Below are 230686 nucleotides of genomic sequence, written 5' to 3' on the forward strand. Positions count from 1 at the left end.
ATCAAGGACGGCCGGTTCGGCCCGTACGTCACCGACGGCGAGACGAACGCCAGCCTGCGCAAGGGCGATGACGTGCTGTCGATCACCGATGAGCGGGCCTCGGAGCTGTTGGCCGATCGCCGGGCCCGCGGGCCGGTGAAGAAGGCCGCGAAGAAGGCTCCGGCAAAGAAGGCCGCCGCGAAGAAGACCGCTGCCAAGAAGGCTCCGGCGAAGAAGGCCGCCGCCAAGAAGGCCTGACCGGCTCTAGCCCGTCAGGTCGCTCTCGGTGACGTCGCGTTCGAGATCCCTTGGCAGGACCAGGTTCATCGGGCGCGCCAGTTGGGTGGGCGCGGTGCGACCGCGCAGTTCGACGATCTCGCCGACGTCCCAGCTCAGTGCCTCGGCGTCCAGTGCGCCGCTGACAGCGATCGCCGAGGCCAGCACGTGGCCTTCTTCAAGCTTGGCGAGCTCGGTGAGGCGGGCGGCCTCGTTCACCGGGTCGCCGATCACGGTGTACTCGAACCGGGCCTGAGCACCGATATGGCCGGCGATCGCGCGGCCGGCCGAGACTCCGATGCCGAACTCGGTATCGGTCCCCAGCACGCTGAGCAACTCGTCGTGGAGTTCACGGGACGCCGCCAGTGCACCGCCGGAGGCGTCGGGATGCTCGATGGGGGCACCGAAGATGGCCAGGGCCGCGTCACCCTGGAACTTGTTGACGAACCCGCCGTGACGGTTGACGGTGTCGACGATGACCCGGAAGAACTCGTTGAGCAGGTCGACGACGTCGCCGGCCGGGATCGTCGACGCCAGCCGCGTCGAACCCACCAGGTCCACGAACAGCACCGCCACGTCCCGCTCCTGGCCGCCCAGCTCGGTGCCGCGTTCCAGGGCACGACGGGCCACGTCCTCACCCACGTAGCGGCCGAACAGGTCCCGCAGCCGTTGCCGCTCGGCCAGCTCGCGCACCATGTCGTTGAACCCGGCCTGCAGCAGGCCCAGCTCGCTGGCGTCGTAGATCTGCATGTGCGCGTTGTAGTTACCGCGCTGCACCTCTCCCAGCGCCCAGCGCAGCTGGCGCAGCGGGTCGGCGATCGACATCGCCACCAGCACGGTGCCGGACAGTCCGATCACCAGCGCGGCCACGGCCAGCAGCAACAGCGGGGTGATCAGCCGGTCCGCGGACGCGGTCAGGATCGAGAACTTGCTGGCCACCAGGGCCAGGACGATGGCCAGGACCGGCACGCCCGTCGACAGCACCCAGGTCAGCACCTGGCGCAGGATCACCCCGGGGGCGCGGAAGTTCTCCGGAACCCCGCCGCGCAGCGCGGCCACCGCGACCGGCCGGAGGACCCGCTCGGACTGCAGGTAGCCGATGATCGCCGTGGCGGTCGCCCCCAGCGCGGTGGCGACGAGAACCACAGGCGCGGACTTACTGGCCACCGGCCAGCTGGCCACGATGAACACGATCGAGCCCAGCAGCCAGTTCGTGACGCTGATCAGGGTGCGGTAGAAGGGCATCTTCAGCGCCCGTACGCGGGCCAGCTCGGTGATGCCGGGGTCGGACTTGGTCAGCAGGGTGTCGCGGCGCTGCCACCGGATCACCGGGATCAGCAGCCGCAGGGCCAGGTAGGCGCCGACGGTGAACGACACGAACAGATATGCCAGGAAGATCGCCAGGTTGAGCACCGGCAGGTCCTGGAGCTGGATGCGGTCCTCGGGAGGCAGGCCGAAGCGGAGGAACCCCAGTACGAACAGCGCACCGATGATGTCGGCCTGCAGCATGCCCAGGGTGAACACCGGCCACGGGGTACGCGCCACCCACCGGACGAATGCATTGATTCGCCTCATGGGTATTACGTCCGCGGTCACCCGTTCACCGTATCGGGCCGCAGGGACGTTGAGCGCCTGCTGTGACGTGGTTGTGTCGGCTTGACCACTACTGTTGGGGACGATGAGCGGGGTCTTTTCGCGGCTGGTGGGCCAGCACGCGGTGGAACAGGAGCTGGTGGCGGCCGCGTCGGCAGCCCGTGGTGATTCGCCACACAGTGGCACCACGGTCGGGACCATGACACATGCGTGGCTGATCACCGGCCCGCCCGGATCGGGGCGGTCGGTGGCTGCGCTGTGCTTCGCGGCGGCCTTGCAGTGCACGTCAGAGGGGCCGCCAGGGTGCGGTGAATGCCGGGCCTGCACGACGACGATGGCCGGCACCCACGCCGACGTGCGCCGTATCGTGCCCGAAGGGTTGTCGATCGCGGTCAAGGAGATGCGCGAGATCGTCCAGATCGCCTCGCGCCGGCCCGGGACCGGGCGGTGGCAGGTCGTGGTGATCGAGGATGCCGACCGACTCACCGAGGGCGCCGCCAATGCACTGCTCAAGGTGGTGGAGGAGCCGCCGGCATCGACGGTGTTCCTGCTCTGTGCGCCGTCGGTGGACCCCGAGGACATCGCGATCACGCTGCGCTCACGCTGCCGGCACGTGGCGCTGACGACGCCGTCGGTCGACGCCATCGCCGACGTGCTGATCTCCGGTGACGGCCTGTCGGAGGCGGATGCCCGCTGGGCCGCCTCGGTCAGCGGCGGCCATGTCGGCCGGGCCCGACGGTTGGCGACCGATCCCGAGGCCAGGGAGCGTCGCACGCGGGCGCTCGGGTTGGCCCGGGACGCTGCGACGCCGACGCGGGCGTTCGCGGCCGCCGAAGAGATGGTGGCCGTCGCCGAGTCCGAGGCCCTGGCGTTGACCGCCGGGCGCAACGAGAGCGAGACCGAGGAACTCAAGACCGCCCTCGGCGCCGGTGGAACCGGAAAAGGCACCGCGTCCACCACCCGCGGGACCGCCGGAGCGCTCAAAGAGCTGGAGAGACGGCAGAAGTCACGGCAGACCCGCGCCTCACGCGATGCCCTGGACCGGGCCCTGATCGACCTGGCTACCTACTTCCGCGATGCCCTGCTCGTGTCGTCCGGGGCCACGGCGGTGACCGCCAACCACCCGGACATGGCCGAGAAAGTGGCGGCTATGGCTGACCATGTGCCCCCGGATCGACTGCTGCGCTGCATCGAAGCGGTGCTGGACTGCCGCGAAGCACTGGCCGTCAACGTCAAACCAAAGTTCGCCGTCGATGCCATGGTGGCCACCGTCGGGCAGGCGCTACGTGGCTGAATTGGGTCCTGGGAGGCGTCTGCCGTAAAGTGGTGCCGCCCGGTTCACCAGGTGCGCCGCCTTAGCTCAGTCGGTAGAGCGTCTCACTCGTAATGAGAAGGTCAGGGGTTCGATTCCCCTAGGCGGCTCCATTTTTTTCCCGCGATTGTCACGCCAGAGTGGCTCTCGCTGTCGACAGCCACTCTCGCGTGACAATGGGCAGCGGTTACAGCGAGTCCGGCCCTTCGATGACCTGCTTGGCCACTTTCATCGCCGTGTTGGCATTCGGAAAACCCGCGTAGCCGCTGGAGTGGTAGATGACTTCGGCGATCTCGTCCTCGGCGAGGCCGTTGCGCAGGCCGATCCTGACATGCGACTCGAACTCATCGGTGGCCCGCAGGGCGATCAAGATGCCCATGGTGACCAGGCTGCGGTCACGTCGGCTCAACCCCTCGCGGCTCCACAGTCGGCCGAAGACGTTGTCGACGCCGATCGCCAGCAGCTCATCGCCGAAGCTGCCGTCGGGCTCGACGTTCTTCGCCGACAGACGCGGCACCATCTCCTGTAGGACCCGCAGACCCTGTTCGCGTACGTCGTCAGTCATGCCAGCCAGCTTGGCATGTGCGCGACGGGCTACTCGCCGGTGGCGGTGATGACGACGACGGGTGCGTCCGCGGCCAGGAATACGTGCCCGCTGATCTTGGTGGATCGGAACGCCCGGTCCAACTGGTCGCCGGCGAGGTAACCGCCCTGTGGCAGGTTGCCGCGCAGGGTTTCCCAGACGTCGGGCTGGTCGGCGGTCGGAACGGGTCGATGCGTCGCCTTCAAACGGTCCGCGGTCGCTGGGCTCACTTCGATGATGGCGTCGATCCAGTACAACGACGGGCCGGGCACTCGTGGGTCACCCATATCGCCGCTTACCCACGATGCCGAGACCGGCGATCCGAGTGCAGGAAAGCGCTTGGTCAACGGTTCGAGTTCGTGCCGGACCGGATTGGACGTTGTCTTGGCCGCGGGAGCGTTCGGTGATGCCGGGGGAGCTGGGTTGCACGCTGAGACAACGAAAGTCAGGCAAACGAGGATTGCGGCGAGTATGCGTTGTGGTGGCGTGGTGCTCAATTGTCGTCCTCCGCCAGCGCTGGAGGGGGATCGGGTTCGCGGTGAACTTCCAGGAACGCAAACGTTGTTCCGCCGATCTTGATCATGGGGGAGTAGGCGAATGCCGTCACGACAAGAAACATCGTCATCGCACCGGCGACAAATAAACCGTCCGGCCAATCAGGGAGGACTGCACAGAACGCGAGTAATGCTGCCGCCCCCGTACAGCTCCAATAGACGCGACGCTGGATCGAGGCAGGGGACAGAGTCGCTGACTTCCAGAACGGAAACCAACTCGCAGCAATCGCAACAACGATCGCGGCCATCGCTGCTTTGCCAAGCCAGTTATCAGTCATCGAGGCGCCACACTATCGGCTAGGAGAGATACCGGCGGGGCAAAGTGGCTGCTCTACACCGCCGACGAGGCTGCACCGGCCGCGGTGATCCCACAATGTAAGTGGACTAATGACGCGCAACACTAGCTGGATTGCTCGGGCCAGCCGGGGCTAGGGGCGGCTGTCGGAAAGTCGTCACGCGAGTGGTCGCCGTTGGTGAAGAACGCTCGCTGTTCCGAGCCTACGATTTGTCAGGGCCTCCCATGCACCCTTGAGTCCGGTGACCCGCCGACCACCTTCATTCATCTCGTCGAGGGACTGCTGGATGGTGCTACCGACCTTTCGAGGCCTAGGCCGACGAGCATCGAGGTGATCGCATGTCTGCTCTTGCCTAGCTGGCCCCACCGCCGGGCCAACCTGGTTGTGGCGGCAGTGATGGCGGCGGTTCAGGCGAGACGAAGGGATCGGGTCGGTCCGGGGGTGTGCCTGGCGCTGGTTTGCCGCAGGGCAATCGCCCAGCGATCAGCGGCGTGATGTCGGTGATCACCCACGTGCCGAAGACGTCATCGGTGGGACGGTTCGCCGGGCCACGCTGCATCGCAGGGGGTGTGTGTTGTTTCTCGATGGGCAGGTCCGGATTTGGGCTGTAGGTGATGATAGACCCAAATCCGTATTTGTCGGTGGCTACGGTTTCGTACAATCATTGCCAGGAGGCTTGGAAGCGGTCATCGATTTGTAATTGCAGACGCCAGCTGTCCGTGTCTCGCCATCCCGGCTGAATTTCACTACCTCGTAGTAGTCGGTTCCTGCGTAGGACCACCCCTTATTGGGGAGGGAGAAGTAATTGTCGGCGCGTTCAGGGTTATTGAACGCGCGCGCAAAGCCCGGAAAACCGACGTTGTCGAGAGCGTTGCGCTTGCGTACCAGCGTGAGGTCTGCCGCGCGCTGCGCCTCCATCACGGCCCTGATGAAGGTGCCGTCAGGCGACATGAGATCCACCGCCGGGTTTTCTATCCAACGGGAGGTCGTGTAGTTGGCTGTTTCGGGGAGCGGTGTAGCTGGACTCTCCGAGTCGGAATCGCCGGGGGTGCACGAAACTACTGTGAGCGCGGCCATGGTGGCCGCCCCACATCTGCGGAGCGTGCTAACGCAACGTTTCATCCACCTATCCCCCCTTCAGCTCGTCATACTCGTTCTTGAGCCCGTTGACGCGCAGACCGATTTTGAGCATGTCTCCGTTGGCGGTGCTGACGGTGTTGTTGACCTGGGTGATGCCTTCCTTGGCGATCGGGATCAGGCTGTTCTCGCGGGCTTGGGCGCTGAGTGATTTGGGGAGTGAGTCGACGGCGCTGTCGACCCAGGACTTTGTGGTGTCGAGTTGAGTGCGTCCGTTGGTGACGATGTTGGCCGCGTTGGTGACTTCGGCGGCCATCTTCTTGTCGAGATCGGCGAGCTTCTGGTACACGCCGGCGTGCTCTTTGTTGGCTGCGGCGTAAGCCTGTGACCCCGGACCCTGCCACCGTTCGTCGGGCAGAGCCGAGTCGACCATGCCCTTCATCTTCAGCAGCTGGGAGCTGCCGTCGTGCTGGGAGCCGTCGGTAGGCGTGCCGACGCCGAAGGTTGCCCGTGCCTTGTTCCACGTGGAATAGAAGCCGTCCAGCGCGCTCACAGATCGTCCCCCCACCAGGATCCCGACAGTCGACCGTCAGTATCTCAGCACGCTGACTACCTCGGTGCCAGGAATCCCACCGGTCCAGGGGAGATGCAGACCGACAGGGCGGCGGTGTTGGCTTCCACGGAGATCGATTGCCCGGCTCCGGGGAGCCGCACAAAGACCCGGTTGAGGCCGGGCCGCACCGGAACCTTCACATCGGGCCCCTCAGTCAGGGCCATGGTCAAGGATCCGTCGCTGTTAGCCAGGTAGTTGATCTCGGCGGTCCAATCGGCCGGCAGCAGCGGCCCGTCCAGCGGCATGACGACAGGTTCGTCGGGCTGCACCAGGAAGCCGCAGCGAGGTGCCGGGCCCTCGACGATGGTGCGCACCCATGTCACTTTCGCGGGAAGCAGCGTCCCGGTCCGGTCGAACATGCGCAGATCGGTTGTTGCCGAGGTGAACTCGGGGCGCGGTGAAGCCAGCGCGAACATGTGGCTGGCCAGGTTCTCGGGTGCGGCCACGCGTTGCAGGATGAGCGGATCGACCTCTTGATCGAGCAGCGGGGCAGCCTGAGAGGTGGCCGCCAGCGATGCGCGCGCGTTGTTCAAGTACGCAGGCACCGGGCTGTCCTGCCACACCTTCAAGAAGGTGAACGTCGAATACAGGCTGCTCGCCACGAACAACACCGCGACGCCGACACACGTCAGAGTCCGCGCACGCGAGGCGGAGAGAGCCACCGAAAGCCGTGAATCCCGGTTCGGCGCACAGAATCCCACGGCCGCCAACAGTGCCAGCACCACCACGAGGTCCGGCAGGTAGCGCAGCGTCTGCGCCAACTCCAACGCCGTGAACCGCGACGAGCGCATCAGATAGATCGGGATCTGGCAGGCGACGGCGTACCCCAGGGCCACCACCAGAACCGGCCAAATACGCGTCTTACGCACCAGCACCACGGCGACGGAAACAGCAAGCACCACCCAGCCCAGCACCATCACCGAGACAGGTGGGGTGGCCCACGGCGAAGCGGGTGCCCAGCGCTGCCAGGACCACGGCCCGCCGACGAGCCCGGGCACGATGCCGTGGGTAAACGAGCGGCTCAGCAGGTCCCAGGTCATCGCGAGGTCGAAGCTCCACCGCTTCTGGTCGACGACGACCAGGTACACCCCGATCCAGGCCACGATCAGGGTCAGGCACCCGATCCACAACCGGGCACCGCGGCGCCACACCTCGCGTATGCCAAAAGTGCCCGTCACGTACCCCAGAAGGGCTACGACGGCGAACGCCACGAATGGGATCACCGCGGCCTTCTCGAAGAACAGCAGGCCCCCGCAAAACACCAGCACGCCGAAGAGTGCGTGCCGCGAAGACCCGGTCCGCACGAGCAGCACGGCCTCACCGCATACCCATGCCAGCGCGGCCAACATGGGCAGGGAGTTCAATGCCGCCGCCCACCAGGCGAACCCGGGCAAGGCCAGGGGCGTGAACAGGGCAAAGGTCAGCGGAATCAGCAGCACCGGGCGCCAGCCCAGGATCACCCACAGCGCCCGCAGCAGTGCCAGCGAGGCCAGCAGTTGCATCACCACCAGGCTCACCGCGGCCAGCACCCAGGAGAACGGCGCCACCCGGGTGACCGCGCCGGACACCAGGAACGCCGCAGGCATGACGTGACCGTCGTGATCGTCGAACAGGTACGACGGCGACAGCAGATTCTGGGTCCCGGCCCGGCCGATCAAAATCAGATCGTCCCAGTAGAAGTAGCCGCCGAACGCGAGTACCGCCCGGACCACCAGGTGCAGCGCGATGAGCGCGGCGGCTGTGCGGGCGACTTTGTTCACTCTTGTCGACTGTACGGTGGGCGGGTGCGAACACTAGTCACGGGTGCGGCAGGTTTCATCGGGTCGACGCTGGTCGACCGGCTGCTGGCCGACGGGCACAGCGTTGTCGGGCTCGACGATCTGAGTTCGGGGCGGGCAGAGAACCTGAGCAGCGCCGACAACAGCGACAACTTCGAGTTCGTCAAGGCCGACATCGTCGACGCGGACCTGCTGGGCCTGCTCAAGGACACCCAGCCTGAGGTGATCTTCCACCTGGCCGCGCAGATCTCGGTGAAACGTTCGGTGGACGATCCGCAGCTGGACTCCACGGTGAACGTGGTGGGCGTGGTCCGGTTGGCCGAGGCGGCCCGGCAATCCGGTGTGCGCAAGGTGGTGCACACGTCGTCGGGCGGTTCGGTGTACGGCACCCCGCCGTCGTATCCGACGGGCGAGGACACCCCGACGAATCCGTCGTCGCCGTATGCGGCGAGCAAGGTGGCCGGCGAGGTCTACTTCAACATGTTCCGCAATCTGTACAACCTGGATTGCTCGCACATCGCGCCGGCCAACGTCTACGGCCCGCGGCAGGATCCGCACGGTGAGGCCGGTGTGGTGGCGATCTTCGCCCAGGCGCTGCTGGCCGGGCGGCCCACCAAGATCTTCGGCGACGGCACCGACACCCGCGACTATGTGTATGTCGACGACGTGGTGGACGCCTTCGTCAAGGCGTCCGGGACGGCCGGCGGCGGTCAACGGTTCAACGTCGGCACCGGGGTGGAGACCTCGACCCGCGAGATGCATACCGCGATCGCCCTGGCCGTCGGTGCGGCGGATGCGCCCGAAATGCACCCGCCGCGGCTCGGTGACCTGCGTCGTTCCCAGCTCGACATCACCCGTGCGCGCGACGTGCTGGGGTGGCGGCCGCAGGTGGATCTGGCCGCCGGCATTCCCAGGACGGTCGAATTCTTCCGGAGTAATTCTCGCTAAAAGATTGTGAGTACTCACTTTCTGGTTTAGCGTTGCGTCATGTCCTACGACGTCATCGTTCGCAACGGCTTGTGGTTCGACGGCACCGGCGCCCCGCCGCAGGTCCGTACGCTGGGGATTCGCGATGGATTGGTGGTCGCGGTGTCGGCCACCCCGCTCGACGAAACCGACTGCCCCGATGTCATCGACGCCGGCGGTAAATGGGTGCTGCCCGGCTTCGTCGACGTCCACACTCATTACGACGCCGAGGTCCTGCTCGATCCGGGTCTGCGGGAGTCGGTGCGCCACGGCGTGACCACTGTGCTGCTCGGCATGTGCTCGCTCTCGACGGTGTACGCCGATGCCGAAGACGCCGCCGACCTGTTCAGCCGGGTCGAGGCGGTTCCGCGTCAGTACGTACTGGGCGCCTTGGAGCAGCACAAGACCTGGTCGGGTCCGGCCGAGTACGTGAAGGTGATCGACGAGCTGCCGCTGGGCCCGAATATCGCGTCACTGCTGGGGCATTCGGATCTGCGGGCCTCGGTCCTGGGACTGGATCGGGCCACTACTCGCGGCGTCACCCCGACCGACGCCGAACTGGAGACCATGGCGGCCAAACTCGACGAGGCGCTCGAAGCGGGCATGCTCGGTCTGTCCGGGATGGATGCGGCGATCGACAAGCTCGACGGGGACCGGTTCCGGTCCCGCGCATTGCCGTCGACGTTCGCCACCTGGCGTGAGCGTCGGCGCCTGATCAAGGTCTTGCGCAAGCGCGGACGGATTCTGCAGAGCGCGCCGAATGTGGCGAAAGTTCATGAGGCACTGAACTTCTTCCTGGAGAGCAGTGGCCAGTTCGGCCGGCGACCGGATGTGCGGATGAGCCTGCTGGTGTCGGCCGACGCCAAGTCCTCGCCCGGCGCGGTGCGGGTGCTCGGGCCGGGTGCCCGGCTGCTCAACCGGGTCCTGGGCGCCAAGGTCCGGTTCCAGCATCTGCCGGTGCCGTTCGAATTGTATTCGGACGGAATCGATCTGCCCGTGTTCGAGGAGTTCGGTGCGGGCACCGCGGCGCTGCATCTCAAAGATCAACTGGAGCGCAACAAGTTGCTCGCCGATCCCGAGTACCGCCGCCGGTTCCGCAAGTCGTTCGACCGGCGCGTACTCGGACCGACCCTGTGGCACCGCGACTTCCACGACGCGACCATCGTCGAATGCCCCGACGAGAGCCTGGTCGGCAAGACCTTCGGGCAGATCGCCGATGAGCGCGGCATCCATCCGCTCGACGCGTTCCTCGACGTCCTGGTCGACAACGGTGAACGCAACGTTCGGTGGACCACCATCGTGGCCAACAACCGGCCGAAGTTCCTCGACAAGCTCGCCAAGGAACCGTCGGTGCACATGGGTTTCTCGGATGCCGGTGCGCACCTGCGCAATATGGCCTTCTACAACTACCCGGTGAAGCTGCTCAAGCGGGTCCGCGATGCGCAGTTGGCCGGTAAGCCGTTCATGACCCCCGAGCACGCCGTGCACCGGCTGACCGCCGAGGTGGCCGACTGGTTCGGCGTCGCGGCCGGCACGCTGCGCCACGGCGACCGTGCCGACTTCGTGGTGATCGACCCGGCCGGTCTCAACGACTCGGTGGAGGCGTACCACGAGGAACCGGTCACGTTCTACGGCGGGCTGAGCCGCATGGTGAACCGCAGCGACGACGCCGTCCTCGCCACGGCCGTCAACGGTGCGGTGGTCTTCCGCAACGGTCAGTTCCGCGACGGCTACGGCGAATCGGTGAAATCGGGCCGCTACCTCCGGGCCGGAGCCGAGCAACTGGACCACACCCCGGTCTAGCGATGGCCAGAACCCAGCAGCAGCGCCGCGAGGAAACCGTCGCGCGATTACTCGACGCCGCCATCGACACCATCATCGAGGTCGGCTACGCCAAGGCCTCGGCGGCGGTGATCGCCAGGCGGGCCAAGGTTTCCGACGGCGCGCTGTTCCGGCATTTCCCCACCATGAGTGACTTCATGGCGGCCACGGCGCGAGAGGTGGCGCGCCGTCAGGTGGAGTTGGGCAGCAAGCTGGGTGCGGATATCGCCGCCGAGCAACCTGTGTTGCCGGCGGCACTGACGATCCTGCGCGACATCGCGGGCAGCGACACCAACACCGTGTGGCATGAGCTCCTGATGGCGGCGCGCACCGACGAAAAGCTGCGGGGCCCGCTGCAAACGGTGCTTGCCGAATACATCCACAACATCTACGAAACCGCCAAGCACGCGCCCGGCATGGAGCAGATCCCCGAGGAAGATTTCGCTGTACTGCTGACCATTGTGCTCAACACATTCGACGGCGCGGCCATGGTGCGCCGCGTGCTCCCACTGCCCGAACTTGAGGACGCCCGGATCGCCATGCTGGCGGAGTTGCTCAGCCGTTAGCCCTGAACGTCTTCCGGCACTCGCACGTTCTGCAGGGCCACGGCCCGGGCCAGTCGGGCGTAGCGCAGCTCGAGATCTTTGATGCGCAGGTACGTCGACAGCGTGACGAATACGAACGCGATGATGAGCACGTACTCCATCAGGTCCGTACCGCGTTTCACCCCAAGCCAATTGGCCACCACGGTGGTGTCGTCGGGGCGCAGGATCGCGTAAATGCCCGCGGCCACGAACAACACGAAGCCGACCTTCACCCACGCCTTGGATCGAGCACTGCGCCGTGACCCGAGCAGGTACGCCAACAGCACCAGGACCGCGACGATCAGCAGTGCCTGAATCCAGTTCATCGGGACATCCTTCTGCGTAAGAGCCCGTCGAAGAGGATGTTCACCCCGTTGAGCAGTGGTTGCCCCTTGGACTTCGAGTAGTCGGTGTAGAGGATCTCGACCGGTTCCTCGACCACGCGCCAACGGTTTTCGTATGCCAGCGCGATGAACTCACCGGCGTGGCTCATACCGTTCATGGTGAGGTTGAGTTCGTCGGCCACCGACTTGTTGAACACCCGCAGGCCGTTGTGGGCGTCGGTGAGCCCGAAGGCGCGGCTCTGCGGGCTCAGGAATGCCGCCGTGCGCAGGATGATCCGCTTCAACGGCGGGGTGTGCGTCACCGCATGGGCGTCCGGGTTGGCGAACCGGGTTCCCACCACCAGATCGGCACTGTCGGTGTCGAGCCGGTCGATCATCCGCACCACATCCTTGACCTGGTGCTGACCGTCGGCATCGAAGGTGGCGAAGACGCGGGCGCCGGGCCGGCTGCGCGCGTATTCGACGCCGGTCTGGATCGCCGCGCCCTGACCGAGGTTCACCGGATGGGGGACGACGTGCGCGCCGGCCCGCACGGCGAGGTCGGCAGTGCCGTCGCGGCTGCCGTCGTCGACACAGACCACGTTAGGGAAAACCGAGCGCACGTCGGTGATGACGTCGCCGATGATGCTCGCCTCATTGAAGGCGGGGATGATGATCCAAACGTCGTGAAAGCGCATGTCGATGGGCACCAAACTACACGGTCAGGTCCGCGCGAGACGGGCCAGCGCGCCCAGGTGAACCGCGATCCCGACGAGCGGCCCGCACAGCAGCGCGATGACGGTGCGGGTCTCCAGTCCCACCGGTAGCAACAGCAGCGCGACCGCCGCGACCGTGGCGATGATCCAGCCCGCCGCGTAGGCCCGGTGCAGGGCGGCGGCGACGGTTGCGGCGCCGGTCAGGGTGAGCATCGCGATGGCGACGGCGGCGGCCGTCAGCCAGGCCAGCAGGGGTCCGCCCGCGCGGTAGTCGTCGCCGAACCCCACCCGCAGTAGCCAGGGCCCGAGCAGTCCGGCCGCGACGACGCCCACGGCGCCCAGTGCGGCCACCGCGGCCGCGGGGGCCAGCAGTGCCCGCAGCCGTTTGTCGCGTTGGTCGACGAAGTGCGCGATCAGATTGCCCTGCATCGCGGTGAGCGGAACCAATAGAGGCGCCCGCGTCAGCGTCACGGCCAGGATCACCACACCGCCGGCCGCGCCCAGATCACCCGAGGTGGCCTTGAGCAGCACCGGGAATCCCATCACCAGGATCGCGCTGGCGCCGGCCGCGGCGATCGAGTGCGCGGCCCCGCGCAGGAATGTCGCGGGACTGCCCGCGGTGAGCAGGCCCGCTGCCAGGCGCGCCGCCGGTGCGGCGATCAGCATGATCAGCCAGGCCACCGCGCCGGCCACGGTGGCCCACAGAAACCCGGCCAGCCCCCAGCCGAGCACGAACGTCGCGGCGGCGACGGCCACCCGGATTCCGGCATCGGTGACCATCAGGGCCCCGTACTCGCTCCAACGGTTGACCCCGGCGAGCATGCCGAGCAGGGTGGCGTGCAGGCAGAACCCGGCCAGTCCGACACTGAGCAGTACCACGCTCAGCGCCCGCGACTCGGCGAACACGTGCGCGCTCCACAGCGGTGAGCTGAGAGCGATCACGATGGCTGCGGCGATGCCGACCAGTCCGGCGATCCGCATCGGATGGGTCGTGGGCGCGCCGCTGAGATCGCGGTGCCGGGACGAGCGCACCTCGCGCGTGGCCTCCTGCAAGAGCCCGTTGGCGGCCCCGGTGACCAGGCCGAACGCACCCCAGAACACGCTGAAGATCGAGAATCCGGCCGGCTCGAGGTCACGCGCGGCCAGGTACAGCACGGCGTAGCCACACAGCGCACTGATCGCCGTCGCCAGTCCGACGCGGGCGACGCTGCTGCGCGTGATGGGGCCTGTGGCGGGAGCGCCGCCGCCATCGGTCACAGGTCCGGCAACTCTTTGGAATACAACCAGGCCTGCCACAGCGGCTGCAGTGGCTCGTCGGTGTAGCCGGCGGCCAGCCCGGTGAAATCGTCGGTGAACGCGGTGCTGTGCCGATAGCGGGCCGTCCAATCCCTCAGCAGCGCAAAGAAATTGTGGTCGCCGATCAGGGTGCGCAGCACGTGCAGGGTCAGTGCCCCGCGCTTGTAGACCCGGTCGTCGAACATGTCCTCGGGTCCGGGATCGGACAGCAGCAGGTCCTGGGGCTTGTCGCGCAGCCGTTCGTGATAGTGCTCGGCCCACTCCGCAGCGGTGTGCCCGCCGCTGTGTTCGGACCACAGCCACTCCGCGTAGCAGGCGAACCCCTCGTGCAGCCAGATGTCGCGCCAGCGGCGCGCCGTCACCGAGTTGCCGAACCACTGGTGGGCCAGCTCGTGCGCGATCAGCCGTTCGGCGCCACGGTGCCCGTCGCAGTGGTTGGCCCCGAAGATCGAGATGCCCTGGGCCTCCAGCGGAATCTCAAGATCATCTTCGGTGACGACGACGGTGTAGCCGCCGGCCAGTGGGTAGGGGCCGAACAACTTGATGAAGAGCTTCATCATCTGCGGCTGATTCTCGAAGTCATGGTCGAAATTTCGGCGCAACTGGGCGGGCAGCACCGCGTGCATCGGTACCGGCGTCTTGGTCAGCCGCTGGCTCTCGTACTGGCCGATCTGCAGGGTGATCAGGTAGGTCGATGTCGGTTCGGCCTGCTCGTAGGTCCACACGGTGTGTCCGGCGCGGGCTTTGCGGGAGATCAACTCGCCGTTGGCCAGGGCGTAGTACGGGCTGTCGGTGCTGATCTGGATCCGGTAGCTGGCCTTCGAGCTGGGATGGTCGTCGCACGGGAACCAGGAGGCCGCCCCGTTGGGTTGGCCGGCCACCAGGGCGCCGTTCGACAGTTCTTCGAAACCGACTTCACCCCACAAGGTTTCGATGGGTCGCGGGGTTCCGTTGTAGCGGACGACGACGGTCATCGCGGCGCCGGCCGGCAATGTCGCGGGCAGGGTGATCGACAGCTTCCCACCCGAACATCGGTACTGGGCGGGGCGGCGGCCGTTCACCGCGACCCGCGACACCGAAAGGACATCGGAGAGGTCGAGGGTGAAGGTGCGCACCGCGGCCAAGGTCACCGCGGTGATGGTGGCGGTCCCGGCGAGCCGGTTGATGGCCACCTTGTACTCGAGCTCGAGTTCGTAGCGTGATACCCGGTACCCGAAATTGCCGTTGGTGGGCAGATACGGGTCGATAACGGGCGGGGGTGCCAATTTCTTTGCGGCTTTCTTCGATCGGGTCACGCGGCAGGGTCTTCTGTCTTCTTGGCATTCTTGTCGGAGGTCTTGTCGGCGGCACGCTTCTTGCCGAACATGTTCCACGGGGCGATCGGGTTGCCCTGCCAGCGGGTGGACGGGGGGACCTCGTCGCCGCGCATCACCAGTGACCCCGGCCCGACCGTGGCGCCGGCACCCAACCGGGCCGCGGGCAGTGCCACGCAGTGCGGCCCCAGCGTCGAACCTTCTTCGAGCACAACGCTGTCCAACCGCATGATGCGGTCGTGGAAAAGGTGGGTCTGCACCACACAGCCTCGGTTGACGGTGGACGCGGTGTCCAGCGCCACCAGATCGGCTTCGGGCAGCCAGTAGGTTTCGCACCACACGCCGCGTCCGATCGAGGCGCCCAGCCCGCGCAGCCACAGGTTCATCACCGGGGTGCCGCTGGCGGCCCGGGCGAACCAGGGTGCGGCGACGGTTTCGACGAAGGTGTCCGACACCTCGTTGCGCCACACGAAAGACGACCACAGTGGATGTTCGACCGCGCGAATCCGCCCGACCACCAACCATTTTGCGATCACCGCGATCGTCCCGGCCACCAGACCGGCGACCAGCAGCACGAGGCCCCCGGACAGCGCCGTCCACAGGAAACCGAACCGGATCGTCACCGCCTGCATCGCACCGAGCACCGCGATGCCGATCGCGAAGGTGATGACCACCGGGATCAACCGGCAGGTCTCCACCGCCGAGCGCATGATCTTGAGCCGGACCGTCGGATGGAACGTGCGTAGCGCATCGGCGGCGGTGGCGTTGCGGCGCAAGCGGACCGGTGGGCTGCCCAGCCAGGACGAGCCGGCCTTGGCCTTGTGCGGCGTGGCCGACAGCACGGCCACCAGGCCGTCGTCGGGCACCTTGCGGCCCGGCTGCGTGATGCCCGAGTTGCCGAGGAAGGCGCGCTTGCCGATGGTGGCCTTGGCGACATGGATCCAGCCGCCGCCCAGTTCGTAGGAGGCCACCATGGTGTCGTCGGCCAGGAACGCGCCGTCCTGCACCTCGGTGAACTTCGGGGTGAACAGGGCCGTCGAGATCTCGGTGTCCCGGCCGACTTTCGCGCCGAGCAGGCGCAGCCACCACGGCGTGAGCAGGCTGGCGTAGATCGGGAAGAGGTAGTTGCGGGCCGCGTCCATCAGGCGTTCGGTGGTCCACAGCTGCCAGCCCACCCGGCTGCGCACCGGGTGGTAGCCCTCCGACAGGCGCACCGAGAGCAGACGCACCCCGATCACGGTCAGTGCGGCGTAGGTCAGCAGCGCCACCAACGCCGCGGCCGGCGTCCACGCCAGGGCGGGTAGTAGGGCATCGGCGGGTGAGGCGGTGCCGTGCACGCCCCAGGCGATCACGGCGAGACCGGCGGCCAGCGCCAGCAGCGGCAGGCCGGCGAGCAGCAGCGAGGACACCCCGTACACCCCGACCCACAGCGGGGCGCGCCGCGGCCGGTGATCGGGCCACGGGTGGCGGGCCTTGCCGGATTTCACGGCAGGCGAGCCCTTCCAGAACTGACCGTTCTTGACCTTGCCGATCACTGCTGAGCCGGGCGCTACATCGGCATTCTTGCCGATGGTCGCCCCGGGGAGCAGCGTGGTGCGCGCGCCGATCGTGGCGTCGTTGCCGATCGCCACCGGCCCGACGTGGAACAGGTCGCCGTCGATCCAATGCCCGGTGAGATCCACCTCCGGCTCGACGGAGGCACGGTGGCCGATCTTGAGCATGCCGGTCACCGGCGGCGCCGAGTGCATGTCGACGCCCTTGCCGATGCTGTTGCCCAGGGCGCGGGCGTAGTAGACCATCCACGGTGCACCGGCCAGGTTCTCCGCGCCACTGGCATCGGCCAGCCGCTCGGCGATCCAGACCCGGAGGTGGACGGCGCCGCCGCGGCGATAGGTGCCGGGCTCGAGCCCGCTCAGCAGCATCCGGGCGAAGAGCACCGCGATGCCCATCCGGCCCAGCGGCGTGACGAACAGCAGGAAGCCGGCCAGCACCCACCACCAGCTGAGCGGGTGCGCCCAGGACACGATCCCGGAAACTGCGGCCAGGTTGTTCAGCAGTGCCAGCCAGACCACCCATTGCATGCCGGTGAGGCCGGCCAACGGCAGCGACAACGCGACCTGGGCGGCCTGGGTGAGCACCGGTGTCGGTGTGACCTCGCGAGTCTGGATCTTCGGCGGCGGCTTGAGTTCGTCGAGGTAGCCGGCCAGTGAGCCGAGCCGGGGATGGTCGTAGAGGTCGGCGACGGTCACCAGCGGGTAGCGCTTGCGTAGCGCGGCCACCAACTGTGCGGCGGACAGCGAACCGCCGCCCAGCGCGATGAAGTCGGACTCCGGACCCTCGACGGGCGTGCCCAGCACGTCGCACCACAGCCCGGCCAGCCAGCCCATGGTGCCGTCCAGTTGCGGGGCGTCCTGATCGGCACCCGCGGGTGGCGGCCACGGCAGTGCGTCGCGGTCCACCTTGCCCGATGTGCGGGTCGGGAGTTCGTCGAGCAGCACCAGCCGGGGTACCAGCGCGGCGGGCAGGGACTCGGACAGCGCAGCCCGGGCGGCACTGACGTCGAAGTCCGGATCGGTACTGGCGATGTAGCCGACCAGCAGCGGGGTGCCACTGGCGGTCTTGCGGACCGCCGCCGCACCGCCGCTCACCCCGGGCAGATTCACCAGTGCGGTGTCGACCTCACCCAGCTCGATGCGTCGCCCACCGACCTTCACCTGATCGTCGGCGCGGCCCTGAAAGTACAGGCCGTCGGCCTCCAGTCGCACCAGATCGCCACTGCGGTAGGCCCGGCTCCAGCCCAGGGTCGGCATCGGGGCGTACTTCTCGGCGTCTTTCTCGGGGTCGAGGTAGCGGGCCAGCCCGACGCCGCCGATCACGAGCTCGCCGACGTCGCCGATCGCCACCGGCAAGCCTTCTTTGTCCACCACCGCCAGGTCCCAACCGGCCAGCGGCAGGCCGATGCTGACCGGCCCCTGACCGTCCAACTGGGCGGCGCAGGCCACCACGGTCGCTTCGGTGGGGCCGTAGGTGTTCCACACCTCGCGACCGTCGACCGCGAGCCGGGCCGCCAGCTCGGGCGGGCAGGCCTCGCCCCCGAAGATCAGCAAGCGGACCGCTTCCAGCGCCTCGGCCGGCCACAGCGCCGCCAGCGTGGGCACCGTGGACACCACGGTGATGTCGCGGCTCACCAACCACGGGCCCAGATCCATGCCGCTGCGCACCAACGAGCGTGGGGCGGGCACCAGGCAGGCGCCGTGCCGCCAGGCCAGCCACATCTCCTCGCACGAGGCGTCGAAGGCAACCGACAGCCCGGCCAGTACCCGGTCACCGGGGCCGATCGGGTTGTCCGGCAAAAACATTCGTGCCTCGGCGTCGACGAAAGCGGCGGCGCTGCGATGGGTGACGGCCACTCCTTTCGGGGTACCGGTCGACCCCGAGGTGAAGATGATCCAGGCGTCGTCTCGGCCCAGCGGCTCGGCCGCCCGCCATCCCCGTGACGAACCCGGTCCGCGGACCAGGCCGGCCTCGGTGATCACCCCGACCACGTTGGCCTCGCCGAACACCAGCTCGGCCCGTTCGTCGGGGTCGTCGGCGTCCACCGGGACGTAGGCGGCACCGCAGGCCAGCACCGACAGGATCGCCACGTACAGCGCATAGCTGCCCGAGGGCATCCGGATTCCCAGCTTGTCGCCGCGGCCGATACCGCGCGCAGCCAGCCAGGACACGCTGTCGGCGACGTCGGCGATCAGCTCCGAGTAGGTGAGCTGTACGGAGCCGTCGTCGAGGGCAGGTGCGTCGGGAAAACGCCGGGCCGTGTCGTGCAGGATGTCGACGAGCGTGCGCGGCTCGGGGGCCAGTGCGGACAGAACGTACTGCGGTGGAATCTCGTGCGCACTGGCGGGAGCTGTCACGAGTACAAACTACTAAGCCCACGCCGGGACGGCTCGATGGAGCGAGCGGCGTGCCGGTTCGATTTCGGTTCATGGGGTCCGTCAGGCAGACTGGTCGCAGGAGGGGAGTATTCCTTCGCTGCGATGTCGTCATCACGTCGGTCGTCAACTGATCGATCGGTGTCGCGGGCCGGTGCGTGTTTCCGGTGGAAGAGACCTTCGGCGCTCTGACGACCGGAGGATTTCTCGATGCAGGTAACCCAGCTGGAATGGATCATCACCCTGGCGGTGACGATCGCCGTTCTGCTGTTCGACGTCGTCGTGATCGGGCGACGCCCCCACGAACCCAGCACGCGGGAGACCGCGACCTACCTGTCGATCTACATCGGCATGGCGGTGGCATTCGGTGTGTGGGTGTGGTCCTTCCACGGCAGCCAGTTCGGGCTGGAGTTCTTCGCCGGCTGGCTCACCGAATACAGCCTGTCGGTCGACAATCTGTTCATCTTCTTGATCATCATGGCCAGCTTCAAGGTCCCCAGGATCTATCAGCAGCAGGCCCTGCTGGTCGGCATCATCCTGGCGCTGATCTTCCGTGGAATCTTCATCGCGCTCGGCGCGGTGGCGATCAACGAGTTCTCGTGGGTGTTCTACATCTTCGGCGCGTTCCTGGTGTACACCGCGATCAACTTGGTCCGCAACACCAACCACGACGATGACGGTGACAACGGTGTGGTGCGGTTCGCCCGCAAGCACCTGCGGACCACCGACAAGTGGGACGGCTTGAAGCTGTGGGTGCACGAGAACGGCAAGCGGCTGATGACGCCGATGTTCCTGGTGATCGTGGCCCTGGGCACCACCGACCTGCTGTTCGCCCTGGACTCGATTCCGGCCATCTACGGGCTGACCCAGGAGCCGTACCTGGTGTTCACCGCCAACGTGTTCGCCCTGATGGGTCTGCGCCAGCTGTACTTCCTGCTCGGCGACCTGCTCAAGCGGCTCGTCTACCTGTCGCAGGGCCTGGCGTTCATCCTGGCCTTCATCGGCGTCAAGCTGGTGCTGCACGCGCTGCACGAGAACGAGTTGCCGTTCATCAACGGCGGCGAGCCCGTGCACGTGCCGGAGATCCCGACCCTGGCCAGCCTCGGCGTGATCATCGTGACGCTGGTCATCACCACGATCGCGAGCCTGTACAAGACCCGGGTGCGGGACGCCCGGTAGTCCCTTGGATTCCGGCTGAACGTAACTCTTCGTGGGGGCGCGAGGTATCTCTAACGTGGCCGGGGTGCGGATTTTCGTGGCGGATGCCGAGGCGTGGACCGAATTGACCGACGGTGAGGCGCCGACGGCGCGGGTTTCCGCGTCCGACCTGGCGCAGGCGCGCCGGATCCGATCCGGTCTCAAGTCCGAGAACGACGACGTCTCGGTGATTCTCGACGTCATCGTCGCGGTGGCCGGTGACTACCGCTCGGCGCGCTGCAGTCTGACGGTGGCCGGCTCCGAGGCCGAAGTGCGCTACGTCGGGACGGTTGACGGCCTGGCCGGCCTGATCGCCGATATCGAGGCCGCTGAGGTGGCTGACGGGGTGACCCTCATCCCCGCCACGGCGGGCCAGGAGCTTCGAGGGTTGGGCGGCGACGTGCTGCGACGCCTCGAGCTGCGCTCTCAGGCCAGAGCCTCGTAGAACAGGTTGAGATAGCGGGCGGTGCGCGCGGATCCTTCGACGCCCGGCCCCATCCTGTTCATCACATAGGCGAACGTGGCGCGGTGATCGGGGTTCATGGTCTCCCATGAACCTCCCCAGCCACCCCAGAAGCAGATCTTGCCCTCTGGGACGTAGGGCACGGTCTCGGTCTGCGGCAGACCGAAGCCGAGGCCCCAGCGCAGCGGGTGGCCGAGCAGCACCAGATCGGGGCCGTCGAGCTGCTGTTCGAAGATCGACTCGACCGTTTCGGGCTTGAGCAGGGTGACGCCGTCCACCGTGCCGCCCAACGAGATCACCGACAGAATCCGGGCCAGCGACCGGGCATTGCCGTGTCCGTTGCCCGCACCGATATCGGCAGCACGCCAGGCCGCGGTGTTCGCGATCTCCGGTGACGGCGTCCCCACGAATGTCTTGAGCGCGATCTCGGAGATCTGGTCGAGTGGAATGTCGAGGGGCTCCCCGGCGGCGATGATGTCAGCAGTGCGGTGGTGGTCTTCGAGGCGCGCACCGATCTGAAAGTCGGCGCCCAGAGGATCCGAGATCTCTTCGCGGACAAACTGTTTGAGTGTCCTACCGGTGATGCGTCGCAGCACCTCGCCGATCAGGTGCCCGTGGGTCAGGGCGTGGTATCCCGATGCGGTGCCCGGCTCCCACCACGGCGCCTGTGCGGCCAGCGCGGACGTGGACCTGTCCCAGTCGTAGCTTTCTTCGATGGTGAACGGCTGGTCCCATCCGGACAGTCCTGAGCTGTGGGTCAACAGGTGACGGAACTCGATGTCCTGCTTGCCGTTTGCGGCGAACTCGGGCCAATACTCGGCCACCGGGGTGTCGGCGGTGATCAGGCCGCGATCGATCAGCATGAGCCCGGCCAGCGCCGTCACCGTCTTGGTGGATGAGAAGACGTTGACGATGGTGTCGGCATCCCAGGTGCGGGTGCGCGCAGCGTCGGCGTACCCGCCCCACATGTCGACGACGGTCCGGCCGTCGATGTCGATCGCAATGGCCGCTCCGGTTTCCTCTCCGCTGGCAAGTTCGTCTGCCAACGCATCGCGGATCGAAGAGAAGCGGGCATCGCATTCGCCGTGTACGAGGTCATCCATCGCGACATCATGCGGGACCGGTACCCGTCATGGGCGTGATTGCCGCCGAGAGGTGAATCGACCGGTACCCGTGCCGCAGTCCAAGCCGGCTACCAGTTGTAGTAGCCGCCCTCGGGACCGAGCATGCGTTCCAGCCGGGCTCGGTTGATTCGGGCCAGCTCGTTGCGGACGACCTTGCGTTCGGTCTCCTGGTCGTTGTGCAACCGGTCGACGATCCGGGCCAGGGTGCGGTCTGCGCAGCAGGCGCCCGATGTCGCGGCCGGGGCCGCTCCGTCCTCGACGAACATCACGAAGCCGAACCCGAAATGCTCCGCGTAGTGGCCGGCCTCGGAGTTGAGTTCTGTCATCACCGCGGGGTCGTCATCCCAGACCGCGCACTGTTCGCACACCGACTTCGGGCTGCGGGGGCGCCGCCCGATCCGCAGATAGGCCTGCAGTACCCGGTCGATGGAATCCTCACCGAGGCTGAACAGCAGGGCGTCGGCCTGCCGGAACAGCGAGTCATGGTCAGCGAACGGACGTCCGCCGGCCAGATCGGTCGCGAGCACCACGCTGTAGCAGCACTCGTACACGGCGTGTACCGCACGTCGCGTCGGCGATGCGTTGTACGCCTCAAGCCCCATGCCCTGATGCATCAACACCTGGTCAAGCATGAAAGGCGCAGAGCACAGGGGAGTTACCCCGTGTTACAGCCAGGCAAATTCAGTGATCGGAGCTCTTGAACCGCTCGACCGAACGCTGCAGCTCGGCTTCGGCCTCTTCGCGGCCTACCCAGTCGGCGGTCTTGACGAACTTGCCCGGCTCCAGGTCCTTGTAGTGCACAAAGAAGTGCTTGATGGCGTCGAGTTCGAACTGCGACACGTCGCCGAGGTCCTGGATGTGGTCCCAGCGCGGATCTCCGGCGGGCACGCACAGCAACTTGTCGTCGCCGCCGGCCTCGTCGGTCATCTTGAACATCGCGACCGGGCGGGCCTCGACTACGCAGCCGGGGAACACCGACTCCGGCAGGAGGACCAGCGCGTCCAGCGGATCGCCGTCCTCGCCGAGGGTGTCCTCGAAGAACCCGTAATCGGCGGGGTAGCCGAATGCGGTGTAGAGGTAGCGGTCGAGCTTGACCCGGCCGGTCTCGTGGTCAACCTCGTACTTGTTGCGCGAACCCTTCGGGATCTCGATGACGACGTCGAACTTCACCGTCGCGGCTCCTTCGCATCTGCGGTCAGGCTTGGGTCGTCAGACGACGACGCGGGTCAACCCTAATAGAGCGATAGTCTGGCCTAAACGGGTGGCTCGTTCCCACCACCGGCAGAGCAGGAGAACTATGCGGCCCACTCGGTGGCGGCAGTCCACCCATGTGGCGGTTGGCGTCGTGGTCCTGGTGCTGGTCGCCGGCGTCGTCGCGCTTGCTGCCGTGCTCACCGGGCAGCGGTCCAGCGATGCCGCGGCGGTCGCGCCTGCGCCTGCGCCTGCGACCGCGAGCCCGGCGATCGTCCCGGTGGACATGTCGGCGCCGACTCCGACCGTGAGCGGCCTGGCCGCTGCGCTCGCACCGGCGCTGGCGAATCCCGATCTCGGTCAGGTGACCGGCCGGATCACCGACGCCGAGACCGGCGCCGAACTGTGGGAACAGAATTCCGGGGTGCCGATGCAGCCGGCCTCGGTCAACAAGGTGCTGACGACGGCCGCCGCGCTGCTCACGTTGGACCGCAACGCCCGGCTGGCCACCACGGTCCTGGCCGTCGACTCGCAGCCCGGTCTGGTGGTGCTCAAGGGCGGCGGGGACACCACGCTCTCGGCGGCGCCCGACGACATCGACACCTGGTACAAGGGTGCGGCCCGGATCAGTGACCTGGCCGAGCAGGTGCGCGGCAGCGGTATCGCGGTCACCGCGGTGCGGGTGGACACCAGCGAGTACAGCGGCCCGACGATGGCGCCGGGCTGGGATCCCGCCGATATCGAGGGCGGTGACATCGCACCGATGGAATCGGTGATGCTCGACGGCGGACGGATCCAGCCGACGACGGTGGAATCCAGACGGTCGACGACGCCGGCGCTCGATGCCGGCCGGGCCCTGGCCACCGCCCTGCGGGTGGACCCCGCGACGGTGACGGTGCTGCCGTCGGAGGTTGCGGGCGGCAGGCAGATCGCTGCGGTGCAGTCCGCCCCCCTGATCGAGCGACTCCGTCAGATGATGAACGAATCCGACAACGTGATGGCCGAGTCGATCGCCCGCGAGGTGGCGTGGCAACTGCACCGGCCGCAGAGCTTCGAGGGCAGCGTCGACGCGGTGCTGAGCCAACTCGACGGGGTCGGCATCGACACGTCGGCGGCCAGGCTGGTCGATGCCAGCGGCCTGTCGACCGAGGACCGGCTGACCGCCCGGATCCTCGACGAGGTGGTCAACCTCGCGGCAGGCAACACCGAACCGGCCATGCGGCCGCTGGTGGATCTGCTGCCCATCGCCGGTGGCAGCGGCACGCTGTCCAACCGCTACCTCGACACCGACGCCGGGCGCGACGCCGCGGGCTGGCTGCGGGCCAAGACCGGGTCGCTGACCGGGACCAACGCGCTGGCCGGCATCGTGACCGACGCCAACGGCCGGGTGCTGACGTTCGCGCTGATCTCGAATGACGCCGGCCCGACCGGACGTACCGCGATCGATGAGCTGGCCGCGGTGCTGCGGTCGTGCGGGTGCGGCACGTGAGCGATCGGGTCGCCATGACCGCGGGCCGCGCGGTCGACTGGGATTTCGCCGCGACAGTCGGGGCGAAGTTGGCCCGGTCGGCCCCGCCGTCCACGGATTACACCCGCAACCAGGTGATCGAACAGCTCTCGGAGAGTTCGAAGTCCGCCGAGCTGCCGGTGCGTGAGGTCACGGGACTGATCGAGGGTGCCGAAGTGCCCGAGGCTCGCGTGGTGGATCGTCCCGAATGGATCCGTGCGGCCACCCGTTCCATGCGGGTGATGACCACCGGGGTCCAATCCGGTGACGAAAGTGACTCGCAAAAGCCAGGATTCATCACCGGACGGGTGACCGGGGCGCAGACCGGCGCGGTGCTGGCATTCATCTCCACGGGCATCCTCGGCCAGTACGACCCGTTCGGCCCCGACGGTGGTGAGCTGCTGCTGGTGTACCCCAACGTCATCGCAGTGGAACGGCAGTTGCGCGTTGCCCCAGCTGATTTCCGGCTGTGGGTGTGCCTGCACGAGGTCACCCACCGGGTGCAGTTCCGGGCCAATCCCTGGCTGGCCGACCACATGTCACAGGCCCTGGCGGTGCTGACCCAAGATGCCGGCGAGGACGTCACCGAGGTGGTGGGACGACTCGCGGCGTTTGTCCGGAATCAGCGCAGCGGTCAACCGCCGGACCCCAATTCGGCCGGTGTGCTCGGCGTGATGCGGGCCGTGCAGGCCGAACCGCAGCGCCGCGCGCTCGATCAGCTGTTGGTGCTGGGCACCCTGCTGGAGGGTCACGCCGATCACGTGATGGATGCCGTCGGCCCGGCGGTGGTGCCCACGGTGTCGACGATCCGGCGTCGCTTCGACCAACGCAGGCAGCGCAAGCAGCCGCCGCTGCAGCGCGTGGTGCGCGCCCTGCTGGGCTTCGACGCCAAGATCAGCCAGTACACCCGGGGTAAGGCGTTCGTCGACCACGTGGTCGCGACCGCCGGGATGGCCCGGTTCAACACCGTCTGGTCGAGCCCCGACACCCTGCCATTGCCCGAAGAGATCGACGAACCCCAACGATGGATCGACCGGGTGCTGTAGCCGCGCTGCGGCACGTGTTGACCACCGCCGGGATCGACGGTGCGCACTGGTGCGTGGCGCTGTCCGGCGGTCCGGATTCACTGGCGCTGACCGCGGTGGCGGCAACCCTGCGACCCACCACCGCACTGATCGTCGACCATCGGCTGCAATCGGGGTCGGATCAGGTGGCCGAGACCGCCCGTCGGCAGGCTGTTGCTCTCGGGTGTGTTGCCGCGCAGGTTCTTTCGGTCGACGTCGGCCGCGCCGGCGGACCGGAGGCCGCCGCCCGTCAGGTCCGCTATCAGGCACTGGAGCGGGCCCGCGACGGCGCGCCGGTACTGCTCGGCCACACCCTCGACGATCAGGCCGAGACGGTGCTGCTGGGGCTGGGCCGTGGATCGGGTGCCCGTTCGATCGCCGGGATGCGCCTGCACGACCCACCGTGGCACCGGCCGCTGCTGGGGGTGCGGCGGCAACTCACCCACGCGGCCTGCGAGGAACTCGGGCTGACCCCGTGGCAGGACCCGCACAACGCCGAGGAGCGGTTCACCCGGGTCAGGTTGCGGCACGAGGTGCTGCCGCTGTTGGAGGACGTGCTCGGCGGCGGGGTGGCCGAGGCCCTGGCCCGCACCGCCACCGCGCTGCGCGAGGACACCGCGACGCTCGACGCCCTGGCCGGGGAGGCCCTGGCGGCGGCGCGCACCGAGGCCGGCGGTCTGGACACGGCGCGGTTGGCACCGTTGCCCGATGCGCTGCGCCGCCGGGTGATCCGGGCCTGGTTGCTGGACGGCGGCGCGTGTGATCTGACCGACATCCAGATTCGCGGGGTGGACCGGCTCGTGACGGCCTGGCGCGGGCAGGGCGGCGTGGCCGTCGGGTCCGGGCTGCGCAAACAGCGGTTGTTCGCGGCGCGGCGCTCGGGCGTGCTGGCAATGCACACCGAACCCGTCTAGCGATCCGCGTTGGAAAGCGACCCCTTCACGTGGCACGCTGTCGGAGTGCCTGTCGACTCTGCCGAGCTCTATGCGGGAGACATCAAATCGGTGCTGTTGTCCGAGGAGCAGATCCGGACCCGCACCGTCGAACTCGCCGAGATGATTGCCGAGCAGTACCGAGACGATCTGGGCAACGACGACCTGCTGTTGGTCACCGTGCTCAAGGGCGCGGTCATGTTCGTCACCGACTTGGCCCGGACCATCCCACTGCCCACGCAGCTGGAGTTCATGGCGGTCAGCTCGTACGGCTCGTCCACCTCGTCCTCGGGCGTGGTGCGCATCCTCAAAGACCTCGACCGCGACATCAACGACCGTGACGTGCTGATCGTCGAGGACATCATCGACTCGGGTCTGACCCTGTCCTGGTTGCTGCGCAACCTGGCCGCTCGTCATCCACGCTCACTGCGAGTGTGCACTCTGCTGCGCAAGCCCGAGGCCGTCAGGGCCGAACTCGATGTCGCCTATGTGGGGTTCGACATCCCCAACGAGTTCGTCGTCGGCTATGGCCTGGACTTCGCCGAGCGCTACCGCGACCTGCCCTACATCGGCACCCTCGAACCGAAGGTGTACGAGGCGCCCTGACCGGCGCTGAAACCGGGAGCTAGCTGAGCTCCCAGATCACCGTCACCGAGAAGTCCACCGTCTGCTGACCGGGTTCCAGGGGAACGTCCGCCATCGCCGCCCGCGGCATCGGGGTGGGCGTGGGTGGGGTCGAGCCACCGGACTGTTCCGATATCGAGATCACCTTGCCCAGGTGCAGTCCGGACAATCCGGCGTACTGCTCGGCGCGGTTCTTGGCGTCGTCGAATGCGCGAGCGCGGGCGTCGCGCACCAGGTCTGAGTCGTCCTCGATCGAATAGTTGACCGAGTTGATGCGGGTGGCGTCCCCGCCGGTGCTTGCGATCAACGCGAGTGTCTGCGAGGCCTTGGCGGTGTCGCGGATCTTGACCTTGACCGCATTGCTGGCGCGGTAACCCGAGATCGTGCTTTCGGTGAACTGCGGTTGCACGCTGACTTGGGTGGTGCTGATGTCCTTGCGGTCGATGCCCGATCCGACCAGCGCATCGATCACGGTCTGCTGCCGTTGGCTGGACTGGTTGAGGGCGCCGGACACATCCGGGGCGGTGAACTCCATGGCCACATCGGCGGTCAGGGTGTCCGGTACGCCCTGCACCTGGCCGGATCCGACGACGGTCACCTGTCGGGCATCGGCCGGCGAGCCGGCGCCGGGTCCCGAGGTCGCATCGCACGCGCTGACGCTGACAGCGATCAGTCCCGCCGCGGCAACGCCGAGTATCCGTAACTTCGTATTCGCAGCGATCGGCATGACCGAACCCTACCGGGAGGTTACGGCGTCACCAGGACTTTGCAGTGCCGGTCGGGGGAGGCGAGTTCGTCGAACGCGGTGCTCACGCCGTCGAGGTCCACGGTCCCGGTGATCATCGGGGCGACGTCGATCTCACCCTCGGCGATGGCGCGCAGCGAGTTCGCGAACTCGGTGGGGTCGTAGCCGAAGACGAACTGGATGTTGATCTGTTTGGCGATCGCGTAGAACGGGTGGACGGTGTCGGGTTGCATGCAGACCCCGGCGACCACCAGTCGGACGCCCGCTGGTGCGCGGCGCAGCATGTCGTCGATGATTCCGGGGGCGCCCACCGCCTCGAACACCACCGCGGGCTGGCACTGATGGAATGGTGAATCCGCGGCCGGGTCCAGCGTGACGTGGGCGCCCATGGTGGCGGCGAGTCCGCGTCGGGCGGGGGAGAAGTCCGACGCCACAATGGTTTTCACGCCCCGGAGTTTCAGAGCGGCGATGATGACGATGCCGACGGGGCCGCAGCCGACGACGAGCGCCGCCTCGCCGGGCTCGATGCGCGACGCGTTGACCGCATGCAGGCCGACGGCCATCGGTTCGGTGAGCGCGGCGTGTGCGGCGCTCAGGCCGTTGGGTACCGGCAGCAGTAGCGGCGCCGACAGCAGCATCTTCTCGGCGTAGCCGCCGACGGTGGTGTTGCTGTACACGATCATGTCGACACCGGTCTGCGAGATCAGCGCAGGGACGGAGGTGACCAGGGTTCCGGCCGGATGGGTTTCGGTGCCGGGTCCGGCGTCGAGGATCTCGGCGCTGAACTCATGGCCCATGTAGACATCGTGGGCCAGGTCGATGTCCATGTCGGGTATGCCTTCGAGGTCGGCACTCGCGGCCAGCATGTCGGCGCCGTGGGTGGCGAAATGCAGGTCGGAGCCACAGATTCCGCAGGCCTTCACCTCGACGAGCACCTGCCCGGGGCCGGGTACCGGTTCGGGCAGGTCATCGCGGACGACCATCCGTCTGTCGCGTAGGACCGCGGCGCGCATCACGCCTTCTCCTCGGTGGTGTCCTCGGCGACGGCTTCGGTGATGGCATTGACGATCGCCTGTCCGGCGCGCCCCAGTAGTTGATCCCGCATGCCCTTGGCCCACTCGTGGGAGGCCCGCGCGGCCGTGAGTTGGCCCTTGAAGTGCGGGATCACCTCACGGGCGAACAGTTCGTAGGAATGGAAGGTGGCTGCCGGTGGAGCCCAGTCGTGGCCGAGGAGCAGGAAGGTGCCGAACCCGCCGGAGCGGTCCAGCAGATCCTGGATGTAGGCGATCGCGTCCTCGGTGGTGCCGATGCAGCAATTGCCTTTGGACGCATAGTTTTCCACGAACTCATACGCCGACCCGGTGTCCTCGGTCTTCTCCGACAGCGGCACGAAGCCTGCCGCGCCGAAGTAGTTGGCGAAGTCCTGAAGGCCGTAGGTGCAATCCTCGATGGCCTGCTCGCGGGTATAGGCCAGGTGGATGACGCCCAGTACGCGCCAGTCCTTCCGGTCCGGTTCGGGACGGTCGGATTTGGCGGCCTGCGCGCGCACGGTATCCCAGGTGGTTTCCAGGGCAGCGTATCCCCCCGGCACCGACATCGACAGCGACAGCAGCGACGTGCCCAACGCCCCGGCCAGTCGCGGTCCCGACGGGGAAACCATTGCTGCGGTAGAGATTTCCGGGTAGGGCCAGGTGTAGGGGCGGATGTGCAGCGCAGCGTCGCGCAAGGTGAACCAGTCGGTCTTGCGGTTGATCCGCTCGTCGGGCGCGGCCCGGAACAACGCCAGGATCGCCTCGAGGGACTCCTGCATCATCGGTCGTTGGTCCACCGGGTCGATGCCCATCATGTAGGCATCCGACGGCAGCGCACCCGGTCCGGTTCCGAACATCACCCGGCCCCGGGTGAGATGGTCGAGCAACACCCAACGGTCGGCCACCATGAGCGGGTGGTGATACGGCAGCGAGACGACGCCGGTGCCCAGCCGGATGTGTCTGGTCCGCTCGGCCGCGGCGGCGATGAACACTTCGGGGCAGGCGATGAGCTCGTAACCGCCGGAATGATGTTCTCCGAACCAGGCCTCGTCGTAACCGAGCCGGTCCAGCGCCTCCACCCGGTCCATGTCGTATTGCAGTGCGGTGGTAGGGGATTGGCCGACCGGGTGAAACGGCGTGATGAACACACCGAAGTTCAACGGACTCACTTCAGGCCCTCCAGGAATTCGAGCAGCACCTTGTTGACCTCGTCGGGCCGCTCCTGCTGCAACCAGTGTCCGGCGCCGTCGAGCAGCACCTCTCGGTAGTCGCCGGTGGCCACGTCACGCACCCGGTCGCGCGGGGTGAAGCCCAGCACCGGGTCGGCGGCCCCGGCCAGAAACAGCAGCGGGACGCCGATGGTCTGGGCCTTCATTCGACCTGAGTCCGGGTCGCTGAGCTCCCAGTTGCGGTCGAAGTTGCGGTACCAGTTCAGCGGCCCGGTGAACCCGGTCTCGGTGAACGCCCGCACGTAGTGCTCGAACTCGTCAGCGGTGATCCAGTCCGGCAGCGGTGGCAGCGGACGGTCGACCATGCTCTCGGGCGGTCCGCCGAAGCCCTCCAACGCGATCATCCGCCGCATCGACTCGCGCACGTCGGCCCCCAGCGCGGCGTCGGCCACCCCGGGTTCCTGGAAATACAGGATGTAGAAGAAGTTGTCGCCGAAGATCCTGCGCCAGATCTGCGTCGGGGGCGCCGATGCCCGCGGTATCGGCGGCACGCTCAGCGCGGCCACCGCCGCGGCCCGCTCCGGGAAGAGCAACGGGAAGTTGGTCGCCACCGGTGAGCCCCAGTCGTGGCCGATGAGCACCGCCTTCTCGGCGCCGACATCATCGAGCAACCCCGCGATGTCGGCCGTCAACTCAATGATGTTGTAGGCATCGATGCCCTCGGGCCGCGACGAGCCACCGTATCCGCGCTGGTCGGGGGCAAGTACGTGATAGCCGGCCGCTGCCAGCGCGGGAATCTGGTGGCGCCACGAATACGCCAACTCAGGGAACCCGTGGGCCAGCACCACCACCGGATTTCCACGTTCACCCGCCTCGGTCACCTTCAAAGTCACGCCATTGGTATCGACTAACCGTTCGGTTGGTGTGAGCACGATCTCACCCAAGCACAGCGGTCCGCCCTCGGCTAGATACCGTCGGGAACTGCCGGACGTTGGTCTAGCGGTAGCCTTGAATGTCTCAACTGCGCACGTTGGAAGGACCGGGCCGAACTCGGCCGAGTGATCGATGAACCGCAAAAATGTGATCCGTACGTTGACCGTGATCGCGGTCGTGCTGTTGCTGGGCTGGTCGTTTTTCTATTTCAGCGACGACACCCGCGGCTACAAACCCGTCGACACCTCGGTGGCGGTGGCCCAGATCAATGCTGACAACGTCAACAGCGCCCAGATCGACGACCGCGAGCAACAGCTGCGACTCGACCTGAAGAGCGGCAAGGACGAGACCGAGAACAGCGACAAGGTCATCACGAAGTACCCGACCGGCTACGCGGTGAAGCTCGTCGACCAGCTCGATGCCAAGCACGTCAAGTTCGGCACCACCGTCAACCAGGGCAGCTTCCTCGGCTCGATGCTGATCTACATGCTGCCGCTGCTCCTGCTGGTCGGGCTGTTCGTGATGTTCTCCCGGATGCAGGGCGGCGGCCGGATGGGCTTCGGCTTCGGCAAGTCGAAGGCCAAGCAGCTCGGCAAGGACATGCCAAAGACCACGTTCGCCGATGTCGCAGGTGTCGACGAGGCGGTCGAGGAGCTCTACGAGATCAAGGACTTCCTGCAGAACCCGAGCCGGTATCAGGCGCTGGGCGCCAAGATCCCCAAGGGCGTGCTGCTGTACGGCCCGCCCGGAACGGGCAAGACCCTGCTGGCCCGTGCCGTCGCGGGTGAGGCCGGGGTGCCGTTCTTCACGATCTCGGGTTCCGACTTCGTCGAGATGTTCGTCGGCGTCGGCGCCTCCCGCGTGCGTGACATGTTCGAGCAGGCCAAGGCCAACAGCCCGTGCATCATCTTCGTCGACGAGATCGACGCCGTGGGCCGCCAACGCGGCGCCGGCATGGGCGGCGGTCATGACGAGCGTGAGCAGACCCTGAACCAGCTGCTGGTCGAAATGGACGGCTTCGGCGACCGCCAGGGCGTCATCCTGATCGCGGCCACCAACCGGCCCGACATCCTCGACCCGGCCCTGCTGCGGCCCGGCCGTTTCGACCGCCAGATCCCGGTGTCCAACCCCGACCTGGCCGGCCGCCGCGCGGTACTGAAGGTGCATTCGGCCGGAAAGCCCATCGCCCCCGACGCCGACCTGGACGGCCTGGCCAAGCGCACCGTCGGCATGTCCGGCGCCGACCTGGCCAACGTCATCAACGAGTCCGCGCTGCTGACCGCCCGCGAGAACGGCACCGTCATCACCGGTGCCGCGCTGGAAGAGGCCGTCGACCGCGTCGTGGGCGGCCCGCGCCGCAAGGGCCGCATCATCAGCGAGCACGAAAAGAAGATCACCGCCTACCACGAGGGTGGACACACCCTGGCCGCGTGGGCGATGCCCGACATCGAGCCGATCTACAAGGTGACCATCCTGGCCCGCGGGCGCACCGGCGGCCACGCCGTCGCGGTGCCCGAGGACGACAAGGGCCTGATGACCCGCTCGGAGATGATCGCCCGCCTGGTGTTCGCCATGGGTGGCCGCGCCGCCGAGGAACTGGTGTTCCGCGAGCCCACCACCGGCGCGGTCTCCGACATCGAGCAGGCCACCAAGATCGCCCGCGCCATGGTCACCGAATACGGCATGAGCACCAAGCTGGGCGCCGTGCGTTACGGCACCGAGCACGGTGATCCGTTCCTGGGCCGCACCATGGGCACCCAGGCCGACTTCGGCCACGAGGTGGCCCGCGACATCGATGACGAGGTGCGCAAGCTCATCGAGGCCGCCCACACCGAGGCGTGGGAGATCCTCAGCGAGTACCGCGACGTGCTCGACACGCTGGCCGGCGAACTCCTGGAGAAGGAGACGCTGCACCGCGTCGAACTGGAGGCCATCTTCGGTGACGTGAAGAAGCGTCCCCGGTTGACCATGTTCGACGACTTCGGTGGCCGGGTGCCGTCGGACAAGCCGCCGATCAAGACCCCGGGCGAGATCGCCATCGAACGCGGTGAGCCGTGGCCGCCGCCGGTGCCCGAGCCGGCGTTCAAGGCCGCCATCGCCGCCGCCAGCCGGGAGGCCGACCAGGCCAACGGTGCTGGCGCCAACGGCGCTCCGCCGAACGGCTCGAACCAGAACGGCTCGATGCAGCCTGACTACGGCGCCCCGGCCGGCTGGCACGCCCCCGGCTGGCCGCCCGCGCCGTCGCAGCCCGGATACCAGCCGCCGCAGCAACAGCAGGGCTACTGGTACCCGCCGCCGCATCCGTCGGGATGGCAACAGCCCCAGCCGTACCCGTATCAGCCCTATCCTCATCCCGGTCAGCCCGAACCGACCGAGGGGGCGGGCCAGGATCCTGCTCCTACTCCTGAGCGGACCGACCGGTCCGACCGGTCCAACCCACCGGCCCACGGCTGACCCGAGAACGGAGGCTTCGATGTCGCAGTCGCTGCGCGAGCATCACAACAACACCGATACGGCCACGCGGGTGTTCGACCAACCGCGTGCCGAGGCGGCCGTGCGTGAGCTGCTGATCGCCATCGGTGAGGACCCCGATCGTCAGGGTCTGCTGGAAACCCCGGCCCGCGTGGCGCGTGCGTACAAAGAGCTGATGGCCGGTCTCTACACCGACCCGGACGCGGTGCTCAACACCACCTTTGACGAGGAACACGACGAGCTCGTCCTGGTGAAGCAGATCCCGTTGTACTCCACCTGCGAGCACCACCTGGTGTCGTTCCACGGGGTGGCTCACGTCGGATACATCCCCGGGCTGGACGGCCGGGTGACCGGTCTGTCGAAGATCGCCCGGCTGGTCGACCTGTACTCCAAGCGCCCGCAGGTGCAGGAACGCCTGACCGCCCAGATCGCCGATGCAATGATGCGCAAGCTCGATCCGCGCGGAGCCATCGTGGTGATCGAGGCTGAGCACCTGTGCATGGCCATGCGCGGCGTCCGCAAGCCGGGCGCGGTCACCACCACCTCAGCGGTGCGGGGGCAGTTCAAGACCGACAAGGCTTCTCGGGCCGAGGCGCTGGAACTTATCCTGCGGAAGTGAAGCCCACCCATTTGCAGGTCATGGGAGTTGTGAACGTCACGGACGATTCCTTCTCTGACGGCGGCAAATTCATCGACCGCGATCGCGCCGTCGAACACGGGTTGGCACTGGCCGCCGCGGGGGCCGCGATCATCGACGTGGGCGGGGAGTCGACCCGACCCGGTGCGGTGCGCGTCGACGCTGCGGTGGAGGCGTCCCGGGTCGCCCCGGTCATCGAAGCGCTTGCCTCTCAAGGCATCACGGTCAGCATCGACACCATGCATGCCGATGTCGCAAAGGTCGCCCTGGAATGCGGCGCGCAGATCGTCAACGATGTGTCCGGCGGCCTGGCCGACCCGAACATGGCGCCGCTGCTCGCCGAGGCGAAGGTGCCCTGGATCCTGATGCACTGGCGTTCGGTCGGCGCCGAGCAGCCGCACCGCGCTCCGGGTTACGGCGATGTGGTGGCCGAGGTTCGGGCCGAACTGCTGACGGCGGTCGACGCCGCGGTCGCTGCGGGCGTTACCCCGGAACGGCTGATCATCGACCCGGGTCTGGGATTCGCCAAGACCGCGCAGGACAATTGGGCCCTTCTGCATGCGTTGCCCGAACTCGTCGCGACCGGGATCCCGGTCTTGGTCGGCGCTTCCCGCAAGCGCTTTCTGGGTGCGTTGCTGGCCGGGCCGGACGGGGCCGCGCGCCCACCGGACGGCCGGGAGACCGCCACCGCGGTGATCTCGATGCTCGCGGCCCAGCACGGGGCCTGGGGTGTTCGGGTGCACGATGTGGTGTCCTCCGTCGACGCGCTCGCCGTACTGGAAGCCTGGGAATCTGGAGGTCGGGTTGACTGATCGAATTGAGTTGCGCGGCTTGCGGGTTCGTGGCAATCACGGCGTGTTCGACCATGAGCGTCGCGACGGTCAGGACTTCGTCGTCGACATCACGGCATGGGTGGACCTACGCCGGGCGGCAGCCACCGACGATCTCGCCGACACCCTCGACTACGGCGCGCTGGCGCAGCGGGCAGCAGAGATCGTCGCGGGGCCGCCGCGAAACTTGATCGAGACGGTCTCGGCCGAGATCGCCGACGCCATCATGGCCGACGAACGTCTGCACGCGGTCGAGGTCGTCGTGCACAAGCCGAGCGCCCCGATTCCGCTGACCTTCGACGATGTCGCGGTCGTGGCCCGGCGGTCCCGACGAGGGAACAGCCAGTGACGTCCACAGTCCTTTCGATCGGGTCGAATCTCGGCGACCGGTTGGCCCGGCTGCAGTCGGTGGTCGACGGCTTGGGTAGTGCGGTCCGTGCGGTGTCGCCGGTGTTCGAGACCGACGCCTGGGGCGGAGTCGAGCAGGGTGCGTTCCTGAACGCGGTACTGCTCGCCGACGATCCGGGCCTTGACGGCCACGGCTGGCTGCGACGCGGCCAGGAGTTGGAACAGGCCGCAGACCGGGTCCGGGAACAGAAGTGGGGCCCGCGCACCCTCGACGTCGACCTGGTCACCTGCCACGACGGTGACGTCGAGGTGCAATCCCGCGATGACGACCTGACGCTGCCACATCCGCTGGCCCACCAGCGCGCATTCGTGCTGATCCCCTGGTTGGCGGTGGATCCGGGTGCCACGCTGACGGTCGTCGGCCGGTCTCGCCGGGTCGCGGACCTCATGGAGGAGATTGATCCGGCCGAACGAGCCGGGGTCAGGCGCACCGATCTGGCGCTGGCCCTGCGCACCGAACCGGCAGCCGACTGATGGGCCCCACGCGCAAGCGCGACCTCGCCGGCGCGGTGGCCGCCGTCGCCATCGTCGGCTACGTGCTGGTCGGCGCGCTCTACCGGTGGTTCCCGCCGCTCACGATCTGGACCGGCCTCTCACTGCTGGCGGTCGCGATCGGCGAGGCGGGCTGGGCGTTCTATGTGCGGGCCAAGATCAACGACGGGCAGATCGGGGTCGGTGCCGGTCGACTTGATCCGCTGACGGTGGCCCGGTCGGTCGTCGTCGCCAAGGCCTCGGCCTGGGTTGGCGCCATCGTGGCCGGCTGGTGGATCGGAGTGCTCTTGTACTTGCTGCCCCGGCGCGGCGACCTGAGGGTGGCCGGCGAGGACACTCCCGGTGCGGTCGTGGCTGCGATCAGTGCCCTGGCGCTGATCGTCGCGGCGGTGTGGCTACAGCACTGCTGCAAGTCTCCCGGGGAGCCGCCGGACAACGGCGATACCGCGACCGAGTGAACGAACTCGGCCAGGTAGTTGGCCGAATCGCCGCAGCGGTCACCAGGCTGGATGACCCGTGACGGGTACAGTCGGCGCATGTCCGTTCTGCCCCGCGGTGGTCGGCCACGGCGCGGCGGCCGAAGGCCCGGCTGGCTGCTCTTAACGGTATTGCTGGTACTCGCCATTCTGGCCAGTTCCGCATTGGTGTTCACCGATCGCGTCGAGTTGCTGAAACTCGCTGTCATCCTGGCCCTGTGGGCCGCCGTCGTCGCGGCCTTCGTCTCCGTGATCTATCGGCGCCAGAGTGATCTGGACCAGGCCAAGGCCCGTGATCTCAAGTTCGTCTACGACCTGCAGCTGGATCGCGAGATCTCGGCGCGGCGGGAGTACGAACTGACCGTCGAGACCCAGCTGCGCCGGGAGCTCGCCTCGGAGCTGCGTGCGCAGGCCGCCGATGAGGTTGCTGCGCTGCGCTCCGAGCTGGCCGCATTGCGGACGAATCTGGAGATCCTGTTCGACACCGACCTGGTGCACCGCGAGGCCATCGAGACCGACAGGAGCGCGGTGCGTACCGCAGGCCGGGTCACCGCCAGCCGCCTGGATGTGCCGCCGGTCGAGGTCACCGACATTCGAATGTCGCGCACCCAGGAAAGCCCGATCATCGATGTTCCGGCCGAACCGCATCCGCCGGAGAACGACTGGGCGACCTCCGGTGGTGCGCATCGGCTGCCATCGCGGCCGGTGCCTGCCGGTGACCAGCCGCGTCGTCGGCGGCGCCAGCCCGAACCGCCGCGCCAGTCCGAACCGCCGCGCCAGTCCGAACCGCTGCGCCAGCCCGAACCGCCGCGCCAGCCCGAACCGCCGCGGCCCGAGCCGCAACCCCAGCCGCGCCCCGAGCCGGTAGCGCGCCCGGAGCCCCAACCGGCCGCCCGTCGGCAGCCTGAGTCCCCGTCGACCTGGGCCCCGCCACCGCCGCCACCGGCCATGCCGCCGATGCAGCCATCGCCCACGATCGAAGCCCCGCAACCCGAGCCGCTGCCGCAACCCGAGCCCCCAACGCCACCTGAGCCGGTTGCTGAGCCCGCAGCCGCAGGCTGGCGGCCGGCCCCTGCCGATGGGCAGTGGATCCCCGCCGGCGCACCGGGCAGCAACTGGACGGCGCCGGTGGCCCAGAACGGTGCGGCTGACGAGTACGTCGGCAGGCGTCGCGCCCGGGAAGCGACACCGGCCCCTCAGCCGTCACCGGAGCCCGAGCCGACTCCGACTCCGACCATGTCACCAGGTCCGGCACCCGAGCCGCCCCGTGGTCGCCACTCCGGCACAGCCGACCCGGGTCGGCCCGAGCCGGCCCAGCCGCCCCCGGCGTTGGCCACCGAATCCTCGCAACCACCTGACCTGCCGCGTCGGGCATCTCGGCACCGCAGCGACAACGAACCCGAGCCCGAGCCGCCGAACGGGCACCACGCCGATGGCCAGTCGGTGAACGAGCTGCTGGCCCGGTTTCAGGCCGCACCGGCCGAAGGTGGGCGTCGCAGACGTCGCGAGGAGTGAGTTAGTCTCGTGACGACCGTCCGGTACCCGCACCGCGGGACCGGAACGAGGAAGTTACCCATTCAACCTGTGAGGTCTCCTGCGATGGAGCAACCCCCTGCAAACGGGTGGTCCCCACCTGAGGGACTACGTCCGGCCAGGCTCAGCGTCGGCATTGTGTCGGCGGGCCGGGTGGGCACCGCGCTGGGCTATGCCCTGGAACGCGTGGAACACGTGGTGGTGGCGTGCAGCGCGATCTCCGAGGCGTCGCGGCTGCGGGCGCAGCGCCGGCTACCTGACAGCTCTGTCCTCCCGGTTCCCGAGGTGGCTGCGCGGGCCGAACTGTTGCTGTTGACGGTTCCCGACGCGGAGCTGGCATCTCTGGTGTCCGGCCTGGCCGCCACCGGTGCGGTGCGGCCCGGCACGATCGTGGTGCACACCTCTGGTGCCAACGGGGTCGCGATCCTGGCCCCGTTGACCGAGCAGGGGTGCATTCCGCTGGCCATCCACCCGGCGATGACGTTCACCGGCTCCGACGAGGATCTCGCGCGGCTGCCCGATGCGTGTTTCGGCATCACCGCGGCCGACGAAATCGGCTATGCGATCGGGCAGGCGCTCGTGCTGGAGATCGGCGGCGAGCCCTTCCGGGTCCCCGAGCACGCGCGGACGCAGTATCACGCGGCGTTGGCGCATGCCAGCAACCACCTGGTCACCTTGGTGCTCGACGCCGTCGACGCCCTGCGGGCCGCACTGCGGGGCGAGGAGCTGCTCGGTCAGGAACTCGTCGGCGACGCGCCCGGCGGTCTGCCCGAGCGCACCGTGGGCCCGCTGGCCCGCGCCGCGCTGGAGAACGCGCTGCAACGCGGCCAGGCCGCGTTGACCGGGCCCGTTGCGCGGGGTGACGCAGCCGCGGTGGGTGCGCATCTGAACGCCCTGCGCGTATTGGATCCCCAACTGGCCCAGGCATATCGGGCCGATTCACTGCGTACCGCCCAGCGCGCTCACGCGCCCGCGGACGTGTTTGCGGTGCTCTCAGACATCGGACCCGAAACCAGCCCTGAAACGAGTCAAGGATGACCCCCAGCAAAACTCCCAAGTTCGTCGCCGGTGAGCTGAACGTCTACTCGGCACCTGCCGATGTCGCCGCCGTCACCCGCGCCCTGCGGGCCAGTGGGCGCCGCGTCACCCTCGTCCCCACCATGGGTGCGCTGCACGAAGGCCACCTGACGCTGATCCGCGCGGCCAAGCGGGTTCCCGGCGCGGTGGTCGTGGTATCGATCTTCGTCAACCCGCTGCAGTTCGGGGCAGGCGAAGACCTCGATGCCTACCCCCGGACCCTCGATGAGGACCTGGCCGCGCTGCGTGCCGAGGGCGTCGAGATTGCCTTCACCCCAACTGGTTCAGACATGTACCCCAACGGATCCCGCACGAGTGTGCAGCCGGGGTCGGCCGGGGCTGAACTGGAAGGCGCCTCGCGCGCCGGACACTTCGCGGGTGTCCTGACGGTCGTGCTCAAGCTGCTCCAGGTCGTCCGTCCGGACCGGGCCTTCTTCGGCGAAAAGGACTATCAGCAACTGGCATTGATCCGGCAGATGGTCACCGACCTCAACGTCGACGTACAGATTGTGGCGGTGCCCATCGTCCGGGAATCCGATGGACTGGCGATGTCGTCGCGCAATCGCTACCTCGATGCCGATGAGCGCGAACAGGCCGGAGCGTTGTCGGCGGCCCTGCTGGCCGGTAAGTACGCCGCGGCGGGCGGGGCGGCGGCGACTGTCGACGCGGCCCGAGCGGTGCTCGACGAGGTACCCGCGATCGACGTCGACTACCTCGAAGTGCGTGACCCGATGTTGGGTCCCGCACCGAGCGAAGGTCAGGCCCGGTTGCTGGTGGCCGCCCGGTTGGGCCGAACCCGACTGCTGGACAACATCTCTGTCGACATCGGAGCGTCCGCCGGAATCGACGGACACCCTCGCGTCGGTGACGGCGACAATCACGAACTGCCCTGGAGGAACTGATGCAGCGCACCATGCTGAAATCGAAGATTCACCGCGCCACGGTGACGCAGGCCGATCTGCACTACGTGGGCTCGGTGACCATCGACGCCGACCTGATGGACGCGGCCGACCTGCTCGAGGGCGAGCAGGTGACGATCGTCGATATCGACAACGGTGCCCGCCTGGTGACGTACGCCATCACCGGTGAGCGTGGCACCGGAGTGATCGGGATCAACGGTGCCGCAGCGCATCTCATCCACCCGGGCGATCTGGTCATCCTGATCGCCTACGGTGTGATGGAGGATGCCGAGGCCCGTGCCTATCAGCCGCGGATTGTTTTCGTGGACGCGGACAACCGGCAGGTCGACCTCGGTGAGCACGGCCACGATCCGGCCTATGTCCCCGAGGATGCATCCGAACTGATGTCGCCGCGCTGATGCTGCTCGCCATCGACGTCCGCAACACCCACACCACGGTCGGGCTGATCACTGGTTCGGGTGATCACGCGAAAGTGGTGCAGCAGTGGCGGATCCGTACCGAGTCCGAGGTGACCGCCGATGAGTTGGCGCTCACCATCGACGGCCTGATCGGCGATGACTCCGAGCATTTGACCGGGGCCGCCGGATTGTCCACGGTGCCCTCGGTACTGCATGAGGTGCGCTTGATGCTCGATCAGTACTGGCCGTCGGTGCCGCATGTGCTGATCGAACCCGGTGTGCGCACCGGTATCCCGCTGCTGGTCGACAACCCGAAGGAAGTCGGCGCGGACCGGATCGTGAACTGCCTTGCCGCCTATCACAAGTACGGCACTGCGGCGATCATCGTCGATTTCGGCTCGTCGATCTGTGTCGACGTGGTGTCGGCCAAGGGGGAGTTCCTGGGTGGGGCGATCGCTCCCGGTGTGCAGGTGTCCTCGGATGCCGCCGCGGCCCGCTCGGCCGGGCTGCGCCGGGTCGAGCTGACCCGTCCGCGTTCGGTGATCGGCAAGAACACCGTCGAATGCATGCAGGCCGGGGCGGTGTTCGGGTTCGCCGGGCTGGTCGATGGTCTGGTCAGCCGGATCCGCGCGGATGTCGACGGGTTCGCCGGCGACGACGTCGCGGTGGTGGCGACCGGTTACACCGCGCCGCTGGTGTTGCCGGACGTGCGCACCGTCGAGCACTACGACCGTCATCTCACCCTTGACGGCCTGCGGTTGGTGTTCGAGCGCAACCGTGACAATCAGCGCGGCAGGCTCAAACCGGCACGTTGATTTCTCCTGTTCGCGCTGGGAAAGTTAGGCTGGCATTCTGTGAGCCCCGCCGATCGCGACGACGCGTCCCAGTCCCAGGCCGACCTTCCTGAACAGTTCCGGATTCGTCAGGCCAAGCGGGAGCGGCTGCTGGCCGAGGGCCGTGAACCCTATCCGGTGACCGTTCCGCGTACACACTCTCTGTCTGAACTGCGCAGCGCCTATCCGGACCTAGCCGCCGATACGCAGACCGGCGTGCTGGTCGGCGTCGCGGGCCGGGTGGTATTCGCCCGCAATTCGGGCAAGTTGTGCTTCGCGACGTTGCAGGAGGGTGACGGTACGCAGCTGCAGGCGATGATCAGCCTGGCCCAGGTCGGGCAGGAGTCGCTCGATGCGTGGAAGGCCGACGTTGACCTCGGCGACATCGTGTTCGTCCACGGTGAGGTGATCAGCTCCAAGCGTGGTGAACTCTCGGTGCTCGCCGATTCGTGGCAGATAGCGGCCAAGGCATTACGCCCGCTGCCTGTTGCTCACAAAGAAATGAGCGAAGAAGCGCGAGTACGTCAGCGCTATGTGGATCTCATCGTGCGTCCGGAAGCGCGCAGTGTTGCGCGGCAACGGGTGGCGGTGGTGCGGGCGGTGCGATCGGCATTGGAACGCCGGGGCTTCCTCGAGGTCGAGACTCCCATGCTGCAGACCCTGGCCGGCGGAGCGGCGGCCCGGCCGTTCATCACGCACTCGAATGCGCTCGATGTGGATCTGTATCTGCGGATCGCGCCGGAACTGTTCCTCAAGCGCTGCATCGTCGGCGGTTTTGACCGGGTTTTCGAGCTGAATCGGAACTTCCGGAACGAAGGCGTTGATTCCACGCACTCACCGGAATTTTCGATGTTGGAGACATACCAGGCCTACGGTGACTACAACGATTCGGCGGTAGTCACGCGCGAACTTATTCAAGAGGTTGCCGACGAGGCGATCGGAACTCGTGAAGTGCCATTGCCTGATGGCACTATCTACGATCTCGACGGGCAATGGGACACATTGGAAATGTATCCCTCGCTGTCGGAGGCGCTCGGTGAGGAGATCACACCGGAGACGTCGGTCGACCACCTGTGGCGTATTGCCGATCGGCTAGAGGTCGAGATTCCGCGCGACCGCGGCTACGGGCACGGTAAATTGGTCGAAGAACTCTGGGAGCACACCGTCGGTGAAAAGTTGTGGGCACCAACATTCGTCCGTGACTTCCCGGTGGAGACGTCGCCGCTGACTCGGGCTCACCGCAGCATTCCCGGGGTGACCGAGAAATGGGACCTCTACATAAGGCGTTTCGAGCTCGCTACCGGATATTCCGAACTCGTCGACCCGGTAATCCAACGTGAGCGATTCGAGGCCCAGGCCCGCGCGGCCGCCGCAGGCGATGACGAGGCAATGGTTCTCGACGACGATTTCCTTGCCGCATTGGAGTACGCGATGCCGCCCACGACCGGCACCGGAATGGGTATCGATCGCCTGTTGATGGCGTTGACGGGGTTGTCTATTAGGGAGACGGTTTTGTTCCCGATTGTTCGTCGTCACAGTAACTGAGTCATCGCAACTGAACGGCTCAGATCGTCCCGTTGTTGGAAATGTGCATGTTTTGTGGCACATTAGGGTGCGGGATACTCGGTGGTAGTTATCAATGCGTATGCAGAAGGGCTCGGTGCGGAGTAATGGCGAAGAAAGTGACCGTAACGCTGGTCGACGATTTCGATGGTGAAGCCACTGCCGACGAGACAGTTGAATTCGGCCTCGATGGTGTCACCTATGAGATCGACCTTTCCTCCAAAAACGCAACCAAGCTCCGTAACGATCTGAAGCAGTGGGTGGAGGCCGGGCGCAGGGTCGGTGGGCGTCGGCGCGGCCGGGCGGCCGGGCCGGTCCGTGGCCGCGGGGCCATCGATCGCGAGCAGAGTGCCGCCATCCGCGAATGGGCCCGCCGGAACGGCCACAACGTCTCGACGCGGGGCCGCATCCCGGCCGACGTCATCGATGCATTCCACGCCGCAACATAAAACGACCGCAACGTAACCGATAGTTGCCAGCTCCGGACCGGTGAGAATTCCCGGTCCGGAGTTTTTCGCTAGCGGCGAACCTGAAACGCGTGTATTCCGGAAACGATTCGCCGACCGGCAGCGTTGCTCATGTGAGCACTTGATGTGGACAGCTTGTCCTGGGTCCAACCTCCGCACCCGGGACAGCCGCCTATTAGAGTGGACGCTAGGTACTACGTGCGGGCTACGAGAAAACCGATGTAACGAAGCCGTACGCGGGTATCGCTACGCGATGGAGAGCAGGTAACCACCGATGTTTGAGAGATTCACCGACCGTGCCCGCAGGGTCGTCGTCCTGGCGCAAGAAGAAGCCCGGATGCTCAACCACAACTACATCGGGACCGAGCACATCCTGTTGGGTCTTATCCACGAAGGCGAGGGCGTAGCCGCCAAGTCGCTGGAGTCGTTGGGTATCTCGCTGGAAGGCGTGCGCAGCCAGGTCGAGGAGATCATCGGCCAGGGCCAGCAGGCGCCGTCCGGTCACATCCCCTTCACCCCGCGTGCCAAGAAGGTGCTGGAGCTGTCCCTGCGCGAGGCGTTGCAGCTCGGCCACAACTACATCGGCACCGAGCACATTCTGCTCGGCCTGATTCGTGAGGGCGAGGGCGTGGCCGCGCAGGTGCTGGTCAAGCTCGGCGCCGAGCTGACCCGAGTGCGCCAGCAGGTCATCCAGCTGCTGAGTGGCTACCAGGGCAAGGAGTCCGCCGAGGCCGGTACCGGTGGCCGTGGCGGCGAGTCCGGCAACCCGTCCACCTCTCTGGTGCTCGACCAGTTCGGCCGCAACCTGACCGCCGCCGCGATGGAAGGCAAGCTCGATCCGGTCATCGGCCGCGAGAAGGAAATCGAGCGGGTCATGCAGGTGCTGTCCCGCCGCACCAAGAACAACCCGGTGCTGATCGGCGAGCCAGGCGTCGGCAAGACCGCCGTGGTCGAGGGCCTGGCGCAGGCCATCGTGCACGGCGAGGTGCCCGAGACGCTCAAGGACAAGCAGCTCTACACCCTTGATCTCGGTTCTCTGGTGGCCGGTAGCCGCTACCGCGGTGATTTCGAGGAGCGCCTGAAGAAGGTGCTCAAGGAGATCAACACCCGCGGCGACATCATCCTGTTCATCGACGAGTTGCACACGCTGGTGGGTGCCGGAGCTGCCGAAGGTGCCATCGACGCCGCGTCGATCCTGAAGCCGAAGCTGGCCCGTGGCGAGCTGCAGACGATCGGCGCCACCACCCTCGACGAGTACCGCAAGTACATCGAGAAGGACGCCGCCCTGGAGCGCCGGTTCCAGCCGGTCCAGGTGGGTGAGCCGACGGTCGAGCACACCATCGAGATCCTCAAGGGTCTGCGCGATCGCTACGAGGCGCATCACCGCGTCTCGATCACCGATGGCGCCCTGGTGGCCGCGGCCACCCTGGCCGACCGCTACATCAACGACCGGTTCCTGCCGGACAAGGCGATCGACCTGATCGACGAGGCCGGCGCCCGGATGCGCATCCGCCGGATGACCGCTCCGCCGGACCTGCGCGAGTTCGACGAGAAGATCGCCGACGCGCGCCGGGAGAAGGAGTCCGCGATCGACGCGCAGGACTTCGAGAAGGCGGCCAGCCTTCGCGATACCGAGAAGACTCTGGTGGCTCAGCGTGCCGAGCGTGAAAAGCAGTGGCGCTCAGGCGATCTCGATGTGGTAGCCGAGGTCGATGATGAGCAGATCGCCGAGGTGCTGGGTAACTGGACCGGTATCCCGGTGTTCAAGCTGACCGAGGAGGAGACCACTCGGCTGCTGCGCATGGAGGACGAGCTGCACAAGCGGATCATCGGGCAGGAGGATGCCGTCAAGGCTGTCTCCAAGGCCATCCGCCGCACCCGTGCCGGCCTGAAGGACCCGAAGCGTCCGTCCGGTTCGTTCATCTTCGCCGGCCCGTCCGGTGTCGGTAAGACCGAGCTGTCCAAGGCGCTGGCCAACTTCCTGTTCGGTGACGACGATGCGCTCATCCAGATCGACATGGGCGAGTTCCACGACCGCTTCACCGCGTCGCGGCTGTTCGGTGCCCCTCCGGGCTACGTCGGCTACGAAGAGGGCGGCCAGCTCACCGAGAAGGTGCGCCGCAAGCCGTTCTCGGTGGTGCTGTTCGACGAGATCGAGAAGGCACACCAGGAGATCTACAACAGCCTGTTGCAGGTCCTGGAAGACGGTCGCCTCACCGACGGTCAGGGCCGCACGGTCGACTTCAAGAACACCGTGCTGATCTTCACCTCGAACCTGGGCACCTCCGATATCTCGAAGGCTGTCGGGCTGGGCTTCACCCAGGGTGGTGGCGAGAACAACTACGAGCGGATGAAGCAGAAGGTCAACGACGAGCTCAAGAAGCACTTCCGGCCTGAGTTCCTCAACCGCATCGATGACATCATCGTGTTCCACCAGCTGACGCAGGACGAGATCATCCAGATGGTCGACCTGATGATCGGCCGGGTCGGAAACCAGCTCAAGGCCAAGGACATGGCCATGGAGCTGACCGACAAGGCCAAGTCCCTGCTGGCCAAGCGCGGCTTCGATCCGGTGCTGGGTGCCCGCCCGCTGCGGCGCACCATCCAGCGTGAGATCGAGGACCAGCTCTCCGAGAAGATCCTCTTCGAGGAGATCGGCCCCGGTCAGCTGATCACGGTCGATGTCGAGGGCTGGGACGGCGAAGGTGCCGGCGAGGATGCGAAGTTCACATTCTCCGGTGCGCCCAAGTCGGCCGGCTCTGACGGTCCGGATCTGGCCAAGGCCGGAGCCACCGCGGAATAAGTTCACACGAGAAATGCCCCCGCCATTGCGGCGGGGGCATTTTTTGCGCCTACCGCTGGGAAGTTTTCCTGCGCGGGTAGCTACGATGCTGTTGTAATCGACAGGTAGAGGAATCTGGTGAGAGTCCAGAACGGCCGCGCCACTGTTAACAGTCAGACCCTGGCCTGTCACGATACGGACTGGGACGCGAATTCCCGGAAAGGCACGTAGATGACTTCCACTGATGCAGGCACGGTCCACGCCCGGCCGATCAATCTGTCGGCGACCAAGGCGGTGCTCTGGCTGACCTTGACGGCATTCGTCGCGCTGCTGGCGCTCTATTTCGTCGGAATGGACCAGGGTGCGACGTCGGTGTTCGGCAACAACACCTATGTGCACGAGTTCGTGCACGACGCACGGCACCTGCTCGGTTTCCCCTGCCACTGATACGCAGCGGAGATACCGAACAACATGGAGAGACAACTGATCGGGCGCGGCATTCTGGCCGGCGCCCTCGCCGGCGTGCTCGCATTCCTCTGGGCGAAGCTGCTGATCGAACCGGTCATCGGTCGAGCGATCGACTTCGAGAACGGTGTCGGTGCGGCGCATGAGGCTGCCGAACACGCACCTGCCGGGCATTCTCACGGCGGGGAGAGCGCCGAGGTGTTCACCCGCGGCGTGCAATCCAACATCGGCATGGGCCTTGGCGTCCTGATCTTCAGCGTGGCTATGGGCGCGCTGCTGGCCGTCGTGTTCTGCGTGGTGTACGGCCGGGTCAACCTGTCCGCGCGGGCGCTGGCCGCCCTCACCGCCGGCGGCATGCTGGTCTCGCTGTGGATCGTCCCGGCGCTGAAATATCCGCCCAATCCGCCTGCGGTCAGCCTGGACGAGACCATCCAGCAGCGGACCCTGCTGTACCTGCTGTTGGTGGTGTTGTCGGCCGGGTTGTTCGTGGGCTCGGTGCTGCTGGCACGTCGACTCACGCCGAAGCTGGGGGTCTGGAACGCCACCTTGATCGGGGCCGCGGACTACGTGGTGTCGATGGCCGTGGTCTTCCTGATCCTGCCGGGCATCCACGAGACCCCGTCGACGTTCCCGGCCGGCGACCTCTACGACTTCCGGCTGTACTCCTTGGGCACCCAGGTGGTGATCTGGGCGACGATCGGGCTGGTGTTCGGTGCCCTGGCGGCCAAGGTTCTTGATGAGAAGAAGCAGTCCGTCAGCGCGTGATTCTCGATGAGTGAGGTCGTCCGGCTGACGTTGGTGTCACATGCGATGACCGACGCCACGGCGGCCGGACGATTCCCCACCGACGAACCGCTCAACCAGCTGGGCCATCGGCAAGCCGATGCGACCGTCGAACTGGGCGTCGTCGACACCGCGTACTGCGGTCCGGAGAAACGGGCCCGTCAGACCGCCGAACTGCTGGGCTTGTCGGCGGTGGTCGAACCCCGACTCGCCGATCTGGATTTCGGGGGCTGGCGTGGCGGTGTGCTGAGCCGGGTACAGCCTGCTGACCTGGCGGTCTGGCTGACCGATCCGACCCGGGCGCCGCACGGCGGCGAATCCGTGGTCGATCTCGTCAGGCGGGTCCACGGCTGGATGGACAGCCTGGCCTCGGAGCGGGGGCGCATCGTGGCGGTGACCCACCCGGCGGTGATCCGGGCGGCGATCCTCGTCGCATTGGATGCCCCGCCGAAATCGTTCTGGCGCATCGACATCGCGCCGATGAGCCGGACCGTGATGCACTTGCGCGGTCAGGCCTGGACGTTGCGGAGCAGTTAGCCCACCGGCGCCATGGCGAACGCCCGCTTGGCGATCTGCAGTAACCATCCCGCGGCAGTGGGGCTCCGGAACGTCGGCCAGTTCAGCTGAAAACTGAACACCCACGGCTGTCCGGTGTAGTCCACCGCGTACCAGCTGAAGGTGAGATCGCCGGGCAGGTTGCCACCCTTGGCGCCGATGTAGCGCCACTTCGCCGGATCCGGGTCGATCCCGGGCAACGCCGAGAGGATGTCCTTCACCGGTGCGGCGGCGCCGTAGGCCGAGGCCTGCAGCGCTGCGTGCACCCGGCAGATGTCGGCGGCGCTGGCGAACCACTCGAGGCCGTCGTTGGAGGCCGGCGTGTGGGTACGGTACGGATCCGGTTCGTAGGGACGGGAATTGGTCTGCTGGAGCAGTGCCACCCGGTCAGCGGGGGAGGCGGTCTTCCACTGGTCGCGAAGGTTGGGTTCACCCCAGCCGACCGAGAACACCTCGTGCATGGTCGGGAACGGAGTCATGCTGGCGGGATCGTGGTGCCCCGCGGTCACCAGTGCGCGTTCCACCGCAGCCGGGCCCATCCGGCCGATCAGCAGGTCGGTGGCCATGTTGTCGCTGGCCGAGATCATCTGCTGGGCGGCGGTCCGCACCGTGATCAGAGCGCCGGGGGGCAGCTTGTCCAACCCGGCGGAGCCGAGCTTCTTGCCTTCTTTGGTGATCGTGAGGTGATCGTCCCAGCTGAGGGTGCCGGCCTTGACTGCGTCCGAAACTGCAAGCAGTACATAGAGTTTGAAGATCGAAGCCAGCGGCAGTGACATGTCGGTGTTGGTGCCGGCAACCTGCTCGCACTTGCCGTCGACCACTTTGGACACGCGGTAGGAGTAGCGCGCGCCCGACTTGGTCAGCTCGGTGTCGATATCGGACCACGTGTCGATCTTCGGCGGCACCAGTGTGACGTCGAAGCGGTCGACGAGTCCGTTGTCCGCCGTCCGCAGTCCGATGTCCTGGGCCACGTTGTAGGAGTTCAGCACGTGCAACGTCGCCTGCGCGGCCCCGATGTCGACCGAGGTGACCTTGAACGGTCGATCCCACCAGATCGAGTCCATCTTGGTGCCCACCAGGTCGACCTTGTCGGGGACGGCCAGCGTGCGAACACCGATGGGACCGATCGGCCAGTCGGAGTTGAGCATGTCCATCGTCTGCCTGGCCCGCAGACCCGGTGGGGTGATGGTGTCGATGTGTGCGCCGTAGGACACTTCGGCCGCTGGCGCGACGCTCGTTGCACAGCCACTGGCCAGGGTCGCGGCGACCGCCGCGATGGCCGTCAGGCCGACCGCGCGGTGCAGCGTCCGGCCGCGGCTACGCCTGGGCAGCGGGCCCTGCAACGTCCAGCACAACCTCGAACTCCAGCAACGATGCGCCGGTGGCCACCGGGTTTGCGTGCTCGCCCTTGTGTGCCTCGGCAGCGCGGCCCGTGGCCCAAGCCTGGAAGGCTTCCTCGGTTTCCCACTGCGTCACCACGAAGTAGCGGTCTTCGCCCTTGACCGGACGCAGCAGTTGGAAGCCCAGGAATCCGGGCTGGTTGTCGACGGAGTGTGCGCGGTTGGCGAAGCGCTTCTCCAGTTCCGGGCCGGCGTTGGGCGGTACCTCGATGGCGTTGATCTTCACGACGGGCATGGTGTTCAGGCTACCGTGGCTGCCCGGCAAGATAACGGGATGGTCACAGATCTGCTCACCCACCGAGGGGGCCGCGGGGAGCCCATCGTCCTGGTGCACGGCCTGATGGGTCGAGGCAGCACCTGGTCACGACAATTGCCGTGGTTGACCGCGTTGGGGGAGGTGTACACCTACGACGCGCCGTGGCACCGCGGGCGCGATGTGGTCGATCCGTATCCGATCAGCACCGAGCGTTTCGTCGCGGATCTGGGTGAGGCCGTGGCCGGGCTCGGTCGGCCGGTGATCCTGGTGGGGCATTCCATGGGGGCGTTGCATTCCTGGTGTCTGGCCGCGGCTCGCCCGGAACTGGTCAAGGCGGTGGTGGTGGAGGACATGGCCCCCGACTTCGTGGGACGCACCACCGGGCCGTGGGAGCCGTGGGTGCATGCGCTTCCGGTCGAGTTCGGTTCGGCTCAAGAGGTTTTCGACGAGTTCGGCCCGGTCGCGGGCCAGTATTTCCTGGAGGCCTTCGACCGCACGGCTACCGGTTGGCGTTTGCACGGGTACCCGCAGTGGTGGCTGGACATCGCTGCCCAGTGGGGAACGCGGGACTACTGGCAGCAGTGGCGCGATGTCGGGGTGCCGACCTTGCTGATGGAGGCCGACAATTCGGTGGCACCTCCCGGGCAGATGCGCCGAATGGCCGAAATCGGTCAGGACACCCGGTATCTGCACGTGCCTGGTGCGGGTCACCTGATCCACGACGACGCACCCGAGGTGTACCGCGAAGCCGTGTCGGAATTTCTAGCGACGCTCGCCTAGAGCTCCGGCGCTCGGCCACGACGGCCGGCGTTCGAACCGGCTGCGGATCGCGTCGAGATCGTGGCCTGCGCGGTACGTCTCATAGTCGGGCAGGTCGAGGTCGAACAGATCCAGACGGAAACGCAGGACGTTGCCGCGATGTGCCGCCCAGCTCACCGCGGCGGCGACCGCGAAGGGCAGGATCAGGATGCTCAGGGCGAGTGCAACAGTCATGGCAGTAATTGTTGCCATGAAAATATACCGCCAACAGTGGCAGCGCTGACACCTTACGATAAAATGCTGCCATGCTGAGAAGCGTCTCCACGCTGGTGCTCGATGGCTTGGCGATTTTCGAGTTCGGGGTCATCTGTGAGGTTTTCGGGATCGATCGGTCCGCGGACGGGGCGCCGAACTTCGACTTCAAGGTGTGCGGGCCCGAGCCGGGGAAGCCGCTGCGGACATCCGTCGGGGCGACGCTGACCCCCGAATACGGACTGGACGCACTTCAGGGGGCGGACCTGGTCGCGATCCCCGCGATAGGTGGCACGGACTACCTGCCCGAGGCGCTGGAGGCCGTGCGTGCCGCCGCCGACGCGGGATCGATCATCCTGACCGTGTGCTCGGGTGCGTTCCTGGCCGGCGCGGCCGGCCTGCTGGACGGAAGGCCGTGCACCACGCACTGGATGCACGCCGACGACCTGGCCCGCAGATATCCCACTGCCCATGTCGATCGCAACGTGCTGTTCGTCGACGACGGCAATCTGATCACCAGCGCGGGCACCGCGGCGGGCATCGATGCGTGCCTGCACCTGGTTCGCCGTGAACTCGGCAGCGAGGTGACCAACAAGATCGCCCGGCGCATGGTGGTCCCGCCGCAGCGCGACGGCGGGCAGCGTCAGTTCATCGACCAGCCGATCCCGGTGAGGTGTTCGGAAGGGTTTGCGCCGCACCTGGATTGGATCATGAGCAACCTGGATCAGCCGCACACTGTGACGACTCTGGCCAGACGGTCTGCGATGTCCACGCGTACCTTCGCCCGCCGGTTCGTCGAGGAGACCGGGACCACGCCGATGCAGTGGATCACTGATCAGCGGGTGCTCTATGCGCGCAGACTGCTCGAAGCGACGGATCTGGATGTCGACCGGATTGCCGGGCAGGCCGGGTTCGGCACCGCGACGCTGCTACGCCATCACTTCCGCCGGGTCATCGGAGTGACGCCCTCGGACTACCGACGTCAATTCTCCTGCGGTGCAGACGAAACCGAAGAGACGGCGTGATCAGTCGCCTTCGCCCGCCAGCGCGAAGAGTCCGTCGAGGGTCTGCTCCACCAGTCCGTCCACCAGCAGTGAGTCCAGTGCCCGGTCACGCTGGGCGGTGTCGGTCAGCCAGGCCACGTCCAGTTGGGCGCGGGTGACCGGAGAACTGCTGTCGCGCAAGACATCCAGCAGCTTGCCGCGGACCTGGCGGTCGGTGCCGGCGTAACGCTGCACCCGCTTGGCGATCGTTCCGGCGGGGTAACCCGCGGTGCGCCAGCGGCACCGACTCAATGGGCAGGTGCCGCACTGGGGCGCACGTGCGGTGCACACGGTTGCGCCCAACTCCATCAGGGCGGCCGAGAAGATCGGCGCCGTCGCATCGGCCGGCAGCAGTGCGGCCACGTCGTCCAGGTCGCGGGCCCGGGCCGGCGCGTCCGCCTGGCCGTGCAACACCCTGGTGACCACGCGGCGCACGTTGGTGTCGACCACCGGAACGCTCGCCGAATACGCGAAGCACGCCACGGCGCGTGCGGTGTAGGCGCCGATGCCGGGCAGGGTCAGCAGCGTCTCCACGTCGGTGGGTACTTCGTCGCCGTATTCGCCTGCGATCGTCACAGCACACTCGTGTAGGCGTTTGGCTCGCCGCGGGTAACCCAGCTTGCCCCAGGCGCGCAGCACCTCGGCGGAGCCGGCGGCAGCGGTGGCCGACGGGGTGGGCCACCGCTCGATCCAGGCCAGCCAGATCGGCTCGACCCGGGATACCGGAGTCTGTTGCAGCATGAATTCGCTGACGAGGATCTGCCAGGCGGAAACGCCGGGCCGGCGCCACGGCAGGTCACGCTGGGCAGATTCATACCAATCTATGAGTACTTCCGGGTCGATGCTCATCGTCGCCTCAGGCACAATGATTGACATGCCCAATTCGAATCCGGTGTCCGCGTGGAAGGCACTCAAGGACGGTAACGCCCGCTTTGTCGCAGGCGAACCGCAGCATCCCAGCCAGGACACCGCTCGTCGGGCCAGCTTGGCGCACGGGCAGAAGCCCACCGCCGTGGTGTTCGGCTGCGGTGACAGTCGGGTCGCCGCAGAGTTGCTGTTCGACCAGGGCCTGGGCGACATGTTCGTGGTGCGTACCGCGGGCCACGTTCTCGACAGCGCGGTGCTGGGGTCCATCGAGTACGGGGTCTCAATTCTGGATGTCCCGTTGATCGTGGTGCTCGGCCACGACAGTTGTGGCGCGGTCAAGGCCGCAATCACCGCGCTGGACGAGGGGCAGATTCCCGGCGGCTATGTGCGCGACATCGTCGAGCGGGTGACTCCGTCGATCCTGATGGGGCGGCGTGCCGGGCTCACCCGGGTCGATGAGTTCGAGGCCCACCACGTCAACGAGACGGTGGCGCAGCTGCAGGAGCGTTCGTCGGCGATCGCCAAGGGCATTGCCGCCGGCACCCAGGCCATCGTCGGCGTCACCTACCACCTGGCCGACGGTCGGGTGTCGCTGCGCAATTATGTCGGCGACATCGGCGAAGCCTGAGAATTTCGCTGCAGTCCCGACACGCCGAGGCGCCTCGGACAACTGTGCATGACCTGGGCTTACCGTGAAAGCCGTGTTGGATCTCGAACCTCATGGGCCGCTGCCCTCGCAGATTTACTGGCGGCGCCGAGCGCTGGCCATCGGAATCGCGGTAGTCGTCGTGGGGATCATCGCCGCGATCGTCGCGGTGATCGTGACCAGCAACTCCGGCGCTGAAACCAAGCCCGCCGACGAGACCTCGGCCGCTGCCCCGGCGACACCGCTGCCGGGCGACAACCCCGAGGTCAAGACGCCGGTGGTGCCGCCGGCTCAGCATGCGCCGCCGCCGACGGTCACACCGACCGCGGCGGTCACGCCGCCGCCGCTGCTCAAGGAGGGCGACGACTGCCCGGATTCGACCCTGGCGGTCAAGGGCATCACCAGCCAACCCGAGTACCTGGTGGGTGACCAGCCGAAGTTCACCATGGTCGTGACCAACATCGGCCTGGTGGCCTGCAAACGTGACGTGGGCGCCGCGGTGCTGGCTGCCTACGTGTACGCGCTGGACAACAACCGGCTCTGGTCCAACCTTGACTGTGCACCGTCCAACGAGACCCTGGTGAAGACCTTCAACCCGGGTGAGCAGGTGACCACCGAGGTGACCTGGACCGGCATGGGGTCGGCGCCGCAGTGCCCGATGCCGCGTCAGCCGATCGGGCCCGGTACCTACAACCTGATGGTGCAGCTCGGCAATCTCAGATCGGCCCCGGTGCCGTTCATCCTGGCCCAACCCAATCCGCAGCTGCCCGGGCCGCCCGCCGAGGGCGCACCTGACGCCGGGGCGGCCGCGCCGGGCAACTGAAGCTCAGGCCAACCGGTCGGCGATCGTCGATTCGGCCAACAGGGACAGCCCTTCACGGATGTGCCGGGCCCACATCGAACCGATGCCGTCTACCGACTGAAGATCGTCGGCGCTGGCGGCCAGCAGGCCTTGCAGCGAGCCGAACGAGCGCACCAGCAGATCGACGTGGGCGAACTGCAGTCGCGGTATCCCCGCCATCGCGCGGTAGCCGCGTGAGCTCATCGCCGAATCCTGCGCGTCGGACGTCGAGGGGTATCCGAAAACCCTTGCCAGCGTGGTGAAGTCGAGCAACTCACTGTCGGTCAGCGCGTCCAGTTCATCGAGTGTCGAACCGACCTGCGCGGCGGTAGGTGGGTCGGGTAGTGCGTGATAGTCGCGGACGATGAGCTCGCGCGCGGCCTCGTTGTCGCCGACGAGTTCGTCGAGCTGCAGTTTGAGCTGGCGTCCGTCAGTGCCGAGCTCGACGACGTCGGCGTCGATCTCGAGGCTGATCCGGCGCACCATCTCCAGGCGCTGCACCACGGTCATCACGTCACGCAGCGTTACGAAGTCTTCGATCTCCGCCGTGGACAGCTGCTTGCTGACCTCATCGAGGCGGCCCTTGTAGCGCTCGAGCGTGGCGATGGTCTGGTTGGCCCGCGACAAGATCGTGGCCGAATCGGGCACCACGTGGCGCTCCCCGGCAACGTAGACGGTCACGATGCTCATCGAGTGGCTCACCGAGATCACCGGATAGCCGGTCTGGATCGCGGTGCGTTCGGCTGAGCGGTGGCGGGTGCCGGATTCGTCGGTGGGGATGGACGGATCCGGCACCAACTGCACGTTGGCCCGCACGATCCGGCTGCCGTCACTGGACAGCACCACTGCGCCGTCCATCTTCGACAGCTCACGCAGGCGGGTGGGCGCGTACCGCACGTCCAGGGCGAACCCGCCGTCGCAGATGGCTTCCACACTGTCGTCCCACCCGAGCACGATCAGAGCGCCTGTCCTGCCGCGCAGGATGCGTTCCAGGCCGTCGCGCAGCGGTGTGCCGGGCGCCAGCCGGCCCAGGGTTTCCCGTAGCGTCGGCCGCGCCAGATGCACGACGGTGCGACTGGTCCTGGCACCGGAGTTCACGGCCATCAATTCTCCTAGGGTCGGCCGCTATTGTCCGCGATGTTCGTGATTGCTGGCAATTGCGATGTCCTTGAGGGCCCGCAATGCCGCCCCGATGTGATCGACGGTGATGACACGCAGCCCAGCGGGCGCGCTGGTGACTCCGGGTGGCACCACGGCAATCGTGAAACCCAGCCGGGCGGCCTCGGCGAGCCTACGGTCCATGCCGGTGACGCGGCGCAGATCGCCGACCAACCCGACTTCGCCGATCACCACGGCATTCATCGGCAGTGCGATGTCGAGATAAGCCGAGGTGATGGCCAACGCCACGGCCAGGTCTGAGGACGGATCCGTCAGCCGCATGCCGCCGACGGTCGACACGTACAGGTCGTGACCGCCGATCGGCAGCGCGCAACGTGTCTGCAGCACCGCGCTGATCATCGCCGCGCGGGCCGAGTCGATACCGCTGACGGCCCGCCGCGGCGGGCCCACCGGCTGGACGGACAGCGCCTGCACCTCGCCGATCATGGGGCGCTTGCCGTCCAGGGTGACGGTGACTGCGGTGCCGGGAACTGCCGCCGGACGCTGGTCGAGGAACAGCCCGGACGGATCGCTCACGCACTCGATCCCGTTGTCGTGCATCTGAAAACAGCCGACCTCGTCGGCGGCGCCGAACCGGTTCTTGACCCCGCGCACCAGGCGCAGGCTCGACGTGTGATCACCCTCGAAATGCAGCACCACGTCGACGAGGTGCTCCAGGGAACGCGGGCCCGCGATGGCGCCGTCCTTGGTCACGTGCCCCACCAGGATCATGGCCACTGCCGGGTCTCCGACAGCGGTTTTCGCATAGCCGGTCAGCGCCGTGGTCACCGCCCGCACCTGCGTGACCCCACCGCTCACCCCGTCGGCTTCGGTGGTGGACATGGTCTGCACCGAATCCACCACGACCAGACTCGGTTTGACCTCATCGATGTGGCCCAGGGCGATCTGCAGATCGGATTCGCCCGCCAGATACACGTTGTCGTGCGTGCAGCCGGTGCGTTCGGCGCGCAGGCGGATCTGGCCAGCGGATTCCTCGCCGGACAGGTACAGCGCGCGGCGGCCGGTGTGCGCCCAACGGTTGGCGACCTCGAGCAGCAGGGTGGACTTACCGACTCCGGGGTCCCCGGCCAGCAGCGTGACCGAACCGGCCACCAGACCGCCGCCGAGAACCCGGTCCAGCTCGGTGACACCGGTCGGGTAGTGCCGGGTGATGCCCGGGTCGATCGAGGTGATCGGTACCGCAGGCGATGTGGGGGCCACCGAACGCCGGACCGAACCACCTACGGTCGCGAGCACGGCTACTTCGTCGACCGTTCCCCAGGTGCCGCAATTGGCGCAGCGGCCCACCCATTTCGGGGTGGCGTGCTGACATTCCGAGCAGCGGTATTGCGAACGTACTTTCGAACCGGCCACGCCGTGACAGTAACGGCTGCCCCCGACATCGGCGGTGTGCACGCGCCGGTCGGGGCCCGCAGTCAGCGGCGCAACAGGTCAGTGCCCGCCGGCTCCGCTGCCCTCGGTGGGCTGGTCGCCGCTCTTGTCACGCCGGGGCGCCTCGCCTGCCGAGATCGGCACGGCGACAGTGGTCTCACCGTTCTCGAACTTGAACGTGAAGTCGTAGAGCAGGCCGTTGGTGACCGGCTTGGTCAGCGTGACCTTGGCGGTCACGGCGTCGGCGGGCTCGGTCTGCTCCAGCGGCTTCAGCTGGCCGTCGGGTTCACCGACGATCAGCACGCCGCCCGTCGGGATGGTCTGGTCACCGGTCAGTGTCACGTCGCCGACGGTGGTCTTGATCGAGATGAGCTTGTTGGCCTTCTCGTTGGACTCGTTGGCTGCGACGAACAGCAGTTCGGCTTCGGAGCCGGGTTCGACGTAGTCCTTCTCCTGCGGCGCGCGCAGGTGCACGTTGCGCAGCGCGATCGCGCCGGCCTGTGCATTGACGCCGTTGACTGCAGGCTCCTGGGTCGCCGTCTGGGAGACCTGGCCGGCGCTGCACCCGGTGAGAACGGCTGCGGTCAGGCCACATGCGGCCAGACCGGCCGAGGCACGGATTGCGAAGCGGTTCACTCAAGCCTCCTGAGCTGGGTCGGCGTACTTCGACTATGCACAGTAGTAGGTGCGGTCGGCGGGCGGAATGCGAGGGCGTGTCAGACGGGGTGAACGGGGGTGCGGCTACGGCCGTCTCAGGCCCGCAACACCTATGTGGGGACACCTGTTTCGGCCACTCGGCGGGCTTGGTGGTTGCACGCTTTGGTCATCATGTCAACCCCTGTTCGTCATCTGCGGTGCCCCTGACCTGCGCAGTTGGTGCGCGTGTGATCTGGGCCCGTGTTAGGATGGACTAGCGAAAGGGGCTCGAATCAGATGATTTTCAAGGTCGGAGACACCGTCGTCTATCCACACCACGGTGCTGCGTTGATCGAGGCGATCGAAACCCGGACCATCAAAGGCGAGTCGAAAGAATATCTCGTCCTGAAGGTTTCCCAAGGGGATCTGACCGTGCGAGTTCCCGCAGACAACGCTGAGTATGTCGGTGTCCGCGATGTCGTGGGCCAGGAAGGTCTCGACAAGGTTTTCCAGGTGCTGCGGGCTCCGCACACCGAAGAGCCGACCAACTGGTCACGCCGCTACAAGGCCAATCTCGAGAAGCTGGCCTCCGGTGACGTGAACAAGGTTGCCGAGGTTGTCCGGGATCTGTGGCGTCGCGATCAGGAACGCGGTCTGTCCGCGGGTGAGAAGCGAATGCTGGCCAAGGCCCGGCAGATTCTGGTCGGCGAGCTTGCGCTGGCCGAGAACACCGATGACGCCAAGGCCTCGACCATCCTCGACGAGGTTCTGGCCGCCGCGTCCTGACGCGTGGTGGCAACAACTGTCGCGGTCGTCCCCGCCGCCGGCTCCGGTGAGCGGCTAGGCGCGGGGCGACCCAAGGCGTTCGTCCAACTGGGGCACAAACCCCTGTTGGAGCATGCTCTCGACGGGCTGCTGGCATCCGGGGTGATCGACAAGGTCGTGGTCGCGGTTCCGTCCGCGCTCACCGACGAGGCCATCTTGGTCTTCGGTGGACGTGCACAGATCGTGGCCGGGGGAGCCGATCGCACCGAATCTGTGGCGCTGGCCATAGAGGCCGCAGTGGCGAACGGTGAACCGGACTATCTTCTCGTGCACGACGCCGCTCGGGCGTTGACCCCTCCTTCGCTGATCGCCCGTGTCGTTGCGGCACTGGCCGACGGTCATGCTGCCGTCGTTCCCGGCCTCCCGCTGGCCGACACCATCAAGGCCGTCGACGCCAACGGGGCGGTGTTGGGGACGCCCGAGCGGGCCGGTCTGCGAGCCGTCCAGACCCCGCAGGGCTTCCGCACCGACGTTTTGCGCCGCGCCTATCAAAGGGCCGGGGCCGGTGCTGTCACCGATGACGCCTCGCTCGTCGAACAGATCGGTACGCCGGTGCAGATCGTCGAGGGCGACCCGCTGGCTTTCAAGATCACCACGCCGCTGGACCTGCTGCTCGCCGAGGCCGTCATGGCGCGTGCCACGTGAGTATTCCCAGGGTCGGGCTGGGTACCGACGTCCATCCGATCGAGCCGGGGCGCCCGTGTTGGCTGCTGTGCTTGGAATTCGAAGGCGCCGACGGCTGCGCCGGCCATTCCGACGGCGACGTCGCCGCCCACGCCCTGTGTGACGCGCTGCTCGGTGCGGCGGGTCTCGGCGACCTCGGCGGGGTGTTCGGCACCGACCGACCGGAATGGCGTGGAGTCACCGGCGCCGCCATGTTGCGACACGTTCGCGGACTGGTGCAGACAGCGGGCTTCGAGATCGGCAATGCCACGGTGCAGGTGATCGGTAACCGGCCCAAGATCGGGCCGCGCCGGGAGGAGGCCCAGCGGCTGCTCTCCGAGCTGATCGGGGCGCCGGTATCGGTGTCGGCCACCACCACCGATGGGCTCGGTCTGACCGGCCGGGGTGAAGGATTGGCCGCGATAGCCAGCGCATTGGTGGTTCCTGCGGAATAGGCCGGTAAGCTGGGCCGTCGTGAGCGGAGCGAACAGGCAGCCAAAGTGATCGATCTGCGGCTGTACGACACCATGGCGGGTGCCGTACGAGATTTCGTACCGCTGCGGCCGGGGCACGCTTCGATCTATCTGTGCGGTGCCACCGTCCAGGGCTTGCCGCACATCGGTCATGTCCGTAGCGGAGTCGCGTTCGACGTGCTGCGCCGCTGGCTGACCGCCAATGGATACGACGTTGCGTTCATCCGCAACGTCACCGACATCGACGACAAGATCCTCAACAAGGCGGCCGATGCGGGCCGACCGTGGTGGGAGTGGGCCGCGACCTACGAGCGGGCGTTCAGCGCCGCGTATGACGCGCTGGGCGTGCTTCCCCCGTCGGCTGAGCCGCGGGCCACCGGCCACATCACCCAGATGATCGAGCTCATCGACCGGTTGATCGAGCGGGGCCACGCCTATGCCGCGGGCGGCGATGTCTACTTCGACGTCCTGAGCCTGTCCGATTACGGCGCGCTGTCGGGTCACCGGATCGACGACGTGCACCAGGGCGAGGGTTCGGCGACGGGTAAGCGCGATCAGCGTGATTTCACGCTGTGGAAGGGCGCCAAGCCGGGCGAACCGTCGTGGCCCACGCCGTGGGGCCGGGGCCGTCCGGGCTGGCACACCGAGTGCGTCGCGATGTGCGAGGCCTACCTGGGTGCCGAGTTCGACATCCACGCCGGCGGTATGGACCTGGTCTTCCCGCACCACGAGAACGAGATCGCCCAGGCTCAGGCGGCAGGCGATGGCTTTGCCCGGTACTGGCTGCACAACGGCTGGGTCACCATGGGCGGCGAGAAGATGAGCAAATCGCTGGGCAATGTGCTTGCGATTCCTGCTGTGCTGCAACGGGTTCGGGCTGCCGAGCTGCGCTACTACCTGGGCAGCGCGCATTACCGGTCCATGCTGGAGTTCTCCGAGAACGCGCTACAGGATGCGGCACGGGCCTACAGCGGTATCGAAGATTTCCTGCACCGGGTTCGTCACCGGGCCGGCGCGGTAGCTGTCGGGGACTGGACCCCGAAGTTCGCAGCCGCCCTCAATGACGACCTCGCGGTGCCGATGGCATTGGCCGAGGTGCATGCCGCCCGCGCCGAGGGCAACCGCGCGCTGGATGCCGGTGACCACGACGGCGCGATGGCGCAGGCCACTGCGATCCGGGCGATGATGGGGATCCTGGGCTGCGACCCGCTCGACGAGCGCTGGGAGTCGCGTGACGAGACGTCCGCAGCCTTGGCTGCTGTGGACGAGCTTGTGCAGTGGGCTCTGGCGGGTAGGGCCGAGGCCCGGACCAACCGGGACTGGGCGGCGGCCGACGCCATCCGGGATCGGCTGAAGGCGGCTGGCATCGAGGTAACCGATACCGCGGACGGTCCGCAGTGGGCGTTGGTGGACGGGAACGGAGCGTAGATGGCCGGAAATTCGCAGCGGCGCGGCGCAGTGCGCAAGCCGGGAACGAAGAAGGGGCCCGTGGTCGGGTCCGGCGGGGTGCGTCGGCGCGGGCTGGAGGGCCGCGGGGCGACGCCGGCCGCGCACGAGCGGCCCCATCACCCGGCCGCCAAGAAGGCCGCGAAGGCGGCGCGGCAGGCGCAGGGCAGGCACAAGAAGACCGACGACACCGAGTTGGTGCTGGGCCGCAACCCGGTGGTGGAATGCCTGCGGGCCAAGGTCCCGGCCACCGCGCTGTATGTCGCACTGGGTGCCGAGGCCGATGAACGGCTCACCGAATCCGTCCAGATCGCCGCGGACCGTGGCATTTCGATCCTGGAGGTGCAGCGTCACGACCTGGACCGGATGAGCAACAACACGCTGCATCAGGGCCTGGCACTGCAGGTTCCGCCGTACAACTACGCCCATCCCGACGACCTGTTGAAGGCGGCCCGGAGTTCCGGGGAGCCCGCCCTGATGGTGGCTCTGGACAACATCTCCGATCCGCGCAATCTGGGCGCCATCGTGCGCTCGGTGGCCGCGTTCGGTGGGCACGGTGTGGTGATCCCGCAGCGCCGTTCGGCCTCGGTGACCGCGGTGGCCTGGCGCACCAGTGCCGGGGCCGCGGCCCGCACGCCGGTGGCGCGGGCGACGAATCTGACCCGGACGCTGAAAAGCTATGCCGATGCCGGTCTGCAGGTGGTCGGCCTGGATGCCGGCGGTAACACCACGGTCGACGAGCTCGAGGGCACCGGCCCGATGATCGTGGTGGTCGGTTCGGAGGGCAAGGGCCTGTCGCGGCTGGTGCGGGAGACCTGCGATGCGGTGGTGTCGATCCCGATGGCGGGGCCGACCGAATCGCTGAACGCCTCGGTCGCGGCCGGTGTGGTGCTGGCCGAGATCGCCCGGCAGCGCCGGAGTTAGGCACATGTCCAGAGGGCGAAGCGCCAGCAGCCCGGCGGCCTTTCTTGAGGCCCGGCCGTTCACCCGGGAGGAAGTGTTCAGCGACCCCTGCCCGGTTCCCGAGGAACCCGGCGCCAACGGTTGGTGGTTCCGGACGGTCCCCGCGGGCATCGACGTTTCGGGCTGCCGGCAGCGGGACGGACTGACGCTCCTCTACGTGGGCATCAGCCCCACCCGACCACCGGCGAGCGGGAAGCCGCCGAGCACCCAGAATCTGCGCAAGCGGGTCAAGTACCACTACGGCGCGGCCAACGCCACCGCTGAGGGTTCGACGCTGCGCAAGACGCTCGGCATCCTGCTCGCTGACGAGCTCGGCTTCAAGTTGCGCCGTATCGGCTCCGGCGACAAGCGAACCTTTGCCGGGGGAGAATCTATCCTGACGCAGTGGATGGCCGAGAATGCCCTGGTGTCGTGGGTGGTTCACCCCGAGCCGTGGTTCCTGGAGGAAAAGCTGATCGCCGCGGTCGATCTGCCCCTCAACGGCCAGGAAGCGAACAAGGACAACGCCTTCTACCCGGAGTTGAAGCGCCTGCGGCGCGTCGCGATGAACGATGCGAACAAGCTTCGGGTACTCAAAGAGTGGTGAGCCGGCGGTCAGCCACCGAAGAGTCGCAGGCTCAGCCACAATCCGAGTACAGCGGCCAGTAGCGTCGCGGGCACGGTGACCAGTCCCACCCTGCTGAACTCGGTGAACTTCGCCGGTAGGCCTTCACGGTGAACCACATTGCGCCACAGCAGGTTTGACAGCGAGCCGACGTAGGTCAGGTTGGGGCCGACGTTGACCCCGATCAGCACGGCGAGCACTGTGGCCGGGCCGGCGCCGGCCACCAACGGCAGCAGAACCAACACCGCGGGCAGGTTGTTGACCACGTTGGCCAGCACCGCCGCGATCGCCGCCAGGCCCAACAGCGCGGGCAACGAGTCGCCGAGGGGGAGCACCCCACGCATGCCGTCGCCGAGGCCGTTCTGAACGACGGCGTCCACCACGACACCCAGGCACACGACGAACGCCAGGAACGGCACATTGACTGCGCGCGCGATGCCGCGAATCGTGCTGCGGCGCTGGGCCAGACTGCGTAGGCCCAGCACGACCGCACCGCCGAGTGCTGCCCAGGCCGGCGATACATCGAAGGCCGACGTGACGACGAAACCCGCCAGCGTCAAACCCAACACCACGAGTACGAACACCGGAACTTCGGGTGGTGGCGGAGTCACCTCGGCCGCCGGGCGATTCAACTCATGGCGGAAAAGCCAACGCAGCAGGACGAATTCGACGCCGATGGCGGCCAGCCAGGGCAGCGCCATCACCGTACTGAACTGGATGAAGGACAACCCCGCCACGGCGAAGGCCAACAGGTTCGTCAGATTCGACACCGGAAACAGCAGCGACGCGGAGTTGGCGAGATGTGCGCTGGCATAGGCATGCGGCCGGGGTGGTATCGCCAAGGTGCGGGCGGTGGCCAGTACCACCGGCGTCAACAGGACGACGGTGGCGTCCAGGCTCAGCACCGCCGTCGTCGTCGCCCCGATCAGGAACACCCGGGTCAGCAACCGCCGGGAATCACCCCTGCTGGCCCGGGCCATCAGCGCGCCCGCGGCGTGGAAGAGGCCTTCGTCGTCACACAGGTGGGCCAGCACCAGCACGGCCGCCAGGAAGGCGACCACGGGCAGCAGACGATTCACCTCGGTCAGCGCGTCGGGCCCCGAGATCACCCCGAACGCGATGAGCAGTCCGGCGGCGGGCACCGCTGCGACTGCTTCGGGCCAGCCGTTGGGACGCGCCATCGCGAAAGCCAGGACCACGGCCAGCGCGCCGAGCGCGAAGGTCAGCGCCAGGGGTCGGACCGTTCCCACACGGTGGGCAGGTGCAGAAGCACCCCGTCCTGGTCGGCCAGGCGGGTCAGGACCCGCATCGACACGTCCAGATCGTCACCGGCATACGGCAGGGCTTGAAGCGGCTCTTGCAGCGGGCGGAAGAAGTCGTCCCAGTGGATCAGCACCACCCGCCGCGCCCCGACCGCACGCACGGTGTGGGTCCAGTAGCTCTCGAAATACTGCTCGGATTGCAGGCCGAGTTGGCCGATCCCGAGGTAGACCACCTCGGCGCGTTGCCCGTCGAGGGCGTCCGGCACCGAGCCGGCGCTGCCGATGATCAGCAGGCGACGGTCGCTGGGCCGGTGGTGTACCAGCGTCGACCAGGCTTCGCCGCACTTGTAGGCCGCGACCTTGGCCGGCGGTACGACGGGCGCGGTGATGACGCCGGGAAAGCGGTCCGGCGGGCAGTGTTCGGACTCGAAGAGCGTCACGTCGTACGCGCCGAGGGTGACGGCTTCGCCTGGGGTGACCGTGACGATCCGGTCGGGAGTCAGGCCGCCCCCGGCGCCGATCTGGGCGGTCGACGTGCCGCCCACCAACCGGGCGCCGGTGCGCTCGGCCACCACGGCCGAATCCATGGCGTGATCGAAGTGGCTGTGTACCGGCAGCACCGCTTCGAGCTTGTCGATACCGAGGCGGGACAGGCAGCCGTCGATGCGGGGCAGCGACGGCGCCAGCTTGCGGAAGACCACGCGGGGCAGCGCGGGCCGGGAGAAGAAGCCGTCGGTCAGGATCGCCGACGTGCCGTCGTCCACGAGCAGCGTGCTGACCCCGGCCCAGGTGACGGTGACCGGGGATTGCGGTGTGGCCGCCGGCGCGTCGAAGAACCGCGCATAGGGGGCCAGGTCGGGTCTGCCGGGCTTGAGCCGCATGGTCCCACCCTAGAACCAGGACCTACCCGTAGCGGCGGCGGAACTTCTCCACCTGCCCGGCCGAGTCGAGGTGCCGTGCGGTGCCGGTCCAGAACGGATGGGAATCGCTGGTGACGTCGACGGCGATCAGCGGGTAGGTCTGGATCCCGTCCGGGGTCGGCCACTCGATGGTGCGTTCGCTGGTTGCCGTGGACCGGGTGAGGAATCTGGTGCCGGTAGAGGCGTCCTGGAACACCACGGGGTGGTAGTCGGGATGGATTGCGGGCTTCATTGGGATTCCCCTTCCTGATGGATGTCCTGACGGATTTCCTGATGGACGGACGCGGCGGGTTCGTCAATTCCCGGCTGACAGGGCTCTTGGTGCCAGTCCCCGAACGGGTCGGGGTAATCGGCCCACAGGTCCGGTCGGGCCAGCTCGTCGTCGGTGAGCAGCGCGCCGCGCAGCGCTTCGATGACCTCGCCGGGGCGGGCACCGCAGGCCAGGACCGTCAGCGATACGTGACGATCGCCGAACTGGTGATGCCAGTCGATCGCGGCCATCGCCACGCGTTCCGGATCGGTGTAGGCCAGCTCGGTGGAATCCATTGCCGATAACCACTTTCCGGCGTTGCTGAAGTGCATTCCGCCGCCCGCGGATTCGATCCACATGACGTCGGTCGGGCGGTTGGCCAGCCAGGCCCGGCCGCGGGTGCGCACCACCCCGTCGAGCAGGAGGTCGACGGCGTCGTGCAGGCGCAGCGGGTGAAACGGCCGCCGCGCGGCGAATTCGATGATGATGACCTCGTCGTCGGGCGCCAGCGGCGGTTCACCGGCCAGGAGTGGATCGTGCGGGGTGGCCGTGCGCCCGCGCCGGCTGTTCGGCTCCAGATGCGCCAGGGCGAGCTCGACGCGGTCGGGGCCCACGGTGATGCGGGCGCGGGGCGCGAGCCGGCGCAGCACTGCCAGGGTGGTGGCCTCGGGCTCGTTGAGCACCAGCATGTCGGCGAACTCGGCCTGACCGACGACCACCTGGGCGACCGTGCGTCCGTCGGGCAGTTCCTCGTCGCCGACAGACTGTTGCAGCCAGACCGCCGCGTCCAGGCACGCGATCACCGCCTCGATGGTGACGTCGCGAGCGGCAGGCCCGTCGAGGTAACCGGGCCCGACGTGGACCCGGATGGTGTTGATCGCCCAGCACACCGGCTCGGCCTCCAGCCAGGGCATCAACTGCACCACGATGCGATCCACGTCGCCGCGCCGGTGTAGGCGCCGCAACAGGATCAGCAGGTCGTCGCGGACGGTGCAGGACACGCAACCGTGGGCGAGCTCGAGAGCGAGTTCGGATGTCCCGTTCCGGTCGGCCACGGTCCGCAGCACCACGTGGCCGTCAAAGGTATGGCGCACCAGCACGGTTCCGGGCCTGCGGCCCAGTTCGTCCGCTACGCCGTTGCTGTCACCTTGACCGGCGATCAGCACCACAGGGGTTCGCACCGCACCTCCCGAGAAAGTTGTTATTGAAAATGATTATCATTATCGTAAGGCTACCCCATTCGAAGGAGACCGATGTCTGCCCACTGCCAAGTCACCGGGCGCTCGCCCGGGTTCGGCAACACGGTGTCGCACTCGCACAAGCGCAGTCGTCGCCGCTGGAACCCCAACATCCAGACCAAGACCTACTACCTGGCAGGCGAGGGTCGCCGGGTCCGGCTTCGGGTCAGCGCCAAGGGAATCAAGGTGATCGACCGTGACGGCATCGAGGCCGTGGTGGCCCGGCTGCGTAGCGCAGGGGAGAAGATCTGATGGCCAGCACCGATATCCGGCCCATCGTGAAGCTGAAGTCGACCGCGGGCACCGGGTACACGTACGTCACCCGCAAGAACCGCCGCAACGACCCGGACCGGATCGTGCTGCGCAAGTACGACCCGGTCACCCGTCGTCACGTCGAATTCCGTGAGGAGCGCTGATGGCCAAGCGATCCAAGATCGTCAAGAACGAGCAGCGCCGGAAACTCGTGGAGCGCTATGCGGAACGACGGGCCGAGCTCAAAGAGGCCATCCGCAATCCGGCCGGCACGCGTGAGGAGAAAGCCGCAGCGGTCACGGCGCTGCAGCGGCTGCCGCGTGATTCCAGCCCGGTGCGGCTGCGCAATCGAGACGCGGTCGACGGCCGGCCGCGTGGCCATCTGCGGAAGTTCGGGCTGTCGCGGGTCCGCGTCCGCGAAATGGCGCACCGCGGTGAACTGCCGGGCGTGCGGAAGTCGAGTTGGTGATGGCGGCGAACTCCCGGAAGAACACCAGGAAGCGCCCTCCGGCCACCGATGTCAAGAAGCCCAGGCGCAATCAGCTGAAGGCCCTCGGCGTGACCGAGGTCGACTACAAGGATGTCCATCTGCTGCGCACCTTCATCAGTGAGCGGGGCAAGATCCGGTCCCGGCGCATCACCGGGCTCACTCCGCAACAACAGCGCCAGGTCGCCACGGCGATCAAGAACGCCAGGGAGATGGCGCTGCTGCCGGTGGTCGGCCCGGCTTGACCTACCATTCGAGGCGATAGGGCGACTGCGGATCGTGGAAGCCGGTGTGAATCCGGCGCGGTCCCGCCACTGTGATCGATCGACCAGCATCCGTTGGCCGTCGAGAGCCAGACAAACACCGCAGTCGCCACCTCGCACGTACTGGGGCGGATCTCCCCGGAGAGGACGGGTACGCCCATGGGTGCTCGTTGGCTGATCACCGGACTGGTGTCGGCGCTACTGGTATCGGGGTGCGCCTCGACCGCAGCGCCTGAGACTGCGGGCAACGCTCCGCCGGGATTCCCGGTCACTGTCGACAATTGCGGTGTCAGCACCACCTATGGCCGACCGCCGGCCCGTGCGGTCGCACTCAACCAGCATGCGATCGAGACGCTGCTGGCGCTGGGCCTGCAGGATTCCATGGTCGGCACGTCGTTCCTCGACGACCGGATCCTGCCCGAATATCAGGCCGCCTACGACAGCGTTCCGGTACTGGCCAAGGAGTACCCGTCCTACGAGTCGCTGCTGGCTGTCGAACCCGATTTCGTCTACGGCGGCTGGGACAGTGCGTTCGACGAGAAGGAGGGTCGCGCCCGGCAACGGCTGACCGACGCCGGGGTGAATACCTACCTCAATATCGAGGACTGCCGGTCCGGGCCCGTCGCCATGTCCACCGTGGACGACGAAATCCGCAGTATCGGAAAGATCTTCGGTGTCACCGACCGGGCCGAGCGGCAGATCCAGACGCTGCACGACGAGCTGGCGCAGTCCGCGGCGAAGGTGCGTGACGTCCAGCCGGCGCGGGTCGCGGTCTATGACAGCGGTGAGGCGACGGTGTTCACCTCGGGCGGCAAGGGCATCGGCAACCTGATGATCGAGGCGGCCGGCGGCGTCAACGTGTTCGCCGACGTGCCCAAGGTGTGGGGCGACGTATCGTTCGAGCAGTTCGCCGAGCGGGCGCCCGAGGTCATCGTGATCTACGACTACGGCGATCAGCCGGTTGCCGACAAGAAACGCTTTCTGACCGAACATCCGCTGCTGCAACATGTTCCGGCGGTTGCTCAGCAGCGGTTCGCGGTGCTCCCGTTGTCTTCGGTGGTGGTCGGGGTGCGGGTGGGCCGCGCGGTGCAGGCCCTGGCCCGACAGCTGCACCCGGACCGATTTTCGTGATTCCCTACCGGCTGGTCCTCGCCGGGCTTGCCGCGCTGTTGCTGACGGCGATGACTGCCGGCGTTGCCGTCGGTTCGGTGTCCATCGCGCCGGGACAGGTGTGGGCCATCGTGGTGCACGCCGTCCATCCGGGCCTCGTCGAGCAGAGTTGGCCTGCGGTAAGGGAATCCATCGTGCTCGACGCCCGGCTGCCCCGGGTCGTGCTGGCGGCGGTGGTCGGGGCAGGGCTGGCAGCGTGCGGCATGGCGCTGCAGGCCGTGGTGCGTAATCCGCTCGCCGATCCCATGCTGCTGGGCGTCTCCTCGGGAGCCTCGGTCGGCGCCGTCGCCATGCTGGTGTTCGGCGCCGGGGTGCTACCTGCACTGACCTTGCCGTTGGCAGCTTTCCTCGGAGCCTTCCTCGCGCTCGTCGCGGTCTACTTTCTGGCCCGCTCGGGCGGGCGGATGACGACCGTACGGCTGGTTCTGGCCGGCGTGGCGGTGGCCGAGGTGCTGTCCGCGCTGGCAAGTCTGATGATCGTGACCTCTGACGATCCGCACAAGGCGCAGTCGGCTGTGCGGTGGATGCTCGGGGGCCTGGGTGGCACCACCTGGCGCATGGTCTGGGTGCCCGCGTTGGCGGTGGTCCTCGGCGTGATCGTGCTGCTGGCCGTCACCCGATCGCTGAATCTGCTCTACACCGGTGAGGAGGCGGCCGCCTCGCTCGGGCTCGATGTACACCGGTTCAGGGCGGGAATGTTTCTCGTCGTGGCGCTCATGGTCGGAACCATGGTCGCGGTCAGCGGGACGATCGGGTTTGTCGGGCTGGTCATGCCGCATGTGACGCGTCTGTTGGTCGGTGCCGACCATCGCCGGGCACTGCCGGCCGCCGCACTGCTGGGGGCGGCATTTTTGGTGCTGTGCGACATCGTGGCCAGGACCGTGGCCGCGCCGGAGGAACTGCCCGTCGGGATCCTGACCGCACTCGTCGGCGGGCCGTTCTTCCTGTGGCTGATGCGACGAAAGGCCCGGGTGTGACGGCAGGCGTGGAGTTCGAGGCGGTTTCGGTGTCGGTGCGCGGCAGACCGTTGATCGCCGACGTCTCGTTGTCGGTCGCCCCCGGTGAGATGCTGGCCGTGGTGGGTCCCAACGGGGCTGGCAAGACGACGCTGCTGCGGACGTTGTACCGGGCCCTGCGGCCGAGCGCGGGACGGGTGCTGGTTGACGGCGCCGACGTCTGGATGCTGCCCGGCAAATTGGCCGCGCGACGCGTCGCGGCGGTATTGCAGGAAGCCGCAGGCGATTTCGAGCTCACCGTGTTCGACATGGTGGCGATGGGGCGCACACCGTACAAGCGATCGTTCGACTCCGACAGCCGTGAGGACCGCGAAATCATCGGCAGCGCGTTGGCCGCGCTGGATATTGCGGACCTGAGCGGGGCCGGCTACGGCCGGCTGTCCGGAGGACAGAAGCAACGCGTGCTCATCGCTCGCGCGCTGGCCCAACGCACCGAGGTCATCGTGCTCGACGAGCCCACGAACCACCTCGATCTGCGCCACCAGCACGAGGCCCTGGGCCTGCTGCGGGAGTCCGGTGCGACGGTGGTCGCCGCCCTGCACGACCTGAATCTCGCTGCGGCATATTGCGATCGGATCTGTGTGCTTGACGGCGGAGAACTGGTTACCGTCGGAACCCCCGTGGAGGTCCTCACCGTGGATCTACTTGCCGACGTATACGGGGTCGCAGCCCGGATCGCTGTCGATGCCGGAAGGCCTCAGATCACCGTCGTGCCCAAGACGGTGGCGACGTGGTGAACATCGGCACCCAGCTCGGCGAGATCGCCTCGCTCGGCGGGTTCTTCGCCATCACCGTCGGCGGGGATCCGGCCGGCTGGGTTCCGGTGCGACGCTGTTATGACGACGGCTGCGCCGACCTCGTCGCCAAGACCACCGCCGGGTATCGCACGACGGACCTTCGTATCGGTGCCTCCCTGGTTCAGTTCAGCCACGCGTCACGCTTGTGGTCACCGCTGCTGGGGTGTGCGCTGCAGTACGGGGTGCTGCCCGGGCTGGCCGATCTGCAGCGCCGCGGCACCAGTACCGAACTCCGGTTGCCGGAGCCGCTGGGCGAACCTGTCGACGCCGGTACGGAGATGGTGCGGCAGCTGTATCGATCGGTGATCGTCGACCACCTCGAGCCGCTGGCCGCCGGGCTTCGGGTCAAGATGGCGCCGCGGCTGCTCTACGGCAATGCCGCGGCGGCGTTGGTCGCGGCGGCGGCTCAGCTGGCCCGGGCCCGACCGGAACTGCACTACGACGTCCTGGACGTCACCGAATCACTGTTGGCCACCGGCGAATTGGTGGGGACGGGCCACCTGACGGGGTTGACGTTCCGCCGCCGCAGTTGTTGCCTCTACTACCGGGTGCCCGGCGGATCGAACTGCGGAGATTGCGCGCTCAACTGAACGCGGCCAGGGTGATCCCGACTTCGGTCAGGCGCTCACGCACCGCCGTGGCGATCTGCACCGCACCCGGGGAATCACCGTGTACGCAGACGGAATCCACTGTCACCTCGATGGCCGAGCCGTCCAACGCGGTGACCTGGCCGGCGGTGACCATCCGCGCCACCCGCTCGGCGATCTCCGCGGGATCGTGCAGCACCGCGCCAGGTTCGCGCCGCGACACCAAGGTGCCGTCGGGTTGGTAGGCGCGGTCGGCGAACGCCTCGGCGACGGTGCGCAGCCCGCGTTGCTCGGCCTCCTCGAAGAACACCGAATCGGACAGGCCCAGCACTGGCAGGCCGGTGTCGACGGCCGCTACCGCGGCCGCCACCGCGGCGGCCTGGTCCCGGTGGCTGACGATCGTGTTGTACAGCGCACCATGGGGTTTCACGTAGGTCACAGTTGTTCCGGCGGCATGGGCGATGCCCTGCAGCGCGCCGATCTGGTAGATCACGTCGGCGGTCAGGTCCTCGGGCGTGACGTCGATGAAGCGTCTGCCGAATCCGGCCAGGTCCCGGTAGCTGACCTGGGCGCCGACGCGTACACCGCGGTCCGCGGCCGCGCGGCAGGTGCGCAGCAACAGCGCCGGATCCCCGGCATGGAAACCGCAGGCCACGTTGGCACTGGTGACCAGGTCGAGCATGGCCTCGTCGTCACCGAGTTTCCACGCGCCGAAGCTCTCGCCGAGATCGGCGTTGAGGTCGACGGATGCAGCCACCCGACCAGCCTAGGACGACGTCGGGTCCGGCCAGCCGTTCTCCGACACGAATTCGGGCAGCGGGCGTGCGGTGGTCCAGTGCTCGATCTCCAGCACCGGCCGGTCCGGGAACTCGGGCACCGGGCCGAGGCACAGGATCGCCACGGGTTCGGCGTCGGCGGGCATGCCCATCAACCGGGCCAGGGGCAGGGGTTTGAAGATCGACACCCAGCCCATGCCGAGGCCCTCGGCGCGGGCGGCCAGCCACATGTTCTGGATCGCGCAGGACACCGAGGCCAGGTCCATCTGGGGCAGGGTGCGGCGGCCGAAGATGTGCCGGTCGCGGTTCTCGCCGAGGGCAACCACGAACAGCTCGGCGCAATCGAGGATTCCCTCGACCTTCAGGGCCAGGAATTCATCGCCACGGACGCCGAGCGCGTCGGCGGTGTGGATGCGTTCCTCGTCGACGAGGGCGTGGATCTTGCCGCGCAGCGCGTCGTCGGTGATGCGGATGAACCGCCACGGCTGCATGAGGCCGACGCTCGGTGCCGCGTGTGCGGCGTGCAGCAGGCGGCTGAGGACCTCGGGCGCCACCGTGCTGCCGGGGACGAACCGGCGCATATCCCGGCGTTCGGCGATGGCCCGGTAGACGGCGCGACGCTCGTCGGGGCTGAAGGCGTGCTCAGACACGAGTGGAGCTTATGGGCTGGGCGATTCTGCGACCGAACCCCGTCGTGATGTCGAGAATGTTCCGATGACGGACGCTACGGGGGACGGCGGCTACTTTGCGGCCGACTACGAGACGGACGAAGAGCTGGCGCGGCTGCGGGTGCTCGAGTCGCTGTGCGATCCGTGGACGATCCGCTTCCTCGAAACGGTGGGGGTGGCCCCCGGTTGGTCCTGCCTGGAGGTCGGCGCGGGGGCGGGATCGGTGGCGCGTTGGCTGGCCGATCGCGTGGGTCCGTCCGGGCATGTCGTCGCTGCGGATCTGGATCCGCGTTTCCTCGACGACCTACCGGCATTGGGAGTCGAAGTTCGGCGCCTTGATATCACGGTCGACGAAATCGAGTCGGGCCGTTTTGATTTGGTGCACAGCCGGGCGTTGGTGCTGCACCTGGCCGACCCGGTCGGGGCGCTGCGGCGCATGGTTGCGGCGCTGCGGCCGGGAGGTCGGCTCGCAGTCGAGGAACCGGACTACAGCACCACGGCGCCTGTCGACCGGAGCCATCCGCTGGCCGCGGGGTACGCGGAGTACTTGAACGCCCGCACACAGTTCCTCGCCGAGGCGAACGTGATGAACCTGCACTACGGCTCAATGCTGCCGGTGCACGTCGAACAACTCGGACTCACCGGTGTCGTCAACGAGGGCCGGTTGACCGTGGAGCGCGGTGGCAGTCCGCAGGCACTTCTCCTGATGCAGAGCTTCCAACAGGTCGACGACCTGATGGTGGTCGCCGGGGTGCTCCCCGAATCGGCGGTGGCCGCGGCCTGGGCCGCCCTGCAGGATCCGACTTTCGCGTACCGCTCCGCGACGATGCACAAAGTCTGGGGGCGTCGGCCATAGGACCCCGATGTGCAGGCGCTAATGAAAACGGTTATCGTTACTGGGTGATGTGGTCGTGAACCTCAAGCTCTACGCACTGGCGGGCCTGCTGCTCGTCACCCCGCTGGCCGCCTGCGGCTCTGAAGCGACCCAGCCCGAATCGGCAGGCAACTGCGTGACGACACCGGTGAACGTGGTCGTCAGCGTCGACCAGTGGGGCGACATCGTGTCTGCCCTGGGCGGTGACTGTGCCAAGGTGACCACCATAATCGCCGGGTCGTCGGTCGATCCGCACGACTTCGAGCCCTCGCCCGCCGACGCGGCGAAATTCCAAGGCGCCCAACTGGTTGTCGTCAACGGCGGGAACTACGACGCGTGGGCCAACAAACTGGCGATGAGCACCGCGCCGAATGCGGTCGTCGTCTCGGCCGTCGGCCAGTCCGACGAATCACGGGCCAACCCGCACGCCTGGTACAACCCCGCCGCGGTCAGCGGCATCGCCGACACCGTGACCGAGGAGCTCGGTCAAGCGGCTCCCGAGGCACGGGACTACTTCCTCCAGCGTCGCGCCGAGTTCGCCACCGCGCTGCAGCCCTACCAACAGCTGATCGCCGACATCAAGACCAAGGCGCCCGGCAAGCGCTATGCCGCCACCGAAGTGCTGTTCGACGACATGGCGGCCGCGGTCGGCCTGGTCAATCAGACTCCTGCGGGCTTCCAGGCGGCCTCGTCCAACCACACCGACCCGTCACCGGCGGATCTGGACGCATTCCTGCGACTGCTCTCCGATCACGGTGTCGATGTGCTGATCTACAACACCCAGACCGAGGGCTCGGTGCCCAAGCAGATCCGGGCCGCCGCCGAGAGCGCCGGGATTCCGGTTGTCGATGTCACCGAAACGGTGGCGCCCGGAGTGGATTCGTTCGAGGCTTGGCAGGTGAACCAACTGACCGCGCTCGCCAAAGCGCTCGGAGTTCAGTCCTAGTGTCAACGGACGCCCTGCCGCCCGCCCTCGTCTTCGACGACGTCAGCGCCGTGCGCGGGGGCCGGCTGATCTGGTCGGAGGGCACCTTCGAGATCCCGACCGGTGGCATCGTCGCGCTGATCGGTTCCAACGGATCGGGAAAATCCACGATGCTGCAGGTCGTGCTGGGCCTGTTGCCCGCGGCCTCGGGGTCGGTGCGGGTGCTCGGCGGCGAGCCGGGTGAACACAACGATCTGATCGGTTACGTCCCCCAGGACTACGCCGCAGGTGCGGGGGAGGCCATCCGGGCCCGCGGTGCGGTGACCCTCGGGCTCACCGGGCGGCGCTGGGGTTTCACCCGCACCTCGGCCGCCGACCGGGCCCGGGTCGACGAGGCCCTGGCCTGGGTCGAGGCCACCGGGTTCGCGAACATGCGGCTGTCGGAGCTGTCCGGCGGTCAGCGCCAGCGCGTCGCCCTGGCGAATGCCCTTGTCGGACATCCGAAAATGCTGATTCTCGATGAGCCGTTGGCCGCACTCGACCTGCGCAACCAACACGAGATCGTGCAGTTGCTGGCCAGGCTCAACAAGGACCTGGGTGTGACGATTCTCGTTGTCGCGCATGACCTCAACCCACTGCTGAGCGTGCTCGACAGTGCGATCTACCTGCTCGACGGGCACGCACACCACGCCGCCATCGACGAGGTGGTGGACGCCGACCTGCTGACCCACCTCTACGGAACCCAGGTCCAGGTGGCGAACACCCCGATGGGGCAGATGTACATGAGGAGCGTGTGATGTCGGCAGGTCTGGCTGCTGCTGGAACCTTCGCCCAAGGCAACCTGGCACTGGGCTACCAGCACAACTGGTGGCAGATCCTGACGTCGGTATTCATGCGCAACGCGTTGATCGGCGGCACGTTGGTAGCGCTGGCCGCCGGCCTGATCGGCTACTTCGTCATCGTCCGCAACACCGCCTTCGCCGCGCACGCACTGGCCCACATCGGTCTGCCCGGCGCCACCGGCGCGGCGCTGCTGGGGCTTCCGGTCGGATTGGGGCTGGGAGCGTTCTGCGTCGGCGGGGCGCTGGTGATCGGGGCGCTGGGCAACCGGGCTCATGACCGTGAGGTGGCCACCGGCACCATACTGGCGCTGGCTACCGGTTTCGGCCTGTTCTTCAACTCGCTGGCCACCAAGAATTCGTCCACGCTGACCAATGTGTTGTTCGGGAACCTGCTGGCCATCACCCACCAGCAGTTGCTGATGTTCACCGCACTGCTGGTTGTGCTGGCCGCCACGGTCGTGTTCGTCTTCCGCCCACTGCTGTTCGCGTCGGTCAACGCGCAGGTGGCCGAGGCCAAAGGGGTGCCGGTCCGGGCGTTGTCGGTGCTGTTCATGGTCCTGTTGGGGATCGCGGTGACGATGGCCGTGCTGGCCGTGGGCACGCTGCTGCTGTTCGCGCTCGTCGTCACCCCGGCCGCGACGGCGATCATGGTGACGGCCCGGCCGATTCTCGCGATGGCGATCTCAACCGGGATCAGCGTGGCGTCGGTGTGGGCCGGGCTGGCGGTGTCGGCAATCTTCAACATGCCGCCGAGCTTCTTGATCGTCACGATCGCCTGCGGAATCTGGTTGGCGGTGTGGACGGTTGACCGGGTGAGGAATTCGACCATCCACTAGCCTCAGAAAGCATGCCGAGGAGTCCCCACCCGCCGCGGCGGGCCACCCTGGCTTCGTTGGCGGCCGACCTGAAGGTTTCGCGCACCACGATCTCCAACGCGTACAACCGTCCTGACCAGTTGTCCGCCGAGCTTCGCGACCGCATCTTCGATGCGGCCAAGCGGTTGGGCTACGCCGGACCGGATCCGGTGGCCCGCTCCCTGCGTACCCGGCGGGCCGGCGCGGTGGGACTGATCATCACCCAGCCGCTCAACTACTCGTTCAGTGATCCCGCCGCGCTGGATTTCGTTGCCGGACTTGCCGAATCCTGTGAGGCGGTGGGGCAGGGGCTGCTGTTGGTGGCCATCGGACCCAACCGCAGTTTCGAGGACGGTTCGGCGGCCGTGCTCGCCGCCGGTGTCGACGGATTCGTGGTGTATTCGGCCTCCGACGACGATCCGTATCTGTCGGTGGTGCGTCAGCGCCAGTTGCCCGTCGTGGTGGTCGATCAGCCGAAGGACGTTCCCGGGGTCTCGCGGGTCGGCATCGACGATCGCGGCGCGATGCGCCAACTGGCCGAGCACGTGCTGGAACTGGGTCATCAGGACATCGGCCTGCTGACCATGCGGCTGGGCCGGGACTGGACGCACGCCGGCACGAAACCCGCACTGGCAGATCCAGATCGGGTGCTGACCCCGCATTTCCATGTGCAGCGCGAGCGCATCCACGGTGTGTACGACGCGATGACGGCCGCCGGGCTGGCACCGGCGAGGCTGACGGTGGTGGAGAGCTACGACCACCTGCCGACCTCGGGTGGTGCCGCCGCTGAAGTGGCTTTGGAGGCAAATCCCCGCATCACCGCCCTGATGTGTACCGCCGACGTGCTGGCCCTGTCGGCCATGGACTATCTGCGGTCACGTGGCATCTACGTGCCCGGGGAGATGACGGTGACCGGTTTCGACGGGGTGCCCGAAGCGTTGCGCCGCGGCCTGTCCACGGTCGTGCAGTCCAGTGTGACCAAGGGGCGCAGGGCCGGTGAGTTGCTGCACAATCCGCCGCGGGATGGGCTGCCGGTGATCGACGTACTGGAAACCGAGGTCGTGCGCGGCCGGACCTCGGGCCCGCCGGCCTAGTTCGCCGTGCGCACCTGCAGCAGGTATTTCAGTGCGGCCGCAACATCTTCGGGCTCGTCCACCCGGTAACCGGCCAGGGTCTGGCCGGGCCCGACCTTGACGCCGACGTCGCCGTCGCGCAACCGGCGGAACGCCTTCTCGTCGGTGACGTCGTCGCCGAAATAGATCACCGCGGACGCCTCGTGCTCGTCGCGCAGGATGTCGATCGCCTCGCCCTTGTCGGTGGTGATCACGGCGAATTCGAGGACGGCCTTGCCCTCGGTCAGCTCCGCATTCCAGGTCTGCGACGCCGCACGCGCCTGTGCCAGCGCGGAGTCGGCGTCGGCAGGTTCGGCGTTGCGGACGTGCAGGGCCACGCTTGCCGGTTTGAATTCGACGGTCACCCCGGGCCGGGCACCGGCGATCGCGGTGAGCTCGGCGGCGATCTGATCGAGCAGGGCGCGATCGATGGGGTGGGCGAATCCGGAGTCGAACTCGGCGCCGTGGCTGCCGACGAGGTGCACGGCCGTCGGCATGCCCGACAGATCCCGCAGCACGTCGAGTGCCCGCCCCGAGATCAGGGCGGTCGCGGTGCCGGGACACTTAGAGAGCTGGGTCAGTGCTTCAACCCCGTCGCGCAGTGGGCGCGCGTCGGCCGGGTTGTTCACGATCGGGGCGAGGGTGCCGTCGAAATCGGAGGTGATCAGCAGCCTGGGTATGCGTGCGGCCCGGGCCAGTGCGTCCTGGAGTTCGACGGGAAGGGTCACCCGTCAGATCTTAGGTTTGTCCTCGGCGCCGATCAGCAGCCGCACGGCCAGGTCCAGTCGCTTGCTGACGTCGGTGGCCGAGGCCCGCCGGGTCAGCCAGGCCAGCAGGTTCGACAGCCACACGTCCGAGATGACCCGGGCGATGTGGTACTGGTCCTCGGTCGGCTCGCCGTCGCTCATCGCGCGGGCGAACATCGAGTCCATCAGCTTGCCGACGTGGTCGACCTCGCCCGCGGCAGAGGCGTCGGCGAAGACGAAGGCCCGCGTCATGGCCTCGGTGAGCAGGGGATTGCGCTGCATGGCCCGGTTCAGCTTGCCGACCATGAAGCTCAGCCGCTGGTAGGGGGTCCCGCCGGCGAGGGCGGCCCGGTCGGTCTTGGCGTCGATGCGTTCGAACTCGCGGCCGAGGGCGGACACCAGTAGGTGGACCTTGGACGGAAAGTAGCGGTAGAGCGTGCCAACGGCGACATCGGCCCGTTCGGCCACGGCCCGCATCTGGACGGCTTCGTAGCCGCCCTTGGAGGCGATGGCCAGGGTGGCGTCCAGGATGCGCTTGCGGCGCTCCCGCTGAGCTTCTGAACCGAGTTCGGATTCGGCGAGGACTGCCACGTTCAGGACCTCACGCGGTCGGGTGTCCGAGCCGGATGATTCGCTGCCTGCCTGCTGTGGTGCGCTGGACATGCTGTCTGCGGCCCCCTCTCGTCGCGTACCTCGTAAAAAACGATACGCACGGCGATCTCCTTCTACGCACCTCCGCGCCGTCAAACACACGGACGTGTCCTGCTGTTATGCGGGTCGACTTGACGGTCGAACACTGTCACCATTAGAACACGTTCTAGTGGGAAGCACGGACTTCTCGCGTGAGGGGCTAGGAGGTCCACCATGGCCGGCGCATCTGCCACCATCACCGACGAGCAGTTTGCCGCCCGCGACCTGGTAAGGAGCTGGGCTGCCGCAACCGACACCGCCACGGCGGTCCGATCCGGTGAAGATGATGCCGATGCCTGGCGCAGGCCGTTTCAGGGTCTCGCCGAACTAGGGATCTTCAGCGTTGCTGTACCCGAGGAGAAGGGTGGGGCCGGCGGCACGGTCGAGGACCTCTGCGCGATGGTCGACGAGGCCGCCGCCGCGCTGGTGCCCGGTCCGGTAGCCACCACGGCGCTGGCCACCCTGATCGTCACCGATGAGGCCGTGCTGGAGGCACTGGTGTCGGGCGAGCGCACTGCAGGCGCGGCGCTGAGCGCCGACCTGACGCTGTCCGGCGGCCCCGAATCCGGCACGGTGTCGGGCACCGCCGAGTACGTCCGGGGCGCGGATGCGGCCGGCGTGCTGTTGCTGCCTGCCGGGGATCGCGTGGTGCTGGTCGACGCGAGTGCCGCAGGCGTGAGCATCGAACTGCTCACCGCCACCGATTTCTCGCTGCCGCTGGCCCGGGTCGTGCTCGATTCCACGCCCGCACAGGTGCTCGAGGTCTCGCCGCAGCGGTTCGCCGACATCACCGCGGCCGTGCTGGCCGCCGAGGCCGCCGGGCTGGCCCGCTGGACCCTGCAGACCGCCACCGAGTACGCCAAGGTGCGCGAGCAGTTCGGTAAGCCGATCGGTTCCTTCCAGGCCGTCAAGCACATGTGTGCCGAGATGCTGCTGCGCTCGGAGCAGATCTCGGTGTCGGCGGCCGATGCGGCGCGTGCGGTGTCGGAGTCCGATGATTCCCAGCTGTCGATCGCTGCCGCGGTGGCGGCCGCCGCAGGCATAGACGCGGCCGAGGCCAACGCCAAGGACTGCATCCAGGTGCTCGGTGGTATCGGTATCACCTGGGAACACGAGGCGCATCTGTATCTGCGTCGCGCGTACGGGATTTCGCATGCCCTAGGTGGGCGGCGTCGGTGGATCCGCCGGGTCTCCGCACTGACCCAGCAGGGTGTGCGTCGCGAACTTCGGATCGATCTGGAGTCGGTGGCCGAGCTGCGCCCGGAGATCAGTGCCGCGGTGGCCGAGGTGGCCGCGCTGGCGGTGGAAAAGCGGCAGGTGGCCCTCGCCGAGTCCGGTCTGTTGGCCCCGCACTGGCCACGTCCCTACGGTCGCAACGCAACTCCCGCCGAGCAGCTGCTGATCGATCAGGAGCTCGCCGCGGCCGAGGTGGTGCGCCCGGATCTGGTGATCGGGTGGTGGGCCGTGCCGACCATCCTGGACCACGGCAGCGCCGCACAGATCGACCAGTTCGTGCCGGGCACCCTGCGCGGTGACCTGGCCTGGTGCCAGCTGTTCTCCGAGCCGGGGGCCGGGTCCGACCTGGCTGCCCTGCGCATGAAAGCTGTTCGCGCCGAAGGCCCGAACGGTGAGCCCGGCTGGAAGCTGACCGGACAGAAGGTGTGGACCTCGGCGGCGCAGAAGGCGCACTGGGGTGTGTGCCTGGCGCGCACCGACCCCGACGCCCCGAAACACAAGGGCATCACCTACTTCCTGATCGATATGAAGACACCGGGCATCGACATTCGCCCGCTGCGCGAGATCACCGGTGACGAGCTGTTCAACGAGGTGTTCTTCGACGACGTGTTCGTGCCCGACGAGATGGTGGTGGGCACCGTCAACGACGGCTGGCGGCTGGCCCGCACCACGCTGGCCAACGAGCGGGTGGCGATGGCAGGCGGGACGGCGCTGGGCAATCCGATGGAGGAGTTGCTGCGGTCCCTCGGCGCGCAGCCGGATGTGGACCCGGCCGATCTGGACCGCCTCGGTGGGTTGATCCTGACCGCTCAGGTGGGCTCACTGCTGGACCAGCGGATCGCGCAGTTGGCAGTCAGCGGCCAGGACACCGGCGCCCAGGCCAGCGCGCGCAAGCTGATCGGCGTGCGTTATCGCCAGACTCTGTCGGAGTTCCGGCTGGAACTGTCCGACGGCGGGGGTGCGGTGCGCAACCGCGAGGTGCACGACTTCCTCAACACCCGCTGCCTGACGATTGCCGGCGGCACCGAGCAGATCCTGCTGACCGTCGCCGGTGAGCGCTTGCTCGGCCTGCCGCGGTAAGACTTTTCCCGGCGAGCAGACGCGAAAGTACCCGTGAATTGTCATTTTCGGGTACCTACGCGTCTGCTCGCCAGAGCTAGTGACCCCGTAGGTAGCCCGCCAGCATCGTGACGATGCTGTCCTCGAGCTGCTCGGATTCGGCGGGCTTCTCGCAGGCCAGCAGTCGGTGGGTCAGCGACTCGACGGTCGCGACCACCATGCGTGCCGCGAATGCGGTGTCGGCAACCGTCACGTCGGAATGGCTGTCCAGCAAGGCCTTTGCCGCGCTCACGGCATCTTCCTCGGTGCGGTGTAACCGGTTCAGCAGGGCTGGTGAGCGCGGAGCTTCCTCGAACAGCACGCGGTGCAGACGGGTGTCGTCGCGGTGGTTGTCGATGCTCGCCCGGACGAACAGGCGGAGCAGGTCTTCGAGTGACTCGGGCAGCCCTCCGGCCGTGCGCTCGCGCAGTAGTGCCGCCCCGGCGTCGACATGGGCGTCGGTGAGCGCCGAGAGGATCGCGTCCTTGTTCGGGAAGTACTGGTACAGCGAGCCGATCGACAGATCCGCTGCTTCGGCGATGCGGTTGGTGGTGCCCGCCGTGTACCCGTACTCGGCGAAAATGCGAGCCGCCGCGTCGAGGATGGCCTGTCGAGTCTCCACGGCGCGTTGCTGTCTGGGCTGCTTACGGGGACGAAACCGGTCGGTCGGGGTCATCGTCGCCTCCGCACGAAAAGCGAGTAGTCAGGCGCCGCGCGGCTCTCGAAAATTGGTGACATGCAGCGCATCCATGTTGAGACGATTCTGCCCGCCGACACCGAACGAGTGTGGCAGGCCATGCAACAGGTCCCGACGTTTCTCTACGTCTGCCGCGGCCTGTTCGGCGTGCCCGCTCTGGCCGGACGCACCGAACCGTTCCGGGTTGGGGACCGGGGTGCTGGTTGGCTGTTCGCCTTCCACGTGATCCCGGCCTACCGGCACACCATCGAGGTTCGCGATGTCGACGACACCACCCGCACGATCCGCACCCACGAATACGGCGGGGTGCTGCGGACCTGGGATCACACCCTGCACGTCGAACCGGTCGACGATCGGTCGTGCCGGTACAGCGACACCGTCGAGATCGACGCCGGCCGGCTCACGCCCGTGGTGGTGGCGCTGGCCCGCGGGATCTACGCCTACCGGCACCGCCGGTGGCGCAGACTCGTGGACAAGCACATGTCAGAGCAGGGCGCGTGAGCGCCGGTCAGAATCCCGTCTGCGCGCAGGCCGGGGGAGTGGCGAGGTTCACTCCGCCCCAGACCACGTGGATGTCCGAGCAGATGATGAAGCTGTCCGCGGTGTTCGGCTGTCCGGTCTGCCACTTGGTGGGTGTCGATACGCCCTCGATGCTGAAGCGTTCGATCGGCCCGCCACCGAAGTAGGTCGCCGAGATCTCGACCTTGTTGACCGACCGGTACAACTTCGACAGCACGTTGTCGTGGTTGGAGCCCTTGATCTCCCGCGGCATCCCGGCCGGCGCGCTGTAGGACGCTTCCTGCCAGGTGTCCTTGTTGGAGCTGCGCAGGGTGATGGTCTGACGTGCCCACGCATCACCGGGGAATCCGATGGGACCGTCCGGCGTCAGCAGGTTGGCCGATGTGTTGAACGTGCACTGCGTACCCGCGCAGTTCGCGCTGACGTGCATCTCGATCGTGCCCTGGGGGCTCGGGATCGAGCTGACGGCCGAGTTGGCGGCGGCCGAGGCCGACGCGGGGAACGCCAGCGCAGCCGCGGTCAGCACCGCTGCCGTGCTCGCTGCGGAAAGCCTATTGATCGTCATCGTCAAGAAAGGTATCCGCTCGTTACTCGTCGTAGGTGACTTCGACTGAATCCGACACCGGTCTGGCCTGACAACCCAGGATCAGGCCCTCATCCAGATCGGACGGTTCGAGTACGTCGTTGATCTTCATCTCGACGTCCCCGGACTTCTTGAGCACCGCACAGGCGCCGCAATGACCTTCGCGGCAGGAGAACGGGGCGTCCAGGCCCTTGTCCAGCAGGACGTCGAGCAGCGTGGCCGACCGTGGCCAACGGACCTCATGAGTGGCGCCGTCCAGGGTGACGATCGCGGTCGCGGGGCCCTCGTCACTGTCGTCCTCTTCGATCACCACGGCGGCGAACGGGTCGGAATCCAGTGATTTGAACACCTCGATGTGGATGCGGTCGTCGGCGGCGCCGACCTGCTTCAGCGCCTGCTCGGCTCCCGCCATGAACGGTCCGGGCCCGCAGATGAAGGCCTCGCGTGCGGCGAAGGGCGCGATGAGCCCGGCCAGTGCGGCGGGGCTGGGGAGACCCTGCACGGTCTCCAGCCAGTGCACGACGGTGAACCGGTCGGGGTACTTGGCGGTCAGTTCACGCAGGGTGGCGCCGAAGATGACGGAGTTCTCGTCGCGGTTGGCGTAGACGAGGACGACGTTGCCGGTGCCCTCGGCGAGCGCGGACTTGCAGATCGCCATCATCGGGGTGATGCCGCTGCCGGCCGCCAGGAGCAGGAAGTCGGCATTGAGGTCGCGCGGGACAAATGTGCCCGACGGAGCGAGCACGTGCATCTTCATGCCGGCATGTGCGTTGTCGCACAGCCAGTTCGATGCATAGCCGTCGGCGGTCCGCTTGACCGTGACGGTCAGCTGATCGTCGGTCACCGGCGAGCTGGACAGCGAATAGCAACGGGCTACCGAGCCCGTGCGATCGCTCGGCACCCGCAGGGTCAGGAACTGGCCCGGGGTGTAGCGCAACCGGTCGGCCGGGATCTCGGCACCGTCAGGTACCGAGAACACAATCGACCGCGCGTCGGCTGTCTCCTCGATGACCGCGCTGACCTGCAGTTCGAGCACATGGCTACCCAGTGGCTCATCGGTCACGGCTGGCCCCTCTCTTCACTCATAACTAGAACAGGTTACAAAAACGTACTTGCCCAGGTCCAGCCCTGCATTGCCAGGCCCTACTCGACACAAATCGTAACGTGTTCTAATCTCTGTCTAGGCGGTCAGCTCGCGCTTATCGCAGTCCGATTCTTGGGAGGCATTTCCGTGACATCCATTGAACAGCGTGACGTGCAGGCAGTTCTGGCCGGCATCGACGAACTGCTGCCGACGCTGCGTGAGCGCGCTCAGGAAACCGAGGATCTGCGCAAGCTGCCCGACGCGAACGTGAAGGCGCTGGAGGACATCGGTTTCTTCAAGCTGCTGCAGCCCGAGCAGTGGGGTGGCCTGCAGTGCGACCCGACGGTTTTCTACGAGGCGGTCCGGCGCCTGGCCAGCGCGTGCGGTTCCACCGGTTGGGTGGCCGGCATCATCGGCGTCCACAACTGGCACCTGGCCCTGTTCGATCAGCAGGCCCAGGAAGATGTCTGGGGTGAGGACACCGCGGTGCGGATCTCCTCGTCCTACGCCCCGATGGGTGCCGGTGTGGTGACCGAGACCGGTGACGGCTACATCGTCAACGGCTCCTGGAACTGGTCTTCGGGTTGCGATCACGCCACTTGGGCCTTCCTCGGCGGCCCGGTGATCAAGGACGGCCGCCCGGTGGACTTCGGCAGCTTCCTGATCCCGCGCACCGATTACGAGATCGACGATGTGTGGAACGTCGTCGGCCTGCGCGGCACCGGCAGCAACACCGTCGTGGTCAAGGACGTGTTCGTGCCCAAGCATCGCTTCCTGTCCTACAAGGCGATGAACGACGGCACCGCCGGCGGCTACCAGACCAACACCGCCCCGGTGTACAAGATGCCGTGGGGCACCATCCATCCCACCACCATCTCCGCGCCCATCGTCGGCATGTCCTACGGCGCCTACGACGCCCACGTCGAGCACCAGGGCAAGCGGGTCCGCGCGGCATTCGCCGGTGAGAAGGCCAAGGACGATCCGTTCGCCAAGATCCGGATCGCCGAGGCCGCCAGCGACATCGACGCCGCCTGGCGTCAGCTGTCGGGCAACGTCGCCGACGAGTACGCCCTGCTGGTCGCCGGTGAGGAGATCCCGTTCGAGCTGCGGGCCCGCGCCCGTCGCGATCAGGTGCGTGCCACCGGCCGTGCGATCGCCTCGATCGACCGGCTCTTCGAGGCCTCGGGTGCCACCGCGCTGTCCAATGATGCTCCGGTGCAGCGGTTCTGGCGTGACGCCCACGCCGGTCGGGTTCACGCGGCCAACGATCCCGAGCGTGCCTACCTGATCTTCGGCAACAACGAGTTCGGCCTGCCCCCGGCCGACACCATGGTCTGATACATGACTGCCACTCAAGAGATCACGTTCGAATCCACCTCGAGGTACGCCCAGGTCAGAGATGACATGCGGCTGCACTACCACGAGGCCGGTGACCCGAATGCCCAGACCATCGTGCTGTTGCACGGCGGTGGTCCCGGTGCCTCGAGCTGGTCGAACTTCGGCCGCAACATCGCGGTGCTGGCCGAGCACTACCACGTGCTCGCGGTCGATCAGCCCGGCTACGGGCACTCCGACAAACACACCGAGCACGAGCAGTACAACCGCTACAGCGCCAAGGCGCTGCTGGGGTTGTTCGACCACCTCGGTCTGCAGGGCCGGATCCCGCTGCTGGGCAACTCGCTCGGCGGCGGTACCGCGGTGCGCTTCGCGTTGGACTACCCGGACCGTGCGGGCAAGCTGATCCTGATGGGCCCGGGCGGCCTGAGCGTCAACCTGTTCGCACCGGATCCGACCGAGGGTGTTAAGGCGCTCGCCAAGTTCAACTTCGAACCGACGCGGGAGAACCTCGAAACCTTCATCCGGATCATGGTGTTCGACCAGAAGCTGGTCACCCCGGAACTGGTCGATGAGCGGTTCGCCATTGCCAGCACGCCCGAATCGCTGGCTGCCACCCGCGCGATGGGTAAGTCGTTCGCCGGTGCGGACTTCGAACTCGGCATGATGTGGCGCGAGGTCTACAAGCTGCGCCAGCCGGTGCTGCTCATCTGGGGCCGTGAGGACCGGGTCAATCCGCTCGACGGCGCGCTGGTCGCGCTCAAGCAGATTCCGCGGGTCCAGCTGCACGTCTTCGGGCAGTGTGGACACTGGGCTCAGGTCGAGAAGTTCGACGAGTTCAACAAGCTCACCATCGATTTCCTGGGAGGCTGACCGATGAGCATCAAGGCACTCGGCTACATGCGCATCGAGGCCACCGACGTGGCCGCCTGGCGCGAATTCGGGCTGAAGGTTCTGGGCATGGTCGAGGGTGAGGGTGCCATCCCCGGTGCGCTCTATCTGCGGATGGACGACTTCGCGGCCCGTCTGGTGATCGTGCCCGGCGACCGTGACCGGCTGCTGATCTCGGGCTGGGAGGTTGCCGACGCACCGGCGCTTCAGGGTCTGCGCGAGACGCTGTCCAAGGCGGGCGTCGACTTCGTCGAGGGCACCAAGGACGAGATCCGCGAGCGTCGGGTCGAGGGCCTGATCCGGTTCTCCGATCCCGCGGGCAATGTCCTCGAGGCGTTCTACGGCGCCCAGTACCTGGGCCGCCGATTCGTCAGCCCGTACGGCCACAAGTTCGTCACCTCCGAGCAGGGTCTCGGGCACGTCGTGTTGACCTGCGACGACGACGCCGCAGCACAGGCGTTTTACCAGGATGTGCTGGGCTTCAAGCTGCGCGACTCGATGCAGCTGCCGCCGCAGTTGGCGGGTCGTCCGGCCGACGGGGATCCGGTCTGGCTGCGCTTCTACGGCTGCAACCCGCGCCACCATGCGCTGGCTTTCATGCCGATGCCCAACCCGACCGGCATCGTGCACCTGATGGTCGAGGTGGAGAACTCCGACGACGTCGGCCTGTGCCTGGATCGCGCGCAGCGCCGCCAGGTGAAGATGTCGGCGACACTGGGCCGGCACATCAACGACAAGATGCTGTCCTTCTACATGAAGACCCCGGGTGGGTTCGACATGGAATTCGGTTGTGAGGGACTGGAAGTCGAGGATGAGAGCTGGATCGCCCGCGAGAGCGTGGGGATCAGCCTCTGGGGCCACGACTTCTCCGTGGGCTTCAAGTGACGGTGATTTTCAAGTGACGGAAGCTCAGTCGCTCGACCCGCGCACGTTCCGAAATGTGCTCGGCCAGTTCTGTACTGGCGTCACGGTGATCACCACCCTGCACGATGACGCGCCGGTCGGCTTTGCCTGCCAATCGTTCGCGGCGCTGTCGCTCGACCCGCCGTTGGTGTTGTTCTGCCCCACCAAGCAGTCGCGGGCGTGGCAGGCAATCGAGGCCAGCGGAAAATTCTGCGTGAACATGCTGCACGAGAATCAGCAGCACGTGTCCGCGCAGTTCGGCTCCAAGGCGCCGGATAAGTTCGCTGGAATCGATTGGACGCCATCGGAACTCGGCTCGCCGGTTATCGACGGCAGCCTCGCCCACATCGACTGCAATGTGCATTCCGTACACGACGGCGGGGATCACTTCGTGGTGTTCGGTGCGGTGCACTCGTTGTCCGAGGTTCCCAAGCGCAAGCCTCGGCCGCTGCTGTTCTACCGTGGCGAGTACACCGGGATCGAGCCGGACAAGAACACCCCGGCGCAATGGCGTGATGATTTGGACGCATTCCTCACCGCCACCACGCCTGATACCTGGCTCTGACTTTTCGTCGTTGACACAGACTGGGCCCCCTCCCACGGGAGGGGGCCCAGTCTGTTTTTGCGGCACCGGTTCGCGTGTATTGACGCGCGGGGTAGTCAGGGTAGGCATACCTATTGATATTTAGGAAAACCTAAGCTAATTTTTGGTCGTTCCACAGTCAACTATCAGCTTTTAGGGAGTTTTTGTGCACTATCCCGCCCTTTCCTCCGGTGAAACCCCGGCGGTCAGTCGCAAGGACAAGTTCCTTCTCGCCGGTGTCGCAATGGTCAGCGCCGGCGCCATCGCGGTGACCCCCGTCGCCCAGAACGCGACCGTCATTCAGCAGGCGAAATCCCTTGCCTACGAGCTGACGGCCGTGATGGACGCCACTGCCTCGCCGACCGTCATCTACGGAGCACTGGCCAACAACACCTTCACCAACCTCAGCGGACTGGGCGCTGCGCTCGCCGCCAATCCGGCCCCGTTGCTGAGCCAGGTGCTGGAGAACCAGCTGGGCTACGCGGCGAAGTTCGGCGCGGCGTTCGAGGCTGTTCCGGCCTCGCTGAAGACGTGGTACGAGGGCCCCAAGGGCAAGGTGATGCTGGAGAAAGCGCAGGCCCACCTGATGGCCGGCGAGATCGGTGACGCGTACGAGTGGTTCAACCACTCCATGCTGTACGCGTTCCAGGGCGCCTTCGGCCCGTTGATCGCCCCCGGATTCATCCTTTCGGGCATCCCGCGCGGCGGGACCGAGTACCTGACCGGAATTCCGGAGCAGATCGCCCAGAACTTCACGAATCTGATTGGCGCGACCTTCACCTCGAGCGTGCTCGTCAGCGGTGTGTTCCAGGGTGCGTTCGGCGCGGTCAGCGGCACGATGTTCGAGCTCTCCCGAGTCAGTGAGGCGTTCTCCACGCGGGTGGCCGCCCAGGACATTCAGGGCGCCGTCAACGTCCTGGCGAACACGCCCGGCGTGTTGGCCAACGCCTTCCTCAACGGATTCGACTATGCCGACGCCAATGAGGAGGGTGCCGGCGGCGTCACCGAGTGGCCGGGCCTGATCAGGTTCGCCGTCCCCGGCCAGGCCGGACCGGGCGTCAAGGTCGTCGGCGGATTGCTGCAGAGTCTGTTCGTGGACATCCCCGCGAAACTTGCCGCGGCCATCGACAACACCCCCGAAGCTGCCTCGGCAGCCGGGCTGACCGTCGCTTCGGCTCAGCGGGTTGCGGCTGACCTGAGTGGTTCGGCTCCTGCGGCCCTGCCCGAGTCTGCTGTTGAGGTCACTGTGGTGGAGGTTCCGAAGGTTGAGGCGCCGGCCGTCGAGGCCGTGAAGGTTCACGCCCCGGTTGCCGCATCCCTGAAGGTTGAGGCCCCGGCTGTCGAGGCCGTGAAGGTCGAGACCCCGAAGGCTGAGACGGCGAAGGTCGAGACCCCGAGCGTCGCTGCCGTTCCGGCCGCGACGGATGAGGCTGCTGCCGACTCCGGCTCCGTTTCCGGGTCGGCAACTGGCACGTCGGCCAATGCCGATGCCGATGGCGAGACCAAGGCAAAGGGCAAGACCAAGGTCACGGACCGGATCAAGGCCAAGGTCAGCGAGGCCAAGGAGGCCAGGCAGGCGAAGGCGAAGGAAGCCAAGGAAGCGAAGGCCACCGCGAAGGAAGCCAAGGCCAAGGCAACCAAGGCCAAGGGGGCCAAGGGCGGCGACGCCGGCAAGTCCAACGAGTCCAAGGGGAACTCGGGCTCTGATTCCTAGTAGGTAGCACGGTGTGTAGCTGGGCCCCATCCGTCAGGGTGGGGCCCAGTTTCGTTGGTGCCGCTGCCCCGCCCGCCGCTTTCTGCACCTGGGCTGCTCGCCGGCGGGGGCTACGACCCCACGGTGGAGATCGGGGCGCGCGGTGGGAAGCGTTCCAAAGCTGACCAGTTGATCAAACTAGCCCTTGACGAACGTGTTGTGTCCTGCCAAAATTTGATCAATCGATCAAAACAGCGGCGAGAGGACACACATGACTGGTCGGGTAGAGGGCAAGGTCGCCTTCGTTACCGGTGCGGCGCGCGGACAGGGACGCAGCCATGCGCTGCGATTGGCCCAAGAGGGTGCAGACATCATCGCGGTCGACGTCTGCGCCCCGGTCACCGACACAACTGCGATTCCGGCGTCCACCCCGGACGACCTTGCCGAGACAGCGGATCTGGTCAAGGGCCTCAACCGTCGCATCGTCACCGCCGAGGTCGATGTGCGGGACTTCGACGCGCTCAAGGGGGCGGTTGACAGTGGCGTCGAGCAGCTTGGCCGGCTCGACATCGTGGTGGCCAATGCCGGCATCGGCAACGGTGGCGACCTCCTGCACAAGACCAAGGAGTCCGACTGGGACGACATGATCGGCGTCAATCTGTCCGGCGTCTGGAAGTCTGTGAAAGCCGCAGTGCCACACATTCTTTCCGGTGGTCGTGGCGGTTCGATCATCCTGACCAGCTCGGTCGGCGGGCTCAAGGCGTATCCGCATACCGGCCACTACATCGCGGCCAAGCACGGTGTGATCGGTCTGATGCGCAGCTTTGCGGTGGAGTTGGGTCAGGATTCGATTCGGGTGAACTCGGTGTGTCCGACGAACGTGAACACCCCGATGTTCATGAACGAGGGCACGATGAAGCTGTTCCGTCCCGACCTGGAGAATCCGGGTCCCGACGACATGGCGGTGGTCGCCCAACTGATGCACGTGCTTCCGGTCGGCTGGGTGGAACCCGTCGACATCAGTAACGCGGTGCTGTTCCTGGCCTCCGACGAGGCCCGCTACATCACCGGCCTGCCGGTGACCGTGGACGCGGGCAGCATGCTCAAGTAGCCGCCTGGCCGGTGCCGAACCGGCGCAGGAACCGCTCGACGAAGGCGCGGAACTCGGTGTGGCCCTCGGTCACGCCGACCGCCTCTTCATTGCACAGGCTGCGGGCGGACTGGGTGAGCAGCATCGACATCACGACGGGCGGGAACTCTTCCATGTCCACGCCGTGGGCGCGCAGTACGCCGGCCATGGCCGCGGCCTCGATATCGCGGACCCGCTCGGAGTAGGCCTTGAGTTCGACACCGATCGCCTTGCGGTGATTGGCCAGTGCCATGAACTCGGTGTTGAGCCCGGTCACCCGCGAGTCGGAGTTGATCAGCCACAGGGCCCGGAGCGGGTCGTCGGTGGTGATGGCCTCGCGCAGCCGGGCCAGTGCCGCGTCGGCACCGCTGCGCAGCACCGAGACGAACAGGTCGTCGAGGGTGTCGAAGTAGTAGTAGACCAGCGCCGAGCGCACACCGGCCACGGCCGCGATCCGCCGGGTGGTGGCCGCGGCGTATCCCTCGTCCCGGATGACCTGGGCGGTTGCCTCGATCAGGCGTTTGCGGGTGCTCGCGTCCTTGTTCTTGGCCGCACGTGCGGCCGGCATCAGCGCAGCCTCCGAAAACCATTGCCCGACAGCAGATGTTTCGGCCCGGACGATTTCCTTGACCGCCGAACGTCGGGGGTGGTAAGCATGAGCCATCCTAACGGTTTGATCGATTGATCAAATTCAGAACTGAGGAAACAGATGCCCGAAGACGTGAGCATGACCCGGGTCCGGTTGGACGCCGACCTGTGCGAGGGCCATGCGTTGTGCATCCAACTCGCCCCTGAGGTGTTCGACCTGTCCGACGACGAGGTCGCCAGCGCTGCCCAGGCAGACGGACAGTGGGATCAAGGTACCTGGGACAACGTCAAATCCGCCGTAGACGCCTGCCCGCGTCAGGCGATCAGCCTGCTCAACATCAGCACGAAAGGCCTTTGAGCCATGACCGATTTCGCTTCCGTCGACTACTTCGCCGACCCGGCCGTCGCCCAGGACCCGTACGAGTACTACGAATATCTGCGTAGCAACGGGCCGGTGTTCGCCGAACCACATCACGGTGTGGTGGCGGTGACCGGCTACCAGGAAGTCATGGCGGCCTTCAAAGATCATGGGTCGTTCTCGGCCGTGAACGCGATCGGTGGCCTGTTCCCGCCGCTGCCCTTCGAGCCCGAGGGTGACGACATCAGCGAACAGATCGAGGCGCACCGCCATCTGTTCCCGATCCACGAGCACATGGTGGTGATGGACCCGCCGCAGCATGAGCGGGCGCGCTCGCTGCTGAGCAAGCTGCTGACGCCGCGCCGGCTCAAGGAGAACGAAGACTACATGTGGCAGCTGGTCGATCATCAGATCGACCAGCTCATCGACCCCTCTGGTGCGGCTGGCAAATGCGAGTTCCTCTCGGAGTACGCCAAACCGTTCGCCACTTCGGCGATCATCGACCTACTGGGCGTTCCCGAGGAGGATCGCCCCGAATTCCTTGCCGCACTTGGTGCCGAGCGGCCCGAGGGCAACCGGGTGGGAGCACTCGACGGTGAGCCGGTGGGCCTCGACCCCCTGCAGTACCTCGACGACAAATTCGCCGGATACCTCGCCGAGCGCCGACGCGAGCCGCGTGGTGATGTGCTCTCCGGCATGGCTACCGCCACCTATCCCGACGGCTCGACACCGGAACTGTTGGAGGTCGTCAAGCCAGCCACGTTCCTGTTCGCCGCCGGGCAGGAGACCGTCACCAAGCTGCTCACCGCCGCGGTGCAGACCCTCGGGGACAACCCCGAATACCAGCAGATGCTGCGGGAGAACCCGGACGGTATCCCGACTTTCATCGAGGAAGCGCTGCGGATGCATTCACCGACCAAGATCGATTTCCGGCTGGTCCGTAAGACCACCACGCTCGGCGGCGTTCATCTGAAGGCCGGGACCATCGTGATGCTGTGCCTGGGCGCGGCCAACCGCGATCCCCGCAAGTTCGACGATCCCCAGGCGTTCCGTCCGGACCGCAAGAATGTCCGCGAGCACATCGCCTTCGGTCGCGGCATTCACACGTGTGCCGGTGCACCACTGGCGCGGGTGGAAGGCCAGATCACCGTCCGCCGCCTGCTGGATCGCATGCGTGACATCACCGTCGACGAGTCGGCACACGGCCCGGCCGGGCAGCGGAACTACGCCTACGAGCCGACGTTCCTGTTGCGGGGTCTCACCGAACTGAACATCACCTTCACGCCGGCCTGATCCTTCAGCGAGCAGACACTTACGCCCCCGAAATTACTTCGGGGGCGTAAGTTTTTGTTCGCGCCGGGAAATCAACGCACGGCGATCCGGATGTTCTTCACCTGCTGGAACTCGTTGAGTCCCTCGATGCCGCCGGTGCGGCCCGAGCCGCTCTGCTTGTATCCGCCGTAAGGGCCCTGCGGGGAGATGTCGCTGAACTGGTTGATCCACACCGACCCGGATTCCAGCCGGCGGGCCACGCGATGCGCGCGGTTCAGATCCGTCGTCTGGACGAAGGCGTTCAAACCGTACGGGGTGTCGTTGGCGATCCGCACCGCGTCCTCTTCGTCGCTGAACCGCATCACCGACACCACCGGCCCGAAGGTCTCCAGCTGCGCGAGTTCGGAGGTGTTGTCCACGCCGCCGAACACGGTCGGCTCGATGTAGTAGCCATCGGAGAGATCACCACCGATTCGCTTGCCGCCCAGCAGCAGTTGACCGGCGCCGCTGGATACCGCGGTATCGACCGCGGCCAGGATCCGGTCGGCGGCTCCCTGGCTGACACCGGGCCGAACGTGGTCGTGGGATCCATCGGGTCACCGACGCGGGCCGCGCCGACGACGCCGAGGAACTTCTCCAGGAACTCGTCGTAGACGGCATCGTGGACGAGTATCCGGCTCGCGCATGCGCAGCTCTGTCCCGACTGCATGAGCGGGCCCTGATGTGCCGACAGCGTGGCAGCGAGGTCGAGATCGGCGTCGGCGAAGATGAGGTTGGCCGATTTGCCGCCCAGCTCGGTGACCACCGGGGTGAGATTCGTTGCGGCGGCTTGTAATACCTTGCGCGCGGTCGCGCCGCCGCCGGTGAACGCGATCTTGCCGATGCCGGGATGACGGACCAGGGCGTCGCCGCCCTCGGCGTCAGCGGGGGCAACGGTCACCAGCCCGTCGGGTAGTCCCGCCTCGAGACACAGCTCGCCGAAGCGCAGTGCGGCGAACGGCGCGAGCTCCGAGGGTTTGAGCACGACGGCATTGCCCGCGGCCAGGGCGGGCGCGACACACGAGCCGGTGACGACCAGGGCGCCGTTCCAGGGGGTGATGACGCCGACGACACCGTACGGCTCGCGCTCGACGAGGTTGATGTCGAACGACCCGTTGACGGGAGTCGTCACCCCGTGCGGCTTGTCGGCATAGCCCGCGTAGTGCCGCAGGAACCGCTCGAGAAGCATTGCGGTGCCGGCGAACGCGATCGGCACCGCGTAGTCGGCCACGTTGAGTTCGGCGAGCTCGTCGAGGTGCGCGTGCACCACGTCGGCCAGGCCGATCAGCAGGTCACGGCGGCGGTCGACGGTCAGCGAGACCCATTCCCGCTGCGCTTTCGTCGCAGCCTGGACCGCGTCGTCGATCTCGGCGGCACCGGCCAGGTCGACGGTCCCATTCGGCCGGCCGGTCGCCGGGTAGATGTGCTCGAAAACTATTCGGACTCCCACCCTGGCTCCTCGTCAAGCACCCGCTGCTTCTGTTCGCCGATCACCAGGTTGAGGTTCGCGGCTTTGGGCCAGCCGTAGTAGGCCGCGAAATGCAGTGCCAGCTCATCCATTTCCTCGAACGAGACGTCGCGGCTCTTCAGAGCGGCATAGACGTGGCTCAGGATTGGCAGCGGTGCGTCCTGAAACGCCACGCAGGCCACGGTGACCAGGCGTCGCTCCTTCATGCCGAGTCCGGGGCGCAGCCACATCTCGCCGAACACGAAGTTGAGGATGCCGGCCCCCGAATACGGGTTGTCGCGGGTGGGGGCGAACGGGATGCGGTTGATGTCGCGGAACGACTGCTCGCCGCAGCGCAACCGCTCTTCGGGATCACTCGGCGTGGGTAGCGGCAGCAGCGGCTCAGGTGCGGGCGGCGTCAGCCCCCGTTCCCGGTGAATCCGGTCCCACTGCTCGTCGACCATGATGTTGAACCGTGAGGCCTTGGGCCACCCGGCATACACCGCGAAATGCAGAACGGTTTCCCGCATTTCGACGATCGACACGTCGCCGCTGTTGAGTGCGGCGTAGACGTGGTCGCGCAACGGCCCTTCGGCGTCGGCCGCCGCGACGCACGGCAGCGTGACGAAACGTCGGTCCCGGCGGCTCAACGCGGTGCGTGGCCACACCTCGGCGAACACGAAGTCGATCAGGTTCGCGGTCGCCGGGCTCCGATCGTCGGAGGGTGCCTCAAACGTCATCACCTCGGCGAACTCACGCCTGCCCCGCTCGGCCCGGGTGTCGGAGGCCGTCATCGGATCGTCGCCCCGGCGTCGACCTTGAATTCCAGTCCGGTGACGTGTCGGGCTTCATCGGAGATCAGGAACAGCACGGCATTGCTGATGTCCAGCGCATCGGTCATCTGGATAGGCAGCGCATTCTGGAAGATCGGCCCCAGGTCTTGACGGGTCTCGTGGATCAGGGTGTGCAGCGTGTCGGGTCGCAGCCCGGTGGCGACGCCGGTGGGATGCACTGTGTTGACCCGGACATTTACCGCGGCAAGCTCATTGGCCAGGGCCCGGCTGAGGCCGACCACACCGTGTTTGGATGCCGTGTAGGGCGTGTGCAGGGGTGAGCCCTTGACGCCCGCCACCGAACTGACATTGATCAGGCTGCCGCCGCGTTCCACCAGATGCGGCAGTGCGGCCGCGCAGGTGTTCCAGGTCCCGATCAGATTCACGTCCACGACGGTGCGCCACTGTTCGGCGGTGGTGGTGTCCCAGGTGCCGGCGGTCAGGACGCCGGCGTTGGCGACCGAGGCTTCCAGACCGCCGAGCTTCTCGACGCCGTCGGCGACCGCGGCGCTCAACGCCGCACCGTCACGCACGTCGACCACATAGGGCAGGGCCTGACGGCCGAGTTCGGTGACCAGACGGGCGGTTTCGTCCAGCTCATCGCGGGTGGCCAACGGATATTCCACTTCGGGCAACGATTGGCAGATATCGACGAGGATCACGTCGGCGCCCTCTTCGGCGAGACGTACCGCGTGGCTTCGGCCCATGCCGCGCGCTGCGCCGGTGATCAGCACGCGCTTGCCGGTGACGCGCCCCATCAGAGTTTGTTCGTGAAGCCGGCGTCCACGGGGAGGGTGACCCCGGTGACGTATTTGGCAGCGTCGGAGACCAGGTAGCTGATGGTCGCGCTGATGTCCTCCGGTTCGAGCAGCGAAACCGGCATCGGGTTCTGCAGGTGCGGACCGCCGTCGGGGTAGTTCTCCAGGAACGCCGTCATCGCCGGGTTGACTGCCATCATGGTGTTGACCGCGGTGGGGTGCACGGTGTTGACCCGGATGCTGTGTGGGGCAAGAGCATTGGACAGGGTGCGCATGAGACCGACGATGCCGTGTTTGGAGGCCGCGTAGCCCAGGCCGCCGCCCTGCATGCCGCCGAAGCCGCGCAGTCCGGCGGTGGAACTCGTGAATACGATGGAACCGCCCCGCCCGCCTGCGATCAGGTGGGGGATGGCCGCCTTGGCGGTGTGGAAGGAGCCGATCAGGTTGACGCCCACCGCATCGGTCCACATCTCGAGGTCTTCTTCGATGGTCACTTCACGAAACGCGGTGGGGGCGACGCCGGCATTGGCGAGCACGATGTCCAGTCGGCCGAACCGCGCGACACCCGCATCGACTGCGGCCTTGACGGCGTGGAAGTCGCGCACGTCGGCGACCGATCCGAGCATCTTGCCGCCGGCCGCTTCGACCAGGGCGACGGTCTCGTCGAGCTCGTCGCGGGTGGCCATCGGGTAGGGGTTGGATGCGATGTCCGCGCAGATGTCGACGCCGATGACGGCGGCGCCTTCGCTGGCAAGCGCTACCGCGTGGCTGCGGCCCTGACCCCGGGCTACCCCGGTGATGAAGGCGACTTTTCCGTCCAGATTTCCCATTGATCCTCGCTCCGCCGAATGGCTGTAACCGTGTTACAGCGGTACGGTAACGTGGTTACTCATCGACGGCAAGGGTGTTCTCGACTGTGGCAAGTGATCAGCTTCTCGACATCGTCGTGGAGATACTCGAAACCGAGGGCTACGACGCGGTGCAGCTCCGTGAGGTGGCGCGCCGGGCCAAGACCTCACTGGCCACGATCTACAAGCGCTACTCCACCCGCGACGAGTTGATCCTGGCCGCACTGGACTCCTGGATGGCCGAGAACCGGTATTCGGGAGTGGCCGGGCAGGTGCGTGAGCCGGGGGAGTCCCTGTACGAGGCGCTGATGCGGATGTTCCGCACCATCTTCGAGCCGTGGGAGAAGCACCCGGACATGCTGAGGGCGTACTCGCGGTCGCGGGCCGCGCCCGGCGGGGACCGTCTGGTGCGCCGCGGCCTCGACGCGGTGGTGCCTGCGGGCCTGTCCATCCTGGCCGGAGTGGATGAAGCATTCGTCCACGATCTCGACAACATCGTGACGAGTCTGGTGTTCGGACTGGTCGGCCGCTTCACTGCCGGCGAGATCGACATCACCGAGATCCTGCCCAGTCTGGACCGGACCGTCTACTGGCTCACCGCGGGCTACGACGCGGGACGTTAGCGGACCTGCGCGTCGAGGAACTCGACGATGTCCGCAGCGACCTCCCGGTGCACGGACTCGTTGAGGATGTCGTGGCGGCCGCCGTCAAACTCCTTGAACTGCAAGGGTTCTATCTGTTTGGCATAGGCCCGCACCGCACCGACCGGGGCGATGACATCGGCCGAGCCGTGCAGGGCCAGAGTGGGCACTGCGAGCCCGGGAAGCTCAGCGCCGAACCGGTCCCAGGCCCGGTCCAGCTCACGGGTGAGTGCGGATCCATCGGCATCGACGAAGGCCAGCGGGTCGTTCTCCAGGCTGTCGAGGTAGAACGGATCGGACGACAGCCAGTTCGGATCCAGGTCCAACGAGGTGTCCGCGTCGAGCATTTCGGGGAGCGGAACCAACGGGGCGCCGGAGATGACGCCGGCCCGGTACCGGTCGGGTTCACCGAGCAACCGGAACAGCGTGACCACCGAGCCGAACGAGTGCCCCTGTGCCACCAGCGGTATGCCCGGAGTCGCCTGCTCGGCAAGGACGGTCAGTGCCTCGGCCAGCGTCGAACTGTCCTCGATGCTGCCGAAATCGCCCCGGGTGCCCGGGGTCAGGCCGTGCCCGAACTGGTCGACCGCCCACAGGTCGATGCCCGCGGCGTTGAGCGCGAAGCCGTAGCGGTGGTAGACGCCGGTGTGTTCGCCGAATCCATGCAGGAAGATGACGGCTGCGCGGGGTTCGGGTGTGGCCCAGTGCCGGTAGTAGGCCCGACCGCGATCGTGCTCGATGAATGGCATACCCCACTGCAGCAATTTCGCGGCCGGCCCGCAAGCATTCAGTCCATGCTGCGTTACCGCTTGCGCTTGAGCCGCTGGCCGAGAGTGTGTGCAGCAAGCAGCAACGCCTCCCCGAGGGAGGCCTGGCGTTGAGCCCCGAAACGCATCTCCACGCCGGTCAGGCTCAACGCCCACATCGGCTGGCCCAACTCGTTGAACACTGCCGCGCCGATACCCCAGCTGCCCTCGACGATCAGGCCCGGGTTGACGGAATAGCCCTTGATCCGGGTCTGCTGGATCCGGCGTCGAAGCTGGGCGGCCGAGTGCGTCCCGCCCCAATCCACGGTCAGATCAACCCGATCGAGATACGCCGCGATCTCCGGTTCGGGTAGGTGCGCAAGCATGACGATTCCCGCCGACGCGACGCCCAGGGGGAACCTCTTGCCCGGATGCAGCACGTGGGAGCGCAAAGGGAAGCTGCCTTCTTCGGCGCTCACGCAGACCGATTCGTCACCACGGCGGGCAGACAGGAAGGCGCTCTCGCCGGTGTCACGGGCCAGGGCACGGAGGATGTCGGTGGCCAGCGGTGCCGCGTCGTACCGTGCGGCGGCCACCGAGCCCAGTAGGTAGACCTCCGGACCCAGGAACCACAACCCCGAGTCGGGCGCCCGGTCGACGAGGCCTTCGCCGGCCATCGCGGTCAGCATGCGGTGCGCAGTCGCCCGCGGCATATCCGTCGAGCGGGCGAGCTCGGTCGTGGTGACCCCGTCCGAGCGGGCATCGGCGAGCGCGCGCAGAATCGCCGCTGCCCGCGTGATCACCGGAGTGCCGGATCCACCTTCAGCCACAGTCACAGACTGTAGCGTCCACTCAGTGGACGCTACCGCCGTCCGGTGTCACCTGAGCGAACGGAACGCGCCCGGTGGCCGGCCGGAGCTTGCATTGAGCAGTTGATGGTGATGTTCTCGCCTAGGCAAGCGATCCACCGAGCAGACGCAGGAGCATGCAGTATGGCCGGTAAGAAGGTGGCTGACGTCCACGAGGCGGTCGCCGACATCGGCGCCGGCGCCTCGCTGGCCGTCGGAGGATTTGGACTTTGTGGCATCCCTGACAGCCTGATCCAGGCGGTGGCGGATTCCGGCGTCGGAGATCTCTCGGTGTTCTCCAACAACTGTGGTGTCGACGGTGAAGGCCTTGGTGTGCTGCTGGGCCTCGGGCGCATCCGACGCGTGACCGCGTCCTACGTCGGGGAGAACAAGGAGTTCGCGCGGCAGTACCTGGCCGGCGAGCTTGAGGTCGAGTTGACGCCGCAGGGCACGCTCGCCGAGCGGTTGCGCGCTGGCGGGGCCGGTATCCCGGCGTTCTACACCCCGGCCGGGGTGGGCACCCTCGTCGCCGACGGCGGGCTGCCGTGGCGTTACGCGGCCGATGGTTCTGTCGCGGTCGCCTCGCCTCCCAAGGAGACCCGGGAGTTCGACGGCCGTCGGTACGTCATGGAAACCGGCATCAACGCCGACTTCGCGCTGGTGCACGCCGCTGTCGGTGACACCCACGGCAACCTGGTGTTCGACAAGACCGCGATGAACTTCAACCCGCTGGTCGCGATGGCGGGCCGGATCACCATCGCCCAAGTCGAAAAGCTGGTCGAGCCAGGCGAATTGGACCCGGAAGCGGTGCACCTTCCCGGAGTGTTCGTGCAGCGGGTCGTCGAGACCGGACCGCAGAAGCAGCGTATCGAGAAGCGCACCGTGCGCGAGGAGACAGAGGTGTCCGCATGACGGATTCGGTGATCACCAAAGGCTGGAGCCGTGCGCAGATGGCCGCCCGGGCGGCGCGTGAACTGTCCGACGGTCAGTACGTCAACCTCGGAATCGGCCTCCCGACGCTGATTCCCGGCTACCTGGACCCCGATGTTCATGTCACGTTGCACTCGGAGAACGGGATTTTGGGCACCGGCCCGTACCCGACCGCCGATCAGATCGACGCCAATCTCATCAACGCGGGCAAGGAAACCGTCACGGTGCTCCCCGGCGCCGCGTTCTTCGATTCGGCGCTGTCCTTCGGGATGATCCGCGGCGGTCACATCGACGTGGCGGTCCTCGGTGGCATGCAGGTGTCGCGCTTCGGTGACCTGGCGAACTGGATGGTGCCCGGGAAGATGGTCAAGGGCATGGGTGGGGCGATGGACCTCGTCCACGGCGCCGGCCGGGTCATCGTCCTGATGGAACACGTCGACAAATCGGGGCAGCCGAAGATCGTCGAAAGCTGCACGCTGCCGTTGACCGGAGAACGCGTCGTTCATCGGATCATCACCGATCTGGCCGTCATCGACATTTCCGGCGACGGCACGCTGACCCTGGTGGAGGCCGCTCCCGGCCTCACCTTCGACGAGGTTCAAGCTGCCACGGGCGCCGCGCTGATTCAGGGTTAGCCCAACGCGGGGTCGGACCGGCCTGCATACTCACACACCATGTGTGCTGCCGATCGCAAGGGAACTGAGGGCCTCACTGGGTTCTCACCAACCTCCGGCCTGAAACGCGTCGTCATCGCGTCGATGGCCGGCACCGTGGTCGAGTGGTACGAGTTCTTCCTGTACGGCACGGCCGCGACGCTGGTTTTCAGCAAGGTGTTCTTCGCGCAGTCCGGTAGCGATCTGGATGCGATCCTCGCGGCGTTCGTCACCTACGCGGTCGGGTTCGTGGCGCGACCGTTGGGCGGCATCGTGTTCGGCCACTTCGGCGACAAGTACGGCCGCAAGCAGCTGCTGCAGTTCTCGCTCTTGCTGGTCGGTGTCGCAACCTTCCTGATGGGCTGTCTGCCGACGTACGGGCAGATCGGATCTTGGGCGCCGACCCTGCTGGTGGTGCTGCGCTTCCTCCAGGGATTCGCGGTCGGTGGCGAGTGGGGTGGGGCGGTGCTGCTGGTGGCCGAGCACAGTCCCGACCGCAGCCGCGGTTTCTGGGCGAGTTGGCCGCAGGCCGGTGTTCCGGTCGGCAACATGCTGGCCACCGTCGTGCTGCTGGTGCTGACCAGCACCTTGTCGGACGCGGACTTCCTGTCCTGGGGTTGGCGGGTCGCGTTCTGGTTGTCGGCGGTGGTGGTGCTGATCGGCTACTACATCCGCACAAAGGTCACCGATGCGCCGATCTTCGTTGCGGCGCAACAGGAAGCGGAGCAGCTCAAGGCATCGTCGTTCAGCGCAGTGGAAGTGCTGCGGCGTTACCCGCGCGGGGTGGTGACCGCGATGGGCCTGCGTTTCGCCGAGAACATCATGTACTACCTGGTGGTCACCTTCTCCATCACCTATCTGAAGGTGCAGGCGCACGCGGACACCGGCTCGATCCTGCGCTGGCTGTTGGTTGCCCACGCGGTACACCTGGTGGCCATCCCGCTGGTCGGAAGATTGTCGGACCGCATCGGGCGGCGTCCGGTGTACCTGATCGGCACGGTCGCCACCGGCACCTGGGGGTTCTTCGCGTTCCCGATGATGGACAGCACCAACCACCTGGTGATCATGTCGGCCGTGGTGATCGGTCTGCTGTTCCACGCCTTCATGTACGCCCCGCAACCGGCGATGATGTCGGAGATGTTCCCCACCAGGATGCGCTATTCCGGTGTCTCCCTTGGCTATCAGGTAACCGCGATCGTCGCCGGGTCGCTGGCGCCGATCATCGCGGTGCGGCTGCTGGACGTCTACGGCTCATCGGTGCCGATCGCGATCTACCTGGCCGGGGCCTCGGTGATCACTCTGATCGCGGTCTACTTCGCCAGGGAGACCAAGGGCATCGACCTGGCCCAGGTTGATGCTGCTGACCTGAAAGCCGTTGCAGCCTCGAGCTAGGTCAGCCAGGCGCCGATCCGGCGCAGGGCCTCTTCGATGTCGCCGGTCGGGCCGGCGAACGACAGCCGGACATACGAGCCGCCGCGCACGGTGTCGAAGTCGATGCCGGGAGCGATGGCGACGCCGGTGTCGGCCAACAGGTTTGAACACCAGGCCAGTGAGTCGTCGGTGTACTGGCTGACATCGGCGTACACATAGAAGGCGCCGTCGGTCGGGGCCAGCCGATCGATCCCGAGGCTGCGCAGCCCGTCGAGCAGCAGTTGCCGATTGTCGGCGTAGTGCGACAGCAGGCCCTCGGCCTCGGCCAGTGACTCCGGGGTGAACGCCGCCACCGCGGCATGCTGGGCCAGGGCCGGCGGGCAGATGGTGAAGTTGCCGGTGAGCCGGTCCACCGCGCGCTGCAATTCGGTCGGCACCAGCAGCCAGCCCAGCCGCCAGCCGGTCATCGCGAAGTACTTGGAGAAGCTGTTGACCACCACGGCATTCCGCGAGGTCTCCCACGCGCAACTGGTCTTCGGCGCTCCCGGATAGACCAGGCCGTGGTAGATCTCGTCGCTGATCAACCGCACGCCGGTCTGGTCACACCAGCGAGCGATCGCGGCCAATTCGGCGGGCGCGATCACGGTGCCGGTCGGATTGGCCGGGCTGGCGATGATCACGCCGGCCACCGGCGGATCCAGCGCCTCGAGCATGGCGACCGTCGGCTGGAAGCGAGTCTCGGGGCCGCACGGGATCTCGACCACCTCGCAGCCCAGCGCGGTCAGGATGTTGCGGTAGCAGGGGTAACCCGGGCTGGCGATCGCGACCCGATCGCCGGCGTCGAAGCAGGACAGGAAAGTCAGCAGGAATCCGCCCGACGATCCGGTGGTGAGCACCACCTCGTCGACGCTCACCTCGACGTTGTAGTTGCGGTATGACGCGGCGATCTCGGCGCGCAGCTCCGGGATGCCGAGTGTGACGGTGTAACCGAGCGGGCCGTCGCTCAGCGCGGCAACGGCGGCGTCACGTACCGCCGTCGGCGCACCGGCACTGGGCTGCCCGGCCGACAAGTTGACCAGATCCCCGTGCACGCGTTGACGTTCGGCCGCAGCCAGCCACACGTCCATGACGTGGAACGGCGGGATCCCGGCTCGTAGGGCGACATGGTCGGTCATCGGACTGAGGTTAGAACACTTCGGCTTCGAGTCGGCGCAGCTGCTCCCGCGGCGGCCCGAGCAGCTGTGCGCTGCCGTGTGCGCGCTTGAAGTAGAGCTGGATGTCGCTTTCCCAGGTGATCGCGATACCGCCGTGCATCTGGACGGCCTCGGCGGTCACCGCGGACAGCGCCTCGCTGGCGAAGTAGCGGGCCAGGGACGCGTTGGTGGGCGACGGGGCGGCAATGGCGTCGTTGACGACGGCACGCGCCGCCGAAACCTTCACGTACAGGTCGGCCATCCGGTGCTTGAGCGCCTGGAAGCTGCCGATCGCGCGGCCGAACTGCACCCGATCTTTGGTGTAGGCGACCGTGAGGTCCAGGCAGCGTGACGCGGCACCGATCTGCTCGGCGGCCATCAGTAGGGCGGCGGTGTCGGCCAGGCCGGGATCGGCGCCGAGGACAACGGTGTCACCGGGGATCACCGCGGACAGCCGGCGGGTCAGATCCATCGTCGTTTTGGGGGTGGCGGTGAACGTGGTCCAGCGGGTCAGGTTCTCGCCGTCGGCGCCGATGACGACATCGGCCACGTCACCGTTGATGACGTAGTCTGCATCGAAGGCCACGGTGCCGATCGATGCGCCCTCAGCAAGGCCTTCGAGCGGTTCGTGATCTTCGACGGCCAGCAGCGCGAGTTCGGCGAGCGTGGTGCCCAGCAGCGGGGTCGGCACCAGGGCTTTGCCGAGCTCTTCGAGAACCACTGCGGCGTCGGCAAGTTCGCCGCCGGCACCGCCGAGTTCCTCGGGGACCACCAGGGCGGCCGCGCCGACCTGCTCGCACAGCAGGCTCCACAGCTTCGCGTCGTAGCCGCGCTCGGATTCCATGGCGGCGCGCACGGCCTCGGGGGAGGCGTGCTTGTCCACCAGCGCGGCGACGGTTTCGCGCAGCATTTGGCGTTCTTCACTCACGAGATGGCCTCCAGCAGTCGACGACGATGTGCGGTCGGATCGCCCCAGGCACTGCGCAATGCCTGCACACGCAGCAGAGACAGGGACAGGTCGTGTTCCTGGGTGAACCCGATGGCGCCGTGGGTCTGCAGCGCCGAGCGGGCGGCCAGCAGCGCGGCATCGGCAGCGGCCACCTTGGCGGCGCTGACGTCACGGGCGGTGTCGGACGAGCCCTCTGCCAGTGACAGTGCGGCCCCGTAAATCAGCGGACGGGCCAGCTCGACGGCGATGAGCACATCGGCCAGCTTGTGCTTGATGGCCTGGTACGAGCCGATGGTCCGGCCGAACTGGGTGCGCTGCTTGGCGTATTCGACGGACTGGTCCAGCATGGCCTGGCCGGCGCCGACCAACTGGGCGGCGGTGGCCAGCACACCGAACTCGTAGGCCCGCGCGGTGTCGGCGGGCCGGTTGTCGCCGGATGCCGTGACGTCGAACAGCTTTCGGGACGGGTCGACGGAGTCATGGGCGGCACCGCCTTGACCATCAATGCTGGCGTCGCTCACCTTCCCGTCGGCGGCCAGCAGCGTCAGTCCCGCGACATCGGCGTTGACGGCACGCGGTACCAGCGGTGGCATGGCGACGGTGGCGATCAGCTCGCCGGAGGCCAGCGCACTCGAGCGCTCATCGTCCGCCAGAAGAACCGGTGCGACGGCAATGGATTCGGTGACCGGGCCGGGCACCGCCCAGTAGCCCAACCGCTCCAGGGCGACGACGAGGTCGACGGGGCTGGCGTCGATGCCGTCGTACTTCTCGGGCACCAGCAGCGCCGTCACCCCGAGGTCGGTGAGCTGTGACCACACCTTGCGGCCGGGTGCGGTGTCACCGTCACCCCAGGCGCGCACGGCGGCCGGAACATCGGCGGCTGCCAGCGCCGCGTCGATGCTGGCCGCGAAGTCCCGCTGCTGTTCGTCGATCTCGAAGTTCATTTGGCCTTCCCTCCGGCTTCACGCGGTAGGCCGAGCAATCTTTCGGCGATGATGTTGCGCTGGATCTCGTTGGTGCCGGCGTAGATCGGGCCGCCCAGGGCGAACAGCAGGCCTTCGGTCCAGTGATCTACCAGCTCGGCATCCGGACCTTGCATGTCCAGTGCGGTCTGGTGCAGGGCGACGTCCAGGTCGGACCAGAACACCTTGGTCACCGAGGACTCGGCGCCCAGTTCACCGCCGTTGGCCAGTCGGGTCACGGTGCCGAAGGTATGCAGCCGGTAGGCCTGCGCCTTGATCCAGGCGTCGGCGACGCGGTCGGTGAAAATTGAAGCGGAATCGCTCTGCAGTGTTTTCCAATGCGCTACCAACCTTTCGGCAGGAGCCATGAAGCGGGCCGGGCTACGCAGCGACATTCCGCGCTCGTTGCTCGACGTGCTCATCGCCGCGCGCCATCCCTCGTGCACGCCGCCGATGACATCCTGGTCCGGTACGAACACGTCGTCGAGGAAGACCTCGCCGAAGCCGGTGTCCCCACCGAGTTGGGCGATCGGCCGCACGGTGATCCCGGGGGCCTTGAGGTCGAACATGAAGTAGGTCAGGCCCTTGTGGCGTTGCGCCTCCGGATCGGAGCGGAACAGGCCGAATCCGCGTTCACCGAACGGTGCGCGCGAGCTCCAGATCTTCTGTCCGTTGAGCTTCCAGCCGCCGTCGACCTTGGTCGCGGTCGAGCGCAACGAAGCCAGGTCGCTACCCGACTCGGGCTCGGACCAGGCCTGGGCCCAGATCTCTTCGCCGCTGGCCATCTTCGGCAGCACGCGTTGGAGTTGCTCTTCGGTGCCGTGCGCGAACAGCGTGGGCGCCAGCATCGCGGTGCCGTTGGCGCTGGCCCGGCCGGGCGCGCCGGCGTGGAAGTACTCCTCCTCGAAAGCCACCCACTGCAGCAGGGTGGCGTCGCGGCCGCCGTACTCCTTGGGCCAGGCGATCACTGACAGGCCGGCATCGAAAAGCACCTTGTCCCAACGGCGATGCTGCTCGAAACCCTCAAGGGTGTCGTACGACTTCGTCGGGAAGGACTCTCGGTTGGCCGTCAGGAACTCGCGTACCTCGGCCCGGAAGGCCTCGGTATCGTCGTCGAAATTCAGGTCCATTGCACCCCTTCTCGGGTTCCTCTGCTGCGCAGCACCGGTTTGATCACCTTGCCGCCCGGATTTCGCGGCAGCACATCCAAAAACTCAACTGATCGCGGCGCCTTGAAGTTCGCCAGATGCTGACGTGCGTAAGCGATCACGGCGGCCTCATCGAGTGCCACGCCGGGCTTGACCACCACGAAGGCCTTGCCGACCTCGCCCAGACGCTCGTCGGGAACGCCGATCACGGCGGACTCGGCCACCCCGTCCAACCGGGCCAGCACCTGTTCGATCTCGGCCGGGTACACGTTGAACCCGCCACTGATGTACATGTCCTTGAGCCGGTCGGTGATGGTCAGGTTGCCGCGGGCGTCGAGCGTCCCGATGTCGCCGGTGTGCAGCCAGCCCTCGGCGTCGATCGCGGCAGCGGTGGCCTCGGGGTCATCGAGGTAGCCGAGCATGACGTTCGGCCCACGCAGCAGCACCTCACCCGAATCGTCCAGGCGCAGTTCGAAATCGGCGATCGGCCGGCCACAGGTGGTGGCCACGGTCACCGCGTCGTCGTCGGCGCTGCACATGGTGCCGAATCCGGCCGCCTCGGTCAGGCCGTAGGCGGTCAGCACGATGTCGATGTCGAGCTCGGACTGCATCCGCTCGATCAGGACGACGGGGACGACGGCCGCGCCGGTCACCGAGAAGCGCAGCGAGGACAGGTCGTAGTCGGCACGCGTGGGATGGTCCAGCAGGGTGCCGAAGATGGTGGGCGGTCCGGGCAGCACGGTAATGCGCTGTTCGGCAATTGTTTTCAGTACCTGCTCGGGCTTGAACGTCAGCACCGGGTACAGCGTCGCGCCGGTCTGCAGGCAGGCCAGGATGCCGGCCTTGTAGCCGAAGTTGTGGAAGAACGGGTTGATGCACAGGTAGCGGTCGGTGCTGGTGACCTCACCGCACGCGGCCCAGGCGGCCGATCCGTCGAGCGACTGGCGGTGTGCACACAACACGCCCTTGCTCCGTCCGGTGGTGCCGGAGGTGAACAGGATGTCGGAGACGTCGTCGGGCTGCACCGCCGCAGCGCGGGTATCAACGGTCTCCAGGGCGCCGTCCCTGTCGCCACGCGCTACGAACTCGTCCCAGGTCCCGTCGTCTTTCTCGATGGGCACCCGCACGATGTGCCGCAGGGCGGGTAGTGCGGCCCGGTCCAGTTCGGCGGCGCGGTCCGAGCCGAGGAACTCTCCCGAGGCGATCAACAGTGGCGCCTCGGTGCGGGCCAGAATGTCGGTGGCCTCGCTGGCGGTGTAGCGCGTGTTCAACGGCACCATCTGTGCGCCCGCGTAGTGCGTGGCCAGGCAGGCCACCACCCAGTGCCAGGTGTTGGGCGACCAGATCGCCACCCGGTCGCCGGGCGCGACGCCGAGGTCGATCATCGCGGCCGCGGCTTGGCGGACATGGGCGCGCAGTTCCGAATAGGTGAGGCGCTTATCCAAGGTTGGATTGCCGGCTCCGCCGGAGGCGCTGACAAGCGCCTCGTGGTCCGAATACTGCACGGCAACCCGGTCCAGCACCGCTGGAACGGTGCGGCGATCGCTCGTCATCGACTCCCCTAACAAAGCAAGTGCTTGGTAGGTTAGCCTACAGGGGTGATAGAGGTCCAGGAGTTCCGGGCCGAGGTCCGGCAGTGGCTCGCAGACAATCTTGTTGGCGAATTCGCAGCACTCAAGGGCCTGGGTGGACCGGGGCGTGAACACGAAGCCTTCGAAGAGCGGCGCGCGTGGAATCAGCATCTCGCCGCCGCGGGATTGACCTGCCTCGGCTGGCCGGTGGAGCACGGCGGCCGCGGGCTGTCGGTTGCGCATCGCGTCGCCTTCTACGAGGAGTACGCCCGCGCCAACGCGCCCGACAAGGTCAACCACCTGGGCGAGGAACTGCTCGGGCCGACACTCATCGAGTACGGCACCCCCGAACAACAGCAACGGTTCCTGCCCAAGATCCTCGATGTCACCGAGCTGTGGAGCCAGGGCTACTCCGAGCCCAACGCCGGCAGCGACCTCGCGAATGTGGCGACGACGGCCGAGCTGGTCGGCGACGAGTGGCGGATCAACGGCCAGAAAGTGTGGACCTCGCTGGCCCACTGGGCGCAGTGGTGCTTCGTGGTGGCGCGCACAGAGAAGGGCTCCAAGCGGCACGCCGGCCTGTCCTATCTGCTGGTGCCGCTGGATCAGCCGGGCGTCGAGATCCGCCCGATCATCCAGCTGACCGGGGACTCCGAGTTCAACGAGGTGTTTTTCGACGACGCCCGCGCCGACGCCTCGCTGGTCGTCGGTCAGCCCGGTGACGGCTGGCGCGTCGCGATGGGCACGCTGACCTTCGAGCGTGGGGTATCCACGCTGGGGCAGCAGATCCGCTATGCACGTGAGCACTCCAACCTCGTCGAGCTGGCCAAGCGCAGCGGCGCGGCCGACGATCCGTTGATCCGTCAGCGGCTGACCGAGTCGTGGACCGGTCTGCAGGCCATGCGCTCGTATTCCTTGGCCACGATGGATGTCGAGCAGCCGGGACAAGACAACGTGTCGAAGCTGCTGTGGGCCAACTGGCATCGCGAGCTCGGCGAGATCGCCATGGACGTGCAGGGCACTGCCGGGCTGACGCTGGAAGACGGCGAGTTCGACGAGTGGCAGCGGCTCTACCTGTTCTCGCGTTCGGACACCATCTACGGCGGGTCCAACGAAATCCAACGCAACATCATCGCCGAGCGGGTGCTCGGTCTACCCCGAGAGGCCAAGGGCTGATGGATCTGTCGATTGCTCCGAACGAGGTCGAGGGCCACGGCCTGCTCAAGGGCAAGGTCGTCCTGGTCACGGCCGCCGCCGGTACCGGCATCGGCTCGTCCACTGCACGTCGCGCCCTGCTGGAGGGCGCCGACGTCGTGGTGTCCGACTACCACGAGCGGCGTCTGAACGAGACCCGCGATCAGCTGGCCGAGCTCGGCTTGGGCCGGGTCGAGGCCGTCGTGTGTGACGTCACCTCCACCGAGGCAGTCGACGCACTGATCGCCTCATCGGTCGAGAAGATGGGCCGCCTGGACGTTCTGGTCAACAACGCCGGCCTGGGCGGCGAGACGCCGTTGGTCGACATGACCGATGACGAGTGGGACCGCGTCCTGAACGTCACGCTGAACTCGGTGATGCGGGCTACCCGCGCCGCGTTGCGCTACTTCCGCGGGGTTGAGCACGGTGGTGTCATCGTCAACAACGCCAGCGTGCTGGGCTGGCGCGCACAGCATTCGCAGTCGCACTACGCCGCAGCCAAGGCCGGTGTCATGGCGCTGACCCGCTGCAGCGCCGTCGAAGCCGTCGAGTTCGGGGTGCGGATCAACGCGGTCTCGCCGAGCATCGCGCGGCACAAGTTCCTCGAGCGCTCGGCCGACGCGGCCCTGCTGGACCGGCTGTCCTCGGACGAGGCATTCGGCCGTGCCGCCGAGCCGTGGGAGATCGCCACCACCATCGCCTACCTGGCCAGTGACTACTCGAGCTACCTGACCGGCGAGGTCATCTCGGTTTCCAGCCAGCGGGCCTGAGCCCGGAGCTGCGGGAACCGCCCGCAGCTAGCGTGGCGGGTTCTGCACAGGACCTTCACAATCGCTGCCCGGCAGCACCACAACCTGCACTTACAGTCAGAGTTGTGAAGCGAATCCTGGTGGTGGACGACGAGCCGACCATCCTGGCCGCCGTGGCGACGAGACTGCGCGCCGAAGAATTCGCAGTCGAGACGGCAGTCGACGGACCGTCGGCGGTCGAGACCGCCTTGGCGACTTCCCCCGATCTTGTGGTCCTCGACGTCATGCTGCCCGGATTCGACGGGCTGGAGGTGTGCCGGCGAATCCAGGCTCAGCGTGTGGTGCCGGTGCTGATGCTCACCGCGCGCACCGACGAGACCGACATGCTGATCGGCCTCGGGATCGGTGCCGACGACTACCTCACCAAACCGTTCAGCATGCGGGAGTTGGTGGCCCGTATCAGGGTGTTGTTGCGCCGAGTCGATCGGGCCGGCGGACCGGCGCCGCTCTCGGTCGGCGAGTACCGCATCGATCTGGCCGAGCGCAGGGTGCATCAGGGCTCGGGTCACGATGCCGAGGAAATCCACCTGACCCGTACGGAATTCGATCTACTGGCGTTCCTCGCCGGACGGCCGCGCGCGGCGGTGGCCCGTGAGACGCTGCTGGAACACGTCTGGGGCTGGACATCGGAGGTGGAGAGTCGCACCGTCGACAGCCACGTCAAGGCGTTGCGTCGCAAGCTCGGACCCGACCTGATCCGCACCGTCCACGGTGTGGGTTATGCCCTGGAGATCCCGCGGTGAATGGCATTGCCGGGCTGTGGGATCGACTCCCACGCCCGCTCGATCCGTTCGCATCGTTCAAGGTCAAGACCGGCCTGTTGGTGGGCGGGGCGATCCTGCTGGCCTCGTTCACGTTCTGGATAGGTGCGAGCTGGCAGTTCCGCTACGCTCTGCTGGCTGCGCTGGCGACCTCACTGGCCCTCACTCAGTTCCTCGCCCACGGCATGACTTCGCCATTGCGGCAGATGACCACGGCCGCGCGGGCGATGGCCCGCGGTGACTACAGCCGCCGGGTGCGTGCCACCTCGCGCGACGAGATCGGCCAATTGGCTGCGGCATTCAATCAGATGGCGGCCGACCTCGGTGCCGCCGACGAGTACCGGCGTGGGCTGATCGGCAATGTCTCCCACGAGCTTCGTACCCCGATCACCGCGTTGCGCGCGGTGCTGGAGAACGTGGTCGACGGCGTGGCCGAACCCGACGCCAAGACCATGCGGATGGCACTGTCGCAGACCGAACGCCTGGGTGAGCTGGTGACCAATCTGCTGGACCTTTCCCGTATCGAGGGCGGCGCGATTCCGTTGCAGATCAGCCGATTCGGCGTCGACGAATTCTTGCGCGAAGCCGTCGAACACGTCTCGGTATCGGCCGCCGACGTAACGGTTGCGGTGCGGGTGTCGCCGCCCGACCTGGCGGCCGTGGCCGACCCGGCGCGGCTGCGGCAGGTCGTGGTCAACCTGGTGGACAACGCGATTCGGCACAGTCCAGCCGGTGGTCGGGTGATGGTGCTGGCGTCGCGTCACGCGTCGGGTTTGCGGCTCGAGGTGACCGATCAGGGCCCGGGCATCGCGCCGGCCGAGCGGGAGCGGGTCTTCGAGCGGTTCACCCGCGGTGCCACCTCGGACGGAGGAACGGGGCTCGGTCTGGCGATTGCCCGCTGGGCCGTCGAATTGCACGGCGGCACAATCGAAGTACTGGAGATCGGGGCTGGGTGCCGGATCAAGGTCACTCTCCCCGAGCGAACGAAAGCGGGGGAAACGGTATGACGACGGTGGTTCCGGGTTATCCGGGGGCGCATGGGATTGTGCCGCCCCCGCCTCCCTTGATCGGCCCGGCGCTTCCGCGCTACAGCGAGCCGGGCTGGACGGTGTGGTCGCGACGGGTCTGGCCGGTCGATCCGCTGGCCGGCGCGCCCCGCCGGGTGCTGCTGGCGGCCGTATCGGCCGGGCTCGTCGGCACCGCGCTGTGGCGGCCGTCGACACTCAGCATCGGCTACTTCGTGGTGGCGGTCATGGTCTTCGGCGTGGTGTACGGCACTGCGGATCGGCGTCCGTCCCGGCAGGAGTGGGTCGGGGTGGGTTTGACGCTCGCGCTGTTTGCCGTCCCGGGTCTGCTCGCGGCGGATTGGCTCGGCGTGCTGTGCATCATGGCCGGCTGGATCGTCGGCTGGTGCACGTTGTTCGGGGGCCGTACCTGGACAGCGGTTCTCACCGCACCGTTCCTGCCATGGGTACTTGCCGCCCGGGTGGTCCGGTGGGTGCAGCACGCCTTGCCACGTCGCGCCAGCATCCCGAGTCTCAGCCGCATCGTCGTCGTCCTCGGCGTGACAGTGATTCTGGTGCTCGTGTTCGGTGGGCTCTTCGCTGCGGCCGACCCGGCCTTTGCACGCATCTTCGGGAATCTGGTGCCGTCCTTCGACAGCGCCGACTCCACTGCGCGAGTGTTGGTGTTCGGTCTCGTCGTGTTCTTCGTCCTGGCCGGCGCGTATCTGACCCGGTTCCCTCCGCGCCTGGACGTCCTGGCCCCCGCGCCGATGCGGCCGGTGCCGCGCTGGGAGTGGGCCCTGCCGTTGGGCGTGCTCGACGTGCTGTTCCTGGCGTTCGTGGCGGTGCAGGCCACCGTGCTGTTCGGCGGCCACACTCACGTGCTGGAAACCGAAGGGCTGACCTACGCCGAGTACGCCCGGCAAGGGTTCTGGCAGCTGCTGTGGGTGTCGGCGCTGACCCTGCTGGTGCTCAGTGTGGCGATCCGGGTCGCCGGACGGGGCGAAGAAGCCGACCGCCGTCTGCTGCGGGTGCTGGTCGGAATCCTCTGCGCCACCTCGGTTGTCGTGGTGATCTCGGCGATTCACCGGATGTGGCTGTACCAGCAGGCATACGGCTTCAGCACCGAGCGGCTGACGGTGATCACCATCGAGGTGTGGCTCGGGGTGGTGTTCCTGCTCGTCGCGGTGGCCGGGATCCGGATAAGCGGGCGATGGCTGCCCCATGCGGTGCTGGTGACCGGGATCGTGGCGCTGCTCGGGCTGGCGGCGCTCAACCCCGAGCGCCTGGTCGCCGACCGCAACATCGACCGTTTCGAGCAGACCGGTGCGCTCGATGCCAAGTATCTGTCCGGGCTGTCCGCAGATATCGACCCGGCGCTGCACCGGCTGCCTGAGTCCGTACGCGAGTGCGTTACCGCGCGGAAGCGCGACCCCGACCCCTGGTACACCTTCAATCTGTCGCGGGCCCGGGCCGATCGTCCGGTGTCGGGGGAACGGCCCGATTACTGCTCGGCGTACTGGTCGTCCGACTATCGATAGGGCGGCGCGGGCCTAACGTGACCTAGCAAGCGCTTGGTTGCTATGCTGTGGCAATGGCGCCGGATACGCCCAGCCCACCGGCTAGCAGACGTGACGAGTTGCTGCACCTCGCCGCGACCATGTTCGCCGAGCGCGGGCTCAAGGCAACGACAGTCCGCGATATCGCCGACTCCGCAGGAATCCTGTCGGGCAGTCTGTACCACCACTTCAAGTCCAAAGAGCAGATGGTCGAAGAGGTGATGCGGGATTTTCTTGACTGGCTGTTCGCGCGGTACCAGGAGATCCTCGAGCAGGAGTCCAGCCCGTTGGGCCGGCTCACCGGCTTGTTCCTGGCGTCCTTCGAGGCCATCGAGCACCGGCATGCGCAGGTCGTGATCTACCAGGATGAGGCCAAGCGACTCGCCGGTGTCCCGCAGTTCGGCTTCGTCGACGAGCGCAACCGCGAACAGCGCAAGATGTGGGTGGACATCCTGCAGCAGGGCATCGCCGACGGCTCGTTCCGTCAGGACATCGACGTCGACCTGGTGTACCGGTTCATCCGTGACACCACCTGGGTTTCGGTCCGCTGGTACCAACCTGGCGGACCGCTTTCGGCCGAAGAGGTCGGCCGGCAGTACCTCGCCATCGTCCTCGGCGGAATCACCGCCGCCCGTCAGGTCAAAGGAGACTAGTAATGGCTTCAACATCGCAGGCATACATCGTCGATGCCATCCGTACGCCGGTCGGAAAGAAGAACGGCTCGCTGGCACAGGTGCACCCGATCGACCTCGGCGTGCACGCATTCCGCGCCATCTTCGATCGTGTCGACGTCGACCCGGGCGCCGTTGACGACGTCATCGTCGGTTGCGTCGACGCCATCGGCGGGCAGGCCGGCAACATCGGCCGGCTGACCTGGCTGGCCGCCGGATACCCCGAAGCCGTCCCCGGCGTCACCGTCGACCGGCAGTGCGGTTCCAGCCAGCAGGCCATCTCCTTCGGTGCCCAGGCCATCATGTCGGGCACGGCCGACCTCATCCTGGCCGGCGGCATGCAGAACATGAGCTGGATCCCGATCTCCTCGGCCATGGTCCTCGGCAAGGAGTTCGGATTCACCTCGCCCACAAACGAATCCAAGAGCTGGCTGCACCGCTACGGCGACCAGGAGATCTCGCAGTTCCGCGGCTCGGAAATGATCGCCGAGAAGTGGGACATCTCCCGCGAGGAGATGGAGGAGTTCGCCTACAACAGCCACCAGCGGGCGTTCGCCGCGATCCGGGCCGGGCATTTCGACAAGGAGATCATCCCCGTCGGCGACTTCGGGGTCGACGAGGGACCGCGCGAGTCGACCCTGGAGAAGCTGGCCTCGCTGAAGCCACTCGTCGAGGGCGGCCGGCTGACCGCCGCGCTCGCCAGCCAGATCTCCGATGGTGCGGCGGCGGTGCTGCTGGCTTCAGAAAGCGCAGTAGAGGCGCATAACCTCAAGCCCCGCGCCCGCATCCACCACATCAGCGCACGCGGTGATGATCCGGTGATGATGCTGACCGGCCCGATCCCGGCCACCCGGTACGCGCTGGAGAAGACCGGCCTGTCGATCGACGACATCGACACCGTCGAGATCAACGAGGCCTTCGCGCCGGTCGTGCTGGCCTGGCTCAAGGAGACCAAGGCCGATCCGGCGAAGGTCAACCCGAGCGGCGGCGCCATCGCGCTGGGCCACCCGCTGGGCGCCACCGGTGCCAAGCTGTTCACGACCATGCTCAACACCCTCGAGCGCACCGGCGGTCGCTACGGTCTGCAGACCATGTGTGAGGGCGGCGGCACCGCCAACGTCACCATCATCGAGCGCCTCTAGGTTCCACGCGCGGAGGTCGTCTCCGCCGAGCAGACGCGAACCCCCCCGAAATTCACGGATTTCGGGGGGTTTCGCGTCTGGTGGTGCAGAAGCGGTGCCACTGATGGCGACACCATGGTTGCTCTCCGGTCGCGCTGATCGGCCTAATTCAGGACGCTGTCGAGCATCGAGGGCGTCGACTGTCGTGCGGACGGGGTGCGGACGTACCGGAACCAGGTCAGCATCATGGCCAACGCGTAGAAGGCCAAGAAGATCCAGAACGCTGCCGTGGCCGACCCGCTGGAAAGGTAGGACTGACGCAGCGCCAGATTGATACCTACCCCACCGAGGGCGCCGACCGCACCGGCGAACCCGATCAGCGCACCCGACATCGCGCGCGACCACTGCTGCCTGTCGGCTTCGCTGCCGATGAGCGATCGGCTTCGGGCGTCGAAGATCGACGGGATCATCTTGTACACCGACCCGTTGCCCAGGCCCGAGAGCGCGAACAGTGCAACAAAACCCACGACAAAGCCGATCATGGTGGCAGTTCCGACCGGGCCACCGGCGTGGTCATGGTAGGTGGACACAGCGATAAGTAGTGCACCGGCAAGGATCATCCCGCCGAACACCACGGCGGTGACGCGTCCGCCGCCGACCCGGTCGGCCAACTTGCCGCCATAGACCCGGGAGATCGAACCGAGCAACGGGCCGATGAAGGCAATCTGCGCGGCGTGCAATGCGGCATCCGCGGGGCTCTGGCCGCCGGTGACGAAGTTGATCTGCAGCACCTGGCCGAAGGCGAACGAGAACCCGATGAAGGATCCGAAGGTGCCGATGTAGAGCAAAGCGATCACCCAGGTGTCGCGAATCGACAGAATGGAACGCATTGCGGTGGTGTCGATCTGGTGCTGCTCGAGATTGTCCATGAACAACGCAGCGCCGATCGCCGCCACGGCCAATAACACCAGATAGACGGCGCACACCCAGTACGGAGCCCGGTTGCCCGCGGTCGCGATGACCAGCAGGCCGACCAGCTGGAGCACCGGTACGCCGATGTTGCCGCCGCCGGCGTTGAGCCCCAGTGCCCAGCCCTTGAGCCGTTGTGGGTAGAAGGCGTTGATGTTGGTCATCGAGGAAGCGAAGTTACCGCCGCCGAACCCGCCGACGGCCGCGCACAGCAGATAGGGCCACAGCGGCAAGCCCGGATTTGCCAACAGCCACATGGTGCCCAACGTGGGAATCAACAGCGCGAGAGCCGAGAACACTGTCCAATTCCGGCCGCCGAATTTCGCCGTGGCCAGCGTGTAGGGGACGCGCAGGCATCCTCCTACCAGGGTGGCCGTGGCGCCCAACAGGAACTTGTCCCCAGCAGAGAATCCGTACACCTCTTCGGGCATGAACAGCACCATGACCGACCACATGGTCCACACCGAGAACCCGACATGCTCGGCGACCACCGACCAAAACAGATTTCGCCGGGCGATGTGTTTGTTCCTGGCCTCCCAGGCCACGATGTCTTCGGGATCCCAGTTGGTGATCGTGCGTGATCGGGGCATGGTGCAAACCTAGAAATGACATGTTGCCCGGAAGCTGCGTGCCGTGTCCGAGCCGTGAATATCTACTCACCCGGTGACGACTTCTGTTGTGAGATAGCTCTTTGCGTCGGTCAAATCCACCGGCTGCGTGGAGGTGGTGCCTGTGGCGTCACCCAAGCCTTGGCGTAGCGGTTCTTTCCGGCACGCTGCGGATCCCGGCTGCGGTAGATGACGAACGGGCGGACCAGATAACCGATCGGTGCACTGAACATGTGCACCAACCGCGTGTAGGGCCATAAGCCGAGCAGGGCAAGCACTATCAGCACATGTGCCTGGAACGTCCACGGGGTTTCCGCCATCAACTGCGGCGCCGGATGCAGTGTGAACAAGCTGCGGAACCACGGCGACACCGTTTCGCGGTAGTTGTAGGTCGAGAACACGTTGGTCAGGGTGTTCAGCATCCCGGTCGCCAACGCCCCGACCAGCAGCAGGTACATGAGCTTGTCGTTGAGCGTGGTCGCGGTGCGTACCTCCGGGACGGTGACCCGGCGGTAGAGCAGGATGGCCACCCCAGCGACGACGGCCACCCCGGCCACCGACCCCATACTCACCGACATCAGGTGGTAGACGTGTTCGGAGACACCCACCGCCGAAGTCCACGATTGTGGGATCAGCAGGCCGACGACGTGCCCGGCGAGCACGCCGAGGATGCCGAAATGGAACAGCGGGCTGCCGAGCCGCAGCAACTTGCTCTCGTATATCTGCGAAGACCGTGTCGTCCATCCGAACTGGTCGTTCTTGTAGCGCCAGATATGTCCGAGAGCGAATGAGGTGAATCCGATGTACGGCAGGGTCATCCAGAGCACGTTGCTCATCGTCTTCCTCCGGATCCACTCGGGTCCATCGTCATCGGGTCCATCGCATACGGGTCGAGGCCGACATCCTCATCGGGCGGGCCCTCGGCGGCGAGCTGCGCGATACGGCGGCGGTCGGCGCTGTTCACCGGCGGCAGGGTGGTGAGGACGGCAGCCATCAGGCCGGTGTAGTAGGACTCGTTGTCCTGCAGGGAGAGCCGCAAGAGTTCGAGCACCGGGACGTGTTCGGCCAGCAGGCGCTCACCTTGGACTTGATCGACCGTCGCGGCGAACTCGAGCACCATGGGCAGGTAGTCGGGCAGCTCGGAATTCTCCAGGTCACCGACTTCCAGACCCGCCTGGCGATAGGCGTGCTTGAACCGCAGCAGGGCCATGCCGCGTTTGCGGGTGTCGCCGTAGGCGTAGTAGGTCAGATGCAGGCTGCTGCGTCGTTGCATATCGAACGTCTCGACATAGTTCGACGCCCGCCGCATCGAATCTGTTGCGTTGAACTGATGCAGGAACTGCATCAGCGGCACCCGAGCCGACTCGGGCAGTTCCGCTGTGGCAGAGGCAAGCTGGTCGACAAGATCGGCCGTCTCGGCCGTCGGGTAGTCGAGCAACAGCGCGGTGATGCGCCACACCAGTCGCTGCTGGCGCTCTGACAGGGCGGAACCGGTACCTGTTCTGCGGCCAAGGGTGAGTAGCTTCATGTGGTCGGCAACAACCCGTCTGTGCTCCGGCCGTCCCAGTTGAGCAAGTTGACCCGGGTCGGATCACCCTGCGGAACAGCATCGTTGGTGTTCGTCAGATGGAACTTGTCCACCATCGTGTCGAACGCGGTCATGCCCGGCCCCCCGTCGCCGTCGAGGCTGCAGCCGGTGGCGATCGCGTCGAGTCGGTGCGCGTCAGAGCCGGCGCCGGTCGGGATGACATACCGGTCCTGATATTTCGCGATCGCCAGCAGCCGGTACATCGACTCGATCTCGTTACCGCTCAAACGCACCGAGTCCGGGATGGTCTCATCGAACTCCTCGCCGAGATTCGCTGCCCGCATGTAGGCGCGCATGGCCGCCAGCCGCTGCAGCGAGGCCCGCACCGGACCCACCTCACCGGCGGTGAACAACTCGGCCAGGTATTCGACCGGTATCCGCAGCGTGTCGATGGCGCCGAACAGGTTGTTCTTGTTCTCTCCGTCGTGGCCCGTCTCCTTCAGGATGTCCACCACCGGTGACAGCGGCGGCACGTACCAGACCATCGGCATCGTCCGGTACTCCGGATGCAGAGGCAAAGCCACCTGATAGTCGACGATCAACCGGTACACCGGTGAATTCTGTGCCGCCTCAATCCATTCGGGTGAGATGCCGGCCCGTTCGGCTTCGGCCACCACCCGCGGGTCGTGCGGGTTGAGGAAGACGCCGAGCTGTGACGGGTAGAGGTCCTTGTCATCGGTGACGGACGCGGCCTCCAGCACCGCATCCGCGTCGTACAGCATCACGCCGATGTAGCGGAGTCTGCCGACGCAGGTTTCCGAGCACACGGTGGGGATGCCGACCTCGACGCGGGGATAGCAGAACGTGCACTTCTCGGCCTTGCCGGTCTTGTGATTGAAGTAGATCTTCTTGTACGGACACCCGGTGACGCACTGCCGCCAGCCACGGCACTTGTCCTGGTCCACCAGCACGATGCCGTCTTCGGAGCGCTTGTAGATCGCGCCGGACGGGCACGCGGCGGCGCACGCTGGATTGAGGCAGTGCTCGCAGATCCGCGGCAGGTAGAACATGAACGTCTGCTCGAACTCGAGCTTGACCTTCGCCGAGTGCTCCGCAATTTCGGCGTCCTTGTTGACCTTGGCCAGCAACGGATCCCGGCCCACCTGCTCCGGCCCGCCACCCAGATCGTCGTCCCAGTTTGCACCCCAGGTCACCTTGGTGTCGCGCCCGGTGATCAGAGATTTGGGCCGCGCCACCGGCGTCGTATCCATCGCGGGCGCGGACAGCAGGTTCTCGTAGTCGTAGGTCCACGGGTCGTAGTAGTCCGACACCGTGGGCAGGTCGGGGTTGGCGAAGATGTTCAGCAGCCGCTTGAACCGGGACCCGGACTTGAGGGTGAGCTTGCCGCGCTTGTTCAGCGTCCAGCCACCCTTCCATTTCTCCTGGTCTTGGTACTGCCGCGGATAACCTTGTCCGGGGCGGGTTTCCACATTGTTGAACCACACGTACTCGACACCACTGCGGTTGGTCCACGCCTGCTTGCACGTGACACTGCAGGTGTGGCAGCCGATGCACTTGTCGAGGTTCATCACCATGGCCAACTGAGCCATCACCCTCATTGGTCCACTCCGCAAGATTCGTGTCCGGTCATTTCAGTACTCCACATCTTGTGAACGGCGACGAATCGTGGTGACCTCATCGCGTTGATTTCCGGTGGGCCCGTGGTAGTTCAAGGCGAAGGACTGCTGGGCATACCCACCGATCAGGTGGGTCGGTTTGATCATGATCCGGGTCAGCGCGTTGTGGATGCCGCCGCGTTTACCGTTCTTCTCGGTGCGCGGCACATCGACGGCTTTGTCCTGGGCGTGGTACATGAACACCAGACCTTCGGGCATCCGGTGGCTGACGATGGCCCGTGCATTGACCACGCCGTTGCGGTTGGTGCACTCGATCCAGTCGTTGTCCTTGACCCCGATCTTGGCCGCGTCCACGTCCGACATCCAGATGCACTGACCGCCCCGCGACAGCGTGAGCATGTGCAGGTTGTCTTGGTAGGCAGAGTGAATCGACCATTTGGAGTGTGGCGTCAGGTAGCGCACCGTGATTCCGCCCGAGGTATCTCCGACGGCCGGCTCATTGAACAGCGCGGTCATGTCCAGCGGCGGGCGGAACGTCGGCAGTTGCTCGCCGAGCTCACCCATCCAGTCGTGGTCCAGATAGAAATGCTGGCGGCCGGTCAGGGTGTGCCAAGGCTTGAGTCGTTCGGTGTTGATCGTGAACGGCGAGTAGCGCCGGCCGCCGGTCTCCGAGCCGGACCATTCCGGTGAAGTGTTGACCGGCACTGGCCGGGCCTGGGTGTCGGCGAACGTGATTCGCTTGCCCTCATTCTCCTTGGCCAGGTCGACCAGTTCGGTTCCGGTGCGACGCTCCAGTGCCTCGAAGCCCTCTACGGCCAGGCGCCCGTTCGTGGTGCCCGACAACGCGAGGATGGCCTCCGCGGCGTGGGTGTCTTTGGCCAGCGATGGGCGTCCGACGGCGACGCCGCTGACCACGGTGCCGTTGATCCCGCGCAGGTACTCCACCTCCTCATCGGGGTGGGTGGTCACGCCCTTGGTGGTGAGTCCGACGGTTTCCACCATCGGCCCGAGGGCGGCCATCTTCTCGGCGATCGCCGGGTAGTCGCGGTCCACCATGACGAGTCGGGGCATGGTCTTGCCGGGAATCGGCTCGCATTCACCGGCTTTCCAGTCCAGTACGCGACCGCCGGGCTGCGCGGTGGCATCGGCGCTGTCGTGCTGCAGCGGCATGGCCACGATGTCCTTGCGCTTGCCGAGGTGCTTTTCGGCCAGCCAGGAGAATCCGCGGGCGATGCGGTGGAAGGCGTCGAAATCGGTCTTGGTCTCCCACGGCGGCGATATCGCCGGCGAGAACGCGTGGACGAACGGGTGCATGTCGGTGCTGGACAGGTCGTGCTTCTCGTACCAGGTGGCCGCGGGCAGCACGATGTCGGAGAACAGGGTTGTGCTGGTGTTGCGGAAATCCAGGGACAGCAACAGATCCAGCTTGCCGACCGGGGCCTCGTCACGCCAGTGCACCTCCTGCGGGCGGATACCGTCCTCGTCGCGCGCGGCGACGGCAGAGTCGGTGCCGAGCAGGTGTTTGAGGAAGTACTCGTTGCCCTTGGCCGAGGAGCCGAGCAGATTCGACCGCCACACCGTAAGACAGCGCGGAAAGTTCTCCGGGGCGTCGGGATCTTCGCAGGCGAACTGCAGGTGACCCGACTTGAGCCCGTCCACAACGTATTCCGCGGCGTCCTTGCCCATCCGGTCGGCCTCGTCGGCGAGATCCAGCGGGTTTCGGTTGAAGGTTGGATAGGTCGGCATCCAGCCCAGCCGGCTGGCCAGCGCAATGCTGTCCGCCACGGTGCGACCCGCGAACCGGCCTTCGGCCAGCGGTGAGGCCATCACCTCTGAGGTGAACGGGTCGTACCGCCACTGGTCGGTGGCCAAGTACCAGAAGATGGTGCCCTGCATCTGCCGCGGCGGACGCTGCCAGTCCAGCCCGTATGCCAGGGTGGCCCAACCGGTTACCGGCCGGCACTTTTCCTGGCCGACGTAGTGCGCCCAGCCACCACCATTGACTCCCTGGCAGCCGGTGAGCATGACCAGGGACAGGAACGACCGGTAGATCTGATCGGAGTGGAACCAGTGGTTGGTTCCGGCGCCCATCAGAATCATCGAACGGCCCTTGGAACGTTCGGCGTTGTCGGCGAACTCCCGTGCGATGCGCTCGGCGGCCACCGCGGGTACGCCGGTGATCTCTTCCTGCCAGGCCGGGGTGTAGGGCTCGGAGGCGTCGTTGTATCCGGACGGCCACTGTCCGGGGAGCCCGGCACGGGCCACTCCGTACTGCGCCAGCATCAGGTCGAAGACTGTCGTCACCCGTTGTCCGGCAACGATTCTGGTCGGCACTCCGCGCTCCAGAATGCCCGGCTTGTCGCTGTCGAACCGGGGCAGCGCCACGGTCGCGGTGTCGTCGTGGTTACCGAGCAGGGTCAGCATCGGGTGGACACCCTCAAGGTCGAGGTTCCAGTGCCCCTCGCCGGATGCCGTGAACCGGTGCCCGAGCGAACCGTTCGGCACCACGGGCCGCCCGGTCTGATCGAGGAGCACCGTTTTAGAGGACGCAGCTTCGACATCCGCATATTCACCGCCGAGATCGGCTGCGGTGAGGAACTTCCCGGGGAGCATCCGTCCGTCGCGTTCGGTGAGCGTGACCAGGAACGGCAGGTCGGTGTACTTCTTGACGTAGTCGGTGAAGTAGGGCGTCTGCTGATCGACGAAGAACTCTTTGAGGATGACGTGCCCCATCGACATGGCGAGTGCCGCATCGGTACCGGGGCGAGCCGGCAGCCACTCGTCGGCGAACTTGGTGTTGTCGGCATAGTCCGGCGACACCACGACCACCTTCTGGCCGCGGTAGCGGGCCTCGGTCATGTAGTGCGCGTCGGGGGTTCGGGTGACGGGGACGTTGGAGCCCCACATGATCAGGTAGCCCGCGTCGAACCAGTCTGCCGATTCGGGCACATCGGTCTGGTCGCCGAACACCTGCGGGGAGGCCACCGGCAGGTCGGCGTACCAGTCGTAGAACGACAGCATCGACCCGCCGAGCAGCGAGATGAACCGGGCGCCGACGGCGTGGCTCACCATCGACATCGCCGGGATCGGCGAGAATCCGGCCACCCGGTCCGGTCCGTACTTCTTGACGGTGTGGACGTGGGCGGCGGCGGCGATCTCGGCGGCCTCCCACCATTCGGCGCGGACGAATCCGCCCTTCCCGCGGGCGGCCTTGTACCGCGTCGACTTCTCCGGATCCTCGACGATGTCGGCCCAGGCCAGCACGGGGTCCTTCAGGCGCTCCTTGGCCTCACGGTAGTACTCCAGCAGCACGCCACGGACGTACGGATAGCGCACGCGTGCAGGCGAATACGTGTACCAGGAAAACGACGCTCCGCGTGGGCATCCCCGCGGCTCGTACTCGGGCTTGTCGGCACCGACCGACGGATAGTCGGTCTGCTGGGACTCCCAGGTGATCACGCCGTCCTTGACGTAGATCTTCCACGAGCAGGATCCGGTGCAGTTGACGCCGTGGGTCGATCGCACCACTTTGTCGTGCGCCCAGCGGTCGCGGTAGAAATCGTCAGCCGAGCGGCCGCCGATCTTGTGCAGGGTCCGTTGATCGGCCGAGATTTCACCACGGTGGAAGTACTTGCCCAACCGCAGCAAAGCATCGGCAGGTGTTGTGCCGCCTGCGTGTGAATCGACCACGATCCGTCCCTCCAGCCTGTTGATCAACGAGCGTAGGGGGGTTGCGGAGGGCGTCAAAAGAACGCACTGAGGGCTCGGCGGCGCTGTGAAATCGCGTTAACGCACAAGTCATTTCGCGGGAACATGCCGGTGATGAGGCGGCCCGGCCATGCCGCTCACTCGATGCCCTCCACCTGCAGCGATCTGCTGACCGGAGGCCAAAATGGAGGTGTTGAAGACGGTGGCCGCGGGGCGCCTGCGGCGGGGGAATACCGCCCAGGATTTATCACCGCGGTAACACTGCGGGCCGGGCGCAAAGACGGTGGTGGCGGCGAACAACAATCCGCGAGCAGACACAGAATCGCCCCTTCCACGTCGGAAAGGGGCGATTCTGTGTCTGCTCGGCGAGGAAGCTACTGGATGTAGCCTGACGCCGACTGCAGGTGCGCGACGGCGTCGTCGACGATCTTCTCGACCAACTCGGCACACGACGGCAGATCGTTGATGATGCCCGCCACCTGGCCCGAGGCCAGCACGCCGGCGTCGGTATTGCCGTCCACCAGACCGGCTTTCAGCAGCATCGCGGTATTGGCCTTCATGACGATCTGCGACCAGGTGAGTTCTTTACCCTCGCGCATCGCGAGGCCGTCCTTGGCGATCGACAGCCAGGACATCCCCGAGTACTTCTTGAACTTCTGGGCGTTGCTGACCGCAGCGGCGAGGCTGCGCACCCCTGAGCCGCTTTCGAGCTTCTCGACCAGGCCGGTACGCAGCACCCGGTGCGGCATGCCGTCGACCCGGGTGGACACCACGGTGCCGTCGAGTGCGGCCTGCAGGTACCGCTCCTTGACGGTGTCGGGCACGGTGGAATCCGAGGTCAGCAGGAATCGGGTTCCCATGGCAACCCCGGCCGCACCGTAAGACAGTGCGGCGGCCAGGCCGCGGCCGTCGAAGAAACCGCCGGCCGCGATCACCGGCATGCCGGTGTCCTTGACTGCGTCGAGCACCGAGGGCAGCAGCAGAGTGGTGGCGACGGGACCGGTGTGGCCACCGCCCTCACCGCCCTGCACGATCACCGCGTCCGCACCCCAGCCGGCCACCTTCTTGGCGTGCTTGGCCGCACCCACCGACGGAATCACCACGACGCCGGCATCTTTCAGCTTGGTGATCAGCTCAGGCTTGGGAGCTAGAGCGAAGGAGGCGACTTTGACTCCTTCGCGGATCAGGAGGTCGACGCGCGCACCGGCATCGCCCGCATCGGCACGCATGTTGATGCCGAAGGGCTTGTCGGTGGCTGCCTTGACCTTGGTGACGGCGGTCTGCAGTTCCTCGAGCGTCATCGTTGCCGACGCCAGGATGCCGAGCCCGCCGGCATTGGAGGTTGCGGCGACCAGTCGTGCACCGGCCACCCAGCCCATCCCGGTCTGGACGACGGGATGCTCGATGCCGACCAGTTCGGTGAGCGGTGTCTTGAGCTTGCCCACTATTTCGCCTCGACTGCTTTCACTTCCTTGTCGCGCAACGACTTCGGATCGATGACCTCGCGCAGGAGCGTGAGCTCCTCGTCGGTCGGCAGACGGGTCTCGCCGGCAGCCTCCAAGCCGTGCACCTCAAAGGTCGTGTTGTCCGCGACCTGCTGAGCGTCGACGCCCGGGTGCAGCGACACGGCACGCATCTGGTGCTCGGGGCCGTTGAAGTCGAACACACCCAGGTTCGACACCACCTGGTAGACGTTGGCGAACCGGTAGGCCGGGTTCTCCGGATTGCCGTCGTTGTTGAAATTGATTTTGTCCCAGCCGATTCCGGAGACGATATCCACCGATTCGGTGAACACCCGCTTGGAGTGATTACCGACGAAGTAGCTGGTGGCGTGGTTGATGCTGTTGCCGGGCGCGCCGCGGACACCGAACATCTGGCGGGTCGGCTGCTGGATCGGGCCGAACGCCGACAGGTTCTGGTTGCCGTAGCGGTCGATCTGGTTGGCGCCCATCACCACATGGCGCTTGCCCCAGGCCAGGGTCTCGAAGACCCGGTTGAACGGCATCCAGCCCTCGACGGCGAAGGGGGCGCCGATCGCCGGGGTATCGGCCAGGATCCGGGCTTCACCGTCGGTCAGCAGGATGTCGGGGGAGAAGGTCAGCCGGGCCAGGCGGGCACCGATCTGGACGACGGTGGTCATCGGGCTGGCCATGATCTCGCCGGCGTCGCGGAACAGTTCGGCGCAGGCGATGGCACACACCTCGGCACGGGTCACGGCAATCACTTGCTGGCCTCCTGATCTTGCTTGAACTTCCGCACGGCTGCCTGGTAATCGGCCTCGCTACCGGACAGGTACGTCTTGACGAACTCGGCCCAGGTCTCCTCGGAGCCGGCGGCCTCGGCGTAGTGGCGCTGGAACTTCTCGTCGCGCCGGTAATCGGGCTCGTTGGTGGTGAAGTGCGCACCGCCCGGAGCCTCGACCACGGAATCGACCATCATCCGGTTGATCAGCAGGGCCTGTGTCGGAACGGCCTTGACCAGTTCCTCGGTGGACACCACGCGCTCCACCGAAAGGAAGCGACGCTGTGCCGACATCAGGAACAGATCGTCGAAGTAGGGATCGATACCGGTGTAGGCGGCATTGCCCTTGGCGTCACCGAGATTCATGTGCACGAAGGCCGCGTCGAGGTTCAGCGCAGGCATCGCGATGAGCTCCTCGTAGTGCTCGCCGGTCGGGTAGGGGGATTTCACGGTCTTGAGCTCGTCGCCCCAGAACGTGCGGACGTCGCTACCGAGTCCGGCGCGGATCGGCAGGAACGGCAGCCGCTGGGCGGCAGCCTGCAGGCCGCAGCGCAGCATGCCCTCATCCATCTCACGGGCCTCGATCGCGCCGGTGGTGCGGGACTTGGCGAACCAGGGGTCGTAGAACGGCGGCGAGTCCAGCGACACGAAGCCGTAGTAGGCGCGCTTGACCTTGTCTGCCGAGCACAGCAGGCCGAGGTCGGGACCGCCGTAGGTGACCACGGTCAGGTCTTTGACGTCGGTACGCAGCAGGGCGCGCACGAAGGCCATCGGCTTGCGCCGCGAGCCCCAGCCACCGATGCCGATCGTCATTCCGCTTTCGATCGAGGCGACTGCCTCGTCGAGAGTTGTCCGCTTGTCTGTCATTTCTCCCCTTCTCGCTTCGCTCGTGCCCGCCGAATCATTTGGATCGCTTCTCGGTTCCGGCGAACGCGTCACGGTGCTCGTCGGACACACCGGACAGGTTGAGTTCGAAGGTGAAACCCTGCTCCATGCGGTAGCGCGCGTTGACGGGCTGCACGTCGATGAAGTTCAGCGCCTCCTTCGCGGCGCGGATCACCCGGGTGTCCTTGCTGGCGATGTCGCGGGCGACGCGCAGCGCCGACTCGTCGAGATCCTCACGCGGAACCACCTCGTGCACCGAACCGAAGTGGTGCAGCGTCTCGGCGGGAACGGTTGCGGCGGTGAAGAACAGCCGACGCATCAGGTGCTGGGGGACCAGGCGGGACAGGTGAGTGGCGGCACCCAACGCTCCACGTTCTACTTCGGGGAGGCCGAACTTGGCGTCATCGGAGGCGACGATCACGTCGGCGTTGCCGACCAGGCCGATCCCGCCGCCCACGCAGAAGCCGTTGACGGCCGCGACGACGGGAACCTCGCACTCGTACACCGCCTTGAAGGCGTGGTAGCAGCCCCGGTTGGCGTCGATGAGCGCGCCGAATCCCTCGGTGTTTTGCATCTCCTTGATGTCGACGCCGGCGTTGAATCCGCGGCCCTCGGCACGCAGGATCACCACGTGGGTGCTGCGGTCGCGGCCGGCTGCGGTGATCGCATCGCCGAGTTCGAACCAGCCTGCCGACGGGATGGCGTTGACGGGCGGGTAGTTGACGGTGACCGAGACGATGCCCGGCTCGACTGTCTTGGTGGTGATCGTCATCAATCCACTTCCTGAAGGGGTCGCTACCTAAGCAAGCACTTGCTTGGTACGCTAGCACAGTGACCGATACGCCAGAAGCTGGTGCCATCAATTTGGGTTTGACCGGCAAGGTGGTCCTGGTGACCGGCGGGGTGCGCGGAGTCGGCGCGGGAATCAGCGCGGTTTTCGCCGGTCAGGGCGCCACCGTGGTGACCTGCGCACGCCGTCGGGTTGAGGGGCTGCCCTACGAATTCCACAGCTGCGACGTCCGCGATGACGAATCGGTGGCCGCCATGATCGCGGCCATCGTGGCCAAGCACGGTCGGCTGGACGTCGTGGTGAATAACGCCGGTGGATCGCCGTACGTCGCAGCCGCCGATGCGTCCGCCAAGTTCAGCACCAAGATCATCGAACTCAACCTGCTCGGGCCGCTCTCGGTCTCCCAGCACGCGAACGCCGTGATGCAGAAGCAGGAGACCGGCGGTTCGATCGTCAACATCTCCAGCGTCAGCGCACACCGGCCGACCCCGGGCACCGCCGCCTATGGTGCGGCCAAGGCCGGCATCGACAACCTGACCACCACGTTGGCCGTCGAATGGGCACCCAAGGTGCGGGTGAACTCCGTGGTCGTCGGCATGGTCGAGACTGAACAGTCCGAACTGTTCTACGGCGACGCCGAGTCGGTGGCCGCGGTGGCTGCTACTGTCCCGCTCGGCCGGCTGGCCAAGCCTGCCGATATCGGTTGGGCTGCAGCATTTTTGACGTCGCCGGCCGCCTCTTACATCAGTGGTGCAGCTTTGCAGGTCCATGGCGGTGGCGAACCGCCGAACTACCTCGACGCCTCAAGCGCGAACAAAGGCGCGTAGCGCCACAATCCAACACGGTAGGAGATTCGTAATGACATTGCTCGACGGCCGCGTGGTTATCGTGACGGGTGCCGGTGGCGGTATCGGACGTGAGCATGCGCTCGCGTTCGCCGCCGAAGGTGCCCGCGTCGTGGTCAACGACATCGGGGTGGGCCTGGACGGTTCGGCCGCCGGCGGCGGCAGCGCCGCGCAGAACGTGGTCGACGAGATCGTCGCTGCCGGAGGCGAAGCCGTCACCAGCGGTGCCAACGTCGCCGACTGGGCGCAGGCCGAGGGCCTCATCCAGACCGCCGTCGATTCCTTCGGCGGCCTCGACGTGCTGGTCAACAACGCCGGCATCGTGCGCGACCGGATGTTCGCCAACGCCACCGAAGAGGAATTCGATGCCGTCACCGCCGTGCATCTCAAGGGGCATTTCGCCACCATGAAGCACGCCGCGGCCTACTGGCGCGCACAGTCCAAGGCGGGCAACACCGTTGACGCCCGCATCATCAACACCAGCTCCGCCGCGGGCCTGCAGGGCAGCGTCGGCCAGGCCACCTACAGCGCCTCCAAGGCCGGCATCGCCGCGCTCACGCTGGTGGCTGCCGCCGAGATGGGTCGCTACGGCGTCACCGCGAATGCGATTGCGCCGTCGGCTCGTACCCGGATGACCGAGACCGTGTTCGCCGACATGATGGCCACCCAGGACGATGCCTTCGACGCCATGGCTGCGGAGAACATCTCACCGCTGGTGGTGTGGCTGGGCAGCGTCGAGTCAAAGGGCGTCACCGGCAAGACATTCGAGATCGAGGGCGGCAAGATCCGCGTCGCCGAGGGCTGGGCCCACGGACCGCAGATCGACAAGGGCGCCAAGTGGGATCCCGCCGAGCTGGGCCCGGTCGTCAACGACCTGCTGGCCAAGGCGCGCACCGCGGTTCCCGTCTACGGCGCGTAGGTACTTCCGACGAACAGTCCCCCGCAAGCGGGTGGAACCCCCAGCGTAGGCCCCCGAAATCCGTTGATTTCGGGGGCCTTTGCGTCTGCTTGCGCAGCGTAGTGGGGTTAGGCGGCGTCCTTGCTGCCGGTATCCTTGTTGTCAGCGGCGCCCGTGTCGGCCTTGGCCTTGCCGGTTTGGCCGGTGGCCTTCTTGACGGCATCGCCGATTTTCTTGATCGACGCCGACACCTGGTCCTGGGTGTCCTCGACCGCGGTCTTGACCCGTTCGCCGTTTCGGGTGAGCGACTTCGTCACCCCCGGCAGAGCCTTGTTGCCGTCCGACAGATCAGTCGCGCCACGGGGCTTGACGATGCGGTCGAGCGCCTCCTCGGCCTTCGCCCGCACCGGGCTGCCGACCGACGCAGCGGCTTCCGGTTCCTTGGCGGCTGAAACCTTTTCGTCCGATCCCGCAGGTGCGGACGCCGGAGATGACTCCGGTGCCGACGCCTTCGGTGCCGACGCGAGACGATGCGAGACCACGTTGGTGTCAACCGCGGTCTTCATGTTCTCCACCTCGGTGGACACCTTCTCCTGCAGTTGGTCGGTGGCGGTCTGCGCCGGGGGAAGGACCCGCTTGATGATCTGTGCGCTGATCGCCCGGTTGAACTTGGTCACCGAGAAGGATGCGTCGGCCACGCTGTGGCTGATCGCGGTCGCGATCTTCGTGATGTCGCCGGTCTGGAAGGCCGCTTTGACCTGATCAGCGGCGGCAGTCAACTGGCGGGACAACGTTCGAAGTTGAAGGCCCATCTCGTGCCCGAAGGTCGGTTCAGGGCTGAACTGCTGGCCGTTCCAGTTCACCAGGGTCCAGCCGTCTTCGTTGTTGCCCTCGATGACCACGTAATCGGTGTTGTCCAACTGAGCTGACTGCAGCAGTTGGAGCTTCTCCATCACGGTGAGGTTGTTCACGTTCATCATCGTCCAGAACATGATGGTTCCGCCGTGCGAGAACACCACAGCGTTGCGATCGCCGTTGTCATAGATGGTCTGCAGCGCACCGTCGACCCTGGCGTCGAACGAGTATCCGTTCTCGGTGGTGCCCGGCATGAACGTGCCCTTGTTGAACATCGACTCGGGGATCTGGGGGATGACGCCCGGGAACGTCCACCCGATCGGATACAGGCCGTACCCGCCCTGGGCGCCAGACTCCGGCGTTCCCTCGAAGACGCCGGCCGGGATCTCCTGGATGCCGTCGATCACCTGGATCGGCATGCCCAGGTACTGCGACATGGGCGCCGCGGTCAGCTGGGTCCGCACCATCGTCGACGCGTAGATGCCGTCGTAGTTGTTGTCGCCCAGCTTGGCGGCGATGTCACGTGCCTGCTGCTGCCCCTTCTCGGTGAGCACCGGACCGGGTGTCGACGTGTCGATATTCCCGGAGGCATTGCCCGCCGACTCGCCGTGACGGATGAACGTCACGCGCATGGTCTCTGCAGCATGGGCGACGGGCATCGCCAGGAAAAATGCAAGGAATGCCAGGGCGACACCCCCTAGAAGACTTCGAATCCGTGACGCCGGCGCGTCACCTCTACGGCGGTTCATGTGCTTCCTCCCTCGTGGCTGTACAGATTTCACCTGACCTGCCGGTGACGGTTCGCTGGCCGGCCAGATGAATTGTCTGATCGTTCGCTGTCAGGGCGAGCATTTATCCCAATGTGCGGGAAGGAATTTGACAAGATTTTTGGCTCTGCTACCCCCTCTGTTCTGGGGCGGAGCAGATACGGCTCAGTCCCCCTCCTCGGGCGAGGAGGGGGACCGACCCGGTCGGTATTACATTGCGCTACTGCCTATTTCACGCGGCGTCCTTGGTCTTCTGCTTGGGCTTGCTGTCGTCGGACTTGTCAGCCTTGCCGGTCTTGACGGCACTGGTGAGCTTTTTGACGGTCTCGCGGGCCTGCCGGGCAGAGGACTCGACCTCGCCGCGCACGTCGTCCGTGGCCCGGTTGACCCGGTCGCGAACCGCGGAGACCGCCTTACCCGGCTCTGCCTTGTTGCCGTCGGTCAACTTGGTTGCACCGTTGGTGGCACGGACGGTGGGGGTCGTGGGCTTGACCGATTCGGTGACCTTCTTGACCTCCGTGGTGGCGCCCTCGGTGACATTCTCGACGGCGGTCTTGGCGCCCTCGGCGAGGTCGCCCACCGCCGGGTTGTCATTGTCCGCGGCGACGTTGAGGGTGCTGACCTTCGACACCTGCGACGTCGACTGGCCGATCGAGCCGGGGATGCCGGTGATGGCGTTGACGGTGTCGGTCACCGAGTCCTTGACGAATTTGACCCCGGCCTGGGCGACGTCCTGGACGCCCTGCGCACCCGTGGTGACGATGCCCTGCGCATCCAGCGAGAGAACCGGAATGCGCATGTTGTAGACCGCCTTCTGCGGCGCCACGATCAGGTCGCGCACATTGACGAACATCTGTGTCGGGTAGTTGGCCGCGCCGACTTCTTCGCCGGCCCATTCCTTGAGGGTCCAGCTGCCGTCGTCGTTCTTCTCCACGACCACCGTGTCGGTGTTGTTCAACGGATGCTGCACGATCAACATCAGGTTCGGGTTGTCGACGTTCATCATCGTCCACATCATGATCGTCGCGCCGTGCGAGAACACCGCGGCGTCGATCTTGCCGTCGCCATTGGTGTCTTCGGTATCCGACTCGACCTGAGTGAGGGCATTCGTCACGCGCTCGTTGAACTCCAGGCCGGTCTCGCCGCCGGGGACCGGGATGAATTGCAGGCCCATTGTCCACGCCAGGGGAGCGAGGATGTAGCCGATGCGGCCGATCCCTTCACTTTCGGGCAGGCCCTCGAAGATGCCGGCACTGATCTCCTGCACACCGGAGTTCTGCTGCGGGTGGTCCGGGTCGAACGCGCCCAGGATCGTGACGTTCAGTCCGCTCTTGTCGGCGAACGGCTTGGCGGTCTCCTGGGTGCGAATCATGGTCGAGGCGTAGAGCGCGTCGAACGCGTCGGCGGTCTGGCCATTGGCCCAGGCCTGCGCCTGCTCCTCGCCGGTCGCGCCGCCGTTCTGGTTCACCTGATCGTTGGTGAGATGAGGCCCCGGGGTGTTGGTGTCGATGTAGCCGGAGGCGTTGCCCTGCGACTCGGCGTGCCGGATGAACGTCACGGTCATCGCCGCGGCGGGCAGGGTCGCGGCGGCGAACAGAGAACATGCCGTCAGGGTTGTTGCGGCGGCACCGGCGGCCCGGCGTCGAGTGGGTCGTTGCATTGGTTCTCCGTCGATTCACGAATGTGTGGGCTGCCGCTCACCTAGCGTTCACTGTGTGTGCGCTCACAGAACATAAATCAGAATCTGTTCACTCGTCAATTCTGCTACGCGGAGTTGCGTAATGTCCGCACAACAGACAGCGCCCCCGGACAATGTCCGGGGGCGCTGTCTGCGGTCAGGGGGCGGTCAGACCGGGTCGCAGATCACGATCGGGATCTTGCGGTCGGTGTAGGACCGGTAATTCACGAAGTCGGCATACATGGCGTCGAGCCTGGGCCAGTACACGTCGCGCTCGGCGTCGGTGGCCTCGCGCGCGGTGAGTTCCAGCGTCGCGTGCTTGGTCTGGAACTTCACCTTGGGGTTGGTCACCAGGTTCAGGTACCACATCGGATTGGTGGCCCGACCGCCCTGCGAGGCGACCAGCACGATGCGCTGGTCCTCCTGCAGGAACAACAGCGGGCTGTCACGCTCCTCGCCCGACTTGCGCCCGATCGTGGTCAGGATGCCGACCTCGGCGCCACGCAGGAATTTGTCGCCGAACCGCCCGCCCGTCTTCTTGAAGATCCAGGTCTGGGCGCGCGACATCCACTTGATGGCGGTGCCGGTCGATTTCGCGTTGAGCCGTTCGACCTGTTTGGGGTTCAGCGGGCGAGGGGTGTTGGCCATGCGGGGACCTTAGCGGCTGAGGAACGGGGTCAGGGAGGCGCGGATGTGATGGATCTTTCCGTCCGATGCGGCGATCAGGAAGGTCTCGTCGACGTGCGAGCACACCCGCCATCCGAACAGCCGCGGCTTGGTCAGTACGTCGAACTTGGCCCGGATGTTGTCACCGTCGACGGTGAACTCCGGGTCGGTCGTCTTCTCGATCAACTTGAACTGCGGGCCGTTGTTCAGGCTGCGACGCAGGTGGTCCCCGGAGCGGCCGGTCTTCAGGCCCATCTCGATGCGGATGCAGTCCGGGGTGAACGGCACGTTGTCGCCCCGGTGCGTGGAAAGCGCATCGATGTAGGACTGTGCGGCGGCGATGCGCTCGGCCTCACTGAAAGCCACTAGATGCGCTCGATGATCGTGCCGGTGGACAGTGCACCGCCGGCACACATGGTGATCAGCGCCGTGCTCTTGTCGCTGCGCTCCAACTCGTGCAGCGCCGTGGTGATCAGCCGGGCGCCGGTCGAACCGACCGGGTGACCCAGGGCGATGGCGCCGCCGTTGACGTTGACCTTGTCCATGTCGGCACCGTGCACCTGGGCCCAGGACAGCACCACCGAGGCGAACGCCTCGTTGATCTCGACCAGGTCGATGTCGCCCATCTTCATCCCGGCCTTCTCGAGGACCTTCGCGGTGGACTGCACCGGACCGTCGAGGTGGTAGTAGGTTTCGGCGCCGACGTTGGCCTGGCTGATGATCCGGGCGCGCGGCTTGAGGCCCAGCGCCTTCGCCTTGTCCTCGTCCATCCACAGCACCGCGGCGGCGCCGTCGGAGATCTGCGAGGACGTACCGGCGGTGTGCGTGCCCCCCTCCATGACCGGCTTCAGCGCCGCCAGGCCTTCGAGGGTGGTGTCGCGCAGGCCCTGGTCGCGGCTGACCGTGTTCCATTCAGCGGTCGGCTGCTTGTTCTCGTCGATGACCGGCGCGTCGATCGGCGAGATCTCGCGGTCGAACCGGCCCTCGGCCCAGGCCTGCTTGGCCCTGGCCTGCGAGGCGAAGCCGAGCGCGTCGAGGTCAGTGCGGGTGATGCCACGGCGCTTGGCGATGCGCTCGGCGGCCTCGAACTGGTTGGGCAGGTCGATGTCCCATGACGCGGCGCGGGCGCCGCCGCCGTTGGCGCCGAGCCCGACCCGGCTCATTGCCTCGATGCCACAGGCGATGCCGATGTCGATGGCACCGGTGGCGATCAGCCCGGCGACCAGATGGTTGGCCTGCTGGGCGCTGCCGCACTGGCAGTCGACGGTGGTGGCGCCGACGTGTTCGGGCAGTCCGGCGACCAGCCAGGACTGCCGGGTGACATTGTTGCCCTGCTCGCCGAACTGGGTGACGCAGCCGCCGATCAGTTGCTCGACGCTTCCGGCGTCGATCCCGGCCTTCTCGATGAGAGCCTTCTGGACGGCGCCAAGAAGCTCGGTGGCGTGCAGGCCGGACAACCAGCCATTGCGCTTACCGATAGGACTGCGGGTGGCTTCGACGATGACAGGGTTACCCATGAAGCCAGGCTAGAACACGTTTCATTACTCTGACAAGCGCGGATATAACACTGCCTTTGATCTGCGGTCAAGCCGTGTTTCAATGGTCTCAATCGGTACTAGACCACGTTGTATCAAGCACTGCTTGCCACGCGCGCAGGGTGCTGCAGACACTAGGAGTAGACACATGGGCTGCCCGAACATCCCCAAGGAATTCGACTTCCTCGATTCCGAACTCAACCTCAAGGGCCTGCCGGTCAAAGAGCTTGCCGAGCTCCGTAAGGCTGAGCCGGTTCGCTGGGTCGACGTCCCCGGTGGCACCGGAGGCTTCGGCGACAAGGGTTACTGGTTGGTCACCCGGCACGAGGACGTCAAGGACGTCTCGCTGCGCAGCGAGGTGTTCTCCAGCGCGATGAACGGCGCGATCCCGGTCTGGCCGCAGGAGATGCCCCGCGAGGCCGTCGACGTGCAAAGCGCCGTGCTGCTCAACATGGACGCCCCCCACCACACCCGGCTGCGCAAGATTATCTCCCGTGGCTTCACCCCGCGTGCGCTCTCGCGGCTTGAGGACGAACTGAACAACCGCGCGCAGCAGATCGCCAAGAACGCCGCGGCCTCCAACACCGGCGACTTCGTCGAGCAGGTGTCCTGCGAGCTGCCGCTGCAGGCCATCGCCGAGCTGCTCGGCGTGCCCCAAGACGATCGTGACAAGCTGTTCCGCTGGTCCAACGAAATGACCGCCGGTGACGACCCCGAGTACGCCGACATCGACCCGGCCGCGTCCTCGTTCGAGGTCATCACCTATGCCATGAAGATGGCAGAGGAGCGTGGCAAGAACCCGACCGACGACATCGTCACCAAGCTGATCCAGGCCGATATCGACGGTGAGAAGCTCAGCGACGACGAGTTCGGCTTCTTCGTCATCATGCTGGCCGTCGCGGGTAACGAGACCAGCCGTAACTCGATCACCCACGGCATGATCGCGTTCTCGCAGCACCCCGAGCAGTGGGAGCTGTTCAAGAAGGAGCGGCCCAAGACCGCGGTGGACGAGATCATTCGTTGGGCCACGCCGGTGTCGGCCTTCCAGCGCACCGCCAGCGAGGACACCGAGATTGCCGGTGTGAAGATCAAGGCCGGCGAGCGAGTGGTGATGTCCTACCGCTCGGCGAACTTCGACGAGAACGTGTTCGACGATCCGTTCTCCTTCAATATCCTTCGCGATCCCAACCCGCATGTCGGCTTCGGCGGCACCGGGGCGCACTACTGCATCGGCGCCAACCTGGCTCGCCTGACGATCAACCTGATCTTCAACGCGGTGGCCGATCACATGCCCGATCTCAAGCCGATCGGGGATCCCGAGCGGTTGAAGTCGGGTTGGCTCAACGGAATCAAGCACTGGCCGGTGGACTTCACGGGCGAATGCCCGGTTGCACACGCCGGCGAGCCGGCAAATCAGGCCTAAGCTCGCTGATCACCTAACGAATCAAGGAGGATTCGGGTGGATTTCACACCGAACCCGGAGCAGCAGGCCGTCGCCGACGTGGTGACGTCTGTTCTGGAGCGTGACAACACTTGGGACGCACTGGTTTCCGGTGGGGTCGCGGCACTGGGAGTGCCCGAACGACTCGGCGGTGACGGTCTGGGCCTGCCCGAGCTGTCCACCGCGCTGACCGAGATCGGCCGGCACGGCACGACCGGCCCGGCGCTTGCCACTGTGGGCCTCGGTCTGGTGTCGCTGCTCGACCTGGCTTCTGACGCCCAGCAGGACCGGTACCTGTCCGGCGTCGCCGCGGGTGCGGTGCTCTCGGCGGCACTCAACGAGCCGGGGCAGTCTCTCCCGGAGCAGCCCGCAGTCAACTACGCCGACGGCAAGCTCAACGGCACCAAGATCGGCGTGCCCTACGCCGAGGCCGCGCAGTGGTTGGTGGTGACCGCCGACAACGCGGTGGTGGTGGTCTCGCCTGCAGCCGACGGTGTGACCGTCACCAAGACTCCGACCTCCAACGCTTCCGATGAGTACGCGGTCACGTTTGCCGACGTCACGGTCGACGCCGCCGATGTGCTCGACGGCGCGACGGCGCACCGCGTCAACCAGCTGGCGCTGGCCGCCACCGGGGCCTTCGCCGCCGGCCTGGTGGCCGGAGCGCTGCGGCTGACCGCCGACTATGTGGCCACCCGTGAGCAGTTCGGCCGTCCGCTCTCGACCTTCCAGACGGTGGCCGCACAGCTGTCCGAGGTCTACATCGCTTCGCGGACAATCTCTTTGCTGTCCAATTCGGCTCTGTGGCGTCTGTCGGAGGACCTTGACGCCGACGAGGATCTGAGCATCCTGGGCTACTGGCTCACCTCGCAGGCCGCGCCGGCCATGCGGCTCTGCCATCACCTGCACGGCGGTATGGGTATGGACATCACCTACCCGATGGACCGCTACTACTCCTCGATCAAGGATCTGACCCGGTTGCTGGGCGGTCCGTCGCATCGCCTCGATTTGGTGGGAGCGTAATGTTCATCGACCTGACAGCTGAGCAGCGCGCGCTGCAAGCCGAACTGCGGGAATACTTCTCGACCCTCATCACGCCCGAAGAGGCCGAGGCGATGGAGTCCGACCGGCACAACGAGGCCTACCGCACGGTGATCAAGCGGATGGGCAGTGACGGCAAGCTCGGTGTCGGCTGGCCCAAGGAGTACGGCGGCCTGGGCTTCGGCCCGGTCGAGCAGCAGATCTTCATCAACGAGGCCAACCGCGCCGACATCCCGTTGCCGATGGTCACGCTGCAGACCGTGGGCCCGACCCTGCAGGCGCTCGGCACCGAGGAACAGAAGAAGAAGTTCCTCCCCGGAATCCTCGCCGGCGAAGTGCATTTCGCGATCGGCTACTCGGAGCCCGAAGCGGGCACCGACCTGGCCTCGCTGCGCACCACCGCCGTCAAGCACGGCGACGAATACATCGTGAACGGTCAGAAGATGTGGACCACCGGCGCGCATGACGCCGACTACATCTGGCTGGCCTGTCGTACCGATCCCGAAGCTGCCAAGCACAAGGGCATCTCGATCCTGATCGTCGACACCAAGGATCCCGGCTACTCCTGGACCCCGATCATCCTGTCCGACGGGGCCCATCACACCAACGCGTCGTACTACAACGATGTGCACGTGCCCGCCGACATGCTTGTCGGCGAGGAGAACGGTGGCTGGAAGCTCATCACCACCCAGCTCAACCACGAGCGTGTCGGTCTCGGGCCGGCCGGCCGCGTTGCCGGCATCTACGACCAGGTGCACGCCTGGGCGTCCAAGCCCGGTTCGGACGGTGTCACGCCGGTCGAGCAAGACGATGTGAAACGCCTTCTGGGACAGATCAAGTCGATCTGGCGGATCAACGAGCTGCTCAACTGGCAGGTTGCGGCATCCGGCGAGACCATCGCCGTGGCCGACGCTGCGGCCACCAAGGTGTTCTCCACCGAGCGCATCCAGGAGGTCAGCCGGCTCGCCGAAGAGGTCGTCGGCAAGTACGGCAACCCGGCCGACCCGGAGACCGCCGAGCTGCTCGTCTGGCTTGACAAGATGGCCAAGCGCAACCTGGTGATCACCTTCGGCGGTGGCGTCAACGAGGTGATGCGCGAGATGATCGCCGCGTCGGGCCTGCGGGTGCCGAGGGTTCCGCGGTAGAGCGAAGGGTTGAGATGAGCGCGAATCTGCAGGCCGGCATCGACGAGATCGTCGCAGCTGGGCGAAGCGAACCGACGGTGGCCCGGGATCTGGTGAATCAGCCCATGATTCACCACTGGACCGATGCGATCGGCGACAAGAACCCGATCTACGTCGACGCGGAGGCCGCTAGAGCCGCGGGGCATCCCGGCATCGTGGCGCCGCCGGCGATGATCCAGGTCTGGACCATGATGGGCCTGGGCCGCACCCGATCCGACGATGACCCGCTGGGCCGCGCGATGAAGTTGTTCGACGACGCCGGGTATGTCGGCGTCGTGGCCACCAACTGCGACCAGACTTATCACCGTTACCTCGCGCCCGGTGAGCAGGTGGTGATGAGTGCCGAGATCGTCGGCATCGTCGGCCCCAAGCAGACCGCGCTGGGTGAGGGCTACTTCATCAATCAGAAGATCCGCTGGCATGTCGGTGACGAGGAAGTCGCCGACATGGACTGGCGGATCATGAAGTTCCTGCCGGCCGGAAAGCAGGCCGAGGACGGCTCAGCCGAAACCGCGGTCATCCCTGAGGACCTCGATCCGGACAAACTGATGCGGCCGTCCTCGTCGCGGGACACCAAGTTCTTCTGGGACGGCATCAACGCGCACGAACTCCGGATTCAGCGTCGCCCGGACGGGACGCTGCAGCACCCGCCGGTGCCGGCAGTGTGGAAGGACTACAAGGACCCGGTGACGGAGTCCGATTACCTGGTGGCCTCGGGCAAGGGCACGGTGTTCAGCTATGTCGTGCACCATGCGCCCAAGGTGCCCGGTCGCAGCCTGCCGTTCGTGATCGCCCTCGTGGAACTCGAGGAAGGCGTCCGGATGCTGGGCGAGTTGCGGGGTGTCGACGCCGATCAGGTGAAGATCGGAATGCCGGTCACCGCAACCTATATCGACTTCCCGGACAGTGAGATCAGTCCGGCTTGGACGCTGTATGCATGGGAGCCACAAGCATGAGCCCGACTGTTTCCGACGTTCGAGTGGGCACTGCACTCCCCGAACTCAAGATCTACGGCGACCCGACATTCATCGTCTCCACCGCCATCGCGACGCGCGACTACCAAGATGTGCATCACGACCGGGACTTGGCGCAGGCCAAGGGCTCCAAGGACATCTTCGTCAACATCCTCACCGACACCGGATTGGTCGGCCGGTACGTGACCGACTGGGCCGGGCCGAACGCCATCGTCAAATCGATCAAGTTGCGACTCGGCGTGCCGTGGTACGCCTACGACACGATCACCTTCACCGGTGAGGTCACCGAGATCGAGGGGGATCTGGTGAGCCTGAAAGTGGTGGGCAGCAACAGCCTTGGTAACCACGTCATTGCCACCTCCACCCTGGCTATGGGAGGCGCACAGTGAGCCTGTCCGGTAAAGCCGCGATCGCCGGTATCGGCGCCACCGACTTCTCCAAGAACTCCGGGCGCAGTGAACTGCGTCTGGCCGCCGAGGCCGTGCTCGACGCACTCGAGGACGCGGGCCTCAAGCCGTCTGACGTCGACGGTCTGGTGACGTTCACGATGGACTCCAACCTGGAGACCGCCGTGGCGCGTTCGACTGGGATCGGGGACCTGAAGTTCTTCAGCCAGATCGGCTATGGCGGCGGTGCCGCCGCGGCGACCGTCCAGCAGGCGGCTCTCGCCGTCGCTACCGGTGTGGCGGAAGTCGTTGTGGCTTACCGGGCTTTCAACGAGCGCTCGGAGTTCCGATTCGGCCAGGTGATGACCGGCCTGACCGTCAACGCGGATTCGCGCGGTGTCGAGTACAGCTGGTCCTACCCGCACGGGTTGAGTACCCCGGCGGCCTCAGTGGCCATGATCGCCCAGCGGTACATGCACGAATACGGTGCCACGAGTGCGGATTTCGGTGCAGTGTCGGTGGCCGACCGAAAGCACGCCGCGACCAACCCGAAGGCTTTCTTCTACGGCAAGCCGATCACCATCGAGGATCATCAGAACTCACGGTGGATCGCCGAACCGCTGCGGCTGCTGGACTGCTGCCAGGAGAGCGACGGTGGTGTCGCCATCGTCGTCACCACCCCGGAACGGGCCAAGGACCTCAAGCACCGGCCGGCGATCATCGAGGCCGCCGCCCAGGGTGCCGGCGCCGACCAGTTCACGATGTACTCGTACTACCGCGACGAGCTCGGTCTCCCCGAGATGGGACTGGTCGGCCGTCAGCTCTGGCAGCAGAGTGGTCTGTCGCCCGACGACATCCAGACGGCGATCCTCTACGACCACTTCACCCCGTACACGTTGATCCAGCTCGAGGAGCTCGGCTTCTGTGGCAAGGGCGAGGCCAAGGACTTCATTGCCAACGGTGCCATCGAGGTCGGCGGCCGGCTCCCGATCAACACCCACGGTGGTCAGCTCGGTGAGGCCTACATCCACGGGATGAACGGCATCGCCGAGGGCGTGCGGCAATTGCGGGGGACGTCGGTCAACCAGGTCGACGGCGTCGAGCATGTGTTGGTCACCGCGGGCACAGGCGTGCCGACGTCGGGATTGATCCTCGGATAAAGGTGCATCGCCACCCCTGTTTGACACGGTAATGTTCGCTCCGGATATGCATCACGCGTAGAAGGGGGGCCGCGGTATGGCTGTGGAGCGCGACAGTAGCCCGTACGGGTCGCAGACGTTGCTCGGACCGGGTTGGCCGAGTGTCGATGAAGAGCAGCTGATCGCGGCAGCGGGGTCGTATCAGAAGATCGCCGCCAAGATCAGCGGCACCGTCGTCCCGCAACAGACCAGCCAGCTGTCGAAGCTGCAGGGTACGTGGGAAGGCGGCGCGGCGTTGGCTGCCTCGGGTGAGGCGACCACGATGATCGGCGGACATGAGGCCAATGGCCTGCAGGCGCAGGCCATCTCCACAGCGTTGATGAAGATGGCGACGACCGTGGCGGAGACCAAGGCCATCGTTAACGCGGCCGCGGAAGAGGTCCAGCAGGAGGTCATGGGAATTTTGGCCCTGGGGCCGCTAGCCGGCCCTAATGTGCAGGCGGTGATCGAGAGCCGGGTCAAGGCGGGTTTGGCGCAGAACACTGCGACGGTCTCGGCCGCCTCCGCTTCCATGGCAGACAGCCTCAGCACGATTGCCAACCTTCCACAGGTCGGCACCCCGCCGACGGCCCAGGCACAGCAGGCCGCCCAGAAGGGCGCCGATTCGATGATGCAGCTGATCAGCCAGCTGCCGCAGATGCTGGGCCAGATCCCGCAGATGGCAGGCCAGATTCCGCAACAGCTCTCCCAGCCGCTGCAGCAGATGGCGCAGCCGCTGCAGCAACTGGTCTCGCAGTTGGGTTCGGGCGGCAAGGGCACGGGCGGCGGGGTCAGCCCGTTCTCGTCGTTCTCGAACCATCCGGCGGCCGGCGGCTCCGGTCCCAGCGGTGGTGCGGGCATGGTCAAGGCCGCGGGTCTGCCCGGCGGCGGTGGCGGCGGAGCCGCACAGACCCCACTGCTGGCGAAGATGGTCGGTGGTGGCAGTACCGCGCCGGTCTCGGTCGACCCCGGTGCCAGTGCCGCGGTGGTCGGCGGTGTCGCCCCGGTGGCGGCGGCCAACTCGGCCGGCGGTATGGGTGGTGGCATGGGCATGATGGGCGGGGGTCAGCGTGGCGGTGGCGGTGGCGGCACCACGACCGGGCTGGCGGTCCCGGCTCCTTTGGAATACGACACGGGGGATGGTGACGATGACTATGACGATTGGTGATCGGTCTCGACGGGAAGGGGGTAACCGGTGAATTCACCGTTGTCGATGGGCGGGAAGCTCGGCTGGGACGCCGCGTCCTTGACCATGCCCGACATGCCGTCGATTCAGCCCGGTGAGGATGCGATGAGCATGACCATCGCCGGCATCGTGCCTACTCTGGCGGCCTCGCTGACCACGAATGTGACGGCGTTGTCGGCCAAGGAAAACATGTTCAACGCCAAGCTCTCGGATGCCCAGGGTGCCTACGAGAAGGCCGACGACTCCGGTGGCCAGGGCGTCGGTCAGCTCAGCCAGATGATGGGGCAGATGGGCCAGATGGGCCAGATGGCCAGTGCGCCCACGCAGGCCTTGGGACAGATGGGCGGACAGTTCGGCTCGTTGATGGAGCCGTTGATGAAAGCCATGGAGGGCGCCAAGGGTGGCGGCTCGGAGAATGGCGGCGCGCCGGGTGCCGGTCAGCCCGGTGGCGCGGGTGGCCCGAATCCGCAACAGCAGCAAGACGAACGCGAGGCCGAGCTCAACGATCGGGACAAGCAACAGGACGATCGCGAGACAGCGCAGAACGATCGCGACGTTGCACAGGATCGTCGCGAAGCCGGCCTGGATTCGCGGGAAACGCAGATGAGCGCCCCATCAGGTGGGACGGCGTCGGCGGCTCCGCATTCGGCGCCTCCGGTGCAACACTCGGCTCCGCCCGCTGCGTCCGCACCGCCTGCCGCCGCGCCCGCCCCGAGCCAGCCGGCTCCCGGCCCGGTTCCGGTGGCACCCGAGGCCCCGCGCCATTCCGGCGGGGACGATCTCTGGAAGCGGATGTAGTTTCACTTCAGCTGGATTGAAGCGGGCGTCGGTGTAAACCGGCGCCCGCTTCGCTTTGTCCCGCTTTGCTTTGTCCCGCTTCGCTTTTGTCACGCTGGAGTGGCCGTCGCAGTCGACAGTCACTCCAGCGTGACAATGTGCGCGGTCAACTCCCACCGATCGATATCAATGTCACGCTAGCGTGGCCTGCAAGCTCGAAAGCCACGCTAGCGTGACACTCGTTGTGCCCGAGCGGCGATGACCCGGCGCAGAATATTCGCTTCGCGTTCGCCCGCGGAGATCCGGACGTTGATCCAGCCTTGGCGCTGTATCCGTTCGGCTCGTCGGAGGTCCCAGCCGTACCGCCTGCTGCTGGCTCGGTGTTCCTCACCGTCGTACTCGGCTGCGACTTTGATGTCTTCCCAACCCATGTCGAGGTAGGCGAACGGGTCGCCCGGGCCGTCGACAACCGGAATCTGAGTCTGCGGGGGAGGCAAGCCCCCGTCGATGACGATCAACCGCAACCAGGTTTCTTTGGGTGACTGCCCACCGCTGTCCATCAGTCCCAAGGCTGTGCGGGCGCGTTGGATACCTCGGCGTCGGGCGTGCCGCTGCACGAGCAGGTCGACGTCGGCAGCCTTGAGGTCGGTTGCGCAGGCGAGTGCGTCGAGGGCGGCCACCGCGTCGTCTCGCGGATACCAACTTCCGATGTCGAGGGCGGTGCGGGCCACCGAGGTGACCGGAATCCCGTCGATCCGGACTATCTCATCCTCTTCGATTTCCTCGGTCCGAACCCGAAGTCCTGCAAGTGGATTGCGGTTGGAGTGGATCATCTCGAACGGAGCGCCTGGGTCCACCCACCTTGCGCCGTGGACTGCGGCCGCAGAGTTCCCCGCGACGATGCCGCGTTGACGAGACCACAGCCAGCCGGCCCGGGCCCGGACGAGTGGCGTCAGTTCGGTGCCCGGACTCACGTAGACATCCCCAAAAACCCTTGTGTACCTGGTGCGCAGTGCGCTCTTGTGCAACTCGCCGGTGGCGACGGCCTCACTGCCGACGAATGGTTCCCCCATGGCGAGAAAGTGTGCAGGGCAATGCCGTATCCGTCACGTCGGTTATCCACAGGCGCTGGCGTGACGCTGGTTGTCCACAGCCGCCCTGGTGTGACAGATGACAGTCGTGGGGGGTCGTGCTATGACGTGCACGCCGTCACGCCAGAGTGTCTGTCGGCGCCCAGAGCCACGCTGGCGTGACAAAGCCATGGCCACGCTGGCGTGACAAAGCGAGTGGCAGCCAGGCCATTGCCTCGAAATGCCCACTGGTGGCCCCGAATACAACGCTGGAGTGGCCGTCGCATTCGACAGCCACTCCAGCGTGACAAAGCAGGGAAGAACAGAGAGTTAGGCCGGGACGAGCTCCACACCGGACAGCACGACGGCGTTGTCGCGGCTCGGCGCCGTGAGCACGCCGATGAACTTGCCGTCTTCCTTCCAGATGTTGGCCTGCAGCGTCTCGCCGGGGAACACCACGCCGGCGAACCGGGCACCGTAGGAAGCGACCTGGGAGACATCGCCGTCGAGCAGGTTGTCGACGATGGCCTTGCAGCCGATGCCGTAGGTGCACAGCCCGTGCAGGATCGGTCGGTCGAAGCCGGCCGCCGCGGCGAAGGCCGGGTCGGAGTGCAGCGGGTTGCGGTCACCGCACAGCCGATACAGCAGGGCCTGCTGCGGCAGAGTCGGCAACGAGATCTCGATATCGGGTGCGCGATCAGGCAGTTCGGCCGAGGTGGCCGGGCCGCGCTCGCCGCCGAAACCGCCTTCACCACGGGCGAAGATCGACCGCTTGGTGGTCCACAGAACCTTGCCGGATTCATCGGTCACCGTGGATTCGCTGACGATGACGGCGGCCTTGCCCTTGTCCCAGATCTCGGTGAAGCGCTGCTTGGACGACGCAGTGCCACTCGTCGGGATCGGGCCGGGCACGCTGACCGCCTCGCTGGCGTGCAGGACCTTGGACAGCTCGATGTCGATGCCGGGGAACTGCACCGTCGGAGCCTCGGTCATGTGGAAGCTGACGCCGACGTTGCCGAAGGTCGGCAGCACCTGGGGGGTGTTGTCGGTCAGGTAGCGCAGTTCGCGCTCATCCATCGGATCGGCGCCCGCACCAAGGCCGAGGTGGTACAGCTGGATGTCGCTACTGGTCCAGGAGAACTCGATGGGCTCCAGGTCGGCGGCGAGTGCCTTTTCGACATCGATTGGCATATCAGCCCTTTCCAGCCGCAGCGATATCGAGCGCCGCGAGGTATCCGAAGGTCATGGCGGGACCAATGGTGCCGCCCGGGCCGGGGTAGGTGTGACCCATCACCGGTGAGCTGACGTTACCTGCGGCGTAGAGCCCGTCGATCACGGAGTCGTCGTCGCGAAGCACCCGGCCGACGAGGTCGGTGCGGACACCGCCCTTGGTGCCCAGGTCACCGGGCACCATCTTGGCCGCGTAGTACGGGCCGTTCTTGATCTCGCCGAGGTTCGGGTTGGGCTTGTTGGTGGGATCGCCGTAGTAGCGGTCGTAGGCGCTCTCCCCGCGGTGGAAGTCCTCGTCCACCCCGGAGCGGGCGAACCCGTTGAACCGGTCGATGGTTGCGCCGAACGCATCGGTGGGCAGACCGGTCTTGGCGGCCAGCTCCTCGAGGGTGTCGGCCTTGACGATGACGCCGGATTCCAGCCACTTCTTCGGAATGCGTTGTCCGGGCTGCAGACCCGCGAAGATGAAGCGGTCGCGGTACTGCTGGTCGAAGATCAGCCAGGCCGGGATGTTCTCGCCGGGGCCTGCGCCCTGACCGTACTCGCCGCCGTACATGTGGTGGCAGGCCTCGACATAGGGCATCGACTCGTTCATGAACCGCTTGCCGGCCATGTTGACGATGATCGAGCCGGGGGAGTTGCGCTCGGACAGCGCGAACCACGGTGAGTCGACCAGCGGGACCGTCGGGCCCCACCACGAGTCCTCCATGAATTCCAGTGCGGCACCTTGCTTCTCGGCGGCCAGGATCCCGTCGCCGGTGTTGGCCACCGCACCCACGGTCCACTCGGTGGTGATGGGGGCACGCTGGTACTTCACCCGCATCTGCTCGTTGTGCTCGAATCCGCCGGAGCCCAGGATCACGCCGCGGCGCGCCCGGATCAGCTGCGGCTCAGCGGAAGAGTCGCGGGGATCCGCCACGTAGATGCCGCGAACGGCACCGTCCTCGATGTAGAGATCGGTCAGCGCGGTGTTCAGCTGGACCGGGACTCCGGCCTGCTGCAGGCCCATGCGCAGCGGTGCGATCAGCGCGCGGCCCATGCCGACCAGGTTCTTGCCGGTGGCGTTGGCCCAGACGGAACGGACGCCCACCTTGACGCTGCGCAGCACGCCGCGCGGATGGCGCTTGAGCTGGTTGAGCCGGACGTAGTCCTGCTGCATCACCACCATGTTCATCGGCACCTTGCCGTACGGCGGCTCCAGGCCCTTCTCGTCAACACCGAGCTTCTTGGCGTTGAACGGTTTGGGCTCGACCGAGCGGCCGGTGGCCTTGCCGCCGGACGTCTCGGGGTAGTAGTCGGAGTACCCGGGCACCCAGCACAGCTTCAGCGGTGAGTTCTTCAGGACGAAGGACAGCATCTCCGGCGAGCGGTCGAGGTAGGTGTCGATCTTCTCCGCGGGCACCACGTCACCGATGATCTTGTGCAGGTAGGTGCGGGCGGCCTCGGGGGTGTCTTTGACCCCGTCACGCTTGAGAATCTCGTTGTTTGGGATCCACACCCCACCACCTGACCGCGCAGTGGAACCTCCATAGTGCGGCGCCTTCTCTACGACTACTGTCGAGAGGCCGTTGTGGGCTGCGGTGAGGGCGGCGACCATGCCGGCAGCGCCGCTGCCGACCACGACAACGTCGTACTCCTGTCCAGTCATGTAGAACACGTTATAGAATTGACCGGCAATCCAACAACCGCCCCGGTCAATGAAGTGAGGGGAATTCACCACAATGCTTAGTGACGAGGTACGTGCCCAGCTGGCCGCCGACCTGGCCGAGGCCGAGCGCAGTCGGGTACCGATGACCCCGTTGACCGACGGCAATCCCAACATCGATGTGGTTGACGCCTATGAGATCCAGCTGATCAACATCCGTCAGCGGGTCGCCGAGGGCGCCCGGATCGTCGGCCACAAGGTCGGACTGTCCAGCAAGGCGATGCAGGACATGATGGGTGTCGACGAGCCGGACTACGGCCACCTCCTCGACGATATGCAGGTTTTCGAGGACAGGCCGATCAAGTCGTCGAATTACCTCTACCCGCGGGTTGAGGTGGAGCTCGCGTTCATTCTGTCCGACGACCTGCCGGGGGCGGGCTGCACCGAGGAGGACGTGCTCGCCGCCACGGCCGCGCTCGCGCCGGCGATCGAGCTGATCGACACCCGCATCACCAACTGGCAGATCAAGTTGTGCGACACGATCGCCGACAACGCCAGCAGTGCCGGATGGGTGCTCGGGGACGCGCGGGTCTCGCCCAAGGACATCGACGTCAGCAATATCGACGCAGTGTTGACCAACCGGGGTGAGTTCGTAGCCCAGGGAAACAGTGAGGCGGTGCTGGGCAACCCGGTCACCGCGGTGGCCTGGCTGGCCCGCAAGGTGGAGAGCTTCGGGGTGCGGTTGGAGGCCGGTGACATCGTGTTGCCGGGGGCGTTCATGCGTGCGATAGATGCACCTCCGGGCAGCGATTTCGTCGCTGAGTTCACCGGATTAGGTTCTGTACATCTTTCTTTCGAATGATGTTTCGAGGATAGGGAGCCGATATGGCTGAGAAGGCATCAGTTGCCATCGTCGGGTCGGGCAACATCAGCACCGACCTGCTGTACAAGTTGCTGCGTTCGGAGTGGCTCGAGCCGCGCTGGATGATCGGCATCGATCCGGAGTCCGAGGGTCTGGCCCGCGCCCGCAAGCTGGGTTTGGAGACCAGCCATGAGGGTGTGGACTGGCTGCTGGCTCGGGACGAGAAACCGGACCTGGTGTTCGAGGCCACCAGTGCCTACGTGCACCGTGACGCGGCGCCGCGCTACGCCGAGGCCGGTATCCGGGCCATCGACCTGACCCCGGCGGCCGTCGGCCCCGGCGTCATCCCGCCGGCCAACCTGCGCGCGCACCTCGATGCGCCGAACGTCAACATGGTCACCTGCGGTGGTCAAGCGACCATCCCGATGGTCTACGCCGTGAGCCGTGTGGTGGACGTGCCCTACGCCGAGATCGTGGCGTCGGTGTCGTCGGCCTCGGCCGGTCCGGGCACCCGGGCCAACATCGACGAGTTCACCAAGACCACCAGCGCGGGTGTGCGCGATATCGGTGGGGCCCGCAACGGTAAGGCGATCATCATCCTGAACCCGGCCGAGCCGCCGATGATCATGCGCGACACCATCTTCTGCGCGATCCCCGAGGACGCGGACCACGCTGCGATCACGCAGTCGATCAAGGATGTGGTGGCCGAGGTGCAGACCTACGTCCCGGGCTACCGCCTGCTCAACGAACCGCAGTTCGACGAACCGTCGGTGGTCAACGGTGGAAACCACCTGGTCACGGTGTTCGTGGAAGTGGAGGGTGCGGGTGATTACCTGCCGCCCTACGCTGGAAATCTGGACATCATGACCGCCGCGGCGACCAAGGTCGGCGAGGAAATCGCCAAGGAACTGGCATCAGCGGTTTCAGGAGGTGCGCAAGCATGAGTGACATTTTCTTCAACCCGGTGTGGGACGTCCGGATGACCGACACGTCGCTACGCGACGGGTCGCACCACAAGCGGCACCAGTTCACCAAGGATGAGGTCGGCGCCATCGTCGCCGCCTTGGATGCCGCCGGTGTCCCGGTCATCGAGGTCACCCACGGCGATGGACTGGGCGGGTCGAGCTTCAACTACGGGTTCTCCAAGACCCCGGAGCAGGAGCTGATCAAGCTGGCCGCCGAGACGGCCAAGGAAGCCAAGATCGCCTTCCTGATGCTGCCCGGTGTGGGCACCAAGGAAGACATCAAGGAAGCCCAGAACAACGGTGGCTCGATCTGCCGCATCGCGACCCACTGCACCGAGGCCGACGTCTCGATCCAGCACTTCGGGCTCGCCCGTGAGCTGGGCCTGGAGACCGTCGGGTTCCTGATGATGAGCCACACCATTCCGCCGGAGAAGCTGGCCAAGCAGGCCCGCATCATGGCCGACGCCGGCTGCCAGTGCGTGTATGTCGTGGACTCCGCGGGTGCCCTGGTGCTCGAAGGTGTCGCCGACCGGGTGGCGGCGCTGGTTGCCGAACTCGGTAACGACGCCCAAGTTGGCTTTCACGGCCACGAGAACCTTGGTCTCGGCGTGGCCAACAGTGTCGAAGCGGTGCGCGCGGGTGCCAAGCAGATCGACGGCTCGTGCCGCCGGTTCGGTGCCGGTGCCGGCAATGCCCCGGTCGAGGCGCTGGTCGGAGTGTTCGACAAGATCGGTGTCAAGACCGGCATCGACTTCTTCGACATCGCCGATGCCGCCGAGGAGGTCGTCGCCCCGGCGATGCCGGCCGAGTGCCTGCTGGACCGCAACGCGCTCGTGATGGGCTACGCGGGGGTGTACTCCAGCTTCCTGAAGCACGCGGTGCGCCAGGGCGAACGCTACGGGGTACCCGCCCACGAACTGTTGCTCCGCGTCGGCCAGCGGAAGCTGATCGGTGGTCAGGAAGACCAGTTGATCGACATCGCACTCGAGATCAAGCGTGAACAGGAAGCTGAAAAGGCGAAGTCCTAGAGGCTGATTGCCTCATCGGCGTCGTCTTCGACGATGCCGAGCTGTCGGTAGATGTCGTCGCGGTAGTTCGCTGACTGTGAGTTGATCGGGATGGGACCGCCTTGGGCCCAGTCGTGGATCTGGCCCATCCCGATCACCACGGTGACGTCGGCATTCGGATCGGCGTCGACCATTCTCTCGGCGTAGAGCAGCGCACCCGGTGCGGCCTGCTCGCGTGAACCCACGTAGATCGTGGTCGGGGGCATGCCCTCGGTCGGTCCGATCATCGGGTTCCAGAGTTCTTCCGGGCCGCTGGCCCAGGAGCCGTAGTACTCCTTGTCCTCCTCGGTGAGCCATACGACGGGGTCGTTCACCAACGCTACGTTCGGGTCGTTGTAGGCCGCTTCGCCTTCGAGGCCCGGGGAAAGCAGCACCATGCGGGACGGGACCCGGGCTTCCAGACACCCGGAGTCCCCGTTGCAGTCGCGGACGATCTTTTGCACGGCAAGCGCGGACAGCGTTCCGCCGGCCGAATCCGCATAGATGCTGACGTTCTCGGCACCGTAGGTCTCGACCTCGTTGGCGATGAAGTCGGCCATGGCGGGAACTGAGTTCTCCGCGGTGCCGCCGTCGGGGATCAGCGGGTAGCGGGGGACGACGACAGTGGCACCGGTCTCGCGCGCCATCTGGGTGTAGTCCATCCAGTGAATGATGTTGGGGTCGTAGACGAATCCGCTGCCGTGCACCGCGATGACGCGCTCGCCGGTGGGGTTGGGCGGGGTGATCACCCAGACGTCACCGCCCTCGTAGGTGTCCTTGGTGACCGTGAGCCCGATGGTGGTGAACCACGGCGGCGTGGGGGTGGTGATCAACTCGCCGAGCTTCATCGTGATGTTGACGCCGATGACTTGAGAGACCTGCTTGAGCGCCTCCATGCCGAACACCGTGATCTGATCGGTCAGAGACGGGCCGGGCGTCGCGATGACATGGTCCGCGAGCTCCGGTGGGACGACGATTCCCGGAGCCAGTGCGATTGGCCCCTCCGCGGTCACAGCGCTGGTGAGGGTGTTGACCTGGGTCAGGAGATCCTGCGGTTGCCGGAGGGCGTGCTCGAACTCGCGGCGTGCGAATGCCAGCATGGCCCAGGCCGCGGGAGGTTCGGCCGGGGAGTCAGGAGTGGAGTTCACCGAGAAGGGGTTCAGGACGGTGTTGATCACCGTGGAGATAGCGCCCGTGACCTCTGTTTGTACATTCTCGACTTTCGGCGGTGCGGGAGCCTTCGGTTCCGGGAACTTCGGGCCCGGAGCGGGGGTGATCGCCGACAGCGGGTGTAGCGCACTGGTGGGGGCGCCGACCTCGACCGCTACGGGCGCTTCGGGTTCGGTCTTGTCGGGCGCAACGGCAGTGTCGGCTTCGGGGTGTGATGGTGTGGCCGCCCTGGGCAAGGTGCGCTCGACAATTTTGGCCCCGCGCTTGGCCTGCGCCTTGACGGTGGGCGCCTTCACCGCCGCTCCGTCGTCGCCTGGCCGGTTGGAAGCGACCGAACCCAGCGCGTCACGCACGGCGGTGCGCAGTTCGGCCCCCACTTTGTCGATCGCGGCTCTCGGCGTCGACGCGACATCGTTGGAGTCTTCGGAGTCTTCGGAGTCCTTGGATCCGGCGGTGTGGTCCGTCTTGGCTGCGGCAGGCTTGCGCGGTGTGGCCGGGTGCTGTCGTTTCACTTTCGCTCGATCAGGCGTCTTGACCGACGGCCCCGACGGCCCCGATGGCCGAGATGAACCAGATGAAGCAGACGATGTGGACGAGTCCGCCGGGTCGGCCGCCGCCACCCCGCACCCGTTGCTCAGCGCTACCGCAGAACCGATCCCCAGGGCCACCGCCAACGCACCGACGTGCCCCACATATCCCCCCATAGGCATGGATCCACGTCTACCGGATGAGTATCGGGCGCGACGGTGTTTCCGCAAAAGTTGACAGAGATTCATGTTTAAGCGAAACGCTTAGCGCGACTGGCACTTTCGGTGATGAGGGCTCGGCGTGGTGAGCGGTGTCGGGCGTACCCGGCATCATTGGGGCCATGACAACCCGCGAGCAGGCCCAGTCGATCCTCGAACAACTGGCCGGGCCCGGGGCGGTGCTGCGCGATGATCAGTGGTCGGCCATCGAGGCGCTGGTGGTCCAGCGGCAACGCGCGCTCGTCGTGCAACGCACCGGTTGGGGCAAGTCCGCGGTGTATTTCATCGCGGCCAAGCTGCTGCGCGCAGTCGGTCGCGGCCCCACGGTCATCGTCTCCCCGCTGCTGGCGTTGATGCGCAACCAGGTGGCCGCCGCCGAGCGGGCCGGGGTGCGGGCCGCGACGATCAACTCCGGCAACGTCACCGAGTGGGACGCGATTCACCGGCAGGTGGCCGACGGCGAGCTCGACGTACTCCTCGTCAGCCCCGAGCGCCTCAACAATCCCGACTTCCGTGACAACGTGCTGCCCGCGCTTGCCGCCGACGCGGGTCTCGTGGTAGTCGACGAGGCGCACTGCGTTTCCGACTGGGGACACGACTTCCGGCCGGACTACCGCCGGATTCGAACCCTGATCGCCGAATTGGGTTCTCAGGTACCGGTTCTCGCGACCACTGCGACGGCCAACGATCGGGTGGTCAGTGATGTCGCGACCCAGCTGGGCGTCGGTGGAGCGGACACACTGGTGTTGCGCGGCGGGCTTGACCGCGAGTCGTTGCGCCTGTCGGTGGTGCAAGTGGGCACCCCCGCGCAGCGGGCCGCGTGGATCGCGGCGCACCTGGATTCCCTGCCGGGCTCCGGCATCATCTACACCCTCACGGTGGCCCAGGCCCACGATGTGGCCGCACTACTGGCCGAGCGTGGCCACAAGGTGGCCGCCTACACCGGGTCGACCGACACCACCGAACGGGAACAGCTGGAAGCCGACCTGCTCGGGAACCGGGTCAAAGCGCTGGTGGCGACGTCGGCCCTGGGGATGGGCTTCGACAAACCCGACCTGGGTTTCGTCGTGCACCTGGGGGCGCCCTCGTCGCCGATCGCCTACTACCAGCAGGTGGGGCGTGCCGGGCGTGCGACCGACAGCGCCGAGGTGATCCTGCTTCCCGGCACCGAGGATCAAGACGTCTGGAGGTACTTCGCGTCGGTGGCGTTCCCGTCCGAATCGATGGTGCGCCACGTCATCGGTGCACTGGAGACCGACCGCGCACAGTCCACCCAGGCGCTGGAACCCCTGGTCGATCTCAACCGGTCGCGTCTCGAGATGGTGCTGAAGGTGCTCGACGTGGATGGTGCGGTCCGCCGGGTTAAGGGCGGCTGGATCGGTACCGGAGAGCCCTGGAGTTATGACGAGCCCCGGTACCGGGCACTGGACGAGGCGCGCCGCCGGGAGCAACAGGCGATGCTGGACTACCAGGCCACCACCGGCTGCCGGATGGTGTTCCTGCGGGGCCAGCTCGACGATCCGGAGCTGGCACCAGACGCACGGTGCGGACGTTGTGACAACTGCACCGGCCGGCGCTACGAGGCGGCGGTGGCGCAGGACATCCTCACCGATACCGCCCAGCGGTTGTCCAGGCCCGGCGTCCTGGTGGCCCCGCGCAAGCAGTGGCCGTCCGGGCTCGCTGCGCTCGGTGTGCCGCTGTCCGGTCGCATCGCCGAGGGTGCCGGGCCGGGGCGGGCGATCGGCCGACTCACCGATCTCGGCTGGGGAGCGCGGCTCCGCCGCCTTCTGGCCGAGCCGGACGGCGAGGTTCCCGACGACGTGATCGACGCGGCCATCGAGGTGCTCAAAGCATGGGACTGGGATCAACGGCCGGCCGCGGTGATGGGGCTGGACTCCGAGACGCATCCGCTGTTGATCTCCTCGACGGTGCAGCGGCTGGCGCAGATCGGCCGGCTGACGAATCTGGGCACCCTGACCTATGCGCCGCAACGGCGGCCTGTCACCGCGGCGAATTCGGCCTATCGCGTAGCGGCGCTGGACGGTGCCTGGGAACGACCGCAATCGGGTGTCGCCGACGAGGACGCAGGAGGACACTGGGATGGTCCGGTGCTTCTGGTCGACGATATGACAGACACCGGCTGGACGCTGACCATGGCCGCGCGACTGCTGCGTGACGCCGGAGCGCCTGGGGTGTTGCCGTTCGTTCTGGCAACCGTCAGCTGACTGTTTCCAGCCTTCGCCGGAGACTTCATACGGACGTCTAATCAATTGCAAACATTGTTCGGCTGCCGGTTGTTTGCCAAACTAGCCAAAAATGGGCTGATCAAGTACTTCACCGTGTCTGAGTGAAGCAGTTGTCTGTTTGCAATCGCAAATTTGATACAAACGATCTTGATTTTGCATGTCCAAGATCATCTAAGACGGCCCTGGCTAACTCAATCCGCTTCGCCGTTGGCCGCTATTAGCCCGTATTGAAAACCCCTTACGCTATCGACAGGATTTGCTGGCCGGCGTGGGCGTCTCGGTGGCGGTGCCCTCTACCGTGCTGCGGCGCGTCTGCGGGGTTCTATGCCCTGATTGTTCGCTTCGCTGAATTGAACTACAGACGTGTCGTAGCCGTATTCACAGATGAGATCTCCGGGCGAGTCGCGGCTGCCGGGCGTGTCGTCGCGTCCGTCTGATGACGTTCGAGTGTTAGCCCCGACGGGCCGGCCCGATCGCTCGTGAAGCGCCACATGGCGAGTGTGTTGTGCCTACGCGCACGGCTTGTGGCCGCCTCGACACGACTACCCGTCGATGGTGATTGAAACTGTGTAGTTGCTGGGCATTTAGCCCCGATAATGACATTGCGTTGGTCCCGGGGTGGTATGCCGGCCGCGCGTGGAGGCGCCGCGTCGAGCGGGATGTCCGCCTCTCTCGGAAGGCTGGCTGTCGCAGCGCGGAGCGTCCCGCCTCCGTTTGCGCGCCCCGATGGCCGCAGCGGAGCACCCCTTGTCTGGCCTTGGTCGGTGGCCAGGCGCAGACTTTTCGCCGTAATCACGGTCCGTGGGTAGCCCAAACCTGACTTAGGACACGGTGTGGGGATTTTCCGATTGGCAGCGCTGTGACCTGGTTGTTTGGGTAATAGAGTGTGCTGTTTGGGGTACTAGGCCGGTAGGTTCAGGCGGTGGCGTACGTGCGGAAAGTGCGCACGACCTCCGGCGCGGTCGCGGTGCAGGTCGCGCGCAAGGACAGCGGCCGAGTGGTGATTCTGGCCCATCTTGGTTCCGCACATACTGATGCTGAACTGGGCATTCTGCTGGAGCAGGCGCGGCAGATCGTCGCTGGTGGCCAGCACGCCCTCGATATCGAGGTGGCCGCACGAGCTCAGTTGCTGACCGATGTTGGCGACTATCGGGTGCCGGCGCTGGTGGACGTGCCGCAGCCCAAGTCCGCCCCGCTGGCACCGCCCGGCCGAACGACGGCCACCCATTCTCGACTGCTCTACGACGTGATCGGCGGGGTCTATGACTGGCTGGGCTTTGACGATGTCGCCGATCGGGTGTTCCGGGATCTGGTGATCGCCCGGATAGTGGAGCCGACCAGCAAGCTCGACGCCAACCGGGTGTTGACCGATCTGGGCGTAAATACGGTGTCCTACCGCACAATTCAACGTCACCTCGACCAGATGGGGGCGGGCAAGTATCGGGATCTGATCGCCGAGAAGTGCTTTGCCTATGCCACCGACTGCGGCGGCCTGAGCCTGCTCCTTTATGACGTGACGACCCTGTACTTCGAGGCCGAGTCCGAGGATGACCTGCGCAAGGTTGGCTACTCCAAAGAGCGCCGGGTCGATCCGCAGATCGTGGTGGGCCTGCTGGTGGACCGGACCGGGTTCCCACTGGAAATCGGCTGCTACGAAGGCAATACCGCTGAAACGACCACCATCGTCCCGATCGTCAAAGGCTTCCTCGAACGCCACAGGTTGGACGGCACTCCGATGGTCGTGGCTGCTGATGCCGGCATGCTCTCAGCAACCAACCTCAACGCCCTCGACGAGCTCGGATTGTCGTTCATCGTCGGCTCCCGCTCCACCAAGGCTCCTGGGGATCTGGAATCCCATTTCCATTGGAACGGTGATGTTTTCGCCGACGGGCAGATCATCGACACTGTTACACCGCGGCACGGCAACGCGAAAGTCAACAACACCGCGCTGCGGGCTGAACCGGTCTGGGATCCCCAGGCCCATCCGGGTGCGTGGCGGTCGATCTGGGCATACTCGGCCAAACGGGCACGGCGTGACCAGAAGACCCTGGCCGCCCAAGAGGCCCGCGCCCGCGCCATCATCGAGGGCGAAAAGAAGGTCAAATCAGCACGATTCGTCAAAATCCGCGGCGATGACCGCAGTTTTGATGAGGCCAGCCTGGCTCGCGCGCAATCCCTGGTCGGACTCAAGGGCTACGTCACCAACGTGCCGGGGGAATTGATGCCGGCCGGCGAGGTGATCGCCAAGTACCACGACCTGTGGCACGTCGAGAAATCGTTTCGAATGTCCAAAAGCGACCTCCGTGCCCGGCCGATGTTTCACTACACCCGCGACGCCATCGAGGCGCACCTGACCATCGTGTTTACCGCCCTGGCTGTCTCCCACGCCATCCAGGCACGTACCGGGCTGTCCATCGGCAAGGTCGTCAAGCAGCTCCGGCCGCTGCGCAGCGCCACCATCAGCATCAACGGTGCCATCCAGACCTTCCCACCGGAAGTCCCCACCGCCCAACGCGAAATCCTGGCCCACCTCGGTATCAAACCGGGGTACTAGGCCAAATGTCCTAAGTCAGGTGCCGGGCGTGTCGTCGCGTCCGTCTGATGACGTTCGAGTGTTAGCCCCGACGGGCCGGCCCGATCGCTCGTGAAGCGCCACATGGCGAGTGTGTTGTGCCTACGCGCACGGCTTGTGGCCGCCTCGACACGACTACCCGTCGATGGTGATTGAAACTGTGTAGTTGCTGGGCATTTAGCCCCGATAATGACATTGCGTTGGTCCCGGGGTGGTATGCCGGCCGCGCGTGGAGGCGCCGCGTCGAGCGGGATGTCCGCCTCTCTCGGAAGGCTGGCTGTCGCAGCGCGGAGCGTCCCGCCTCCGTTTGCGCGCCCCGATGGCCGCAGCGGAGCACCCCTTGTCTGGCCTTGGTCGGTGGCCAGGCGCAGACTTTTCGCCGTAATCACGGTCCGTGGGTAGCCCAAATCGGCGTTTCATGGGCCGAGGCCGCCCGATCCGCAGGCCACCACCGGCCGCACCGGCCGGCGGCGAGTCTGGATGGGGCCTGAGAAACATTTGCCGAATCGCGGAACTCGTGACAAGTTAGAAGGTGAATGGCAGAGGGGCAGCAATGGGAAATTCTTTGATTTCTAATTTCTGCACTCTCGTCAAGATAAGTGGATATGCTGGCGCCCTGCAACAAGAACGTCATAGCTGGAGTGGGCCACAGGAAACAGGCATCGTGAAGCAACAGGCGGGGCTGGGTGCCTGCGCCGGGTTGTCGATCGATTTTCACTGGTCTACTCGACGATGGGGAGGACCAAGTGAGTATCAATCCGTTTGACGACGACAATGGCAGCTTTCGCGTCTTGGTCAACGACGAGGAGCAACACAGTCTGTGGCCAGCATTCGCTGACGTCCCTGCCGGCTGGAAGGTTGTTTACGGCGAAGCGGATCGAGCTTCCTGCTTCGACTACATCGAACAGAACTGGCCTGACATCCGCCCTAAGAGTCTGCGCGACAGGTTGGCGCAGAGCCAGGGGTCTGACAACTAGAAGAGCCGGGGGGCTAACAACAGATTTCGCGGTGGGAGAGTCTGATGCAGCACGTTGAACAAGCGCTGCCGGTAACACGCGCGCAGCTCGACATTTGGCTTGCGCACGACGTGGCAGAGTCCGGCACGGAATGGTTACTCGGCCTATTCGTGAAAATCGCGGGCGCGCTCGACCGCGACGCCCTTGAGTGGGCGATCCGCCGGGTGGTGCGAGAGGCTGAACCCCTCAGGGCCACCTTCTTCGAGGTGAACGGGCAGGTCTACCAAAAGGTAGTCGACCACCCCGATGTGGGGCTGGCCTTCTACGACCTGCGCAGCGCGTCCGATCCCGTCGCAGAAGCCCGTGACATGGCAGCCTCGATCCAGCGCACGCCAATGTCTTTCACCGGACCGCTGTTCAGATTTGCACTGTTCCAGACACGCGACGATGAACACTTCCTGATCGCGTGCTGTCACCACATCGTGCTCGACGGGACCGGGATTGCGCTCGTCGGATCTCGGCTTGCATCGGTGTATTCCGCAGTCTGTTCCGGCGCACCCATACCCCCGCCGATCTTCGGATCGCTGGCCGATCTGATCGACGACGAGTCGACGTACGAAGCCTCCAGGGAATATCTCGATGACCAGGCCTACTGGACTGGGAATCTTCCGCCGGAAGCGGGCCCGAACTCTTGGCAGACTGATGCCGTTGATACCGAGGAGGTGCATTGGCCTTCTGCCTCAGTTCAATTCGAATCAGAGGTGCTGCGTCAAGTCGACATACTCGCCCGGTCGAAGAATGTTGCTCGTTCATCGATCATCACTGCGGCGTGTGCGTTGCTGGTGCGTGGGTGGTGCGCTGAGGGCTCAGATGTTGTGCTCGACTTTCCGGTCAGCCGGCGTGTAAGTCCAGAATCGCGGACGCTGCCCGGCATGGTGGCCGGCGTGGTGCCGCTCGTGGTGAAGGCCTCACCCGCAACGTCGATCTCCGAATTCCTCGACGATGTCGAGAGCCACATACAGGAAGCCCTGCAGCATCAGCGCTTTCCGGTACACACGCTAGAGCGCAAGGTCAACCCGCGGGTGGCGGGCCAGATGGCGAATCGGGTGAGTGTCAACTTCCTTCCGTCTACGTTCACGCTGGACTTCGGTGGCGCGGAGGCTTCGGCGTCGTTGACCAACGCTGGCGTTGTCGGTGGCTTCGGTCTCGTCTTCTCCAGTGCCGGAGATGAACTGGTCCTCAGCACGATGGGCACGGGTCAACCTTTCTCTAGTTTTGGCGTAGCAGACCTGGCGGAGCGGTTGCAGCGGATTCTGGTTGCGTTCGTTTCCGATCCGGCGCAGCGGTTGTCGTTGGTGGATGTGCTTGATGCTGCTGATTGTGTGCGGTTGGATGCGGTTGGTCATCGGGCGGTTTTGACGCGGCCGGTGGTGGAGTCTTCGATTCCGGCGGTTTTCGCAGGCCAGGTTGTTCGTGCTCCGGATGCGGTGGCGGTGTCGTTCGAGGGCGTCTCGTTGTCGTATCGGGAGTTGGATGAGGCGTCGAATCGGTTGGCGCACTCGCTGAGTGCCCAAGGGGCGCGACCTGGTGAGTGTGTGGCGTTGATGCTTGAGCGTTCAGCGCGGGCGGTTGTGGCGATTTTGGGTGTGTTGAAGTCGGGGGCGGCGTATCTGCCGATTGATCCGGCGCATCCCGATGCTCGTGTTGAGTTCATGCTGGCCGATGCGGCGCCGGTCGCGGTCATCACGACGGCTGGGTTGGCTGAGCGGTTGCACGGTTCCGGTGTGTCGGTGATCGACGTTGAGGATCCTCGGGTTGATTCTCAGTCCAGTGCGGCGTTGCCGGTTCCTGCGCCCGATGATGTGGCGCACATTATTTACACGTCTGGGACCACGGGGACGCCGAAAGGTGTTGCGGTTACTCATCAGAACGTGACGCGGTTGTTCGACGGCATGGATGTGGGTATCGAGCTGGGGCCGCAGCAGGTGTGGTCTGCGTGTTCGTCGTTGGCGTTCGACTATTCGGTGTGGGAGATCTGGGGGGCTCTGCTGCATGGTGGGCGTTTGGTGGTGGTGCCCGAGTCGGTGACGCGCTCGCCGCGGGATTTGCAGGCGTTGGTTGTTGCTGAGGGTGTGACAGTGTTGAGTCAGACACCTTCTGCGGTGGGGGTTTTGGATCCGCAGGTGTTGGGTTCGGTGTCGGCGTTGATGGTGGCTGCTGAGGCGTGCCCGCCGGATGTGGTGGATCGGTGGGCGCCGGGTCGGGTGATGGTCAATGGTTATGGTCCGACGGAGACGACGGTGTATGCCACGATCAGCGCTCCGCTTCAGGCTGGGCCGGGCGTGGTGCCGGTCGGCGTGCCGGTGCCGGGTGCGGCGTTGTTCGTCGTGGACCGGTCGCTACGTCCGGTTCCCCCCGGTGTGGTGGGTGAGTTGTATGTCGCCGGCCGCGGCGTGGGCGTCGGCTATGTGCGGCGCGCGGGGTTGACCGCCTCGAGGTTCGTAGCGTGCCCGTTCGGCGCTCCTGGTGCTCGGATGTATCGGACTGGGGATCTGGTGTCGTGGGGCCCGGATGGGCAGTTGCGGTATGCCGGGCGGGCTGATGAGCAGGTCAAGATTCGTGGGTATCGCATCGAACTCGGGGAAATCCAAAGCGCGCTGGCTGATGTGGAGGGTGTGCAGCAGGCGGTGGTGATTGTCCGTGAGGACCAGCCGGGGGACAAGCGCCTGGTCGGCTACATCACCGGCTCAGCCGATCCCGCGGTGGTCCGCGCACAGCTCTCGCAGCGGTTGCCGGCCTACATGGTGCCCGCCGCAGTGGTCGTCCTCGACGCAGTGCCGTTGACGGTCAACGGCAAGCTCGACAAACGCGCTCTGCCCGCACCCGAATACACCGACACTGACCGTTACCGGGCTCCGAGCACGGCTACCGAGGAAATCCTGGCCGGTATCTACGCCCAAGTCCTGGGCCTGGAACGCGTCGGTATCGACGACTCCTTCTTCGATTTGGGCGGGGACAGTATTCTCGCGATGCGGGTTGTGGCCGCAGTCAACACGAACTTGGATGCCGGACTGGCGGTACGCACGTTGTTCGACGCGCCGACGGTGGCGCAGTTGGCACCACATGTCGGTGAGGATTCGGAACGGCGTGCGCCGTTGGTGGCGGGCGACCGTCCTGCTCTGATCCCGTTGTCCTTCGCGCAGAACCGTATGTGGTTCCTCAATCGGTTCGAGGACGGGGTCGCGACCTACAACATGCCGATCGGGTTCCGGATCAACGGTGCGCTGGATCTGGATGCACTCGATGCGGCCCTTGATGATGTGATCACCCGTCACGAATCGCTGCGCACGGTGTTCCCCGACATCGACGGGGTGCCCTCGCAGAAGGTTCTGCCCGTGCAGCCGGGGCTGTGGCGGCGCGGAGGCCCAGCGGTGGCGCCGGTAGCGGAAGCCGATCTGGTCGGAGAGCTGATCTCCCTGGCGGGCTACACCTTTGATCTGGCGACCGAGATTCCGATCCGGGCCCAAATTTATGCCGTGGGACCCGAACAGTATGTCCTCGGAATCGTCTTGCACCACATCGCTTTCGACGGCTGGTCGATGGCGCCCATGGTCAAGGATGTCGGGGTCGCCTATGCAGCCCGCTGCGCCGGGCAGCTGCCCGATTGGTCACCGCTGCCCGTCCAGTACGCCGATTACACATTGTGGCAACAAGACTGGCTGGGATCCGAATCTGATCCCGACAGTGTGCTCGCCAGCCAACTGACTTATTGGCGGCGGGAACTGGCGGATCTTCCCGAGGTCGTGTCGCTAACCGCGGATCGGCCACGCCCACCGGCACCCAGCTATCGCGGCGACGCGGTCGATCTGCGTATCGATCCCGAGTCCTGGGCAGGGATCAAGGCCGTGGCCGCGGCGCACAACGCAACGGTGTCAATGGTGTTGCAGGCCGCGATGGCGGTGGCGCTGCACCGCGCCGGCGTCGGTGAGGACATCGCGCTGGGCACCCCGATCGCCGGGCGGATGGACCAGGCCATTGATGAGCTGGTCGGTTTCTTCGTCAACACCTGGGTGCTACGGGTAGGTGTCGACCCTGCGTTGCGGTTCAGCGAGGTGCTGGAACGGGTGCGGCAGAAGGCCCTGGACGCCTATGCCAATCAAGATGTGCCGTTCGAGCTTTTGGTAGAGCGGCTCAACCCGACACGATCCACCTCGCACCATCCACTGTTCCAGGTGGCCTTGGCCTTCCAGAACAATGTGCGCCCCGAGATCCAGCTGGACGAGCTCTACGTCGAGCCGATGGTTGCCGACATCCGCACTGCCCGGTTCGACCTCGAATTCGATCTGCGAGAACTGTCCAGCGGAGACGCGAGCGCGCTGTTCGATCTGCACGCAGTGCCTGCCGAGGGCTGCGGTGCGCTGATGGCGGCAGGCACGGTCGCTTATGCCACCGATCTGTATGACCGCTCCAGTGTCGAGCGGATGGTGGGGTGGTTCGGCCGCGTCGTCGAGGCTGTGGTGTCCGACCCGTCGGTGGTCGTGGGCGAGGTGGGCCTCCTGGATCACGACGAGCAGAACCTCTTGCTGCACATGTGGTCCGGTGCCGAGGTGAGTGGCCCGAAGGGCTTGGCCCCGGAGTTGTTGGCTGCGGCAGTGGCCGCTGATCCCGATGCCGTCGCGGTGGTGGACGGAACACGCGAGCTGTCGTACCGGGAGCTGGATGAGGTCTCCAACCAGCTGGCACGGGCGTTGATCGAAGCGGGGGTTGGCCCCGAGCATGCGGTCGGGGTGGCGATGGGTCGCTGCGCGGAGCTGGTGATCGCCTGGTGGGCGGTGCTCAAGGCAGGTGGGGTGTACGTGCCGGTTGATCCGGGCCACCCGGCCGAGCGAGTCTCCACGGTGCTGGACACCGCCGAAGCAGTTTGCGTGCTCACCTGCGGCATCGGTGCGGTCGAGGGGACCGGCAGCCGACTCGTGGTTCCGCTAGATGTGGTTGATCTGTCCGAGCACAGTGCGGATCCTGTGACGGATACGGATCGACTGGCGCCTTTGAGTGTTGACGATGCGGCATACGTAATCTTCACGTCGGGTTCCACGGGTACGCCGAAGGGTGTGGCGATCAGCCATGCCGGGGTGTTGGGGGTGGCAGCCGCGCACCACGATCTACTCGGTCTGACTCCGCGGGCGCGGGTGCTGATGGTGGCCGCGCCGACGTTCGATGCCTCGGTATTCGAGTGGCTGTGGGCAGTGGCTTCGGGGGCCGCGCTGGTGGTGGCCCCGCCGGATTCCTACGCGGGTGACGCACTGACGGCGGTGATCGAGGACCAGCAGGTTGAGGCGGCGCTGATCACTCCGACGGTGCTGGCGACCCTGGACCCGGCCGAGATCGACGGGTTGGACACGTTGGTCACAGGTGGTGAGGCGTGCCCGGCCGAGTTGGTGGCGGCGTGGGCACCGGGGCGGCGGATGTTCAATGCTTACGGTCCGACCGAGGTGACCATCTGGGCCACTTGGAGTGCGTTGTCGGCCGGACAGCCCGTGCGGATCGGTGCCCCGGTCCCGGGTACGTGTGCGTTGGTGTTGGATGCCCGGCTGAATCCGGCTCCGGTCGGAGTCGTGGGTGAGCTGTACCTGGCCGGCCCGGTGCTGGCACGTGGCTATGTGGGACGACCTGATCTGACGGCGGATCGCTTCGTGGCCAATCCCTTTGGGGTTCCGGGGACGCGTCTCTATCGCACCGGCGATCTGGTGCGCTGGACCCCGACGGGCAGCCTGGAATACCTGGGACGTGCGGACGCCCAGGTCAAACTGCGTGGGCAGCGCCTGGAACTGGGCGAGATCGAGAACACCTTGCTGGCCTCCCCGCAGGTCACCCGTGCGGCTGCGGCCGTGCATCGGGGCAGCACCGGTGTCGATCATCTGGTTGGCTACATCGCCCTCGAGCAGACCAGCACCGCCGATTACGACGCCGACGTTGTCGACCAGTGGCAAGGCATTTACGACGAGCTCTACGACGCCGATCTCGACGCCGTCGAGTTCGGTAACGATTTCCGCGGCTGGAACAGCAGCTACACCGACGATCCGATTCCCCTTCACGAGATGGAGGAATGGCGCTCGGCCACCGTGGATCGGATTCTGGCACTGCGGCCGCAGCGGGTGCTGGAGCTCGGCGTCGGATCTGGTTTGCTGCTGTCCCAGCTTGCTCCGAAGTGCGTGGAGTACTGGGGCACAGACTTTTCCGCGCCGACCATCCAGAAGCTGCAGACGGCGGTGGCCGGCCGGCCCTGGGGCGATCGGGTCCATCTTCTGACCCGGCCTGCGCACATCACCGCGGAGTTGCCGCAGAACCAGTTCGACATGGTGGTGATCAACTCGGTGGTCCAGTACTTCCCGAGCGCCGGGTACCTGGCCGAGGTCATCGACAAGGCAGTGGAACTGCTGGCGCCGGGCGGCACGCTGTTCATCGGTGACGTGCGCAATCACAGCCTGCAAGGAGCGTTCCAGACAGGTATCGTCCTCGCGCGCAGCCGCAACGGCACCGATACCGACGAGGTCCGCCAACGGGTTCAGCGCGCGATGCTGGGCGAGCACGAGTTGCTGCTCGCCCCAGAGTTTTTCACCACCTGGGCAGCCGACCATCCGTCCGTGGGCGGTATCGGTATCCAGGTCAAGCGCGGCGAGGCCGACAACGAGCTGAGCCGGTACCGCTACGACGTGATCGTCCACAAGTCGCCCACCCAGGTGTGCTCGCTGGCCGGCGCCCCGAACTGGACGTGGACGGACTGTGCGGGTCTGAGCGGGCTGCTGGCCGAGTTGACGGCTCAGCACCCGTCCACCGTGCGGGTCAGTTCCATTCCCCGCGCCGGCGTGATCGCCGATGTGGTGACCGAACAAGCTCTGGGCGCTGGGCTCCCACTCGCCGAGGCGCTAGCCCACGCCGATTCCGTCGCCGAGGACGTCGTCACCCCAGAAATGGTGTACCGCCTCGGCGCTGCCGCCGGGTACCACGTCGCAGTCACGTGGGGAACTCAACCCGGCACCCTGGATGCCGTCTTCATCGCCGTCTCCGATGGTGAGTCGCTACCCGCGCTCACCGAGCTCTACCAGCCCGCAGCGGACTCCCGTCAGCGCGGCGGTTACGCCAATGACCCGCATACCAACTCGAAGGTCACTACGGTCCGTCAGTGGTTGTTCGAGCAGTTGCCCGAGTACATGGTGCCGAGTCAGATCGTGGTGCTCGACGAGTTCCCGTTGACTTCTTCCGGCAAGATCGATCGCAAGGCTCTGCCTGAACCCACCTTTGTCGCCACATCCTTCCGAGCTCCGCAGACCGATACGGAAAAGATCGTCGCCGAGGTGTTCACCGAGGTTCTGGGACTCGGAAGGGCAGGTCTCGACGACGACTTCTTCGTTCTCGGCGGCGATTCCCTGATCGCCATCCGGGTCAGCGCGCGTTTGCAGTCCGCTCTTGGCCGGGATGTGCCGGTTCGCTACTTGTTCGAGGCATCCACGGTGGGTGGATTCGCCGACTATCTCGATCGGCACCAGGACGGCGTGGCCCGGCCCCCGCTGGCTGCCCGGCATCGTCCGGCGGCCGTTCCGTTGTCGTATGCCCAGCAACGATTGTGGTTCTTGGAGCAACTACAGGGACCGTCGCCGATCTACAACATGGCGGTCGCGTTACGGCTCAGTGGGCGCCTGGATGAAGATGCCCTGGGCGTAGCACTTGCCGATGTCATCGGCCGTCAGGAAAGCCTCCGTACCGTGTTCACCTCGGTCGACGGGGTACCTCAACAGGTGGTACTCAGCGCCGACCAGGCTGATCTGGGGTGGCAGATCGTTGACGCCGACGGATGGCCCACAGCCCGGCTCGACGAGGCGATCGGTGCGACAGCACGCCACAGTTTCGACCTCGTGAGTGAGATCCCGATCAAGGCAACACTTTTCCGTGTCAGTGAGAATGAGCACGTGCTGGCGGCGGTCGTGCACCACATCGCCGCCGACGGCTGGTCGGTGACTCCGCTGGTGGTTGATCTGGCGACTGCCTACGCCAGTCGGTGCACAGGGGAGGCCCCGGATTGGGAACCCCTGCCGGTGCAGTATGCCGATTTCACGTTGTGGCAGCAGGAATGGCTGGGGTCGACGTCTGATCCGGACAGTGTGATCGCCGGGCAGCTGAGCTACTGGGAGGACGAGCTGGTTGAGTTGCCCGACCGGTTGGAGCTACCGACGGACCGCCCGTATCCGCCGGTGGCCGACTACCAGGGCTCCAGTGTGGCTGTGGATTGGCCGGCCGAGTTGCAGCAACAGATCGCCCGGGTGGCCCGGGAGCAAGGCGCGACGAGTTTCATGGTCGTCCAGGCGGCGCTGGCGGCACTGATGGCTCAGCTGAGCGCGAGCACTGATGTGGCCGTGGGCATCGCGTCTGCCGGCCGTGGCGAGCCCGCGCTGGACGAGTTGGTGGGCTTCTTCGTCAACACGCTGGTGTTGCGCGTGGACCTGGCCGGAGATCCCACGGTTGCCGACCTGTTGGGTCAGGTGCGGCGGCGCAGCTTGGCGGCGTTCGAGCATCAGGATGTGCCGTTCGAGGTGCTGGTGGACCGGCTCAATCCGGCCCGCAGCCTGACCCATCATCCGCTCGTGCAGGTCATGCTGACCTGGCAGAATCTGCCGTGGCAGCACAGCGATCCTACTGCGGCATTGGTGCTGGGCGATGTTGGCGTCACGCAGCTGGACGCCGAAACGCAAACGGCCCGTATGGATCTGGTGTTTTCGCTGCGCGAACGTTTCAATGATGCCGGCGTACCGGCCGGTATCGACGGATCGGTGGAGTTCCGCACCGATGTGTTCGACGCGGCCACGATCGAGACCTTGATCCAGCGTATGCAGCGGATGCTGGCGGTGATGACTGCGGACCCGGCCCAGCGGCTGTCGTTGGTGGATGTGCTTGATGCTGCTGATTGTGTGCGGTTGGATGCGGTTGGTCATCGGGCGGTTTTGACGCGGCCGGTGGTGGAGTCTTCGATTCCGGCGGTTTTCGCAGGCCAGGTTGTTCGTGCTCCGGATGCGGTGGCGGTGTCGTTCGAGGGCGTCTCGTTGTCGTATCGGGAGTTGGATGAGGCGTCGAATCGGTTGGCGCACTCGCTGAGTGCCCAAGGGGCGCGACCTGGTGAGTGTGTGGCGTTGATGCTTGAGCGTTCAGCGCGGGCGGTTGTGGCGATTTTGGGTGTGTTGAAGTCGGGGGCGGCGTATCTGCCGATTGATCCGGCGCATCCCGATGCTCGTGTTGAGTTCATGCTGGCCGATGCGGCGCCGGTCGCGGTCATCACGACGGCTGGGTTGGCTGAGCGGTTGCACGGTTCCGGTGTGTCGGTGATCGACGTTGAGGATCCTCGGGTTGATTCTCAGTCCAGTGCGGCGTTGCCGGTTCCTGCGCCCGATGATGTGGCGCACATTATTTACACGTCTGGGACCACGGGGACGCCGAAAGGTGTTGCGGTTACTCATCAGAACGTGACGCGGTTGTTCGACGGCATGGATGTGGGTATCGAGCTGGGGCCGCAGCAGGTGTGGTCTGCGTGTTCGTCGTTGGCGTTCGACTATTCGGTGTGGGAGATCTGGGGGGCTCTGCTGCATGGTGGGCGTTTGGTGGTGGTGCCCGAGTCGGTGACGCGCTCGCCGCGGGATTTGCAGGCGTTGGTTGTTGCTGAGGGTGTGACAGTGTTGAGTCAGACACCTTCTGCGGTGGGGGTTTTGGATCCGCAGGTGTTGGGTTCGGTGTCGGCGTTGATGGTGGCTGCTGAGGCGTGCCCGCCGGATGTGGTGGATCGGTGGGCGCCGGGTCGGGTGATGGTCAATGGTTATGGTCCGACGGAGACGACGGTGTATGCCACGATCAGCGCTCCGCTTCAGGCTGGGTCGGGTGTGGTGCCGATTGGTGTGCCGGTGCCGGGTGCGGCGTTGTTCGTCCTGGATCGGTGGTTGCGTCCAGTGCCACCTGGTGTGGTGGGTGAGTTGTATGTCGCCGGCCGCGGCGTGGGCGTCGGCTATGTCCGGCGTGCGGGGTTGACCGCCTCGAGGTTCGTAGCGTGCCCGTTCGGCGCTCCTGGTGCTCGGATGTATCGGACTGGGGATCTGGTGTCGTGGGGCCCGGATGGGCAGTTGCGGTATGCCGGGCGGGCTGATGAGCAGGTCAAGATTCGTGGGTATCGCATCGAACTCGGGGAAATCCAAAGCGCGCTGGCTGATGTGGAGGGTGTGCAGCAGGCGGTGGTGATTGTCCGTGAGGACCAGCCGGGGGACAAGCGCCTGGTCGGCTACATCACCGGCTCAGCCGATCCCGCGGTGGTCCGCGCACAGCTCTCGCAGCGGTTGCCGGCCTACATGGTGCCCGCCGCAGTGGTCGTCCTCGACGCAGTGCCGTTGACGGTCAACGGCAAGCTCGACAAACGCGCTCTGCCCGCACCCGAATACACCGACACTGACCGTTACCGGGCTCCGAGCACGGCTACCGAGGAAATCCTGGCCGGTATCTACGCCCAAGTCCTGGGCCTGGAACGCGTCGGTATCGACGACTCCTTCTTCGACCTCGGCGGGGACTCACTGACGGCGATGCGACTGATCGCCGCCGTCAACGCGGGCCTCGACGCCGCCGTCAGTGTCCGTACCTTGTTCGACGCGCCCACCATCGCTGCGCTGGCACCGCACATCAAGGCGGGCTCGGGTGGGCGCCAGCGGTTGGTCCCGCAGCAGCGGCCGGATGTTATTCCACTGTCCTACGCGCAACAGCGGCTGTGGTTCCTGGAGCAACTGCAGGGGCCGTCGTCGATCTACAACATGGCGGTTGCTTTGCGGCTCGAAGGCAGCCTGGATGCCGACGCGCTGGGACAGGCGCTGGCCGACGTGGTGGGGCGGCACGAGAGCCTGCGCACGATGTTCGGCGCCGTCGACGGGATTCCGCAGCAGTTGGTGGTGCCTGCCCCGCAAGCGGAACTGGGCTGGCAGGTTGTCGACGCCACTGGGTGGTCGGCGGATCGGGTGGAGGAAGCAGCCGGAGCGGTCGCGCGGCGCCCATTTGACCTCACGCAGGAAATCCCGTTGCGGGCAACCCTCTTCCGCGTCGCTGAGGACCAACATGTCCTGGTTGCGGTGGTTCACCACATCGCTGCCGACGGTTGGTCGATCACGCCTTTCGTGGCGGATCTGGGCTCGGCCTACGGGAGCCGCTGCGCCGGCCGTGCCCCGGAGTGGGCGCCACTGTCGGTGCAATACGCCGATTACGCGTTGTGGCAACATGACTGGCTGGGGTCGACGTCTGATCCGGACAGTGTGATTGCCACACAGCTGGCTTATTGGGAACAAGAGCTGGCCGATCTGCCTGAGCGCCTCGAGTTGCCGACTGACCGGCCGTATCCGCCGGTGGCCGATTACCAAGGTGCGAGTGTGGCGATCGACTGGCCTGCCGAGTTGCAGCGGCAGGTGGAGCGGGTGGCCCGGGAGCACGGCGCGACGAGTTTCATGGTGGTCCAGGCGGCGCTGGCCGCGCTCCTCGCACAGTTGAGCGCCAGTTCCGATGTGGTGGTGGGAATCGCGACCGCCGGCCGTAGCGATCCGGGTCTTGATGAACTGGTGGGTTTCTTCGTCAACACTCTCGTTCTGCGGTTGGATCTGGGCGGTGATCCGACGGTGTCTGATCTGCTGGGGCAGGTACGGCAGCGCGGCTTGGCGGCGTTCGAACGTCAGGACGTGCCGTTCGAGGTGCTGGTGGAGCGACTCAACCCGGCCCGCAGCCTGACGCACCACCCACTCGTGCAGGTGATGGTCTCGTGGCAGAACTTCGCCTCGGAGCAGGCGTCCAGTTTGGATCTGGGTGACGTCCAGGCGACACCGCTGGATGCGGATAACCGAACCGCCCGGATGGATCTGGTGTTCTCACTGGCTGAACGGTTCAGCGATGGCGGCGCGCCGGCCGGTATCGGCGGCGTGGTCGAGTTCCGTACCGACGTGTTCGACGCGTCCAGTGTTCGCCTACTGCTAGAGCGCCTACAACGCGTGTTGGCGGCGATCACAGCTGACACAGCTCAGCGGTTGTCGTCGGTGGATGTTCTTGACGCCGCTGATTGTGCGCGGCTCGATGCGGTTGGTCATCGGGCGGTGCTGACGCAACCGGTGGCGGAGTCTTCGATTCCGGCGTTGTTCGGTGCACGGGTGCAGAGTGCTCCCGATGCCGTGGCGGTGCGTTTCGAAGATCGTTCAGTGTCTTATCGGGAATTGGACGAGACGTCGAATCGGTTGGCACACGTGCTATCTGAATACGGCGCCGGGCCCGGCGAGTGTGTTGCGCTGATGCTCGAGCGCTCAATGCAGGCTGTGGTGGCGATCTTGGCAGTGCTCAAGTCCGGTGCGGCGTATCTGCCGATTGATCCGGCACACCCCGATGCTCGCGTTGAGTTCATGCTGGCCGATGCGCAGCCGGTCGCGGCGGTCACCATGGCTGCGCTCGCCGGGCGGCTGCACGGATCCGGTGTGCGGGTGATCGCCGTCGACGACCCGTGTATCGATGTGCAATCCTCGAGCGCACTGCCGGTTCCGGCTCCTGACGACGTGGCGCACATCATCTACACGTCTGGGACCACGGGGACGCCGAAAGGTGTCGCGGTTACCCATCAGAACGTGACGCGGTTGTTCGACGGCATGGATGTGGGTATCGAGCTGGGGCCGCAGCAGGTGTGGTCGCAGTGTTCGTCGTTGGCGTTCGATTACTCGGTGTGGGAGATCTGGGGCGCCCTGCTGCACGGTGGCCGTCTGGTGGTTGTTCCCGAGCAGACCACACGCTCACCGCAGGATCTGGAGGCGTTGGTTCTCGCTGAGGGCGTGACGGTGTTGAGCCAGACACCGTCTGCGGTCGGAATGCTCTCGCCCGAGAAGCTGAAGTCGGTCCCGGCGTTGATGGTGGCTGCTGAGGCGTGCCCGCCGGATGTGGTGGATCGGTGGGCGCCGGGTCGGGTGATGGTCAATGGTTATGGTCCGACGGAGACGACGGTGTATGCCACGATCAGCGCTCCGCTTCAGGCTGGGCCGGGCGTGGTGCCGGTCGGCGTGCCGGTGCCGGGTGCGGCGTTGTTCGTCGTGGACCGGTCGCTACGTCCGGTTCCCCCCGGTGTGGTGGGTGAGTTGTATGTCGCCGGCCGCGGCGTGGGCGTCGGCTATGTGCGGCGCGCGGGGTTGACCGCCTCGAGGTTCGTAGCGTGCCCGTTCGGCGCTCCTGGTGCCCGGATGTATCGGACCGGTGACCTGGTCTCCTGGGGCCCGGATGGGCAGTTGCGCTATTCCGGACGTGCCGATCAGCAGGTCAAGATTCGTGGTTACCGCATCGAACTCGGGGAAATCCAAAGCGCGCTGGCTGATGTGGAGGGTGTGCAGCAGGCGGTGGTGATTGTCCGTGAGGACCAGCCGGGGGACAAGCGCCTGGTCGGTTACTTCACCGGCGCCGCGGACCCGGCCGAAGCACGTGCGGCCCTTTCCGAGCGGTTGCCTGCCTACATGGTGCCCGCCGCAGTGGTCGTCCTCGACGCAGTGCCGTTGACGGTCAACGGCAAGCTCGACAAACGCGCTCTGCCCGCACCCGAATACACCGACACTGACCGTTACCGGGCTCCGAGCACGGCTACCGAGGAAATCCTGGCCGGTATCTACGCCCAAGTCCTGGGCCTGGAACGCGTCGGTATCGACGACTCCTTCTTCGACCTCGGCGGGGATTCCCTGTCGGCAATGCGATTACTCGCCGCGGTGAACAGCCACCTCGACGTGGACCTCGCAGTGCGCACCTTGTTCGACGCACCGACGATCGCTCAACTGGCGTCGCGCCTCGGTTCAGCCTCGAGTGGACGCCGGCCGCTGGTCCCGCAGCGGCGCGGGGACGTAATCCCGTTGTCTTATGCACAACAGCGGCTGTGGTTCCTCAATCGGTTCGAGGACGGGGTCGCGACCTACAACATGCCGATCGGGTTCCGGATCAACGGTGCGCTGGATCTGGATGCACTCGATGCGGCCCTTGATGATGTGATCACCCGTCACGAATCGCTGCGCACGGTGTTCCCCGACATCGACGGGGTGCCCTCGCAGAAGGTTCTGCCCGTGCAGCCGGGGCTGTGGCGGCGCGGAGGACCGGCCCTGGTGCAGGTCGCCGCGGACCAAGAAGACGCTGTCATGGGCGAGTTGGTCGCCTTGGCAGGATACCGGTTCGATCTGGCGACCGAGATTCCGATCCGGGCCCAAATTTATGCCGTGGGACCCGAACAGTATGTCCTCGGAATCGTCTTGCACCACATCGCTTTCGACGGCTGGTCAATGGCGCCCATGGTCAAGGATGTCGGGGTCGCCTATGCAGCCCGCTGCACCGGGCAGCTGCCCGATTGGTCACCGCTGCCGGTGCAGTATGGCGATTACACGCTGTGGCAGCGTGAACATCTGGGAGACCTGGATGATCCAGGCAGCCGGATCGCCGAGCAGTTGTCCTATTGGCGCAAAGAGCTGGCGGGTCTGCCCGAGGTGGTATCGCTTCCCACTGATCGGCCGCGCCCGCCCGCGCCCAGCTATCGCGGCGACGCGGTCGATCTGCGTATCGATCCCGAGTCTTGGTCAGGTGTCAAAGCGGTTGCCGCAGAACATAATGTCACCACATCAATGGTCTTGCAGGCCGTCATGTCCGTCGTGCTGCACCGGGCCGGTGTCGGTGAGGACATCGCACTGGGGACGCCGATCGCCGGGCGCAACGATCAGGCCCTGCAGGAGCTGGTCGGGTTCTTCGTCAACACCTGGGTGCTACGGGTCGGGTTGAACTCGCAGCAGCGGTTCAGCGACGTGCTGGATCAGGTGCGTCAGAAGGCGCTGGACGGCTACACAAATCAGGACGTGCCGTTCGAGTTGCTGGTGGAGCAACTCAACCCGACACGGTCCACATCGCACCATCCGCTGTTCCAGGTCGCGCTCGTCTTCCAGAACAACGTGCGTCCCGAGGTTGCCTTGGAGGGTGCCGGCATCGAGCCGATGTCGATGGTCACCCGCACCGCCAAGTTCGATCTCGATGTGGACATCAGGGAGGTCCCCGACGAACGTTCGGGTGCCCCGATGGCCACCGGCGTGCTGACATACGCCACGGACTTGTTCGATCGCTCCACGATCGAGCGTCTGGTGGGCTGGTTCGGCAAGGTGGTCGGAGCCGTGGTGGCTGACTCGTCGGTCGTGGTGGGCGAGGTCGGTTTGCTTGATGGTCCTGAACGCAAACTGTTGCTGCACAAGTGGTCTGGTGCCGGGATCGATGCGCAGGTGGGCCTGGCTCCGGAGTTGTTGGCGACGGCGGTGGCTGCGGATCCGGAGGCCCTGGCAGTGGTGGATCACCTGCGGGAGTTCACCTACCGGGAGCTGGATGAGGTCTCCAACCAGCTGGCACGGGTATTGATCGAAGCGGGGGTTGGCCCCGAGCGTGCGGTCGGGGTGGCGATGGGTCGCTGCGCGGAGCTGGTGATCGCCTGGTGGGCGGTGCTCAAGGCAGGTGGGGTGTACGTGCCGGTTGATCCGGGCCACCCGGCCGAGCGGATCGCCACGGTACTGGAAACCGTCGAAGCGGTGTGTGTACTGACTCGTAGTGGTGACCCTGTAGCCGGAACCGGAACGCGCCCGGTAATGGACATTGAGGCACTGGATCTTTCGAGTAGCTCCGCAGAGCCCGTCACCGACGCTGATCGGTTGGCGCCGTTGACCACTGACGATGCTGCGTACGCAATCTTCACTTCAGGTTCCACGGGTACGCCGAAGGGTGTGGCGATCAGTCATGCCGGTGTTCTAGGAGTGGCTGCGGCTCATCGTGAGTTGTTCGGGGTGGCTGCGCGCGCACGGGTGCTGATGGTGGCCGCGCCGACGTTCGATGCCTCGGTATTCGAATGGCTGTGGGCAGTGGCTTCGGGGGCCGCGCTGGTGGTGGCCCCGCCGGATTCCTACGCGGGTGACGCACTGACGGCGGTGATCGAGGACCAGCAGGTTGAGGCGGCGCTGATCACTCCGACCGTGGTGGCCACTCTGGACCGTAGCCGTCTGTCCGGACTGAAGACGTTGGTCACAGGTGGTGAGGCGTGCCCGGCCGAGTTGGTGGCGGCGTGGGCACCGGGGCGGCGGATGTTCAATGCTTACGGACCGACCGAGGTGACCATCTGGGCCACTTGGAGTGCGTTGTCGGCCGGACAGCCCGTGCGGATCGGTGCCCCGGTCCCGGGTACGTGTGCGTTGGTGTTGGATGCCCGGCTGAATCCGGCTCCGGTCGGAGTCGTGGGTGAGCTGTACCTGGCCGGCCCGGTGCTGGCACGTGGCTATGTGGGACGACCTGATCTGACGGCGGATCGCTTCGTGGCCAATCCCTTTGGGGTTCCGGGGACGCGTCTCTATCGCACCGGCGATCTGGTGCGCTGGACCCCGACGGGCAGCCTGGAATACCTGGGACGTGCGGACGCCCAGGTCAAACTGCGTGGGCAGCGCCTGGAACTGGGCGAGATCGAGAACACCTTGCTGGCCTCCCCGCAAGTCAATCGCGCTGCCGCCGCGGTGTACCACAACGATGCCGCCGACCACCTGGTCGCGTATGTCGCATTGGAGCGTGCCAGCAGTGCTGATCATGATGCGGAAGTCGTCGATCAGTGGCAGCACGTCTACGACGAACTCTATGACGCCGACCTCGACGTGGCGGAGTTCGGGAGCGATTTCCGTGGCTGGAACAGCAGTTACACCAGTGATCCGATACCGCTGGATGAGATGGAGGAATGGCGCTCTCTGGCGGTGGACCGGATTCTGGCACTGCGGCCCCAGCGGGTGCTCGAGCTCGGCGTCGGTTCGGGTCTTGTACTTTCACAGATCGCTCCGAAGTGCGTGGAGTACTGGGGCACAGACTTTTCCGCGCCGACCATACGGACGCTCGAGTCAGCGGTGGCCGGACAACCGTGGGGGGACAGGGTCCGGCTGCAGGTGCAGCCTGCGGATGTGGCTGACGGGCTGCCGGACGGATACTTCGACACGATCATCGTCAACTCGGTCATCCAGTACTTCCCCAATGCCGCGTACCTCACCGAGGTGATCGACAACGCCATGGGCCTGTTGGCCCCGGGCGGAACACTGTTCGTCGGCGATGTGCGCAATTACAGCCTGCAGGGCGCCTTCCAGACCGGTATCGCGCTGGCGCGCAGCGGTTCCGATACCGACACGGACGACCTCCGTCAGCGCGTTCAACGTGCAGTTCTCGGTGAGCCGGAGTTGCTGCTGGCCCCTGAGTTCTTCACGACTTGGGCAGCTGAACATCCAGCGGTGGGCGGGATAGGCATCCAGGTCAAGCGCGGTGAAGCCGACAATGAGCTGACCCGTTACCGCTACGACGTCATCATCCACAGGTCAGCGGACGGGGTCGTTTCGCTCGAAGACGCGCCCAACTGGGATTGGGCCGATTGCGCAGGCCTGAGCGGACTGCACGCGGAGTTGACGGCTCAGCGGCCGCCGACCGTGCGAGTCGCCGCGATACCACGTGCGGGTGTGTTCGCCGACGTGATCATCGAGCAGGCCCTTGCCGACGGACATTCGGTCGCGGATGCGTTGGCAGAGGCAGACGTTGCCGCCAATCCCGCGAACACTGTCACGCCCGAACTGTTGTACCGGCTCGGTGAGGCCGCCGGATACCAGGTCGCGGTCACGTGGGGGCCTCAACCCGGCACTGTCGACGCGGTGTTCGTTGCCGGGGCCGAGGACGGGGAGATTCCGGTACTGACCGATCTCTATCTGCACTCGGCTGGTTCGCACAGGCGCAGCGCCTACGCCAATGATCCTGATACCAACGGCAAGGTGAGCAAGGTGCGTCAGTGGTTGGCTGCCCGTTTGCCCGAATACATGGTGCCGAGTCAGATCGTGGTGCTCGACGAGTTCCCATTGACTTCCTCTGGCAAGACCGACCGTAAGGCCCTTCCCAAGCCGGTGTTCACAGCCGCGACCTTCCGCTCACCTCAGACGCCGACGGAGAAGACCGTCGCCGATGTGTTCGCCGAGGTGCTCGGCCTCGATCAGGTCGGGCTCGACGACGATTTCTTTGCTCTGGGCGGAGATTCGTTGATCGCCATCCGGGTGAGCGCCCGCCTTCAGTCCGCCCTCGGCAAGGACGTGCCCGTCCGCTATCTGTTCGACGCGCCCACCGTCGGACGGCTGGCCGGCTGCCTGGACCGCCAGCAGGCGGACGCGGCACGTCCGCCACTGCAGGTGATGCCACGCCCGCAGACCATCCCGTTGTCGTACGCCCAACAGCGGTTGTGGTTCTTCGACCAACTGAACGGCCCCTCACCGGTTTACAACCTGGCCGTCGGATTGCGTCTGAGCGGGGATCTCGACCCCATGGCGCTCGGGCAGGCGCTGTTCGATGTGGTGGGTCGCCACGAGAGCCTGCGCACACTGTTCACCCTCGCCGGTGAAGCGCCCCAGCAATTCGTGGTGCCGGCCGAAAACGCCCGCCTGTGCTGGCAGGTGGTGGATGCAGCTGGTTGGGCAGGCGACCGACTGGCCGAGGCGGCCGGCGCGGTAGCACGTCATTCCTTTGATCTGTCGAGTGAATTGCCGTTGAGAGCAACGCTTTTCCGCGTGGCAGAGAACGAGTATGTCCTGGTGGCAGTGGCACACCACATTGCTGCTGATGGCTGGTCAGTGACCCCGTTGGTGGCGGACCTCGGCGCTGCTTACGCCAGGCGGAGCGAGGGCGAAGAGCCTGATTGGTCACCGTTGCCCGTGCAGTATGCCGACTACACGCTTTGGCAGCGTTCGTATCTGGGTGATCTCGCCGACCGTGACAGCCGTATCTCCGGGCAACTGGCGTATTGGGAGAACGCGTTGGCCGGGCTGCCGGAGCGGTTGGAGTTGCCGACGGATCGGCCGTACCCGCCGGTGGCCGACTACCAGGGCGCCAGCCTGTTGGTGGATTGGCCGGCCGAGTTGCAGCAGCGCGTCGCCCGGCTTGCTCGTCAGCAGAACGCGACCAGTTTCATGGTGGTGCAAGCCGGGTTGGCGCTGTTGCTGTCGAAGCTCGGTGCGACTTCAGATGTTGCCGTGGGTATCTCGATCGCTGGGCGTAATGATCCCGCGCTGGACAACCTGGTGGGATTCTTCGTCAACACCCTGGTGCTGCGGGTCGACTTCGCCGGAGATCCGACCATTGGTGAGCTGCTAGAGCAGGTACGACAGCGCGGTCTGGCAGCCTTCGAGCACCAGGATGTGCCGTTCGAGCTTGTGGTGGACCGGCTCAACCCGGCCCGCAGCTTGACCCATCACCCGTTGGTGCAGGTCATGTTGTCCTGGCAGAACCTGGCCTGGCAGCACAGCGCAGACACCGCAGGCGGTCTGGCGCTGGGAGACGTCCGGGTGAGCCCGTTGCCCGCGCAGACCCACACCGCGCGGACTGATCTGACCTTTGCGCTGGGTGATCGCTGGACTGAGACCGGCGAGCCGGCCGGGATTGGAGGGACTGTGGAGTTTCGCACCGACGTTTATGACGAGGCCACTGTTGTGCGCTTGATCCATCGGTTGCGGAAAGTCTTGATGGCGATGACGGCTGAGGTGGAGGCGGCATCGTGACTGCCGACCTGAGCCGACGGTTGTCGTCGATGGATTTCTTGGACGAGGATGAGCACGCTGAGCTGTTCGAGTGGGGCAATAGGTCCGCGTTGATCGAACCGGTGGCGGCGTCGGCGTCGATCACGGGGCTGTTCGCCGCTCAGGTGGCTCGTGCATCCGATGCGCCGGCGGTCACGTTCAACGGCCGCTCCATTACATACGCGGAGCTGGACGCGGCATCGGATCGCTTGGCTCACAGGTTGGTCAGTCTGGGTGTAGGCCCTGGCGAACGGGTGGCATTGCTCTTTCCTCGCTCCATTGAGGCGATCGTTTCCATTGTCGCGGTGTTGAAGTCGGGGGCGGCGTATCTGCCGATCGATCCTATGCATCCTGATGCACGGATTCAGTTCATGCTCGCAGATGCCGAACCGGCAGTGGCAGTGACGACCACGGAGTTGATGGGCCGATTGGCCGGATGCGATCTGGAAGTTATCGATTTCGAAGAGGTGCGTCATCGCAGCGGGCAAAGTGAAGCATTGCCGTCGCCGACGGCTGCGGACATTGCGTATTTGATCTACACGTCCGGGACGACGGGTGTTCCCAAGGGCGTGGCGATCACCCATCGCAACGTGGTCCGGCTGCTCGAGACGCTGGATGCGGAGCTGGGACTGGCGGGTCAGGTTTGGACTCAGTGTCATTCGTTGGCGTTTGACTATTCGGTCTGGGAGATCTGGGGGGCGCTGTTGTTCGGAGGCCGGCTGGTGGTCGTGCCAGAGGCGGTGACGCGCGCCCCGGAGGTTCTTCATGCCTTGCTGGCTGCCGAGCAGGTCACCATGTTCAGTCAGACGCCGTCGGCATTTTATGCGTTGCAAGCCGTCGATGCGCTGCGACCGGGGCCGGGTGGCCAGCTGAAGTTGGAGACGGTGATCTTCGGCGGGGAAGCGCTTGAGCCGCAGCGTCTTCGCGCCTGGCTGGATCATCACCCAGGTTCGCCGAGGTTGATCAATATGTATGGGATCACCGAGACGACGGTGCATGCGTCGTTCCGTGAGATTGTTGGCGTCGATGCCGAGGGCAGCGTCAGCCCGATTGGTGTGCCCTTGGCTCATCTCGGCTTTTTTGTGCTGGACCCGTCGTTGCGGCCGGTGCCGGTTGGTGTGGTGGGTGAGTTGTACGTGGTGGGCACCGGTTTGGGGTGCGGTTACTGGCGACGGGGTGGATTGAGTGCTTCGCGGTTTGTGGCATGCCCGTTCGGTGGGGCCGGGGCACGGATGTATCGGACCGGCGATCTGGCGTCCTGGGGCGGCGACGGGCAGTTGCGCTATGCGGGCCGGGTCGATGAGCAAGTCAAGATCCGCGGGTACCGGATCGAATTGGGTGAGATTCAAACAGCTTTGGCCGAAGCCGATGGGGTAGGCCAGGCGGCGGTGATCGTCCGGGAAGATCACCCTGGGGACAAGCGCCTCGTCGGTTACATCACCGGCACTGCGGATCCGGTCGCGGTTCGTGCGGCATTGTCGGAGCGGTTGCCCGGCTACATGGTGCCCACCGCAGTGGTCGTGCTGGCCACCTTGCCATTGACGGTGAACGGCAAGCTCGACCGCCGAGCGTTGCCGGCGCCCGACTATGTCAACGGTCAGGGGTACCGTGCTCCGGCCACTCCTCTCGAAGAGGTGCTGGCGGGCATCTATGCCCAAGTGCTGAGTTTGGGGCGGGTTGGGGTTGATGACTCGTTCTTCGACCTGGGTGGGGACTCGTTGTCGGCGACTCGCTTGATCAATGCGGTCAATGCCACTCTGGGTGCTGATTTTGCGGTGCGGGCGGTGTTCGAGACGCCGACGGTGGCCCAGTTGGCGGCGCGTGCCGGTGAAAGTTCGGGACGGCATGAGCCGTTGGTGGCCCAACAGCGGCCGACAGTCATTCCGTTGTCATACGCTCAGCAGCGGCTGTGGTTCCTGGATCAGTTGGAGGGCCTTTCGCCGATCTACAACATGGCGGTGGCATTACGGGTCAGAGGGTCGCTGAATGCGGACGCGCTCGGTGCTGCGCTGGCCGATGTGGTGGAGCGTCACGAGTCTTTGCGTACGGTGTTCCGGTCGATCGAGGGCGTCCCAGAGCAGGTGGTGGTGCCTGCCGGCGAAGCCGATTGCGGTTGGCGAGTGGTCGACGCCGGTGAGTGGTCGACGACTGAATTGCGTGAGGCCATCGGAGAGATGGCCGGCCATGCCTTTGATCTGGGCAGCGAAATACCCTTGCGGGCAGCGCTTTTACGGCTGAACGAGGATGAGCATGTCCTGGTGGCCGTGGTGCACCACATCGCTGCCGACGGCTGGTCGGTAGCCCCATTGATCACGGACCTGCAGTTGGCATATGCCGGCCGGTCGGCGGGACGAGCGCCGGGTTGGACGCCGTTGCCTGTGCAGTATGTGGATTACACCCTTTGGCAGCGTGAGCACCTGGGCGACCTGGGCGATACCGACAGTCGAATCTCCGGGCAGGTGGCGTATTGGGAGCAGGCATTGGCCGGGCTGCCAGAACGCCTGGAGCTACCTACCGACCGTCCCTATCCTGCGGTGGCCGACCACCGCGGTGCCAGCATGCCGGTCTCATTGCCGGCCGAACTGCACAAGCGGATACGCGAAGTTGCACGGGAACACAACGCAACGACGTACATGGTGGTTCAGGCCGCGCTGACGATGCTGTTGTCGAAGCTCGGTGCGAGCTCTGATGTGGCGGTCGGGGTCCCGATCGCGGGCCGGAGTGATGCCGCACTGGATCAGTTGGTGGGGTTCTTCGTCAACACGTTGGTGCTGCGAGTGGATCTGGCCGGCGACCCCACTGTTGCTGAGCTGCTGGCCCAGGTGCGCCAGCGTAGCCTGGCCACGCTCGAGCACCAGGATGTGCCGTTCGAAGTGCTCGTGGATCGGCTCAAGCCGACCCGGTCGCTGGCTCATCACCCGCTGGTCCAGGTGGCGTTGGCCTGGCAGAACTTCACCGCCGACACTGCGACCGAATCGACTCTGGGTGAGGCGCAGGTCAGTCCGCTGCCGGTCGACACCCACGTGGCCCGGATGGATCTCACGTTCTCGTTGGCTGAACGGTGGAACGACGCCGGTGAGCCGGCGGGGATCGGCGGCACGGTCGAGTTCCGCACCGACGTATTCGACGCGGCCAGTGTCGAAGCCATGATCGGACGGTTGGCGCGCGTCGCAGAGGCACTGATCGATGATCCGGCCCGGCGGCTGTCGTCGGTCGATGTGCTGGATGTTGTCGAGCATGCTCGCCTCGACGATGTCGGCAACCGGGCGGCATTGGCTGAGTCCCCGCTCCCTGTCATGTCGATTCCGGGGTTGTTCGCTGCTCAGGCGGCTCGTGCGCCAGAGGCCGTGGCGGTGAGTTTCGATGGTCATTCGATGACTTATCGGGAGCTCGATGAGGCATCGAACCGCTTGGCGCACTGCCTAGTTGGCTTCGGCGCCGGCCCGGGTGAATGTGTGGCGGTGTTGGTGCCCCGGTCGGTTGAGGCGATCGTCGCGATTCTGGGGGCGTTGAAGTCGGGGGCGTCGTATGTGCCGGTCGATCCTATGCATCCTGATGCGCGGATCCAGTTCATGCTCGGCGATGCGGCTCCGATTGTCGCGGTGACCACCCGTGAATTGCGGACACGTCTGGAAGGGATCGACCTGACCCTCGTAGACGTTGCCGATGCCGCGATCGATGCCGAACCCAGTACCGCGCTGCGGGGGCCCGATTCCGATGATGTGGCGTATTTGATTTACACCTCCGGGACGACGGGTGTTCCCAAGGGCGTGGCGATCAGTCATCGGAATGTGGTCCGGTTGTTGGAGACGTTGGATGTGGAGTTGGGTCTGGCGGGTCAGGTTTGGACTCAGTGTCATTCGTTGGCGTTTGACTATTCGGTGTGGGAGATCTGGGGGGCTTTGCTGTTCGGAGGCCGGCTGGTAGTGGTATCGGAGTCGGTGACACGATCTCCGGAAGAGTTGTTGGGCTTGCTGGTTGCCGAGCAGGTGACTGTGTTGAGTCAGACGCCGTCGGCGTTCTACGCCTTGCAGTCGGTGGACGCGCTGCAGCCTGAGTTGGGCCGTCAGTTGAAGTTGGAGACGGTGGTCTTCGGTGGGGAAGCGCTTGAACCACAGCGCCTTCGACCATGGTTCGAGGGACATTCGGGTTCGACTCGGTTGATCAACATGTATGGCATCACCGAGACGACGGTGCACGCCTCGTTCCGGGAGATCGTGGCCAGTGATGCCGGGGGCAGCGCCAGTCCGATCGGTGTGCCATTGGACCATCTCGGGTTCTTCGTGCTGGATTCGTCGTTGCAGCCGGTGCCGGTGGGTGTGGTGGGCGAGCTGTATGTGGTCGGCGCCGGGTTGGGATTTGGTTACTGGCGGCGTGGGGGCCTGTGTGCGACGAGGTTTGTGGCGTGTCCGTTTGGTGGGGCCGGGGCGCGGATGTATCGGACCGGTGATCTGGCGGCGTGGGGTATCGATGGGCAGTTGCGGTATTTGGGGCGTGCTGATGAGCAGGTCAAGATTCGTGGGTACCGCATCGAACTAGGCGAAATTCAATCAGCCCTGGCAGATTTGGACGGAGTCAGACAAGCCGAGGTCATAGCGCGAGAGGATCGCCCCGGCGACAAGCGCCTGGTCGGCTATATCACCGGCAGCGCGGATCCGATCGCGGTTCGCGCCGCGTTGTCGGACCGGTTGCCCGGCTACATGGTTCCCGCCGCGATCGTGGTTCTGGACAGCTTGCCGTTGACGGTGAACGGCAAACTCGATAAACGCGCTTTGCCGGCCCCTGACTACGTCAACGGTCAGGAGTACCGTGCCGCGGCCACTCCGGTCGAGGAGCTGCTGGCCGGTGTCTATGCCCAGGTTCTCGGTCTGGAACGCGTCGGGGTGGATGACTCGTTCTTCGACTTGGGCGGCGACTCCCTCTCGGCGATGCGGTTGATCAATGCGGTCAACGCCAGTCTGGACACTGATCTTGCGGTTCGCGCCGTGTTTGAGGCACCCAGGGTGGCAGAGCTTGCGGCGCGTGTGGGCGAGAGTTCGGGTCGGCGCGAGCCGTTGGTGGTCCAACAACGCCCGGATGACCTCCCGCTGTCGTATGCCCAGCAGCGGTTGTGGTTCCTCGACCAGCTCGAGGGACCATCACCGATCTACAACATGCCGACCGCGTACCGGATCACCGGCGGGCTGGATGTCGACGCCCTAGGGCAGGCACTGGCCGACGTGGTGGAGCGCCACGAGTCTCTGCGTACGGTGTTCGCGGCGCTCGACGGTGTGCCTCGACAGGTTGTGGTGCCGGCGGAACAGGCCGATCTGGGGTGGCAGGTCGTTGACGCCGTGGACTGGTCCGTGGATCGACTACACGACGCGATTCGCGCGACCGTCGAATACAACTTCGATCTGTCAGCTGAGATTCCGTTGAGGGCAAGCCTTTTCCGAATGGGCGAGGGTGAACATGTCCTGGTTGCGGTAGTCCATCACATCGCCGGCGATGGCTGGTCGATCGGTCCGCTGGTGCGTGATATCGGGGTGGCCTACGCGAGCCGGTGCGCGGGGCAGGTCCCCGGCTGGGCGCCGTTGCCGGTGCAATATGCGGACTACACGTTGTGGCAGCGGTCGTATCTGGGTGATCTGACCGACCCTGACAGTCGAATTGCCGGACAATTGTCGTACTGGGAGCAGGTGCTGGCCGGGCTGCCGGAGCGTCTGGAGCTGCCCACTGACCGGCCATATCCGGCGGTGGCCGACTACCGCGGGGCCAGTCTCACGATGGAATGGCCGGTCGAGTTGCAGCAGCAGATCGCCCGCGCAGCGACTGAGCACAATGCGACCAGCTTCATGGTGGTACAGGCTGCCCTGGCCGTGTTGTTGTCGAACCTCAGCGGGAATTCGGATGTTGCGGTGGGGTTCCCGATCGCCGGGCGTAGTGATCCAGCATTGGATGAGTTGGTCGGGGTTTTCATCAACACACTGGTGCTACGGGTCGAGCTCGACGGTGACCCCACCGTTGCTGACCTGTTGGCCCAGGTGCGGCGACGCAGTTTGGCTGCCTACGAGCACCAGGATGTGCCTTTCGAGATGGTTGTCGACCGGCTCAACCCTGCCCGCAGTTTGACCCACCACCCGCTGGTCCAGGTGATGATGGCGTGGCAGAACCTGACCACGCAGGACGATGACCAAACGGCCTCACCGAATTTGGGTGGCATGCAGGCCACACCGCTGGAAGCGGACACTCAGGCCGCCCGCATGGATCTGACGATCTCGTTGGCAGAACGCTGGAGCGCCGGTGAGCCCGCCGGCATCACTGGGGCTGTGGAGTTCCGCACCGATGTGTTCGATGCCGCCTCCATCCAGACCTTTATCGAGCGACTGACCCACGTGATCGAAGGTCTGACCGCCGATCCATCAGCGACGTTGTCGTCCATAAACGTGCTGGAGGCAGATGACCACGCCCAACTCGACGGATGGGGCAACCGGCTCGTGCTGTCCGAGTCGGTGGCCGCGACGTCGATTCCCGCAGCGTTCGCCGAACAGGTGACGCGGGACCCAGCTGCGGTAGCGGTGGTGTGCGGTGAGAGTTCGTGGACGTATCGCGAGCTTGATGAGGCGTCGAATCGCTTGGCACACCTGCTTGTTGGCCATGGGGCTGGATCGGGTGAATGTGTGGCGTTGCTGCTCAACCATTCGGCCGAGGCGATCGTCGCGATCCTGGCGGTGCTCAAGTCGGGGGCCGCGTACCTGCCGATCGACCCGATGGTGCCGGACGCGCGGGTCGAGTTCATGCTGGCCGACGCCGGCCCGGTCGCTGCAGTCACGACCTCGCAGTTGCGGACCCGACTGGATGGATGCGACCTGGCAGTCATAGACATCGCCGATACCCGGATCGCGACGCAATCCAGTACCGCGTTGCGAGGACCGGCCGCCGATGACCTCGCCTATCTGATCTACACCTCGGGGACCACCGGTGTTCCGAAGGGCGTGGCGATCACTCATCAGAATGTGACGCAGTTCCTCGGGGCCGTGGACCCGGCCCTGGTTGGTCCGGGAACCGTGTGGTCACAGTGGCATTCGCTGGTGTTCGACGTTTCGGTATGGGACATCTTCGGTGCCCTGTTGCACGGCGGCCGGTTGGTGGTGGTGCCCGAGGAGGTGGCCCGTTCTCCGCAGGACTTGCACGACTTGCTGGTGGCCCAGAAGGTCAGCGTCTTGAGCCAGACACCGTCGGCGGCGGGGATGCTCTCACCGGAAGGCTTGGAGTCCACCGCGTTGGTGGTGGCCGGGGAAGCCTGTCCGACGGAGCTGGTGCAGCGGTGGGCGTCGGGGCGGGTGTTGATCAACGCTTATGGGCCCACCGAGGCCACGGTGTATGCCGCGATAAGTGCGCCCTTGAAAGCTGAAGCAGCGGCGCCGAACATCGTTCCGATCGGGTCGCCGGCCCCCGGGGCCGCGTTGTTCGTCCTTGATCGCTGGCTGCGGGAAGTGCCTCCGGGTGTTGTAGGGGAGTTGTATGTGGCCGGCCGCGGTGTCGGTGTGGGCTATGTCGGTCGAGCCGGGTTGACCGCATCCCGCTTCGTCCCTTGCCCGTTCGGCGGTGGGGGGTCACGCATGTACCGGACCGGCGATCTGGTGCGCTGGGGCAGTGATGGGCAGATGCAGTACCTCGGCCGCGCCGATGAACAGGTCAAGATCCGCGGCTACCGGATCGAACTCGGCGAAATCCAGGTCGCACTGTCCGATCTGGACAGCGTGGAACAGGCCGTCGTCGTCGCCCGCGAGGACCACCCGGGCGAGAAGCGACTCGTCGGATACGTGACCGAGACGGCGCCCGGCCTGGTCGACTCAGGTAAGGCCCGAGCCCACCTGGCTGAGCACCTTCCGACTTACATGGTGCCTGCTGCCGTGGTGGTGGTCGACGCAATACCGTTGACGGTCAACGGCAAGTTGGACAGACGCGCGCTGCCGGCACCGGAATACGTCGATGCCGACAGCTATCGTGCCCCGACCACCCCGGCCGAGGAGATCCTGGTCGGCATCTTCGCTCAAGTATTGGGTTTGGATCGGGTCGGAGTCGACGACTCGTTCTTCGATCTCGGCGGCGACTCCTTGTCAGCCATCCGGCTGATCAATGCCGTCAACACCGCATTCGACACTGATCTGGCAGTCCGCGCGGTATTCGACGCGCCGGCTGTGGCGCAGCTCGAGCCGCGAATCGCCATGGGTTCGGGCGAGCGGACCCCGTTGACGCCCATGCCTCGGCCCGCAGTGGTGCCGTTGTCGTATGCTCAGCAGCGGCTGTGGTTCCTGGACCAATTACACGGTCCTTCCCCGATTTACAACATGCCGATGATGTATCGGGTCACCGGATTGGACGTCTATGCGCTCCGCCTGGCCCTTGCCGATGTGGCAGCCCGGCATGAGAGTCTGCGCACGGTCTTTCCCGAGGTCAACGGTGTGCCAGGGCAGCTGGTCATTCCTGCCGACCAGGCTGATATCGGGTGGCAGGTTGTTGATGTCGCCGGCTGGCCTGCGGAGGAGCTGTCGGACGCCATCGACTCAGCTGTCCGGCACCCCTTCGATCTGAACAACGAGATCCCGATCTGGGCAAGGCTTTTCCGTGTTTCTGAGGATGAGCATGTGCTGGTGGCGGTGGTGCACCACATCGCTGGGGACGCTTGGTCCTTCGCTCCCCTCGCCCGTGATGTGGCCGCCGCCTACGCCGCCCGATGTGGCGGGCAGGCGCCGGAGTGGTCCCCTCTGCCGGTGCAGTATGTGGATTACACGTTGTGGCAGCGCGAGTATCTCGGTGAGCTGTCCGATCCCCAGAGTCGTATCGCCGGGCAACTGGCGTACTGGGAGGATGCGTTGGCGGGGTTGCCGGAGCGGTTGGAGTTGCCGACGGATCGGCCTTACCCGGCGGTGGCCGATTATCGGGGCGCGGTTGTGGAGGTGGCTTGGTCGGCGGTGTTGCAGCGGCGGGTGGCGGTGGTGGCGCGGGAGCACAATGCGACCAGTTTCATGGTGGTGCAGGCTGCGTTGGCGGTGTTGTTGTCGGGTTTGGGTGCCAGTTCTGATGTGGCGGTGGGTTTCCCGATTGCCGGGCGCAATGATCCGGCGTTGGCTGATCTGGTCGGGTTCTTTGTGAACACCTTGGTGTTGCGGATGGATGTGTCGGAGGATCCGACGGTTGCTGAGTTGTTGGGGCAGGTGCGTCAGCGCTGCTTGGCTGCTTATGAGCATCAGGATGTGCCGTTCGAGGTGTTGGTGGAGCGGCTCAACCCGACCCGTAGTTTGAGCCATCATCCGTTGGTCCAGGTGATGTTGGCCTGGCAGAACCCCGCGAATGCGCCCGGTTCCGAGCCGCCGGCGGGTGATGTGCAGGCTGCGGCACTGATGGCCGAAACCCATACCGCACGTATGGATCTGGTTTTTGCTCTCGGAGAAAGGTACGACGCGGAGGACGCCTGGGCCGGGATCGGTGGTTCGGTCGAGTTCCGCACTGATGTATTCGACGCCGGCACGATCGAGGTGATCGTCGGGCGGTTGGAGCGGATTCTGGCGGCGATGACGGCCGATCCGGCCCAGCGCTTGTCGTCGATCGGTGTGTTGGACACCGACGAGCATGCCCGTCTCGACGAGCTCGGAAACCTGGCCGCGCTGACCGCACCGGCGAGGATGGCGGGCTCGATTCCGGAGGTGTTCGCCCAGCAGGTGGCTCGGGTGCCGGATGCAGCAGCCGTGACCTTCGACGGCAGGTCCATGTCGTATCGAGAACTCGACGAAGCCTCGAATCGGCTGGCGCACCACCTTACCGGTCATGGTGCCGGCCCCGGTGAGTGTGTGGCGTTGGTGCTGAATCGTTCGGTTGACGCGATTGTGGCGATCTTGGCGGTGTTGAAGACAGGGGCGGCGTACTTGCCGTTGGATCCGGCGTACCCAGACGCACGGATCGCCGTGGTGGTCAGTGATGCCCGACCGGTGGCCGCGGTCACTGTCGGTGGGTTGGTGGGGCGGTTGGATCGTCTGGGTGTGGTTGTTGTCGATGTGGCGGATCGGCGGATCGAGGCGCAATCGAGCAGCGCATTGCCGGTGCCGACGGGGGATGACATCGCTTACGTGATCTATACGTCGGGTACGACGGGTGTGCCGAAGGGGGTGGCGGTCCCGCACAGCAATGTGGCGGGGTTGCTCTCGTCGTTGGAGTTGGGGTTGCCGCCGGCGGGGGTGTGGTCGCAGTGGCATTCGTATTCGTTTGATGTGTCGGTGTGGGAGATTTTCGGTGCGCTGTTGAGCGGTGGCCGGTTGGTTGTGGTGCCTGATGCGGTGGCGGGTTCGCCGGATGAGTTGCATGCGTTGTTGATTGCTGAGCAGGTGACGGTGTTGAATCAGACTCCGTCTGCTGCGGCGGCGTTGTCGTCGGAGGGTTTGGAGTCGGCGGCGTTGGTGGTGGCTGGTGAGGCGTGTCCGGTTGAGTTGGTGGATCGCTGGGCTCCGAATCGGTTGATGGTCAACGGTTATGGTCCGACGGAGACGTGGTACACGTCGTTCAGTGCACCGCTGGTTGCCGGGTCGGGTGTGGTACCGATCGGTGTGCCGGTGTCGGGGGCGGCGTTTTTTGTGCTGGACCCGTGGTTGCGTCCGGTGCCTGCGGGGGTGGTGGGTGAGTTGTATGTGGCCGGGTCTGGTTTGGCGTGCGGGTATTTGGGTCGGGGTGGGTTGACCGGATCGCGGTTTGTGGCGTGTCCGTTTGCCGCGGGGCAGCGGATGTATCGCACTGGGGATCTGGTGTCCTGGGGATCTGATGGTCAGTTGCTCTATCTGGGTCGGGCTGATGAGCAGGTCAAGATCCGTGGGTATCGCATCGAGTTGGGTGAGGTTCAGGCGGTGCTGGCTGGTCTGGAGGGTGTGGGTCAGGCGGCAGTCATTGCTCGTGAGGATCGTCCGGGTGACAAGCGCCTTGTGGGTTATGTCACCGAATCATCCTCAGGCACTGTTGATTCGGTGACAGCTCGGACTGCCCTAGCGCAGCGGTTGCCCAGCTATATGGTGCCCGCCGCGGTCGTGGTCCTCGATGCTTTGCCGTTGACGGTCAACGGGAAGTTGGATCGTCGGGCGCTGCCGGTGCCGGATTACGTCGATGCTCGGCAGTATTGTTCTCCGTCAACGCTGACTGAGGAGATCTTGGCCGGCGTTTACGCCGAAGTTCTCGGTCTGGAGCGGGTCGGGGTCGAGGATTCGTTCTTTGATCTGGGTGGGGATTCGTTGTCGGCGATGCGGGTGATCGCTGCGGCCAATGCCAGCTTGGGTGCTGAGTTGGCGGTGCGGGTGATGTTCGATGCGCCGACGGTGCGGGGTTTGGCTGCGCAGGTGGGTAAGGCTGAGAGTTCGCGGGAAGTGGTTCCGGTTGAGGTGCTCAAACCGGGAAGTGGTGTGCCGTTGTGTTGTGTTCATGATGGTTTCGGGTTGAGTTGGTCGTATCGGGCGTTGGGTCAATATGTCGATGGTCCGATCATCGGGATCAATCGAGCTCCAGCCGATGGCGAACCCGAAGCGCAGTCGATTCAGGCCATGGCAGCCAGTTATGCCGATCGGCTCCAGGAGCTGTATCCGGTTGGGCCGTATCGGATTCTCGGGTGGTCGTTTGGTGGTGTGGTGGCTCACGCGTTGGCTGTCGAGCTTCAGCGGCGTGGGTGTGAGGTTCAGCGGCTGGTGATGTTGGATGGTTTGTTGAATCCGAACCGGTTCTGGAAACGCATCACCAGGAAGATTGCGAAGAATAAAGCGATGGCCGAGGGATGGGTTCTGGATTACATCCTGCGGACCAACAAGGTTCGAGTTCCGGTGCATTTTGGGCTGTTGACGTATTCACGGGTGGCCGACATCATTGCGCGGCACGGGGCCAGCCCTCCGTCTCGGCAGTTGGTCGATTTCATGGCGCGCAGTGTCAGTGCGGGTCAGTTGTTGCTGCTCGATCATCAGCCGCAACCGTTTGATGGTGATGTCGTGATGTTTTCGGCTGCGCGTCCTCGATGTGAGGACACCGGCGGGGATGGGCTCGTGCCGGGGTTGGCGCGTCTGCGCAACAGTCGGGCAGCCCGGTCGCTTTTGCATAGTTGGCGTCCTTATGTTTCCGGGAAGATCACGGTGCTACCGGTGGGCTGCACCCACTTCGAAATGTTCACCCCCGAATCACTGAGTGAATACGCCGAACAGCTGAAGTCGGTCTTGGAAAGTGCCGCGGAATAGTTTCGTAACGATGCTCTGGCGCAAAAGCGTTGAGCGGCTGACGTGGGGACGGTGATCGCCAATGCGGACCACTTACAAACACGAGACGCGCGAATACAACGCCGATACAGTTCCAAAGATGAGCAATGTCCTTGATGTGCTCGACCAGCGTACGTTTGATCTCGGTCTGGCGATCGGAATCAACAGCCTTCTACAGAGCGTCTGGATTTATGACCGCCCGATCGGCATCGAAGGCCTGCGCCAGTTCCACGACCATCTCCGGCGGGGACGATTGTCCCGCGGCATCGAGCGGTCACCACTTTCGTTCGGTCGCCACCGCTGGGTAGCGTCGGATAATTCGTCCGAGCTCGAGGTTGTCGAGACAGCTAGGCCGCGTGAAGAATTCGACGACTGGCTCGACGAGCAGATCAATACTCCTCTTGATTGCGAGCGCGGACCCGGCTGGCACCTTGCCGTGCTCCCGTTCACCGACGGCGGCTCAGGTGTGAGCTTGGTCGTCTCGCACTGCCTCATCGATGGAGTCGGTCTGTGTGAGGCACTGGCTGATGCGGCACTCGGCCGTGTCGATCCGATCAGCTGGCCGGCTGCCGCAACGCGCGGTCGTTGGCAAGCCCTGAGGCAGGACACCTGGCAAACCGTGCGCGACATCCCCGCCATGGCTCGGGGCGTTATCGCCGCGATTCGGTTGGCCCGCCGTAGCAAGGAGGGCGCCGGAGCCGTAACCTCGGCCACCTCGCCGACTACCCCATCACCTGCACCCGCCGCCGTTTCCGACGAACCGATCCCGGTTCCAATGGCAACGATCCTCGTTGCTGCCGACGAATGGGATTCTCGTGCACAGGCGCTCGGTGGGACCAGCAACACCCTTCTTGTGGGGTTGGCTGCCCGGCTCGCCCATCGCGCAGGACGTGTCGGTGCAGACGGATCGGTGATCGTGATGATGCCGGTCAATCAGCGCGCCGACGGAGATACCCGCGCCAACGCGAGAAGCAGCGTCGCCGTCACGGTTGACCCCGCACTGGCGACCACGGACCTGCGTGAGATCCGGGCCGCGGTCAAACAAGCGCTGATTCGCCACGGGGAGGTTCCCGACGAGGAGCACGCAGTGAATGCCATCATTCCGCTGTTACCGAAGCGGTTCCTCGGGGCGACTTCCCGTGTCGGTTCAACCAACCAGGTCGGTTCATCCAACCTCGGCGTGGTCAACCCTGCCGCCGGCCGGGCGGATGGTACGGACGCCGATTACTTCGCCGTGAAAGTTCTCCCGCACCTCGGGCTGACAGAGGCGATGCTGCACCGGTTCGGCGGGACCCAGTCGTTCCTTTCCGGAAGAGCAAACGGACAGGTATTTGTCTCGGCCCATTCATATCTACCTGGTCGAGTCAACACGAATGAGCGATTGAGACAAGATCTTTCACACGCATTGAACGATTTCTCGCTGACGGGCACGAATCTTTGAGCGTCCCCGAATCGCACAACCAGGAGGATGACATGAGCACCAATCTTCGGGTGGCTATCCAATCAGTTCTCGGCCTGGCGGCGTTGGGCGCGCTGCTGTTCGTGCCGGCAGGGACGTTCAACTACTGGCAGGCATGGGTTTTCCTGGCCGTGTACTCGGTCATGGCAATTCTGTCTACCGTCTACCTGTTGAGAAAGGACAAGGCGGTCGTGGAGCGGCGCATGCGCGTCGGGCAGAACGCCGAGTCGAGACCGGTGCAGAAGGCCGTACTCGGCGTCATCGCAGTCTTGTCCGTCGCGCTGCCCGTGTTCTGCGGCCTCGATCATCGCTTCGGCTGGTCCCCGGTGCCCACCGCCGTATCTTGGATCGGTAACGCGATGTTCGCGATCGGCCTCGTGATCACGATCTTCACGATCGTCCAAAACAGCTACGCGTCAGCCAACATCACCGTCGAGTCTGAGCAGACGCTGGTCTCCACCGGCCTCTACGGGCTGGTGCGGCATCCCATGTACATGGGGGCGCTGCTCATGGTGGCGGGAATGCCTCTAGCGCTCGGTTCATGGTGGGGGCTGGCCGTTCTCATTCCGGTCCTGACTCTGTACACCTTCCGTATCCAGGATGAGGAGAAGCTGCTTCGACAGCAACTCGCCGGGTATGGGGAGTACGCGCAGAAGGTGCACTACCGGCTCGTGCCACTGGTTTGGTGACGACTGGGCCTGCCCGCGAGTGCATCGCGACGCAGTCGAATCAACCTGGCTGTGAACAGGATTCAAATCACTGACGCTGCCTCTGAAATCTGGTGTCGCGGAGCGAAGACTCCGCCCACCCTTGGCCCCGAACATCAGAGATAACCCGACACCCATGAAATAGCCTGCCACGAAAGTGCGTGGTAAGTAGGTGCTGCCCGGTTGCCTGATCGCCACCGAGCTATGCGGATACTGCATCGGCCGGCAACCAACCGTGCATCGACCGCAGGACAATGGGGCCAATCATCGACGCCTGACTATGCACAGCTCTCGGCAGCCGGCATTCGGCGCTGGAGCACCGCGGGATTCGTACGCAGGAAGTAGCCGCCAGCAACCCATCCTGAGACGATGATCACCGCGAGAAATACCCACCCCTGCCAGTAATCGAAGGTGCCGGCCGGCAGGAAGACGAGTAATACCACCGTCAAAACGCCAAGCGTGCCGCTGGCCAGAGTTTTCATCAAAGACTTCATGGCACCTCGATGCTGCGCATTGATCTTCCCAGCTAGCTGCGTACATCCGCGCAGTCGGACCGGTCGTCTTTCCGGTTCTTTCGAGCCCAGCGCCGCGTGGGTGCGGTAATCGGATTTGGTAGCGGCCGCCGTCCAGAACGCGACAGGCCGATTCCATGGGGGAGTGACCTACACGTTCGGGTCGACAACTCGATGAGTAACGCAGCGAATATTCTCGGATCCGAGCTCGCGTCTGATCCAGCACCAGATCGGAAGCGGTTCACCAGACCAGTGGCACTAGGCGGTGTGGAACTTTCGTCATGTAGCTGTGGTAGCCCGCCAACTCCTCTTGGAGCAGCGTTTCCTCGTCATGGATTCGCAGAGCGAATATCACGGGGGCGGGAATGGCGAAAATGAGTCCCCAGTAGGAACCGAGCGCGAGGGGCGTACCGAAATACAGAAGCGTGTTGGCCGTGTACATCGGGTGCCGCACGATGCCGTATATGCCGGTGGAGATGAGGGGCTGGTTTTCCTCCACTCGTATGGTTGTGGCCGCATGGCTGTTCTGGGCGAAGACCAGTGCTGCCCCAACAATTCCCCCTACGACCAGGGCATAGCCAAGGACGGAGATCAGCACGGGAACGTGCGACCAACCAAAACGGTGGTCGAGCGAGCTGACGACGACCAATGCGATCCAGCAGGTATATACGCCCCATATCAAGGCCTTCTGCACCGGTCGTGATTCGGAGGCAGGCATGCGACGTTGGAGCATCGCGGGGTCCGTGCGTAGGAGATAGATGCTCGCGATCCACGAGGCAAGTACCAGCACGCCGAAAAACAGCCATGCCTGCCAGTAGTGGAGAGTGCCTGCCGGCGCGAACAGCAGCAACCAGAGTGCCGCCATTATGAGGGATCCGGTCAGCAGCATTTTGAGCATGGATTTCATGAGATCTCCCCTGGGCCCCGCAACGATCCTCTCGGGCCTCAGGGTACATCCGCAATATCGCTGGCTCGGTCGATTTCGCAGCTTCTTGTGCCTGGTCAGGCCCGCATTGCCGGCGCCACTGCTGAGTTCGGTGCTGGGAAGTTCCCGCAACCGGGCCCGACTCAAAGAAAGGTGCCGGTGAGCGAGAATTCCTTCAATGCCGTTGAAAGCTCCTGTCTCAGTTCCGCATTCGAATTTTCGTAACCTGGCAGGTAAGAAATCAGTGAGACGAAAACGCGGCCGTCCACCGTTCCCGAGAGCATGGTTTGAACCCCGCCGTACCGGTTCAATGTAGACGTGGAGACACCGAGGTGGTGCAGCCTCAAGGCGAAAGACTCGGCGGGGGTGCCATCTGCCCGTCGGGCAGCGTCGTCGATCTCACCCACGTTGGAGGCGCCGACGAGATTGAATGGATTGCCCCTGGTCGCGCCTCGGGCGGCTTTGAGGACGCGCTCGGACATGAGGGGGACCAGCGCATTCAGTACCTGCTGAGGATCAGGCTCCTCCGAGTGGCGAATCAGGGCCTGTTTGACCGCGGCCCGGATCTCGCTGAGGTCTGTCGTCGCGGATGCGGGATCGACTGTGGCGCGTACGCCGCTGATCGCGTTGGCGCGGGTGTCGTCCGCGGTGCGTTGGTTGACCGGGAGCGTCACGACGACGGAACCGTCTGTCGCGACCCGTCCGGCACGCTGGGCCAGGCGGGCCGCAAGCCCGACAAGCAGAGTGTTGCGCGTCCCGCCAAGCGCGCGTGCGCGGGCATCCCACTCGTCGGCGTCGACGAAGACCGTTGCGGTGGGGAGCATGTGGGATTCGCCGGTTTCGTGGCTCGGAGCAGGCGGTGGTGCGGCGGCTCCGGCGCGGTCACCGCCCTGCCGCCCCAACCGCAACGCGGCGACGACGGCACGGCCGATGGCCGGGATATCCCTCGCGGTTTGGCCGGCGTCCTCGCGAATCGCGTTCCACCGACCGCGCGATGCGGCCGTCGGCCAGCTGACCGGGTCGTCGTGACCACGTGCCGCCTCGGCGACCGTCTCCCACAGACCGACTCCGTCGGTGAGCCAGTGCGAGACGACCAAGCTCACGCCTGAACCGCCGTCGCTGAACGGGAGTACTGCGAGGTGCCATCCGGGCCCGCGCTCGCAATCCAGTGGAGTGTTGACCTGCTCGTCGAGCCAGTCATCGAATGACTCACGCGGCCTGGCTGTCTCGACAATCTCGAGTTCGGATGAGTTGTCGGGCGCGACCCATCGGCTGCGGCCGAACGGCAATGGTGACCGTGCGATGCAGCGAGACAGCCGTCCCCGCTGAAGATGGTCGTGGAACCGGCGTAGGCCTTCGGCGTCGATCGGGCGGTCGTAGAGCCAGGCACCCTGCAGCAGGGTCGTCGAACTCGTCGCTTGTCCGAGGTCGACCATGGTCTGATCGAGCAGATCGAGTACGTTGCTCATTTTTTGTACGGTACGAGCCTCGGCCCGGTTTCACTTGGCAATTGCGGCGAAACGGCAGTCGGAATCGGCTGCGATGACGCGTCTTACACGGTGCGTGCCAATCGGTCGGCGAGAAGTCCGGCGAACCTGGCCGGGTCGTCGGGCACTCCGCCTTCGGCAAGAAGGGCTGTGCCGTAGAGCAACTCGGCCGTTTCGGCGAGTTGATGCAGATAAGCGTCGTCCTTGCTCGTCGCGTGCGACTGGCGCAAACCGGTGACGAGCGGATGGCTCGGATTCAGTTCGAGTATCCGTTTTCCGGTCGGAACCTCCTGTCCGGAGGCTCGGTACATGCGGGCAAGCGTCGGCGTGATGCCGAACGTCGGAGTGATGAGGCATGCCGGAGACTCGGTCAAACGGCTGGACAGTCGCACTTCCGAGACGCGTTCGGTCAGCGTTTCCTTCAGCCAGGCCAGCAGGTCGGCGAACTCCTGCTCCTGAGTCTCCCGCTCTGCCTTGTGGGCGTCCCGGTCCTCATCGGAATCGAGGTCGACCTCACCCTTGGCAACGGACTGCAGCGGCTTGCCGTCGAACTCCGGCACCGAACCGACCCAGACTTCGTCGACCGGATCGGTGAGCAGCAGCACCTCGTAACCTTTGGCCTTGAAGGCCTCCAGGTGCGGTGACTTCGAGAGTTGTTCGGCAGATGGTCCCGTGGCGTAGAAGATCTGTTCCTGGCCGTCCTTCATGCGTCCGACGTAGTCGGCCAGCGTCGTGAGTCGCTCGGTGTTCTCGGCGTCCGAGAACGTGGAGAAGAACGAGGAGACCTGCAGCAATGTGTCCTGGTTGTCCAGGTCCGACAACAGACCCTCTTTGAGGACGGCGCCGAATTGGGACCAGAAGGTGCGGTAGTCGTCAGGCTTGCCGGACTGCAGGTCCGCGATGGTCGACAGGACCTTCTTCGTCAGCCTGCGACGGATCGCGGTGACCTGCCGGTCCTGCTGCAGGATCTCACGAGAGACGTTGAGTGACATGCCCTGCGCGTCCACCACGCCCTTGACGAAGCGCAGGTAGCGGGGCATGAGTTCTTCGCAATCGCCCATGACGAAGACGCGCTTGATGTAGAGCTGGACCCCGGTCTTGGCGTCCCTGGTGAACATGTCAAAAGGGGCGTGTGACGGGATGAACAACAAGGCCTGGTACTCGAAGTTACCCTCGCCCTTCATCGAGATGACGGCGAGTGGGTCGTCCCAGGCGTGGGCGATGTGTTTGTAGAACTCGTGGTACTCCTCGTCGGAGACCTCGTCCTTCGGCCGGGCCCACAACGCCTTCATGGAGTTGAGCGTCTGAGTCTCGACCGTGACGGTGTCCGGGCCGCCTTCTTCGGCGGCGGGAGTGCGTTGCTCGACTTGCATCCGGACAGGCCAGGCGATGAAGTCGGAGTACTTCTTGACGAGCTCTCGGATCTTCCATTCGGCGGTGTAGTCGTGGAGCTGGTCCTCGACATCGACGGGCTTGAGATGCAGCGTCACCGACGTGCCCTGCGGTGCGTTGTCGAGGTCTTCGATGGTGTAGGTGCCGTCACCGCTCGACACCCATCGGGTCGCCCCGCTCTCGCCGGCCTTGCGGGTGAGCAGTTCGACCTTGTCCGCCACCATGAAAGTGGAGTAGAAGCCGACGCCGAACTGTCCGATCAACTCCTCGGAGTCGGCCACCTTCTTGGCTTCCTGCAATTGTTGCCGCAGCTCCGCGGTACCTGACTTCGCAAGAGTGCCGATCAGCTCCACGACTTCCTCGTGTGTCATCCCGATGCCGTTGTCGCGCACCGTCAACGTCCGTGGATCCCGACCCACCTCGATGTCGACGTGGAGGTCGGAGGTGTCAGCGGTCAGTTCCTTGTTCCGCAGTGTTTCGAGGCGGAGTTTGTCCAGGGCGTCCGAGGCGTTCGAGATGAGTTCTCGGAGAAAGGAGTCCTTGTTGGAGTACACCGAGTGGACCAGCAACTCAAGGAGTTGGCGTGCCTCCGCCTGGAACTCCAACTGCTCGACACGTGTAGACATTCGTTTCATCCCCACAGATCAACTTTCGTCGGATATCTCCGAGGAGGATACCGAGCTGTCACCAAGCTTGACGGCCGGCAATCGGGCGCGGTGTGTGTCCCGGCCATCTGGATGCGACCGCGATGGCGCCCCACCTCTCAAAAGTCTGGGGCGAGGCCCTTCAACTGTGATTTAGCATGCCTGCACGCGTGCTGATTGAAGTTCGCCATTCTTTGCAATCGCAAACTGAATTCGACGGGCCGAAAGCGCCGTTACCGGAACCGCGCTGAGCGGAGATGGCCAACGCAATAGCGACCGGGAAGACCCGCCTCCGCATCGCGAAGGGCATCGCGCACGAGATTTGCTGAACTTGTCGGATCTTGGCAGTTGCCTGTGGCTACCGCCCTCCACGTCCCCGTGGTGCGGTTGTCGACGTCGGTGCCGGCACGCTGCACTTCGCTGGATTGAACTACATCGGCGTCATTGGCGTCGCGCTGGTCGGCGCCGGTCGCCGACGCACCGATTCGTGCCGCCCCAGATGCGAGGCATACGTTTTAGTAGTGCATAACCTGCGAGTTTGCGTGGTCCGCCCCCGCGGGCGCGCTGTGTCGCATGCGGTAGGAAGCCTCGTCGGACTGCAGGTTTGATCGATCGCCCGGGCGGCTGCCGTACGAGTGGGCCGGAGCCTTGCCGACATCGCCGTTCAGGCGGCGCACGATTGCCGGAGAATTCGGTAGGTATTTGCTCCAATGTGACGGATGCGTCGCGTGGGGAGCTGAAATGGCCGTTTTCAGAAACAGAACCTGCTTCATCGTTGATTTCTGCACCCCATTCAAAGACGAGTGGATATGCTGGCATCCTGCAACTTATCGAAGCATTGCTGAAGTGGACCGATAGTGACACAACCGCGGACGCGAAGTGGGGGACCACCGCATCGCAGGCTGACCGTCAAACGCGTCTTCGTTGGTCGACTCGGCGCGGGGGGAGGACCGAATGAGCATCAATCCGTTTGACGACGACAACGGCCGTTTTCTTGTCTTGTTCAACGACGAGGAACAACACAGTCTGTGGCCGACATTCGCGGAGGCTCCGGCCGGCTGGAGGGTGGTATTCGGACAAGCGGACCGCGGTGCGTGCCTGCAGTACATCGAGCAGAACTGGCCGGATATCCGTCCGAGGACCCTGCGCGAGAGATTGGCGCAGACCCAGGGCTCCGATAGGTAACGGGCCCCCGGGCTCTAGGTGCATCTCGCGGTAGGAGAGGCCGATGCATCAGGACGAACAATCGCCGCCAGAAACACGGAGCCGATGTCATGAGCGCTGATCTGAGTCGGCGGTTGTCGTCGATGGATTTCCTGGACGAAGACGAGCACGACGAGCTCTTCGGCTGGGGGCATCGTGCTGTGTTGACCGAGCAGCTTCCGGTGTCGTTTTCGATTCCTGGGTTGTTCGCCGTGCAGGTGGCGCGTGCCCCCGAAGCGGTAGCGGTGACATTCGACGGCCACTCGATGTCATATGCGGAGCTGGATGCGGCTTCGAATCGCCTGGCGCACTGGTTGATCAGTCTGGGCGTAGGGCCAGGCCAGCGCGTAGCGCTCTTGTTCTCGCGGTGCTCCGAGGCGATAGTGTCGATCTTGGGCGTGCTCAAGGCCGGGGCGGCATATCTGCCGGTCGATCCGATGCATCCTGATGTGCGGGTGCAGTTCATGCTCGGCGATGCGGCACCGGTTGTGGCTGTGACGACTCCGGGACTTGCTGGGCGGCTGGACGGTTGCGGTGTGGCAGTTGTCGATGTCGACGATCCGCACATCGCTGCGCAACCCAGTTCCGCGCTGTCGACGCATGCGGATACGGCTGACGATGTGGCGTATTTGATCTACACCTCGGGGACGACGGGTCGGCCGAAGGGTGTGGCAATCACTCATTCCAATGTGGTCCGGTTGTTGGAGACGTTGGATGTGGAGTTGGGTCTGGCGGGTCAGGTTTGGACTCAGTGTCATTCGTTGGCGTTTGACTATTCGGTGTGGGAGATCTGGGGGGCTTTGCTGTTCGGAGGCCGGCTGGTGGTGGTGCCCGAATCGGTGACGCGATCTCCGGAGGACTTGCTGGCGTTGTTGATCGCCGAGCAGGTGACTGTGTTGAGTCAGACTCCGTCGGCGTTCTATGCGTTGCAGGCTGTGGATGCGTTGCAGCCTGGACCTGGTGATCAGTTGAAGTTGGAGACGGTGGTCTTTGGTGGGGAAGCGCTTGAACCACAGCGTCTTCGGGGTTGGTTGGATCGTCATCCGGGTCCGCCGCGGTTGATCAACATGTATGGGATCACTGAGACGACGGTGCACGCGTCCTTCCGGGAGATCGTGGCTGGTGATGCCGAGGGCAGCGTTAGCCCGATCGGTGTGCCGTTGGCGCATCTTGGTTTCTTTGTGCTGGATGTCTCGTTGCAGCCGGTGCCGGTTGGTGTGGTGGGCGAGCTGTATGTGGTCGGTGCCGGTTTGGGGTGTGGTTATTGGCGTCGTGGTGGGTTGAGCGCGACGAGGTTTGTGGCGTGTCCATTTGGTGGGCCCGGGGCGCGGATGTATCGGACCGGTGATCTGGCGTCGTGGGGTGGCGATGGACAGTTGCGGTATCTGGGGCGTGCTGATGAGCAGGTCAAGATTCGTGGTTATCGCATCGAGTTGGGTGAGATTCAGACCGCTTTGGCCGAAGCCGATGGGGTAGGCCAGGCGGCGGTGATCGTCAGGGAGGATCAGCCGGGGGATAGGCGCCTTGTCGGGTATGTGACCGAACTGGTCGACTGGGCCCTTGATCCAGGCGTAGTCCGTGCGGCGTTGGGACAGCAGTTGCCCGGCTACATGGTGCCCGCCGCGGTGGTCGTGTTGGATACCTTGCCATTGACGGTCAACGGCAAGCTCGACCGTCGAGCGTTACCGGCGCCGGAATATCTCGACATTGATGGTTATCGAGCTCCGAGCACTCCCAGCGAGGAGATCGTGGCCGGGATCTATGCCCAAGTGCTGAGTTTGGGGCGGGTTGGGGTTGATGACTCGTTCTTCGACCTGGGTGGGGACTCGCTGTCGGCGACTCGCTTGATCAATGCGATCAATGCCAGTCTGGGTGCTGATCTGGCGGTGCGGGCGGTGTTCGAGACACCTTCGGCGGCAGAGCTTGCGGCACGTGCCGATGAGAGTTCGGGTCGGCATGAGCCGTTGGTGGCCCAACAACGCCCGGCGGTCATTCCGCTGTCATACGCCCAGCAGCGGCTGTGGTTCCTCGACCAACTGGAGGGCCCTTCGCCGATCTACAACATGCCGGTGGCCTACCGAATAAGTGGTTGGTTGGATGTCGCTGCGCTCGGCCAAGCCCTGGTCGATGTGATGGACCGCCATGAGTCTCTGCGAACGGTGTTCCCTGCGGTCGAGGGAGTTCCTCGGCAGCGGGTCATTCCGGTAGACCAAGTCGACCTGGGTTGGCAGGTGGTCGATGTCGGCGGATGGTCCGACGGCCAGTTGGCGGAGGCTATCGGGGAGGCGGTAGCTCAGTCGTTTGATCTCGCCAACGAGATTCCTTTGCGAGCGACTCTTTTCCGGGCCGATGCCGATGAATACGTGTTGGTGGCGGTGGTGCACCACATCGCCGCGGATGGTTGGTCGATTGCACCGTTGGTGGCAGATCTGGGCAGAGCTTATGCCGCTCGATGCACAGGCAATGCGCCGGACTGGGCGCCGTTGCCGGTGCAGTATGTGGATTACACCCTGTGGCAACGCGGGTATCTGGGTGAGTTGGGCGATTCGGACAGTCGCATCGCAGGCCAGGTGGCGTACTGGGAGCAGGCGTTGGCCGGGCTGCAGGAGCGTCTGGAACTACCTACTGACCGCCCCTATCCTCCGGCGGCCGATCACCGCGGTGCCAGTGTGGCAGTGGAGTGGCCTGCCGAGCTGCAGAAGCAACTGACGCGGGTGGCGCATGCCCATGGCGTGACCGGCTTCATGGTGGCGCAGGCCGCGCTCGCCATGTTGTTGTCGAAGCTCAGCGCGACTTCTGATGTGGCCGTGGCAGTTCCGATCGCGGGTCGTGGTGATGCGGCGCTCGATCAGGTGGTGGGATTCTTCGTCAACACATTGGTGCTGCGCGTGGATCTGGACGGCGATCCCACCGTCGGAGCGGTTCTGGAGCAGGTGCGGCAGCGCAGCCTGGCCGCGCTCGAGCACCAGGATGTGCCGTTCGAGGTACTGGTGGATCGGCTCAAGCCGACTCGGTCGCTGGCCCATCACCCGTTGGTTCAGGTGATGCTGGCCTGGCAGAACTTCACCCGGCCGGCCAACGGTGCTGCTGACTCGGTCTTGGGCGATGTTCAGGCCACACCTTTGGCGGCGGAAACCTCCACAGCGCGTATGGATTTGGTGTTCTCGCTGGGCGAGCGCTTCAGCGAGGACGGTGAGCCTGCGGGTATCTCCGGGATGGTGGAGTACCGCACCGACGTGTTCGATGCGACGAGCATCGCGGTGTTGGCCGAGCGGTTGCAGCGGGTGCTGGTGGCGATCACGACAGACCCGGCCAGGACGTTGTCGTCGGTCGACGTGTTGGACATTGTCGACCACGCCCGGTTGGACGAGGTCGGCAACCGCGCAGCATTGACGAGAGCCGGAGCTCCAGCGGTGTCGGTGCCCGTGCGATTCGCGCAGCAGGTGGCGTCCACACCCGACGCGCCGGCACTGGTGTGCGGGGACCACACGCAGACATACCGGGAGTTGGACCAGGCGTCGAATCACTTGGCGCAGTGGCTGGTAGGTCTCGGCGCCGGGCCGGGTAAGTGTGTGGCGTTGCTGTACTCCCGTTGTGCTGAAGCGATTGTGTCCATCGTTGCGGTGTTGAAGTCGGGTGCGGCGTATGTGCCGATCGATCCGATGCACCCCGACGCGAGGATCCGGTTCATGCTTGCTGATTCCGAACCGGTCGCAGTTGTGACCACTGCGGGTCTGGCTGGGCGACTGGACGGCTGTGGCGTGACCGTGGTCGATATCGATGACCCACGCATTGAAGCGCGATCCTTCACGCCACTGCCCGTAGCTGCTCCTGACGACCTTGCCTACCTGATCTACACCTCAGGGACCACAGGTGTGCCGAAGGGGGTCGCGGTCGCTCATCGGAACGTTACTCAGCTGCTGTCATCCCTCGACGACCATCTGTCGCCACGGGCGTGGGCTCAGTGGCATTCCTATTCCTTCGATGTGTCGGTGTGGGAGATCTTCGGCGCGCTGCTACATGGCGGTCGGCTGGTGATCGTCCCCGAAGCGGTGGCGAGCTCACCGGCAAAGTTCCACGCACTGCTGATCGAGCACGAGGTCAGTGTTCTGAGTCAAACCCCGTCTGCGGTGGGGATGCTCTCGCCGCGGGGCTTGGAGTCGGCGGCGTTGGTGGTAGCCGGTGAGGCCTGCCCCGTTGAAGTGATGGATCAATGGGCGGACTCAGGGCGAGTGATGATCAACGCCTACGGGCCGACCGAGTCGACGGTGTATGCCACGATAAGCGCCCCTCTGCAGCCCGGGTCAGGTGTAGTGCCGATCGGTGTGCCGGTGCCGGGAGCTGCCGTGTTCGTGTTGGATCGGTGGCTTCGGGAAGTCCCGCCGGGCGTGGTGGGGGAGTTGTACGTGGCGGGACGTGGTGTGGCGTTTGGATACGTCCGCCGGGCGGGATTGACCGCTTCGCGGTTTGTGGCGTGCCCCTTCGGTGATGCCGGAGCGCGAATGTACAGCACCGGGGACCTGGTCCGTTGGGGTTCCGACGGGCAGTTGCAGTATCTCGGCCGCGCTGATGAGCAGGTCAAGATCCGGGGCTATCGGATCGAATTGGGTGAAATCCAGTCTGCCCTGGCTGATCTGGATGGGATCAATCAGGCCGCAGTCGTGGCCCGTGAGGGCCGGCCCGGCGACAAACGGCTGGTCGGTTATGTCACGGGCACCGCGGATCCGGCCGCTGTCCGTGCCTTGCTCGCGCAGCGATTGCCCGGGTACATGGTGCCGGCAGCCGTGGTCGTGGTCGACGCAATACCGTTGACGGTCAACGGGAAACTCGACAGGCGCGCGCTGCCGGCACCGGAGTACATCGACGTCGACAGCTACCGGGTCCCGAGTACGGCCACCGAGGAGATCCTGGCCGGGATCTATGCCCAGGTGCTGAGGCTGGAGCGCGTCGGCGTCGACGACTCGTTCTTCGACCTGGGCGGAGACTCACTGACAGCCATGCGGCTGATCAACGCGATCAACACCAGTCTGGACGTGGACATCGCAGTCCGTGTCGTGTTCGATGCGCCCACCGTCGCCGGGTTGTCGGAATGGATCATCGACTATGCCCGGCAGCGGGCGGGCGCGCCCTTGACGGTCCAACAGCGGCCCGTGGTCGTGCCGCTGTCCTATGCCCAGCAGCGGTTGTGGTTCCTGCATCAGTTGGAAGGCCCGTCACCGGTCTACAACATGCCCACCGCGTACCGGATAGACGGGGCGCTGGACACCGACGCGCTCGGGGCGGCGCTTGCCGATGTGGTGGGGCGCCATGAGATCCTGCGCACGCTGTACGCAGCGCCCGATGGATTGCCCCAGCAGATCGTGGTGCCTGCGGAGGAAGCCAGATTCAGCTGGCAAGTGATCGATGCCCGTGGTTGGCCGGCCCAGAGGCTCGGCGAGGCTGTCGATGCGACAGTGCGACACTGCTTCGACCTATCGGACGAAATACCCTTGCGTGCAACGCTTTTCCGCGTAAGCGAGAGCGAACACGTGATTGTGGCAGTGGTCCATCACATCGCTGCTGACGGCTGGTCGATCGCGCCGATGGTTCGCGATCTCGGTGTGGCCTATCTCAGCAGATGTGCAGGGCAGGCTCCGGACTGGACGCCGTTGCCGGTGCAGTACGTGGATTACACACTGTGGCAGCGCGATCACCTGGGCGAGATGGCCGACGATGACAGCCGCATTGGCAAGCAGTTGGCCTACTGGGAGCAGGCGTTGGCCGGGCTGCCCGAGCGGTTGGAACTACCGACCGACCGGCCATACCCGCCAGTGGCCGACTATCGCGGTGCCAGCGTGGCGGTGGCGTGGCCGGCTGAGTTGCAGCAGCAGATAGCGCGTGCGGCGCGTGAACACAACGCGACCAGTTTCATGGTGGTGCAGGCCGCATTGGCCGTGCTGTTGTCGAAACTCAGCGCCAGTAGCGATGTGGCAGTCGGCTTCCCGATCGCCGGACGGCGTGATCCGGCGCTCGACGATCTCGTGGGCTTCTTTGTCAACACGTTGGTGCTCCGGGTCGAACTCGACGCCGATCCCACCATCGAGGAGCTCATCGCTCAGGTGCGCCGACGTAGTTTGGCCGCATACGAGCACCAGGACGTGCCGTTCGAAGTGGTCGTCGATCGGCTCAACCCGATCCGGAGCCTGACCCACCACCCGCTGGTCCAAGTGATGCTGGCGTGGCAGAACCTCGGGGGACGAGACGGCGGGGAGCCGGCAGCTGAGCCGCTCCTGGGTGGCCTGCAAGTGAATCCACTGCCTGCCGAGACCCAGGCGGCACGCATGGACCTGGCGTTCTCCCTTGAAGAACGGTGGACCGGGGCCGGAGAACCCGACGGCATCGTCGGTTCGGTGGAGTTCCGCACCGACGTGTTCGACGCGGCCGGCATCGAAACGTTGATCGAGCGGTTGCAGCGGGTGGTGGCGGCAGTGACCACGGATGCAGCGCTGCGGATCTCTTCGGTGGACCTGCTCGCCGCCGGCGAGCGCGACCGCCTGACGGAAATCGGTAACCGCGCAGCGCTGACCCGATCCGCGGCAGCGGTGTCGGTCCCGATGGTGTTCGCCCAACGGGTGGCACGCACCCCGCAGGCGTTGGCGCTGACCTCCGACGGCAGATCGATGACTTACCGAGAACTCGACGAGGCATCGAATCGGTTGGCGCACTTACTCGTCAGTGATGGCGTAGGGCACGGAAAGAATGTGGCGCTGCTGTTCAACCGATGCACCGAAGCGATCGTGGCGATGCTGGCGGTGCTCAAGGCCGGCGCGGCGTACGTGCCGATGGACCCCGCCCATCCGGACTCACGCATTGCGTTCATGTTCGCCGATGCCGCTCCGAGTGCCGTGATCAGCTCCGCAGCGCACAAGGACCGGCTCGACGGAGCCGACCTGTTGGTCATCGACATCGATGATCCCCGCATCGACGGCTACCCGAACACGGGCTTGCCTGCACCCGCGGCCGACGAGATCGCTTACCTGATCTACACCTCGGGTACCACCGGCACCCCGAAGGGGGTGGGGATCACGCATCAGAACCTCACTCACCTCGCCGTCTCGATGCCTGCTGGCCTGCCGACGAATCAGGTTTGGACACAATGCCACTCGTATGCGTTCGACTTCTCGGTGTGGGAAATCTGGGCTGCGTTACTGACCGGCGGGCGGCTGGTCGTGGTGCCCGAAGACGTCGCCGGTTCACCGGAGATGTTCCACGACATGCTGGTCGCTGAGCACGTCAATGTGCTGACTCAGACCCCGTCGGCCGTGGCGGCACTCTCGCCGGACGGCCTGGGAGCGACAGCGCTGCTCCTGGGCGGTGAATCCTGTCCGGGTGACGTGGTGGACCGCTGGGCGCCGGGGCGCGTGGTGATCAACGCCTATGGCCCTACCGAGGCGACGGTTTACGCGTCGATGAGCACAGTGCTGACCGCGGGCACGGGAGTCGTCCCGATCGGTGGGCCGGTGTCCACGACGGCATTGTTCGTACTCGATCCATGGTTGCGCCCGGTCCCCGCGGGGGTGGTCGGAGAGTTGTATGTGGCAGGTCGCGGCGTGGCATGCGGATACATGGGGCGGTCCGCGATGACCGGGTCACGGTTCGTGGCTTGCCCCTTCGGGGGATCCGGAACCCGGATGTATCGCACCGGGGACCTGGTGTGTTGGGCCGCCGATGGACAGTTGCGTTACCTGGGCCGTGCCGATGAGCAGGTCAAGATCCGCGGCTACCGCATCGAACTCGGTGAGGTCCGAACCGCCTTGGCCGATCTGGATGGGATAGACCAGGCGGCTGTGGTGGTGCGCGAGGACAGTCCTGGCGACAAACGACTGGTCGGCTACGTCGTCGAATCAGCCCCTGGCGCCGCGGACCCCGACCGGACGTTAGGTGCGCTGGCAGCGCGACTGCCGGCTTACCTGGTTCCGGCGGCGCTCATGGTGGTTGACGCGCTGCCACTGACATCGAACGGAAAACTCGACACCCGCGCGTTGCCGGCACCCGAGTACAAGGCGGCGCAGTACCGGGCCCCGGCCACTCTTGTCGAGGAGATCCTTGTCGGGATCTATGCCGACGTGCTCGGGGTCGAGCGCGTGGGCGTCGACGACTCGTTCTTCGACATGGGCGGCGACTCCCTGTCGGCGATGCGGGTTGTTGCCGCTGGGAACAAGTCCCTGGACGCACAGATCGCCGTGCGCATGTTGTTCGAGACGCCGACGGTTGCCCAATTGGCACCGCGCATCGGCGGCAACGGAAGTACGCATAAGCCCTTGGTCGCTGGGCCACGGCCCGCAACGGTTCCGTTGTCCTTCGCGCAGAGTCGGTTCTGGTTCCTGGAACAGCTGTACGGGCCGTCGCCGATCTACAACATTCCGGTGGCGGTGCGGCTACGTGGGCAGCTGGATCCCGACACGGTACGGGCAGCCCTTGTCGATGTGGTTGCCCGGCAAGAGAGCTTGCGGACAATATTCCCCGCGGTTGACGGAGTGCCTCAGCAGGTGGTGGTGCCGTCCGAGCACGCGGATTTCCGTTGGCAGGTCGTTGATGCGGTCGGCTGGTCCTCAGACCAACTGCGCGAGGCGGTCGGTGCAACCGTGCGGCATTGTTTCGATCTGGCCGCCGAGATTCCGTTCATTGCACGCCTGTTCGAGCTCGCTCCAGATGAGTATGTGCTTGGTTCCGTGGTGCACCATATCGCGGCGGATGGCTGGTCGATGGCCCGGCTGATCGCAGATCTGGGCGTTGCCTATGAGAGTCGGTCTCGCGGAGCCCAACCGCGGTGGGTACCGTTGCCTGTCCAGTATGTCGACTACACGTTGTGGCAACGCGAGCAGTTGGGCGATCTGACTGATGGCGCAAGCCCGATCGCGGCCCAATTGTCATACTGGGAAAGAGAGTTGGCGGGGTTGCCCGAGCGGCTTGAGTTGCCCACAGACCGGCCTTACCCGCCGGCAGCCGACTATCGCGGCGCGAGTGTGGAGCTGAACTGGCCCGCGGAGCTCCAGGAGCGACTGCGTGCGGTGGCTCGCGATCACAACGCAACGAACTTCATGGTTGTCCAGGCGGCGCTCGCCGTGCTGCTGTCGAGCCTCAGCGCCAATACCGATGTAGCAGTCGGCTTTCCGATCGCCGGGCGTGATGATCCTGCCCTCGGTGATCTGGTGGGCGTATTCGTCAACACGCTGGTGTTACGGGTCGATGTTGCCGGTGACCCCACAGTCGCCGAGTTGGTCGGTCAGGTGCGGGATCGCAGCATGGCCGCCTACGAGCATCAGGATGTGCCCTTCGAGGTGCTCGTCGACCGCATCAACCCGACCCGCACCCTGGCACACCATCCTGTCGTGCAAGTGATGTTGGCCTGGCAGAACTTCGCGCGCCCGACAGAGGCCGTCGTCGAGGACCTGAGGTTGGGCGACCTGCAGGTCACCCCACTGGTGGCCGACACCCACACCGCGCGGATGGACTTGGTGCTTTCGTTGGCCGAACGTTGGACCCAGACCGGCGATTCTGCCGGGATCAGCGGGTCGATGGAGTATCGGGCCGACGTATTCGATGAGTCGACCATCAGGACGCTGATCGATCGGCTGCAACGGGTCCTCGCGGCCATGATTGCGGACCCGACGCGCAGGCTTTCGTCGGTGGATCTACTGGATCGCGACGAGCGCGCGCGTTTGGATCAGGCTGGTAATCGGGCGCTGCTGGAGCGACAAGAATACCCATGCGTATCGGTACCGGAGGCGTTCACGCAGTGTGTGCAGCGGGCACCGGAATCGGCGGCGTTGACCGTCAACGGCCGGTCGATGAGCTATTCGGAGTTGGATCGAGCATCGAACCGGTTGGCGCACAGTCTGGTTGGCCACGGAGTGGGTCCCGGACAGCACGTCGCACTGTTGTTCTCGCGCAGCGCGGAGGCGATTGTGGCGCTGTTGGCGGTGCTCAAAGCTGGAGCCTCCTATCTGCCGATCGACCCGCTGCATCCTGATGTGCGGATTGAGTTCGTGGTGGCTGATGCCGCGCCGGTTGTTGCGGTGACGACAGCCGCGCTGGCGGGCCGGTTGGACGGCCATGGAATGCACGTCATTGACATCAATGACCCGGCAATCGAGAGCTACCCCTGTACCGGTTTGCCCTCACCGGCCACCGACGATATCGCCTACCTCATTTACACCTCAGGTACGACCGGCAGGCCGAAAGGAGTTGCGGTAACTCATCGCAATGTTATCGGGCTGTTCGCCTCACTCGATGTCGGCTTGGATCTCTCGCCTGGTCAGACCTGGACTCAGTGTCATTCCTACGCTTTCGACTTCTCGGTGTGGGAGATCTGGGGCGCATTGTTGCACGGTGGGCGGTTGGTAGTAGTGCCTGAGGACGTGACTCGCTCGCCGAGAGACTTCGAGGCACTGCTGCTGGCGGAAAGCGCAACGGTGGTGAGCCTGACACCCTCGGCCCTGCAGGCAATCTCGCCGGGCGCTCTGGAATCGGCCGACGTACTGGTAGGCGGCGAGTCCTGCCCGGCAGACGTCGTGGATCAATGGTCCTGCGGGCGAGTGATGATCAACGCGTACGGCCCGACCGAGACGACCGTGTGGGTCGCGATGAGCGCACCGTTGACTGCGGGAATGGGTGCGCCGATCGGCTCACCCCTGCCCGGGGCGGCCATGTTCGTCCTGGATACGTTGCTGCGCCCGGTGCCCCCGGGAGTGACAGGCGAGTTGTACGTGGCCGGCGGGGCGGTGACGACCGGATACTGGCGCCGGACCGGCCTGACCGCGTCCCGATTTGTGGCATGTCCTTTCGGTGCGCCGGGGGCGCGGATGTACCGCACGGGCGACCTGGTGCGCTGGGGTTCAGACGGGCAACTCCGCTATGTCGGTCGTTCTGACGAGCAGGTCAAGATCCGCGGATATCGAATCGAATTGGCCGAGGTGCGCGCCGCGCTTGCTGAAATCGACGGGGTCGAGCAGGCGATGGTCATCGCTCGAGAAGACGGCGCCGGCGACAAGCGCCTCATCGGCTATGTCACTGGCTCAGCGGATTTGACGGATGTGCGGGCTGAGCTTGCCAAGCGGTTGCCGACCTACATGGTGCCCGCCGTGGTCATGGCCCTTGACGCACTGCCGTTGACGGTGAACGGCAAACTCGACACACGCGCTCTGCCGGCGCCCGGCTACACCGATCTCAGCGACGGATACCGCGCACCCACGACTCAGACCGAGGAGGTCCTGTCCGATATCTATGCCCAGGTCCTCGGTCTGGAGCGGGTCGGCGTGGATGATTCGTTCTTCGACCTGGGTGGAGATTCATTGTCTGCTATGCGGGTTGTCGCCGTGATAAACAAATCACTGGATGCCGATCTGGCGGTGCGATCCTTGTTCCTCGCGCCGTCGGTGCGAAGCCTCAGCCGGCAGATCGGCAGGCATGACAACGCGACTGAAGTCGTCCCGGTGGAAGTCCTTCAAGAAGGCAACGGCACTCCGATCTGGTGTATCCACGATGTATTCGGGCTGAGCTGGTCATATCGCGCCCTGGCTGCGTATCTGGATTGTCCGATCATCGGTATCAACCAAATGTCCGGGGATGGAGAAAGTGACCCGGCCAGTATCCGTGACATGGCGAAGTGCTACGCCGACAGGCTGCAGACTGTCCAACCGCACGGCGCCTACCGGATTCTCGGCTGGTCGTTCGGAGGGGCCGTCGCGCATGAAGTGGCGATCGAACTACAACGCCGTGGTTGCGACATCCAAAGCCTTGTCCTCCTGGACCCTGCGCCGGTCAGTAGCAAGGTCGTGGGCGGTTTCATCGCCAACAAGACTCTGGAACAGAACCCAGCGGTGGCCGAGAGCCTGGTGCTGGAACGTCTGCTGTTGGCGAATCGGGTACGGGTCCCGATGAAATCAATGCTCCTCACCAGACCGAAAGCTGAAGAGCTGATCCGGCAGCAGAATTCGGAACTCGCATTACCGGCTCTTCCGACTTAGCAGGGGCGGAGCCTGGTTCTGGATGGCGCTCGCCGTGATTGGCGGGTGCAGGCCCACCGTACGCGGCGGCGTTGGTTGTCCGGTGTTCTGAATCCGAACGCGATTCGGCCGACGTGTTTGACGATTCTGTTGTAGCCCTCGCTGCGGGCGTTGGACAGCCCGGTGGTGATGGCCAGGATCATCGGTTCCTGCCACGCGGAGATGGTTTCGGCGAGCTTGACGATCTCGGGTACCGAGCACGCCGCGCAGAACGTGTAGAACCGGTACAGCGCGTCGCCGATCTCGTAGCGCAGACCGCCACGGTCGGTGCAGGCCAGCACATCTCGCAGCAGTTCCTTGGCGATCCAGGCCGCCGCGATGTCCCCGTTGGGGTCTGCGCAGGTCAGTTTCTCGAACAGCGTGTGGCGTTGATCGTCGGTCAGCCGTTCGGCGGCGCGCAGCAGCCGGCGGCGGTTGATCCACTCCGGATCGCTCTTGTGCCCGCGGCGTCCGCGGTAGGTCTGGGTGACGCGGCGGCGAACCCGATCGACCATCTCGTTGGCCTTCTTCACGAGATGAAAGCGATCCACGATCAGCTTCGCGTGCGGCAACGCCTCGCGGGCGGCCTTGGCGTAGGCCCCCGACATGTCGATCGCGACGAACTCGATCCCGTCCCTCCACGCCTGCTCGCGCTGGGTCAGCCAGTCGGTCACCGGCCGCGCGGCACGCCCGTTGACCTGGACCAGCAACCCGCCGGCGCCGGTGATGTCGACCAGGCCGCTGTCCCAGCGGTCCACCCACGCCCGGGCCCCGGTCTCCGGGCAGGTCTCCCACTTGGCCTTCCCGCGGCGGGTCTCATCGATGCCCAGCACCCGCACCGGGGGCGGTTCACCGGCCAGGACCGGATCCGCGGTGGCGATCACCGCGTCATGGCAGGTGTTCCAGCTACAGCCATACGCGGCGGCGACGGCCTTGACCGAGCGGTCGTCGTCGAGGACCGCCAGGGCCATCTCCGCCTTGGCTCGCACCGTCACCCGAGCCCGCGGCGGGATCGACGGCGTCGACTCAGTGAATGACCTGCGTTCGCAGGAGGTGTTGGTGCACAACCATTTCCGCTTTCGCCACATGATCAGCGGCCGGTCCGCACCGATCTTGATGTCCCGGGGCCGAGTCGTGACCCAACCCCTCGACCGCGACGATCTGGTTCGGCAGTCCGGGCAGATCCCGACCCACTCGAGCGCTGTGCCCACCTCAACGATGCGGACATCGCCGTCATCGACTTGCACGGACTCCACGGTGATGCCGTCGAGTCCAAGCAGCAGGGAACCACTATTGTCAGACATGCTCGCGCCTTTGCTCTGGATGCGTAGAGAACACCCAGTTGACAAGGGCGCGAGCCCTCAATCAGTCACCGACACGAACCCAATCGGTCACACCAGACCCCCATCAAGTCGGAAGAGCCGCATTACCCCCTCAGGCGGTGCTGGAATTCATGGTTCGAAGCGTCATTGCGAATCAATCGCTCTACCGCAATCACACACCTGAGGTGTTCGACGGTGACATGGCACTGTTCTCCGCTCGGCAACACGTGAACGGCAGACTCGGTGACTCCGCACCGGAGTCGCGTTGGCGGATGTTCCGCAACCGTATGAATCCGCAACTGCTGCTGAGGAGTTGGCGACCCTATGTTTCGGGTCGAGTCAGCGCATTTTCAGTGGATTGCACGCATTACGAGATGCTGGCAGCGGATTCGTTGACCCAGTACGGTGATCAATTGCGTGTTTATCGCTAAGCCACGGCCAGGGCGCATCGGCTTGGATCACCAACGGCTTGGATCAGAGGCCGCCCAAGCCCCGGAGCACCAGGGAGGCCCCGACCACTGCGCAGATGGCGGCCGCGAACGTCTGACGATGAGCGCTGGCCCATTCATGCAGCTTGCGAAGTGTCGCTTGGGTTTTCGCCGGTGCGATCAGGTTGCTGATGAGAATGAACTCTTCCACCAGAAGTACGCCGAAGACGAAGGCGATCAGAGCGATCAACTGGACTTCGAACGACGCGCCCGAGGCGACGACGATGGCCAGGGCGAACAGAATCCCGTCGAGTGGTGGGACCACGATGATCCCGATGACGAAGGGGATCCAGGGGGACCCGTTCTGCCAGGCTTCGCGGATCCGGCCGAGGAACCGCGGAGATTTTGAATCGGCATCGGAATCGGCCGGACTGGAGTACAACAGCCTTGTGATGGCCGGGGGCGCGCCAGAATCATCCACGAGTGTCGAGGTGGTGCCAACGCCGTCTCCCGCCGGCTTCCGCTGACTACCTACGGCGACTGGTTTGCGCAACAAGTTGCGGGCCACCATGAATACGGCGATCGCCAGCAGCAGTATGCCTATGCCGATTGTGATGCGCTGAGTGAGTGGATCTGCGGTGGGATGTGCAAATTTCTTCGCGAATGCGGATGACGCCGGAGTGGAGTGGAGCACGATCAGCGGAATGACGAGGCTGGCCATTCCTATCAGCACTGCGCCCGCCCAGTAGGCGAGCAGATTTTTCACCGGTCGTGGCCGCGAGAGCACCAAGAGGATGATTCCGAGGCGCACCGGATTGATCGTCGTCAAAAGCGCCAGTACTACCAACGAGCCCCACATGACCGAAATCCTACCTCGGTTACTATTTGCTGTTGTGGTTCTTGAAACTTCATCTTGTCTATTTCGGGCTTGTTTGGCCGCGCGAATCCACGGGGCTGCACAAGTTGTGGTGTGCGAAACCTGAACTACGCGGCCCCATCGCGCATCGGCTCCGCCGATCTCGGTGTTGCTCCGCTGTTCTTCCCAACTGTGACGGCATCGAATTGTTCAGATTTATTGTTAAGTAAGTAGTTTCGCTGCAATGCTGTCGGTGGCTGCCGAATTGGATGGCCGGAGACCCTGATCGGCCCGAGGTCTGCTGCACGATGTGGGTGAAGGGTCGGCGGAGGCGGCCGATGGTTCGCCACGCGTCTCGGCTGCAGACTCGGTCGATCTGCGGACACGCGATTCAGCTGCCTGTTCGAAAGTTTGCTGTAGGCGATCTGACTCGACTGATTCAATCGCTTGCCTTCCGGCATGTCAGGCCGCTCCTGCGGGCAGGAGCTTTTCGCACAGCAGGTCTGCCAGACCGTGAACGGTGGTGATTCCTGTTGCCGAGATCCGTATTCCAGTTGCGTTCTCGATGCGGGTTCGTAGTTCAAGAGCTCCCAGTGAATCCATGCCGTACTCGGAGAGGGGGCGGTCCGGGTCGACACTGCGGCGCAGGATCACGCTCACTTGATCGGAGATGACATGCCGCAATTTGCCGGCCCACTCTTCGGGGGGCAGCTCATCGAGTTCGGCGTGCAGCTTGCTGGTGCCCGTGGAACTTTGGCCGGTTGATCGGAATGCCTCGGCGAACGGGCTGCGTTCGGCGAACAGGCTCAACCAGGGCGCGCCTGTGATCGGTGCGTAGCCGGTGTACGCCCGGTCGTGACGCAGCAGTGCTTCGAACGCATACGCGCCTTCGTCAGGCGCAATGGCGATTCCGGCGCCTTCGGCCAGGTCGGTGCCGCACCCGATCTTCCCCCACGCGCCCCAAGCGATAGCGGAGCCCGGCAATCCCTTGGACCGGCGCCACAAGCTGAAGGCGTCCAGCCAGCTGTTGGCCGCGGCGTAGGCCCCCTGCCCGGGTGAACCGACCAGCGCCGCCGCCGACGAGAACGAGCAGAACCAGTCCAGCGGCTGGTCGGCGGTCGCGGTGTGCAGATTCCACGCGCCGTAGACCTTTGGTGCCCAGTCCCGCTCGATGAGCTCGTCGGTGATGTTGGTCAGCGCAGCATCCTCGATCACCCCCGCCGCGTGTAACACCCCCCGCACCGGAAGTCCATCGGCGGTTGCCACTGCCACCAATCGTTCCGCGGTGCTTGCTTCGGCGATGTCGCCGCACTCGACCAGTACGTCGACACCGGTCGCGCGGATGCGATCGAGGATCTTCGACACCGGTGCGCTCGGCTGTGACCGAGAGGACAGCACGAGACGTCCGCACCCGTTGGCTGCCATTTTCTCGGCCATGAACAACCCAAGGCCTCCGAGTCCACCGGTGACGATGTACGCGCCGTCCGTCCGGTACACCCGCACCTGAGATGGCGGAACTACAAGCCGGGTGGAGCCGGTGTGCGGGATGTCGAGCACGAGCTTGCCGGTGTGTTGGGCACCGCTCATCATCCGGATGGCGGTGGCCGCGTCGTCGAGCGGATAGCGGGTGAACTCGGGCATCGGCAGGTCGCCTTCGGCGCTCAGGAGATACACCGTCGACAGCAACTCCCGCAGTTGATCCGGATGGCTGACGGACATCAGCGCCAGGTCGACGGCGTAGAACGAGAGGTTGCGCCGGAAGGGGAAGAGGCCCAGCCGGGTGTCACCGTAGATGTCCCGCTTGCCGATCTCCACGAATCGCCCACCGAACGCCAGCAATTCGAGGCCGGCCCGCTGGGCGGCACCGGTCACTGAATTGAGCACGATGTCCACCCCGTATCCCTGGGTGTCCTGGCGTATCCGATCGGCGAACTCCAGGGTCCGGGAGTCGTAGACATGCTCAACGCCCATGTCCCGCAACAACTGCCGTCGCTGCTCGCTGCCGGCCGTAGCGAAGATCTCCGCGCCGGCGGCGCGGGCGATTGCCATCGCGGCCTGGCCGACCCCGCCGGTCGCCGAGTGGATCAGCACCTTGTCGCCCGCCTTGATGCGGGCCATGTCGTTGAGGCCGTAGTAGGCGGTGGCGGTTGCGATGGTCAGTGCCGCCGCCTCGGGGTCGGACAACCCGGACGGCAAGGTGGTGGCCAGGCGCGCGTCGCAGGTGACGAACGTGCCCCAACAGCCATCGGCACACAGACCGCCCACATGGTCACCGACGTTGTGGTCAGTGACGTCGGGTCCGACCGCGGTCACTACCCCGGCGAAGTCGATGCCGAGCTGGGGAAGTTGGCCGTCGAAGGCGGGGTAGCGGCCGAAAGCGACCAGTACGTCGGCGAAGTTGATGCTGGACGCGGTCACTGCGACCTCGATCTGCCCCGGACCCGGCGGAACATGTTCGCAGGCTACGAGTTCCATCGACTCCAGGTCCCCTGGCGTGCGGATCTGCAGCCGCATCCTGTCGCGTTCATGATGGGAGATGGTGGTCTGCCGCTCCTCGGGACGCAGCGGGGCGAGGCACAGCCGGGCGGCGTACCACCGACCGTTGCGCCATGCGGTCTCGTCCTCATCGGATCCGCTGAGCAACTGTGCGGCCAGCTGCTCCACGTCGACGGTCTGGTCCACATCGATCTGCGTGGCGGCCAAATGCGGGTGTTCGGTACCGATGACGCGGATCAGGCCGCGTAGCTCAGCCTGCTCCAGATTGGCCACATCGCCTGCCATCACTGTCTGCGCATTGCGGGTCACGACATACAGTCGGGGCAGTTCACCGCGAATCTCCGGCAATTCGCGGGTCATGTGGACCAGATGGCGCACATATTCACGCCCCAACAACGGCGACTGTTCGGCGTGGTCACCGTCATTCGGCGCCGCCACGATGACCACCCCGGTGAATCGGCCGGCCCGTAGATGGCTGGCGAGCTGCTCGCAGGTGCGTGAGTCGTCAGCCTGGTTGGGCCAACTCATGCTGGTGCACAGTGCGCCACGGTCTTTCAGGATGTCGCACAGCTTGTCGGCGACCACGTCCGGGCCCGCGGCGGCGCTGATCACCAGCCACGAGCCGGCATCGGGGTATTCCACCTCCGGCAGTTCCCGCTGGCGCCATTCGACGGCGAGCAGTCTCTCGCTGAGAAGCTGGTCGTCGTGCGCGCTGGCGGATGCGCCGGTGCCCAGACGTAGTCCCTGCACACTCAGCAGCACGGCGCCGTCCGGGTCGAGGACATCGATGTCGGCCTCGATGCCCGTGGTGTCAGCGGCGGTCAACCGCGTGTAGCAATAGTGCGCGTTGCGGGCCGGGCCGTACGTGCGTAACCGTCGCACCCCCAGCGGCAACCCCAGCACGTCTCCGCCGAGCGCCTGGACATCGGGATGAGCCTCGACCGATTGGAAGCAGGCATCCAGGAGCGCCGGATGTACCCCGTACGCGTCCTGTTGTGAGCGGATCGAACGGGGGAGCGCCACCTCGGCGAGCACCGTGCGCGCCTCTGCCTCGCCGGTGTACACGGTCACGAGACCGGTGAACGCCGCACTGTACTGAATACCATGCTGGCCCACTCGATTACGCACCTCGGTGCCATCCTCGGCGCAGGGATGGGCGGTCAGGATCGCAGATATGTCGTAGCTGGGCGGAATCTCATCCGCCGCGGCCCGCAGGACAGCCGTCGCGTGCCGCGCCTGCTGGCCCTCCTCGTCGGTTTCGACGTTGAAGCCGGCGACGCCGGGAGACGATACCGTTGCCGAGGCGCTGACCACCGTCTGCTCCTCCAGCAGTAACGCCCGCTCAAACCGGATGTCGCGGACTTCTGAGATCTCACCCACCACAGTCCGGGCGGCAGCCAGCGCCATCTCGCAGTACGCGGCGCCAGGAAGCACGGGGACCGAGCGAACCTGGTGATCTGCCAGCCACGGCTGGGCGGCAGTGCCGACATCGGCCTGCCACACGTAGCGTTCCGGCTCCTCGTGCAGTCGGACATTGGCTCCCAACAGCGGATGCACTGCGATGGTGCAACCGCCATGGGTCGGCGCTTCCTGGCCGCCGCCGCTGAGCCACAGCCGGCGGTGCGTCCAGGACGGTAGCGGCGCGTCCACCAGCTGACCACTCGGGCACAGCACCGAGAAGTCGACCTCGGCGCCGGCACTGTGAAGGTCGATCAGGAGCCCGCGCAGTCCGTTCGGCATTGAAAGCTGTCGGCGCATCGCGGCCAGGGCGGCCATCGGTGTTTCGCGGCCGGCGGCGGTCTGTTCCAGGGCCCGGGTGAGCAGCGGATGCGGCGAAAGTTCGGCGAAGACGCGGTGGCCGTCCTCCAGCGCAGCCTGTACCGCGGTGGCGAAGCGCACCATCTTGCGCATGTTGGTCACCCAGTACTGCGCATCGCACACCGGCTGCTCCCGTGGATCGAACAGGGTCGCCGAATAGAACGGGATCTCCGGTGTCATGGGTTTGAGATCTGCGAGCGCCTCGGTGAGATCGCTGACGATCGGTTCCACCTGAGGTGAATGGAAGGCCACATCGACGGGGACTTCGCGGGCCAAGATCCCACGTTGTTCCCAGTCCGCCACCAGGTCTCGCACCGTCTGTGTTGTACCTGCGACGACAGTGGACTGCGGCGAAGCCACCACCGCCACCACAACGTCGTTGATGCCGCGGCCGGTCAACTCCGAAAGCACCTGTTTGGCAGGCAGTTCCACGGCCGCAGTGGCGCCCTTGCCGGCGATTCGGGACATCAGCGCAGACCGGCGGCAGATGAGTCGCAGCCCGTCCTCGAGCGAAAGCGCCCCGGCGACGACAGCTGCTGCACCTTCGCCCAGGGAGTGGCCGATGACCGCACCGGGGTGCACACCATGCGCACGCATGGTGGCGGCCATGGCGACCTGCATGGTGAACAATGTCGGCTGCAACCGGCCCTGACCGCTGACGGTTTCCCCCGACGACATCGCCTCGGTCACAGAGAATCCCGACTCTGATGCGATGATCGGTTCGGCCTGCGCCACGGTCGCTGCGAACACCGGTTCCGTCACCAGCAGATCGGCGCCCATTCCTGCCCATTGCGAACCCTGACCGGAGAACACCCATACCGGCCCTCGATCGTCGCGCCCCACGGCGGCTTGATAGGGGGTATCGCCGTCGGCGACCTCGCGTAAGGCGGCAATAAGTTCTGGTCGGCTACCCGCGCTGACGGCGGTGCGTACCGGCCGATGAACGCGACGACGGGCCAAGGTGTAGGCCAGATCCGTCAGGCCGACATCGTCGTGTGCTTGTGTCCAGTCGGCGAGCCGGCCCGCGGTGCGGCGCAGCTCTTCGGCCGAGGTGGATGACAGCGGGAACAGTAAGGACGCAGGCGACTGGGCCGGCCCGGGTTCCGACGCCGGTACCGGGGCCTGCTCCACGATCGCGTGAACGTTGGTACCCGAAAGTCCATAGGAGGACACTGCTGCGCGTCGGGGGTGGTGCCCGTTGGTGCACCACGGTGTGGTCTCCTGCGGGACAAAGAGATTGGTCGGAATCTCGGCGAGCTTGTCGGGCAGGCGGGTGAAATGCAGGTTCTGTGGAACCTCGCCGTGCTGCACGGCGAGGACCGCCTTCATCAGCCCGACAGCACCCGAGGCCGCCTGGGCATGTCCGAGATTGGTCTTCACCGACGCGAGTGCACAGGGGCCGTCGATGCCGTAAACCTTGGCCAGACTGGCGTATTCGATGGGGTCACCCACCGGTGTCCCGGTGCCGTGCGCCTCGACCATTCCGACGGTGCCGGGATCCACCCCGGCTGCGGTCAGGGCCGCCCGATAGACCGCGGTCTGGGCGGCTTCCGACGGGGTCGCGATGTTCACGGTACGACCGTCTTGATTGGCGGCTGTTCCACGTATGACGGCGAGAATGCGGTCGCCGTCCCTCATGGCGTCGGACAGTCGTTTGAGCAACACCACGACACAGCCTTCACCGCTTACGAACCCGTCGGCCGCGACATCGAAGGCGTGGCAGTGCCCGGTCGCCGACAGCATGCCCTCGGCTGAACCCGAAGCGAACTTGCGCGGGTCCAACGCCAGTGTGGCGCCGCCCGCCAGAGCGAAATCGCTCTCGCCCTCGTGCAGGCTGCGACACGCCAGGTGGACCGCCGTCAGGCCGGACGAGCATGCTGTGTCTACCGTGAGCGCAGGGCCGTGCACCCCGAGCGCGTAAGCGATCCGGCCGGAGGCCAGGCTGAAGTTGTTGCCGCTGAAGCCATATGCCGCCTCCAGGACCTGAGCGTCGGCTGCCAGCATCTGGTAGTCGGCGTGCGTCAGTCCGACGAACACACCTGTCAGTGAGTTGGCAAGCTCATCACGAGTGAGTCCGGCGTGCTCCATGGCTTCCCAGGCGGTCTCCAGCAACAACCGCTGCTGCGGATCGAGTGCGACACCTTCACGTTCGTTGATGCCGAAGAACTCAGCGTCGAAGCCGGCAACGTCGTCGAGGAACGCACCCCACTTCGACACCGACCGACCGGGCACCCCCGACTCCGGGTCGTAGTATTCGTCCGCGTCCCAGCGGTCAGGCGGAACCTCGGTGACCAGTTCATCGCCTCGAATCAATGCCTCCCACAGGCGTTCGGGGGAGTCGATGCCGCCCGGGAGCCGGCAGGACATGCCGATTACGGCGACCGGGGTGACCGGTGCAGCGGGTCCGCGGGCCGCACCGATACCGGCATCCGACCATGGAACCCCCCCGCGCCCGATTTCGAATGCATTCAACTGCCACTCCTCCCGGCAAGCCTTTCCGCGGTTCATCCGCGACGAGGCCGGATACCTGCATTCGTACGCCGAGCTGCAGAATTTGATCGCTGGTAGCGAGCGTCCATTAGCTGCTCAACGCCCGTCGCGGGCGCTCACAAAAGCTAACAGTATGTTCGCTGCGCAAAGTTGTCTCGCGATCGGATCAATCCACAGGTGAGATTCAGGCGATTTCAACTACTTCGGGGCCTATCTCGTGCTCAAGCCTTAACAGTCAAGATCAGAGGTGTTTCGCCGCTTTCGCGTCATCGTTTCGCTCACGTCGCCACCCTGGTGCGGAATGACGTGGATGTGATTCATGAGACCACCCAAATGCAGTTTGCTGACGGTTTCGGATATGTCGGCGCGCTGACCGCGATACCCTGACTTCCGTGGGCGAGGCATCCATTTTGACGTTGCTGCAGGAGCGTGCTGGCCTGCAGGGCGATGACACGGCGATGACGTTTGTTGACTATGAACATAATTCGGACGGCTCGGCCGAGAGCCTCACCTACTCGCAGCTGTATCGGCGTGCGTGCAACGTTGCGCGCGGACTCGGCAGCTTCGGCTCACCCGGCGACCGTGCCCTCATCCTGGCGCCACAGGGGTTGGACTACATCGTCGCCTTCTTCGGTGCACTACAGGCGGGCCGGATCGCGGTTCCGTTGGCGGTTCCCATGGGAGGTGTCAGCGACGAGCGGGTCAGCTCGGTACTGCAGGATGCCGAGCCCACGGTCATCCTGACCACGTCTGCCGTCGCCGGTGCTGTCACCGATTACCTCAGAACGAATTTCCTGGCCGCCCCGGCGATCGTCGAGGTCGACACACTGGATCTCGACGCTGCGGGCCCGGCCGGATCGCACAGCGAAAATCCCACGGATACCGCGTATTTGCAGTACACGTCCGGGTCGACTCGGCTGCCAGCCGGGGTCATGATGTCGCACCGAAACCTCTTGGCCAACTTCGAACAGCTGATGTCCGGCTACTTCGCCGAATTCGGAAATGTCGTTCCAGAGGGTTCGGCCATCGTCTCGTGGCTGCCGTTCTATCACGATATGGGCTTGTACCTGGGGGTCTGTGGGCCGGTGCTGTCAGGAGTCCCAGCCGTCCTGATGAGCCCGGTGGCGTTCCTGCAACGCCCCGCCCGGTGGATGCGGATGCTCGCGACCAACGGCCGTACCTACACGGCCGCACCGAACTTCGCGTTCGAACTGGCGGTGCGCAAGACGTCGGACGCGGACATGGCCGGGCTCGATCTCTCAAAGATTCTCGTCATCATCACCGGTAGTGAGCGAGTACATCCGGCAACACTCGAGCGTTTCACTCAGCGGTTTGCCAGGCACAACCTGGACCCGGCGGTGATACGACCTTCCTACGGGATGGCTGAAGCCACGGTGTACATCGCGACCCGGGAATCGGGTGAACCGCCGGCCATCGTGCGGTTCGAATCCGAACCGCTGACCTCCGGCGGCGCGCGGCGCTCTGAGAACGGAACGGGCATCCCCCTGGTCAGCTACGGCATTCCGGTCTCACCGACGATCAGGATCGTCGACTCCGAGACCCACGCCGAGTGTCTACCCGGAAGCGTCGGGGAGATCTGGGTGTACGGCGACAACGTCGCAAGCGGCTACTGGAACAGGCCGGATGAAACCGAGTCAACCTTCGGTGCAAGGATTGCCGCTCCGGCGGTGGGTACGCCAGAAGGCCCTTGGTTGCGTACCGGGGACTCGGGATTCACGTTCGACGACGAGTTGTACGTCATCGGCCGGATCAAGGATCTGCTGATCGTCTACGGGCGTAACCACTCTCCCGACGACATCGAGGCGACGGTCCAGGAGGTCAGCCGCGGCCGGTGTGCAGCCATAGCGGTCCCGGACGGCCCTACCGAAAAGCTGGTCGTCATCATCGAATTCAGGAAGCCGCCGGAGTCACCCGATTTGCCCACGGAGCAACTCTCGGCCGTCAAGCGTGATGTGACCTCGGCTATCTTCAACACGCACAGCCTGGGAGTGGCAGATCTTGTTCTGGTGCCGCCCGGTTCGATCCCGATCACCACGAGCGGCAAGGTCCGCCGTGCGGCGTGCGTCGATCAGTACCGGCAGGGCGAGTTCGCCCGCCTGGACGCATGAGCAGCCGTGTGGGCGGATGACGGGTGAACCTGGCCTACGAAGACCGCGGCGACGGTGAGCCTGTGCTGTTCATCGCCGGGCAGGGCGGCGTCGGACGCACCTGGGATCTCTATCAGGTGCCCGCATTCCGCGCCGCGGGCTATCGCGTCATCACCTTCGACAACAGGGGTGTGGGCGCGACGTCGGATGCCGACGGCTTCACCACGGCGACGATGGTGGCCGACACGGCGGAGTTGATCGAGCGACTCGACATCGCCCCCGTCCGGGTAGTGGCGGTGTCGATGGGCTCGTATATCGCGCAAGAGCTGATGCTGGCCAGGCCTGAACTGGTGAGCCGGTCGGCGTTGATGGCCACCCGTGGGCGCCATGACCGTACACGCGAGTTCTTTCGTATCGCGGAGCGGGACCTTGCCGATGCCGGTGTGCGGTTGCCCGCCACATATGACGCGAAATTGCGCCTGCTGGAAAACTTCTCACCGAAGACCTTGAACAACGAAGGCTCTGCTCGGGACTGGATCGACACGTTCACCAGATGGCCGGCGAAGGTGACACCGGGAATTCGCGCTCAGTATGGCGTCGCTCCGCTGGAAGATCGAAGGCTGGCCTACCGGACGGTCGACACTCCGGTGCTCGTGATCGGATTCGCCGACGATCTGGTGATGCCCCCGCATCTCGGGGCCGAAGTCGCAGATGCCCTGCCCAACGGGCGCTATCTCGAGGTTGCGGATGCGGGCCACCTTGGCTTCCTGGAACGGCCTCAAACGGTGAATTCGGCAATCTTGAATTTCTTTGCAGAGTCACGCAACGGCCATTCAGTCACATGAAAATTGTTAGCCGCGTTAAATTGAGTTCCACGGCGGCGGCCCCGCCAAATGCATTACGATGCCGTATCACCTTGGGAATGGACAGATATGGAGGTTGCCTGAATGCTCTACTGGTCAGGCTCGGATCGTCCTGCCCGGGCTGTTGCATGCTTGCCGTGACACCCATTTGCGGCAGGCCCGAGAGCGCTGCCGTAAATGAATCGCCGGCGTCTTTCGGGTATCGGTCGATGTACTTCGCCGGCTCCTGCGGCGTGGATGGTCCGGACTAGACCGCGGATTCAGGGGGTACTTGATAGTGGGGGTTCTGAAGCGGGTGTGGATTCCGCTGTTGATATTGGTGATCCTGGGTGCCGGAGGATTCACCGTTCTGCGGCTACATGGTGTTTTCGGCTCCGAGACCCGCCCTGCTTACGCCGACACCGAACTCGGTGAACGCAAGCCCTACGACCCTAAGCAGTTGGTGTACGAGGTATTTGGCCCGCCCGGGACCGTCGCCAACATCAGCTACTTCGACGTCGACGCCGAGCCGCAGTTCGTCGAGGGGGCAACCCTGCCGTGGTCATTGAATTTCCCGATGAGCGAGGCCACATCGATGGTCAATGTCATCGCGCAGGGTGACAGCAACACAATCGGTTGCCGCATCATCATCGATGACAAGGTGAAGTCGGAAAGAGTCGAGAATGGCGAAAGCGCTTTCACCTACTGCCTTCTGAAGGCCGCATGAGCAGCCCGACGACGAGCCCGACTCCGAGCCCGGCTCCTGGTCCGACTCCGGAGGCCAAACCGCCGTTCATCCCGAGGATGATCCGCGTGCTGGCGGTGCCGATCATCCTCGGCTGGTTGGTGATCGCATATTTGTTGAGCGCAGTCGTACCTCCGCTGGAGCAAGTGGAGAAGGAGCACTCCGTATCGCTGATCCCCAACGACGCGCCATCGTTCGAGGCGGTCCAACGCATGGGGAGGAACTTCCACGAAGCCACCTCGAACAGCGCGGCGATAATCGTGCTGGAGGGCGACCGACCACTCGGTGATGAGGCGCACCGGTACTACAACGATTTGATCCGCCAGCTGAAAGCCGACCCGGCCCACGTGCAGCATGTGCAGGATTTCTGGGGAGATCCGCTCATGTCCGGCGCGGCGCAGAGCGCCGACAACAAGGCCGTGTACGTCCAGATGGGCCTCGCGGGCGACCTTGGCCAACCTCTGTCGAACGAGTCCCTGGAAGCGGTCCGGGGCATCGTCGATCGGAGTTCACCTCCTGCGGGGGTCAAGGCTTATGTCACCGGGCCGGCGGCGATGGTCGCCGACCTGAGCGCGAGCGGCAACAAGACCGTCCTCCTGGTGACAGGCTTGAGCCTCGCGGTAATCCTGACGATGCTGCTGTTCTTCTTCCGCTCGATCTTCACGGCCGTGATCTTGCTATTCCTGGTGGGCATCCAACTGCAGGTGGCCCGGGGAGTGGTGGCACTTCTCGGCGATCAGGGCCTCATCAGCCTTTCAACCTATGCGGTCAACCTTCTGGTGACTCTCGGCATCGCAGCCGGCACCGACTACGGCATCTTCTTCGTCGGGCGCTACCAAGAGGCGCGCCAGGCCGGCGAGGAGAAGGAACAGGCTTTTTACACCACGTACCGCAGCGTCGGCAAGGTGGTGCTGGCATCTGGATTGACCATCGCCGGTGCCGTTTTCTGCCTCAGCTTCACCCGGTTGCCCTACTTCCGGACCCTTGGTATTCCGTGTGCCCTCGGCATGCTCGTGGCGGTGGCGGTGGCCCTGACGCTGATTCCGGCGGTCCTTGCGCTGGGCAGTCGATTCCGATTGTTCGAGCCCAAACGCAAAATCATTGTTCGCCGCTGGCGCCGCATCGGCACCGCCATCGTTCGTTGGCCGGCACCCATTCTCGTCGCCGCCTGTGCAGTGTCATTGATCGGGCTGTTGGCGCTGCCTGCATATCAGGCCGGCTACAACGACCAGAAATATCTACCGAAAGATATTCCGGCCAATGCCGGGTACGAGGCCGCCGGCAGGCATTTTCAGCAATCGCTGATGGCCTCGCCCGACGTGTTGCTGGTCGAGGCTGACCATGACATGCGGAACGCGTCCGATTTTCTGGTGCTGAACAAGCTGACCAAGGGCATTCTGGCCGTTCCCGGGGTGGCCCGCGTGCAGGCTGCGACCCGGCCGGAGGGTATTCCCCTCAAGCACACGACGATTCCGTTCATCATCAGTGCCTCAAATGCCAGCCAACTGCAGCTCTTGCCGTTTCAGAAGGCCCGCATGAATGACTTGCTCACCCAGGCCGACGAGATATCGAAGACCATCGCGGTGATGCAACGCATGTACGGCCTGATGCAGCAACTCGCCGTCACGACCAACAGTCTGGTGGGCAAGACACACGAACTCGAAGACACCACGTTGGAGCTGCGGGACCACATGGCGGACTTCGACGACTTCTGGCGCCCTGTGCGCAATTACCTGTACTGGGAGCCTCACTGTTTCGACATCCCGCTGTGCTGGTCCATCAAATCGCTTTTCGAGGCGCTGGACGGTGTCGACAAGCTCACCGTCTCCATGCACCAGCTGATCGGGAACCTCGATCAACTCAACATTCTCATGCCGCAGATGATCGCCCAGTTTCCAGCCATGATCGCCACGATGGAGAGCACCCGGACCATGATGCTGTCGATGCGCAGCACCATGGCGGGAATTCTGGCTCAGATGGACGAGATGTCCGATGGCGCAACGGCTATGGGCCGAGCCTTCGACGATGCCCAGAATGACGATTCTTTCTACATCCCGCCTGATGTATTCAAAAATGCGGACTTCAAGCGGGTCATGGACGTGTTCTTGTCGCCGGACGGTAAAACGGCGCGCCTGCTCATCTCGCAGCGAGGAGATCCGGCGACGCCCGAAGGCATTTCGCGGGTCGGCCCGATCAGGACTGCAGCTGAGGAGGCGCTCAAGGGAACACCGCTGGAGAGCGCCGGGCTTTATCTCACGGGCAGCTCGGCGATGGCGAAAGATCAGGTGGACGGGTCGACCTATGACCTTCTGATCGCGGGTATCGCCGCACTGTGTCTGATCTTCATCATCATGCTGATCATGATTCGGAGTCTGGTCGCAGCAATGGTGATCGTGGGTACGGTCGCGCTGTCTCTCGGTGCTGCGTTCGGCATGTCCGTCCTGATCTGGCAGCACATTCTAGGCATCCAGTTGAACTGGATCGTGCTCGCGATCGCACTCATCATCCTGTTGGCGGTCGGCTCCGACTACAACCTGTTATTGGTGTCCCGGATGAAAGAGGAGGTTCCGGCGGGCATCAATACGGGCATCATCCGCGCCATGGCCGGCAGCGGCAAGGTGGTGACGATCGCCGGTCTGGTGTTCGCCTCAACCATGTTGGCAATGTTGGCCAGCGATGTGCGCACCATCGGCCAGGTCGGTTCCACCATCGGTATCGGTCTCCTATTCGACACCCTGGTCGTACGTGCCTTCATGACCCCGTCCATCGCGGCCCTGCTGGGCCGATGGTTCTGGTGGCCGTTGCACGTTCGGCAGCGGCCGGCCAGTGCGCTGCTGCGGCCGATCGGGCCCCGACCGCTGGTCCGTTCCCTGTTGCTCAATCCCGACGAACGCTGACCGTGGTGAGCAACGGGCCACCGCGTATTGCGAGGATGATTCACCGGTTGGCGGTCCCGATCATCCTCGGCTGGTTGGTGTTCGTCGCAATTGCGACCTTCGCCATTCCGTCGCTCGAACACGTCGGCCGGCAGTATTCGGTGTCGCTGGTCCCCAAAGACGCCCCGTCGTTCCATGCGATGCAACGTATCGGCAAGAACTTCGGCGAATCGGATTCCGACAGCGTGGCGATGATCGCCGTGGAGAGCCAACAACCTCTGGGCGACGAGGCGCACCGTTACTACGACGACCTGATGCGGCAGTTGAAGGCCGACACCCGTCACGTGCAGCACGTGCAGGACTACTGGGCCGATCCACTCACCGCGCCGGCGGTCCAGAGCGCTGACAACAAGGCCGTTTATGTCCAGCTGAATCTCGCTGGTAACCAAGGCGAATCCCTGGCGAACGAGTCTGTGGAAGCCATCCGCGACATCGTGGCTCGCACACCGCCTCCGCCGGGAGTGAAGGCCTACGTCACCGGTCCCGCGCCGTTGGTCGCAGACATGAACCACGCCGGGGACAAATCCATCATCAAGATCACCATCGTCACTCTCGTGGTGATCCTTGCCATGCTGCTGCTGGTCTACCGTTCCGTGGTCACCGCGGTCCTTCTTCTCGTCATGGTGGGGATCCAGGTTCAGGCCGCTCGCGGGGTGGTCGCGTTCCTGGGCATGCACCAGGTCATCGGGCTGTCGACGTTCGCAGTCAACCTGCTGGTGTCGCTGGGCATCGCGGTGGGAACCGACTACGGGATCTTTTTCCTCGGCCGATACCAGGAGGCACGGCAAGCCGGCGAGGATCGGGAAGCCGCCTTCTACACCACATATCGAAGTGTGGCGAAGGTCGTCCTGGGCTCTGGGCTGACCATCGCCGGAGCCATCTTCTGCCTGAGTTTCGCCCGACTGCCCTACTTCCAGACGATGGGTCTTCCGACCGCGGTCGCGATGGTGGTCGCGGTCGCCGTGGCGCTCACCCTCGTCCCGGCGGTGCTCGCCTTGGGCGGTCGTTTTGGGCTCTTCGACCCCCAGCGCAAGATCGTCGTCCGGCGGTGGCGGCGGCTGGCGACGGCGATCGTCCGATGGCCGGCACCCATTCTCGTCACCGCCTGCGCAATCGCACTGACCGGGTTGTTGGCGCTACCGGCTTATCAGACCAGCTACAACGACCGCCTTTACGTGCCTGCCGACATTCCGGCCAACGTCGGATATGCGGCGGCCGAGAGGCACTTCCCGCAGTCCCGAATGACGCCTGACATCATGATGATCGAAGCCGACCACGATATGCGCAATCCTTCAGATCTGCTGATATTGAACAAGGTGGCCAAGGGGATTTTCGCCGTCCCGGGCATATCGCGCGTGCAGGGAATAACCCGGCCCGAGGGCAACCCGATCGACCGGACTTCGATACCGTTCCTGCTCAGCTTGCAGAGTGCCAATCAGAAACAGGTATTGCCGTTCCAGAAGGATCGCATGAAGGACCTGTTGAAACAGGCAGATGACATCACCACGCTGATCAACATCACGCAGCGGCTCTACGCTGTGGGGCAGCAAATGGCCACTACGACACATCGAATGACTGAAAACACACGCGAGTTGGACGCTGTCACCGATGAACTGCGGGACCACGTCGCCGATTTCGACGACTTCTTCCGGCCGATCCGCAACTATTTCTACTGGGAACCGCATTGCTTCGACATCCCATTTTGTTGGTCGACGAGATCACTGTTCGACTCGATCGACGGGGTCGATGCGGTCTCTGACAAATTGCATGAGCTCAGTCAGGAAACCGACAAGCTCGATGTGCTGATGCCCCAGTTGATGGCGCAGTTCCCGAAGATGATCGCGAGCATGAAGGCGATGAGAGCCTCGATTCTGACCATGCACAGCACCATGGCCGGCACCCTCGCGATGATGGATGAGATGAGCGAGAACGCCACCGCGATGGGCCAGGCATTCGACGCCGCCCGAAACGACGACTCCTTCTACCTGCCGCCCGAAGTCCTCCAGAACGAGGACTTCAAGCGTGCGATGACTCTGTTTTTCTCGCCCGACGGGAAGTCGGCCCGCTTCATCATTTCGCATCGGGGGGACCCCGCGACACCTGAAGGCATCTCGCGGGTCGACGCGGTGGTCAAGGCGGCCGAAGAAGCGTTGAAGGTCACCCCATTGGAGAGCGCCAAAATCTACTTGGCCGGTACCGCACCGACTTTCAAGGACATGCGGGACGGCTCGACCTATGACCTCCTCATCGCGGGAGTCGCTGCGCTGTGCCTCATCTTCATCATCATGTTGCTGGTCACGCGCAGCCTGATCGCTGCGCTGGTCATCGTTGGCACGGTGGCGCTTTCGCTGGGTGCGGCCTTCGGGCTCTCGGTGCTGATCTGGCAGCACATTCTCGGGATAGACCTGCACTGGCTCGTGCTCGCGATGTCCGTGATCATTCTTTTGGCGGTCGGTTCCGATTACAACCTGCTGCTGGTGTCACGGATGAGAGAAGAGATCGGCGTGGGGATCAACACCGGCATCATCCGCGCCATGGGCGGTAGCGGCAAGGTAGTGACGACCGCGGGACTGGTTTTCGCGTTCACCATGATGTCGATGGTGGTAAGTGATCTGCGGATCATCGGCCAGGTGGGTTCCACGATCGGCATAGGCCTGCTGTTGGACACCTTGGTGGTGCGTGCGCTCATGACGCCGTCCATCGCCGCGCTGCTGGGACGTTGGTTCTGGTGGCCGCAACGGGTGCGCCAACGGCCGGCAAGTGCGCTGTTGAGGGACACGGCTCCCCGGCCGGTGGCTCGCTCGCTAATGCTTCCGCCCGACGAGCGCTGATTTGTCTGCGCCTGTTCTGCGCAGCGGCGACAAATCGACAAATTGGGCAAATGGCAGAATCTACGGCCGGTGTAGCAAATTGCGAAAACCCCAAGCACATTCACTTTGGGCGGGTAGAGTCCGGGCATCGGGGGGAGGAGGTCTGCGCATGATTGAACTATCGCCGATCAAAGTGGCTGTCGCCGTCGGCGTTCTGGCAATATCCCTGTCTGCCGGCGCGGGGGTCGCGTCTGCAGATCCCAGGCTTGATTCGGCTGTTAACACAAGCTGTAGCTATTCGCAGGTGATGGGCGCGCTCAATGCGCAGAGTCCCATGGCCGGCGCTTCACCGGCAGTGCAGTCGGTTCTGGGGCAGTTCCTCGAGGCGCCGCGTGATCAGCGTCAGCGAATGGCCGAGGGCATCGCTGCTCAACCGGCCAATCAGCCTTATCTGGGGTTGCTGCAGACGGTCTTCGACACCTGTAACAACTTCTGAACGGTTTCAGTACGTCGGCTTGGTTCCGCCGAGTTGCTTGGTCAACGCGTCGGCCGTCGCCACCAGCGCGCGGGCGCGATCGCTGATCTCCCTATCCGTCAATGCCGTTCCGATGTGCAGTGATACCGCCATCACCTGCCGTCGATAGTGGTCGAACACCGGTGCCGAGATGACGCTGATGTCATGTGGCGTGCGGCGGCCCTCGCCTTCATTCCGCAGATACACCCGCTCGCCGATGTCGGAGACCAACTCGCTCAGCAGCGCGCGCAGTTCGTCGGGCAGATTGGTCGACATCCCCGCCATCAGCGCATAGAGCCTGCGGCCGCCCGGTGTCAGTCGTTCCACCAGATATCCGTCGGCACGGCAGCTTTCGATGACCCGCTGCAGTCGTGCGGATTCGGTGCGCAGCGGGATGGTCGGCACCTTGGCCAGCCAGGTCCGCAGCGCGTCGTCGTCCCACAGCACGAACATCAGGCCGACCGGTGGGGCGAACGGATAGCTCTGTCCGACCCGCACCCCTGGGTCGCGGCCCGGCGGGCCGACCAGTTCCAGGACGGTGATCCGGTCGTCGACCACGGCGGTCAGGCCCGCCGAGGTATCGAACGTGGCTGACAGCGTGTGTAACTCGGCTCGGGCCGCCGGGTTCACGCGCATCGACTCCTGTGCTGCGTGGCCGAGTGAGATCAGGCTCGGCCCGAGGCGGTACGTCTTGTCTTCGCGGTCCCGGATCAGGTAGCCCGATTCGGTGAGTGTGCTGAGGATGCCCAGGCAGGTGGGCTTGCTCAGGCCGACGCGGCGGGTGAGCTCGGAGAGCCCGAACCGCTCCTGCGGGTGGTGGGACAGGAAATCCAGGATGGCCACCACCCGCGCCGTCGGAGGTGAGGCGCGGCCGGCCGGCTCGTCGTCTGGCATCGGTCTTCCTCCTCAGCGTTGACTCGAATTGGGACGCGTTCTAGTGTCAGGTAGGAAACTCTACCACTGCGGTCCAATATTGGACCGAGAGAGCAGATGCTGGATGTACTCACAGCCGTTGACAGACGCCATCGCCGAGGCCGAACACCTGGTGACCGCGGCCCACTTCATCGAATCCGAGGCGGACCTGCTCGAGGGTCTGCAATACCTGGCCGGATGTATCGCGGCGTGCACGCACGTCGCGTTCGATTACGACCGCGACCACCCGTTCCTGCACAGCGGAACCGGACCGTTCACCAAGATGGGCCTGGACAACCCCGACACCATGTACTTCGGCACCCGGGTTCACCCCGGCCACGAGTACGTCGTCACCGGACGCCGCGGCACCACCACCGACGTCAGCTTCCAGCTCCTCGGCGGTGAGTACACCGACGAGAACGTTCCCGACAGTGACACTGCCTTCGACGATCGCAAGCTCGACATCGCGGCCGACGGCACCTTCGAGTGGCGGTTCAGCCCGGCGACGCCCTCGCAGCTGGTGATCCGGGAGGTCTACAACGACTGGTCGGCACAACGCGGCACCTTTGCGATCTCGCGTACCGACACTGCCGGCACCGCGCCGGCGCCGCTGACCCGCGAACTCATCGAGAAGCGTTACGCCACTGCGGGTAAGCAACTCGTGCAGCGGGTCAAGACCTGGCTGCAGTTCCCGAAGTGGTTCTACGACAACCTGCCCGTCAACACGCTGACCGCGCCGCGCCTCACCCCCGGCGGGCTCGCCACCCAGTACTCATCGGTCGGGCACTACGACATGACACCGGACCAGGCGATGATCATCACGCTGCCGGTGTCGGATGCGCCCTACCTGGGCTTCCAGCTGGGTAGCCTCTGGTACATCTCGCTGGACTACATCAACCACCAGACCTCGCTGAACGGCACCCAGGCGCAGGCGGATCCGGACGGAAAGATCCGGATCGTGGTGTCGGAGAACAGCCCCGGTGTCACCAACTGGTGCGAGACATTGGGCCACGGCAAGGGGTATCTGCAGTTCCGCTGGCAGCGGGTGTCGCGCGAGCTGAGTGCGCAGGACGGGCCGACCGCAGAGTTGGTGGACATCGGCTCGGTGGCCGATAAGCTGCCGTATTACGAGAGCAACAAGATTTCCGACGATGACTGGCGGGCGCGGATTGCGCTGCGTCAGAAGCTTATTGGTGAAAGGATGGTGGGCTGACCGATGGCCGGACTGCTCGAAGGCAAGGTAGTGGTGATCAGCGGGGTCGGGCCCGGGCTCGGGACGACGCTGGCCCGCCGATGCGCGGAGAACGGCGCCGACCTCGTGCTGGCCGCCCGCACGGTGGAGCGGCTCGAGGACGTGGCCAAAGAGGTGACGGGACTGGGCCGTCGTGCGCTCGCGGTGGGCACCGACATCACCGACGAGGAACAGGTCGCCAACGTGGTGGCCCGCACGATGGAGGAGTACGGCAAGGCCGACGTGTTGATCAACAACGCGTTCCGGGTGCCGTCCATGAAGCCGTTCGCGAACACCACGTTCGAGCACATGCGGGATGCGATCGAGCTGACCGTGTTCGGCGCACTGCGCATGACCCAGGGCTTCGCGCCGGCCCTGGAAGCTGCCAAAGGCTCGGTGGTGAATGTCAATTCGATGGTCGTGCGGCACTCACAGGCCAAGTACGGCGCCTACAAGATGGCCAAGTCGGCCCTGCTGGCCATGTCGCAGACCCTGGCCACCGAGCTGGGGGAGAACGGCATCCGGGTCAACTCGGTGATGCCCGGCTACATCTGGGGTGAAACTCTGGAGGGGTACTTCAACCATCAGGCGCAGAAGTACGGCACCACCGTGGAACAGATCTACAACGCGTCGGCGGCCGGGTCCGATCTCAAGCGTCTGCCCACCGAGGACGAGGTGGCCTCGGCGATCCTGTTCATGGCCAGCGACCTGTCCAGCGGCATCACCGGCCAGGCTCTTGACGTGAACTGCGGAGAATACAAAGCATGACCCGCACCAATGTCGGCACCGTCGAGGATCTGCACGCCTCGGCGGTGAAGGCCTGCGGCCTAGAGGATTTCGGCACCGACGACGACAACTACCTCGAAGCTCTCGGAGTGCTGCTGGAGTCCTACCAGCGCGACGCCGATCTGACCGAGCTGGGCAGCAAGATGCAGCGCTTCTTCACCCGAAACGCGCTG

General features: G+C 65.6%; 176 protein-coding genes, 1 tRNA gene, 3 pseudogenes and 1 riboswitch (2 of these 181 running past the window's edge). Of the genes and pseudogenes, 105 read left to right on the forward strand and 75 right to left on the reverse strand.

Annotated features, from left to right (window positions below):
* Positions 1–237: the end of a type I DNA topoisomerase gene (gene topA / locus JOF57_RS28260; RefSeq protein ID WP_209922588.1), read on the forward strand. 2589 nt of this gene lie to the left of the window's left edge; only the last 237 of its 2826 coding nucleotides appear in the window; the start codon falls outside the window, past its left edge; its stop codon occupies positions 235–237.
* A 6-nt stretch (positions 238–243) separates the two neighbouring features.
* Here topA and JOF57_RS28265 read toward each other — a convergent pair whose 3' ends face one another.
* Entirely contained in the window at positions 244–1830 is a 1587-nt protein-coding gene (locus JOF57_RS28265) for an adenylate/guanylate cyclase domain-containing protein (RefSeq protein WP_234938272.1), read from the reverse strand.
* 103 nt (positions 1831–1933) lie between these two features.
* On the opposite strand from JOF57_RS28265, the gene JOF57_RS28270 reads away from it, so the two are divergent.
* Both JOF57_RS28270 and JOF57_RS28275 read left to right on the forward strand, forming a co-directional pair.
* Complete coding sequence (locus tag JOF57_RS28270) at positions 1934–3142, forward strand: DNA polymerase III subunit delta' (protein WP_209922592.1); 1209 nt, start codon at positions 1934–1936, stop codon at positions 3140–3142.
* A 55-nt stretch (positions 3143–3197) separates the two neighbouring features.
* Positions 3198–3273: transfer RNA gene (locus JOF57_RS28275), tRNA-Thr, on the forward strand.
* 74 nt (positions 3274–3347) lie between these two features.
* On the opposite strand, the gene JOF57_RS28280 is transcribed toward JOF57_RS28275, so the two are convergent.
* The 6 genes from JOF57_RS28280 to JOF57_RS28305 form a co-directional block, all read right to left on the reverse strand.
* Positions 3348–3725, reverse strand: coding sequence for a carboxymuconolactone decarboxylase family protein (locus JOF57_RS28280; RefSeq protein ID WP_209922593.1), 378 nt, complete (start codon positions 3723–3725; stop codon positions 3348–3350).
* A 29-nt stretch (positions 3726–3754) separates the two neighbouring features.
* Positions 3755–4030: a hypothetical protein gene (locus JOF57_RS28285; RefSeq protein ID WP_209922595.1), complete on the reverse strand. Its 276-nt coding sequence runs from the start codon at positions 4028–4030 to the stop codon at positions 3755–3757.
* Between the two features lie 206 nt (positions 4031–4236).
* Entirely contained in the window at positions 4237–4575 is a 339-nt protein-coding gene (locus JOF57_RS28290) for a hypothetical protein (protein WP_209922597.1), read from the reverse strand.
* 663 nt (positions 4576–5238) lie between these two features.
* The gene (locus JOF57_RS28295) at positions 5239–5553 is read right to left on the reverse strand and encodes a hypothetical protein (protein WP_209922599.1); all 315 of its coding nucleotides are present in this window, start codon (positions 5551–5553) and stop codon (positions 5239–5241) included.
* 166 nt (positions 5554–5719) lie between these two features.
* A complete protein-coding gene (locus tag JOF57_RS28300; RefSeq protein ID WP_209922600.1) occupies positions 5720–6223 on the reverse strand; it encodes an EspA/EspE family type VII secretion system effector in 504 nt (167 codons plus the stop codon).
* Between the two features lie 56 nt (positions 6224–6279).
* The gene (locus tag JOF57_RS28305) at positions 6280–8043 is read right to left on the reverse strand and encodes a hypothetical protein (RefSeq protein WP_209922602.1); all 1764 of its coding nucleotides are present in this window, start codon (positions 8041–8043) and stop codon (positions 6280–6282) included.
* 24 nt (positions 8044–8067) lie between these two features.
* On the opposite strand from JOF57_RS28305, the gene JOF57_RS28310 reads away from it, so the two are divergent.
* The 3 genes from JOF57_RS28310 to JOF57_RS28320 are packed head-to-tail and all read left to right on the forward strand — an operon-like array spanning position 8068 to position 11414.
* Complete coding sequence (locus tag JOF57_RS28310) at positions 8068–9009, forward strand: GDP-mannose 4,6-dehydratase (protein ID WP_209922604.1); 942 nt, start codon at positions 8068–8070, stop codon at positions 9007–9009.
* 39 nt (positions 9010–9048) lie between these two features.
* On the forward strand, positions 9049–10830 hold the full coding sequence (locus tag JOF57_RS28315) for an N-acyl-D-amino-acid deacylase family protein (protein ID WP_209922606.1): 1782 nt from the start codon (positions 9049–9051) through the stop codon (positions 10828–10830).
* Between the two features lie 2 nt (positions 10831–10832).
* On the forward strand, positions 10833–11414 hold the full coding sequence (locus JOF57_RS28320; RefSeq protein ID WP_209922608.1) for a TetR family transcriptional regulator: 582 nt from the start codon (positions 10833–10835) through the stop codon (positions 11412–11414).
* Here the strand turns inward: JOF57_RS28320 and JOF57_RS28325 are convergent.
* Genes JOF57_RS28325 through JOF57_RS28345 form a run of 5 tightly spaced genes read right to left on the reverse strand, consistent with a single transcriptional unit; the run spans position 11411 to position 18991 of the window.
* Entirely contained in the window at positions 11411–11758 is a 348-nt protein-coding gene (locus JOF57_RS28325; protein ID WP_209922610.1) for a DUF2304 domain-containing protein, read from the reverse strand. The two genes, JOF57_RS28320 and JOF57_RS28325, sit on opposite strands and share 4 nt — an antisense overlap.
* Positions 11755–12453 carry a polyprenyl-phospho-N-acetylgalactosaminyl synthase PpgS gene (locus JOF57_RS28330; RefSeq protein ID WP_209923798.1) on the reverse strand — a complete coding sequence of 233 codons (699 nt, stop codon included), beginning with the start codon at positions 12451–12453 and terminating at the stop codon, positions 11755–11757. Before JOF57_RS28330 ends, JOF57_RS28325 begins: the two co-directional genes overlap by 4 nt.
* A gap of 24 nt (positions 12454–12477) precedes the next feature.
* Positions 12478–13728, reverse strand: coding sequence for an MATE family efflux transporter (locus tag JOF57_RS28335; RefSeq protein ID WP_209922612.1), 1251 nt, complete (start codon positions 13726–13728; stop codon positions 12478–12480).
* Positions 13725–15062, reverse strand: a complete 1338-nt coding sequence (locus JOF57_RS28340) for a M1 family metallopeptidase (RefSeq protein ID WP_209922613.1) — start codon at positions 15060–15062, stop codon at positions 13725–13727. Before JOF57_RS28340 ends, JOF57_RS28335 begins: the two co-directional genes overlap by 4 nt.
* Positions 15059–18991, reverse strand: coding sequence for a Pls/PosA family non-ribosomal peptide synthetase (locus JOF57_RS28345; protein WP_209922615.1), 3933 nt, complete (start codon positions 18989–18991; stop codon positions 15059–15061). Before JOF57_RS28345 ends, JOF57_RS28340 begins: the two co-directional genes overlap by 4 nt.
* Positions 18992–19219: 228 nt before the next feature.
* Between JOF57_RS28345 and JOF57_RS28350 the strand changes: the two genes are divergently transcribed.
* Together JOF57_RS28350 and JOF57_RS28355 are read left to right on the forward strand one after the other, a co-directional pair.
* Entirely contained in the window at positions 19220–20188 is a 969-nt protein-coding gene (locus tag JOF57_RS28350) for a TerC family protein (RefSeq protein WP_209922617.1), read from the forward strand.
* 55 nt (positions 20189–20243) lie between these two features.
* Positions 20244–20651, forward strand: coding sequence for a hypothetical protein (locus JOF57_RS28355; RefSeq protein WP_209922619.1), 408 nt, complete (start codon positions 20244–20246; stop codon positions 20649–20651).
* On the opposite strand, the gene JOF57_RS28360 is transcribed toward JOF57_RS28355, so the two are convergent.
* The 3 genes from JOF57_RS28360 to JOF57_RS28370 form a co-directional block, all read right to left on the reverse strand.
* Positions 20633–21772, reverse strand: a complete 1140-nt coding sequence (locus tag JOF57_RS28360; RefSeq protein WP_209922621.1) for a serine hydrolase domain-containing protein — start codon at positions 21770–21772, stop codon at positions 20633–20635. The genes JOF57_RS28355 and JOF57_RS28360 overlap by 19 nt on opposite strands.
* Before the next feature lie 89 nt (positions 21773–21861).
* Positions 21862–22407, reverse strand: coding sequence for a 2-oxo-4-hydroxy-4-carboxy-5-ureidoimidazoline decarboxylase (locus JOF57_RS28365; protein WP_209923799.1), 546 nt, complete (start codon positions 22405–22407; stop codon positions 21862–21864).
* 67 nt (positions 22408–22474) lie between these two features.
* Positions 22475–22963: an inorganic diphosphatase gene (locus tag JOF57_RS28370; protein WP_209922623.1), complete on the reverse strand. Its 489-nt coding sequence runs from the start codon at positions 22961–22963 to the stop codon at positions 22475–22477.
* A 127-nt stretch (positions 22964–23090) separates the two neighbouring features.
* On the opposite strand from JOF57_RS28370, the gene dacB reads away from it, so the two are divergent.
* Genes dacB through hpt form a run of 4 tightly spaced genes read left to right on the forward strand, consistent with a single transcriptional unit; the run spans position 23091 to position 27093 of the window.
* Complete coding sequence (gene dacB / locus JOF57_RS28375) at positions 23091–24473, forward strand: D-alanyl-D-alanine carboxypeptidase/D-alanyl-D-alanine endopeptidase (RefSeq protein ID WP_209922626.1); 1383 nt, start codon at positions 23091–23093, stop codon at positions 24471–24473.
* A gap of 14 nt (positions 24474–24487) precedes the next feature.
* A complete protein-coding gene (locus JOF57_RS28380; protein WP_209923800.1) occupies positions 24488–25537 on the forward strand; it encodes an Rv3626c family coenzyme F420 biosynthesis-associated protein in 1050 nt (349 codons plus the stop codon).
* The gene (tilS, locus tag JOF57_RS28385) at positions 25516–26469 is read left to right on the forward strand and encodes a tRNA lysidine(34) synthetase TilS (RefSeq protein ID WP_209922628.1); all 954 of its coding nucleotides are present in this window, start codon (positions 25516–25518) and stop codon (positions 26467–26469) included. Before JOF57_RS28380 ends, tilS begins: the two co-directional genes overlap by 22 nt.
* 45 nt (positions 26470–26514) lie before the next feature.
* A complete protein-coding gene (gene hpt / locus JOF57_RS28390) occupies positions 26515–27093 on the forward strand; it encodes a hypoxanthine phosphoribosyltransferase (RefSeq protein ID WP_209922630.1) in 579 nt (192 codons plus the stop codon).
* A gap of 19 nt (positions 27094–27112) precedes the next feature.
* On the opposite strand, the gene JOF57_RS28395 is transcribed toward hpt, so the two are convergent.
* From JOF57_RS28395 to JOF57_RS28410, 4 genes are read right to left on the reverse strand one after another with little or no spacing between them, the layout of a single operon-like run.
* Positions 27113–27838 carry an SIMPL domain-containing protein gene (locus JOF57_RS28395; RefSeq protein WP_209922632.1) on the reverse strand — a complete coding sequence of 242 codons (726 nt, stop codon included), beginning with the start codon at positions 27836–27838 and terminating at the stop codon, positions 27113–27115.
* A gap of 20 nt (positions 27839–27858) precedes the next feature.
* The gene (locus JOF57_RS28400) at positions 27859–28869 is read right to left on the reverse strand and encodes a zinc-binding dehydrogenase (RefSeq protein WP_209923801.1); all 1011 of its coding nucleotides are present in this window, start codon (positions 28867–28869) and stop codon (positions 27859–27861) included.
* On the reverse strand, positions 28869–30056 hold the full coding sequence (locus JOF57_RS28405; RefSeq protein ID WP_209922635.1) for an LLM class flavin-dependent oxidoreductase: 1188 nt from the start codon (positions 30054–30056) through the stop codon (positions 28869–28871). The genes JOF57_RS28400 and JOF57_RS28405 overlap by 1 nt, the downstream gene beginning before the upstream one ends.
* Positions 30053–30988 (reverse strand): alpha/beta fold hydrolase, encoded by a 936-nt coding sequence (locus JOF57_RS28410; protein WP_209922637.1) that lies wholly within the window; start codon positions 30986–30988, stop codon positions 30053–30055. Before JOF57_RS28410 ends, JOF57_RS28405 begins: the two co-directional genes overlap by 4 nt.
* 133 nt (positions 30989–31121) lie before the next feature.
* Between JOF57_RS28410 and ftsH the strand changes: the two genes are divergently transcribed.
* The 17 genes from ftsH (at position 31122) to JOF57_RS28495 (ending at position 47662) form a co-directional block, all read left to right on the forward strand.
* A complete protein-coding gene (ftsH, locus tag JOF57_RS28415) occupies positions 31122–33443 on the forward strand; it encodes an ATP-dependent zinc metalloprotease FtsH (protein WP_209922639.1) in 2322 nt (773 codons plus the stop codon).
* A gap of 19 nt (positions 33444–33462) precedes the next feature.
* On the forward strand, positions 33463–34080 hold the full coding sequence (gene folE, locus JOF57_RS28420) for a GTP cyclohydrolase I FolE (protein ID WP_209922642.1): 618 nt from the start codon (positions 33463–33465) through the stop codon (positions 34078–34080).
* 20 nt (positions 34081–34100) lie between these two features.
* Positions 34101–34910: a dihydropteroate synthase gene (folP, locus tag JOF57_RS28425; protein ID WP_209923802.1), complete on the forward strand. Its 810-nt coding sequence runs from the start codon at positions 34101–34103 to the stop codon at positions 34908–34910.
* Positions 34903–35277, forward strand: coding sequence for a dihydroneopterin aldolase (gene folB, locus JOF57_RS28430; RefSeq protein WP_209922644.1), 375 nt, complete (start codon positions 34903–34905; stop codon positions 35275–35277). Before folP ends, folB begins: the two co-directional genes overlap by 8 nt.
* On the forward strand, positions 35274–35810 hold the full coding sequence (gene folK / locus JOF57_RS28435) for a 2-amino-4-hydroxy-6-hydroxymethyldihydropteridine diphosphokinase (protein WP_209922646.1): 537 nt from the start codon (positions 35274–35276) through the stop codon (positions 35808–35810). The genes folB and folK overlap by 4 nt, the downstream gene beginning before the upstream one ends.
* On the forward strand, positions 35810–36286 hold the full coding sequence (locus JOF57_RS28440; protein ID WP_209922649.1) for a DUF3180 domain-containing protein: 477 nt from the start codon (positions 35810–35812) through the stop codon (positions 36284–36286). Before folK ends, JOF57_RS28440 begins: the two co-directional genes overlap by 1 nt.
* Before the next feature lie 78 nt (positions 36287–36364).
* A complete protein-coding gene (locus JOF57_RS28445) occupies positions 36365–37819 on the forward strand; it encodes a DUF6779 domain-containing protein (RefSeq protein WP_209922651.1) in 1455 nt (484 codons plus the stop codon).
* Between the two features lie 84 nt (positions 37820–37903).
* Positions 37904–38875 (forward strand): Rossmann-like and DUF2520 domain-containing protein, encoded by a 972-nt coding sequence (locus JOF57_RS28450; RefSeq protein WP_209922653.1) that lies wholly within the window; start codon positions 37904–37906, stop codon positions 38873–38875.
* Complete coding sequence (gene panC / locus JOF57_RS28455; protein ID WP_209922654.1) at positions 38872–39816, forward strand: pantoate--beta-alanine ligase; 945 nt, start codon at positions 38872–38874, stop codon at positions 39814–39816. The genes JOF57_RS28450 and panC overlap by 4 nt, the downstream gene beginning before the upstream one ends.
* On the forward strand, positions 39816–40232 hold the full coding sequence (gene panD, locus JOF57_RS28460; protein ID WP_209922656.1) for an aspartate 1-decarboxylase: 417 nt from the start codon (positions 39816–39818) through the stop codon (positions 40230–40232). The genes panC and panD overlap by 1 nt, the downstream gene beginning before the upstream one ends.
* Positions 40232–41047 carry a type III pantothenate kinase gene (locus JOF57_RS28465; RefSeq protein ID WP_209922657.1) on the forward strand — a complete coding sequence of 272 codons (816 nt, stop codon included), beginning with the start codon at positions 40232–40234 and terminating at the stop codon, positions 41045–41047. The genes panD and JOF57_RS28465 overlap by 1 nt, the downstream gene beginning before the upstream one ends.
* Positions 41048–41086: 39 nt before the next feature.
* Complete coding sequence (lysS, locus tag JOF57_RS28470) at positions 41087–42610, forward strand: lysine--tRNA ligase (protein WP_209922658.1); 1524 nt, start codon at positions 41087–41089, stop codon at positions 42608–42610.
* 125 nt (positions 42611–42735) lie between these two features.
* The gene (gene lsr2, locus JOF57_RS28475; protein WP_209922660.1) at positions 42736–43077 is read left to right on the forward strand and encodes a histone-like nucleoid-structuring protein Lsr2; all 342 of its coding nucleotides are present in this window, start codon (positions 42736–42738) and stop codon (positions 43075–43077) included.
* 292 nt (positions 43078–43369) lie between these two features.
* A complete protein-coding gene (gene clpC1 / locus JOF57_RS28480; RefSeq protein ID WP_209922662.1) occupies positions 43370–45898 on the forward strand; it encodes an ATP-dependent protease ATP-binding subunit ClpC in 2529 nt (842 codons plus the stop codon).
* Between the two features lie 210 nt (positions 45899–46108).
* A complete protein-coding gene (locus tag JOF57_RS28485) occupies positions 46109–46324 on the forward strand; it encodes a CbtB domain-containing protein (protein WP_209922664.1) in 216 nt (71 codons plus the stop codon).
* 24 nt (positions 46325–46348) lie between these two features.
* Positions 46349–47107 (forward strand): CbtA family protein, encoded by a 759-nt coding sequence (locus JOF57_RS28490; protein ID WP_209922666.1) that lies wholly within the window; start codon positions 46349–46351, stop codon positions 47105–47107.
* Between the two features lie 6 nt (positions 47108–47113).
* Complete coding sequence (locus tag JOF57_RS28495) at positions 47114–47662, forward strand: histidine phosphatase family protein (protein ID WP_209922668.1); 549 nt, start codon at positions 47114–47116, stop codon at positions 47660–47662.
* Here the strand turns inward: JOF57_RS28495 and JOF57_RS28500 are convergent.
* Together JOF57_RS28500 and JOF57_RS28505 are read right to left on the reverse strand one after the other, a co-directional pair.
* Positions 47659–49023 (reverse strand): serine hydrolase, encoded by a 1365-nt coding sequence (locus tag JOF57_RS28500; RefSeq protein WP_209922670.1) that lies wholly within the window; start codon positions 49021–49023, stop codon positions 47659–47661. The genes JOF57_RS28495 and JOF57_RS28500 overlap by 4 nt on opposite strands.
* Positions 48998–49315, reverse strand: coding sequence for an antibiotic biosynthesis monooxygenase family protein (locus JOF57_RS28505; protein ID WP_064883921.1), 318 nt, complete (start codon positions 49313–49315; stop codon positions 48998–49000). The genes JOF57_RS28500 and JOF57_RS28505 overlap by 26 nt, the downstream gene beginning before the upstream one ends.
* Positions 49316–49354: 39 nt before the next feature.
* Here JOF57_RS28505 and JOF57_RS28510 point away from each other — a divergent pair, with 39 nt between their 5' ends.
* Positions 49355–50116 carry an alpha/beta fold hydrolase gene (locus tag JOF57_RS28510; protein WP_209922675.1) on the forward strand — a complete coding sequence of 254 codons (762 nt, stop codon included), beginning with the start codon at positions 49355–49357 and terminating at the stop codon, positions 50114–50116.
* Here JOF57_RS28510 and JOF57_RS28515 read toward each other — a convergent pair.
* Entirely contained in the window at positions 50099–50329 is a 231-nt protein-coding gene (locus JOF57_RS28515) for a hypothetical protein (protein WP_209922679.1), read from the reverse strand. The genes JOF57_RS28510 and JOF57_RS28515 overlap by 18 nt on opposite strands.
* Before the next feature lie 71 nt (positions 50330–50400).
* Here JOF57_RS28515 and JOF57_RS28520 point away from each other — a divergent pair, with 71 nt between their 5' ends.
* A complete protein-coding gene (locus JOF57_RS28520; protein WP_209922684.1) occupies positions 50401–51372 on the forward strand; it encodes a helix-turn-helix domain-containing protein in 972 nt (323 codons plus the stop codon).
* Here the strand turns inward: JOF57_RS28520 and JOF57_RS28525 are convergent, their stop codons facing one another.
* Positions 51373–52239 carry an iron-sulfur binding domain-containing protein gene (locus JOF57_RS28525; protein WP_209923803.1) on the reverse strand — a complete coding sequence of 289 codons (867 nt, stop codon included), beginning with the start codon at positions 52237–52239 and terminating at the stop codon, positions 51373–51375.
* A 25-nt stretch (positions 52240–52264) separates the two neighbouring features.
* On the opposite strand from JOF57_RS28525, the gene JOF57_RS28530 reads away from it, so the two are divergent.
* On the forward strand, positions 52265–52885 hold the full coding sequence (locus JOF57_RS28530; RefSeq protein WP_209922689.1) for a carbonic anhydrase: 621 nt from the start codon (positions 52265–52267) through the stop codon (positions 52883–52885).
* A gap of 73 nt (positions 52886–52958) precedes the next feature.
* A complete protein-coding gene (locus JOF57_RS28535) occupies positions 52959–53726 on the forward strand; it encodes a hypothetical protein (protein ID WP_209922694.1) in 768 nt (255 codons plus the stop codon).
* A gap of 3 nt (positions 53727–53729) precedes the next feature.
* On the opposite strand, the gene disA is transcribed toward JOF57_RS28535, so the two are convergent.
* From disA to JOF57_RS28550, 3 genes are all read right to left on the reverse strand, one after another.
* Complete coding sequence (gene disA, locus JOF57_RS28540) at positions 53730–54848, reverse strand: DNA integrity scanning diadenylate cyclase DisA (protein ID WP_209922696.1); 1119 nt, start codon at positions 54846–54848, stop codon at positions 53730–53732.
* 21 nt (positions 54849–54869) lie between these two features.
* Positions 54870–56276 carry a DNA repair protein RadA gene (gene radA, locus JOF57_RS28545; protein WP_209922698.1) on the reverse strand — a complete coding sequence of 469 codons (1407 nt, stop codon included), beginning with the start codon at positions 56274–56276 and terminating at the stop codon, positions 54870–54872.
* A gap of 78 nt (positions 56277–56354) precedes the next feature.
* Complete coding sequence (locus tag JOF57_RS28550; RefSeq protein WP_209922699.1) at positions 56355–56930, reverse strand: copper chaperone PCu(A)C domain-containing protein; 576 nt, start codon at positions 56928–56930, stop codon at positions 56355–56357.
* A 297-nt stretch (positions 56931–57227) separates the two neighbouring features.
* Here JOF57_RS28550 and carD point away from each other — a divergent pair, with 297 nt between their 5' ends.
* Genes carD through JOF57_RS28580 form a run of 6 tightly spaced genes read left to right on the forward strand, consistent with a single transcriptional unit; the run spans position 57228 to position 61886 of the window.
* Positions 57228–57716, forward strand: coding sequence for an RNA polymerase-binding transcription factor CarD (carD, locus tag JOF57_RS28555; protein ID WP_209922701.1), 489 nt, complete (start codon positions 57228–57230; stop codon positions 57714–57716).
* Positions 57717–57722: 6 nt separating this feature from the next.
* Positions 57723–58400 (forward strand): 2-C-methyl-D-erythritol 4-phosphate cytidylyltransferase, encoded by a 678-nt coding sequence (ispD, locus tag JOF57_RS28560; RefSeq protein ID WP_209922703.1) that lies wholly within the window; start codon positions 57723–57725, stop codon positions 58398–58400.
* Complete coding sequence (ispF, locus tag JOF57_RS28565) at positions 58397–58873, forward strand: 2-C-methyl-D-erythritol 2,4-cyclodiphosphate synthase (RefSeq protein ID WP_209922705.1); 477 nt, start codon at positions 58397–58399, stop codon at positions 58871–58873. Before ispD ends, ispF begins: the two co-directional genes overlap by 4 nt.
* 45 nt (positions 58874–58918) lie before the next feature.
* The gene (gene cysS, locus JOF57_RS28570; protein ID WP_209922707.1) at positions 58919–60319 is read left to right on the forward strand and encodes a cysteine--tRNA ligase; all 1401 of its coding nucleotides are present in this window, start codon (positions 58919–58921) and stop codon (positions 60317–60319) included.
* Positions 60320–61261 (forward strand): 23S rRNA (guanosine(2251)-2'-O)-methyltransferase RlmB, encoded by a 942-nt coding sequence (gene rlmB / locus JOF57_RS28575; protein WP_209922709.1) that lies wholly within the window; start codon positions 60320–60322, stop codon positions 61259–61261. It abuts the gene before it with no gap.
* Positions 61262–61265: 4 nt separating this feature from the next.
* A complete protein-coding gene (locus tag JOF57_RS28580) occupies positions 61266–61886 on the forward strand; it encodes a GIY-YIG nuclease family protein (protein WP_209922711.1) in 621 nt (206 codons plus the stop codon).
* A gap of 8 nt (positions 61887–61894) precedes the next feature.
* On the opposite strand, the gene JOF57_RS28585 is transcribed toward JOF57_RS28580, so the two are convergent.
* The 4 genes from JOF57_RS28585 to mrf are packed head-to-tail and all read right to left on the reverse strand — an operon-like array spanning position 61895 to position 65517.
* Positions 61895–63085: an SLC13 family permease gene (locus JOF57_RS28585; RefSeq protein WP_407666656.1), complete on the reverse strand. Its 1191-nt coding sequence runs from the start codon at positions 63083–63085 to the stop codon at positions 61895–61897.
* A 41-nt stretch (positions 63086–63126) separates the two neighbouring features.
* Complete coding sequence (locus JOF57_RS28590; protein ID WP_209922712.1) at positions 63127–64047, reverse strand: MBL fold metallo-hydrolase; 921 nt, start codon at positions 64045–64047, stop codon at positions 63127–63129.
* 22 nt (positions 64048–64069) lie between these two features.
* Positions 64070–64318 (reverse strand): type B 50S ribosomal protein L31, encoded by a 249-nt coding sequence (locus JOF57_RS28595; RefSeq protein WP_209922713.1) that lies wholly within the window; start codon positions 64316–64318, stop codon positions 64070–64072.
* A complete protein-coding gene (gene mrf, locus JOF57_RS28600) occupies positions 64315–65517 on the reverse strand; it encodes a ribosome hibernation factor-recruiting GTPase MRF (RefSeq protein WP_209922715.1) in 1203 nt (400 codons plus the stop codon). The genes JOF57_RS28595 and mrf overlap by 4 nt, the downstream gene beginning before the upstream one ends.
* A gap of 72 nt (positions 65518–65589) precedes the next feature.
* Here mrf and rpmB point away from each other — a divergent pair, with 72 nt between their 5' ends.
* The 8 genes from rpmB (at position 65590) to JOF57_RS28640 (ending at position 70149) form a co-directional block, all read left to right on the forward strand.
* Positions 65590–65826 (forward strand): 50S ribosomal protein L28, encoded by a 237-nt coding sequence (rpmB, locus tag JOF57_RS28605; RefSeq protein ID WP_163667033.1) that lies wholly within the window; start codon positions 65590–65592, stop codon positions 65824–65826.
* On the forward strand, positions 65826–65990 hold the full coding sequence (gene rpmG / locus JOF57_RS28610; protein WP_209922718.1) for a 50S ribosomal protein L33: 165 nt from the start codon (positions 65826–65828) through the stop codon (positions 65988–65990). Before rpmB ends, rpmG begins: the two co-directional genes overlap by 1 nt.
* Positions 65990–66295, forward strand: a complete 306-nt coding sequence (gene rpsN / locus JOF57_RS28615) for a 30S ribosomal protein S14 (RefSeq protein WP_209922720.1) — start codon at positions 65990–65992, stop codon at positions 66293–66295. The genes rpmG and rpsN overlap by 1 nt, the downstream gene beginning before the upstream one ends.
* Positions 66295–66558, forward strand: a complete 264-nt coding sequence (rpsR, locus tag JOF57_RS28620) for a 30S ribosomal protein S18 (protein WP_209922722.1) — start codon at positions 66295–66297, stop codon at positions 66556–66558. The genes rpsN and rpsR overlap by 1 nt, the downstream gene beginning before the upstream one ends.
* An 11-nt stretch (positions 66559–66569) precedes the next feature.
* A riboswitch (cobalamin riboswitch) is annotated at positions 66570–66695 on the forward strand.
* A 40-nt stretch (positions 66696–66735) separates the two neighbouring features.
* A complete protein-coding gene (locus tag JOF57_RS28625) occupies positions 66736–67707 on the forward strand; it encodes an ABC transporter substrate-binding protein (RefSeq protein ID WP_209922724.1) in 972 nt (323 codons plus the stop codon).
* Complete coding sequence (locus tag JOF57_RS28630) at positions 67707–68723, forward strand: FecCD family ABC transporter permease (protein WP_307870143.1); 1017 nt, start codon at positions 67707–67709, stop codon at positions 68721–68723. Before JOF57_RS28625 ends, JOF57_RS28630 begins: the two co-directional genes overlap by 1 nt.
* Positions 68720–69499, forward strand: coding sequence for an ABC transporter ATP-binding protein (locus JOF57_RS28635; protein WP_209922725.1), 780 nt, complete (start codon positions 68720–68722; stop codon positions 69497–69499). The genes JOF57_RS28630 and JOF57_RS28635 overlap by 4 nt, the downstream gene beginning before the upstream one ends.
* Entirely contained in the window at positions 69496–70149 is a 654-nt protein-coding gene (locus JOF57_RS28640) for a (2Fe-2S)-binding protein (RefSeq protein ID WP_209923806.1), read from the forward strand. Before JOF57_RS28635 ends, JOF57_RS28640 begins: the two co-directional genes overlap by 4 nt.
* On the opposite strand, the gene JOF57_RS28645 is transcribed toward JOF57_RS28640, so the two are convergent.
* Both JOF57_RS28645 and bluB read right to left on the reverse strand, forming a co-directional pair.
* Positions 70142–70903, reverse strand: a complete 762-nt coding sequence (locus JOF57_RS28645) for a LamB/YcsF family protein (protein WP_209922727.1) — start codon at positions 70901–70903, stop codon at positions 70142–70144. The two genes, JOF57_RS28640 and JOF57_RS28645, sit on opposite strands and share 8 nt — an antisense overlap.
* Positions 70904–70912: 9 nt before the next feature.
* Entirely contained in the window at positions 70913–71572 is a 660-nt protein-coding gene (gene bluB, locus JOF57_RS28650; RefSeq protein WP_209922729.1) for a 5,6-dimethylbenzimidazole synthase, read from the reverse strand.
* A 64-nt stretch (positions 71573–71636) separates the two neighbouring features.
* On the opposite strand from bluB, the gene JOF57_RS28655 reads away from it, so the two are divergent.
* Genes JOF57_RS28655 through JOF57_RS28675 form a run of 5 tightly spaced genes read left to right on the forward strand, consistent with a single transcriptional unit; the run spans position 71637 to position 76179 of the window.
* Positions 71637–72446 carry a class I SAM-dependent methyltransferase gene (locus JOF57_RS28655; RefSeq protein WP_209922731.1) on the forward strand — a complete coding sequence of 270 codons (810 nt, stop codon included), beginning with the start codon at positions 71637–71639 and terminating at the stop codon, positions 72444–72446.
* 55 nt (positions 72447–72501) lie between these two features.
* Positions 72502–73410 (forward strand): metal ABC transporter solute-binding protein, Zn/Mn family, encoded by a 909-nt coding sequence (locus JOF57_RS28660; protein WP_407666616.1) that lies wholly within the window; start codon positions 72502–72504, stop codon positions 73408–73410.
* Positions 73410–74186 (forward strand): metal ABC transporter ATP-binding protein, encoded by a 777-nt coding sequence (locus tag JOF57_RS28665; protein WP_209922735.1) that lies wholly within the window; start codon positions 73410–73412, stop codon positions 74184–74186. The genes JOF57_RS28660 and JOF57_RS28665 overlap by 1 nt, the downstream gene beginning before the upstream one ends.
* A complete protein-coding gene (locus JOF57_RS28670; RefSeq protein ID WP_209922738.1) occupies positions 74186–75067 on the forward strand; it encodes a metal ABC transporter permease in 882 nt (293 codons plus the stop codon). Before JOF57_RS28665 ends, JOF57_RS28670 begins: the two co-directional genes overlap by 1 nt.
* 11 nt (positions 75068–75078) lie before the next feature.
* Positions 75079–76179, forward strand: a complete 1101-nt coding sequence (locus JOF57_RS28675) for an Rv3575c family transcriptional regulator (protein WP_209922740.1) — start codon at positions 75079–75081, stop codon at positions 76177–76179.
* On the opposite strand, the gene otsB is transcribed toward JOF57_RS28675, so the two are convergent.
* Together otsB and kstR are read right to left on the reverse strand one after the other, a co-directional pair.
* The gene (gene otsB, locus JOF57_RS28680) at positions 76176–76925 is read right to left on the reverse strand and encodes a trehalose-phosphatase (protein WP_209922741.1); all 750 of its coding nucleotides are present in this window, start codon (positions 76923–76925) and stop codon (positions 76176–76178) included. The genes JOF57_RS28675 and otsB overlap by 4 nt on opposite strands.
* A gap of 3 nt (positions 76926–76928) precedes the next feature.
* The gene (gene kstR / locus JOF57_RS28685) at positions 76929–77606 is read right to left on the reverse strand and encodes a cholesterol catabolism transcriptional regulator KstR (protein WP_029108285.1); all 678 of its coding nucleotides are present in this window, start codon (positions 77604–77606) and stop codon (positions 76929–76931) included.
* A 201-nt stretch (positions 77607–77807) separates the two neighbouring features.
* On the opposite strand from kstR, the gene JOF57_RS28690 reads away from it, so the two are divergent.
* Positions 77808–79949, forward strand: coding sequence for an acyl-CoA dehydrogenase family protein (locus JOF57_RS28690; RefSeq protein WP_209922743.1), 2142 nt, complete (start codon positions 77808–77810; stop codon positions 79947–79949).
* 76 nt (positions 79950–80025) lie between these two features.
* On the opposite strand, the gene JOF57_RS28695 is transcribed toward JOF57_RS28690, so the two are convergent.
* A complete protein-coding gene (locus JOF57_RS28695) occupies positions 80026–80643 on the reverse strand; it encodes a TetR/AcrR family transcriptional regulator (protein WP_209922745.1) in 618 nt (205 codons plus the stop codon).
* A gap of 60 nt (positions 80644–80703) precedes the next feature.
* On the opposite strand from JOF57_RS28695, the gene JOF57_RS28700 reads away from it, so the two are divergent.
* Positions 80704–81165 (forward strand): Rv1443c family protein, encoded by a 462-nt coding sequence (locus JOF57_RS28700; RefSeq protein WP_209922747.1) that lies wholly within the window; start codon positions 80704–80706, stop codon positions 81163–81165.
* Between the two features lie 7 nt (positions 81166–81172).
* Here JOF57_RS28700 and JOF57_RS28705 read toward each other — a convergent pair whose 3' ends face one another.
* Both JOF57_RS28705 and JOF57_RS28710 read right to left on the reverse strand, forming a co-directional pair.
* Positions 81173–81742 carry a hypothetical protein gene (locus JOF57_RS28705; protein WP_209923807.1) on the reverse strand — a complete coding sequence of 190 codons (570 nt, stop codon included), beginning with the start codon at positions 81740–81742 and terminating at the stop codon, positions 81173–81175.
* Between the two features lie 28 nt (positions 81743–81770).
* Positions 81771–82829, reverse strand: coding sequence for a ferredoxin--NADP reductase (locus JOF57_RS28710; RefSeq protein ID WP_209922749.1), 1059 nt, complete (start codon positions 82827–82829; stop codon positions 81771–81773).
* Between the two features lie 168 nt (positions 82830–82997).
* On the opposite strand from JOF57_RS28710, the gene hsaA reads away from it, so the two are divergent.
* From hsaA to JOF57_RS28740, 6 genes are all read left to right on the forward strand, one after another.
* Entirely contained in the window at positions 82998–84188 is a 1191-nt protein-coding gene (gene hsaA / locus JOF57_RS28715; protein WP_209922751.1) for a 3-hydroxy-9,10-secoandrosta-1,3,5(10)-triene-9,17-dione monooxygenase oxygenase subunit, read from the forward strand.
* 3 nt (positions 84189–84191) lie between these two features.
* Positions 84192–85058, forward strand: coding sequence for a 4,5:9,10-diseco-3-hydroxy-5,9,17-trioxoandrosta-1(10),2-diene-4-oate hydrolase (gene hsaD, locus JOF57_RS28720; RefSeq protein ID WP_135458875.1), 867 nt, complete (start codon positions 84192–84194; stop codon positions 85056–85058).
* 3 nt (positions 85059–85061) lie between these two features.
* The gene (gene hsaC, locus JOF57_RS28725; protein ID WP_209922752.1) at positions 85062–85961 is read left to right on the forward strand and encodes an iron-dependent extradiol dioxygenase HsaC; all 900 of its coding nucleotides are present in this window, start codon (positions 85062–85064) and stop codon (positions 85959–85961) included.
* 13 nt (positions 85962–85974) lie between these two features.
* A complete protein-coding gene (gene hsaB / locus JOF57_RS28730) occupies positions 85975–86544 on the forward strand; it encodes a 3-hydroxy-9,10-secoandrosta-1,3,5(10)-triene-9,17-dione monooxygenase reductase subunit (protein ID WP_209922754.1) in 570 nt (189 codons plus the stop codon).
* 184 nt (positions 86545–86728) lie between these two features.
* Positions 86729–88276 carry a hypothetical protein gene (locus JOF57_RS28735; protein WP_307870115.1) on the forward strand — a complete coding sequence of 516 codons (1548 nt, stop codon included), beginning with the start codon at positions 86729–86731 and terminating at the stop codon, positions 88274–88276.
* A 250-nt stretch (positions 88277–88526) separates the two neighbouring features.
* The gene (locus tag JOF57_RS28740; protein ID WP_209922756.1) at positions 88527–89366 is read left to right on the forward strand and encodes a mycofactocin-coupled SDR family oxidoreductase; all 840 of its coding nucleotides are present in this window, start codon (positions 88527–88529) and stop codon (positions 89364–89366) included.
* Here the strand turns inward: JOF57_RS28740 and JOF57_RS28745 are convergent.
* Positions 89359–89952 carry a TetR/AcrR family transcriptional regulator gene (locus tag JOF57_RS28745; protein ID WP_209922757.1) on the reverse strand — a complete coding sequence of 198 codons (594 nt, stop codon included), beginning with the start codon at positions 89950–89952 and terminating at the stop codon, positions 89359–89361. The two genes, JOF57_RS28740 and JOF57_RS28745, sit on opposite strands and share 8 nt — an antisense overlap.
* A gap of 141 nt (positions 89953–90093) precedes the next feature.
* On the opposite strand from JOF57_RS28745, the gene JOF57_RS28750 reads away from it, so the two are divergent.
* Together JOF57_RS28750 and JOF57_RS28755 are read left to right on the forward strand one after the other, a co-directional pair.
* The gene (locus tag JOF57_RS28750; protein WP_234938276.1) at positions 90094–90330 is read left to right on the forward strand and encodes a ferredoxin; all 237 of its coding nucleotides are present in this window, start codon (positions 90094–90096) and stop codon (positions 90328–90330) included.
* Between the two features lie 3 nt (positions 90331–90333).
* Positions 90334–91623 carry a cytochrome P450 gene (locus JOF57_RS28755; RefSeq protein ID WP_209922759.1) on the forward strand — a complete coding sequence of 430 codons (1290 nt, stop codon included), beginning with the start codon at positions 90334–90336 and terminating at the stop codon, positions 91621–91623.
* Between the two features lie 71 nt (positions 91624–91694).
* Here the strand turns inward: JOF57_RS28755 and JOF57_RS28760 are convergent.
* The 4 genes and pseudogenes from JOF57_RS28760 to JOF57_RS28775 form a co-directional block, all read right to left on the reverse strand.
* Positions 91695–93079, reverse strand: a pseudogene (locus JOF57_RS28760) (aldehyde dehydrogenase family protein).
* Entirely contained in the window at positions 93076–93882 is an 807-nt protein-coding gene (locus JOF57_RS28765; protein ID WP_209922760.1) for a carboxymuconolactone decarboxylase family protein, read from the reverse strand. The pseudogene JOF57_RS28760 and the gene JOF57_RS28765 overlap by 4 nt, the downstream one beginning before the upstream one ends.
* Entirely contained in the window at positions 93879–94679 is an 801-nt protein-coding gene (locus JOF57_RS28770) for a mycofactocin-coupled SDR family oxidoreductase (RefSeq protein ID WP_209922762.1), read from the reverse strand. The genes JOF57_RS28765 and JOF57_RS28770 overlap by 4 nt, the downstream gene beginning before the upstream one ends.
* Entirely contained in the window at positions 94679–95509 is an 831-nt protein-coding gene (locus tag JOF57_RS28775; protein WP_209922764.1) for a mycofactocin-coupled SDR family oxidoreductase, read from the reverse strand. The genes JOF57_RS28770 and JOF57_RS28775 overlap by 1 nt, the downstream gene beginning before the upstream one ends.
* An 86-nt stretch (positions 95510–95595) precedes the next feature.
* On the opposite strand from JOF57_RS28775, the gene JOF57_RS28780 reads away from it, so the two are divergent.
* Positions 95596–96150 (forward strand): TetR/AcrR family transcriptional regulator, encoded by a 555-nt coding sequence (locus JOF57_RS28780; RefSeq protein ID WP_307870116.1) that lies wholly within the window; start codon positions 95596–95598, stop codon positions 96148–96150.
* Here JOF57_RS28780 and JOF57_RS28785 read toward each other — a convergent pair.
* A complete protein-coding gene (locus JOF57_RS28785; protein WP_209922768.1) occupies positions 96147–96917 on the reverse strand; it encodes an alpha/beta hydrolase in 771 nt (256 codons plus the stop codon). The genes JOF57_RS28780 and JOF57_RS28785 overlap by 4 nt on opposite strands.
* 53 nt (positions 96918–96970) lie before the next feature.
* Entirely contained in the window at positions 96971–97750 is a 780-nt protein-coding gene (locus JOF57_RS28790; RefSeq protein WP_307870117.1) for an IclR family transcriptional regulator, read from the reverse strand.
* Between the two features lie 156 nt (positions 97751–97906).
* On the opposite strand from JOF57_RS28790, the gene JOF57_RS28795 reads away from it, so the two are divergent.
* Genes JOF57_RS28795 through JOF57_RS28805 form a run of 3 tightly spaced genes read left to right on the forward strand, consistent with a single transcriptional unit; the run spans position 97907 to position 100737 of the window.
* Positions 97907–98674 (forward strand): CoA transferase subunit A, encoded by a 768-nt coding sequence (locus tag JOF57_RS28795; protein ID WP_209922770.1) that lies wholly within the window; start codon positions 97907–97909, stop codon positions 98672–98674.
* A complete protein-coding gene (locus JOF57_RS28800; RefSeq protein ID WP_209922772.1) occupies positions 98671–99327 on the forward strand; it encodes a 3-oxoacid CoA-transferase subunit B in 657 nt (218 codons plus the stop codon). Before JOF57_RS28795 ends, JOF57_RS28800 begins: the two co-directional genes overlap by 4 nt.
* A gap of 39 nt (positions 99328–99366) precedes the next feature.
* On the forward strand, positions 99367–100737 hold the full coding sequence (locus JOF57_RS28805) for an MFS transporter (protein WP_209922774.1): 1371 nt from the start codon (positions 99367–99369) through the stop codon (positions 100735–100737).
* On the opposite strand, the gene JOF57_RS28810 is transcribed toward JOF57_RS28805, so the two are convergent.
* Genes JOF57_RS28810 through fadD3 form a run of 5 tightly spaced genes read right to left on the reverse strand, consistent with a single transcriptional unit; the run spans position 100734 to position 106521 of the window.
* On the reverse strand, positions 100734–101891 hold the full coding sequence (locus JOF57_RS28810; RefSeq protein ID WP_209922775.1) for a pyridoxal phosphate-dependent aminotransferase: 1158 nt from the start codon (positions 101889–101891) through the stop codon (positions 100734–100736). The two genes, JOF57_RS28805 and JOF57_RS28810, sit on opposite strands and share 4 nt — an antisense overlap.
* Before the next feature lie 10 nt (positions 101892–101901).
* Complete coding sequence (gene ipdE2, locus JOF57_RS28815; protein ID WP_209922778.1) at positions 101902–102837, reverse strand: acyl-CoA dehydrogenase IpdE2; 936 nt, start codon at positions 102835–102837, stop codon at positions 101902–101904.
* Complete coding sequence (locus tag JOF57_RS28820; RefSeq protein ID WP_209922780.1) at positions 102834–103802, reverse strand: acyl-CoA dehydrogenase family protein; 969 nt, start codon at positions 103800–103802, stop codon at positions 102834–102836. Before JOF57_RS28820 ends, ipdE2 begins: the two co-directional genes overlap by 4 nt.
* A complete protein-coding gene (locus JOF57_RS28825) occupies positions 103799–104950 on the reverse strand; it encodes an acyl-CoA dehydrogenase family protein (protein ID WP_209922782.1) in 1152 nt (383 codons plus the stop codon). Before JOF57_RS28825 ends, JOF57_RS28820 begins: the two co-directional genes overlap by 4 nt.
* A complete protein-coding gene (fadD3, locus tag JOF57_RS28830) occupies positions 104941–106521 on the reverse strand; it encodes a 3-((3aS,4S,7aS)-7a-methyl-1,5-dioxo-octahydro-1H-inden-4-yl)propanoate--CoA ligase FadD3 (RefSeq protein ID WP_209922784.1) in 1581 nt (526 codons plus the stop codon). The genes JOF57_RS28825 and fadD3 overlap by 10 nt, the downstream gene beginning before the upstream one ends.
* A 45-nt stretch (positions 106522–106566) precedes the next feature.
* Between fadD3 and ipdE1 the strand changes: the two genes are divergently transcribed.
* The 7 genes from ipdE1 (at position 106567) to fadA6 (ending at position 113679) form a co-directional block, all read left to right on the forward strand.
* Positions 106567–107715 (forward strand): acyl-CoA dehydrogenase IpdE1, encoded by a 1149-nt coding sequence (gene ipdE1 / locus JOF57_RS28835; RefSeq protein ID WP_209922786.1) that lies wholly within the window; start codon positions 106567–106569, stop codon positions 107713–107715.
* Positions 107715–108503, forward strand: a complete 789-nt coding sequence (gene ipdF / locus JOF57_RS28840) for a (5R,7aS)-5-hydroxy-7a-methyl-1-oxo-2,3,5,6,7,7a-hexahydro-1H-indene-carboxyl-CoA reductase (RefSeq protein ID WP_209922788.1) — start codon at positions 107715–107717, stop codon at positions 108501–108503. The genes ipdE1 and ipdF overlap by 1 nt, the downstream gene beginning before the upstream one ends.
* A 104-nt stretch (positions 108504–108607) precedes the next feature.
* The gene (locus JOF57_RS28845; RefSeq protein ID WP_209922790.1) at positions 108608–109285 is read left to right on the forward strand and encodes a response regulator transcription factor; all 678 of its coding nucleotides are present in this window, start codon (positions 108608–108610) and stop codon (positions 109283–109285) included.
* Between the two features lie 5 nt (positions 109286–109290).
* Positions 109291–110310 carry a HAMP domain-containing sensor histidine kinase gene (locus JOF57_RS28850; protein WP_209923811.1) on the forward strand — a complete coding sequence of 340 codons (1020 nt, stop codon included), beginning with the start codon at positions 109291–109293 and terminating at the stop codon, positions 110308–110310.
* Entirely contained in the window at positions 110307–111848 is a 1542-nt protein-coding gene (locus JOF57_RS28855; RefSeq protein WP_209922792.1) for a DUF4153 domain-containing protein, read from the forward strand. Before JOF57_RS28850 ends, JOF57_RS28855 begins: the two co-directional genes overlap by 4 nt.
* Before the next feature lie 53 nt (positions 111849–111901).
* Positions 111902–112519, forward strand: a complete 618-nt coding sequence (gene kstR2, locus JOF57_RS28860; protein WP_209922794.1) for a TetR family transcriptional regulator KstR2 — start codon at positions 111902–111904, stop codon at positions 112517–112519.
* 2 nt (positions 112520–112521) lie between these two features.
* On the forward strand, positions 112522–113679 hold the full coding sequence (gene fadA6, locus JOF57_RS28865; protein ID WP_209922796.1) for a steroid 3-ketoacyl-CoA thiolase FadA6: 1158 nt from the start codon (positions 112522–112524) through the stop codon (positions 113677–113679).
* 143 nt (positions 113680–113822) lie between these two features.
* On the opposite strand, the gene JOF57_RS28870 is transcribed toward fadA6, so the two are convergent.
* From JOF57_RS28870 to echA20, 9 genes are all read right to left on the reverse strand, one after another.
* The gene (locus JOF57_RS28870; RefSeq protein ID WP_209922798.1) at positions 113823–115217 is read right to left on the reverse strand and encodes a nitrate/nitrite transporter; all 1395 of its coding nucleotides are present in this window, start codon (positions 115215–115217) and stop codon (positions 113823–113825) included.
* A gap of 110 nt (positions 115218–115327) precedes the next feature.
* The gene (gene narI, locus JOF57_RS28875) at positions 115328–116071 is read right to left on the reverse strand and encodes a respiratory nitrate reductase subunit gamma (protein ID WP_209922800.1); all 744 of its coding nucleotides are present in this window, start codon (positions 116069–116071) and stop codon (positions 115328–115330) included.
* The gene (narJ, locus tag JOF57_RS28880; protein ID WP_209922801.1) at positions 116068–116763 is read right to left on the reverse strand and encodes a nitrate reductase molybdenum cofactor assembly chaperone; all 696 of its coding nucleotides are present in this window, start codon (positions 116761–116763) and stop codon (positions 116068–116070) included. The genes narI and narJ overlap by 4 nt, the downstream gene beginning before the upstream one ends.
* Positions 116760–118382, reverse strand: coding sequence for a nitrate reductase subunit beta (narH, locus tag JOF57_RS28885; protein ID WP_209922803.1), 1623 nt, complete (start codon positions 118380–118382; stop codon positions 116760–116762). Before narH ends, narJ begins: the two co-directional genes overlap by 4 nt.
* Before the next feature lie 33 nt (positions 118383–118415).
* Positions 118416–122090, reverse strand: coding sequence for a nitrate reductase subunit alpha (locus JOF57_RS28890; RefSeq protein ID WP_307870118.1), 3675 nt, complete (start codon positions 122088–122090; stop codon positions 118416–118418).
* A 392-nt stretch (positions 122091–122482) separates the two neighbouring features.
* Positions 122483–123553 carry an NAD(P)H-dependent flavin oxidoreductase gene (locus JOF57_RS28895; protein ID WP_209922804.1) on the reverse strand — a complete coding sequence of 357 codons (1071 nt, stop codon included), beginning with the start codon at positions 123551–123553 and terminating at the stop codon, positions 122483–122485.
* The gene (ipdB, locus tag JOF57_RS28900; RefSeq protein ID WP_209922806.1) at positions 123553–124332 is read right to left on the reverse strand and encodes a cholesterol ring-cleaving hydrolase subunit IpdB; all 780 of its coding nucleotides are present in this window, start codon (positions 124330–124332) and stop codon (positions 123553–123555) included. Before ipdB ends, JOF57_RS28895 begins: the two co-directional genes overlap by 1 nt.
* Positions 124329–125216, reverse strand: a complete 888-nt coding sequence (ipdA, locus tag JOF57_RS28905; RefSeq protein WP_209922808.1) for a cholesterol ring-cleaving hydrolase subunit IpdA — start codon at positions 125214–125216, stop codon at positions 124329–124331. The genes ipdB and ipdA overlap by 4 nt, the downstream gene beginning before the upstream one ends.
* Positions 125217–125250: 34 nt before the next feature.
* The gene (echA20, locus tag JOF57_RS28910) at positions 125251–126006 is read right to left on the reverse strand and encodes a (7aS)-7a-methyl-1,5-dioxo-2,3,5,6,7,7a-hexahydro-1H-indene-carboxyl-CoA hydrolase (protein WP_209922810.1); all 756 of its coding nucleotides are present in this window, start codon (positions 126004–126006) and stop codon (positions 125251–125253) included.
* Positions 126007–126065: 59 nt separating this feature from the next.
* Here echA20 and JOF57_RS28915 point away from each other — a divergent pair, with 59 nt between their 5' ends.
* Together JOF57_RS28915 and JOF57_RS28920 are read left to right on the forward strand one after the other, a co-directional pair.
* On the forward strand, positions 126066–126851 hold the full coding sequence (locus JOF57_RS28915) for an SDR family oxidoreductase (RefSeq protein ID WP_209922812.1): 786 nt from the start codon (positions 126066–126068) through the stop codon (positions 126849–126851).
* A gap of 31 nt (positions 126852–126882) precedes the next feature.
* The gene (locus JOF57_RS28920; protein ID WP_209922814.1) at positions 126883–127788 is read left to right on the forward strand and encodes an SDR family oxidoreductase; all 906 of its coding nucleotides are present in this window, start codon (positions 126883–126885) and stop codon (positions 127786–127788) included.
* 107 nt (positions 127789–127895) lie between these two features.
* On the opposite strand, the gene JOF57_RS28925 is transcribed toward JOF57_RS28920, so the two are convergent.
* From JOF57_RS28925 to JOF57_RS28945, 5 genes are all read right to left on the reverse strand, one after another.
* Positions 127896–129371, reverse strand: a complete 1476-nt coding sequence (locus JOF57_RS28925) for a histidine phosphatase family protein (RefSeq protein ID WP_209922815.1) — start codon at positions 129369–129371, stop codon at positions 127896–127898.
* 250 nt (positions 129372–129621) lie between these two features.
* On the reverse strand, positions 129622–131049 hold the full coding sequence (locus tag JOF57_RS28930) for a histidine phosphatase family protein (RefSeq protein WP_209922816.1): 1428 nt from the start codon (positions 131047–131049) through the stop codon (positions 129622–129624).
* A gap of 186 nt (positions 131050–131235) precedes the next feature.
* Complete coding sequence (locus tag JOF57_RS28935; RefSeq protein ID WP_209922818.1) at positions 131236–131715, reverse strand: nitroreductase family deazaflavin-dependent oxidoreductase; 480 nt, start codon at positions 131713–131715, stop codon at positions 131236–131238.
* Between the two features lie 9 nt (positions 131716–131724).
* On the reverse strand, positions 131725–132099 hold the full coding sequence (locus tag JOF57_RS28940) for a DUF8021 domain-containing protein (protein WP_209922820.1): 375 nt from the start codon (positions 132097–132099) through the stop codon (positions 131725–131727).
* Positions 132099–133250 (reverse strand): steroid 3-ketoacyl-CoA thiolase, encoded by a 1152-nt coding sequence (locus tag JOF57_RS28945; RefSeq protein ID WP_209922822.1) that lies wholly within the window; start codon positions 133248–133250, stop codon positions 132099–132101. Before JOF57_RS28945 ends, JOF57_RS28940 begins: the two co-directional genes overlap by 1 nt.
* Before the next feature lie 166 nt (positions 133251–133416).
* Here JOF57_RS28945 and JOF57_RS28950 point away from each other — a divergent pair, with 166 nt between their 5' ends.
* From JOF57_RS28950 to JOF57_RS28985, 8 genes are all read left to right on the forward strand, one after another.
* The gene (locus JOF57_RS28950) at positions 133417–134691 is read left to right on the forward strand and encodes a cytochrome P450 (RefSeq protein WP_209922824.1); all 1275 of its coding nucleotides are present in this window, start codon (positions 133417–133419) and stop codon (positions 134689–134691) included.
* 36 nt (positions 134692–134727) lie between these two features.
* Positions 134728–135732 carry an acyl-CoA dehydrogenase family protein gene (locus JOF57_RS28955; protein WP_209922826.1) on the forward strand — a complete coding sequence of 335 codons (1005 nt, stop codon included), beginning with the start codon at positions 134728–134730 and terminating at the stop codon, positions 135730–135732.
* Positions 135732–136895, forward strand: coding sequence for an acyl-CoA dehydrogenase FadE29 (gene fadE29 / locus JOF57_RS28960; protein ID WP_209922828.1), 1164 nt, complete (start codon positions 135732–135734; stop codon positions 136893–136895). The genes JOF57_RS28955 and fadE29 overlap by 1 nt, the downstream gene beginning before the upstream one ends.
* 14 nt (positions 136896–136909) lie before the next feature.
* Positions 136910–137890 carry a bifunctional MaoC family dehydratase N-terminal/OB-fold nucleic acid binding domain-containing protein gene (locus JOF57_RS28965; protein WP_209922830.1) on the forward strand — a complete coding sequence of 327 codons (981 nt, stop codon included), beginning with the start codon at positions 136910–136912 and terminating at the stop codon, positions 137888–137890.
* On the forward strand, positions 137887–138297 hold the full coding sequence (locus tag JOF57_RS28970; RefSeq protein ID WP_234938277.1) for a MaoC family dehydratase: 411 nt from the start codon (positions 137887–137889) through the stop codon (positions 138295–138297). The genes JOF57_RS28965 and JOF57_RS28970 overlap by 4 nt, the downstream gene beginning before the upstream one ends.
* A gap of 2 nt (positions 138298–138299) precedes the next feature.
* The gene (locus tag JOF57_RS28975; protein WP_209923813.1) at positions 138300–139454 is read left to right on the forward strand and encodes a 17-hydroxy-3-oxo-4-pregnene-20-carboxyl-CoA lyase; all 1155 of its coding nucleotides are present in this window, start codon (positions 138300–138302) and stop codon (positions 139452–139454) included.
* A 76-nt stretch (positions 139455–139530) separates the two neighbouring features.
* On the forward strand, positions 139531–140640 hold the full coding sequence (locus JOF57_RS28980; protein ID WP_209922834.1) for a hypothetical protein: 1110 nt from the start codon (positions 139531–139533) through the stop codon (positions 140638–140640).
* A 27-nt stretch (positions 140641–140667) separates the two neighbouring features.
* A complete protein-coding gene (locus JOF57_RS28985) occupies positions 140668–141456 on the forward strand; it encodes a hypothetical protein (protein ID WP_307870119.1) in 789 nt (262 codons plus the stop codon).
* A 206-nt stretch (positions 141457–141662) separates the two neighbouring features.
* Here the strand turns inward: JOF57_RS28985 and JOF57_RS28990 are convergent, their stop codons facing one another.
* The 3 genes from JOF57_RS28990 to kstD form a co-directional block, all read right to left on the reverse strand.
* A complete protein-coding gene (locus JOF57_RS28990) occupies positions 141663–142508 on the reverse strand; it encodes a putative endonuclease domain-containing protein (protein ID WP_209922836.1) in 846 nt (281 codons plus the stop codon).
* Between the two features lie 327 nt (positions 142509–142835).
* Positions 142836–143696, reverse strand: a complete 861-nt coding sequence (locus tag JOF57_RS28995; protein ID WP_209922838.1) for an enoyl-CoA hydratase ChsH3 — start codon at positions 143694–143696, stop codon at positions 142836–142838.
* A 1-nt stretch (position 143697) separates the two neighbouring features.
* Positions 143698–145383: a 3-oxosteroid 1-dehydrogenase gene (gene kstD / locus JOF57_RS29000; RefSeq protein ID WP_209922840.1), complete on the reverse strand. Its 1686-nt coding sequence runs from the start codon at positions 145381–145383 to the stop codon at positions 143698–143700.
* Positions 145384–145456: 73 nt separating this feature from the next.
* Here kstD and JOF57_RS29005 point away from each other — a divergent pair, with 73 nt between their 5' ends.
* From JOF57_RS29005 to dmpG, 3 genes are read left to right on the forward strand one after another with little or no spacing between them, the layout of a single operon-like run.
* A complete protein-coding gene (locus JOF57_RS29005; protein WP_209922842.1) occupies positions 145457–146242 on the forward strand; it encodes a 2-keto-4-pentenoate hydratase in 786 nt (261 codons plus the stop codon).
* Between the two features lie 23 nt (positions 146243–146265).
* Positions 146266–147186: an acetaldehyde dehydrogenase (acetylating) gene (locus JOF57_RS29010; RefSeq protein ID WP_209922844.1), complete on the forward strand. Its 921-nt coding sequence runs from the start codon at positions 146266–146268 to the stop codon at positions 147184–147186.
* Positions 147183–148235: a 4-hydroxy-2-oxovalerate aldolase gene (gene dmpG, locus JOF57_RS29015; RefSeq protein WP_209922845.1), complete on the forward strand. Its 1053-nt coding sequence runs from the start codon at positions 147183–147185 to the stop codon at positions 148233–148235. Before JOF57_RS29010 ends, dmpG begins: the two co-directional genes overlap by 4 nt.
* On the opposite strand, the gene JOF57_RS31370 is transcribed toward dmpG, so the two are convergent.
* Positions 148232–149935, reverse strand: a complete 1704-nt coding sequence (locus tag JOF57_RS31370) for an alpha/beta hydrolase fold domain-containing protein (protein ID WP_209922847.1) — start codon at positions 149933–149935, stop codon at positions 148232–148234. The two genes, dmpG and JOF57_RS31370, sit on opposite strands and share 4 nt — an antisense overlap.
* Before the next feature lie 356 nt (positions 149936–150291).
* Between JOF57_RS31370 and JOF57_RS29025 the strand changes: the two genes are divergently transcribed.
* The 7 genes from JOF57_RS29025 to JOF57_RS29070 all read left to right on the forward strand — a co-directional run bounded on the left by JOF57_RS29025 (position 150292) and on the right by JOF57_RS29070 (position 190012).
* Positions 150292–152394, forward strand: a complete 2103-nt coding sequence (locus JOF57_RS29025; RefSeq protein WP_209922849.1) for a RecQ family ATP-dependent DNA helicase — start codon at positions 150292–150294, stop codon at positions 152392–152394.
* Between the two features lie 943 nt (positions 152395–153337).
* Positions 153338–154969 (forward strand): IS1634 family transposase, encoded by a 1632-nt coding sequence (locus JOF57_RS29030; protein ID WP_209922850.1) that lies wholly within the window; start codon positions 153338–153340, stop codon positions 154967–154969.
* Between the two features lie 764 nt (positions 154970–155733).
* Entirely contained in the window at positions 155734–155964 is a 231-nt protein-coding gene (locus tag JOF57_RS29035) for an MbtH family protein (protein ID WP_209922852.1), read from the forward strand.
* Positions 155965–156008: 44 nt separating this feature from the next.
* Positions 156009–175589 carry a non-ribosomal peptide synthetase gene (locus JOF57_RS31465; RefSeq protein ID WP_407666619.1) on the forward strand — a complete coding sequence of 6527 codons (19581 nt, stop codon included), beginning with the start codon at positions 156009–156011 and terminating at the stop codon, positions 175587–175589.
* Positions 175586–187846 carry a non-ribosomal peptide synthetase gene (locus tag JOF57_RS31470; RefSeq protein WP_407666620.1) on the forward strand — a complete coding sequence of 4087 codons (12261 nt, stop codon included), beginning with the start codon at positions 175586–175588 and terminating at the stop codon, positions 187844–187846. The genes JOF57_RS31465 and JOF57_RS31470 overlap by 4 nt, the downstream gene beginning before the upstream one ends.
* A 61-nt stretch (positions 187847–187907) precedes the next feature.
* A complete protein-coding gene (locus JOF57_RS29065; RefSeq protein ID WP_234938278.1) occupies positions 187908–189305 on the forward strand; it encodes a WS/DGAT/MGAT family O-acyltransferase in 1398 nt (465 codons plus the stop codon).
* A gap of 32 nt (positions 189306–189337) precedes the next feature.
* The gene (locus tag JOF57_RS29070; RefSeq protein ID WP_209922854.1) at positions 189338–190012 is read left to right on the forward strand and encodes a methyltransferase family protein; all 675 of its coding nucleotides are present in this window, start codon (positions 189338–189340) and stop codon (positions 190010–190012) included.
* A gap of 296 nt (positions 190013–190308) precedes the next feature.
* Here JOF57_RS29070 and JOF57_RS29075 read toward each other — a convergent pair whose 3' ends face one another.
* The 4 genes from JOF57_RS29075 to htpG form a co-directional block, all read right to left on the reverse strand.
* The gene (locus JOF57_RS29075; RefSeq protein WP_209922856.1) at positions 190309–190524 is read right to left on the reverse strand and encodes a hypothetical protein; all 216 of its coding nucleotides are present in this window, start codon (positions 190522–190524) and stop codon (positions 190309–190311) included.
* A 259-nt stretch (positions 190525–190783) separates the two neighbouring features.
* Complete coding sequence (locus tag JOF57_RS29080; protein WP_209922858.1) at positions 190784–191449, reverse strand: methyltransferase family protein; 666 nt, start codon at positions 191447–191449, stop codon at positions 190784–190786.
* 161 nt (positions 191450–191610) lie between these two features.
* Positions 191611–192936, reverse strand: coding sequence for a hypothetical protein (locus JOF57_RS29085; RefSeq protein WP_209922859.1), 1326 nt, complete (start codon positions 192934–192936; stop codon positions 191611–191613).
* 83 nt (positions 192937–193019) lie between these two features.
* Positions 193020–194972 (reverse strand): molecular chaperone HtpG, encoded by a 1953-nt coding sequence (gene htpG, locus JOF57_RS29090; RefSeq protein WP_209922861.1) that lies wholly within the window; start codon positions 194970–194972, stop codon positions 193020–193022.
* 972 nt (positions 194973–195944) lie between these two features.
* Between htpG and JOF57_RS29095 the strand changes: the two genes are divergently transcribed.
* Together JOF57_RS29095 and JOF57_RS29100 are read left to right on the forward strand one after the other, a co-directional pair.
* A complete protein-coding gene (locus tag JOF57_RS29095) occupies positions 195945–196175 on the forward strand; it encodes an MbtH family protein (RefSeq protein WP_209922863.1) in 231 nt (76 codons plus the stop codon).
* Between the two features lie 224 nt (positions 196176–196399).
* A pseudogene (locus JOF57_RS29100) lies at positions 196400–207988 on the forward strand (amino acid adenylation domain-containing protein); the annotation flags it as partial.
* A gap of 209 nt (positions 207989–208197) precedes the next feature.
* Here JOF57_RS29100 and JOF57_RS29105 read toward each other — a convergent pair.
* Positions 208198–209584, reverse strand: a pseudogene (locus JOF57_RS29105) (ISL3 family transposase).
* Positions 209585–209660: 76 nt separating this feature from the next.
* Here JOF57_RS29105 and JOF57_RS29110 point away from each other — a divergent pair.
* Positions 209661–209972: a hypothetical protein gene (locus JOF57_RS29110; protein ID WP_209922867.1), complete on the forward strand. Its 312-nt coding sequence runs from the start codon at positions 209661–209663 to the stop codon at positions 209970–209972.
* Between the two features lie 43 nt (positions 209973–210015).
* Here the strand turns inward: JOF57_RS29110 and JOF57_RS29115 are convergent, their stop codons facing one another.
* Entirely contained in the window at positions 210016–210828 is an 813-nt protein-coding gene (locus JOF57_RS29115) for a GAP family protein (RefSeq protein WP_234938279.1), read from the reverse strand.
* 459 nt (positions 210829–211287) lie between these two features.
* Positions 211288–217560 (reverse strand): sulfolipid-1 biosynthesis phthioceranic/hydroxyphthioceranic acid synthase, encoded by a 6273-nt coding sequence (pks2, locus tag JOF57_RS29120; RefSeq protein ID WP_307870144.1) that lies wholly within the window; start codon positions 217558–217560, stop codon positions 211288–211290.
* A 461-nt stretch (positions 217561–218021) separates the two neighbouring features.
* On the opposite strand from pks2, the gene JOF57_RS29125 reads away from it, so the two are divergent.
* The 6 genes from JOF57_RS29125 (at position 218022) to JOF57_RS29150 (ending at position 227566) form a co-directional block, all read left to right on the forward strand.
* On the forward strand, positions 218022–219758 hold the full coding sequence (locus JOF57_RS29125) for an AMP-binding protein (RefSeq protein ID WP_209922870.1): 1737 nt from the start codon (positions 218022–218024) through the stop codon (positions 219756–219758).
* 23 nt (positions 219759–219781) lie between these two features.
* The gene (locus JOF57_RS29130; protein ID WP_209922872.1) at positions 219782–220582 is read left to right on the forward strand and encodes an alpha/beta fold hydrolase; all 801 of its coding nucleotides are present in this window, start codon (positions 219782–219784) and stop codon (positions 220580–220582) included.
* A 313-nt stretch (positions 220583–220895) separates the two neighbouring features.
* Positions 220896–221306 (forward strand): MmpS family transport accessory protein, encoded by a 411-nt coding sequence (locus JOF57_RS29135; RefSeq protein WP_307870145.1) that lies wholly within the window; start codon positions 220896–220898, stop codon positions 221304–221306.
* On the forward strand, positions 221303–224221 hold the full coding sequence (locus JOF57_RS29140; RefSeq protein ID WP_209922874.1) for an MMPL/RND family transporter: 2919 nt from the start codon (positions 221303–221305) through the stop codon (positions 224219–224221). Before JOF57_RS29135 ends, JOF57_RS29140 begins: the two co-directional genes overlap by 4 nt.
* A gap of 35 nt (positions 224222–224256) precedes the next feature.
* Positions 224257–227091 carry an MMPL/RND family transporter gene (locus JOF57_RS29145; RefSeq protein ID WP_209923819.1) on the forward strand — a complete coding sequence of 945 codons (2835 nt, stop codon included), beginning with the start codon at positions 224257–224259 and terminating at the stop codon, positions 227089–227091.
* Between the two features lie 148 nt (positions 227092–227239).
* Positions 227240–227566 (forward strand): hemophore-related protein, encoded by a 327-nt coding sequence (locus JOF57_RS29150; RefSeq protein WP_209922875.1) that lies wholly within the window; start codon positions 227240–227242, stop codon positions 227564–227566.
* Positions 227567–227572: 6 nt separating this feature from the next.
* On the opposite strand, the gene JOF57_RS29155 is transcribed toward JOF57_RS29150, so the two are convergent.
* Positions 227573–228478, reverse strand: a complete 906-nt coding sequence (locus JOF57_RS29155; RefSeq protein WP_209922877.1) for an IclR family transcriptional regulator — start codon at positions 228476–228478, stop codon at positions 227573–227575.
* Positions 228479–228581: 103 nt separating this feature from the next.
* On the opposite strand from JOF57_RS29155, the gene JOF57_RS29160 reads away from it, so the two are divergent.
* The 3 genes in view from JOF57_RS29160 to JOF57_RS29170 are tightly spaced (at most 3 nt apart) and all read left to right on the forward strand, a layout consistent with a single transcriptional unit that may run on beyond the window.
* The gene (locus JOF57_RS29160) at positions 228582–229709 is read left to right on the forward strand and encodes a hypothetical protein (protein ID WP_209922879.1); all 1128 of its coding nucleotides are present in this window, start codon (positions 228582–228584) and stop codon (positions 229707–229709) included.
* Positions 229710–229712: 3 nt separating this feature from the next.
* Positions 229713–230495 carry an SDR family oxidoreductase gene (locus tag JOF57_RS29165; protein ID WP_209922881.1) on the forward strand — a complete coding sequence of 261 codons (783 nt, stop codon included), beginning with the start codon at positions 229713–229715 and terminating at the stop codon, positions 230493–230495.
* Positions 230492–230686 carry the 5' end (the start) of a sulfotransferase family protein gene (locus tag JOF57_RS29170; protein ID WP_209922883.1) on the forward strand. It continues 948 nt past the right edge of the window, so the window shows 195 of its 1143 coding nt (coding positions 1–195); it begins with the start codon at positions 230492–230494; its stop codon lies beyond the right edge, outside the window. The genes JOF57_RS29165 and JOF57_RS29170 overlap by 4 nt, the downstream gene beginning before the upstream one ends.

Source organism: Mycolicibacterium lutetiense, from assembly GCF_017876775.1.
Lineage (GTDB): Bacteria > Actinomycetota > Actinomycetes > Mycobacteriales > Mycobacteriaceae > Mycobacterium > Mycobacterium lutetiense.

Coding starts and splice junctions, on each gene's coding strand:
- JOF57_RS28795 (WP_209922770.1), top strand. CDS start 97,907: ATGGCCGGTAAGAAGGTGGCTGACGTCCACGAGGCGGTCGCCGACATC.
- JOF57_RS28740 (WP_209922756.1), top strand. CDS start 88,527: ATGACTGGTCGGGTAGAGGGCAAGGTCGCCTTCGTTACCGGTGCGGCG.
- tilS (WP_209922628.1), top strand. CDS start 25,516: ATGGATCGACCGGGTGCTGTAGCCGCGCTGCGGCACGTGTTGACCACC.
- folP (WP_209923802.1), top strand. CDS start 34,101: ATGGGAGTTGTGAACGTCACGGACGATTCCTTCTCTGACGGCGGCAAA.
- JOF57_RS28965 (WP_209922830.1), top strand. CDS start 136,910: ATGAGCGCGAATCTGCAGGCCGGCATCGACGAGATCGTCGCAGCTGGG.
- JOF57_RS28450 (WP_209922653.1), top strand. CDS start 37,904: ATGGAGCAACCCCCTGCAAACGGGTGGTCCCCACCTGAGGGACTACGT.
- JOF57_RS29095 (WP_209922863.1), top strand. CDS start 195,945: ATGAGCATCAATCCGTTTGACGACGACAACGGCCGTTTTCTTGTCTTG.
- JOF57_RS28485 (WP_209922664.1), top strand. CDS start 46,109: ATGACTTCCACTGATGCAGGCACGGTCCACGCCCGGCCGATCAATCTG.
- JOF57_RS28515 (WP_209922679.1), bottom strand. CDS start 50,329: ATGACTGTTGCACTCGCCCTGAGCATCCTGATCCTGCCCTTCGCGGTC.
- JOF57_RS28695 (WP_209922745.1), bottom strand. CDS start 80,643: ATGACCCCGACCGACCGGTTTCGTCCCCGTAAGCAGCCCAGACAGCAA.
- JOF57_RS28510 (WP_209922675.1), top strand. CDS start 49,355: ATGGTCACAGATCTGCTCACCCACCGAGGGGGCCGCGGGGAGCCCATC.
- JOF57_RS28930 (WP_209922816.1), bottom strand. CDS start 131,049: ATGCAACGACCCACTCGACGCCGGGCCGCCGGTGCCGCCGCAACAACC.
- rpmB (WP_163667033.1), top strand. CDS start 65,590: ATGTCTGCCCACTGCCAAGTCACCGGGCGCTCGCCCGGGTTCGGCAAC.
- ftsH (WP_209922639.1), top strand. CDS start 31,122: ATGAACCGCAAAAATGTGATCCGTACGTTGACCGTGATCGCGGTCGTG.
- carD (WP_209922701.1), top strand. CDS start 57,228: ATGATTTTCAAGGTCGGAGACACCGTCGTCTATCCACACCACGGTGCT.
- JOF57_RS28400 (WP_209923801.1), bottom strand. CDS start 28,869: ATGCGCGCCGCGGTCCTACGCGACAGACGGATGGTCGTCCGCGATGAC.
- JOF57_RS28285 (WP_209922595.1), bottom strand. CDS start 4,030: ATGGGTGACCCACGAGTGCCCGGCCCGTCGTTGTACTGGATCGACGCC.
- JOF57_RS28525 (WP_209923803.1), bottom strand. CDS start 52,239: ATGAGCATCGACCCGGAAGTACTCATAGATTGGTATGAATCTGCCCAG.
- JOF57_RS28945 (WP_209922822.1), bottom strand. CDS start 133,250: ATGGGTAACCCTGTCATCGTCGAAGCCACCCGCAGTCCTATCGGTAAG.
- JOF57_RS28980 (WP_209922834.1), top strand. CDS start 139,531: ATGGCTGTGGAGCGCGACAGTAGCCCGTACGGGTCGCAGACGTTGCTC.
- JOF57_RS29070 (WP_209922854.1), top strand. CDS start 189,338: ATGAGCACCAATCTTCGGGTGGCTATCCAATCAGTTCTCGGCCTGGCG.
- JOF57_RS28970 (WP_234938277.1), top strand. CDS start 137,887: ATGAGCCCGACTGTTTCCGACGTTCGAGTGGGCACTGCACTCCCCGAA.
- JOF57_RS29165 (WP_209922881.1), top strand. CDS start 229,713: ATGGCCGGACTGCTCGAAGGCAAGGTAGTGGTGATCAGCGGGGTCGGG.
- fadD3 (WP_209922784.1), bottom strand. CDS start 106,521: ATGACGAGCGATCGCCGCACCGTTCCAGCGGTGCTGGACCGGGTTGCC.
- JOF57_RS28870 (WP_209922798.1), bottom strand. CDS start 115,217: ATGCCCCGATCACGCACGATCACCAACTGGGATCCCGAAGACATCGTG.
- ipdF (WP_209922788.1), top strand. CDS start 107,715: ATGGATCTGTCGATTGCTCCGAACGAGGTCGAGGGCCACGGCCTGCTC.
- JOF57_RS29005 (WP_209922842.1), top strand. CDS start 145,457: ATGCTTAGTGACGAGGTACGTGCCCAGCTGGCCGCCGACCTGGCCGAG.
- clpC1 (WP_209922662.1), top strand. CDS start 43,370: ATGTTTGAGAGATTCACCGACCGTGCCCGCAGGGTCGTCGTCCTGGCG.
- JOF57_RS29065 (WP_234938278.1), top strand. CDS start 187,908: ATGCGGACCACTTACAAACACGAGACGCGCGAATACAACGCCGATACA.
- disA (WP_209922696.1), bottom strand. CDS start 54,848: ATGGCCGTGAACTCCGGTGCCAGGACCAGTCGCACCGTCGTGCATCTG.
- JOF57_RS28995 (WP_209922838.1), bottom strand. CDS start 143,696: ATGCCAATCGATGTCGAAAAGGCACTCGCCGCCGACCTGGAGCCCATC.
- kstD (WP_209922840.1), bottom strand. CDS start 145,383: ATGACTGGACAGGAGTACGACGTTGTCGTGGTCGGCAGCGGCGCTGCC.
- JOF57_RS28950 (WP_209922824.1), top strand. CDS start 133,417: ATGGGCTGCCCGAACATCCCCAAGGAATTCGACTTCCTCGATTCCGAA.
- JOF57_RS28315 (WP_209922606.1), top strand. CDS start 9,049: ATGTCCTACGACGTCATCGTTCGCAACGGCTTGTGGTTCGACGGCACC.
- folE (WP_209922642.1), top strand. CDS start 33,463: ATGTCGCAGTCGCTGCGCGAGCATCACAACAACACCGATACGGCCACG.
- JOF57_RS28360 (WP_209922621.1), bottom strand. CDS start 21,772: ATGGATGACCTCGTACACGGCGAATGCGATGCCCGCTTCTCTTCGATC.
- JOF57_RS28595 (WP_209922713.1), bottom strand. CDS start 64,318: ATGAAGCCCGCAATCCATCCCGACTACCACCCCGTGGTGTTCCAGGAC.
- ipdA (WP_209922808.1), bottom strand. CDS start 125,216: ATGACAGACAAGCGGACAACTCTCGACGAGGCAGTCGCCTCGATCGAA.
- JOF57_RS28925 (WP_209922815.1), bottom strand. CDS start 129,371: ATGAACCGCCGTAGAGGTGACGCGCCGGCGTCACGGATTCGAAGTCTT.
- JOF57_RS29145 (WP_209923819.1), top strand. CDS start 224,257: ATGATTCACCGGTTGGCGGTCCCGATCATCCTCGGCTGGTTGGTGTTC.
- JOF57_RS28530 (WP_209922689.1), top strand. CDS start 52,265: ATGCCCAATTCGAATCCGGTGTCCGCGTGGAAGGCACTCAAGGACGGT.
- narJ (WP_209922801.1), bottom strand. CDS start 116,763: ATGAAGCTACTCACCCTTGGCCGCAGAACAGGTACCGGTTCCGCCCTG.
- JOF57_RS29115 (WP_234938279.1), bottom strand. CDS start 210,828: ATGTGGGGCTCGTTGGTAGTACTGGCGCTTTTGACGACGATCAATCCG.
- JOF57_RS28380 (WP_209923800.1), top strand. CDS start 24,488: ATGACCGCGGGCCGCGCGGTCGACTGGGATTTCGCCGCGACAGTCGGG.
- JOF57_RS29025 (WP_209922849.1), top strand. CDS start 150,292: ATGACAACCCGCGAGCAGGCCCAGTCGATCCTCGAACAACTGGCCGGG.
- JOF57_RS28690 (WP_209922743.1), top strand. CDS start 77,808: ATGGCCGGCGCATCTGCCACCATCACCGACGAGCAGTTTGCCGCCCGC.
- JOF57_RS28920 (WP_209922814.1), top strand. CDS start 126,883: ATGACATTGCTCGACGGCCGCGTGGTTATCGTGACGGGTGCCGGTGGC.
- JOF57_RS28465 (WP_209922657.1), top strand. CDS start 40,232: ATGCTGCTCGCCATCGACGTCCGCAACACCCACACCACGGTCGGGCTG.
- JOF57_RS28745 (WP_209922757.1), bottom strand. CDS start 89,952: ATGCCGGCCGCACGTGCGGCCAAGAACAAGGACGCGAGCACCCGCAAA.
- JOF57_RS28395 (WP_209922632.1), bottom strand. CDS start 27,838: ATGCCGATCGCTGCGAATACGAAGTTACGGATACTCGGCGTTGCCGCG.
- JOF57_RS28800 (WP_209922772.1), top strand. CDS start 98,671: ATGACGGATTCGGTGATCACCAAAGGCTGGAGCCGTGCGCAGATGGCC.
- JOF57_RS28770 (WP_209922762.1), bottom strand. CDS start 94,679: ATGGGGCGCGTCACCGGCAAGCGCGTGCTGATCACCGGCGCAGCGCGC.
- JOF57_RS28700 (WP_209922747.1), top strand. CDS start 80,704: ATGCAGCGCATCCATGTTGAGACGATTCTGCCCGCCGACACCGAACGA.
- JOF57_RS28440 (WP_209922649.1), top strand. CDS start 35,810: ATGGGCCCCACGCGCAAGCGCGACCTCGCCGGCGCGGTGGCCGCCGTC.
- narI (WP_209922800.1), bottom strand. CDS start 116,071: ATGAGCAACGTGCTCTGGATGACCCTGCCGTACATCGGATTCACCTCA.
- panC (WP_209922654.1), top strand. CDS start 38,872: ATGACCCCCAGCAAAACTCCCAAGTTCGTCGCCGGTGAGCTGAACGTC.
- JOF57_RS29155 (WP_209922877.1), bottom strand. CDS start 228,478: ATGCCAGACGACGAGCCGGCCGGCCGCGCCTCACCTCCGACGGCGCGG.
- rpsR (WP_209922722.1), top strand. CDS start 66,295: ATGGCGGCGAACTCCCGGAAGAACACCAGGAAGCGCCCTCCGGCCACC.
- JOF57_RS28855 (WP_209922792.1), top strand. CDS start 110,307: ATGACGACGGTGGTTCCGGGTTATCCGGGGGCGCATGGGATTGTGCCG.
- JOF57_RS28765 (WP_209922760.1), bottom strand. CDS start 93,882: ATGACGGCCTCCGACACCCGGGCCGAGCGGGGCAGGCGTGAGTTCGCC.
- JOF57_RS28755 (WP_209922759.1), top strand. CDS start 90,334: ATGACCGATTTCGCTTCCGTCGACTACTTCGCCGACCCGGCCGTCGCC.
- JOF57_RS28505 (WP_064883921.1), bottom strand. CDS start 49,315: ATGCCCGTCGTGAAGATCAACGCCATCGAGGTACCGCCCAACGCCGGC.
- hsaD (WP_135458875.1), top strand. CDS start 84,192: ATGACTGCCACTCAAGAGATCACGTTCGAATCCACCTCGAGGTACGCC.
- rpmG (WP_209922718.1), top strand. CDS start 65,826: ATGGCCAGCACCGATATCCGGCCCATCGTGAAGCTGAAGTCGACCGCG.
- JOF57_RS28290 (WP_209922597.1), bottom strand. CDS start 4,575: ATGACTGATAACTGGCTTGGCAAAGCAGCGATGGCCGCGATCGTTGTT.
- JOF57_RS28990 (WP_209922836.1), bottom strand. CDS start 142,508: ATGGGGGAACCATTCGTCGGCAGTGAGGCCGTCGCCACCGGCGAGTTG.
- JOF57_RS28280 (WP_209922593.1), bottom strand. CDS start 3,725: ATGACTGACGACGTACGCGAACAGGGTCTGCGGGTCCTACAGGAGATG.
- JOF57_RS28820 (WP_209922780.1), bottom strand. CDS start 103,802: ATGAACTTCGAGATCGACGAACAGCAGCGGGACTTCGCGGCCAGCATC.
- JOF57_RS28585 (WP_407666656.1), bottom strand. CDS start 63,085: ATGGCGCGTCCCAACGGCTGGCCCGAAGCAGTCGCAGCGGTGCCCGCC.
- htpG (WP_209922861.1), bottom strand. CDS start 194,972: ATGTCTACACGTGTCGAGCAGTTGGAGTTCCAGGCGGAGGCACGCCAA.
- hsaC (WP_209922752.1), top strand. CDS start 85,062: ATGAGCATCAAGGCACTCGGCTACATGCGCATCGAGGCCACCGACGTG.
- JOF57_RS28655 (WP_209922731.1), top strand. CDS start 71,637: ATGACGGACGCTACGGGGGACGGCGGCTACTTTGCGGCCGACTACGAG.
- narH (WP_209922803.1), bottom strand. CDS start 118,382: ATGAGGGTGATGGCTCAGTTGGCCATGGTGATGAACCTCGACAAGTGC.
- JOF57_RS29080 (WP_209922858.1), bottom strand. CDS start 191,449: ATGAAATCCATGCTCAAAATGCTGCTGACCGGATCCCTCATAATGGCG.
- JOF57_RS28775 (WP_209922764.1), bottom strand. CDS start 95,509: ATGGGAAATCTGGACGGAAAAGTCGCCTTCATCACCGGGGTAGCCCGG.
- JOF57_RS29075 (WP_209922856.1), bottom strand. CDS start 190,524: ATGAAGTCTTTGATGAAAACTCTGGCCAGCGGCACGCTTGGCGTTTTG.
- JOF57_RS28810 (WP_209922775.1), bottom strand. CDS start 101,891: ATGACCGACCATGTCGCCCTACGAGCCGGGATCCCGCCGTTCCACGTC.
- JOF57_RS28750 (WP_234938276.1), top strand. CDS start 90,094: ATGCCCGAAGACGTGAGCATGACCCGGGTCCGGTTGGACGCCGACCTG.
- JOF57_RS29140 (WP_209922874.1), top strand. CDS start 221,303: ATGAGCAGCCCGACGACGAGCCCGACTCCGAGCCCGGCTCCTGGTCCG.
- JOF57_RS29010 (WP_209922844.1), top strand. CDS start 146,266: ATGGCTGAGAAGGCATCAGTTGCCATCGTCGGGTCGGGCAACATCAGC.
- JOF57_RS29160 (WP_209922879.1), top strand. CDS start 228,582: ATGTACTCACAGCCGTTGACAGACGCCATCGCCGAGGCCGAACACCTG.
- JOF57_RS28825 (WP_209922782.1), bottom strand. CDS start 104,950: ATGGACCTGAATTTCGACGACGATACCGAGGCCTTCCGGGCCGAGGTA.
- fadE29 (WP_209922828.1), top strand. CDS start 135,732: ATGTTCATCGACCTGACAGCTGAGCAGCGCGCGCTGCAAGCCGAACTG.
- rlmB (WP_209922709.1), top strand. CDS start 60,320: ATGGCCGGAAATTCGCAGCGGCGCGGCGCAGTGCGCAAGCCGGGAACG.
- JOF57_RS28270 (WP_209922592.1), top strand. CDS start 1,934: ATGAGCGGGGTCTTTTCGCGGCTGGTGGGCCAGCACGCGGTGGAACAG.
- fadA6 (WP_209922796.1), top strand. CDS start 112,522: ATGGCTTCAACATCGCAGGCATACATCGTCGATGCCATCCGTACGCCG.
- echA20 (WP_209922810.1), bottom strand. CDS start 126,006: ATGACGATCACCACCAAGACAGTCGAGCCGGGCATCGTCTCGGTCACC.
- JOF57_RS28670 (WP_209922738.1), top strand. CDS start 74,186: ATGTCGGCAGGTCTGGCTGCTGCTGGAACCTTCGCCCAAGGCAACCTG.
- lsr2 (WP_209922660.1), top strand. CDS start 42,736: ATGGCGAAGAAAGTGACCGTAACGCTGGTCGACGATTTCGATGGTGAA.
- JOF57_RS28935 (WP_209922818.1), bottom strand. CDS start 131,715: ATGGCCAACACCCCTCGCCCGCTGAACCCCAAACAGGTCGAACGGCTC.
- rpsN (WP_209922720.1), top strand. CDS start 65,990: ATGGCCAAGCGATCCAAGATCGTCAAGAACGAGCAGCGCCGGAAACTC.
- JOF57_RS28675 (WP_209922740.1), top strand. CDS start 75,079: ATGCCGAGGAGTCCCCACCCGCCGCGGCGGGCCACCCTGGCTTCGTTG.
- JOF57_RS28805 (WP_209922774.1), top strand. CDS start 99,367: ATGTGTGCTGCCGATCGCAAGGGAACTGAGGGCCTCACTGGGTTCTCA.
- JOF57_RS28490 (WP_209922666.1), top strand. CDS start 46,349: ATGGAGAGACAACTGATCGGGCGCGGCATTCTGGCCGGCGCCCTCGCC.
- JOF57_RS28350 (WP_209922617.1), top strand. CDS start 19,220: ATGCAGGTAACCCAGCTGGAATGGATCATCACCCTGGCGGTGACGATC.
- JOF57_RS28265 (WP_234938272.1), bottom strand. CDS start 1,830: ATGAGGCGAATCAATGCATTCGTCCGGTGGGTGGCGCGTACCCCGTGG.
- JOF57_RS28590 (WP_209922712.1), bottom strand. CDS start 64,047: ATGCGGCTCAAGCCCGGCAGACCCGACCTGGCCCCCTATGCGCGGTTC.
- JOF57_RS29085 (WP_209922859.1), bottom strand. CDS start 192,936: ATGAGCAACGTACTCGATCTGCTCGATCAGACCATGGTCGACCTCGGA.
- kstR2 (WP_209922794.1), top strand. CDS start 111,902: ATGGCGCCGGATACGCCCAGCCCACCGGCTAGCAGACGTGACGAGTTG.
- JOF57_RS28320 (WP_209922608.1), top strand. CDS start 10,833: ATGGCCAGAACCCAGCAGCAGCGCCGCGAGGAAACCGTCGCGCGATTA.
- JOF57_RS28445 (WP_209922651.1), top strand. CDS start 36,365: ATGTCCGTTCTGCCCCGCGGTGGTCGGCCACGGCGCGGCGGCCGAAGG.
- JOF57_RS31465 (WP_407666619.1), top strand. CDS start 156,009: ATGCAGCACGTTGAACAAGCGCTGCCGGTAACACGCGCGCAGCTCGAC.
- JOF57_RS28625 (WP_209922724.1), top strand. CDS start 66,736: ATGGGTGCTCGTTGGCTGATCACCGGACTGGTGTCGGCGCTACTGGTA.
- JOF57_RS29150 (WP_209922875.1), top strand. CDS start 227,240: ATGATTGAACTATCGCCGATCAAAGTGGCTGTCGCCGTCGGCGTTCTG.
- panD (WP_209922656.1), top strand. CDS start 39,816: ATGCAGCGCACCATGCTGAAATCGAAGATTCACCGCGCCACGGTGACG.
- JOF57_RS28325 (WP_209922610.1), bottom strand. CDS start 11,758: ATGAACTGGATTCAGGCACTGCTGATCGTCGCGGTCCTGGTGCTGTTG.
- dacB (WP_209922626.1), top strand. CDS start 23,091: ATGCGGCCCACTCGGTGGCGGCAGTCCACCCATGTGGCGGTTGGCGTC.
- kstR (WP_029108285.1), bottom strand. CDS start 77,606: ATGTCCAGCGCACCACAGCAGGCAGGCAGCGAATCATCCGGCTCGGAC.
- JOF57_RS28580 (WP_209922711.1), top strand. CDS start 61,266: ATGTCCAGAGGGCGAAGCGCCAGCAGCCCGGCGGCCTTTCTTGAGGCC.
- JOF57_RS28365 (WP_209923799.1), bottom strand. CDS start 22,407: ATGCATCAGGGCATGGGGCTTGAGGCGTACAACGCATCGCCGACGCGA.
- JOF57_RS28330 (WP_209923798.1), bottom strand. CDS start 12,453: ATGCGCTTTCACGACGTTTGGATCATCATCCCCGCCTTCAATGAGGCG.
- dmpG (WP_209922845.1), top strand. CDS start 147,183: ATGAGTGACATTTTCTTCAACCCGGTGTGGGACGTCCGGATGACCGAC.
- JOF57_RS28520 (WP_209922684.1), top strand. CDS start 50,401: ATGCTGAGAAGCGTCTCCACGCTGGTGCTCGATGGCTTGGCGATTTTC.
- JOF57_RS28785 (WP_209922768.1), bottom strand. CDS start 96,917: ATGCCATTCATCGAGCACGATCGCGGTCGGGCCTACTACCGGCACTGG.
- JOF57_RS28495 (WP_209922668.1), top strand. CDS start 47,114: ATGAGTGAGGTCGTCCGGCTGACGTTGGTGTCACATGCGATGACCGAC.